Source organism: Klebsiella grimontii (genome assembly GCF_042137965.1).
Taxonomy (GTDB): Bacteria; Pseudomonadota; Gammaproteobacteria; order Enterobacterales; family Enterobacteriaceae; genus Klebsiella; species Klebsiella grimontii.
In genome coordinates, this window is the sequence record NZ_CP169721.1 from 2,393,781 (window position 1) to 2,618,652 (window position 224,872).

At 56.5% G+C, this 224,872-nt stretch carries 217 protein-coding genes and 3 tRNA genes (1 of these 220 running past the window's edge); 92 read left to right on the forward strand and 128 right to left on the reverse strand.

Translation table 11 applies throughout. The annotated features are described in order from the left end of the window. Positions 1-646: 646 nt before the first annotated feature. Positions 647-3,052 carry a membrane-bound PQQ-dependent dehydrogenase, glucose/quinate/shikimate family gene (locus ACE3MN_RS11330; RefSeq protein ID WP_049088711.1) on the forward strand — a complete coding sequence of 802 codons (2,406 nt, stop codon included), beginning with the start codon at positions 647-649 and terminating at the stop codon, positions 3,050-3,052. A 74-nt stretch (positions 3,053-3,126) separates the two neighbouring features. Here ACE3MN_RS11330 and ACE3MN_RS11335 read toward each other — a convergent pair whose 3' ends face one another. From ACE3MN_RS11335 to ACE3MN_RS11385, 11 genes are all read right to left on the reverse strand, one after another. Next, on the reverse strand, positions 3,127-4,092 hold the full coding sequence (locus ACE3MN_RS11335) for an ABC transporter ATP-binding protein (RefSeq protein WP_049103580.1): 966 nt from the start codon (positions 4,090-4,092) through the stop codon (positions 3,127-3,129). Further along, positions 4,089-5,069: an ABC transporter ATP-binding protein gene (locus tag ACE3MN_RS11340; protein WP_024357948.1), complete on the reverse strand. Its 981-nt coding sequence runs from the start codon at positions 5,067-5,069 to the stop codon at positions 4,089-4,091. Before ACE3MN_RS11340 ends, ACE3MN_RS11335 begins: the two co-directional genes overlap by 4 nt. After that, on the reverse strand, positions 5,066-6,013 hold the full coding sequence (gene opp4C, locus ACE3MN_RS11345) for an oligopeptide ABC transporter permease (RefSeq protein ID WP_032711019.1): 948 nt from the start codon (positions 6,011-6,013) through the stop codon (positions 5,066-5,068). The genes ACE3MN_RS11340 and opp4C overlap by 4 nt, the downstream gene beginning before the upstream one ends. Continuing rightward, positions 6,013-6,972 carry an ABC transporter permease gene (locus tag ACE3MN_RS11350; protein WP_004136715.1) on the reverse strand — a complete coding sequence of 320 codons (960 nt, stop codon included), beginning with the start codon at positions 6,970-6,972 and terminating at the stop codon, positions 6,013-6,015. Before ACE3MN_RS11350 ends, opp4C begins: the two co-directional genes overlap by 1 nt. Before the next feature lie 42 nt (positions 6,973-7,014). Continuing rightward, positions 7,015-8,718 carry an ABC transporter substrate-binding protein gene (locus ACE3MN_RS11355; RefSeq protein ID WP_375364367.1) on the reverse strand — a complete coding sequence of 568 codons (1,704 nt, stop codon included), beginning with the start codon at positions 8,716-8,718 and terminating at the stop codon, positions 7,015-7,017. Between the two features lie 149 nt (positions 8,719-8,867). Then, entirely contained in the window at positions 8,868-9,914 is a 1,047-nt protein-coding gene (locus tag ACE3MN_RS11360) for a methionine ABC transporter ATP-binding protein (protein ID WP_024357951.1), read from the reverse strand. A gap of 62 nt (positions 9,915-9,976) precedes the next feature. Continuing rightward, positions 9,977-10,753, reverse strand: coding sequence for a MetQ/NlpA family ABC transporter substrate-binding protein (locus tag ACE3MN_RS11365; protein ID WP_004136719.1), 777 nt, complete (start codon positions 10,751-10,753; stop codon positions 9,977-9,979). 22 nt (positions 10,754-10,775) lie between these two features. Beyond that, on the reverse strand, positions 10,776-11,450 hold the full coding sequence (locus ACE3MN_RS11370) for a methionine ABC transporter permease (RefSeq protein WP_004136721.1): 675 nt from the start codon (positions 11,448-11,450) through the stop codon (positions 10,776-10,778). Between the two features lies 1 nt (position 11,451). Beyond that, the gene (locus ACE3MN_RS11375) at positions 11,452-12,675 is read right to left on the reverse strand and encodes an SfnB family sulfur acquisition oxidoreductase (RefSeq protein WP_375364368.1); all 1,224 of its coding nucleotides are present in this window, start codon (positions 12,673-12,675) and stop codon (positions 11,452-11,454) included. Positions 12,676-12,983: 308 nt separating this feature from the next. Further along, the gene (locus tag ACE3MN_RS11380; RefSeq protein ID WP_024357953.1) at positions 12,984-13,622 is read right to left on the reverse strand and encodes a CatA-like O-acetyltransferase, family 1; all 639 of its coding nucleotides are present in this window, start codon (positions 13,620-13,622) and stop codon (positions 12,984-12,986) included. 30 nt (positions 13,623-13,652) lie between these two features. Then, on the reverse strand, positions 13,653-14,036 hold the full coding sequence (locus tag ACE3MN_RS11385) for a VOC family protein (RefSeq protein ID WP_004136727.1): 384 nt from the start codon (positions 14,034-14,036) through the stop codon (positions 13,653-13,655). 93 nt (positions 14,037-14,129) lie between these two features. On the opposite strand from ACE3MN_RS11385, the gene ACE3MN_RS11390 reads away from it, so the two are divergent. Continuing rightward, the gene (locus ACE3MN_RS11390) at positions 14,130-14,900 is read left to right on the forward strand and encodes a DeoR/GlpR family DNA-binding transcription regulator (protein WP_004136729.1); all 771 of its coding nucleotides are present in this window, start codon (positions 14,130-14,132) and stop codon (positions 14,898-14,900) included. Between the two features lie 9 nt (positions 14,901-14,909). Here ACE3MN_RS11390 and ACE3MN_RS11395 read toward each other — a convergent pair whose 3' ends face one another. Beyond that, complete coding sequence (locus tag ACE3MN_RS11395; protein ID WP_024357954.1) at positions 14,910-15,539, reverse strand: LysE family translocator; 630 nt, start codon at positions 15,537-15,539, stop codon at positions 14,910-14,912. Between the two features lie 225 nt (positions 15,540-15,764). Here ACE3MN_RS11395 and ACE3MN_RS11400 point away from each other — a divergent pair, with 225 nt between their 5' ends. Beyond that, positions 15,765-16,400 (forward strand): carbonic anhydrase, encoded by a 636-nt coding sequence (locus ACE3MN_RS11400; RefSeq protein ID WP_004136733.1) that lies wholly within the window; start codon positions 15,765-15,767, stop codon positions 16,398-16,400. Between the two features lie 88 nt (positions 16,401-16,488). Further along, positions 16,489-17,295, forward strand: a complete 807-nt coding sequence (locus ACE3MN_RS11405) for an MBL fold metallo-hydrolase (protein ID WP_024357955.1) — start codon at positions 16,489-16,491, stop codon at positions 17,293-17,295. 18 nt (positions 17,296-17,313) lie between these two features. On the opposite strand, the gene ACE3MN_RS11410 is transcribed toward ACE3MN_RS11405, so the two are convergent. After that, on the reverse strand, positions 17,314-18,198 hold the full coding sequence (locus ACE3MN_RS11410; protein WP_004136738.1) for an SDR family oxidoreductase: 885 nt from the start codon (positions 18,196-18,198) through the stop codon (positions 17,314-17,316). Positions 18,199-18,571: 373 nt separating this feature from the next. Here ACE3MN_RS11410 and ACE3MN_RS11415 point away from each other — a divergent pair, with 373 nt between their 5' ends. Together ACE3MN_RS11415 and ACE3MN_RS11420 are read left to right on the forward strand one after the other, a co-directional pair. Beyond that, the gene (locus ACE3MN_RS11415; RefSeq protein WP_049131262.1) at positions 18,572-18,964 is read left to right on the forward strand and encodes a YdeI family stress tolerance OB fold protein; all 393 of its coding nucleotides are present in this window, start codon (positions 18,572-18,574) and stop codon (positions 18,962-18,964) included. Positions 18,965-18,985: 21 nt separating this feature from the next. Continuing rightward, positions 18,986-19,135 carry a hypothetical protein gene (locus ACE3MN_RS11420; protein WP_165775015.1) on the forward strand — a complete coding sequence of 50 codons (150 nt, stop codon included), beginning with the start codon at positions 18,986-18,988 and terminating at the stop codon, positions 19,133-19,135. Between the two features lie 27 nt (positions 19,136-19,162). Here the strand turns inward: ACE3MN_RS11420 and ACE3MN_RS11425 are convergent, their stop codons facing one another. Then, entirely contained in the window at positions 19,163-20,773 is a 1,611-nt protein-coding gene (locus ACE3MN_RS11425; protein ID WP_375364369.1) for an FAD-NAD(P)-binding protein, read from the reverse strand. A gap of 182 nt (positions 20,774-20,955) precedes the next feature. Continuing rightward, complete coding sequence (locus tag ACE3MN_RS11430) at positions 20,956-21,117, reverse strand: carbohydrate porin (RefSeq protein WP_004136744.1); 162 nt, start codon at positions 21,115-21,117, stop codon at positions 20,956-20,958. Positions 21,118-21,429: 312 nt separating this feature from the next. On the opposite strand from ACE3MN_RS11430, the gene ACE3MN_RS11435 reads away from it, so the two are divergent. The 4 genes from ACE3MN_RS11435 to ACE3MN_RS11450 are packed head-to-tail and all read left to right on the forward strand — an operon-like array spanning position 21,430 to position 23,934. Next, a complete protein-coding gene (locus tag ACE3MN_RS11435) occupies positions 21,430-21,933 on the forward strand; it encodes a hypothetical protein (RefSeq protein WP_049085510.1) in 504 nt (167 codons plus the stop codon). 9 nt (positions 21,934-21,942) lie between these two features. Beyond that, positions 21,943-22,389, forward strand: a complete 447-nt coding sequence (locus ACE3MN_RS11440) for a DUF421 domain-containing protein (protein WP_004136748.1) — start codon at positions 21,943-21,945, stop codon at positions 22,387-22,389. A gap of 12 nt (positions 22,390-22,401) precedes the next feature. After that, on the forward strand, positions 22,402-22,920 hold the full coding sequence (locus tag ACE3MN_RS11445; RefSeq protein WP_004136749.1) for a 2-oxo-tetronate isomerase: 519 nt from the start codon (positions 22,402-22,404) through the stop codon (positions 22,918-22,920). Positions 22,921-22,944: 24 nt separating this feature from the next. Then, positions 22,945-23,934: an SDR family oxidoreductase gene (locus ACE3MN_RS11450; protein ID WP_375364370.1), complete on the forward strand. Its 990-nt coding sequence runs from the start codon at positions 22,945-22,947 to the stop codon at positions 23,932-23,934. On the opposite strand, the gene ACE3MN_RS11455 is transcribed toward ACE3MN_RS11450, so the two are convergent. The 11 genes from ACE3MN_RS11455 to mdtK all read right to left on the reverse strand — a co-directional run bounded on the left by ACE3MN_RS11455 (position 23,931) and on the right by mdtK (position 32,505). After that, positions 23,931-25,556 (reverse strand): alpha-amylase family protein, encoded by a 1,626-nt coding sequence (locus ACE3MN_RS11455; protein ID WP_154963299.1) that lies wholly within the window; start codon positions 25,554-25,556, stop codon positions 23,931-23,933. The two genes, ACE3MN_RS11450 and ACE3MN_RS11455, sit on opposite strands and share 4 nt — an antisense overlap. Positions 25,557-25,564: 8 nt before the next feature. Next, positions 25,565-26,575, reverse strand: a complete 1,011-nt coding sequence (gene cydB / locus ACE3MN_RS11460; RefSeq protein ID WP_024357961.1) for a cytochrome d ubiquinol oxidase subunit II — start codon at positions 26,573-26,575, stop codon at positions 25,565-25,567. Next, complete coding sequence (locus ACE3MN_RS11465; protein ID WP_024357962.1) at positions 26,575-27,978, reverse strand: cytochrome ubiquinol oxidase subunit I; 1,404 nt, start codon at positions 27,976-27,978, stop codon at positions 26,575-26,577. The genes cydB and ACE3MN_RS11465 overlap by 1 nt, the downstream gene beginning before the upstream one ends. A gap of 71 nt (positions 27,979-28,049) precedes the next feature. Further along, on the reverse strand, positions 28,050-28,922 hold the full coding sequence (locus tag ACE3MN_RS11470; RefSeq protein WP_004136760.1) for a manganese catalase family protein: 873 nt from the start codon (positions 28,920-28,922) through the stop codon (positions 28,050-28,052). Positions 28,923-28,941: 19 nt separating this feature from the next. Then, positions 28,942-29,448: a ferritin-like domain-containing protein gene (locus tag ACE3MN_RS11475; RefSeq protein WP_004136762.1), complete on the reverse strand. Its 507-nt coding sequence runs from the start codon at positions 29,446-29,448 to the stop codon at positions 28,942-28,944. 32 nt (positions 29,449-29,480) lie between these two features. Continuing rightward, complete coding sequence (locus tag ACE3MN_RS11480; RefSeq protein ID WP_004136765.1) at positions 29,481-29,978, reverse strand: ferritin-like domain-containing protein; 498 nt, start codon at positions 29,976-29,978, stop codon at positions 29,481-29,483. Between the two features lie 90 nt (positions 29,979-30,068). Then, on the reverse strand, positions 30,069-30,254 hold the full coding sequence (locus ACE3MN_RS11485) for a general stress protein (RefSeq protein ID WP_004136767.1): 186 nt from the start codon (positions 30,252-30,254) through the stop codon (positions 30,069-30,071). A gap of 441 nt (positions 30,255-30,695) precedes the next feature. Next, positions 30,696-30,772, reverse strand: a tRNA-Val gene (locus ACE3MN_RS11490). A 4-nt stretch (positions 30,773-30,776) separates the two neighbouring features. Then, positions 30,777-30,853 (reverse strand) — tRNA-Val (locus ACE3MN_RS11495). Between the two features lie 4 nt (positions 30,854-30,857). Then, a tRNA-Val gene (locus tag ACE3MN_RS11500) sits at positions 30,858-30,934 on the reverse strand. Between the two features lie 197 nt (positions 30,935-31,131). Then, entirely contained in the window at positions 31,132-32,505 is a 1,374-nt protein-coding gene (mdtK, locus tag ACE3MN_RS11505; protein ID WP_024357964.1) for an MdtK family multidrug efflux MATE transporter, read from the reverse strand. A 230-nt stretch (positions 32,506-32,735) separates the two neighbouring features. On the opposite strand from mdtK, the gene ACE3MN_RS11510 reads away from it, so the two are divergent. Further along, positions 32,736-33,377 (forward strand): riboflavin synthase subunit alpha, encoded by a 642-nt coding sequence (locus ACE3MN_RS11510; protein WP_102649696.1) that lies wholly within the window; start codon positions 32,736-32,738, stop codon positions 33,375-33,377. 31 nt (positions 33,378-33,408) lie between these two features. On the opposite strand, the gene cfa is transcribed toward ACE3MN_RS11510, so the two are convergent. Together cfa and punC are read right to left on the reverse strand one after the other, a co-directional pair. Continuing rightward, entirely contained in the window at positions 33,409-34,560 is a 1,152-nt protein-coding gene (cfa, locus tag ACE3MN_RS11515) for a cyclopropane fatty acyl phospholipid synthase (RefSeq protein WP_004136772.1), read from the reverse strand. A gap of 298 nt (positions 34,561-34,858) precedes the next feature. Then, positions 34,859-36,043 (reverse strand): purine nucleoside transporter PunC, encoded by a 1,185-nt coding sequence (gene punC, locus ACE3MN_RS11520; RefSeq protein ID WP_375364371.1) that lies wholly within the window; start codon positions 36,041-36,043, stop codon positions 34,859-34,861. A gap of 111 nt (positions 36,044-36,154) precedes the next feature. Between punC and punR the strand changes: the two genes are divergently transcribed. Next, entirely contained in the window at positions 36,155-37,066 is a 912-nt protein-coding gene (gene punR / locus ACE3MN_RS11525; RefSeq protein ID WP_004119464.1) for a DNA-binding transcriptional activator PunR, read from the forward strand. A gap of 18 nt (positions 37,067-37,084) precedes the next feature. Here punR and purR read toward each other — a convergent pair whose 3' ends face one another. After that, positions 37,085-38,110 (reverse strand): HTH-type transcriptional repressor PurR, encoded by a 1,026-nt coding sequence (gene purR, locus ACE3MN_RS11530; protein ID WP_004119465.1) that lies wholly within the window; start codon positions 38,108-38,110, stop codon positions 37,085-37,087. A gap of 296 nt (positions 38,111-38,406) precedes the next feature. On the opposite strand from purR, the gene ACE3MN_RS11535 reads away from it, so the two are divergent. Together ACE3MN_RS11535 and ACE3MN_RS11540 are read left to right on the forward strand one after the other, a co-directional pair. Beyond that, positions 38,407-38,496: a YnhF family membrane protein gene (locus ACE3MN_RS11535; protein ID WP_049082851.1), complete on the forward strand. Its 90-nt coding sequence runs from the start codon at positions 38,407-38,409 to the stop codon at positions 38,494-38,496. 165 nt (positions 38,497-38,661) lie between these two features. Beyond that, positions 38,662-39,828, forward strand: a complete 1,167-nt coding sequence (locus ACE3MN_RS11540) for an MFS transporter (protein ID WP_375364372.1) — start codon at positions 38,662-38,664, stop codon at positions 39,826-39,828. Between the two features lie 56 nt (positions 39,829-39,884). On the opposite strand, the gene sodB is transcribed toward ACE3MN_RS11540, so the two are convergent. Together sodB and ACE3MN_RS11550 are read right to left on the reverse strand one after the other, a co-directional pair. Further along, on the reverse strand, positions 39,885-40,466 hold the full coding sequence (sodB, locus tag ACE3MN_RS11545; RefSeq protein WP_004119467.1) for a superoxide dismutase [Fe]: 582 nt from the start codon (positions 40,464-40,466) through the stop codon (positions 39,885-39,887). Positions 40,467-40,587: 121 nt separating this feature from the next. Continuing rightward, complete coding sequence (locus ACE3MN_RS11550) at positions 40,588-41,442, reverse strand: C40 family peptidase (RefSeq protein WP_181511805.1); 855 nt, start codon at positions 41,440-41,442, stop codon at positions 40,588-40,590. Positions 41,443-41,781: 339 nt separating this feature from the next. On the opposite strand from ACE3MN_RS11550, the gene grxD reads away from it, so the two are divergent. Next, complete coding sequence (gene grxD / locus ACE3MN_RS11555) at positions 41,782-42,129, forward strand: monothiol glutaredoxin 4 (protein ID WP_004119469.1); 348 nt, start codon at positions 41,782-41,784, stop codon at positions 42,127-42,129. Between the two features lie 52 nt (positions 42,130-42,181). On the opposite strand, the gene rnt is transcribed toward grxD, so the two are convergent. The 4 genes from rnt to ACE3MN_RS11575 all read right to left on the reverse strand — a co-directional run bounded on the left by rnt (position 42,182) and on the right by ACE3MN_RS11575 (position 45,170). Next, entirely contained in the window at positions 42,182-42,826 is a 645-nt protein-coding gene (gene rnt / locus ACE3MN_RS11560; protein WP_024357969.1) for a ribonuclease T, read from the reverse strand. A gap of 106 nt (positions 42,827-42,932) precedes the next feature. After that, positions 42,933-43,340: a lactoylglutathione lyase gene (gloA, locus tag ACE3MN_RS11565; protein ID WP_004119471.1), complete on the reverse strand. Its 408-nt coding sequence runs from the start codon at positions 43,338-43,340 to the stop codon at positions 42,933-42,935. 79 nt (positions 43,341-43,419) lie between these two features. Next, on the reverse strand, positions 43,420-44,517 hold the full coding sequence (locus tag ACE3MN_RS11570; RefSeq protein ID WP_024357970.1) for an alkene reductase: 1,098 nt from the start codon (positions 44,515-44,517) through the stop codon (positions 43,420-43,422). A 53-nt stretch (positions 44,518-44,570) separates the two neighbouring features. After that, positions 44,571-45,170, reverse strand: coding sequence for a TetR/AcrR family transcriptional regulator (locus ACE3MN_RS11575; protein ID WP_024357971.1), 600 nt, complete (start codon positions 45,168-45,170; stop codon positions 44,571-44,573). Between the two features lie 121 nt (positions 45,171-45,291). On the opposite strand from ACE3MN_RS11575, the gene ACE3MN_RS11580 reads away from it, so the two are divergent. Genes ACE3MN_RS11580 through sodC form a run of 3 tightly spaced genes read left to right on the forward strand, consistent with a single transcriptional unit; the run spans position 45,292 to position 47,079 of the window. Beyond that, a complete protein-coding gene (locus ACE3MN_RS11580; RefSeq protein WP_171820842.1) occupies positions 45,292-45,552 on the forward strand; it encodes a DUF1289 domain-containing protein in 261 nt (86 codons plus the stop codon). A gap of 48 nt (positions 45,553-45,600) precedes the next feature. Then, on the forward strand, positions 45,601-46,497 hold the full coding sequence (locus ACE3MN_RS11585) for an aldo/keto reductase family oxidoreductase (RefSeq protein WP_064371806.1): 897 nt from the start codon (positions 45,601-45,603) through the stop codon (positions 46,495-46,497). Between the two features lie 60 nt (positions 46,498-46,557). Beyond that, on the forward strand, positions 46,558-47,079 hold the full coding sequence (gene sodC / locus ACE3MN_RS11590; RefSeq protein WP_064371805.1) for a superoxide dismutase [Cu-Zn] SodC: 522 nt from the start codon (positions 46,558-46,560) through the stop codon (positions 47,077-47,079). Here the strand turns inward: sodC and ACE3MN_RS11595 are convergent. The 3 genes from ACE3MN_RS11595 to ACE3MN_RS11605 are packed head-to-tail and all read right to left on the reverse strand — an operon-like array spanning position 47,072 to position 50,239. After that, positions 47,072-49,096 carry an FUSC family protein gene (locus ACE3MN_RS11595; RefSeq protein WP_064342802.1) on the reverse strand — a complete coding sequence of 675 codons (2,025 nt, stop codon included), beginning with the start codon at positions 49,094-49,096 and terminating at the stop codon, positions 47,072-47,074. The two genes, sodC and ACE3MN_RS11595, sit on opposite strands and share 8 nt — an antisense overlap. Further along, positions 49,096-49,992 (reverse strand): HlyD family secretion protein, encoded by an 897-nt coding sequence (locus ACE3MN_RS11600; protein WP_004136796.1) that lies wholly within the window; start codon positions 49,990-49,992, stop codon positions 49,096-49,098. The genes ACE3MN_RS11595 and ACE3MN_RS11600 overlap by 1 nt, the downstream gene beginning before the upstream one ends. A gap of 10 nt (positions 49,993-50,002) precedes the next feature. After that, on the reverse strand, positions 50,003-50,239 hold the full coding sequence (locus ACE3MN_RS11605) for a DUF1656 domain-containing protein (RefSeq protein ID WP_004136799.1): 237 nt from the start codon (positions 50,237-50,239) through the stop codon (positions 50,003-50,005). A gap of 171 nt (positions 50,240-50,410) precedes the next feature. Between ACE3MN_RS11605 and slyA the strand changes: the two genes are divergently transcribed. Then, a complete protein-coding gene (gene slyA, locus ACE3MN_RS11610) occupies positions 50,411-50,851 on the forward strand; it encodes a transcriptional regulator SlyA (protein ID WP_029669661.1) in 441 nt (146 codons plus the stop codon). 41 nt (positions 50,852-50,892) lie between these two features. Here the strand turns inward: slyA and ACE3MN_RS11615 are convergent, their stop codons facing one another. Together ACE3MN_RS11615 and slyB are read right to left on the reverse strand one after the other, a co-directional pair. Then, entirely contained in the window at positions 50,893-52,245 is a 1,353-nt protein-coding gene (locus ACE3MN_RS11615) for a GGDEF domain-containing protein (RefSeq protein WP_024357976.1), read from the reverse strand. Positions 52,246-52,470: 225 nt separating this feature from the next. After that, positions 52,471-52,938, reverse strand: coding sequence for an outer membrane lipoprotein SlyB (slyB, locus tag ACE3MN_RS11620; RefSeq protein ID WP_004851450.1), 468 nt, complete (start codon positions 52,936-52,938; stop codon positions 52,471-52,473). Positions 52,939-53,208: 270 nt separating this feature from the next. Between slyB and anmK the strand changes: the two genes are divergently transcribed. The 5 genes from anmK to pdxY all read left to right on the forward strand — a co-directional run bounded on the left by anmK (position 53,209) and on the right by pdxY (position 57,913). Then, on the forward strand, positions 53,209-54,333 hold the full coding sequence (gene anmK / locus ACE3MN_RS11625) for an anhydro-N-acetylmuramic acid kinase (RefSeq protein ID WP_024357977.1): 1,125 nt from the start codon (positions 53,209-53,211) through the stop codon (positions 54,331-54,333). A 92-nt stretch (positions 54,334-54,425) separates the two neighbouring features. After that, positions 54,426-54,749 carry a C-type lysozyme inhibitor gene (gene mliC / locus ACE3MN_RS11630; protein ID WP_004136809.1) on the forward strand — a complete coding sequence of 108 codons (324 nt, stop codon included), beginning with the start codon at positions 54,426-54,428 and terminating at the stop codon, positions 54,747-54,749. Positions 54,750-54,806: 57 nt separating this feature from the next. Beyond that, positions 54,807-55,463 (forward strand): pyridoxamine 5'-phosphate oxidase, encoded by a 657-nt coding sequence (gene pdxH / locus ACE3MN_RS11635; protein WP_004119519.1) that lies wholly within the window; start codon positions 54,807-54,809, stop codon positions 55,461-55,463. Positions 55,464-55,716: 253 nt separating this feature from the next. Beyond that, positions 55,717-56,991: a tyrosine--tRNA ligase gene (gene tyrS / locus ACE3MN_RS11640; RefSeq protein WP_004136811.1), complete on the forward strand. Its 1,275-nt coding sequence runs from the start codon at positions 55,717-55,719 to the stop codon at positions 56,989-56,991. 61 nt (positions 56,992-57,052) lie between these two features. After that, on the forward strand, positions 57,053-57,913 hold the full coding sequence (gene pdxY / locus ACE3MN_RS11645) for a pyridoxal kinase PdxY (RefSeq protein WP_102649693.1): 861 nt from the start codon (positions 57,053-57,055) through the stop codon (positions 57,911-57,913). Between the two features lie 47 nt (positions 57,914-57,960). Here pdxY and gstA read toward each other — a convergent pair whose 3' ends face one another. The 13 genes from gstA to blr form a co-directional block, all read right to left on the reverse strand. Continuing rightward, complete coding sequence (gstA, locus tag ACE3MN_RS11650) at positions 57,961-58,566, reverse strand: glutathione transferase GstA (protein WP_004136813.1); 606 nt, start codon at positions 58,564-58,566, stop codon at positions 57,961-57,963. Positions 58,567-58,674: 108 nt separating this feature from the next. Further along, on the reverse strand, positions 58,675-60,180 hold the full coding sequence (dtpA, locus tag ACE3MN_RS11655; protein ID WP_024357981.1) for a dipeptide/tripeptide permease DtpA: 1,506 nt from the start codon (positions 60,178-60,180) through the stop codon (positions 58,675-58,677). A gap of 596 nt (positions 60,181-60,776) precedes the next feature. Continuing rightward, positions 60,777-61,412, reverse strand: a complete 636-nt coding sequence (gene nth, locus ACE3MN_RS11660; protein WP_004132317.1) for an endonuclease III — start codon at positions 61,410-61,412, stop codon at positions 60,777-60,779. Position 61,413: 1 nt separating this feature from the next. Beyond that, complete coding sequence (locus ACE3MN_RS11665) at positions 61,414-62,112, reverse strand: electron transport complex subunit E (protein ID WP_004132319.1); 699 nt, start codon at positions 62,110-62,112, stop codon at positions 61,414-61,416. A 3-nt stretch (positions 62,113-62,115) separates the two neighbouring features. After that, the gene (rsxG, locus tag ACE3MN_RS11670) at positions 62,116-62,736 is read right to left on the reverse strand and encodes an electron transport complex subunit RsxG (RefSeq protein WP_102649692.1); all 621 of its coding nucleotides are present in this window, start codon (positions 62,734-62,736) and stop codon (positions 62,116-62,118) included. Between the two features lie 10 nt (positions 62,737-62,746). Further along, positions 62,747-63,799 carry an electron transport complex subunit RsxD gene (gene rsxD / locus ACE3MN_RS11675; RefSeq protein WP_024357983.1) on the reverse strand — a complete coding sequence of 351 codons (1,053 nt, stop codon included), beginning with the start codon at positions 63,797-63,799 and terminating at the stop codon, positions 62,747-62,749. After that, entirely contained in the window at positions 63,800-65,971 is a 2,172-nt protein-coding gene (gene rsxC / locus ACE3MN_RS11680) for an electron transport complex subunit RsxC (protein WP_102649691.1), read from the reverse strand. It abuts the gene before it with no gap. After that, on the reverse strand, positions 65,964-66,542 hold the full coding sequence (rsxB, locus tag ACE3MN_RS11685; protein WP_024357985.1) for an electron transport complex subunit RsxB: 579 nt from the start codon (positions 66,540-66,542) through the stop codon (positions 65,964-65,966). Before rsxB ends, rsxC begins: the two co-directional genes overlap by 8 nt. Beyond that, complete coding sequence (gene rsxA, locus ACE3MN_RS11690; protein WP_004102633.1) at positions 66,542-67,123, reverse strand: electron transport complex subunit RsxA; 582 nt, start codon at positions 67,121-67,123, stop codon at positions 66,542-66,544. The genes rsxB and rsxA overlap by 1 nt, the downstream gene beginning before the upstream one ends. A 77-nt stretch (positions 67,124-67,200) precedes the next feature. Then, a complete protein-coding gene (locus tag ACE3MN_RS11695) occupies positions 67,201-67,641 on the reverse strand; it encodes a DUF2569 domain-containing protein (RefSeq protein WP_024357986.1) in 441 nt (146 codons plus the stop codon). 79 nt (positions 67,642-67,720) lie between these two features. Then, entirely contained in the window at positions 67,721-67,936 is a 216-nt protein-coding gene (ydgT, locus tag ACE3MN_RS11700; RefSeq protein WP_004134363.1) for a transcription modulator YdgT, read from the reverse strand. Between the two features lie 220 nt (positions 67,937-68,156). After that, positions 68,157-69,527, reverse strand: a complete 1,371-nt coding sequence (locus ACE3MN_RS11705) for a GH1 family beta-glucosidase (protein ID WP_024357987.1) — start codon at positions 69,525-69,527, stop codon at positions 68,157-68,159. Between the two features lie 103 nt (positions 69,528-69,630). Beyond that, a complete protein-coding gene (gene blr, locus ACE3MN_RS11710; RefSeq protein ID WP_004119556.1) occupies positions 69,631-69,780 on the reverse strand; it encodes a division septum protein Blr in 150 nt (49 codons plus the stop codon). A gap of 177 nt (positions 69,781-69,957) precedes the next feature. Here blr and ACE3MN_RS11715 point away from each other — a divergent pair, with 177 nt between their 5' ends. Further along, complete coding sequence (locus ACE3MN_RS11715) at positions 69,958-70,998, forward strand: oxidoreductase (protein WP_024357988.1); 1,041 nt, start codon at positions 69,958-69,960, stop codon at positions 70,996-70,998. A gap of 56 nt (positions 70,999-71,054) precedes the next feature. On the opposite strand, the gene add is transcribed toward ACE3MN_RS11715, so the two are convergent. Next, positions 71,055-72,056, reverse strand: coding sequence for an adenosine deaminase (add, locus tag ACE3MN_RS11720; RefSeq protein ID WP_098065824.1), 1,002 nt, complete (start codon positions 72,054-72,056; stop codon positions 71,055-71,057). A gap of 272 nt (positions 72,057-72,328) precedes the next feature. Between add and metQ the strand changes: the two genes are divergently transcribed. Next, a complete protein-coding gene (metQ, locus tag ACE3MN_RS11725) occupies positions 72,329-73,141 on the forward strand; it encodes a methionine ABC transporter substrate-binding lipoprotein MetQ (RefSeq protein WP_024357990.1) in 813 nt (270 codons plus the stop codon). Between the two features lie 77 nt (positions 73,142-73,218). On the opposite strand, the gene yedF is transcribed toward metQ, so the two are convergent. From yedF to malX, 5 genes are all read right to left on the reverse strand, one after another. Then, on the reverse strand, positions 73,219-73,452 hold the full coding sequence (gene yedF / locus ACE3MN_RS11730) for a sulfurtransferase-like selenium metabolism protein YedF (RefSeq protein ID WP_004134369.1): 234 nt from the start codon (positions 73,450-73,452) through the stop codon (positions 73,219-73,221). Next, positions 73,449-74,660: a selenium metabolism membrane protein YedE/FdhT gene (gene yedE, locus ACE3MN_RS11735; RefSeq protein ID WP_004134371.1), complete on the reverse strand. Its 1,212-nt coding sequence runs from the start codon at positions 74,658-74,660 to the stop codon at positions 73,449-73,451. Before yedE ends, yedF begins: the two co-directional genes overlap by 4 nt. 187 nt (positions 74,661-74,847) lie before the next feature. Next, on the reverse strand, positions 74,848-75,051 hold the full coding sequence (ydfZ, locus tag ACE3MN_RS11740; protein ID WP_004134374.1) for a putative selenium delivery protein YdfZ: 204 nt from the start codon (positions 75,049-75,051) through the stop codon (positions 74,848-74,850). Between the two features lie 315 nt (positions 75,052-75,366). Further along, positions 75,367-76,545 (reverse strand): MalY/PatB family protein, encoded by a 1,179-nt coding sequence (locus ACE3MN_RS11745; RefSeq protein ID WP_049086486.1) that lies wholly within the window; start codon positions 76,543-76,545, stop codon positions 75,367-75,369. A gap of 48 nt (positions 76,546-76,593) precedes the next feature. Continuing rightward, on the reverse strand, positions 76,594-78,186 hold the full coding sequence (gene malX, locus ACE3MN_RS11750) for a maltose/glucose-specific PTS transporter subunit IIBC (RefSeq protein ID WP_004134377.1): 1,593 nt from the start codon (positions 78,184-78,186) through the stop codon (positions 76,594-76,596). A 174-nt stretch (positions 78,187-78,360) separates the two neighbouring features. On the opposite strand from malX, the gene ACE3MN_RS11755 reads away from it, so the two are divergent. After that, positions 78,361-79,389, forward strand: a complete 1,029-nt coding sequence (locus tag ACE3MN_RS11755) for a Mal regulon transcriptional regulator MalI (protein ID WP_024357992.1) — start codon at positions 78,361-78,363, stop codon at positions 79,387-79,389. A gap of 25 nt (positions 79,390-79,414) precedes the next feature. Here ACE3MN_RS11755 and ACE3MN_RS11760 read toward each other — a convergent pair whose 3' ends face one another. Next, positions 79,415-80,977: a YdgA family protein gene (locus ACE3MN_RS11760; RefSeq protein ID WP_102649690.1), complete on the reverse strand. Its 1,563-nt coding sequence runs from the start codon at positions 80,975-80,977 to the stop codon at positions 79,415-79,417. A gap of 98 nt (positions 80,978-81,075) precedes the next feature. Beyond that, positions 81,076-82,254, reverse strand: a complete 1,179-nt coding sequence (gene manA, locus ACE3MN_RS11765; protein ID WP_102649689.1) for a mannose-6-phosphate isomerase — start codon at positions 82,252-82,254, stop codon at positions 81,076-81,078. A gap of 197 nt (positions 82,255-82,451) precedes the next feature. On the opposite strand from manA, the gene fumA (ACE3MN_RS11770) reads away from it, so the two are divergent. Next, the gene (fumA, locus tag ACE3MN_RS11770) at positions 82,452-84,098 is read left to right on the forward strand and encodes a class I fumarate hydratase FumA (RefSeq protein ID WP_102649688.1); all 1,647 of its coding nucleotides are present in this window, start codon (positions 82,452-82,454) and stop codon (positions 84,096-84,098) included. A 142-nt stretch (positions 84,099-84,240) separates the two neighbouring features. Then, positions 84,241-85,641, forward strand: coding sequence for a class II fumarate hydratase (fumC, locus tag ACE3MN_RS11775; protein ID WP_024357996.1), 1,401 nt, complete (start codon positions 84,241-84,243; stop codon positions 85,639-85,641). On the opposite strand, the gene tus is transcribed toward fumC, so the two are convergent. From tus to iraM, 5 genes are all read right to left on the reverse strand, one after another. Next, positions 85,631-86,563, reverse strand: coding sequence for a DNA replication terminus site-binding protein (gene tus / locus ACE3MN_RS11780; RefSeq protein WP_049085801.1), 933 nt, complete (start codon positions 86,561-86,563; stop codon positions 85,631-85,633). The two genes, fumC and tus, sit on opposite strands and share 11 nt — an antisense overlap. Before the next feature lie 74 nt (positions 86,564-86,637). After that, a complete protein-coding gene (gene rstB / locus ACE3MN_RS11785) occupies positions 86,638-87,939 on the reverse strand; it encodes a two-component system sensor histidine kinase RstB (RefSeq protein WP_049085800.1) in 1,302 nt (433 codons plus the stop codon). Positions 87,940-88,416: 477 nt separating this feature from the next. Then, complete coding sequence (locus tag ACE3MN_RS11790) at positions 88,417-90,192, reverse strand: GGDEF domain-containing phosphodiesterase (protein WP_112070521.1); 1,776 nt, start codon at positions 90,190-90,192, stop codon at positions 88,417-88,419. 251 nt (positions 90,193-90,443) lie between these two features. Further along, the gene (rstA, locus tag ACE3MN_RS11795; RefSeq protein ID WP_004134406.1) at positions 90,444-91,160 is read right to left on the reverse strand and encodes a two-component system response regulator RstA; all 717 of its coding nucleotides are present in this window, start codon (positions 91,158-91,160) and stop codon (positions 90,444-90,446) included. A gap of 338 nt (positions 91,161-91,498) precedes the next feature. Next, positions 91,499-91,846: an anti-adapter protein IraM gene (gene iraM / locus ACE3MN_RS11800; protein ID WP_004134408.1), complete on the reverse strand. Its 348-nt coding sequence runs from the start codon at positions 91,844-91,846 to the stop codon at positions 91,499-91,501. Positions 91,847-92,838: 992 nt separating this feature from the next. Here iraM and ACE3MN_RS11805 point away from each other — a divergent pair. Beyond that, entirely contained in the window at positions 92,839-93,174 is a 336-nt protein-coding gene (locus ACE3MN_RS11805; RefSeq protein ID WP_102649686.1) for a GlpM family protein, read from the forward strand. On the opposite strand, the gene folM is transcribed toward ACE3MN_RS11805, so the two are convergent. The 3 genes from folM to ydgH all read right to left on the reverse strand — a co-directional run bounded on the left by folM (position 93,171) and on the right by ydgH (position 96,445). Next, positions 93,171-93,896, reverse strand: a complete 726-nt coding sequence (folM, locus tag ACE3MN_RS11810; protein ID WP_004134410.1) for a dihydromonapterin reductase — start codon at positions 93,894-93,896, stop codon at positions 93,171-93,173. The genes ACE3MN_RS11805 and folM overlap by 4 nt on opposite strands. 36 nt (positions 93,897-93,932) lie before the next feature. Then, the gene (locus ACE3MN_RS11815) at positions 93,933-95,315 is read right to left on the reverse strand and encodes an amino acid permease (protein ID WP_064411759.1); all 1,383 of its coding nucleotides are present in this window, start codon (positions 95,313-95,315) and stop codon (positions 93,933-93,935) included. Between the two features lie 179 nt (positions 95,316-95,494). Beyond that, the gene (gene ydgH, locus ACE3MN_RS11820; RefSeq protein WP_004134413.1) at positions 95,495-96,445 is read right to left on the reverse strand and encodes a DUF1471 family protein YdgH; all 951 of its coding nucleotides are present in this window, start codon (positions 96,443-96,445) and stop codon (positions 95,495-95,497) included. Positions 96,446-96,967: 522 nt separating this feature from the next. On the opposite strand from ydgH, the gene pntA reads away from it, so the two are divergent. The 3 genes from pntA (at position 96,968) to ACE3MN_RS11835 (ending at position 100,230) form a co-directional block, all read left to right on the forward strand. Further along, positions 96,968-98,497 (forward strand): Re/Si-specific NAD(P)(+) transhydrogenase subunit alpha, encoded by a 1,530-nt coding sequence (pntA, locus tag ACE3MN_RS11825; RefSeq protein ID WP_004119626.1) that lies wholly within the window; start codon positions 96,968-96,970, stop codon positions 98,495-98,497. Between the two features lie 10 nt (positions 98,498-98,507). After that, entirely contained in the window at positions 98,508-99,896 is a 1,389-nt protein-coding gene (gene pntB / locus ACE3MN_RS11830; RefSeq protein WP_004134414.1) for a Re/Si-specific NAD(P)(+) transhydrogenase subunit beta, read from the forward strand. 145 nt (positions 99,897-100,041) lie between these two features. Continuing rightward, positions 100,042-100,230 (forward strand): YdiH family protein, encoded by a 189-nt coding sequence (locus ACE3MN_RS11835; RefSeq protein ID WP_004102581.1) that lies wholly within the window; start codon positions 100,042-100,044, stop codon positions 100,228-100,230. A 127-nt stretch (positions 100,231-100,357) separates the two neighbouring features. Here the strand turns inward: ACE3MN_RS11835 and uspE are convergent, their stop codons facing one another. The 6 genes from uspE to ACE3MN_RS11865 all read right to left on the reverse strand — a co-directional run bounded on the left by uspE (position 100,358) and on the right by ACE3MN_RS11865 (position 107,756). Beyond that, on the reverse strand, positions 100,358-101,308 hold the full coding sequence (gene uspE / locus ACE3MN_RS11840) for a universal stress protein UspE (protein ID WP_024358004.1): 951 nt from the start codon (positions 101,306-101,308) through the stop codon (positions 100,358-100,360). A gap of 138 nt (positions 101,309-101,446) precedes the next feature. Then, positions 101,447-102,199, reverse strand: coding sequence for a fumarate/nitrate reduction transcriptional regulator Fnr (fnr, locus tag ACE3MN_RS11845; RefSeq protein ID WP_004102577.1), 753 nt, complete (start codon positions 102,197-102,199; stop codon positions 101,447-101,449). A 194-nt stretch (positions 102,200-102,393) separates the two neighbouring features. Beyond that, the gene (gene ogt / locus ACE3MN_RS11850; RefSeq protein WP_102649685.1) at positions 102,394-102,909 is read right to left on the reverse strand and encodes a methylated-DNA--[protein]-cysteine S-methyltransferase; all 516 of its coding nucleotides are present in this window, start codon (positions 102,907-102,909) and stop codon (positions 102,394-102,396) included. A 453-nt stretch (positions 102,910-103,362) separates the two neighbouring features. Beyond that, positions 103,363-104,889, reverse strand: coding sequence for a p-aminobenzoyl-glutamate transporter (abgT, locus tag ACE3MN_RS11855; protein ID WP_049130185.1), 1,527 nt, complete (start codon positions 104,887-104,889; stop codon positions 103,363-103,365). Between the two features lie 111 nt (positions 104,890-105,000). Further along, the gene (locus tag ACE3MN_RS11860; protein ID WP_102649684.1) at positions 105,001-106,446 is read right to left on the reverse strand and encodes a M20 family metallopeptidase; all 1,446 of its coding nucleotides are present in this window, start codon (positions 106,444-106,446) and stop codon (positions 105,001-105,003) included. Next, a complete protein-coding gene (locus tag ACE3MN_RS11865; RefSeq protein ID WP_024358008.1) occupies positions 106,446-107,756 on the reverse strand; it encodes a M20 family metallo-hydrolase in 1,311 nt (436 codons plus the stop codon). The genes ACE3MN_RS11860 and ACE3MN_RS11865 overlap by 1 nt, the downstream gene beginning before the upstream one ends. A 166-nt stretch (positions 107,757-107,922) precedes the next feature. On the opposite strand from ACE3MN_RS11865, the gene ACE3MN_RS11870 reads away from it, so the two are divergent. Next, positions 107,923-108,831, forward strand: coding sequence for a LysR family transcriptional regulator (locus ACE3MN_RS11870; protein WP_024358009.1), 909 nt, complete (start codon positions 107,923-107,925; stop codon positions 108,829-108,831). A 101-nt stretch (positions 108,832-108,932) separates the two neighbouring features. Then, the gene (gene smrA, locus ACE3MN_RS11875; protein WP_102649683.1) at positions 108,933-109,496 is read left to right on the forward strand and encodes a DNA endonuclease SmrA; all 564 of its coding nucleotides are present in this window, start codon (positions 108,933-108,935) and stop codon (positions 109,494-109,496) included. Here smrA and ACE3MN_RS11880 read toward each other — a convergent pair. After that, entirely contained in the window at positions 109,493-110,299 is an 807-nt protein-coding gene (locus ACE3MN_RS11880; protein WP_004135569.1) for an IclR family transcriptional regulator C-terminal domain-containing protein, read from the reverse strand. The two genes, smrA and ACE3MN_RS11880, sit on opposite strands and share 4 nt — an antisense overlap. A 167-nt stretch (positions 110,300-110,466) precedes the next feature. Between ACE3MN_RS11880 and ACE3MN_RS11885 the strand changes: the two genes are divergently transcribed. Genes ACE3MN_RS11885 through pcaC form a run of 6 tightly spaced genes read left to right on the forward strand, consistent with a single transcriptional unit; the run spans position 110,467 to position 115,525 of the window. After that, positions 110,467-111,153: a 3-oxoacid CoA-transferase subunit A gene (locus ACE3MN_RS11885; protein WP_024358011.1), complete on the forward strand. Its 687-nt coding sequence runs from the start codon at positions 110,467-110,469 to the stop codon at positions 111,151-111,153. A 10-nt stretch (positions 111,154-111,163) separates the two neighbouring features. Continuing rightward, the gene (locus ACE3MN_RS11890; protein WP_004119648.1) at positions 111,164-111,820 is read left to right on the forward strand and encodes a 3-oxoacid CoA-transferase subunit B; all 657 of its coding nucleotides are present in this window, start codon (positions 111,164-111,166) and stop codon (positions 111,818-111,820) included. A gap of 10 nt (positions 111,821-111,830) precedes the next feature. Beyond that, on the forward strand, positions 111,831-113,033 hold the full coding sequence (pcaF, locus tag ACE3MN_RS11895; RefSeq protein ID WP_102649682.1) for a 3-oxoadipyl-CoA thiolase: 1,203 nt from the start codon (positions 111,831-111,833) through the stop codon (positions 113,031-113,033). A gap of 9 nt (positions 113,034-113,042) precedes the next feature. After that, on the forward strand, positions 113,043-114,395 hold the full coding sequence (locus ACE3MN_RS11900; protein WP_098065843.1) for a 3-carboxy-cis,cis-muconate cycloisomerase: 1,353 nt from the start codon (positions 113,043-113,045) through the stop codon (positions 114,393-114,395). Further along, a complete protein-coding gene (pcaD, locus tag ACE3MN_RS11905; protein WP_064371792.1) occupies positions 114,385-115,152 on the forward strand; it encodes a 3-oxoadipate enol-lactonase in 768 nt (255 codons plus the stop codon). Before ACE3MN_RS11900 ends, pcaD begins: the two co-directional genes overlap by 11 nt. Then, positions 115,142-115,525 carry a 4-carboxymuconolactone decarboxylase gene (pcaC, locus tag ACE3MN_RS11910; RefSeq protein WP_004135574.1) on the forward strand — a complete coding sequence of 128 codons (384 nt, stop codon included), beginning with the start codon at positions 115,142-115,144 and terminating at the stop codon, positions 115,523-115,525. The genes pcaD and pcaC overlap by 11 nt, the downstream gene beginning before the upstream one ends. Before the next feature lie 83 nt (positions 115,526-115,608). On the opposite strand, the gene fumA (ACE3MN_RS11915) is transcribed toward pcaC, so the two are convergent. Next, positions 115,609-117,264, reverse strand: coding sequence for a class I fumarate hydratase FumA (gene fumA / locus ACE3MN_RS11915; RefSeq protein WP_064342768.1), 1,656 nt, complete (start codon positions 117,262-117,264; stop codon positions 115,609-115,611). A gap of 52 nt (positions 117,265-117,316) precedes the next feature. Continuing rightward, entirely contained in the window at positions 117,317-118,822 is a 1,506-nt protein-coding gene (locus ACE3MN_RS11920) for an anion permease (protein ID WP_004135580.1), read from the reverse strand. Positions 118,823-119,449: 627 nt separating this feature from the next. Here ACE3MN_RS11920 and ACE3MN_RS11925 point away from each other — a divergent pair. Both ACE3MN_RS11925 and ACE3MN_RS11930 read left to right on the forward strand, forming a co-directional pair. Continuing rightward, positions 119,450-122,227 (forward strand): flavocytochrome c, encoded by a 2,778-nt coding sequence (locus ACE3MN_RS11925; RefSeq protein WP_375364389.1) that lies wholly within the window; start codon positions 119,450-119,452, stop codon positions 122,225-122,227. A gap of 67 nt (positions 122,228-122,294) precedes the next feature. Beyond that, positions 122,295-123,245 carry an FAD:protein FMN transferase gene (locus tag ACE3MN_RS11930; RefSeq protein ID WP_024358018.1) on the forward strand — a complete coding sequence of 317 codons (951 nt, stop codon included), beginning with the start codon at positions 122,295-122,297 and terminating at the stop codon, positions 123,243-123,245. Here the strand turns inward: ACE3MN_RS11930 and dcuR are convergent. The 3 genes from dcuR to ACE3MN_RS11945 form a co-directional block, all read right to left on the reverse strand. After that, a complete protein-coding gene (gene dcuR / locus ACE3MN_RS11935) occupies positions 123,226-123,945 on the reverse strand; it encodes a two-component system response regulator DcuR (protein ID WP_004119659.1) in 720 nt (239 codons plus the stop codon). The two genes, ACE3MN_RS11930 and dcuR, sit on opposite strands and share 20 nt — an antisense overlap. Beyond that, positions 123,942-125,561, reverse strand: coding sequence for a sensor histidine kinase (locus tag ACE3MN_RS11940; protein WP_049086138.1), 1,620 nt, complete (start codon positions 125,559-125,561; stop codon positions 123,942-123,944). Before ACE3MN_RS11940 ends, dcuR begins: the two co-directional genes overlap by 4 nt. A gap of 107 nt (positions 125,562-125,668) precedes the next feature. Further along, positions 125,669-126,565: a LysR family transcriptional regulator gene (locus ACE3MN_RS11945; RefSeq protein ID WP_102649681.1), complete on the reverse strand. Its 897-nt coding sequence runs from the start codon at positions 126,563-126,565 to the stop codon at positions 125,669-125,671. A gap of 107 nt (positions 126,566-126,672) precedes the next feature. Here ACE3MN_RS11945 and ACE3MN_RS11950 point away from each other — a divergent pair, with 107 nt between their 5' ends. The 4 genes from ACE3MN_RS11950 to ACE3MN_RS11965 all read left to right on the forward strand — a co-directional run bounded on the left by ACE3MN_RS11950 (position 126,673) and on the right by ACE3MN_RS11965 (position 131,625). After that, positions 126,673-127,413, forward strand: a complete 741-nt coding sequence (locus tag ACE3MN_RS11950; protein WP_102649680.1) for an SDR family oxidoreductase — start codon at positions 126,673-126,675, stop codon at positions 127,411-127,413. Between the two features lie 222 nt (positions 127,414-127,635). Beyond that, positions 127,636-128,541 (forward strand): N-acetylmuramic acid 6-phosphate etherase, encoded by a 906-nt coding sequence (locus ACE3MN_RS11955; RefSeq protein WP_064342764.1) that lies wholly within the window; start codon positions 127,636-127,638, stop codon positions 128,539-128,541. 286 nt (positions 128,542-128,827) lie between these two features. Further along, the gene (gene mqo / locus ACE3MN_RS11960; protein ID WP_004135591.1) at positions 128,828-130,483 is read left to right on the forward strand and encodes a malate dehydrogenase (quinone); all 1,656 of its coding nucleotides are present in this window, start codon (positions 128,828-128,830) and stop codon (positions 130,481-130,483) included. A gap of 215 nt (positions 130,484-130,698) precedes the next feature. Beyond that, entirely contained in the window at positions 130,699-131,625 is a 927-nt protein-coding gene (locus ACE3MN_RS11965; RefSeq protein ID WP_004135593.1) for a LysR substrate-binding domain-containing protein, read from the forward strand. Here the strand turns inward: ACE3MN_RS11965 and mdcH are convergent. From mdcH to ACE3MN_RS12010, 9 genes are all read right to left on the reverse strand, one after another. Next, positions 131,615-132,517: a malonate decarboxylase subunit epsilon gene (gene mdcH / locus ACE3MN_RS11970; protein ID WP_064371788.1), complete on the reverse strand. Its 903-nt coding sequence runs from the start codon at positions 132,515-132,517 to the stop codon at positions 131,615-131,617. The two genes, ACE3MN_RS11965 and mdcH, sit on opposite strands and share 11 nt — an antisense overlap. Next, complete coding sequence (locus ACE3MN_RS11975) at positions 132,514-133,134, reverse strand: malonate decarboxylase holo-ACP synthase (RefSeq protein WP_102649679.1); 621 nt, start codon at positions 133,132-133,134, stop codon at positions 132,514-132,516. Before ACE3MN_RS11975 ends, mdcH begins: the two co-directional genes overlap by 4 nt. A gap of 2 nt (positions 133,135-133,136) precedes the next feature. Beyond that, entirely contained in the window at positions 133,137-134,096 is a 960-nt protein-coding gene (locus tag ACE3MN_RS11980) for an AEC family transporter (protein WP_024358025.1), read from the reverse strand. A 129-nt stretch (positions 134,097-134,225) separates the two neighbouring features. Beyond that, on the reverse strand, positions 134,226-135,026 hold the full coding sequence (mdcE, locus tag ACE3MN_RS11985) for a biotin-independent malonate decarboxylase subunit gamma (protein ID WP_049086383.1): 801 nt from the start codon (positions 135,024-135,026) through the stop codon (positions 134,226-134,228). Next, the gene (locus ACE3MN_RS11990) at positions 135,026-135,859 is read right to left on the reverse strand and encodes a biotin-independent malonate decarboxylase subunit beta (protein WP_102649678.1); all 834 of its coding nucleotides are present in this window, start codon (positions 135,857-135,859) and stop codon (positions 135,026-135,028) included. The genes mdcE and ACE3MN_RS11990 overlap by 1 nt, the downstream gene beginning before the upstream one ends. Next, positions 135,852-136,151 carry a malonate decarboxylase acyl carrier protein gene (mdcC, locus tag ACE3MN_RS11995; RefSeq protein ID WP_004135606.1) on the reverse strand — a complete coding sequence of 100 codons (300 nt, stop codon included), beginning with the start codon at positions 136,149-136,151 and terminating at the stop codon, positions 135,852-135,854. The genes ACE3MN_RS11990 and mdcC overlap by 8 nt, the downstream gene beginning before the upstream one ends. Before the next feature lie 17 nt (positions 136,152-136,168). Continuing rightward, positions 136,169-137,011, reverse strand: a complete 843-nt coding sequence (locus tag ACE3MN_RS12000; protein ID WP_064342759.1) for a triphosphoribosyl-dephospho-CoA synthase — start codon at positions 137,009-137,011, stop codon at positions 136,169-136,171. After that, positions 137,011-138,666, reverse strand: a complete 1,656-nt coding sequence (gene mdcA, locus ACE3MN_RS12005) for a malonate decarboxylase subunit alpha (RefSeq protein WP_064342758.1) — start codon at positions 138,664-138,666, stop codon at positions 137,011-137,013. The genes ACE3MN_RS12000 and mdcA overlap by 1 nt, the downstream gene beginning before the upstream one ends. Positions 138,667-139,221: 555 nt before the next feature. Then, positions 139,222-140,256 carry an AI-2E family transporter gene (locus ACE3MN_RS12010; protein ID WP_004135610.1) on the reverse strand — a complete coding sequence of 345 codons (1,035 nt, stop codon included), beginning with the start codon at positions 140,254-140,256 and terminating at the stop codon, positions 139,222-139,224. 525 nt (positions 140,257-140,781) lie between these two features. Between ACE3MN_RS12010 and mdtJ the strand changes: the two genes are divergently transcribed. The 3 genes from mdtJ (at position 140,782) to ACE3MN_RS12025 (ending at position 143,722) form a co-directional block, all read left to right on the forward strand. Beyond that, positions 140,782-141,144, forward strand: a complete 363-nt coding sequence (gene mdtJ, locus ACE3MN_RS12015) for a multidrug/spermidine efflux SMR transporter subunit MdtJ (RefSeq protein WP_004135616.1) — start codon at positions 140,782-140,784, stop codon at positions 141,142-141,144. Beyond that, on the forward strand, positions 141,131-141,460 hold the full coding sequence (mdtI, locus tag ACE3MN_RS12020) for a multidrug/spermidine efflux SMR transporter subunit MdtI (RefSeq protein WP_004119685.1): 330 nt from the start codon (positions 141,131-141,133) through the stop codon (positions 141,458-141,460). Before mdtJ ends, mdtI begins: the two co-directional genes overlap by 14 nt. Before the next feature lie 105 nt (positions 141,461-141,565). Next, entirely contained in the window at positions 141,566-143,722 is a 2,157-nt protein-coding gene (locus ACE3MN_RS12025) for a bifunctional diguanylate cyclase/phosphodiesterase (RefSeq protein WP_102649753.1), read from the forward strand. 4 nt (positions 143,723-143,726) lie between these two features. On the opposite strand, the gene ACE3MN_RS12030 is transcribed toward ACE3MN_RS12025, so the two are convergent. The 4 genes from ACE3MN_RS12030 to ACE3MN_RS12045 form a co-directional block, all read right to left on the reverse strand. Further along, the gene (locus ACE3MN_RS12030; protein ID WP_004135618.1) at positions 143,727-144,539 is read right to left on the reverse strand and encodes a trypsin-like serine peptidase; all 813 of its coding nucleotides are present in this window, start codon (positions 144,537-144,539) and stop codon (positions 143,727-143,729) included. Positions 144,540-145,116: 577 nt separating this feature from the next. Continuing rightward, positions 145,117-145,335 (reverse strand): hypothetical protein, encoded by a 219-nt coding sequence (locus ACE3MN_RS12035; protein WP_004135619.1) that lies wholly within the window; start codon positions 145,333-145,335, stop codon positions 145,117-145,119. Between the two features lie 398 nt (positions 145,336-145,733). Further along, positions 145,734-146,159 carry an acid resistance repetitive basic protein Asr gene (gene asr / locus ACE3MN_RS12040; protein ID WP_004135622.1) on the reverse strand — a complete coding sequence of 142 codons (426 nt, stop codon included), beginning with the start codon at positions 146,157-146,159 and terminating at the stop codon, positions 145,734-145,736. A 176-nt stretch (positions 146,160-146,335) separates the two neighbouring features. Continuing rightward, on the reverse strand, positions 146,336-147,823 hold the full coding sequence (locus ACE3MN_RS12045) for a carboxypeptidase M32 (RefSeq protein ID WP_004135623.1): 1,488 nt from the start codon (positions 147,821-147,823) through the stop codon (positions 146,336-146,338). A gap of 291 nt (positions 147,824-148,114) precedes the next feature. Here ACE3MN_RS12045 and ACE3MN_RS12050 point away from each other — a divergent pair, with 291 nt between their 5' ends. Then, positions 148,115-148,207, forward strand: a complete 93-nt coding sequence (locus ACE3MN_RS12050; RefSeq protein WP_004119695.1) for a KPN_01571 family protein — start codon at positions 148,115-148,117, stop codon at positions 148,205-148,207. Between the two features lie 35 nt (positions 148,208-148,242). Here ACE3MN_RS12050 and ACE3MN_RS12055 read toward each other — a convergent pair whose 3' ends face one another. Beyond that, entirely contained in the window at positions 148,243-149,493 is a 1,251-nt protein-coding gene (locus ACE3MN_RS12055) for an MFS transporter (RefSeq protein WP_004135626.1), read from the reverse strand. Between the two features lie 118 nt (positions 149,494-149,611). Here ACE3MN_RS12055 and ACE3MN_RS12060 point away from each other — a divergent pair, with 118 nt between their 5' ends. The 3 genes from ACE3MN_RS12060 (at position 149,612) to bioD (ending at position 152,682) form a co-directional block, all read left to right on the forward strand. Next, a complete protein-coding gene (locus tag ACE3MN_RS12060; RefSeq protein ID WP_004135628.1) occupies positions 149,612-150,505 on the forward strand; it encodes a LysR family transcriptional regulator in 894 nt (297 codons plus the stop codon). A 133-nt stretch (positions 150,506-150,638) separates the two neighbouring features. Then, a complete protein-coding gene (mlc, locus tag ACE3MN_RS12065; RefSeq protein WP_004135633.1) occupies positions 150,639-151,859 on the forward strand; it encodes a sugar metabolism global transcriptional regulator Mlc in 1,221 nt (406 codons plus the stop codon). Between the two features lie 127 nt (positions 151,860-151,986). Beyond that, positions 151,987-152,682, forward strand: coding sequence for a dethiobiotin synthase (bioD, locus tag ACE3MN_RS12070; protein ID WP_004119700.1), 696 nt, complete (start codon positions 151,987-151,989; stop codon positions 152,680-152,682). Here the strand turns inward: bioD and clcB are convergent. From clcB to ACE3MN_RS12100, 6 genes are all read right to left on the reverse strand, one after another. Then, complete coding sequence (gene clcB / locus ACE3MN_RS12075; protein WP_024358033.1) at positions 152,635-153,930, reverse strand: voltage-gated ClC-type chloride channel ClcB; 1,296 nt, start codon at positions 153,928-153,930, stop codon at positions 152,635-152,637. The genes bioD and clcB overlap by 48 nt on opposite strands. Positions 153,931-154,069: 139 nt before the next feature. Continuing rightward, positions 154,070-154,678 (reverse strand): Tat proofreading chaperone DmsD, encoded by a 609-nt coding sequence (gene dmsD / locus ACE3MN_RS12080; RefSeq protein ID WP_004135636.1) that lies wholly within the window; start codon positions 154,676-154,678, stop codon positions 154,070-154,072. A gap of 41 nt (positions 154,679-154,719) precedes the next feature. Continuing rightward, entirely contained in the window at positions 154,720-155,577 is an 858-nt protein-coding gene (locus tag ACE3MN_RS12085) for a DmsC/YnfH family molybdoenzyme membrane anchor subunit (RefSeq protein WP_004135637.1), read from the reverse strand. Between the two features lies 1 nt (position 155,578). Then, entirely contained in the window at positions 155,579-156,196 is a 618-nt protein-coding gene (locus tag ACE3MN_RS12090) for a DMSO/selenate family reductase complex B subunit (RefSeq protein ID WP_375364373.1), read from the reverse strand. 10 nt (positions 156,197-156,206) lie between these two features. Beyond that, complete coding sequence (ynfE, locus tag ACE3MN_RS12095) at positions 156,207-158,642, reverse strand: selenate/tellurate reductase subunit YnfE (RefSeq protein ID WP_102649754.1); 2,436 nt, start codon at positions 158,640-158,642, stop codon at positions 156,207-156,209. A gap of 148 nt (positions 158,643-158,790) precedes the next feature. Further along, positions 158,791-159,042 carry a DUF1161 domain-containing protein gene (locus ACE3MN_RS12100; RefSeq protein ID WP_004119709.1) on the reverse strand — a complete coding sequence of 84 codons (252 nt, stop codon included), beginning with the start codon at positions 159,040-159,042 and terminating at the stop codon, positions 158,791-158,793. A gap of 102 nt (positions 159,043-159,144) precedes the next feature. Here ACE3MN_RS12100 and ACE3MN_RS12105 point away from each other — a divergent pair, with 102 nt between their 5' ends. Next, positions 159,145-159,855 carry a YnfC family lipoprotein gene (locus tag ACE3MN_RS12105; protein ID WP_102649755.1) on the forward strand — a complete coding sequence of 237 codons (711 nt, stop codon included), beginning with the start codon at positions 159,145-159,147 and terminating at the stop codon, positions 159,853-159,855. On the opposite strand, the gene speG is transcribed toward ACE3MN_RS12105, so the two are convergent. Both speG and ACE3MN_RS12115 read right to left on the reverse strand, forming a co-directional pair. Beyond that, positions 159,849-160,409, reverse strand: a complete 561-nt coding sequence (gene speG / locus ACE3MN_RS12110; protein ID WP_024358037.1) for a spermidine N1-acetyltransferase — start codon at positions 160,407-160,409, stop codon at positions 159,849-159,851. The genes ACE3MN_RS12105 and speG overlap by 7 nt on opposite strands. A 60-nt stretch (positions 160,410-160,469) precedes the next feature. Then, positions 160,470-160,811, reverse strand: coding sequence for a DUF1283 family protein (locus ACE3MN_RS12115; protein ID WP_004135642.1), 342 nt, complete (start codon positions 160,809-160,811; stop codon positions 160,470-160,472). A gap of 136 nt (positions 160,812-160,947) precedes the next feature. Between ACE3MN_RS12115 and ACE3MN_RS12120 the strand changes: the two genes are divergently transcribed. The 6 genes from ACE3MN_RS12120 to ACE3MN_RS12145 all read left to right on the forward strand — a co-directional run bounded on the left by ACE3MN_RS12120 (position 160,948) and on the right by ACE3MN_RS12145 (position 167,546). After that, a complete protein-coding gene (locus tag ACE3MN_RS12120) occupies positions 160,948-161,274 on the forward strand; it encodes a YnfA family protein (protein WP_024358038.1) in 327 nt (108 codons plus the stop codon). A gap of 208 nt (positions 161,275-161,482) precedes the next feature. Beyond that, complete coding sequence (rspA, locus tag ACE3MN_RS12125) at positions 161,483-162,697, forward strand: starvation-sensing protein RspA (protein WP_004119717.1); 1,215 nt, start codon at positions 161,483-161,485, stop codon at positions 162,695-162,697. 14 nt (positions 162,698-162,711) lie between these two features. Next, on the forward strand, positions 162,712-163,728 hold the full coding sequence (locus tag ACE3MN_RS12130; RefSeq protein ID WP_102649869.1) for a Zn-dependent oxidoreductase: 1,017 nt from the start codon (positions 162,712-162,714) through the stop codon (positions 163,726-163,728). A gap of 46 nt (positions 163,729-163,774) precedes the next feature. Beyond that, positions 163,775-165,151 carry an MFS transporter gene (locus ACE3MN_RS12135; RefSeq protein WP_102649756.1) on the forward strand — a complete coding sequence of 459 codons (1,377 nt, stop codon included), beginning with the start codon at positions 163,775-163,777 and terminating at the stop codon, positions 165,149-165,151. 223 nt (positions 165,152-165,374) lie between these two features. Continuing rightward, the gene (locus tag ACE3MN_RS12140) at positions 165,375-166,838 is read left to right on the forward strand and encodes a mannitol dehydrogenase family protein (protein WP_024358040.1); all 1,464 of its coding nucleotides are present in this window, start codon (positions 165,375-165,377) and stop codon (positions 166,836-166,838) included. Between the two features lie 276 nt (positions 166,839-167,114). Next, positions 167,115-167,546: a universal stress protein gene (locus ACE3MN_RS12145; RefSeq protein ID WP_004119728.1), complete on the forward strand. Its 432-nt coding sequence runs from the start codon at positions 167,115-167,117 to the stop codon at positions 167,544-167,546. A 51-nt stretch (positions 167,547-167,597) separates the two neighbouring features. Here ACE3MN_RS12145 and ACE3MN_RS12150 read toward each other — a convergent pair whose 3' ends face one another. Together ACE3MN_RS12150 and ydfG are read right to left on the reverse strand one after the other, a co-directional pair. After that, complete coding sequence (locus ACE3MN_RS12150) at positions 167,598-168,284, reverse strand: GntR family transcriptional regulator (protein ID WP_004136262.1); 687 nt, start codon at positions 168,282-168,284, stop codon at positions 167,598-167,600. A gap of 90 nt (positions 168,285-168,374) precedes the next feature. Next, positions 168,375-169,124, reverse strand: a complete 750-nt coding sequence (ydfG, locus tag ACE3MN_RS12155) for a bifunctional NADP-dependent 3-hydroxy acid dehydrogenase/3-hydroxypropionate dehydrogenase YdfG (RefSeq protein WP_004119732.1) — start codon at positions 169,122-169,124, stop codon at positions 168,375-168,377. A 172-nt stretch (positions 169,125-169,296) separates the two neighbouring features. Between ydfG and dcp the strand changes: the two genes are divergently transcribed. After that, positions 169,297-171,339, forward strand: a complete 2,043-nt coding sequence (gene dcp, locus ACE3MN_RS12160) for a peptidyl-dipeptidase Dcp (protein ID WP_102649757.1) — start codon at positions 169,297-169,299, stop codon at positions 171,337-171,339. Positions 171,340-171,767: 428 nt separating this feature from the next. Here the strand turns inward: dcp and ACE3MN_RS12165 are convergent, their stop codons facing one another. From ACE3MN_RS12165 to ACE3MN_RS12175, 3 genes are all read right to left on the reverse strand, one after another. Then, on the reverse strand, positions 171,768-172,379 hold the full coding sequence (locus ACE3MN_RS12165; protein ID WP_098140739.1) for a transporter: 612 nt from the start codon (positions 172,377-172,379) through the stop codon (positions 171,768-171,770). Positions 172,380-172,704: 325 nt separating this feature from the next. Further along, the gene (locus ACE3MN_RS12170; protein WP_004136265.1) at positions 172,705-173,181 is read right to left on the reverse strand and encodes a cold-shock protein; all 477 of its coding nucleotides are present in this window, start codon (positions 173,179-173,181) and stop codon (positions 172,705-172,707) included. A 114-nt stretch (positions 173,182-173,295) separates the two neighbouring features. Next, entirely contained in the window at positions 173,296-173,835 is a 540-nt protein-coding gene (locus tag ACE3MN_RS12175) for a DUF2058 domain-containing protein (RefSeq protein ID WP_004136266.1), read from the reverse strand. 163 nt (positions 173,836-173,998) lie between these two features. Between ACE3MN_RS12175 and ACE3MN_RS12180 the strand changes: the two genes are divergently transcribed. Next, entirely contained in the window at positions 173,999-174,310 is a 312-nt protein-coding gene (locus ACE3MN_RS12180; RefSeq protein WP_004136267.1) for a hypothetical protein, read from the forward strand. A gap of 62 nt (positions 174,311-174,372) precedes the next feature. Here ACE3MN_RS12180 and ACE3MN_RS12185 read toward each other — a convergent pair whose 3' ends face one another. After that, the gene (locus ACE3MN_RS12185; protein WP_004136268.1) at positions 174,373-174,645 is read right to left on the reverse strand and encodes a YqjD family protein; all 273 of its coding nucleotides are present in this window, start codon (positions 174,643-174,645) and stop codon (positions 174,373-174,375) included. A gap of 380 nt (positions 174,646-175,025) precedes the next feature. On the opposite strand from ACE3MN_RS12185, the gene ACE3MN_RS12190 reads away from it, so the two are divergent. The 3 genes from ACE3MN_RS12190 (at position 175,026) to ACE3MN_RS12200 (ending at position 176,760) form a co-directional block, all read left to right on the forward strand. Next, positions 175,026-175,280, forward strand: coding sequence for a hypothetical protein (locus tag ACE3MN_RS12190; RefSeq protein ID WP_004136271.1), 255 nt, complete (start codon positions 175,026-175,028; stop codon positions 175,278-175,280). A 28-nt stretch (positions 175,281-175,308) separates the two neighbouring features. Beyond that, positions 175,309-175,569 (forward strand): hypothetical protein, encoded by a 261-nt coding sequence (locus ACE3MN_RS12195; protein WP_004136273.1) that lies wholly within the window; start codon positions 175,309-175,311, stop codon positions 175,567-175,569. A gap of 102 nt (positions 175,570-175,671) precedes the next feature. Beyond that, positions 175,672-176,760 carry an AAA family ATPase gene (locus tag ACE3MN_RS12200; protein WP_004119778.1) on the forward strand — a complete coding sequence of 363 codons (1,089 nt, stop codon included), beginning with the start codon at positions 175,672-175,674 and terminating at the stop codon, positions 176,758-176,760. A 62-nt stretch (positions 176,761-176,822) separates the two neighbouring features. On the opposite strand, the gene ACE3MN_RS12205 is transcribed toward ACE3MN_RS12200, so the two are convergent. After that, entirely contained in the window at positions 176,823-178,073 is a 1,251-nt protein-coding gene (locus ACE3MN_RS12205; RefSeq protein ID WP_004119781.1) for an MFS transporter, read from the reverse strand. 55 nt (positions 178,074-178,128) lie between these two features. Further along, positions 178,129-181,236, reverse strand: a complete 3,108-nt coding sequence (locus ACE3MN_RS12210; protein WP_102649758.1) for a beta-galactosidase — start codon at positions 181,234-181,236, stop codon at positions 178,129-178,131. 209 nt (positions 181,237-181,445) lie between these two features. Between ACE3MN_RS12210 and ACE3MN_RS12215 the strand changes: the two genes are divergently transcribed. The 3 genes from ACE3MN_RS12215 to ACE3MN_RS12225 all read left to right on the forward strand — a co-directional run bounded on the left by ACE3MN_RS12215 (position 181,446) and on the right by ACE3MN_RS12225 (position 184,694). Further along, positions 181,446-182,516, forward strand: a complete 1,071-nt coding sequence (locus tag ACE3MN_RS12215) for a LacI family DNA-binding transcriptional regulator (protein WP_049131964.1) — start codon at positions 181,446-181,448, stop codon at positions 182,514-182,516. Between the two features lie 386 nt (positions 182,517-182,902). Beyond that, entirely contained in the window at positions 182,903-183,337 is a 435-nt protein-coding gene (locus tag ACE3MN_RS12220) for a GNAT family N-acetyltransferase (protein ID WP_004119786.1), read from the forward strand. 139 nt (positions 183,338-183,476) lie between these two features. After that, positions 183,477-184,694: a diguanylate phosphodiesterase gene (locus ACE3MN_RS12225; protein WP_049085585.1), complete on the forward strand. Its 1,218-nt coding sequence runs from the start codon at positions 183,477-183,479 to the stop codon at positions 184,692-184,694. A 195-nt stretch (positions 184,695-184,889) separates the two neighbouring features. Here ACE3MN_RS12225 and iraP read toward each other — a convergent pair whose 3' ends face one another. Next, positions 184,890-185,201, reverse strand: a complete 312-nt coding sequence (gene iraP, locus ACE3MN_RS12230; protein ID WP_004136287.1) for an anti-adapter protein IraP — start codon at positions 185,199-185,201, stop codon at positions 184,890-184,892. 586 nt (positions 185,202-185,787) lie between these two features. Here iraP and ACE3MN_RS12235 point away from each other — a divergent pair. After that, entirely contained in the window at positions 185,788-186,765 is a 978-nt protein-coding gene (locus ACE3MN_RS12235) for a DUF1852 domain-containing protein (protein WP_024358047.1), read from the forward strand. 27 nt (positions 186,766-186,792) lie between these two features. Further along, complete coding sequence (locus ACE3MN_RS12240; RefSeq protein ID WP_004136288.1) at positions 186,793-187,824, forward strand: methionine synthase; 1,032 nt, start codon at positions 186,793-186,795, stop codon at positions 187,822-187,824. A gap of 139 nt (positions 187,825-187,963) precedes the next feature. Here ACE3MN_RS12240 and ACE3MN_RS12245 read toward each other — a convergent pair whose 3' ends face one another. Both ACE3MN_RS12245 and ACE3MN_RS12250 read right to left on the reverse strand, forming a co-directional pair. After that, positions 187,964-188,242: a hypothetical protein gene (locus tag ACE3MN_RS12245; protein ID WP_101868191.1), complete on the reverse strand. Its 279-nt coding sequence runs from the start codon at positions 188,240-188,242 to the stop codon at positions 187,964-187,966. Positions 188,243-188,386: 144 nt separating this feature from the next. Continuing rightward, entirely contained in the window at positions 188,387-188,875 is a 489-nt protein-coding gene (locus tag ACE3MN_RS12250; protein WP_004136292.1) for a DinB family protein, read from the reverse strand. Positions 188,876-189,543: 668 nt separating this feature from the next. On the opposite strand from ACE3MN_RS12250, the gene ACE3MN_RS12255 reads away from it, so the two are divergent. From ACE3MN_RS12255 to ACE3MN_RS12280, 6 genes are all read left to right on the forward strand, one after another. After that, positions 189,544-190,965 carry a ShlB/FhaC/HecB family hemolysin secretion/activation protein gene (locus ACE3MN_RS12255; protein WP_375364374.1) on the forward strand — a complete coding sequence of 474 codons (1,422 nt, stop codon included), beginning with the start codon at positions 189,544-189,546 and terminating at the stop codon, positions 190,963-190,965. Positions 190,966-191,018: 53 nt separating this feature from the next. Continuing rightward, positions 191,019-196,286 carry a DUF637 domain-containing protein gene (locus tag ACE3MN_RS12260; protein ID WP_375364375.1) on the forward strand — a complete coding sequence of 1,756 codons (5,268 nt, stop codon included), beginning with the start codon at positions 191,019-191,021 and terminating at the stop codon, positions 196,284-196,286. 11 nt (positions 196,287-196,297) lie between these two features. Further along, entirely contained in the window at positions 196,298-196,579 is a 282-nt protein-coding gene (locus tag ACE3MN_RS12265) for a hypothetical protein (RefSeq protein WP_064342747.1), read from the forward strand. Between the two features lie 288 nt (positions 196,580-196,867). Then, positions 196,868-197,413: a hypothetical protein gene (locus ACE3MN_RS12270; RefSeq protein WP_224375422.1), complete on the forward strand. Its 546-nt coding sequence runs from the start codon at positions 196,868-196,870 to the stop codon at positions 197,411-197,413. 324 nt (positions 197,414-197,737) lie between these two features. Next, on the forward strand, positions 197,738-198,043 hold the full coding sequence (locus ACE3MN_RS12275; RefSeq protein WP_102649760.1) for a DUF596 domain-containing protein: 306 nt from the start codon (positions 197,738-197,740) through the stop codon (positions 198,041-198,043). A 268-nt stretch (positions 198,044-198,311) separates the two neighbouring features. Beyond that, a complete protein-coding gene (locus ACE3MN_RS12280) occupies positions 198,312-198,647 on the forward strand; it encodes a hypothetical protein (protein ID WP_064342745.1) in 336 nt (111 codons plus the stop codon). A gap of 192 nt (positions 198,648-198,839) precedes the next feature. On the opposite strand, the gene mgtS is transcribed toward ACE3MN_RS12280, so the two are convergent. Next, on the reverse strand, positions 198,840-198,935 hold the full coding sequence (gene mgtS, locus ACE3MN_RS12285) for a protein MgtS (RefSeq protein ID WP_004136299.1): 96 nt from the start codon (positions 198,933-198,935) through the stop codon (positions 198,840-198,842). A 557-nt stretch (positions 198,936-199,492) separates the two neighbouring features. On the opposite strand from mgtS, the gene ACE3MN_RS12290 reads away from it, so the two are divergent. After that, complete coding sequence (locus ACE3MN_RS12290) at positions 199,493-199,618, forward strand: hypothetical protein (RefSeq protein WP_223226844.1); 126 nt, start codon at positions 199,493-199,495, stop codon at positions 199,616-199,618. A 196-nt stretch (positions 199,619-199,814) separates the two neighbouring features. Here ACE3MN_RS12290 and ftrA read toward each other — a convergent pair whose 3' ends face one another. Beyond that, positions 199,815-200,822 carry a transcriptional regulator FtrA gene (ftrA, locus tag ACE3MN_RS12295; protein ID WP_375364376.1) on the reverse strand — a complete coding sequence of 336 codons (1,008 nt, stop codon included), beginning with the start codon at positions 200,820-200,822 and terminating at the stop codon, positions 199,815-199,817. A 67-nt stretch (positions 200,823-200,889) separates the two neighbouring features. Between ftrA and ACE3MN_RS12300 the strand changes: the two genes are divergently transcribed. From ACE3MN_RS12300 to urtE, 7 genes are all read left to right on the forward strand, one after another. Further along, positions 200,890-201,282, forward strand: coding sequence for a rhodanese-like domain-containing protein (locus tag ACE3MN_RS12300; protein WP_004136302.1), 393 nt, complete (start codon positions 200,890-200,892; stop codon positions 201,280-201,282). Positions 201,283-201,431: 149 nt separating this feature from the next. Then, the gene (locus tag ACE3MN_RS12305) at positions 201,432-202,535 is read left to right on the forward strand and encodes a cobalamin-independent methionine synthase II family protein (protein ID WP_004136304.1); all 1,104 of its coding nucleotides are present in this window, start codon (positions 201,432-201,434) and stop codon (positions 202,533-202,535) included. 176 nt (positions 202,536-202,711) lie between these two features. Then, positions 202,712-203,983 (forward strand): urea ABC transporter substrate-binding protein, encoded by a 1,272-nt coding sequence (gene urtA / locus ACE3MN_RS12310; protein ID WP_004136305.1) that lies wholly within the window; start codon positions 202,712-202,714, stop codon positions 203,981-203,983. An 84-nt stretch (positions 203,984-204,067) separates the two neighbouring features. Then, entirely contained in the window at positions 204,068-205,642 is a 1,575-nt protein-coding gene (gene urtB / locus ACE3MN_RS12315; RefSeq protein ID WP_064411260.1) for an urea ABC transporter permease subunit UrtB, read from the forward strand. Further along, positions 205,642-206,715 (forward strand): urea ABC transporter permease subunit UrtC, encoded by a 1,074-nt coding sequence (gene urtC, locus ACE3MN_RS12320; RefSeq protein WP_024358055.1) that lies wholly within the window; start codon positions 205,642-205,644, stop codon positions 206,713-206,715. Before urtB ends, urtC begins: the two co-directional genes overlap by 1 nt. Beyond that, a complete protein-coding gene (urtD, locus tag ACE3MN_RS12325; protein WP_024358056.1) occupies positions 206,715-207,512 on the forward strand; it encodes an urea ABC transporter ATP-binding protein UrtD in 798 nt (265 codons plus the stop codon). Before urtC ends, urtD begins: the two co-directional genes overlap by 1 nt. Before the next feature lie 9 nt (positions 207,513-207,521). After that, the gene (gene urtE / locus ACE3MN_RS12330) at positions 207,522-208,220 is read left to right on the forward strand and encodes an urea ABC transporter ATP-binding subunit UrtE (protein ID WP_102649762.1); all 699 of its coding nucleotides are present in this window, start codon (positions 207,522-207,524) and stop codon (positions 208,218-208,220) included. A 115-nt stretch (positions 208,221-208,335) separates the two neighbouring features. On the opposite strand, the gene ACE3MN_RS12335 is transcribed toward urtE, so the two are convergent. After that, complete coding sequence (locus ACE3MN_RS12335; RefSeq protein ID WP_024358057.1) at positions 208,336-208,806, reverse strand: helix-turn-helix domain-containing protein; 471 nt, start codon at positions 208,804-208,806, stop codon at positions 208,336-208,338. A gap of 117 nt (positions 208,807-208,923) precedes the next feature. Beyond that, positions 208,924-210,117: an efflux MFS transporter YdeE gene (gene ydeE / locus ACE3MN_RS12340; protein ID WP_024358058.1), complete on the reverse strand. Its 1,194-nt coding sequence runs from the start codon at positions 210,115-210,117 to the stop codon at positions 208,924-208,926. A 192-nt stretch (positions 210,118-210,309) separates the two neighbouring features. Between ydeE and eamA the strand changes: the two genes are divergently transcribed. Further along, entirely contained in the window at positions 210,310-211,209 is a 900-nt protein-coding gene (gene eamA, locus ACE3MN_RS12345; RefSeq protein ID WP_024358059.1) for an O-acetylserine/cysteine exporter, read from the forward strand. 32 nt (positions 211,210-211,241) lie between these two features. Here eamA and marB read toward each other — a convergent pair whose 3' ends face one another. Genes marB through marR form a run of 3 tightly spaced genes read right to left on the reverse strand, consistent with a single transcriptional unit; the run spans position 211,242 to position 212,323 of the window. Then, a complete protein-coding gene (gene marB, locus ACE3MN_RS12350; RefSeq protein WP_004119836.1) occupies positions 211,242-211,460 on the reverse strand; it encodes a multiple antibiotic resistance protein MarB in 219 nt (72 codons plus the stop codon). A 30-nt stretch (positions 211,461-211,490) separates the two neighbouring features. Then, positions 211,491-211,871, reverse strand: a complete 381-nt coding sequence (gene marA, locus ACE3MN_RS12355; protein ID WP_004102351.1) for an MDR efflux pump AcrAB transcriptional activator MarA — start codon at positions 211,869-211,871, stop codon at positions 211,491-211,493. A 17-nt stretch (positions 211,872-211,888) separates the two neighbouring features. Next, positions 211,889-212,323 (reverse strand): multiple antibiotic resistance transcriptional regulator MarR, encoded by a 435-nt coding sequence (gene marR, locus ACE3MN_RS12360; RefSeq protein ID WP_004102349.1) that lies wholly within the window; start codon positions 212,321-212,323, stop codon positions 211,889-211,891. Positions 212,324-212,584: 261 nt separating this feature from the next. On the opposite strand from marR, the gene ACE3MN_RS12365 reads away from it, so the two are divergent. Next, positions 212,585-213,253 carry a MarC family NAAT transporter gene (locus tag ACE3MN_RS12365; RefSeq protein ID WP_004132764.1) on the forward strand — a complete coding sequence of 223 codons (669 nt, stop codon included), beginning with the start codon at positions 212,585-212,587 and terminating at the stop codon, positions 213,251-213,253. Between the two features lie 73 nt (positions 213,254-213,326). Here the strand turns inward: ACE3MN_RS12365 and ACE3MN_RS12370 are convergent, their stop codons facing one another. After that, positions 213,327-214,526, reverse strand: a complete 1,200-nt coding sequence (locus tag ACE3MN_RS12370) for a sugar transporter (RefSeq protein ID WP_024358060.1) — start codon at positions 214,524-214,526, stop codon at positions 213,327-213,329. Positions 214,527-214,731: 205 nt separating this feature from the next. On the opposite strand from ACE3MN_RS12370, the gene ACE3MN_RS12375 reads away from it, so the two are divergent. Both ACE3MN_RS12375 and ACE3MN_RS12380 read left to right on the forward strand, forming a co-directional pair. Next, positions 214,732-215,523, forward strand: a complete 792-nt coding sequence (locus tag ACE3MN_RS12375; protein WP_049089024.1) for a PhzF family phenazine biosynthesis protein — start codon at positions 214,732-214,734, stop codon at positions 215,521-215,523. A 9-nt stretch (positions 215,524-215,532) separates the two neighbouring features. After that, positions 215,533-216,321: a PhzF family phenazine biosynthesis protein gene (locus ACE3MN_RS12380; protein WP_102649763.1), complete on the forward strand. Its 789-nt coding sequence runs from the start codon at positions 215,533-215,535 to the stop codon at positions 216,319-216,321. A 142-nt stretch (positions 216,322-216,463) separates the two neighbouring features. Here the strand turns inward: ACE3MN_RS12380 and ACE3MN_RS12385 are convergent, their stop codons facing one another. The 6 genes from ACE3MN_RS12385 to ACE3MN_RS12410 form a co-directional block, all read right to left on the reverse strand. After that, the gene (locus tag ACE3MN_RS12385; protein ID WP_004132757.1) at positions 216,464-217,744 is read right to left on the reverse strand and encodes an SLC13 family permease; all 1,281 of its coding nucleotides are present in this window, start codon (positions 217,742-217,744) and stop codon (positions 216,464-216,466) included. 19 nt (positions 217,745-217,763) lie between these two features. Next, entirely contained in the window at positions 217,764-218,234 is a 471-nt protein-coding gene (locus ACE3MN_RS12390) for a YhcH/YjgK/YiaL family protein (protein WP_098140730.1), read from the reverse strand. Further along, on the reverse strand, positions 218,231-219,403 hold the full coding sequence (locus ACE3MN_RS12395) for an exo-alpha-sialidase (RefSeq protein WP_375364377.1): 1,173 nt from the start codon (positions 219,401-219,403) through the stop codon (positions 218,231-218,233). Before ACE3MN_RS12395 ends, ACE3MN_RS12390 begins: the two co-directional genes overlap by 4 nt. 28 nt (positions 219,404-219,431) lie before the next feature. Then, positions 219,432-220,193, reverse strand: coding sequence for a TerC family protein (locus tag ACE3MN_RS12400; RefSeq protein ID WP_375364378.1), 762 nt, complete (start codon positions 220,191-220,193; stop codon positions 219,432-219,434). 111 nt (positions 220,194-220,304) lie between these two features. Next, positions 220,305-221,189, reverse strand: coding sequence for a dihydrodipicolinate synthase family protein (locus ACE3MN_RS12405; protein ID WP_049089027.1), 885 nt, complete (start codon positions 221,187-221,189; stop codon positions 220,305-220,307). A gap of 18 nt (positions 221,190-221,207) precedes the next feature. After that, complete coding sequence (locus ACE3MN_RS12410) at positions 221,208-222,353, reverse strand: iron-containing alcohol dehydrogenase (RefSeq protein WP_004132747.1); 1,146 nt, start codon at positions 222,351-222,353, stop codon at positions 221,208-221,210. 176 nt (positions 222,354-222,529) lie between these two features. Between ACE3MN_RS12410 and dtnK the strand changes: the two genes are divergently transcribed. The 3 genes in view from dtnK to ACE3MN_RS12425 are tightly spaced (at most 1 nt apart) and all read left to right on the forward strand, a layout consistent with a single transcriptional unit that may run on beyond the window. After that, positions 222,530-223,768: a D-threonate kinase gene (gene dtnK, locus ACE3MN_RS12415; RefSeq protein WP_024358064.1), complete on the forward strand. Its 1,239-nt coding sequence runs from the start codon at positions 222,530-222,532 to the stop codon at positions 223,766-223,768. Beyond that, the gene (locus ACE3MN_RS12420) at positions 223,761-224,747 is read left to right on the forward strand and encodes a D-threonate 4-phosphate dehydrogenase (RefSeq protein ID WP_024358065.1); all 987 of its coding nucleotides are present in this window, start codon (positions 223,761-223,763) and stop codon (positions 224,745-224,747) included. The genes dtnK and ACE3MN_RS12420 overlap by 8 nt, the downstream gene beginning before the upstream one ends. A 1-nt stretch (position 224,748) precedes the next feature. Next, a protein-coding gene (locus ACE3MN_RS12425) for a DeoR/GlpR family DNA-binding transcription regulator (RefSeq protein ID WP_024358066.1) crosses the window boundary here: on the forward strand, positions 224,749-224,872 show its start. The gene runs 638 nt beyond the window's last position; the window shows 124 of its 762 coding nt (coding positions 1-124); its start codon is at positions 224,749-224,751; the stop codon falls past the right edge of the window.

Sequence of the window (224,872 nt, forward strand, 5' to 3'; positions counted from 1 at the left end):
TAGAGATCTCCTGGGGGCGCAGATAATATGACGATAAAAACGCAGCTGGCTATTCATGCCAAAAATGAAAGGGTCCGTTTCAGCATTACTGACGCGTCCGTCGTTGTTGCGATTTAAAGACATGCTGCCTCTGAATATTGATGCATCCAGTCAGCGAATCGCCATTCGGCGTTTTAAATAACCGTTGCGCCGTACGGCACCGCGAGCCGTTGCTGTTGCGCTGATTCAACAGTCCCCGTTTCCGGAGGCGGGTTTTCACCAGCGCCATCGTTCAGGGTTTCGGTATTCAGCGAGAGATCGTTTTGCGATGGAGGCTGGGTTAGCTGGGTTTTACTCGCTCGCCATCGCAGGCACGGCTGATATCTCCGGCGCCAGGGAGGCTGAACGTCGGGCGCCGCGCGGCCCTGCGGCAGTTGTTATAGCCTGGTATCCGCGCAACTTACTTTTATAAATTAAAAAATTTTAAACATTTCATGCGTGATAGTTTTACATTATTTTTACAAATGAATATAATTCCTTACGTTCTTCGCTCTGTCCGGGAGCGTCCAACCAACATGATATGTGGTCTGTGCTCTTATCTGTTCGATAAGGCGCTATTTATATTAGATGTTTTGGTTTTTTCGACTGAAGTCGTATGGAATGAACTATGGACGAACGACAAGGTAGCGGGAGAGGGGTTTTCTTCACCGTTTACCGATTACTTTTTGTATTACTCAGCTTTGGCATTGGACTCTTTTTCACTCTTTGGGGGGGCAAACTCCTCTCTCTCGGCGGCAGCGCCTGGTACCTGTTAGCCGGTCTCGCTTATCTGCTCATCGCCGTCGGTTATCTCATCCGCAGCCGCTATGTCCTGCCTTTTGCCATTCTGACTTTCCTGTTGACCCTTTGCTGGGCGCTGTATGAAGTGCAGTTCAGCTACTGGGGCCTGATCCCGCGGCTGGTGGTTCCCGCGCTGATGCTGATGCTGGCCCTGTGGCTGGCGGCGACGCTGCCGATGCGGCCTGCGCGGCGGCGCTACGCCAACTGGAGCGCCTCGGCGATTTTCCTCGTGCTGCTGGCGACCCTGGTATCGGCGTTTTACCCGCACGGCGCCATTCATAACGGCGTAGTCAACGCGAGCGGCGACGCAACGCCGACCCTCGCGTCGAAAAGCGATAACTGGGCGTTTTTCGGTCGCGATGCCTCCGGCACCCGTTTTGCGCCGTACGATGAGATTACCCCGCAAAACGTCAAAAATCTGAAAGTCGCCTGGACGTACCACACCGGCCGCCGTCTTACCGGCGCCGGCATTGGCGTCGATGAAAATACCCCGCTACAAATTGGCGACACGCTCTACTCCTGTACGCCGCTGAACGTTGTCACCGCGCTGGATGCGGATACCGGTAAAGCGCGCTGGCGTTTTGACCCGCACGCAGGTACCGCCGAACACGTCACCTGCCGCGGCGTTGGCTATTACGATGTACAAAGCGATGATTCGCTGAGCGCGGAAGAGAAGGCCAGCCCGGCGCTGCTGCAGTGCCCGCAGCGTATCCTGGTGTCGACCGTCGACGCCCGGTTGATCGCCCTGAACGCCAAAACCGGTGAACCGTGCGACGACTTCGGCGATCACGGTAGCGTCGATCTGAAGCAGGGGATGGACAATACCGAAAACAGCAAACGCTACCACCCGACCTCGACGCCGGTGATTATGGGGCATATTGCGGTCCTCGGCGGCTGGGTGCGCGATATCGTGCACGGCGAACCTTCCGGCGTGGTACGGGCGTTTGACGTACGAAACGGAAACGTGGTGTGGGCGTGGGACGTCGGCCAGCCAGAAAACGTTACCGACCCGGTAAAAGGCCGCGTCTACACCCTTGAAACGCCGAACGTCTGGACGGTGCCGGGCTTTGATAAAGAGCTGAACCTGATTTATCTGCCGACCGGTAACGGTCCGCCGGACTACTGGGGCGGCGATCGCAACGCGGCCAAAGAGAAATACGGTTCTTCCGTGGTGGCGGTGGACGCCAGCACCGGCGAGACGAAGTGGGTCTTCCAGACCGTGCATCATGATATCTGGGATTACGACCTGCCGTCGCAGCCGGTGCTGTTCCATATGAAAAATGAGCGGGGCGAAGAGGTTCCGGTCCTGATCCAGACCACCAAAACCGGGCAAATCTACGTGCTTGACCGGCGCACCGGTAAGCCGGTGACCCGGGTAGAAGAACGGCCCGTCGCCCACGACGGCGCGGAAGGCGAACACCTCTCCGCCACCCAACCGTTCTCCACCGGTATGCCGCAGCTGGGCGTCGAGCCGCTCACCGAGAAATCCATGTGGGGCGTGACGCCGTTCGATCAGCTGATGTGCCGTATCGATTTCAAAGAATCGACGTATCTGGGGATGTACACGCCGCCGTCAGAGAAGCCGTATATCGAATGGCCGAGCCTGCTGGGCGGCATGAACTGGGGCGGCATCACTATCGATGAGCGTACAGGAACGCTGTTCGTCAACGATATGCGTATGCCGCTGAGAATGTCGCTGGTGCGTAAAGAGGACATGGCGAAATATAAAGTCTCCACCGACGAGGTGCCGGGCTTTATGGGGACCGTGCGTCCGCAAATCGCCGGGCCATACGGCGGCGTGCGGATCGATATTTTGCAGTCGGCGCTGGGCGTCCCCTGTAATACCCCGCCGTTTGGCACCATGAGCGCCATCGATCTCAATACCCGTCAATTGATGTGGCAGGTACCGATGGGATCGGTGGAGGATACCGGGCCGCTGGGGCTGAAAACGCATATGCATATCCCGCTGGGGATGCCGACGCTGGGCGGCCCGACGTCAACCGCATCCGGCCTGGTGTTCTTCGCCGGAACCCAGGATAACTACCTGCGCGCGCTGGATTCCGCCACCGGTAAAGAGCTGTGGCGCGCCCGTCTGCCGGTAGGCGCCGTGGCGGCGCCGCTGATCTATAAATCACCGAAAACCGGTAAAGAGTACGTGGTGATCTCCGCCGGGGGCGCCAGCCACTCGCCGGACGTGGGCGATGATATTATCGCCTTCGCGCTGGAGGAGTAATTAACCCCGATTTGCGCTTACGAAGCAGCCGCCCCTTGTGGGCGGCTTTTTTATGGTCTGAAGCCTGGCCGACGCTAAACCGCATGGCAGGCGACGCGGTGGCCGTCGGCGACCTCCCTTAATAGCGGGATCTCGCGCCGGCAGCGGTCGCTGGCCTGCGGACAGCGGGAGGAAAAGCGGCAGCCGGCGGGCGGCCTCGACGGATCGGGTATTTCACCTTGCACCACCGCCAGCGGCTCGCTGTCCGGGTCGAGGGTCGGGACCGCCGCCAGCAGCGCCTGCGTATACGGATGCAAAGGTCGGCTGAATAGCGCATCGCGACCGGCGGTCTCCACCAGCTGGCCGAGGTACATCACCGCCACGTCATCGCACAGATGCTCTACCACGCCGAGGTCGTGGGAGATAAACAAAAACGTCACCCCGTGGTCGTCGCGCAGATCGGAAAACAGATTAATAATCTGCGCCTGAATCGATACATCGAGGGCCGAAATGGGCTCATCGGCAATAATAAAATCCGGGTTTAAGATCAGCGCCCGGGCAATGCCGATGCGCTGGCGCTGGCCGCCGGAAAACTCGTGCGGAAAGCGGTGGTAGTGCTGCGGCGCAAGACCGCAGATGCGCATGACGTCAATGGTTTTGTCATACAGCTCCTCCCGGCGACACAGCTTGTGCTCCAGCATCGCTTCACCGATGGCGTCACCGATGCGGATCCGCGGGTTTAACGAACTGTAGGGATCCTGAAACACCAGCTGGATTTTCGGGCGCAGCGCGCGCATTGCCCGCGGTGACAGTTCCGAAAGCTCCTGACCGCGAAACTTGACGCTACCGGCGGTCTTCTCATACAGCCCCAGCAGCGTACGGCCAACGGTGGTTTTCCCGCTGCCGGATTCGCCCACCAGGCCAAAAATCGTGCCCCGGCGAATCTTAAAGCTCACGCCATCCACCGCCCGCAGTTCGCCGGTCTGTTGACCGAATAGCCCATCGCGCAGCGGGAAGTGCTTTTTCAGCCCATCCACTTCAATTATGTATTCATGACTCATACCACGGACTCCGCGAGTTCACTGTAAAAGCAGGCCGCCTGTTGGGTTTGACCCACCAGTGGCGGAACGCCCTGGCGGCAGCGTACGGTCGCGTTGGCGCAGCGTTCGGCGAAGGCGCACCCGACGGGCAGGGCGGCGAGGTCCGGTACCTGACCGGGGATTGAGTAGAGGCGTCGCCGCCGCTCCCCCGGCACAGGGCGCGAGGCGATTAGCCCCTGGGTATAGGGATGCTGGGGGTTGCGCAGAATGTCGGCAGTCGCGCCCTGCTCGACAATACGCCCGGCGTACATCACCACCACGTGTTCGGCCATCTGCGCGATAACCCCGAGATCGTGAGTAATCAGCATCATCGCCATCCGGTTGGCCCGCGCCTGGTCGCGCAGCAGGCGCAGGATCTGCGCCTGCACGGTGACGTCCAGCGCGGTCGTCGGCTCATCGGCAATCAGCAGCTTCGGCTGGCAGCTCAGCGCCATGGCGATCATCACCCGCTGCAGCATGCCGCCGGAAAGCTGGTGTGGATAGCTGGCCATCAGGCTATCCGCGCGCGCCAGTCCGACATCAGCCAGAAGCTGGATAGCGTGCTGCCATGCGAGCTTCGGCGACTCGCCGCGGTGGCGAATAAGCGGCTCGCACAGCTGCTCGCCGACGGTCAGTACCGGATTAAGTGCGCTCATCGGTTCCTGAAAAATCATCGCCAGCTGATTGCCGCGCAGGTCGGCCATGCGGGCCTTATTCAGCCGCAGCAGGTCCTGTCCCGCGAAAAGGATCTCCCCGCCGTCAATGCGCGCCGCCTGCGGCGGCAGCAGGCCCATTAACGACAGGGCGGTGACGCTTTTACCGCAGCCGGATTCGCCAACCACGCCGACGGTCTGCCCGGCGCGGATAGTGAACGACACCTCCTGCACCGCGCGTACCCGGCCTTTGTCGGCGGCAAACGAGACCGAAAGCTGATTAAACGTAATTAACGGGCGACTCATTTCAGCCTCTGTTTCATTTTGGGATCCATCGCGTCGCGCAGGCCGTCGCCCAGCACGTTGATGGCAATAACGGTGATAAAAATGGCGATCCCCGGCGGCATCCACAGCCAGGGACGGCGCTGAAAGTCGATCAGGCTGTTGGCGGCGTCCATCATATTGCCCCACGATGGCGTCGGCGGCACCACGCCAAGCCCGAGGTAGCTAAGCGCCGACTCGCTGAGGATGGCGTTAGCCACCGCCATGGTCGCCATCACCACCAGAATCGGTACCGTATTCGGCAGCAGATGACCAAACAGGCGGCGTCGCGCCGACAGCCCCAGTACCTGGGTCGCCAGCATAAAGTCGCGCTCGCGCAGGGAGAGGCACTGTCCGCGCACCAGCCGCGCCAGCTTCGGCCACTCCAGCAGGCTCAGCATAATCACCACCATATAGATGCGTGAGTCCGGCGAGAAATCGAGTTCGGAGAGCATCGCGCCCGCGACAATCAGCAGCGGCAGGCCGGGGATGGTCATCACCAGGTCGGCAAAACGCATGATGAGTTTATCGGTCAGGCCGCCGGCGTAGCCCGACAGCGCGCCGAGCAGATAGCCAAGGGCCACCGACAGCAGCATGGTCAGCAGGCCAATAATCAGTGAAATGCGCCCGGCCAGCAGCAGGCGGGTATAGATATCGCGACCGAGAAAGTCGGTGCCCAGCCAGTGCGCCGCGCCGGGCGGCTTGTTGATCATCAGGGCGTCGGTGGCGTCGTCTTGCCACGGCGACCACAGTGGTCCCAGGACGCACCAGAGGGCCATAATCGTCAGCAGCAGCAGGCACAGCATCGCCAGCCGGTTGCGGCGCAGCGCCCGCCAGGCCTGACGCCAGGGGGACGGGGTCACCTGGGCCAGCGCCGGGATTTCCGCCTTGCGCAGGCGTCGGTTGGAAGAGAACAGAGAGCTAAGCATCATGACCTCACGCGAATGCGCGGGTCGGCCCACGCGTAGAGCACATCGGCAATCAGGTTGCCAAGAATGGTGAGCACCGCCAGAAACAGGGTGAAGCCCATTAATACCGGGTAGTCGCGGGCGGCCAGCGAATCGATGTGAATATGCCCGGCTCCCGGCCAGTTAAACACTTTTTCGGTGATGATCGCCCCGGAGAACAGTCCCGGAAGCTCGAAGCCGAGCAGGGTGATGATCGGCAGCAGGGCGTTACGCAGGGCGTGCTTGAGGATAACCGTGCGTTCACGCAGCCCTTTGGCGCGGGCGGTGCGGATAAAATCCATTTTCACCACCTCGAGCATGCTGGCGCGAAAATAGCGGGTCAGGCTGCCCGCCTGAAGCATCACCAGCGCCAGTACCGGCAGCGCCAGATGGGCGGCGACCTGCAGCACATACTCCCAGCCGCTGTCGTCGCTGCCGGTATTGGTCATGCCGCCCACCGGCAGCCAGTGCAGATCGACGGCGAACCATTTGATCAGCAGCAGGCAGAGGAAAAAGGTCGGGAACGACATGGCGGCGAAAACCGCGACGCTCACCAGATGATCGAACGCAGAATTGGGCTTCAGCGCCGAGATCACGCCCACCGTCAGGCCAATTCCCCAGTAGAACACTAGCGCCACGCTGGCCAGCAGGAAGGAGTTCCATATGTACTGGTTGAGCAACTGACTGACCGGGATCTGGTACTGCAGCGAGAACCCCAGATCGCCGCGCAGCAGCTGGCCGAGCCAATGGAGATAGCGGGTGAGCAGCGGCTGATCCAGGCCGTAAATGGCTTTCAGTTCGGCGGCGCGAGCGGCGGTGAGGGTGATATTGCCATCGATAAAATCGCCCGGCGTTTTGGCAAACAGCATAAAAATGATAAAGGAGGCCAGCAGCAGCATCGGCAGCGTTTGCAGCAGCCGTCTCAGGATGAAATTTCTCATGACATTCTCACGTCAGCCGCCGGGAGGCCCGGCGGCTCAGGATTACTTAACGATTTTGACATCCGGCAGGCTGCCGGTCAGGCCGTTGTAGATATCCGGTTTGAAGCCGCTAACCCGGGCGCTGCTCGCCGAGAGAATTTCGCGGTAGCCGAGAAGGATCACCGGCGGGTCCTGCGCCAGCACCTGATACAGCTGGTGGTAGATAGGCTTACGTTTTTCCACATCGAGCACCGAGTTGCCTTCGGTTATCAGCTTATCAACCTGCGGATTGTTATAGCCGGACTCTTTCGCTTCCGCGCTGTAAAAATCCCAGACGCCATCGTGCGGGTCGTTAAGGGTGCTGGTGCTGAACGACGCCAGGTCGTAATTACCCGATTTACGCTGCGCCATCAGGGCGTTGAAATCGACCACCTGCGGTTTTAACAGCACGCCAATCTGTTGCCAGTTCTCTTTGGCGATGGGGATTAGCGCATCGTTGAGCACTTTTTTGCTGACCAGCAGGGTTAACTCGAGGCGTTTGCCCTCTTTAACGCGGATACCGTCAGCGCCCGGTTTCCAGCCGGCTTCGTCAAGCAGCTTTTTCGCCTGCGCCGGGTCGTAGTGATACGGGTTAACCCCGTCGGCGTTGTAAGCCCAGGAGATCGGCGCGATAGGCTCAATCGCCACTTTACCGTAGCCCTGGTAGACCACATCGATCAGCTTCTGGCGGTCAAGGCCGTAAATGAGCGCCTGGCGTACCTTGACGTCCTGTAAGGCCGGGCGGCGGACGTTAAATTCCACCTGGCTGTAGTCGCTGGAGCCGTAGAGGTTGATATTGGCAAAGCCGAGCATTTTTAGCTGTTCGATATCGTCAGGACGCGAGGTAAAGGCGTCGTAGTCGGTTTCGCCCGTCTGGAAGAGCTGGAAATTGGTCGACGGGTTGGTCACGCGATAGATAAAGCGCGGAGTCGGCGGGGTTCCGCGATAAAAATGGCTGTTAGCGTGGAAACGAATCTCCTGGCCGGGGATGTATTTGTCGTAAACGTAAGGACCGTTGCCCAGCGGTTTGCCGTGCAGGGTGCGCAGATAATCGAGATTGCCGCGCTGGTAGCCTTTGCCGTAATAGGCTTTGGAGAGGACCGGGCCGCCAATTTTTGCCAGCGTCGTCGCGCCCGGTTGGGTGGTGGTTACCTGGAGCGTTAAGGGGTCAACCACTTTCAGGCCGCTGACGCTATCGGCTTTGCCCGCCTTGTAGTCCGCGCCGCCGGCGATATTGGCGAGCGTAATATCGGTATCGCCATCGTATTTCGGGTCCAGCAGCACGGTGAGGGTAAAGGCGACATCCTCGGCGGTCAGCGGCGAACCGTCGCTAAAGGTCAGATTGGGACGCAGCTTGATGGTGTAGACCTTGTTATCCGGACTGACCGTCCAGCTTTCGGCGAGGCCCGGCACCAGCTTGCCGTGGCTGTCCCAGTCGATCAGGCGCGAGAAAATGACGTTGGTGACGTTCTCATCCCAGCCGTTGACGAAGAAGTAGGGGTTAAAAATACCCTGCGGCTCGGAGATGCCGGCCACGACGGTATCTTTGCGCAGCTTCGCGGCCGCGGGGATCTGGCTGGCATCGCTGGCCGGGGGGATCCCTTCTTTTAAAATGTCGTCGGCGATGGCGACAGAAGAAAATGCCACCGCGCCGCCGAGCAACGCTATCTTCAGAGCAAGCGCGAACCGCGTTTGTTTGGTTTGTAACCCGTGCAGTAGTCTGGACAAAAGTGCTCCCTCATCAATTGATTGCGTAGAGTATTTACAAATCATGACGAAAGATAAGAGGCGCACCGCGGCCTGTCTAACAACGAAAGGCTATGGCTTATAGCAATTTAGCATTAGCCATAATTTGGCATTAATCTGCCATTTTTGTGCTAAGCGTCAGCATTCTCTGCTGCCGTATCGCCGGAAAGGGTTAAGCGGTCCGCCACCCAGCCGGCATGCTGCTGTAAATGAGGATTTGCCAGCGGCTTCGCCAGGCGTATCCGCAGCTGCCCAATCACCCGTCCCTGAATCTGCTCGCAACTGCCGTATAACAGGCGGGCATCGGCGCCCAGCAGCGCGGCGATGCGCTGTAAATCCGGTTCCTGCCCGCTGCTGCCGTCAAAATGCAGCGTGACCAACTGCTGGTTTTCGCTCAGCGAGAGTCGTTCTTCCGCGCGGTCATGATGGAGCGTGCCGAGCAGGCTTCGCGTGACAGCATGTCCGGGATGACCAAATACTCGCCACACTTCGCCCTGTTCGATAATTTCTCCGTGCTCAAGCACCGCGACCCGGTCGCAGAGGGTGCGAATAACGTCCATCTCATGGGTGATCAGCACGATGGTCAAACCAAGGCGCTGGTTGATCTCTTTAAGCAGTTTCAGCACCGCATGGGTATTTTCCGGGTCGAGGGCCGATGTGGCTTCGTCGCACAGCAGGATCTCCGGCTGCGTGACCAGCGCGCGGGCGATACCGGTACGTTGCTTCTGGCCGCCGGAAAGCTTGGCCGGCCAGCTGTCGCGCAGGGCGCTGAGGCCGACCAGCGCCAGGATCTCATCAACCCGTTTCTGCCTTTCCGCGCGCGGTACGCCGGCCATTTTCAGCGGCAGCTCAACGTTCTGCGCCACCGTTTTGGTCGCCATTAAATTAAAGTGCTGAAAGATCATCGCGACCCGCCGGCGCAGGTCGCGCAGCTGGCTGCGGGAGTAGTGCCGCGTATGTTCGCCGTGAATGGTAATCTCACCGCTGTCGGCGTTTTCCAGACGGTTGAACAGGCGCAGCAGGGTTGATTTTCCGGCGCCGCTGCGGCCAATAATGCCGAAGATTTCTCCCTGAGCTATCTGCAGATTAATATCCCGCAGCGCCTGCACGCCGTTGGGGTAGGCTTTACTTATCTGGCTCAACTGAATATGCGTTGTGGGGTTGGGTTTTTGCGTCACGATGGCGGCTCTGTTAACGAAATTAAGCGGCAGCCCGCAGGCTGCCGATGAACATCCGGCGATTAAAAACCGGGCAGGATTTTGCCTTTATAGCGGGTGAGAATGAAGCTGCGCACGCGGTCTGAGTTCAGGGCTTTCGCCAGCTTCTGAATGCCGGGATCGTTGATGTTGTCGGGACGCGCCACCAGATACTCGACGTAAAGATCGCTACCTTTTTCCACCAGCAGCGCCTTATCGGTATCAATTCCAGCCTCCAGCGCATAGTTGGCGAAGATAAATGCCAGATCGACCTGATTCACCGCCCGCGCCAGCATCGCGCCTTCCAGCTCGCGAATTTTAAAACGGTGCGGATTGGCGGTGATATCTTTGGTCGCCGACTGCGGATCGCGCGGATTTTTCAGGGTAATCAACCCGGCATTGCTGAGCATCACCAGCGCGCGCCCGGTATTCACCGGATCGTTCGGGATGGCAACGGTGGCGCCATCCGGTACCTCTTTGATAGTTTTATATTTGCTCGAATAAGCGCCAAACGGTTCAATATGCACGCCGACCACCGGCAGCAGATGGGTGTGGCGGGTCTGGTTGTAGTTATCGAGGAAAGGGCGGTACTGGTAGTAGTTGGCGTCCAGATTTTTCTCCGCCAGCTGCTGGTTGGGCTGGATAAAGTCGTTGAAGACTTTAATTTTCAAATCGACCCCCTGTTTCGCCAGCTCGGGCTTAACGAACTCCAGAATTTCGGCATGGGGGACCGGCGTCGCGCCCACGGTCAGCGTCTCGTTGGCGCTGGCGGATAAAGCGAAGAGGGCCAGGAGCCCGGCTGCGAGTGTTGTTTTTTTCATTGTCTTATTCCTGAAGCTATTGTTATTTGCGGCTCATCGCCTTCACCAGACGATCGCCGCTCATCTGTACTATCTGCACCAGAGCAATCAGCAGCAGAACGGTTATTACCATCACGTCCGTCTGGAAGCGCTGATAGCCAAAGCGGATGGCCAGGTCACCCAGCCCGCCGCCGCCGATGACCCCCGCCATGGAGGTATAATCGACCAGTAAAATCGCCGTCACGGTCACGGCGGCAATAAGCCCGGCGCGCGACTCCGGCAGCAGGGTGTGCCAGATTAGCTGCCAGGTGTTGCCGCCCATCGACCAGCTGGCCTCCACCAGACCGTGCTCCACCTCGCGCAGCGCGGTCTCAACCAGCCGGGCAAAGAAGGGCGCGCAGCCGACAACCAGCGGCGGAATGGTGCCTTCAACGCCCAGCGAGGTGCCGGTAATCAGCGTCGTCACCGGGATCATCACAATCAATAAAATGATGAAGGGCAGCGAGCGCAGAACGTTGACCCCCAGCGACAGCAGGCGATAGAGGCGCGGAGCATGGAGCAGGCGAGGCTGGCCGCTGAGATAGAGCACAATTCCCAGCGGTAGGCCAATCAGCACGGTAAAGCCCAGCGACCAGCCCAGCATGGTCAAGGTATCGAGGCTGGCCTGCGCCACGTCGCCCCAGTCGATAGCAGCGAAAAAAGCCAGCGCGCCGTTCATCTCAGTTCCAGTCATGGCGTTGTGGAGGAATGCCGTTCAGCATCCAGTTGCCCAGCAGCTGATATTTCCAGCGCACCGGATCGTGCAGGGTGTGGACGCGGCCGTTGCGCCAGTGGCGATCGAGATTGAGGGCGATGCTGGTTGAGCGGGTGCCGCTAAGCTCAAACAGGCGGCTGGCGGCTTCCAGCGCCGCTTCGGTGGTAAAGACCTTGGCGCGCGCCACGGCGATAGACGCCTGAGCAACGTTATCCTCGCTCAGTTCGTATTTATAGCGATCGAGCACTTTACCGGCCCGCTCCAGCAGCGCATCGGCGGCGGCCAGCCGGCTGTCAAGCTGGCCAATATGGTAGATAGTCAGCGGGTCTTCGCTGGCCCGCTCCACGCCGGCATCGATCCACGGGCGGGCGAACTGGCTGACAAAGTTCACCGTGTCGTTAAGCGCCGCGCGGGCAATTCCCAGGTCGATAGCGGCGGTGGTGAGCTGGGCAAACGGCCCGGCAAGGGTTGGCGTCGCGTAGGATTTCCACGTCGGGAACAGGTGGAAAGGCTCGACGACAAGATTCTCCGCCAGGACCGTTCCGCTGGCGGTGGTGCGCTGGCCGAGGCAGGCCCAGTCGTCGAGGACCGTCAGCCCTGCCGATTCGCGCGGCACAAACGCCAGCTGCGCGTTATTCTCAGCATCGAGTGCCAGAATGCCGATCCAGTGGGCATAGAGTGAACCGGTGCAATAGCCCTTACGACCGGTGATGCGCAGACCGCGTTCGCTGGCCTCCAGGCGAGTGCGGATATCGAGTACCGTCTTGCCGCCGGTTTCAGAAAGGGCATTGGCAAAGCGATAGCCTTGCAGCACCTGATCGAAGAAAAATGCCTGCTGCTCTTCGCTTCCCTGGAGACGGATATCCTCGAGAAGACAGTAATGGTTCTGGGGAATTTGCCCCAGCGACGGGTCAGCGGCGGAAATAATCGCTATCACCTGGGCCAGCGTGGCGGCGGATACCTCGGCTCCGCCCCATTGTCGCGGGACGGTGATACCCCACAGGCCGCTGTTGGAATAGGTGTCGATAATTTCCGCCGGTACGATGCCGCTGCGATCGCGTTGTGCAGCGTCGGGCTGCAGCACCGCGGCAATCTCATGGGCGATAGCGATAGCTTCGTCATCGCTGCGAATAACGTGCGCCTTTGGAAGCTCGCGGGTGTAGTGAATGATTGGTTTATCGTCGGGCATAGTCACTTCTCATGGTTAAACAAACGGCATATGCTAAAAATAGCTAAGTAAATACTTAATAATTTCTGTGGGTTATATGATGGCTAAAGCAAAGGCTATGCCAGAACGTTTTTGAGATTTAAAAGATTAATAATCAATGAGATGGATTTTTTTCTGGGCTTATGCACTGCTGCAATTGCAACCTGAATTCACCAGGGTGTTGGATTTGCAACAGTGTGGAAATCAGGGGGAGCGCATATCGCCCCGGAAGACCGGGGCAGGATGTGGATGAAAGAGGAAGTGATGCCGTGCTGGCGTAACCGGTTTGTCTAGCGCGAATGCCAGAGGATATCCGGTTCGGCAAACCCCTCTTCGACGCGGGCGAAAAAACGGCTGGCGTGCAGGCCGTCGACGAAGGCGTGATTGAATCTGCCCGCAACCGGGATAATGCCGTTTTTCAGCTTGCCCCAGGTGAGGGCGGGCACCGCCGCGCCAACGTAGTACTCGGCGTGAGTCATGGCGCTGAAATGCAGCCACGGCAGGCAGCTGGCGCAGAAGAAGTTCTCGCCGTTGACGATAAGCGGCGCCGGCGCGGTCCGTTTCGCCGCGTCAATCTTCGGCGTAGCGGCAGCGCTAAAGGCGGCAAAATCGGCGGCGTTATCGCACCAGACCTGGCGAAAACCTTCCTGCGCGGTCATTACCGGCGTCATCACCGCCAATTGGTCATATTCGATAATCTCGTCGTCCAGCAGCCGCTGCTTAAGCTGCGGCACGTCGTTTGCCGCGCGCACCAGCCCGTAGAGCGCCAGCTGGAAAAAAGAGACGCCGCGATCTTTCGCGCATTCGTATAGCCGCTGCGCCTCGACGGGAACGCAGAGATTAAAGCTGGGGTTGGCAAAACCGCGATAAAAATCAAAATGATCTTTTCGCGGCCAGCGTTGTTTGTCGATTATGCGATAGTTGGCCACGGGCCTCTCCTGTTGGCTGACTTTCCTTCACTATGCGACGATTTCAATCAGGTTGCCATCGGGGTCTTTGATCACCGCTTCGTAGTAGCCGTCACCGGTGGTTCGCGGCGGGGAAACCAGTATTCCCTGGGCGTCGGCGCGTTTCGCCAGCCTGTCGACATTTTCCGCGCCGCCAACGCTTATCGCCAGATGCACCCAGCCGGTATGGTTATTATCCGCCGTCAGTGCGACCAGTCCCGGCTTGGTCATCAGCTCGATAGCAATGTTGTCGCCAATCTTGACAAAAAAGGACTCAAAACCGGGGTTGGTTTGGCTGCAGTACTTCTCATTGATCTCGCCGTCGAAGAACGACACCCAAAAACGGGCCTGTTGCTCAAGCTGGCGGGTCCATAGGGCGATGTGGGCAATTTTCATAGCAAACCTCTTGATAGGGTGAGTTGACAGTCAGGGCTGTAATGCACGATCATGCACTTTGTTGCTCGATGAATATTTAATCAGGAGTTATTTGTGCTCGATTATGCTGCTTTCCCCAAACAACGACAAGCGCTTATTTGCCAGATCCTCCAGGAGAACGGCAGAGTGGTTTGCGCCGAGCTTGCCGACCGCCTTAACGTCTCCGAGCATACTATTCGCCGTGATTTACATGAGCTTAGCCGGGAAGGGTACTGTAAAAAGGTTTACGGCGGCGCGGTGATGACCCTGCCGGAGGCGGGTGATTATAGCGAGCGCAAAGAGAAAAATACGGCGACAAAAAGCAGAATCGCGCAGAAGTGCGCAAAGCTGGTGAAACCCGGCGGCTGCATTTTTATCGATACCGGCACCACCAACCTGGCGATGGCGGAAGCGCTGCCGGCGGAGCTGGCGCTAACGGTGGTCACCAATTCTCCCGAGATCGCTGCCGTCCTGCTCAAGAAACCGCTGTACGATGTGGTGATGCTTGGCGGTCAGATCCAGCGGGCCAGCGGCGGCTGCGTGGGCGCCTCTGCCGTGGCGCAGATTCAGGGCATGCTGTTCGATCAGGGCTTTATCGGCGGCTGCGCTATGGCGCCCGAGTCCGGCCTGACGGGCTTCGACTACGCCGATTGCGAATTTAAAAAAGCGGTGATAAAGCAGTGCAGCGAAATCATCGTCGGCCTCACCTCCGATAAGATCCCGGCGGTGGCGCGCTTTGTGGTGGTCGAAAGCAGCGCCATTGACGTGCTGGTGGTCGAGGAGAACATCAGTCGCGAATATCGCGACGCGTTCAGCGAACACGATATCCGTATTTATACCGTTTAGCGCGGAGGCTTACTTCGACAGCGACGTGGCAATCAGGCGCAGGCCGAGGGCGCCCAGCACCGTGGCGGTGACGATATCGATCTTACGCTTCATGCGCAGGTAGACGCCGCGCGGCCTGGCGGAAGAGAGCACCAGGGCCACCAGCGAATACCAGCTGACGTCGATCACAAAGCTCATCAGCGGCACGATATAGTAAAAGGCCAGCGGGATGCGTTCCGGCAGCAGGGCGGTAAAAATAGAGGCGAACACCAGCGCCGTTTTTGGGTTGCTGAGCTGGGTATACAGGCCATCGCGGAAGGTTTTCAGCAGCGAATGTTCCGCCGCCATGCCGCCTGCCGCAAAATCCATCGGCTGCGCCGCGCCGCGGTAGATTTTATACCCCAGCCATAGCAGATAGAGGCCGCCCGCGACCTTCAGGCCAATAAACATTTCCGGCACCGCCGTCAGAACTTTTTGTAACCCCAGCATGGCCATAATCGAAAAGATGGCGGCGCCCGCGCCGGTGCCCAGCGCGGTGACCAGACCGTGCGTTCTTGAGCGCGCAACGGCGTTGCGGGCAACGTAAATAAAGCTCGGACCGGGGCTAATCACGCCCATAATGAGGACGGCGGCAAGGGCCATCAGGCTGGATAAGAACATAAACGCTCCTGGTTGACGTTGAGCGCTAAAGTCGTATTTGGCTCCGGCTCATGATGGATTTCGCTCTCAAAAAATAAACAATCTTTACCCCGCTGTCACCCAACTTTACGGGGGGACGTTTAATCGCCCGTTCGAATAACGATTCCCATTTCGCGCGTCGGTGATAAACTGACTAAATGTGATCTTTGTCATATCGTCATTAAAACAGAGAAAAGAGACACTGCTATGCAACATATCATTGAGGGCTTCCTCAACTTCCAGAAAGAGATCTTCCCGCAACGTAAAGAGCTCTTCCGCAGCCTGGCCTCCAGCCAAAATCCTAAAGCGCTGTTTATCTCTTGTTCAGATAGCCGCCTGGTGCCGGAGCTGGTGACCCAGCAGGAACCGGGGCAACTGTTTGTGATCCGTAACGCCGGGAATATCGTGCCCTCTTTCGGCCCTGAGCCGGGCGGGGTTTCCGCAACTATCGAGTACGCCGTCGTTGCCCTGGGCGTGACCGATATCGTCATTTGCGGCCACTCCAACTGCGGCGCGATGAAAGCCATCGCCACCTGCCAGTGCCTGGACCCGATGCCTGCCGTCTCCCACTGGCTGCGCTACTCCGACGCGGCGAAAGCGGTCGTGGAGAAGAAAACCTGGGCCAACGAGACCGATAAAGTCAACGCAATGGTGCAGGAAAACGTCATCGCCCAGTTGAACAATATCAAAACCCACCCGTCGGTTGCCGTCGGCCTGCGTGATAGCACGCTGCGTCTGCACGGCTGGTTCTACGATATTGAAAGCGGCGATATTCGCGCGCTGGATAAAAACAGCAAAACCTTCGTGTCGCTGTCGGAAAACCCTGACGTCTATTTCGAATAAACCTCCCGCAGGGCACGGAAGCCCTCGTTCCCGCCTTATCTGCCATACTCATTACTCCTGCGTAGTCTGTTTTTTTTAAGGGGAAGTCATGATCAAGCTGTGCGCGACCTGCGGCACTTCTTACGACGACGGCGACAACACCCTGAGCCGGTGCCGTATCTGTGAGGATGAACGTCAGTACGTCCCGGCCAGCGGCCAGGCATGGATTGAATTAGAGACTCTGGTTCGCACCCATGTGAATAAGTGGCAGCAGCATTGCGGCGAGCTGTTGAGCATCAAGACGGTACCGAAATTTGCCATCGACCAGCGCGCGTTTCTGCTGCTCACCCCGCAGGGGAATATTCTGTGGGACTGCATTGCCAATCTGGACGCGGCGACAAAAACGCTGATAGCGGCGCTGGGCGGGATAAAAGCGATCGCCATTTCTCATCCTCATTACTACACCACGATGCAGACGTGGGCGGAAGCCTTCGATGCGCGAATCTACCTTCATGCCAGCGATCGCGAATGGATTATGCGCGATAGCCCGGCAATCACGCTGTGGGAAGGGGATGCGCTGGAGATCCTCCCTGCGGTGCGGCTGCTGCGGCTGGGCGGGCATTTCGCCGGTGGGACCGTTCTGCACTGGGCAAAAGATGACGGCATCATGCTGGCGGGCGATATTATCCAGGTGACGCCGGGGGCGCACGCCGTTTCGTTTATGTGGAGCTATCCCAATTTGCTGCCGCTGGCGGCAGCCAGCGTTGAGAAGATCGTTGAGCGTCTGGGCGATACGCCCTTTGAGGCGCTGTACGGCGCCTTCGAGGGGCAGAACGTCACGAAAAATGCCCGGCAGATCGTTTTAGATTCAGCGCAGAAATATCTGGCCTGCCTGAATACGACGGCGCACCGCTGAGGGCGCGCCGCCTGCGGCTTATACCACGCCGTCACCGCCGTCGGAGCACCACACCTGGCCGGAGGTGAAGGAGCAGGCGTCGGAAGCCAGGGTTACGTACAGCGGCGCAATCTCTACCGGTTGGCCGGGGCGGCCCAGCGGCGTATCGGCGCCGAACTGACGAACTTTCTCATCCGGCTGGCCGCCGCTTGACTGCAGCACTGTCCAGTAGGGGCCGGGGGCGACGGCGTTGACCCGAATGCCCTTCGGCCCCAGCTGTTTGGCCAGCGACTTGGTGAACGCCACCAGGCACGCTTTGGTTTGCGCATAGTCCAGCAGGATGGGGCTTGGCTTAAAGGCCTGGACTGATGAAGTATTAATGATCGCGCTGTGTTCTTTAAGGTGACGCAGGGCGGCTTTAGTGATCCAGAAGGCCGCATAAACGTTGGTTTTGAAGGTGGCGTCAAAGTCGGCGGTGGTTAATTCTTCCAGCGATTCGCAATATTGCTGGCGTCCGGCGTTATTGACCAGAATATCCAGCCCGCCGAGTTCGCTGGCGGCCTGTTCGACCAGGGTTTCGCAGAAGGACTCGTCGCGCACATCTCCCGGAATCGCGACGGCCTGACGTCCTTCGGCCTCAATGAGGGCAATCACGGTTTGCGCATCGGATTCCTCTTCCGGCAGATAGTTGATCGCCACATCGGCGCCCTCTCGGGCGAAGGCGATCGCGACCGCACGGCCAATCCCTGAATCGCCGCCGGTAATCAGGGCGCGTTTACCAGCGAGCCGACCGGAACCGACATAGCTCAGTTCGCCGTGGTCCGGCTGCGGCTTCATCTCTTCGGCAAGACCCGGCGGCGATTGCGGCTGGTCAACAAACGGGGGACGGGGATACTTCGCGGTATTATTAGCGTAATCGCTCATACTGACCTCCTCGTGTTAAAAGAGTAAGCGTAGTTGCCTGGTCAGCCTGCCGTGGAATATCGGGGAATATTTGAACGGCTTCGCTTTTATAATTGTTGCGCTTTTATTCATCTCCGAACGGTAATTTACTGATTGCCGGGAAACTTTTTAAAATGTGAAGCGACGGCAGCGTTGGCCATTTTAGGATTATTCTATGATAAGCCTGACGGTATATTTAGCGCAGATATATTGCTCCGCCTCGCTTATATTTACGCGCTTTGAGAAGGCGTCAAAAATATTTCTCGGATGATTCATAACATGTCCGGCTTGTGAAAATGAACAGCAGCAACCAGACTTATTAAGACAAAAGAACAATACGCTGGAGGTAGTGCTGATGAAAAAATTACTGGCTGTTATTTTCTGTTCGCTGATGGCGCCAGGCGTGTATGCCGCAGATGAAGGCGGATTTAAAAAAGATGCCGCACCGCCGCCGCCGCATAAAATTGATGACGGCTATCGCGGGACTGAAGATGGCCGGATCATGACCGTGCGCCAGGCGCTGGATATGCACGACGGGGCAACCATCTCATTACGCGGCAATCTTATCGAGCAGCACGGCGACGATCGCTACAGCTTTCGCGATAAAACCGACACCATTGCGCTGATTATTCCCGCCGCGGTTTTTGATGGCCGCGAAGTGAAACCCGATCAGATGATCAGCATCAACGGCAGCCTCGATAAAAAAATGACGCCGCCGGTGGTGCGGGTGGACCGGATCCAGAAATAATCGCGTAGCCAGGAGAAATGCATGTCCGTAAAAAATCCAGCCGACCCGGATAAGCGAGGCCGTCATCCGTCGAAAGAGGACCCGCGCGAACAGGGTGAAGTGCCAAGAAAAAGAGATGACAGCGAAGATCATAAAAAAGATCCCTGGCACCCGCAGCCCGGAAAGCGCTAGAACGGCCGCCCGCGAGGGCGGCCCGGGTTAAAGATCGATTGGCGACAAGCGGCGGCGGGAGCGGCTCGCCGGCGCGGATATGGCCTTCGCTATCGCCGCGCCGATTTCCGCGCAGGCGGTGATCCCCTGCACAAAAGGCTGGTCGTGCATCAGCCAGGGGATGGCGGCAAAGGCGATGCGTCCACGCACCTCGGAGGGCGCCAGTAACGTATAATCGTCTCCGACTTCCGGGATATCTTCGCCGGTCGCCAGCAGCTGCTCCCTTAAGTGCGGAAAGGGCAGGTCTTTATTTTTCAGCGCTTTTTGCCCTCTGGCATCAATAAACACATCAAACGTATAGCGATTTTGTTCGCTGGTAATCACCGTTTTTTCCTCCTCAACCGCCATCTCATAGCCATGCCCTAAGGCGAGAATACTGATGACGCCCGCTTCGCGCAGCGCCAGCAGCCGGCGAATAGACTCCGAAGGAATGGCGGCATAGCAGTCGATAAAGACCCGCGCAAGGCCATTTTTGAAACGCTCCCGGTCATGGTCATTAAGATGAGGGACCATCACCTGAACGGCTTCATGCAGCCGCAGGATCGCGTAGCGCCAGGGAACCGTGTATCGCGCGCGTTTGTTGCGTTCGACTTCCTCAAGGTTTGCCTGCGCCCAGTTGAACGGGTTGTGCTGCTGGCGCTTTGCGAACCACGCCTCGCTAAAGCTGTCGGCATTCAGGCTGTGAAGGGCGATATTTTCGCTCCATAGGGGGTCGGCAAGCGCGATTTCCTGTGCTACCAGCTCAAAGACGCGATCGAGCAGACCGTCGCTGCCCGCGGCGATGGCGTGTTCCATCGCGCTTTCGCTGACGATGTTCAGCGGCTCCCAGGGAATGGGGCAGTAAAAATCCGCTTCCGGCAGAATGCCGGAGCGCGACATCAGCACGATGCTTAGCGCCTCGCTTGCCTCGTCCAGCCTGAAGGCGAGGGCGTCATCGTCGGACCCGATAAACCAGCCGTGCTGGACGGCGACGGCCATCGCGGCGTCAATCCCGCTGAGCGAGGTGCCCATAATCCCCACCCGGCAGGGGGGAATGCTGGCTTCCATAAGGCCAGACCACGGGCTGGGAAACCAGGTGCGGGTCGACTCTTCTTCATCGGGCCAGACGTGGCCGGTGGCAATCACCGCGAGGTCGAAGGCTTCGGCGACCGGCCCATCCTCGACCCACAGTCTGACCCCTTCTGTGGTCGCCTGCAGGTCGCTGACCCGGCAGGACTCATTGACCTGGATGTGAAAGCCCTGTTCCCTGGCCTCGACGACCAGGCCAAGGAACTGGTCGCGAAAGTATTCGCCCAGCAGGATGCGCGGCAAAAACTGGCGATCGTGCAACGCCTCATAATCGACGCCATAGCGCGCAAGGTGCGTCCGGCTCTGGGCCTTCAGCCAGTCGAGATAGGTGCTCTGCAGAGGCGGGATTTCAATACTGGCGATATTGGCCAGCATCATGCGCGAGTTTTCTTCATCGCTATAGGGCATGCCCACGCCCGCTTCCTCAGCCTGTTCGTAAATGGACACGTCCAGCGGTTCACCGCGTTTAAGGAGTGAAAACAGGGTATAAATCCCGGTTGGACCGGCGCCGATAATGGCAATTTTCTTCATATCACTGACCCGCCGTTGTTGTTATCACATTTGTTGTCGGTGGCCTTCCGCCAGTTGAAAAGCTCCACGATAGATCATTTCCGGGTAACGGAAATCTGGCAGGATAATTGTGGTTCAAAATAAGGAAGAGGGCCAATCGCTGGCGCGCCTCTTCCTTGTCATTAGCCGACGAGGCGCGGTTTTCAGAACCAGGTTTCGAGCTGGGCGCCGAAGAATAGCGTACCCGCGCTATGGTATCCGGCGCTGCCGAAGGTGTCCGTTGCGCAGTAGTTATCCAGCGCGTGGTCCCAGCGCATCCAGGTGGCAAAAAAGCGGATTTTCGGGCGCTCAAAGAAATCCGTCATGCTCTGCAGCAATCTTATCGACTTAATGGGCTGGATAATGTTGATAACACATAGCGAATGGGGATTTTTCCCGCCAGGATTCAGAGGGTTGCTCGTCCCAGTGAAACCGGATGGCACCACCGGGTTTTGTATTCACCTGATATATACCCCCTCCGGTTGCAACCATGGCGGCCAAGTGACGAACCATGAATAACAAGCGGGCTGTACCATTTGCTATTAATCCGGGTTTACCGTGACGAACTTGACATATTAAGCGGGCTTGCTATTCCTTAAACTGGCGCCCCGATAATAAGCGCAACGGCGAGGTGAAGAATGGCGAGTGAAAAAGAGAGGTTGCCCGGGATAAAAGAGAGTGAATTTTTTCTTAATTTTGAATGTGCTGCCCGCAAATATGGCCTCGGGATATTATTAGGGATAATTCTGGCGGCACTGTTGGGGATTTTTTCAGGTGGCTATTTCAGTACGGCTGAAAAAACAAACGCGCCGGGTAATTTAACGGTGACCTATGAGCGCTTTGGCCGTTTACAAACCGAGTTCAGGCTAAAAATTACCGCCCGGCCCCGCGTCGCCGATAAATATATTTTTAGCCTCGGCGGTGATTTTACCTCTTCCTTTGAACCAGGCAGCATCTGGCCCCGGCCGGATCGGATGTACAGCCAGAACGATCGGCTGTTTTTGGTGTATAATGATTTGAAAAGCATGAATAATTTTTCTATATGGCTTTACGTTACGCCGACCAGTCCGGGAAAATCGAACCACTCTTTACAGCTAAACGGCGAACCCGAAATCCGCTTCTGGCAATTTATTTACCCTTAGGAGGACGCGATGGAGATGGTCTTGCGAGCGTTAGCGATTTATTTAATTTTGCTGGTGGTATTTAAAATCGCCGGCCGCCGGGCGCTATTACAAATGACCAGCTTTGACCTGATTCTGTTGCTTATTATCAGCGAGGCCACCCAGCAGGCGCTGCTGGGAAACGATTTTTCGGTGACCGGTGCGATGCTGACGATAATGACGCTGGTCGTGGTGGATATGCTTTTCGGATTAATGAAAAAATATACGGCGGGCGCGGAATCAGCGCTCGATGGTTGCCCGGTTATATTGGTCGAAAATGGCGTTCCGTTAATCGATAAGCTGAAAAAAGTGGACGTCTCCTGCGATGATATTTTGGTCGCCGCCCGGCAGAATCAGGGGATTACGGAATTAAGTAAAATCAAATATGCCATACTGGAACGGAATGGTCACATTTCTATTATTCCTGCTGAGAGTTAAAAAGGTCTTTTTATGTCAAATAACCCTTATAACCAGGCGAAAACCACCGGCGAGCTGACCAAACAGGTCGCCAGCGCGCTGATTGACCGTCGTTTACGCTTAACCACCGCGGAGTCTTGCACCGGCGGTAGCCTGGCGGCAGCGCTGTGCGCGGAAGCGGATACGGCCGCATTTTACGATATTGGCTTAATCACCTTTAGCGATCGGGCGAAGCAAAAACTTCTCGGCGTCAACGCATCGACGCTGGAAAAATATAGCGCCGTCAGCCGTCAGACCGTTGAAGAGATGTCGACGGGAGCGCTGGCGCGTTCCGGGGCGGATATCAGCATTGCTATTAGCGGATACGCGGGACCTGACGGCGGCGATGACGGGACGCCTGCGGGCACCGTGTGGTTCGCATGGAACTTTCGCGGCGAAATCGACGCGCATAAGACGCTGTTTTCCGGCGAGTGCCAGGACGTGGTGGAAAAAGCCGTGCGCTATTCGCTGGCGATGCTGATGGAAAAGCTGCCCGGCTGGCAGAGCGCATAACACACCCTTATTGCGGAGGTTTGTATGGCAGTCATGGCGATCACTGGCGGTACTGCGGGAGTCGGCAAAGCAACGGCCTTGCGCTTTGCGCAGGCAGGCTATGACGTCGGCATTATTGCCCGCGATGATCACGGCCTGGAAGCGACGAAACGGGAGCTCCTTCGCTATGGCGTCCGGGTTCATACCGTCGAGGCCGATGTGGCTCATGCCGATGCGCTGCTGGCGGCCGCCGGCGAAATTGAAAATCGGCTCGGGGCGATCGACGTGTGGGTCAATAACGCGATGTGCGCGGTGCTGGCGCCTTTCCGGGCGATGACGCACGACGAATTTTTGCGGGTCACGGAGGTCACCTATCTGGGCTACGTCAACGGGACTCGCGCCGCGCTGGAGCTCATGACGCCCCGCGATCGCGGGGTGATTATCCAGGTCGGCTCCGCGCTGGCCTATCGCTCAATTCCGCTACAATCCGCCTACTGCGGGGCGAAGGCTGCGATTCGCGGCTTTACCGATGCGGTTCGCACTGAACTAATGCATGAAAATAGCGGCGTGAGCATTGCCATGGTGCAGATGCCGGGGCTGAATACGCCGCAGTTTGAGTGGGCGCGCAATAAGTTCGCCTGGGCGATGCGCCCGGTGCCGCCGGTATTTCAGCCGGAAGTGGCCGCGCAGGCTATTTTCAACGTCGCGCGCAGGCCCGTACGTGAACTTTGGGTGGGGAGCAGCACGATCCAGTCCATTGTGGGGCAATTTTTTTTCCCCGGCTTGCTTGACCGGCTGATGGTCAAAAAAGCATGGGAAGGGCAAATGACACGCCATTTGAACGCTGATGACCGTCAGGACTACCTCGAACAACCGGTCAGGGGATTACATAAAACCCACGGGCGTTTCTCCTCCGAGGCAAAATATCGCGCCACCGCCATTACCTCCGGTGTGCCGGGAAAAACGCTGCAGGGCGGCGCGGCGGTGGCCGGATTGCTCCTGGCAAGATGGTTGACCTCGCGCAAAAACCGCTAACGCAGCGCGCTGCTATTGGTCCAGAACCAGCGGTAACCATACGCGCTAATCTCCAGCTCAACGCGCTTACCGGGGATAAGCGCGTCAGCGTAGGTTTTGTCGGCCAGGCAGGGCGTCCAGACCGCCTCGTCGATCCCTTTCGCGGTAAAGCGCAGCGCTTTTTCACTGAAATTAAGAAAGGTGATGACGCTACGCTCATGGTTATCGTAGCAAATCGCCAGAATCGCCTGCCGATCGGTGCTAATGATACGAAAAGGGGCAACGGCGATTTCCGGGAACTCGGAACGCGTATTGGCGATATCCATTATGCGATGCAGGAGGGAATGGCGGTGCAGCAGTGAATCAGCCACGTTGACTTTCTGATAGCGAAACGGCCCCCGGTCAATCATGGGGGCAACAAAGGTATCGGGGTCGGCTGCGGAGAAGCCGCCGCCGGCTGAACCGGCCCACTGCATCGGCGTACGTACCGCGTACCGCTCTTCGAGCGCCAGATCGTCACCCATGCCGATTTCATCGCCATAACGCATAATCGGTACGCCGGGCAGCGAAAACAGCACGGCGTGACAGAACGCCAGCCGCTGCCGATTGCCGTTTAGCATTGGCGCGAGCCGACGGCGAATGCCGCGCTGATAAACGTTCATCTTTTCATCCGGCGCGAAGGCCTCCAGCACGGTCTGCTTGTTCTTGTTGCCGATACCCTCCAGATCCAGCTCATCATGATTACGCAACCAGTTAGCGAAGCAGCAGGCGTCGGGAGGGACGATGGTTTTCTTTATTGCGTTAATCAGCGGGCGCGCGTTCTGGCTGGCGAGACTGACGTAAAAGTATTTGTTCAACCAGAAGTTAAGCACCATGTTAAGCCGGTTATTATCACCGAAATAGTCGCGGTACTGCTCGACGTCAACGTCAACTTCGCCCAGCAGAATGGCCTGCGGGTTATGCCGCTCGACAAGCCGGCGCAGATGTTCCAGGATCCACAGCCCCCGTTTCTCCTCGCCGCGTCCGGCCTGCTTTGTGAGATGCGCAGCGGCATCCAGACGAAAGCCGGAAACCCCCAGCTTCAGCCAAAAGATAATGATATTTTCGACCTCTTTAATAACGGCAGGCGAGGCCAGGTTGAGATCGGGTTCGTGACGATAAAACATATGGCGAAAATATTGCCCGGCTTCTTCATCCCACATCCAGATGCTCTCCTCGACGCCGGGAAACATCGGCGGCGTATCGTCATCATCGCTATCCGCCCATAGATAATAGTCGCGAAACGGCGAGCTGCGGCTGCGGCGCGCCCGTTGAAACCACGGATGAGCGTCGGAGGTGTGCTGAATCAGCAGTTCAATAATGACCTGCATCCCTAATTCGCGGGCCTGCTCGATAAAGGCGATGATATCCGCCAGTTGACCAAAGCGCGGATCGACCTGCAGGTGGTCGCTGACATCGTAACCTTCGTCCAGAAATGGCGTCAGGTAGAAGGGGGTTATCCAGATTACCGTCGCGCCCATTCGGCGAATATAGCGCAGCTTGGCCGTAATCCCGGCGATGTCGCCGCAGCCATCGCCGTTGAAATCATAAAAGAGGGCGGAATCAATCTGGTAGATAATGGCCCGTGTATGCCAATCAGCCATAGCGTACCTCAGTGATAGCCTTCATTTCCGGAAACTTTGCCGCGGAATACGTAGTAGCTCCATGCGGTGTAAACCAAAATCACCGGAATGATGAGCAGGGTGCCTACCAGCATAAAGAGCTGGCTGGCTGGCGGCGCGGAAGCCTCCCACAGCGTGATATGCGGTGGAATGATATTGGGCCACAAACTGATGCCCAGACCGCTGAAGCCGAGAAAAATGAGCCCAAGCGTCAGGAGGAAAGGACGGGCATGGCTGTTGGGGTTAGCGCTCAGGCGCCAGATCCACAGGCTAAAGACGAGAACCAGAATGGGGACCGGCACAAACCAGTAAAAATTGGGCAGGGTAAACCAGCGTTCAGCAACGGAATGCCAGCCCAGCGGCGTCCAGACGCTGACCACGGCGATGACCGCCAGCAGCGCCAGCAGCGTACGGCGGGTCAGCTCGCGCATACGCTGCTGCAGCGCGCCTTCGCTTTTCATAATCAGCCAGGTCGTGCCAAGCAGCGTATAAGCCACCACCAGCCCTAAGCCGCAGAACAGGCTGAAGGGCGTCAACCAGTCCAGCGCGGAGCCGATGAACCTGCGGTCGGCAACGTCAAAGCCGCTGATGACCGCGCCCACGACGATCCCCTGGCTAAAGGTGGCCAACAACGATCCGCCGACAAACGAGTAATCCCAGAACTTTTGGTGGGAGGGGGTGGCCTTAAAACGAAACTCAAAGGCCACGCCGCGAAAGATCAGACCAATTAGCATGGCAGTAAGGGGAATCGTCAGCGCGTCGGCGATCACGGCGTAGGCCAGCGGAAAGGCGCCGAACAGCCCCGCGCCGCCCAGCACCAGCCAAGTCTCATTGCCGTCCCACACCGGGGCGACGCTGTTCATCATCACGTCACGCTCATTGGCGTTGGGGACAAAGCTGAAGACCATACCGATGCCCAGATCGAAGCCGTCCATCACGATATACATCAGGGTGGCAAACACAATGATGACAAACCAGATCACGGGAATATCGATGCCCATTAGCTTTTCTCCTCTTCAGGCACGGCTTCTGCGGCGGAAAGGGGGCGCGCCGGCGTGCCGGAGGTTGACGACGTTAATTCGCTGACGGGCTGCGGCCCTTTTTTAATCAGCCGGATAATATAGTAATAACCGACGCCGAAGACCGAACAGTACACCGCGATAAAGACCAGCAGGCTGACGATCATTTGCGCTGTGCTATGCAGGGAGACCGCGTCCCGGGTGCGTAAAAAACCATAGATAACCCAGGGCTGGCGGCCCGCTTCGGTCGTGATCCAGCCGGCCAACAGCGCCAGCAGCCCCGCTGGACCCATCGCCAGCGCGGACCACTGAAAGGGGCGGGAGTGATAAAGACGCTGCCGATAGCGCAGCCAGAGGCTCCATACGCCAAGGGCTATCATCAACATGCCCATACCCACCATGATGCGAAACGACCAGAAGACGATAAGGGAGTTTGGCCGATCCTCTTTCGGGAAATCTTTCAGGGCAGGGACCTGTTTATTCAGGCTATGGGTGAGGATCAGGCTGCCAAGCGCCGGGATTTCCAGACCGTATTTGGTGCGCTCTTCCGCCATGTCCGGCACGCCAAACAGCAGCAGCGGGGTGGCTTCGCCGGGTTTATTTTCCCAGTGGCCTTCAATGGCGGCGATTTTTGCCGGCTGATGCTGAAGCGTATTAAGGCCGTGCATATCGCCAACCAACGCCTGGATCGGCGCGACCAGCAGAGCCATCCACATCGCCATTGAGAACATTTTGCGTATCGCCGGCGTATCATTGCCGCGAAGAAGATGCCAGGCGGCGGAGGCGCCGACAAACATCGCGCTGCTGAGAAAAGCGGCGATCGCCATGTGCGACAGGCGATACGGGAAAGAGGGGTTGAAGATAATCGCCAGCCAGTCCTGGGGAATAATGTGACCGTTTTCAATGGTAAAACCCTGCGGCGTCTGCATCCAGCTATTGGACGCGAGGATCCAGAAAGTTGACATCAGCGTGCCCAGCGCCACCATGCAGGTGGTGAAAAAATGCAGTCCTGGGGGGACTTTGTTCCAGCCAAAAAGCATGACGCCCAGGAAGCCCGCTTCGAGGAAAAACGCGGTGAGGACTTCGTAAAGCAGCAGGGGACCGGTAATACTCCCGGCAAACTGAGAGAAACCGCTCCAGTTGGTGCCGAACTGATAGGCCATCACCAGGCCTGAAACCACGCCCATGCCGAAATTAACGGCAAAAATTTTCAGCCAGAAATTATACAGTGAGCGCCAGACGTCGTCTTTTGTCCGCAGCCACATCCCCTCCAGCACCACCAGATAGCTGGCAAGCCCAATGGTAATTGCCGGGAAAAGAATATGAAAAGAGACGGTAAATGCGAACTGCAGCCGTGCCAGATTAAACGCGTCGAGTTCAAACATGATCCGGACCCCATCACATAACAACCCCCCGAACCGAGCAGGGGGGAGTGATTAACAACAGGTGCTGATGATTAAGGCTTTTTCTTACCTTCGCCGAGCTCAGCGCCGGTAAGAGGATCGCCCTCGGGGTCGGATTCGGTCCGTTCCGCCATGGCTTTAACCAGAGCCTTCTGCTCGGCTGTTAACCTGACGCTGACGCTCCCGTCTCCGCCGTCTACTGCAGGCTGCGGATCCGCGACATAGTCGAAGTGCCGATCGCTATTCCAGCTACCGCGTATGTCATCGCCCTCCGACATATTGTAGTAGGTGCTGGCGTATTCGGGGAGTGGCGGTAATTTACCGGGCGGATAGTTGTTTCTGATGGACTGAAGCGCTTTTTCAAAAGAGAGCTGGTGGGCGGCTTCCCGGGTCATCAAAAAGGCCAGCGCATCCTTTACTCCGGGGTCATCAGTGACGTTGATCAGGCGCTCATAGATGATTTTGGCTCGCGCCTCCGCCGCCACGTTGGAGCGTAAATCCGCGGTGGGCTCACCAATGGTGTCAATGTAGGCGGCGGTCCAGGGTACTCCGGCGGAGTTGGTCAGCGGCGTACCTCCACCATATAACAAAGAGGTAATATGGCTGTCGTTACCGTTGGCGGTGAGCGAACGGTACAGGTCGGCTTCGTTTTCGGTTCCCTCCGCAAGGGCACCCTTCGCCCCTTTATTGAGCATGCCAACCAGCGAGCCGATAATTTCAAGGTGGCTCAACTCCTCGGTAGCAATGTCCATCAGCATATCTTTACGACCCGGATCATCATCGCTCAGACCCTGAGTAAAATAGCGGCATGCGGCGGCCAGCTCACCCTGAGGGCCGCCGAATTGTTCCAGAAGGAGGTTCGCCAGTCCCGGATTTGGCTCCGCGACCCTTACGGTATACTGAAGTTGCTTAACGTGTCGGAACATCGGCTCTTATCCTTATTGCTTATTTTTTAGCTTCGACGCCTTCGGCTTCAGATCGCAGAAGGAACTCCTCCGTCGTTTGCGGAATATGCTTCAGCAGCCAGTCGGCCATTGCCCGCTCCTCTGCCAGAATTGATTCGATGGCCGGGATCGATGCGACGTCGCCAGCTTTATTCGCAGCGGCAAGCAGGGAGGTATAACAAGCGATTTCAAACTGCTCAAAGACATAACCGCTAATTGACCCTTTAACAATTTCATCGGAAGGGAACATGCCGCCAATGGATTGTCCGAAGGCGGCCATTTTGCTCATTGAATCCTTCAGTACCGAACGCGATATATTATTACGGTCGAGAATCTCCTCCAGCACGGTAATTTGGCGTTTGGTTTCAGTTACGTGCTGTTCAATTCTGCTGCGCAGGTCCGGGTAGTTATCGATGCGGCCCGCCATGGATTCCAGCATGGATTCTGCTTGCTTTTCCATTGCATGCGCATCGCGTAGCCAGTCGTGATAATGTTCAAGGTGATTCATAATCAACTCCTTAATATCGGATTATTATCTGGCTATTTATTTTGTGCGTCTTTATTAATATTGCCGACCGCCAGGTCAGTTAATTTAAGATCGGTTGATTTTTCTTCTTCTAACGTTTCCGCTAAAAGCTTAACCGCTTTTTTATAACCCAGCTGTTGTGCTAAGGTGGCGAGAGTGCCGTAGCTGGCAATTTCATAATGTTCAACCTTTTGCGCAGCGGCAATTAACGCAGCATCCCGCACTTCATTTTTCTCTGTGCTCTCAATCACTTCGTTAGCTTCTTCAATAAGTCCCTCCATCGCCACGCATTTCATACGTTTAATTTTGATGGCAGGTTCTTGCTCGACAATTTGATCGATACGCTCAATCTGCCCCTGGGTCTCTTCAAGGTGGGCCTTGAACGCGGCGCTGAGCTGTTCGCTTGACGCTGCTCTGGCCAATTTAGCCAGTCCGCGGGTTAATTGTTTTTCAGCGCTGTAAGTATCCGATAAAAGATGAATAAATACGTCTTCTATGCTCTTCATATTCATATGGAAATACCTTTTACACAGGAGAATAACTGCGAGTCCGCAGACCCGCAGGATACTCTTTTATTTACAAGAGAACGAGGCGATTAATAATCAGGAATTATCAGATTTACGTCCGCCACCATGACTATTTTGTCCGCCTTTTTTACCGGCTTCAGATGCACGTTGCGGATCGTTTTTAAAGTTCCCACCGCTGTGCTGACCGCCTTTACGTCCAGCTTCAGATGCTTTATCACGGTCTTCAGCGAAATTACCGGAACCACCACGATGTTCTGCCATATTTTCATACCTCTGTTGAGTTTATGTCAGGAAGATACGATTTAGATACGTATCCGTTGTCGTTCAGGAATTAAATTTAGCTGTTATTTCCGAACAGTCAAACCGGTTACTGGTGATATTTTTTTGAAATATTCTGAATTATGCAGCGGTTACCGTTTCGCTTGTTTTTAATGAATATCAGCATAACGGGTTATGATCTAACGAAAGATTTTTATCCGCGAGGGAATATATCCGTGGCCGCTGCGTTAATAAATGCAGGGCAGGCCCGGCGCAGGGCTTTACGTCACTTTACATAACTGCGAAGAATAACTTAGCGGATACTGAACGTTATTAGCAGACGAGTTGAGAAAATCAGAAAATAATGAATTTACAGAGAAAGGGTGATTTTCGGATATTTCAATGCGGGAGATAAAACAGGCACCAGATCACGAGGCTGTGAAATGGTGCGTCCGAGTGGACTCGAACCACCGACCCCCACCATGTCAAGGTGGTGCTCTAACCAACTGAGCTACGGACGCATTATGGTGCGTTTAATTGGACTCGAACCAACGACCCCCACCATGTCAAGGTGGTGCTCTAACCAACTGAGCTATAAACGCATTATGGTGCGTTCAATTGGACTCGAACCAACGACCCCCACCATGTCAAGGTGGTGCTCTAACCAACTGAGCTATGAACGCAATGTTGCAGCGGCAACGGGGACGCATATTAGCGGGAGGGAGGGGTTGTGGCAAGAGGCAAACGTCACTTTTCTTCCAGTTTTCTCGCGATCGCAGAAGTTTTATCCATATTGCTGATATTTTACTGATGCAAAAGAATATTTCTTCATCAACAAGCGATAACGGCGCTGAATCAGCGCCGTTGGTTTCGCCGCGGGCTAGCGCGCCGCGCGCTGTAAAATGATGCTGGAAGGCTGACGCTGCAGGAAACGCATACGCAGCATCATCATCACGGCGGCGGAGGTGAGACCAATAATAAACCCGCACCAGAAACCGGCGGGGCCCATGCGCGGCACGACCAGATCGGTCAGGGCCAGCAGGTAGCCGCTCGGCAGACCCAATACCCAGTAGGCGGTAAAGGTAATAAAGAAGATGGAACGCGTGTCTTTATAGCCGCGCAGGATCCCGCTGCCGATCACCTGAACGGAGTCGGAAATCTGGTAGATGGCCGCGAGCAGCATTAGCTGGGACGCCAGGGCCACGACCTCGGGATTGTCGTTATACAGCAGGGCGATTTGCTTACGCATCAGAATGGTGAACACCGCTGTGAAAACGGCCATGCATACCCCAACGCCGACGCCGGTTCTGGCCGAGGTCTGCGCCTCCAGCGTTGACCCCTGCCCGAGACGGAAGCCGACGCGAATGGTCACCGCGGCCGCCAGCGAGAGCGGCAACACGAACATCAGCGAGCTGAAGTTAAGGGCAATCTGATGCCCGGCCACGTCAACGATCCCCAACGGCGAGACCAGCAGCGCGACGACGGCAAACAGCGTGACTTCGAAAAACAGCGCCAGCGCAATCGGCAGGCCCAGCTGTACCAGACGCTGGATGACGGCGAAATCCGGTTTGCTGAAGCGCTCCTGGAGATGAATATCGCGCATTGAACGCGCGCGGCGCACCCAGAACAGCATGCTGAAAAACATCACCCAGTAAACCGATGCCGTCGCCACGCCGCAGCCAATCCCGCCGAGTTCCGGCATACCGAAGTGACCGTAGATAAAAATGTAGTTCACCGGAATGTTGACCAGCAGGCCGATAAATCCCATGACCATTCCCGGCTTGGTTTTCGCCAGCCCTTCACACTGGTTACGGGCAACCTGAAAGAACAGATAGCCGGGCGCCCCCCACAGCAGCGCGCGCAGGTAGCCGACCGCTTTGTCAGCCATCGCCGGGTCGATGTTATGCATTGAGCTGATAATGTAACCGGCGTTCCACAGCACGACCATTACCAGGATGGAGACGAAGCCGGCCAGCCAGAATCCCTGGCGCACCTGATGGGCGATACGCTCGCGGCGACCAGAACCATTCAGCTGGGCAATAACGGGCGTCAGGGCCAGCAGCAGGCCGTGGCCAAAGAGGATCGCCGGTAGCCAGATGGAGGTGCCGATGGCAACGGCCGCCATGTCGGTGGCGCTATAGCCGCCCGCCATCACGGTATCGACAAAGCCCATGGCGGTTTGGGCGACCTGGGCAAGAATAACGGGTATAGCCAGTGCTAATAACTGACGCGCTTCAATAAAATACTTCTGCACGTGAACACCTATATATTGTTGTTATTGGGGGACTAAAAAAGCCGCCATCGAGGGCAGCAAGAAGAAAAAGCAGAGGGATTTGCCAGACTATTGTAGCGAGGATTAGCCATTTAGCCAGTGAAAAAATTCCTCTGCACGTTGTGCGCTGGCAACCTGTTTTGCCAGCTGTTATTGTTCGTCATAGCCTAAAACGGTACTGATACCGTCACGAATTTATACAGGAGCAAAATATGTTTACCGGTATTGTGCAGGGGACCGCCAAAGTGGTGGCTATTGATGAAAAACCCAACTTTCGCACCCACGTTGTGGAGCTGCCTGAGCATATGCTCGCGGGGCTCGAAACGGGCGCTTCGGTAGCGCACAACGGCTGCTGCTTGACGGTCACGGATATCAATGGCCCGCGAGTGAGTTTTGATCTGATGAAGGAGACCTTGCGGATAACCAATCTGGGCGCGATCCGCGAGGGCGACAGCGTCAACGTTGAGCGCGCGGCCAAATTCAGCGATGAAATTGGCGGCCACCTGATGTCAGGTCATATTATGACCACCGCGGAGGTGGTGAAAATTCTGACCTCGGAAAATAATCGCCAGATTTGGTTTAAGGTTCAGGACCCGACGTTGATGAAATATATCCTCTATAAAGGATATATCGGCGTAGATGGGATTAGCCTCACCGTCGGTGAAGTGACGCCAACTCGGTTCTGCGTGCATTTAATTCCGGAAACGCTGCAGCGCACCACGCTTGGGGTGAAAAAGCTGGGCGATCGGGTGAATATTGAAATCGATCCGCAGACGCAGGCGGTCATCGATACCGTTGAGCGCGTGCTGGCGGCGAAAGAAGCAGAAGCGGCGCTGAAAACGACGGACGAATAATAAAATCCCCCCGCCGAAGCGGGGGATATTTTTAGCGGGCCACGCGCAGGCCGTGTTCGGCCCCGCGAGAAAAAACCACCTGCCACAGTTGGATATCGCGCGCGCGGAAAGCGCCGGCACAGGCATTCAGGTAATAGCTGAACATGCGTTTAAAGCGTTCTGAATAGTTGTCGGCAATATCCGGCCAGCTATTAAGGAAGCGTTCATACCAGGCCATAAGCGTCGTGTCGTAGTCGGCGCCGAAATTATGCCAGTCTTCCATAACAAAATGCGATTCGCTGGCTTCGGCAATATGGCGTACCGACGGCAGACAGCCGTTAGGGAAGATATATTTGTTGATCCAGGGATCAACGCTATGGTCGGTTTTTTTCGAGCCGATGGTGTGGAGCAGGAAACGACCGTCGGGCTTCAGATTACGATCGACCACATCAAAATAGGTGGCGTAATTTTTAGGCCCGACGTGTTCGAACATGCCGACTGAAACAATACGATCAAAGCTTTCGTGCAGGTCGCGATAGTCCTGGAGGAGGATGGTGACGTCGAGGTCCGCGCAGCGCTCCTGCGCCATTTTCTGCTGCTCTGCAGAGATGGTAACGCCCACCACGCTGACCTGGTAGTTTTTGGCCATGTAGTAAGCCAGCCCGCCCCAGCCGCAGCCGATATCCAGCACCCGCATACCGGGCTCAAGCTCAAGTTTACGGCAGATCAGATCCAGTTTAGCCTGCTGCGCGTCATCGAGAGTTTCCGCGTCTTTCCAGTACGCGCAGGAATACTGCATATAAGGGTCGAGCATGCGGCTGAACAGATCGTTGCCTAAATCATAATGCTCTTTGCCGACAATCCAGGACCGTTTTTTACTTTGCAGATTGAATAAGCGTGCGCTGGCGATACGCAAGGTATCTTTGAAATGATGGGGAAGCTGATTTTCCAGTCCGGCGCGTAAAACTTTATGGAAAAAAATATCCAGCCGTTCACAATCCCACCAGCCGTCCATATAGCTTTCGCCGAGCCCCAGCGACCCCTCCTGCAAAACGCGCTTAAAAAAGAGCGGGTTTTTAATCCGTAGATCGGAGGGCGCAGGACCATTAATTTCGATGCCCGCACGGCCTAATAATTCAGCTGCAATTCGGTACCAATCATCATTTGGTACACTGACTACTTCTTCTATACACGATGAACTCATAGCTTCTCCATCACGCCCAAGTGATCAGAACCTTAAAACAGCGTAGACGCTTTTTTGGCTTTGTGAGAAATCTCACGGTTAATCCGTGAGGCTGCTATCCGACGTAGAACAGAGGAAGGGAGGTAACCCTTGCCGAAAGGCCTTCCATGGTGAAACGGGATGCATCCTGCTCCCGTTAAATCAATTAATCTTTCTATTTATGTGATGCCGGATCCAGTATAGGCCGCTAAAAACACGCTTTCAACAAAAATATCTTAGCAAGCTAATTACTGGATTCTATAACTATCAGTAGAATAGCTTACGCATGTGACGATTCTGTTGCCGGATGCGCGGCTTTATACTGCATGCGGTAGCCTATGCCGGCCAGCACGATGGAAACCAGCATCACGCTGGTGGTCGTTTGCAGCGGCGTGGCAATCAGCGTGGAGACCAGCAGGCTGGTCAGGAAGCAGAGGCCAAGCTGCAGAGTGTTTTGCAGCGCCGCGGCACGGCCGGTCGCCTGCGGGAATGGCTTCAGGGCCTGCGCGACGACGATAGGATAAATACCGCCGTTCACCACCGCCATGGCGCAGAACGGAATCATCAACCCAACAAGCGTCGCGTTCTCCTGCAGGCCAACCAGCCAGGTGGCGGCGACGCTGACGGCGAAAATCGCCAGCAGCCAGGGAAGAATTTGCTGCCCCTGCCATTTTTGTAGCGCCGTGCGGCAACCATAACCGCCCACCAGAAACGCGATAGTCTGCGGAACATAGCTCAGGCCAATAACGGTCGGACCGTAGCCCATGTCATGGAGGATAAACGGCGAGCCCGTGAGCCAGGCGAAAAAGCTGGCGGAACAGGCGGCGTAGATCAGCACGTTACCGCTATATTCCCGCGAGCGCAGCAGGGCGAGGAAGGTGAGCTTCTGCTGGACGCTGACGATCGGTTTATTCGCTGGCTTCAGGCGCAGGGCCGGCAGCATCAGCAGCAGGGTAATGGCGAACAGAACGGCAAAAATGGCCTGCCATTCGAAGTGGACCAGCAGCCAGCTGCCAAGCAGCGGCGCCAGCGCCGGCGACAAACCAACCAGCGGCATAATGGCGGCGAAAATACGGTTGGTTCTTTGCGCAGGGTAATAATCGGTTACCATTGCCTGCCAGGTCACCGCGGCGGCGCAAACCCCCAGAGCCTGGATAAAGCGCAGCGCCAGCATCAGGCCGGCATCGCGCACCCACAGCATCCCCAGGCAGCCGACAGCAAAGATAGCCAGACCGCTCAGCAGCACCGGCTTACGGCCATAGCGATCGGAAATGGGGCCCCAGAAGAGCTGCCCAAGCGCAAAGCCCGCCAGGAACAGGCTCAGGCTGGCGCTGACTGAGGCGGCGGAAGTATTCAGATCCTGTTGCATGGCGGCGAAAGCCGGAAGATACATATCGGTGGCCAGAAAGCCCAGTACGCTGAGGCCAGCCAGCCAGACTAAAAATCCTTTCCCAGGTTGTTGCATAACATTCTCTTTTTATTGTGCAGGTACGATGGCGCAGAGTGTAGGGAGTGCATTAAGGCTTGTGAAACGCTAATATTTGTCAGATGAGTTCAAAAATTTTGCAGGCAGAAAATGTGGTCTGAATACTCGCTTGAAGTTGTCGATGCTGTCGCCCGCAACGGCAGCTTTAGCGCCGCCGCCCAGGAACTGCACCGCGTACCCTCGGCCGTCAGCTATACCGTACGTCAGCTGGAGGAGTGGCTGGCGGTGCCGCTGTTCGAACGCCGCCACCGGGATGTGGAATTAACGCCGGCCGGCGTCTGGTTTTTACAGGAAGGGCGATCTGTTATCAAAAAAATGCAGATCACCCGCCAGCAGTGCCAGCAGATCGCCAACGGCTGGCGCGGGCAGCTCTCCATCGCGGTTGATAACATCGTTAAACCCACGCGTATGCGGCAGATGATCGTTGATTTTTATCGCCATTTTGATGACGTCGAGCTGATCGTCTTTCAGGAGGTGTTCAACGGCGTCTGGGATGCGCTCGCCGACGGTCGCGTGGAATTAGCCATCGGCGCGACGCGCTCCATTCCGGTAGGGGGACGCTACGCCTTCCGCGATATGGGGATGCTGAGCTGGGACTGCGTCGTTGCGAGCCACCATCCGCTGGCAAAAATGGCGGGGCCTTTGAGCGATGACGTGTTGCGCAACTGGCCGTCGCTGGTCAGAGAGGATACGTCACGCTCGCTGCCGAAGCGGACCACGTGGCTGCTCGATAACCAGAAGAGGGTAGTCGTGCCGGACTGGGATGCTTCTGAAACCTGCCTCTCCGCCGGACTGTGCGTCGGTATGGTGCCCGGGCATTTAGCGCGTCCGTGGCTGGATAGCGGCGAATGGACGGCGCTGGAGCTGGAGAACCCCTTCCCGGATGCCGCATGCTGCCTGACGTGGCAGCAAAGCGACGCTTCGCCGGCGCTGCTCTGGTTACTGGATTATCTTGGCGATAGCGAAACGCTAAACCGGGAGTGGCTGCGGGCGCCGGAATAACCGACGCCGCAAGCAGGGCTAACGGCGATAATCGACAAACGGACCATCGGCCACGGAACGGCGCTCGACCAGGCGCGGATGGACTTCAATCGACTGCGAGACTTCACGCTTATTGACGATACGGTCCAGCAGCATATTAAAGGCCGCTTCGCCAAGAGAGTCCTTAGGCTGATGAATGGTGGTCAGTGCCGGGCTAAAGTAGCGGGCGTTGCGCACGTTATCATAACCGATCAGCGAAATATCCTGCGGCACGCGCAGGCCCATTTCATCCGCGGCGCAGATGGCGCCCATCGCCATAATATCCCCGCCGCAGAAGATGGCCGTTGGGCGAGGGTGCTGGGCGAGAATTTGCTGCATGGCGCGGTAGCCGGATTCCGGCTCGAAATCACCCTGTACAATCCAGTTTTCCGGGACGTTAATCTGCGCCTCTTCCATCGCTTTCATAAAACCCGCCAGCCGGCCTGCGCCGGTGTTACGCTCCAGCGGGCCGGGGATCACGCCGATGTCGCGATGGCCGCGTTCAACCAGGTAGCGTCCGGCGATATAGCCGCCCTCGAAGGCGTTATCGACGACCGAATCGGTAAAGTCGGCTTTTGCCTCGCCCCAGTCCATCACCACCATCGGGATATGGCGATACTCTTCCAGCATGCTTAACACCGATTCCGGATACTCGGAACACATCACCAGCAGGCCGTCGACGCGTTTCTGCGCCATCATTGACAAATAGGCGCGCTGTTTCTCCGGGTCGTTCCACGCGTTGCCGAGGATCAGGGTGTAGCCCTTCTGGAAACAGCTTTTCTCAACGGCTTCGATAATCTCAGCGAAATAGGCCGCTTCGCTGCTGGTCGCCAGCAGACCAATCGACTTGGTGTGATTGACCTTCAGGCTGCGGGCAACGGCGCTGGGGGAGTAATGCAGCTCTTTTATTGCCGCCCATACCGCATTGCGCGTCTCTTCCGCAACAAAACGGGTTTTGTTAATCACATGTGACACTGTTGTAGTGGAAACGTTTGCGCGCTTCGCTACATCTTTAATAGTTGCCATTACTTCTCACTCCAGACCTTGACCTGATCGTCTGTTTATCGGTACGTAAACGTTTGCCTGTACACACCCTGACGCCAAAATTGAGCATGGCATCACGTCGGGAAAACGACACAGAACGACAGGAAGGGGTCAATGGCCGATACGCTTTCAAATTAGCGTGGGATTTTGTCCGATCTTGGGGCAAAGGGGAAGAGTAAAAATGTGCATCACTCTAAATCTCGGAAGATTTTTACGCTATTCTGTGTAAAAATGAGCAAGCTCACTTTTCATGTGGGGATAATCAGGGGGAAAAATTGATGGATACAAATTTAAAGTTTTCGCTGACAACAACGATTATTGTTTTGGGTTTGATTGTTGCCGCAGGTTTGACCGCAGTACTGCACTAGTTCTGCGATAAGGGAGGGGCCGCTCTCCCTTTTACTCCACCTATTATTATCATTTTCGCAAAAATCTTTTGCCATTTCGTTCACTTTTGTTTTTCTGTGATTGATGTCATGCTTTTGACTTCTGATGAGATGCCGTCGCGGAAGGCGGCCTGATGGAGTCCCTGCATGAAAATCAACTTTCCCCTGCTCGCGCTGGCGATCGGTGCCTTTGGCATCGGCACGACCGAGTTCTCCCCGATGGGGCTATTACCGGTTATCGCTAAAGGCGTTGACGTTTCGATTCCGGCGGCGGGAATGCTGATTAGCACCTATGCCATCGGCGTAATGGTTGGCGCGCCGCTGATGACGCTGCTGCTCTCCCACCGCGCGCGCAGAAACGCGCTGATCTTTCTGATGGCGATTTTTACCCTCGGCAACGTGCTCTCTTCCATTGCGCCGGATTACACCACGCTGCTGCTGTCGCGGATCATTACCAGCCTTAACCATGGCGCTTTCTTTGGCCTGGGCTCGGTGGTGGCGGCAAGCGTGGTGCCAAAACATAAGCAGGCCAGCGCGGTGGCGACGATGTTTATGGGGCTGACGATCGCCAACATCGGCGGCGTACCCGCAGCAACCTGGCTGGGTGAAACCATCGGCTGGCGAATGTCGTTCCTTGCAACGGCGGGGCTGGGCGTGGTGGCGATAATCGGCCTGTGGTTTTCCTTACCGAAGGGCAGCGCCGGCGAGCGCCCAAATGTGAAGCAGGAGCTTTCGGTGCTGATGCGCCCGCAGGTGCTGTCGGCGCTGCTGACTACCGTGCTGGGGGCAGGGGCGATGTTTACGCTCTATACCTATATTTCCCCGGTTCTGCATACCATTACCAACGCCTCTCCGCTGTTTGTCACCGCGATGCTGGTGCTGATCGGCGTGGGCTTTTCGCTGGGCAACTACCTTGGCGGTAAATTTGCTGACCGCTCCGTTTCCGGGACGCTGAAGGGCTTTCTGCTGCTGCTGATGGTTATCATGCTGGCGATCCCGCTGCTGGCGCAATCGCAGGTGGGCGCGGCAATCAGCATGGTGGTCTGGGGCGCGGCGACCTTTGCGGTGGTGCCGCCTTTGCAGATGCGGGTGATGCGCGTGGCCCACGAAGCGCCGGGGCTGTCGTCGTCGGTCAATATCGGGGCTTTCAACCTTGGAAACGCGCTGGGAGCGGCGGCGGGAGGCGCAGTCATTAGCGGCGGCCTCGGCTATGCGTTTGTCCCGGTGATGGGGGCGATTATCGCGGGCGTTGCGCTGCTGTTGGTGCTGTTCAGCGGGCGGGCGCAGCCGGAAGAGGCGTTCGCCAACCGTTAAGATCGCGTGCTGTGAGAGAATAACCGCAGAAGCCAAAAGGCATCTGCGGTTTGCTTTTATGCTGCCAGGTTAGCGGCAACAAACTTCCAGTTTACCAGCGCCCAGAAGTGTTCCAGATAGTTTGGACGGGCGTTACGGTAGTCGATGTAATAAGCGTGTTCCCAGACATCCACGGTCAGCAGCGGAGTCGCGTCGCTGGTCAGCGGCGTACCCGCGTTGCTGGTGGAGACAATGGCCAGGCTACCGTCGGCGTTTTTCACCAGCCAGGTCCAGCCTGCGCCGAAGTTTTTTGCCGCCGCGTCGGTGAATTTGGCTTTAAAATCAGCGAAGCTGCCGAAGGATTTAGCGATAGCGGCCGCCAGTTCGCCTTGCGGCTCGCCGCCGGCGTTTGGCGCGAGACAGTTCCAGTAGAAGGTGTGATTCCAGACCTGCGCGGCGTTGTTGAAGACGCCGCCATCGGAAGAACGCACGATCTCTTCCAGGGTTTTCCCTTCAAACGCGGTGCCTTTGATCAGGTTATTCAGGTTGGTGACGTAGGCCTGGTGGTGTTTACCGTAGTGGTATTCCAGGGTTTCTGCGGAAATGTGCGGCGCCAGGGCGTCTTTTGCATATGGTAATGCAGGTAATTCGAACGACATTGCTACTCTCCTTTTTATAGTTTGTACGCGCAATAACCATGTATTACGCAGGGTAATAGTAGCAAATTAAAAGATGTGGCAAAAGAGAGAGTTACCCTGCCGCCCAAGCGGCAAGGCATATTTAGCGAATGGTTTTCGGCGTCATAACGCGACGCGCGCCGACGTAGTGGCGTACCCAGTAATCGTCGCTTAATGAGGTGATCTGAATATCGCGGCCGGTGCGCGGAGACTGGATAAATTTGCCGTTGCCAACGTAAACGCCGACGTGATCGGCAGTCCCGCGCCCGCGGGTGCGGAAAAAGACGAGATCCCCGCTCTGCAGCTCACCGCGATCCACCGGACGGGCGTCGCGCAGGTGATACATCTCATTGGCGGTGCGTGGAATATGGATTTTAACCAGATCTTTATAGGCGTAATAGACCAGGCCGCTACAATCAAACCCGGTGCGCGGGGAAGTACCGCCCCAGCGATAGGGCTTACCAATCTGATCCATCAGCTTTGACATCGCGGTGCTTTGCGCTTTTTGTACCCGCGCCTTATGCGCATCGGCGATAGTCAACTGCGGCTCATCGGCGATGGGTTTGCAGCGGGTTTTATAGCCTTTACGCACCACGCATTTTTTCTGCACGCTCGCCGTTGCCATCTTGCTTTCCGCTATTGACCTTGTCGAGCTGGCGCACAGTTTTTTATAGCCTTTGCGCAGGACGCATTTTTTGGTGACGCTGGCGGTCTGGCGTGACGCGGTTGATTTGCTGCGGCTGGCGGTCGACGTTTTCTTGCTGGGGGTTTTGGCGGTGGTTTTACTTTTGGAATTGACTGCTTTTTTCTTACGCTCCGCGATCGTGCCCTTGGCCGGATGCGCTTTAGGCGCGGCCGAAGCGTGCGTATGCCCGGAAGCATGCGCCAGCGGCGTAAGTGAAATAGATGTGAAAAGTAATGCACAGAGCGAAATCGCGATTTTGTTAAGACGCGCCACTGAGCACTCCCCTGATTAAATTACAGACATATACAGATGCCTGACGATGAATGACAAACCGCATCGATTCTAAAGCATAAAATCGTGGAGAGTTACTACTCTTTTGTATCTAAAGTCTCGTTTGGTTAACATTTGCAAAAAAATGCTTCCGTCAGCACCCCTGACGCATGAAAAACGCGCAACGCGTTGCCGCGTATAGCAATAAAATGATATTTTTGAGGCAACTTTGGCCGACAGAAGATAAAATGTGGCAAGTGAAAAAAATGTTATTATCGGTCCTGCGTTCAGGGCGCTACAATGACAAATTACTGCCGTAGAGAAGTTTGAGGAAGCACGACAATGAGCACGACTTTAGAAAAAATCCAACATCAAATCGCTGAAAACCCGATCCTGCTGTACATGAAAGGATCACCGAAACTGCCAAGCTGCGGTTTCTCCGCGCAGGCCGTTCAGGCGCTCTCCGCCTGTGGCGAACGTTTTGCCTACGTCGATATCCTGCAAAACCCGGACATCCGCGCAGAGCTGCCAAAATACGCTAACTGGCCAACCTTCCCGCAGCTGTGGGTAGACGGCGAACTGGTCGGCGGCTGCGACATCGTGATTGAAATGTATCAGCGCGGCGAACTGCAGCAGCTGATCAAAGAAACGGCCGCTAAGTATAAAACTGACGAGCCGAAAGCGGAGTAATTCTGCTGCTATTAAAAAAGCGACTTCCGATGAAGTCGCTTTTTTTTATCGTTTATTCTTCGGCCATCGGTAATGGCCAGCCGCCGAGACGCTTCCAGCGGTTGACGATTTCGCAGAACAGCTGGGCGGTTTGTTCGGTATCGTATAGCGCGGAGTGCGCCTGGGTACCATCAAACGCCATCCCTGCGGCAATACAGGCTTTCGACAGCACCGTTTGCCCCAGCGCCAGGCCGCTCAGGGCCGCGGTATCAAAGGTGACGAACGGGTGGAACGGATTACGTTTCAGCCCTGCGCGCTCTGCCGCCGCCATGGTAAAGCTGTGATCGAACGTGGCGTTATGCGCAACCATGATCGCGCGGCTGCAGTCGCTCTCTTTCATCCCTTTACGGACCATTTTGAAAATCGCGTGCAGCGCATCGTATTCGCTCACCGCGCCGCGTTCGGGGTCGTGGGGGTTAATACCGTTAAAAGCCAGGGCTTCGGGCTGCAGGTTGGCGCCCTCAAAAGGTTCAACATGAAAATGCAGCGTTTCGTCCGGCATCAGCCAGCCTTCTTCATCCATTTTCAACGTAATAGCGGCGATCTCCAGCAGGGCGTCGGTTTTGGCATTAAATCCGGCGGTTTCAACATCGATTACCACAGGATAAAAACCGCGAAAACGGTCGCACAGACCATTAAGTTGAACGTTCTCGGACATCAGATTCTCTTAGCTGGAAAAAAGTAGCGCGCATTATGGCAAATTTTGCCGCGCCTTGCAGCAGGCAGGGGGATAAAACAGCGGGCACCGCGGGTGCCCGAGCAGATTAATTGCCGAGGCCTTTACCGGCGTCTTTCTCTTCGATCAGTTCGATTTTATAACCATCCGGATCTTCGACGAAGGCGATAACGGTGGTACCGCCTTTCACCGGACCGGCTTCACGCGTCACGTTGCCGCCGTTCTGGCGAATACGCTCGCAGGCTTCCGCCGCGTTTTCAACGCTCAGTGCGATATGGCCATAAGCGCTGCCGAGATCGTACTTATCAACGCCCCAGTTGTAGGTCAGCTCAATCACGGCGGTATCGCTCTCTTCGCCGTAACCCACGAATGCCAGCGAGTACTTATACTCCGTGTTTTCGCTGGTGCGCAGCAGTTTCATGCCCAGCACGTTGGTGTAAAACTCAATCGAACGTTGCAGGTCGCCAACGCGCAGCATGGTGTGAAGTAAGCGCATAATGTCCCCTATGCAGTTTATGTTGATACAGCAGAGCGTTGAGTATAGCGGCGATAACCCGCCGCTATCAATGGAGGGATTACAGGGTCGGGTAATCGGTATAGCCTTCCGCGCCGCCGCCGTAGAAGCTTTCCGGACGCTGTGGATTCAGAGCGGCCTTTTTCTGCAGGCGCGCGACCAGATCCGGGTTGGCAATGTAGTCGCGGCCGAAGGCCACGGCATCGATCAGGCCTTTACCGATCAGATCGTTTGCCTTTTCGACCGTGTAGGCGCCAGCGCCGATAATGGCGCCGGGGAAACGGTCGCGCACTTTCTGACGGAACTCATCGCTGTACGGCTGGCCGCCGGCCCAGTCCGGCTCGGACATGTGCAGGTAAGCGATGCCGCGTTTGGCCAGCTCTTCGATCAGATAGAGCGCGTCGGCCTCTTCATTCGCACCGTTATCGACGTTCTGGAAGCTGCCAATAGGCGAAACGCGAATACCGATACGGTCGGCGCTCCACTCTTTACTTGCCGCATCAACCACTTCCAGCACCAGGCGCGCGCGGTTTTCCACGCTGCCGCCGTACTGGTCAGTACGGTGGTTGGAAGAGGGGGAAAGGAACTGGTGCAGCAGGTAGCCGTGCGCGGAGTGCAGTTCGACAAGATCAAAACCGGCATCGCGGGCGTTGCCTACCGCCTGACGGAAATCATCAACGATCCCCGGGATCTCATCGGTGTTGAGCGCGCGCGGCATCGAGGTGTCGACGCGAATAGCATGGCCGTTTTCATCGCGCAGCGAGGTACGGGTACCCGCGCTAATGGCCGACGGCGCCACCGGGGCGGCGCCGCCAGGCTGGATGCTGCTGTGCGAAATGCGCCCGGTGTGCCACAGCTGAACGGCAATACGCCCGTTTTCGGCGTGTACGCCGGCGGTGATTTTTTTCCACGCGGCAATCTGTTCCGGGCTGTGCAGACCAGGCGCGCCCGCGTAGCCTTTAGCCTGAGCGGAGATCTGGGTGGCTTCGGAAATAATCAGGCCGGAGCTGGCGCGCTGACGGTAGTATTCACCCATTAGCGGGGTAGGGATATCGCCCGGTTCAATGCTGCGCAGACGCGTCAGCGGAGCCATAAATACGCGGTTGGGCGCGGTTACCGCACCTACTTTCAACGGGGTAAACAACTTTGATTCTGACATAGTGACTCCTGAGTAGACCGGTCGTCTTGAAACTGATGAAATAAAAACGCCTGTTAAACGCCAGGCGCAGCAATAATATTTTTAGCGTGGGCAAGGGCGCTTTCCAGCGGCGTTGCGCTACGCGTAATCTTGGCCTGCAGATTCGCCCCCAGCCACAGGGAGTAGAGCACCTGGGAAAGGGTGAACGCGTCGCCGTCAAACTCAAGGCTGCCTTCCTGACGGCCTTTCTCCAGCGCATCGCCCAGCAGGATAATGATTTGGCTGGCGCCTTTATCCATCGCGGCGCGCATATCTTCCGACAGATCGCAGACCTCCGCCGACAGCTTCACCGTCAGACAGCCGCTAATAATGCCCTGCTGGCAAAATTGCGTCAGCGTATGCTGATAATAGGCCAAAAGGCGATCGCGGTAGTTTCCCTGACCGTGGTCAAAATGCTCCACCAGGCGCTGAAGGTATCCGGCGTAATGATGCTCGAGCAGCGCAACGCCAAAGGCTTCTTTTGAGCGAAAGTAGTGATAGAAAGAGCCTTTCGGCACTTCCGCTGTTTTCAGCAGTTCACTCAGCCCCATGCCGGTAAATCCCCGATGCATGCAGAGCTGCTCGCCGGTGACCAGGATATGTTCGCGGGTGTTGCATTCACTGTGCTTGTTCATAGCGCTCACTGTAATAGACCGATTGGTCTAATGCAAGTCATAATTAAAAATGCCGCCTGGCGCAGAGGGCGATGAACAAAATTTGCGTACGGCGAATGAAACGTCTTCAATAAATAAAGAGATGAGCGGCAGGAGAGGCGAAGTGGCTGAACAACTGGAGTTCTTCCCGGTGCAAAGTCCGTGCCGGGGGATTTGTCAGTCTGATGAACGTGGCTACTGCCGGGGGTGCATGCGCAGCCGCGACGAGCGTTTCAACTGGCAGAAAATGAGCGATGCGCAAAAGCAGGAGGTTCTGCGTCTGTGTCGCCAGCGGCTGCTGCGCAAATTACGCGCGGCTAAGCAGGATAGTGCGGAAGAACCGCAGCAACCCTCACTGTTTTAAGCATAAAATTGCGTATACTCAGGGCACATTTTTGTTGAGGAAGCTGTTATGGTTCAGCGTATTGCTATGGCTCCGCAGGGGCCGGAATTTTCTCGTTTTGTGATGGGCTACTGGCGTTTGATGGACTGGAATATGTCCGCGAAAGCGCTGGTGAGCTTTGTTGAGCAACACCTGGATCTGGGCGTCACCACTATCGATCACGCCGATATTTACGGCGACTATCGCTGTGAGGCGGCGTTTGGCGAAGCGCTAAAGCTGGCTCCGCATCTGCGCAGCCGGATGGAAATCGTCACCAAATGCGGGATAGCCACTAAAGCGCGGGCGGAAAACACCATCGGCCACTATATTACCGACCGCGACCATATCGTTCTCAGCGCCGAACAGTCGCTGCGTAATCTGGCAACCGACCATCTTGATCTGCTGCTAATCCATCGTCCGGACCCGCTGATGGATGCGGATGAAGTCGCGGAGGCGTTCCTTGCCCTCCACCATAGCGGCAAAGTTCGCCACTTCGGCGTATCTAACTTTACTCCCGCCCAGTTTACCCTGCTGCAGTCGCGCCTGCCGTTTACGCTCGCGACCAACCAGGTGGAAATTTCCCCGGTCCATCAGCCGCTGCTGCTGGACGGTACGCTGGATCTGCTTCAGCAGCTGCGTATCCGGCCGATGGCCTGGTCCTGCCTCGGCGGCGGACGTTTATTTAACGATGACAGCTTCCAGCCGCTGCGCGATGAGTTGGCGCGCGTTGCTCAGGAGCTAAATGCGGAGAGCATTGAGCAGGTGGTGTACGCCTGGATCCTGCGTCTGCCATCGCAGCCGTTGCCGATCATCGGCTCAGGCAAAATCGAGCGCGTGCGCTCCGCGGTGGTTGCTGAAAAGCTAAACATGAGCCGCCAGCAGTGGTTCCGCATTCGTAAAGCGGCGTTAGGCTACGACGTTCCGTAAACACCGACACCTCAGCAATGGCCTACACTTTAGTAGCGATAGAGCCATTAAGGAGGTGTTATGCAACGATGTATTCTCGCCATACTTACCCTGGCCGCGTGCGCAGGCGCGCAGGCGGCCAGTGAAAGCGTCGATATCAATCTTGTTACCAGCCAGAGCGTCGGTCAGGCTATCGGTAGCGTTAAAATCAGCGAAACCGAGAAAGGTCTGGAGTTTACGCCAGACCTGAAGGCGCTGCCTCCCGGCGAGCACGGCTTCCATATCCACGCCAACGGCAGCTGCCAGCCCGCGATTAAAGGGGGCAAAGCCGTCGCCGCTGGCGCAGCCGGCGGGCACTACGATCCGCAAAAAACCGGAAAGCATGAAGGTCCTGACGGCGCCGGGCATCTCGGCGATCTGCCATTCCTGGTGGTCAACAACGACGGTAAAGCCACCCAGCCGGTAGTGGCACCGCGTTTAAAAACGCTGGATGAGGTGAAAGGCAAGGCGCTGATGATTCACGTGGGGGGCGACAATATGTCCGATAGCCCGCAGCCCCTTGGCGGCGGCGGCGAGCGGTTTGCCTGCGGCGTGATTAAGTAGTTCTTTCCGTCAGGGTTCCGGCAATCGGCGCCTGCTCCAGCTGCGACAGCGCGCACCATAGCCGCCAGATAACCGCCGCCAGCTCTTTGGCCGCCGGCTGGTGGTGGTGATTAAGCGCGTCGCAGATGCGCTGCAGCTCCTGGAGCGTAGAGGCGAGCGGGCGCTGCTGTACCCCGCGCTCGCTCATTACATCCCGCAGCAGGCTGATACATAAATCACGCACCTGCGATAGCGGGTCGGAACGGGTTTCCCACTCGCGCAGCTGCCACACCACGTGGGAACAGTTGAGCAACACCACGCCCCAGCGCAGCAGCCAGCGGCGCGCCAGCGCATCCTGGCTATTGCTGAGCTGGCTAATATGGTGGTAAACCAGCGATTCAAATTCGTGCTCGCTGTGCTGCGGGCGGCGGCTGAGCTGGTCAACAAAGTGACGCCGTAACGCACGGATATGGCGGCGGCTTTTACGCGCGTCCGAACCCGGGCTGATAATGGCGAACGCCAGCCAGGCGAGGCCTACGCCAATGATTTTCCCCAGATTATCGTTAAGAAACGACGCGTAGTCATAGACCGGCGGGTTGGTGACCGAAATAAACGACCCCATAAAGACAATCAGCTGACCCCATAGTCCGGCGAGCTTAGGCATCTGTAGCTTCAGCAGCTGCATGGTCGTCAGCAGCGGAAACAGGAACAGCAGAAACTGCCATAAATCGGTGATCTGCACCATCAGGCCAAACTTCACAACAAAGCTAAAGAGCGAAAGCAGGATCAGGGTGCGCATCAACAGCGTTAAGGACTTAAACGGCGAAGGAGAGACCGAATAGAGGACGCAGCAGATAGCCGCCAGGGTCAGGGCAGCGGCGCAGGCCTGCCACTGGGTGCTAATTCCCCATGCGCCGACCATTACCAGCGCGCAGAAAGTGCGAACGCCGTTCCACAAGGCTTCGGCCTGGTCGGTATGGCGGGCCAGCGCTGGCGCGGAAGGCACGTTAAATTCAGTCACCGCGGTGGCGTTTTCGATGCGCGTGAGCCAGCGGCTGCTCACCAGGTAGAGACGACAAAAGTAGCGCAGACGCTTCCAGAAGGCGATATGCCGGTAATCAGCGTCCGCGGGCGGCGCCAGCGGGGCGATGATGCGGGCGACGCTCAAGGCATCGGCGTTTGTATACGCTAATTCGTTAAGCAGTGACTCCAGAATCTCGCGGGTGCGGGCGGGCGCGGTGGGCCAGTTGAGCAGCATCCGCCGCAGGCTCGAAATCACGCTGGTCATTCGCAGCTGCTGATGCAGCAGATAGTTCAGCAGCGGGTTTTGCCGACGAAAGCGATAGTGGCTCCAGAAGGCCTGGATACGCAGCAAATTCATGGTCAGGATTTGCCCAATCACGCTCTCGTGCGCGGTGCGGATCGCATCGGTGGTTTCCGGCACCCACAGCAGGCTGGCGTGTTCCAGCAGGCGCGCGTGCATATTTTTCAGCGCCGTCAGCAGCGTAGCGCCATCGGACGTGCTCGGTAAAATCATCATCATCAGCCCGCCGCACAAAATACCGACGATAACCTCGCAGACGCGCGACTGGGCGATAGTCCACAGTTCGTTGGCGTCAGTGATATTGATAACCGGAAAAGCGATGATCGCGCAGGTATAGCCCGCGAGCTGGAAAGCGTAGGCGACGTTATTGGTGAACATCGCGCAGGCCCAGGTACAGAGGGCTATCCACGCTGAAATGCTGAAGAGAAACAGCCACGGATCGTTGAGCGTGTGCCCGGCCAGCAGCAGCGCCGCGCAGGCGCCGAGCAGGCTGCCGGCAATACGCCCGAAGCTTTTGCTGATCACGCCGCCGACGGTGGGAAAGCTGACCACCGCGGCGGAGGTCATTGCCCAGTAGGGTTCGTCAAGATTCAGCCAGTAGGCGACGCTCAGCGCCAGGCACATGGCAATCCCGTTGCGCAGGGCATAGCGCCACTGCGGACGGCTGGCCTTAATCCACGGGAGCGCGCGCCACGACAGGGCCTGCAGCTTCATTACTGCGCGCCGATGGCAACGGTACAGGTGGTACCGGAGACCAGGGTGGTATCCGGCGGCAGATGGTCAAACTCAATGCGTACCGGGACGCGCTGAGCAAGGCGGACCCAGGGAATATTCGGTTTAATATTCGCCACTAGCCCGCCGCTGCTCTCCACGCTCTGGTCGACTATCGCGCGTCCGATGCTGCCAACGTGACCCTGTAACTTTTGCTTGCTGCTATAAAGAATAATCTGCGCGCTATCGCCGGGACGAATATGACGCAGTTTCGTTTCTTCAAAATAACCCACCACGTAGAAGGAGTGGCTGTCGACGAGGGCGAAAACCGGGTGGCCAACGGCGGCGTAGTCGCCAACGCGGGTCGAGAGATTGGTGACCCAGCCGTCAACCGGCGCTTTGATTTCCGTCTGCGTGAGCTGCCATTGGGCATGATCGAGCGTGGCCTGCGCCACGCCAACCACCGCCTTAGCGGCTTCGAGGTTGGTCGTCGCGGTATTCAGCGCGGTATTGGCGTTTTCTAAATCTTCTGCTGAGATGAAATTCTGGGAAAGATGACGCCGGCGGTTAGCATCGCTGGCGGCTTTTTTCTGTTCCGCCTGCGCGCGGGCGACTTCTGCTTTGGCTTTAGCGAGCTGCGCGCGGGCGTTGAGCAGGGCAATTTTATACGGCGTGTCGTCGATTCTGAACAGCACCTCTCCGGCCTTCACCAGCTGGTTATCGCGCACGTTTAGCTGCAGGATGCTGCCGGAAACCTGCGGCGTAACGCCAACCTGTTCGGCGCGCACCTTGCCGTCGCGGGTCCACGGGGATTGCGTGTAGTAATTCCAGACCAGCCAGGCGGCAATAATGGCCAGCGCGGCGACCAGCAGCGTGGATAAGTATTTTAGTTTCTTCATGGAATGAACATTACCAGATAGTCAGTAAAACCAGCGCCAGACAGACGGAAAGCGCAAAGAAGGAGAGGTCCATTAACAGGGGATGCCAGATCTCGCCTGCGTACATCCAGTCCCGCAGCTGGTGATGGACAATCAGCCAGATAAAAAAGCCCAGCAGAACCGCTTTAAAGACAGGAGGGAAATAGACAGAAGCGCCGAACACCAGGTCCTGGAGCGACAATCCGGCAGTGTTAAGACTCAGTTTCACAAGCAAAAATCCTTTGCCGTTGCAGGAAGAATGTTCAGGTGATGCGATTATTCACATTGTAAATCATTGTTCTGATTCTAGTGAATCAGGTAATTCATTTGTTTTGGTAATTTAAATGCTGCACACTATTCTAAAATCAGTATAATAACTTAGCAAGCTAATTATAAGGAGATGAAATTGGAATCGCCACTTGGTTCTGATCTGGCACGTTTGGTACGCGTCTGGCGCGCGCTAATCGACCATCGCCTGAAACCTCTGGAGTTAACGCAGACGCACTGGGTCACGCTGCATAACATTCACCAGCTGCCGCCTGAACAGTCGCAGATTCAGCTGGCGAAAGCCATTGGTATTGAGCAGCCGTCGCTGGTTCGCACGCTCGACCAGCTGGAGGAGAAAGGGCTTATTTCTCGCCAGACCTGTGCAAACGATCGGCGGGCAAAACGTATCAAGCTTACGGAAAAGGCCGAGCCTCTGATCAATGAAATGGAAGAGGTTATTGGCAAAACGCGTGATGAGATTCTGGCAGGCGTTTCCAGAGAAGAAGTGGAAACGTTGCTTAATTTAATTCGTAAACTTGAACACAACATCCTCGATCTCCAGGCAAAAGATTGACCTTAACGGGGCCTTGAAGAAACTCAAGGCCTCTTTTTTATCTATTCATGCCAGACCACAACGCGGTTACGACCGCTGTTTTTCGCCTCGTACATCGCGGTATCCGCGCGCTTAACGCACTCTTCTGCCGAAACACGCGTATCCTGCGTCGTGAAAACCCCCATGCTGATAGTCATTCTTTCGGGTAATCCTTCCTGCTTCTCGCTGACGGAGAGGCGGATGCGTTCGGCGACAGCCAGCGCTTCCTTTGCGCCGATATTGACCAGCAGCAGGGCAAACTCTTCCCCGCCGATACGCGCGGCGGCGTCGTCCTGGCGCACGTTGTTCTGCAACACGCTGGCAGCAAATTGGATCACCTTATCGCCCTGCACGTGACCGTAGGTGTCGTTGATGCGCTTGAAGCGATCGAGGTCGCAGACGATCACCGATAGCGGTTGTGAAGCGGAAACCTTCGGCAATCGTTGATTCAGGGTGTCATAAAAATAGCTGCGGTTATACAGCCGGGTCAGGGGATCGCGAATCGAGTTCTGGTAAGAGCGGACGTATCTTTCGTTCGATTCGCGATAGAGCATAAAAACATCGCACAGCAGGACTAAAATCAGAAACAGGGTGCTAAGCGTTTCAAAGAATCGCGCCTGGTTCCAGGCGTGACTGCTATCACCTGCCGTTGAGAGTAGAACCATTAACGTAAATATATAGGCGGTACAAAAAAAGGCCCCGCTGTACCAGAATATATTACGCAATTGAGTCAGGCTAATCAGTAAAATCAGCGTTACTGACCATATGATAATTAATAACCAGCCAATACGATTATGCCACAGCGGCGTAAAAGTGTAGGTCAGATTGTCAAGGAATTCAATACTCAACAGCGGGGAGTTGCTGGAATGAATCCACGATAATATAAGCACTGCGGCAATAAAAACAAAGCAACCTGTCAGTACCGTTCGGTGAATTTTACCTGAGCTAAGGGTGATGTTGCGAAAACGGTATAAAACAATCGATGTTATAAATAAAATGGCCATCATCACGTTGCGGAAAAAATAAAAAATCAGCGCGTCATTTTGGTTAATGGCGCGACCCTGTCCGCAAATCAACCAGTCGGGATAGCTGCCTATCGTTCCCAGCATCAGCATGGCCGAGCAGGCAAAGGCGAAGGTAATCGGAACCAGGTACAGCCGTTTTTTATCGCACAGATATTTCATTCCCATAAAACAGGCAATCATAATATGAAAAGTCATCAGCGAAATCGTCAGTACAGGAAAAAGCATGGATGATGTTGTAGGTATACGATGAATTAACGAGTCGCTGAGGTAATTAAGCGTGGTAATCGCAAGGATACACACGGCAGCGTAAAGAAATATCCGTTGGGGTAAGCTTTTTATATTAGCGCGCATAGTCAACATCCCTGAAAAATGCGAGGGTAAACGACGAGGTTGTCGTAAATGATTTAAATAGTACTCATTGAAGATTACTTGATGGCAGCAGGGGGGATATTGCGCGGGCGCAAAGAGTTGAGGTGCGGCAGGAAAATATAAATATATTTATATCGTTTATTTATGTTGGTAAATGATACATCTTTTATATAAATAAGCGGCCCGTCAGGGCCGCAGGGATAAGGTTTAGCGTGGGGATACCGTAACCTGGCTGCCGCTGCCGGCAATGGCCACGCGCTGGCCAACCGAGAACGGCGTGCTGCCTTGCTTCTGCACCACCATGATGGTATTACCGTCATCTTTGCGGATTTCCAGCTCAACGCCCTGGGTTTTGTTCATCGCACCCTGTACGCCCTGACCGGCTACGCCGCCGGCGACAGCGCCTGCCGCCGTTGCCAGTGAGCGGCCCGTGCCGCCGCCAATGGTGTTACCCAGGAAGCCGCCGAGAACCGCGCCGCCGATGGCGCCGATAGCATTGCTGTCATCTCCGCCCTGAATCTGCACCGCGCGGGTATGGACAATAGTGCCGTAGGTCACGCTCTGGACCTGTTTGGCTTCGGATGCGGAGTAAACATCGCCGGACAGACCGCTGCTGCTGACGCAGCCTGCAAGCGTAAAACCAATCATCGAGACAGCCAAAACACGTAAAATCATTTATGAATCTCCTGTTCACCAAGAAGCGTTCTGTTGAACTTCCTTGTAGCCAATTATATGGCATTTAAGCGTCTGCTGGCATAGCAGATGCAGTGACTATACAAAAAATAATAATCAGAGTCGTCTCAACCTAAACTAAACACAAGTTCTTTACCCTACGAACGACAGCGCTGCTTGTATTGTTAAAAAGTATTATAGCAGCATAGCATTGCCCCCTCGTTTATGGTGGAGTGTGGGGATATACGAGAGTCATGGAATGAAGGAAAGCGTATGAAATCAGGCCGCTTTATCGGCGTAATGTCCGGCACCAGCCTTGATGGTGTTGATGTTGTCCTCGCAGCAATTAATGAAAATATGGTCGCCCAGCAGGCCAGCCTGACCTATCCCATCCCCATTGCTATTAAAGAAGACATTCTGGCCATCTGTCAGGGCCAGCAGCTTACGCTATCGCAGCTGGGGCGGCTTGATACGCGTCTGGGACGGCTGTTTGCCGATGCGGTTCAGGCGTTGATGACGCAGGAAAAGTTACAGGCGGCGGACATTATCGCCATCGGCTGCCATGGCCAAACGGTCTGGCATGAGCCTACGGGCGACGCGCCGCATACCCTACAGATTGGCGACAATAACCAGATTGCCGCGCGTACCGGCGTGACGGTCGTCGGCGACTTTCGTCGTCGCGATATGGCGCTCGGCGGGCAGGGCGCGCCGCTGGTTCCGGCGTTCCACCACGCGCTGCTGGCGCATCCGGTAGAGCGTCGAATGGTTCTTAATATTGGCGGTATCGCCAACCTCTCCCTGCTGGCGCCGGGGGTACCGGTGCGCGGCTACGACACCGGGCCTGGCAACATGCTGATGGACGCGTGGATCTGGCGACAGTGTGGTAAACCCTACGATAAAGACGCGCAGTGGGCCAGCGCGGGTAAAGTGGTGCTGCCGCTGCTGCAGGATATGCTAAGCGATCCGTGGTTTGCGCTACCGGCGCCGAAGAGTACCGGTCGCGAATACTTTAACTACGGCTGGCTATCGCAGCATCTGGCGCGTTATCCGGGGCTTCGCGCCCAGGACGTGCAGACCACCCTGGCGGAGCTGACCGCCGTCAGCATCAGTGAACAGGTGCTGCTCAGCGGGGGATGCGAACGTCTGCTGGTCTGCGGCGGCGGCGCGCGTAATCCGCTGCTGATGGCGCGTCTGGCGGCGCTGCTGCCGGGAACGGAAGTGTCGACCACCGATGAGGCGGGGATCAGCGGTGATGATATGGAGGCGCTGGCTTTCGCATGGCTGGCGTGGCGGACGCTTGCCGGATTACCCGGTAATCTCCCTTCGGTAACCGGCGCGTCGCAGGCTTCCGTGCTTGGCGCGATTTTCCCGGCAAATCCGCCGCAAAATCAGAGTTAACTGAAATCACCCGCGCCGGTTTCTTCGTAGACTGGACAGCGTTGAGGGAGGGCGTTATGCCTTCCCGGACCGGGAAAGTCGAAGGCAAATTAATGAAAAAAATACTTATTCTTGCGGTACCTTTTATGCTCGCGGGCTGTAGCTACTACAATCAGTTTGTCGAGCGGATGAATACGGACACACTGGAGTACCAGTGCGACCAGAAGCCGTTGACCGTCCATCTTAATCATACTCGCCAGCAGGTCAGCTTTATCTACGATAACCAGCAGCTCAACTTGCAGCAGGGGTTATCCGCATCCGGAGCGCGCTATACCGACGGCGTTTACGTCTTCTGGTCGAAGGGTGATAACGCGACGGTCTATAAACGCGACCGTATCGTGCTGGAAAACTGTCAGCTGCAAACCGCCAAACGTTGAGATTTCGGTCATGGGGGCGCACAATGACGCTACCCTTTGATTATTGTCTCAATTGCCATGTCTGATAACGACGAATTGCAGCAAATCGCGCACCTGCGCCGCGAGTACACCCGTGGCGGCCTGCGTCGCCACGACCTTCCCGCCGAACCTCTGGCGCTATTTGAACGCTGGCTGCGTCAGGCCTGCGATGCGAAGCTCGCCGATCCAACGGCGATGGTGGTCGCCACCGTTGATGAAAACGCCCAGCCTTACCAGCGCATCGTTTTGCTTAAGCACTATGATGAAAAAGGCCTGGTGTTTTACACCAACCTTGGCAGCCGCAAAGCCCACCAGATTGAAAAAAATCCCCGCATCAGCCTGCTGTTCCCATGGCATATGCTGGAGCGCCAGGTGATGGTTATCGGCAAAGCAGAACGCCTTTCAACGCTGGAAGTGGTTAAATATTTCCACAGCCGTCCGCGCGATAGCCAGATTGGCGCCTGGGTGTCGCAGCAGTCCAGCCGTATCTCGGCGCGCGGCATCCTTGAGAGTAAGTTCCTCGAGCTTAAGCAAAAGTTCCAGCAGGGCGAAGTTCCTCTGCCGAGCTTCTGGGGCGGATTCCGCGTCAGCATCGAGCAGATGGAGTTCTGGCAGGGCGGCGAGCATCGTCTGCACGATCGTTTTCTCTACCAGCGGCAAAACGGCGGCTGGCAAATCGACCGACTGGCGCCATAAAGCACGCAAAAATGTTGTGTTAAGCGCTGGTGCATCGTGGCCCGGCGCTTTATTCTATACGCTTCATTTTTCAAGCTGCATCTTTGTTAGCCGCGCCTGTCTGGCTCTGTCGCTTACCTGAGTAAGTTCCCTGGGCTTTTACATGCTTGCCGCCGCGATGCAGCTTGAATAATTTTGCGTAGATGTTTTTTTTCGCGTCTGGCGAAAAGTCGTGTACCGACAGAGGTGCAGTCGTTTATAGATGGAGAATTTGATGGCAAGCAGTAACTTGATTAAACAATTGCAGGAGCGGGGGCTGGTAGCCCAGGTGACGGACGAGGAAGCGTTAGCAGAGCGACTGGCGCAAGGCCCGATCGCGCTCTATTGCGGCTTCGACCCTACCGCCGACAGCTTGCACTTGGGGCATCTTGTTCCATTGTTATGCCTGAAACGCTTCCAGCAGGCTGGCCACAAGCCGGTTGCGCTGGTCGGCGGCGCGACGGGGCTGATTGGCGACCCGAGCTTTAAAGCCGCTGAGCGTAAACTGAATACTGAAGATACCGTGCAGGACTGGGTGGATAAAATCCGCAAACAGGTCGCGCCTTTCCTCGACTTTGATTGCGGGGATAACTCGGCCATTGCCGCGAATAACTACGACTGGTTTGGCAGCATGAACGTGCTGACCTTCCTGCGTGATATCGGCAAGCACTTCTCTGTAAACCAGATGATCAACAAAGAAGCGGTGAAGCAGCGTCTCAACCGCGACGACCAGGGCATCTCTTTTACCGAGTTCTCCTACAACCTGCTGCAGGGTTACGACTTTGCCTGCCTGAACAAGCTGCACGGCGTGGCGCTGCAAATCGGCGGTTCTGACCAGTGGGGCAACATTACCTCCGGTATCGACCTGACCCGTCGTTTGCACCAGAACCAGGTCTTTGGCCTGACCGTACCGCTGATCACCAAAGCCGACGGCACCAAATTTGGTAAAACTGAAGGCGGCGCGGTGTGGCTGGATCCGAAGAAAACCAGCCCGTACAAGTTCTACCAGTTCTGGATCAACACCGCGGATGCTGATGTTTATCGCTTCCTGAAGTTCTTCACCTTTATGGACATGGCTGAAATCAACGCCCTGGAAGAAGAAGACAAAAACAGCGGTAAAGCGCCGCGCGCCCAGTATGTGCTGGCCGAGCAGGTGACCCGTCTGGTGCACGGCGAAGAAGGACTGGTGGCGGCAAAACGCATTACCGAGAGCCTGTTCAACGGTAACCTGAGCGATCTGAGCGAAGCCGATTTCGAGCAGCTGGCGCAGGATGGCGTGCCGATGATCGAAATGGAAAAGGGTGCCGATCTGATGCAGGCGCTGGTGGATTCTGAGCTGCAGCCGTCCCGCGGCCAGGCGCGTAAAACCATCGCCTCCAACGCGGTGACCATTAACGGCGAAAAACAGTCCGACCCGGAATATGTGTTTGTCGATGGCGACCGCCTCTTCGGGCGCTACACCTTACTGCGCCGCGGTAAGAAAAATTACTGTCTGGTCTGCTGGAAGTAATTGCGTAAAGGCAGGGGCGTGGGAAACCGCGCCCCTTATTTTTTGCTCTCAGGTAATCAAGATGAAGAATATCCTCGCCATCCAGTCCCACGTTGTGTTTGGCCATGCGGGCAACAGCGCCGCTGAATTTCCGATGCGCCGCCTTGGCGCCAACGTCTGGCCGCTTAACACCGTACAATTCTCCAACCATACCCAATACGGAAAGTGGACCGGCTGCGTCATGCCGCCGGCGCATTTAACGGAGATTGTGCAGGGGATTGCCGACATTAACCAGCTGCAGCGCTGCGACGCGGTATTAAGCGGATACCTGGGGTCGGCGGAGCAGGGCGAACATATTCTTGGCATCGTGCGTCAGGTGAAAAGCGCCAATCCGGCCGCGAAATATTTCTGTGACCCGGTGATGGGGCATCCTGAAAAGGGCTGCATCGTGGCGCCTGGCGTCGCGGAGTTTCACGTGCGCTATGCGCTGCCGGCGAGCGATATTATTGCGCCAAACCTGGTTGAGCTGGAGATCCTCTGCGGGCACCCGGTGGCAAACGTTAACGAAGCGGTTTTGGCCGCCCGCGAGCTGATTGCTCAGGGGCCGGAAGTGGTGCTGGTGAAGCATCTCTCACGCGCCGGGCTGAGCCTGGATCGTTTTGAAATGCTGCTGGTCACCGGGCAAGAGGCCTGGCACATCAGCCGTCCGCTGGTGGATTTTGGCATGCGCCAGCCGGTGGGCGTCGGCGATGTCACCAGCGGGCTGCTGCTGGTTAAGCTGCTGCAGGGCGCGAGTTTGCGCGATGCGCTGGAGCACGTCACCGCCGCGGTGTATGAAATCATGCTGGCGACAAAAAATATGCAGGAGTATGAGCTACAGGTTGTGGTGGCTCAGGATCGTATTGCCCAGCCGGAGCACTACTTCAGCGCCACGCAGCTTTAAGAGGCGTGAGAACAACTTGCCCGACCTGCGTCGGGCAAGGATCGGCGTTACTTCAGCCCTTCAGCCTCGAGGGCGGCGGCTACGGCAGGCCGCGCGGCAACGCGCTTCATCCAGACCGCAATATTGCTATAGCCTGCCATATCCAGCTTCACGGCGTACGCCCAGCGCAGCACGGTGAACAGGTAGCCATCGGCGATAGTGAAACGGTGCCCGTTAATCCACTCTTTATCTTCCAGGCATTCGTTAACGTACTGCATTTTTTTGTCCAGCAGCGCGCGAGCGACAGGTTTGTAATCCTCCGGCGTATCCGGACGAAACAGCGGGGTAAAACCTTTATGCAGTTCCGTCGCCACGTAGTTTAGCCACTCCAGCGTCTGATAGCGCGCGATGCTTCCCACCGGTGCCAGCAGCTGGCGATCCGGCACGCGATCGGCGATATATTGCATAATGGCCACGCCTTCCGTCAGCAGCACATCATCGTCCAGCAGCAGCGCCGGCACCTGACCTTTCGGGTTTACCAGCAGATAATCATCCCCGTTTTCGAGACGTTTTTTCATCACGTCAACGCCCTGCAGGGTGAAGTCCAGGCCGCTCTCGCGTAGCGCGATATGCGAAGCAAGAGAACAAGCGCCGGATTTGTAGAACAGTTTCATCGGTAACTCCTCGTGGCTGCGGTTTTCTGTATGTTAGTCCGCCCAGGGGCAAAAAAAAACCGCTAACAGCGCGTTAGCGGTTTAAATTTATGGGTTTTCCCGGGGAGCTTAGGCCGTAGCGGTATCGCGGGCTTTTGCCGTTTTATCATCGTCCTGGGTCATGCGGTTCAGCTTAGGCGCCGTCAGCAGCATCAGGATGGCGATAATGCCGGTGGCGACACCAATATGCAGGAATACGCGACCGTAAACTTCCAGCGACATCAGCGGGTCAGTCACGTTATCCGGCACCGCCATCATGTTCGCGACGTAGCCGCCGATTAGGTTGGCGCCAGCGGTCGTCAGGAACCAGCTGCCCATGATGAAGCCCATCAGGCGCTGAGGAACAAGTTGCGCAACCATCGCCAGACCCAGGCCGGAGATCATCAGTTCACCGATACTTTGCAGGCCGTAGCTGATAACCAGCCAACTGACGTTCACGATACCCGCGTCGCTGGCAAACTTAGCGCCCAGCGGCAGTACGAGGAAGGCGCCGGAACAGAGGACCATACCAATAGCAAACTTCATCGGCATCGGCAGGGTATCGCCCATTTTGTTGTAGATAGCGGCCAGAATCGGGCTACCGATAATGATCCAGAATGGGTTCAGCGCCTGGTACTGCTCAGGCTCGAAAGCGATGCCAAGCAGAGAGTGTTCAACGTTGCGAATCGCAAAGAAGTTAAGGGAGGTCGGCATCTGGCTGTACAGAACAAAGAAGATAATCGCCTGCAGCATCAGGATGAACGCGACGATCATTTTGCGCCGCGCGGCGCCCTGCATCGCGAAGGCTTCTTTAGCGAAGATAACGATAATACCCAGCGCAACCACGCCCAGCGCCATACGTGCAACACCCTGGTTGTGCAGCAGCCAGGTTGCAATCGCGATGAGAACCACCACGCCAACGATTGTCGCCAGCAGCTTGCCTACCTGCAGCGGGGCGAAGTCAGGCTTCGAGCCGTACTGTTTAACCCAGCGCTGGCAGAAAGTGAAGTTGACAATGGTGATCACCAGGCCGACAAAGCTCAGGGCGAAAGCGACGCTCCAGCCGAACTTCGCCGCCAGCCACGGCGTGGCCAGCATAGAGAAGAAGGAACCGATGTTGATGGACATATAGTACATGGTAAATGCACCGTCCAGACGCGGGTCGTTCTTTTCATAGCAGGTTGAGAGCAGGGAAGAGGGGTTAGCCTTAAACAGGCCGTTACCGACGGCAATCGTCGCCATACCTATATAGACGATGCCCGCATCGTGCCCGGACCACGCTACCAGGCCATAGCCGATGGCCAGAACAATGGCACCGAGCATAATGACGCGCTTGGTGCCCAGCACCTTGTCGCCCAGCCAGCCGCCAATCGCCACCAGGCCGTAGACCAGGGCGCTAAAGGAGGAGAACAGGGTGATAGAATCCGCTTCTGACATACCCAGCTGTTTAACCAGGTAAACGGCCATGATCCCTTGCAGGCCGTAGAAACCAAAACGCTCCCATAGCTCAATCGAGAAGATGAGATAGAACGATCGTGGTTGTTTGAAAGCGTTCAAGCTGACGCTTTCTGTTGGTTTATTGTTTGCAGTCGACACAAATACCTCTTTTTTTACATCCCATATTAACGGGGGGTGCTCGGGGCGCAATCTTCTCAGACCGCCGCCTTTATAGTTATTCTGGAGGGAAAACGGCAGGTAATGTTCACTATCCTGCCCCTTCAGGCAATAGCTTTGCAATAATCTGTTACACATATTTTGTGCGGAATAATACACCGCATACACAAATGTTATTCAGAGTTAAATTTCAAGCTTTGGTGAATGGGAGCGTTTTTATCTGCCGCAATGGAAAATTTTTCGTATAATGGCGATATGTTCTGCTGAGTGCGCTTGCATCCAGTGATATAGCCCATAATCCTAAAAATTGATGGGTTATTGTGTTGGTATTTAAGTTGAGGGTATTTGAATCAGCAGGTTTGGGTACAATTACGTTAACAATTAACCAACAACAAAATGACCAGGTGATCCTGATCACAAATGTATAGAAATTTTGACTCTAAAAAAAATGAATACCCTGGATGATGATTATATAACCGCATAATCACCCGCAGCCGGGGCAAAACCATGGCGTGAATGTCGATAAAGCCGGGGGAGGCAGAGTCATCTCTTTGGGAGGACAATGACTCTGCGCGTCGTCAGGAATAGACCTTCTCTTTATACTCGCAAAGATCTTCTATCAGGCAGGAGCCGCAGCGCGGTTTACGGGCAATACACGTATAACGACCATGCAGGATTAACCAGTGATGGCAGTCGACTTTAAATTCCGCCGGAACCACCTTTAACAGCTTTTCTTCCACCTGTTCCACGTTTTTACCGGGCGCAAATTGTGTTCGATTACAAACGCGGAAGATATGCGTATCGACGGCGATTGTCGGCCAGCCGAAGGCGGTATTCAGCACCACGTTTGCCGTTTTGCGTCCCACGCCGGGAAGCGCCTCAAGGGCCGCCCGATCTTCCGGAACTTCGCCATTGTGCTGTTCAAGCAGGATCCGGCAGGTCTTGATAACGTTTTCGGCTTTACTGTTAAACAGACCGATGGTTTTGATATACGCCTTCACGCCCTCAACGCCCAGCGCCAGCATGGCTGCTGGCGTATTGGCGACCGGATAGAGTTTTGCCGTGGCTTTGTTGACGCTGACGTCGGTGGCCTGCGCCGAGAGCAGAACGGCGATCAGCAGTTCAAACGGCGAGTTAAAATGCAGCTCCGTGGTGGGGTGCGGGTCGTTATCCCTGAGCCTGGTGAGGATCTCCAGGCGTTTACTCTTATTCATCCTATGCTTTTCCCGTCACATCAGACGGCGCAATGAGATCGGCTTGCGCCGCTTTGGCTTTGCGCTGTTTGCTACGTTCATCGATGAGGTATTTTACCGCCAACATCATGCCGAGGCCAATAAATGCGCCCGGTGGCAGCATCGCCAGCAGGAACGGCGTATCGGTATGGAATACTTCAATGCGCAGAACTTTAGCCCAGCCGCCGAGCAGGCTATCGGCACCGTCAAACAGGGTGCCGTTGCCGAGGATTTCGCGCATCGAACCGAGCACAAACATTGCGCATGTCGCCCCCATCCCGATGGAGAATCCATCCAGCGCCGAGAGCGCCGGGCCTTTTTTCGCCGCAAAGGCTTCCGCGCGGCCAACCACGATACAGTTGGTGACGATCAGCGGGATAAAAATCCCCAGAGACTGATAAAGGCCGAACGCGTAGGCGTTAATCAGCATCTGCACGACGCTCACTACCGACGCGATGATCATCACGTAAATCGGGATACGGATTTCCGCCGGCGTCCAGCGACGCAGGCTGGAAATGGTCAGGTTCGTCAGGGTCAAAACCAGCGTCGTCGCCAGCCCAAGACCGAGAGCGTTGGTGGCGGTAGAAGTCACGGCGAGCAGGGGACACATCCCCAGCAGCTGAACCAGCGCGGAGTTGTTTTTCCACAACCCCTGAACAATAACGTCTTTAACTTCGCTCATGGTCTAGTCTCCACAGGGAGTGAATGCGGAAATCTGCGCGGACAGCGTTTGGGCGTACAGGCCCGCGCGTTTGACGGCGTTGACCACCGCGCGAGGGGTAATGGTGGCCCCGGTAAACTGGTCGAAATCGCCGCCGTCTTTTTTCACGGCCCAGTGGCTGTCGTCTTGCCCATGGATCGTTTTACCGGCAAAGAGGGTGATCCAGTCGGAAATTCGGAGCTCGATTTTGTCGCCCAGGCCCGGCGTCTCATGATGTTCGGTAACGCGGGTACCCAGCACGGTGCCTTTAAAATCGGCGGCTACCAGCAGCTGAATGGCGCCGGAATAGCCGTCCGGCGCGGTGGCTTCCATCACCGCAGCAACCGGCTTCTCGCCGTCCTGCGCGATCCATACCTTGTGCTGGCCCTTGCCCAGCTCCGGCGCGCTAACCTGATAACAGCTTTTCAGCAAATCGTTATTGTAGAGAGCGGCTGGCATCACCTGGTCGAATAGGGCTTTTTGCTGCTGGGCGGCCTGGTCTTCAATGGTACTTTTGGTCAGCTCGTTAATCGCCGCCGTCAGCCCGGTAGAACCTGCGGCGAAGAGTGCCAGCGTGATACCGTGTTTGCGCATGCTTTGTAACATGTTCGGGTCCTCAGCGGTGGCCGTACGCGCGCGGGCGCGTGTAGTAATCGATCAACGGAACGGTGATATTGGCCAGCAGGACGGCAAAGGCCACGCCATCCGGGTAGCCGCCAAAGCTGCGAATCAACCATACCAGTAATCCCGCCAGCGCGCCGAAGATCAGGCGTCCGCGATTGGTGGTGGAGGCGGTCACCGGGTCCGTCAGGATAAAGAAGGCGCCGAGCATGGTGGCGCCGGAAAGCAGATGCATCTGCGGCGAGGCGAGGCTTTCCGGGGAGAACAGCCATCCCAGGGTGGCGCAAACGGCGAGGCTCAGCAGGAAGCTCAGCGGAATATGCCAGCGGATAGCCTTCTGCCACAGCAGGAACAGACCGCCCGCGAGCCAGGCCACGTTCACCCACTGCCAGCCGAGACCGGCGAGCTCGCCGCCGTAGATTGGATACTGCAGGATCTCGCCAACCGGATGGCCGGCGTGAAGCGACGTTTTAAAGGTATCCAGCGGCGTGGCCTGACTGATACCGTCAATGCCAATTCGCAGGCTATTCATGTCCCCACCGGTCGCCGTATGGCCGGTGAAAATCATCCGCAGCGCGTCGCTAAAACCTGGAACATGGGCGGCTATTTCATGGGGCGGAAGCCAGGAGGTCATCTGCACCGGGAAAGAGATCAGTAGCACCACGTAGCCAATCATTGCCGGGTTAAAAGGATTGTGACCCAGTCCACCGTACAGCTGTTTGGCGATAATCACCGCAAACGCAGTGCCCAACACGACCATCCACCACGGGGCGAAAGGCGGGATACTGACGGCCAGCAGCAGGCCGGTGAGCAGCGCTGAGTTATCGGCGAGGATCGCGGGAATATTTTGTTTGCGCAGTCTAAGGATGGCCGCTTCGGCCCCCCACGCCGTGAGGGCGGCAAGGATAATCTGCAACACGGTACCCCAGCCGAAAAACCAGGTCTGCACCACGATGCCGGGTACCGCGGCGAGCAGCACCAGCAGCATAATCCGCGAAGTCTGGCGCTGATTGTGGGTATAAGGGGAACTTGCGATTCTGAAAACCATTTAATCCTCGTTAACTGCCTGCCGGGATGCTTTCCGGGCCTGAACGCGGGCGATTGCTTCAGCGACTGCCGCTTTGCGGGCGTCGTCATTGGCTGCCGACGGGGGAACTGCTTGTTGCTGTTGTTCTGCTTTGCGCGCTTTCGCTCGGGCGATAGCGGCCTCAACGGCGGCCCTGCGCGGATCGGCGGCTGCCGGTTGTTCGGCGGCGGCATCTACCGCGGGAGCCGTCTGCTGTTCGGCTTTGCGCGCTTTCGCTCGGGCGATAGCGGCCTCAACGGCGGCTTTGCGCGGATCGGCGGCTGCCGGTTGTTCGGCGGCGGCATCTACTGCCGGAGCCGTCTGCTGTTCGGCTTTGCGCGCTTTCGCTCGGGCGATAGCGGCTTCAACGGCGGCTTTGCGCGGATCGGCGGCTGCCGGTTGTCCGGCGGCGGCATCTACCGCGGGAGCCGTCTGCTGTTCAGCTTTACGCGCTTTCGCTCGGGCGATCGCGGCTTCAACGGCGGCTTTGCGCGGATCGGCGGCGGCATCTACCGCCGGAGCCGTCTGCTGTTCGGCTTTGCGCGCCCGCGCCTCGGCCTTGCGGGCTTCGCGGGCGGCAATGGCTTCGCTGTTATCCGGTTTGGCGCCGGAGAGCACGATAATCGGCTGCGCCGCGTCACGCTGTTTTTCACGCACCCGGGCAAGGGCGGCGTTAATGGCGTCCTGATCTTTCGCCGCAGGCTGGACCGCGGCCTGCTTATGACGTTCCAGACGCGCCGCTTTATCGCGCTCCAGGCGAGCCTGACGCGCCTCAAAGCGAATTTTGGCCTCCGCGGCGCGTTTCTCTTCTTGCGCGATCGCGGAGATCTCGGCTTTCTCCTGGCGGAAGTACTGCACCAGCGGAATATTGCTTGGGCAAACCCAGGCGCAGGCGCCGCACTCAATGCAATCTGCGAGATTATGGCTGGTGGCTTTGTCGTGCTGCTGGCCTTTGCTGAACCAATAAAGCTGCTGCGGCAGAAGATCGGCCGGGCAGGCGTCCGCACAGGCGCTGCAGCGGATGCAGCCTTTTTCCTCTTCCGGCTCGCCCATTTCGCTCGCCGACGGCGCCAGCAGGCAGTTGGTAATTTTCACGACCGGCACGTCGAGCCACGGCAGGGTGAAGCCCATCAACGGGCCGCCCATAATCACCATCGGGTCAGCGCTCGGGCAGAAACCGGCATCCTTTAGCAAATGGCTGACCGGGGTGCCGAGGCGCGCCCAGACGTTACCCGGACGCGAGACCGCTTCGCCGGTCAGGGTGACGACGCGCTCCGTCAGCGGCTCGCCGTCGATTACCGCGCGTTTCACCGCATAGGCGGTGCCGACGTTCTGCATCAGCACGCCGATGTCAGAGGAGCGTCCGCCGTGAGGCACCTGCTTGCCGGTGAGGATCTGCGTGAGCTGTTTCGCGCCGCCGGAGGGATATTTGGTGGGGATCACTCGCAGGGAAATACCGTGCGTGTCGGCTAATACCGCGCGCAGCATAGAAATCGCCTGCGGTTTATTATCCTCGATGCCGATCAGGACCTGACCCGGCTGCAGAATATGGGCAAGGATACGAATACCCTCAACGATCTGCGCCGCGCAATCCTGCATCAGACGGTCATCGGCGGTGATGTAGGGCTCGCACTCGGCGGCGTTGATAATGAGTGTGTCGATTTTGTCGCCGCCGCCGCGCAGCTTGGCGCCGGTCGGGAAACCCGCGCCGCCCAGTCCGGCCACGCCAAACTGGTGAATACGCTCAATCAGCGCTTCGCGGGATTTATTCTGATAATCGTACCACCCATCGCGCTCAATCCAGCGATCTTCGCCATCGGCATCAATAATGACGCTCATTTCCGCCAGCGCGGAAGGGTGGGCGGTAGAGTGGGGGGCGATGGCCGCCACGATCCCGGACGTTGGGGCGTGCACCGGCAACATTCGGCCCCAGCCGCGCGTCAACGGCTGGCCGCGCAGGACGCGATCGCCCGGCTGCACGCACAGCTCACCTTCCGCGCCGATATGCTGCTTTAGCGGGATGACGAAACGCTGCGGCAGCGACACCTGACGCAGCGGGGTACCGTTGGACTGGGTTTTCATCTCTGGCGGATGGATGCCGCCGTTGAAGTCCCAGACTTTATCTTTGCGAAAAGCGGAAAATAACTTAAACATGTTGTTCCACGGGAATAATGCGTACCGGGATGGTCTGAAGATCCCATTTCCAGGTTTCTGTCGTCGCCGCCACCGGGCGCAGTTCAATACATTGCGTTGGACAAGGCGCGACGCAGAGATTACAGCCGGTACAGAGATCGCTCATCACCGTATGCATGGCGCGGGTGGCGCCGATGATGGCGTCGACCGGGCAGGCCTGGATGCATTTTGTGCAGCCGATGCAGTTCGCTTCGTCGATCGTCGCCAGCATTCGTGCAGGTTCGGCTTCTTGCGCGTCGCCGTCTGTCGGCTGCGGATCGACGTTCAACAGCTCGGCGATTTTAAGCATTACCGCTTCGCCGCCGGGGGCGCAGCAGTTGATTTTCTCACCCTGGGTCCCGACCGCTTCCGCGTAGGGGCGACAGCCGGGGTAGCCGCACTGGCCGCACTGGCTCTGCGGAAGCAGGGCATCTATTTTTTCCACCACCGGGTCATCTTCTACCGCAAATCGGCGGGAGGCGTACCCCAGAATTAAGCCGAAAATCAGCCCCAGCAGGCTAATGGCGACCACGGCTATCCAGACAGCGTTCATTACAACTTCACCAAACCACTAAAGCCCATAAAGGCAAGAGACATTAAACCTGCGGTGACCAGCGCAATGGCGTTACCGCGAAACGGCGCCGGCACATCCGCGACCACCAGGCGCTCGCGAATAGAAGCGAAAAGCACCATCACCAGCGAAAAACCGACCGCGGCGGCAAAACCGTACAGCGCCGATTGCAGGAAATTATGCCCAAGGTTAATGTTTAGCAGCGCCACGCCGAGCACCGCGCAGTTGGTGGTGATCAGCGGCAGGAAAATCCCCAGCAGGCGATACAGCGCCGGGCTGGTTTTGCGCACGACCATCTCGGTAAACTGCACCACCACGGCGATGACCAGGATAAAGGCCAACGTGCGCAAATAGACCAGATCCAGTGGGATAAGGATCCAAGTATCAATTAGCCAGGCGCAAATAGAGGCCAGCGTCATCACGAAGGTGGTGGCGAGCCCCATCCCCATAGCGGCTTCCAACTTTTTGGAAACCCCCATAAACGGGCACAGTCCTAGAAACTTCACCAGCACGAAGTTGTTAACAAGGACAGTGCCAACAAAGAGCAGTAAATAATCAGCCATCATTCGACCTGAAATAGAAAAAGCCGTCTATTATCGAATAAATCGATACCGGCGACAACAGGTTAACTGTGTGGTTATTACGGATTCACAAAGGTCCGTTTAACCCGAGCAGAACGCCTGAAATAGGGTGCAAGCAGCGCAGCGGCGAGAAGAGGGAAAAGCAGCTGGCGCAGCGCGAGCGCGTCAGAAATCGGGGAAAAGGCAAAGGCTTTCACCGCCAACAGCAGCGTGATCAGCAGCCAGATGATGTAGTGTTTCGGTACCCCTTTCCGCCGCTTAAAAAAGGCGATGGTCAACCACAGCGTGTAGTACCACATGGCGATAGCAAAAGCTAAGGAAGCAATCCACAGGGCGAGATGTTCGGCACTCATATTGCCCAGCAATGTATAAGTCTGGGAAGACATCAAAGCCTTAGCAAAAAACAGCAGCGACAATGAGGCGCTAAGCAGAGCCACCAGGAGCCATGCCAGCGGCGCCAAAAGCCATCCGCCAATACGTTCCACAGAGTCAGAGGACATTATTACTCCCAAATTCAACGCCAGTTATAAATAAAAGCAGGGCGGAAGTATAAGCAACTGGCGTGAATGATGACAGTCTTTATTGCACGTAGCGCCACACGGACTTGGGCACTTCGCCGATGTTGAACAATTTGCCGCCGGAAACCAGCTCCGCCCGGCGATGGTCGGCCGCGCGATACATGTTGACGATCTCTTCGTTATCGGTCAGAGAATAGTTAAGGTGATCAAAAAGTTTTTCCAGACTTTCCAGCGAACTGATTTTACGAAATTTTAATAAGTAGTCCTGAACGGTCATTTTGCGTATCCATTTTATAATCGGAATAAATTAAGTTGAATATACCCATATTGAGTAAACCTGTTCTCAACCGGCAGTTCCTTTTTAAGATAAACTGTATGGAGTTATTTCGGTTGTAAATACCTGTGACAAGAACAGACGATGTTTCCGGCCTGGTAAAAAGAAATTTAGGAGTATTCCAGAACTAAATCAGGCGCCGGAAGGCGCCTGGGAGAGAAGATTAACGCTGTTCGCCTCGGCTGGCAATAACGTTTTGATACCAGAAAAAGCTCTTTTTCCGTTTACGCGCCAGATTTTGCTGGTGATCGACATAAACGAACCCGTACTGTTTTTTATAACCGTTCAGCCAGCTCAGCAGATCAATAAAGGACCAGGGGTAGTAACCGCGCACGTCGGCACCCAGCTCCAGCGCTTTTTCCAGCGCCGTGATATGGCTGCTGAGGTAGTCAATTCGCGGGTCGTCGACGATTTCGCCATTGATAATCGGGTCTACCGCCCCCAGCCCGTTTTCGGTGATATAGATCGGAATATCACCGTAGCGCGCTTTAATCATCATGATCCCGTCGGTTAAGCCCTGAGGCCAAATTTCCCAGCCCCATTCGGTATAGGTGCTTTGCGGGTTGCGCACGAAGTAGAAGAGTCCGTCAACTCCCGGCTCGCCGCCGGTCGCGACTTCAGGAGGCTGCGCCGACACGGTTTCACGACGGTAGTAGTTCAGGCCGATAAAATCACAGCGGTTGTCACGCAGCAGCGCATCGTCACCCGGTTCAAAGGCCGGAACGCCCCACAGCGCCTGAGTTTTCTGCAGCAGCTCCGCAGGATAGCCGCCTTTTAATACCGGATCGTAGAGCCAGTGGGTATGGATAGCGTCCGCCATCTCCGTCGCTTGCTTATCTGCTTCGCTGTCGGTTAATGCAGTGTGCGGCTGCAGCACGTTGACAAACCCTATCTCTCCCGCGACGCCCATTTCACGAAACGCTTTAACCGCCAGCGCATGGGCGATAAAGACGTGGTGGCAGGCCTGAATGGCCCGCGCCGGGTCCCGCACCGCAGGGGGATGAATGCCGTTAATATAACCGTGGCCAATAAAAACGATCGTCTCGTTAAAGGTGGCCCACAGTTTGACGCGAGAGCCAAAGCGTTGATAGCAAAGACGCGCGTACTCAGCGAAGGCTTGCGCCGTACTGCGCGCCTCCCAGCCGCCTTCATCCTGTAGCGCCTGGGGGAGATCCCAGTGGTACAGGGTGATCATCGGTTCAATGTTATGCGCCAGCAGCTCGTCAATCAGGTCGCTGTAGAATTGCACCCCTGCTTCATTCACCTCGCCGCGGCCGGTGGGCAACAGGCGGGGCCAGGAAATAGAGAAGCGATAGCTTTGCAAACCCATTTCCGCCATCAGCGCCACGTCTTCGCGAAAACGATGGTAGTGGTCAACGGCGACGTCACCGGTCGTCCCCTGATAGGTAGTGCCAGGAAGATGGGAATAAGTATCCCAGATAGAAGGGCCTTTGCCGTCGGCATCGTGTCCGCCTTCAACCTGCCAGGCTGCGGTAGCGGCGCCCCATAAAAAGTGTTGCGGAAATCCGGACATGAAAAAACTCCTTATCGATTGATAAAGAGAGTGTAATCAATGCGTGTGCAACTATGCAACCGGTTTCAGAAACCGGTTGCATAGTTGCGAAGCGGGTCACTGTTTATTTCGACAGCGGCTTCGTCTGAACAACATCAACGGAAGGCGGGGACTGGTAGTTATCAATATGATGAGCGATAACTAAAAGCAGGGCCGAAACGCCCAAAACAATCCAGCCAATAAGTTCTACAATACGGTTAAAAACGTTTTCCATAACACTACTGCAAATTGTGAAACCAGACTGAAATGGTACTCAACGACTGAAGTAACGCAAGTGTTACATGATCTTAGCGACGCAAATGGCGTAAAGCTGAGCAACATTGCGGGTTAAAAGAGTGAGCAAGCCGCGGCATCAACGCGGCCACCATCTTCTCGTTAAGAGGGCAGAAAAATGAGTGACGCTATCCGGGTAGGATTAATCGGTTACGGCTATGCGAGCAAAACCTTTCATGCGCCGCTCATCAGCGGTACGCCGGGGATGACGCTGGCGGCGGTGTCGAGCAGCGATGAAAAGAAAGTGCTGGCCGACTGGCCTGCGGTGCAGGTGGTGGCCGCGCCGCAAGCGCTCTTTAGCGATCCCAATATCGACCTGGTGGCGATCCCCACCCCAAACGACACCCATTTTCCGCTGGCCAAAGCCGCGCTGGAAGCGGGCAAGCATGTGGTGGTGGATAAACCTTTTACCGTGACGCTAGCGCAGGCGCGCGAGCTTGAAGCGATTGCCAAAAGCGAGGGGCGCTTGCTTTCGGTGTTTCACAACCGCCGCTGGGACAGCGATTTTCTGACGGTGAAATCGTTGATTAATGAAGGGCTGCTGGGAGAAGTGGTCTATTTTGAGTCACATTTCGACCGCTATCGACCGCAGGTGCGGCAACGCTGGCGCGAGCAGGGCGGGCCGGGCAGCGGCATCTGGTACGATCTTGCCCCGCATCTGCTGGACCAGGTGGTAAATCTCTTCGGACTTCCGGTTAGCATGCAGGTCGATCTGGCGCAATTACGTCCGGGCTCGCAGTCCACTGACTATTTTCACGCGGTATTAACCTGGCCGCAGCGCCGGGTGGTATTACACGGAACCCTGGTGGCCGCCGCGGAAACGGCGCGCTTTATCATCCACGGCTCGCGCGGAAGCTACGTGAAATACGGCCTTGATCCGCAGGAAGAACGGCTGAAAAGCGGCGAGCGCCTGCCGCAGGAGGACTGGGGATACGATATGCGCGACGGGCTGCTGACGCGGGCCGAAGGCGAGGAAATAACCGAAGCGTCGTGGCTGACGCTACCGGGCAACTATCCGGCCTATTATGCCGCCATTCGCGATGCGCTTAACGGGGTCGGCGTTAATCCGGTCCCGGCAAGCCAGGCGATTCAGATAATGGAACTGATTGAGCTGGGGCTGGAGTCGGCCAGGCATCGGGCGACGCTGTCTCTGAATTAGATCGCCCTGACGAAACGAGGCGGTAGCAGAACCCCGCGTTGCCGCGGGGGTAAACATCAAGCCTGCTGTACGCGCTGAATCAGCGCCGCTTTCTCCTGGGCGCTTAAAAAGGCGAGCTCCAGACCATTTTTCTGCGCCTGGCGAATTTGCTCCCGGCTTAAGCCGGCAGCCGGGGCGGCGAAGGTGTATTCGTGGATAATATCGACGCCCTGAACGGCGGGGTCGTCGGTGTTGATACAGGCCAGCACGCCGTGTTCGAGGAACGTTTTCAACGGATGCTCGGCCAGGGATGGCACGGTACTGGTCTGAATATTGGATGTCAGACAGGACTCAATACCGATTCGCTGCGCGGCGAGATAATCCATCAGCGCCGGATCCTGCACCGCCTTCACGCCGTGGCCGATACGCTCGGCACCCAGTTCGCGAATCGCCTGCCAGATGCTTTCCGGGCCAGCGGCTTCGCCCGCATGAACGGTGATGCGCCAGCCGGCATCGCGCGCGCGGCGGAAGTGATCCATAAACAGGTTTCCCGGGAAGCCCAGCTCATCCCCGGCGAGGTCGAGGGCGGTGATGCCGTCGCGGTGGGCGAGCAGAGCCTCAAGCTCTTCCTCACAGGCCGCCTCGCCGAAGGTGCGGCTCAGGATGCCGATCAGGCGGGCTTCGACGTTAAAGTCGCGGCTGCCTTCTTTCACTCCGGCGATCACCGCCTCGACAACGCCGGCAACGGGCAACTGGTGAGTCATCGCCATATAGCGTGGAGAGAAACGCAGTTCGACGTAGTGCAGGCCGTTGCGCGCGGCATCTTCGAGGTTTTCATAGGCGACGCGGCGGCAGGCCTCCAGCGAGGCCAGCACTTTTACCCCCCAGTCGAGCTTAGCGAGGAAGCTGACCAGGTTGGGCTCATTGCTGGTGACCTGCACATGAGGACGTAAAGTATCGAGGGTGTCTGCCGGGAGTGCGAGATTAAACTGACGGCCAAGATCGAGAATAGTTTGGGCCCGGATATTGCCATCGAGGTGGCGATGGATGTCGGTTAATGGCAAAGTTAAATCAATCATGGTCGCACTCTTTTTTTAGTTAAAGTGCGCGTCATTGTACATCAGAACGATAAATGGTTTAAAGGGGAGAAAAATACCGAACAATCCAGGGGAAAACGTTGAGAGGAGGGAGGATTACCCTGTCAAATAGAGGAATGACCAAATCGCTCATAGCAAAACGCTATTAATCATAGTCAATCAGTATTTAATTTCGCCCGTGAGATTTTCTATAGTCTCTGGCGCTGATTTTCCTGCAATGAATGGCAGGCAATTTTTAAAAGGACCCTGGGAATATGGTTTTCACGTTAAAAAAAATCGCGGTACCGCTGATTGTCGCAAGTTCACTGCTGCTGGCCGCCTGCAAACCTGGCGAGGACCCCAACCACATCAAGGTGGGCATTAGCGCGGGCGTCGATCAGGAAGTGTGGGCGGTGGCGCAAAAAGTGGCGAAAGAGAAATACAACCTCGACGTTGAGGTGGTGACGTTTAATGATTTCGTTCTGCCTAACGAGGCGCTGAATAACGGCGATCTGGATGCCAATGCTTTCCAGCACAGGCCCTATCTGGACAAACAGATTCAGGAGCGCGGCTATAAGCTGGTTCAGGTTGGCACCACTTTCGTTTATCCGATAGCGGCCTATTCAAAGAAAATCACATCGGTCGCTCAGCTGCCCGATGGCGCGCAGGTGGCGGTCCCCAACGATCCAACTAACCTCGGTCGTTCTCTGCTGTTGTTACAAAAACAGGGGCTGATTACGCTGAAGGACGGCGTGGGTCTGCTGCCCACTTCGCTGGATATTATCAACAATCCGAAAAAGCTAAAAATCGTCGAAATTGAAGCGCCGCAGCTGACCCGCGCGCTGGACGACCAGCAGATAACCATGGCGATCATCAATACCACTTTCTCCAGCCAGGTTGGGCTGTCGCCGTCGCGCAACGGCCTGTTTGTGGAAAGCAAAGATTCGCCTTACGTTAATATCTTTGCCAGCCGTATCGAAAACAAAGACAGCGAGAAGGTGAAAAACCTGGTGAAGGCCTACCAGAGCGATGAGGTCGCCGCGGCGGCTGAACGGCTATACAAAGGCGATGCGGTGAAGGGCTGGTAGAGACGCTCGGCCAACTCTGATCGCGTGCAGTCACGATCATTGCAGCCGGTAGCGACCCACTACCGGCTTTTTTCTGGCTACTTTTGAATCAAATAGCGGATGGTTGGCCCATCCTGCTGAATGTCGAGCACGGTGTAGCCGTGGTTTTTGGCATCCAGCGGGATATTGTTAATCGACTGCGGACAGTCGCTGACCACTTCAAGTATCTCGCCTTTCTTCAGCGAAGGCATGGCTTCCAGCGTGGCGATGGCCGGATAGGGGCAGGGTTCGCCAACCATATCGAGGCGATAATCGGGAACGAAAGTTTTCATGCGCTTTCCTTAACGGTCGAGGCGGCGAGAGATTGACGGCGGAAGAAACGTTTTTCCCAGCCGATCACCAGAACCAGCGCGAGCAGCAGCAGGAGATAGGTCGCCAGCAGGCCGCCGAATGGCCCGAAGGTCGCCAGCAGGTTGATTTTATCCCAGCTTGTGGCCAGCGCCGGGGAGAGCCCGTCCCAGTAGTATGCGAGGATCGTTGAACCGATCACGTTGCCCAGCCCGACCCACCAGTAGTGCACCTGACCCTCCACCGCGCGGTACATCCAGCCGGTTTCGCAGCCGCCCGCCAGGACGATGCCAAAGCCAAACAGCAGGCCGCCGATAACCGCGTTAGGGCCCGCCCACATGATTTTCGGCTCCATACCCAGCTGCACGTAGCTGAAGATGCCAATGGCGCTGGCGGCCATACCGAAGATAATCGCCTTCGCCATATTGGTGCGTCCGGTTATCCACATATCGCGAAAGGCGGAGGTAAAGCAGATCTGCGCCCGTTCGATAAGCAGGCCAAACCCCACGCCAAACAGCAGCGCCAGGCCGAGCTTCGGCTGGTTCGCCGCGGTGAGCAGGCCCCAGGCGATCATGGCGAAAAAGACCACCATCCCGAGACGGAACCGGCGCCGCGCCTGGTCAGGTTTTTGCGTCAGCGGCGACGCCTGCGACACTTTCTGCATTTTTACCGGAATACGAAAGATGGGCAGTAAGGTAAAGCGCGCGCCGAACCAGGTGCCGATAGCAGTAGCGATGGCGAAGAACCAGGCGTGCAGAGAAAACTGCGGGATACCGGTAAAGAACGCGGCCAGATTGCAGCCCATCGCCAGGCGCGCACCGAAACCAGCAATAATTCCCCCGGCGACGGCCTGCAGAATGCGGATCCGGCTGCGAGGGAAGCGCAGCTTCACGTTATTCGCCCACAGCGCGGCGGCGAAACAGCCGCCGAACATGCCGATGATCATCATGCCGTCGATACGGGTGAGCGGGGTGCCCTCGAGATGAATGAGTTTATAGTAGCCCCACTCTTCGCTGTGCACGCCGACGAGCTGCAGTAATTGCCCGCCCCAGCGGGTGAATTCGCCGGTGACGGCCCAGAAAGTGCCGGTAATACCGAAGTAGTAGGTTGAGAGAATACCCGCGGCGATAACGGCGGGTACCGGCGACCAGAATTTAATCAGCCACGCCTGTTTGAACTGTTGCCATGTCATGAAGATGCCTCTGAACTCAGAAGGTATATTACCCGTAGCGGGTTAAAGAGCAGCGATAATACGCGGCTTATTCGCTGAAAACGCTCGATGGGATCAAATTGACCGATAAAGAGAATACAAAAGGCCACACCAGAGTGGCCTTTCACGCCCGCCGATCCGCGGTCAGTTCCCGGTGACGGTTTGGCGATTAGTTAAAGCCCAGGCGAATAAGATTCAACGGGCAATATAATCCCTGATGGCCGTCTATTTCCACGCAATCGGCGCGACGGATCTGCTCCGCCGTTTTACCCTCGGCGTGGATGGCTTTGATGACGCCCGTCGCGCCGCTGTCGGCCACCATAACCATGCTGCCGGTAGAGATAGCGTTACGGTTACGATCGTAGGTGTTCATTTTTTTTCCTCCTGATGAATGCTTTGACGGGAATTAAAAACGGCATTTAAATACACCTTTGTGAAACGGTTTTTTTTGAGTCTCGTCAAAATATCGGCTAATTATGCCCGGAGGACGGATGAGCGAGCGGGGAGTCGGCAATTAAGCGAAGGCAGCGGCGGTAAATAATCCCGCGATGCCGCGCCGCCGTGTGCTAAATAGATCGTGTACTCCGGCGGCGCGGAAAAATAGCGCGGGATGATGATATTTCCGGCTTAATTTTTTAGCCGCGAAAAACCGGCGGCGATATTGACCTCTGAGCTAGCGGACAGGCCGCTAGCGCGTTGGCGATCGGCGCAACGCGGCGATTAACCCCTGTACGCCTTTTTCCAGCTTCTCGCGCGGACAGCCGGCGTTCAGGCGGACAAAGCCTTTACCCGCTTCGCCGTAGGTATCGCCGGGCATAATGGCGATCTTTTGCTCCTCGATGAGCGCTTTTTGCAGGGCGCGATCGTCAATCGCCAGCGGCCGCAGATCAATCCACGCCAGGTAAGTCGCCTGCGGCGGCTGCCAGTTAAGCTCGGGAAACGCCTGGTTCAGCTCATCGGCGATGTAGCGCATATTCTCCTGCAGATAGCCGCGCAGGGCATCCAGCCAGGCCGCCCCCTCGCGATAGGCGGCGATATGCGCCACCAGCGCCGGCACGGAAGGGGAAGAGAGGCCATCGCGGCTCTTCAGAGCGTGCAGATAGCTTTCGCGTGCGGCGGCGTCGTCAATCAGCCCGTATGCGCCGGTAAACGCCGGAATGTTGAAGCTTTTCGAACCGGAGGTAAAGAGCGCCCAGGGGCTGCGCGCCACCTCGCACCACGGGATGTGCTGATGCCCATCCCACGCCATATCCATATGGATCTCGTCGCTGATCGCCTTCACGCCGTGTTTTTCGCACAGCCGCGCCATGGTTTCCAGCTCTTCACGGGTCCAGACCTTGCCGGTGGGGTTATGCGGACTGCATAGCAGCAAAACGGTATTGCGCGGCTCGGCCAGCGCCTGCTCCAGCTGCGCCATATCGCAGCGCCACTGGCCGCTGTCGAGGGTGAGCGGGACGGGGGCGACGCGCCGCTGATTGCCTTCGATAGTTTTATAAAAGGCGTCATAGGCCGGAGCGTGGACCACAATGCCGTCTCCCACTGCCGACCACTGGCGAATCATCTCCGCGACCATATAGATAACCGACGGGCCGTACACCAGCGCTTCGCGATCGATTGAGCTATGAAAACGGCTGGCGAACCAGTGGCTCACCGCGCCGAGGAACTCGTCGTTTTTCCAACGGCTATAGCCAAAAACGCCGTGTGCCAGGCGTTTGCTGACGGCATCAAGAATGCAGGGGGCGGTGGCGAAATCCATATCGGAGATAGTAAATGGCAGCAGGTCGGCTGCGCCAAAGCGGTCGGCGACGTAATCCCACTGGGTACACCAGGTGCCATGACGGTCGACCGGCGTTGAAAAATCAAACATCTGCACTTCCTTCATTATGAACCCCCTCCCGTAGGGAGGGGGCGGAGCTTATGCCTCGACGGTATTCATCAGGACAGCCATTTCATCTTTTACCGACTGCACCTGCGGGCCAATCACCACCTGCAGGTTGTGCTGGTTGAGCTGCACCACGCCGATGGCGCGATTCGCTTTCAGCGCGGCGCTGTCGACTTTGCTCATGTCGTTAACCGACAGACGCAGGCGGGTGATGCAGTTATCGAGCGAAACGATATTTTCGGCGCCGCCGAGCGCGGCCAGAATCGCCGGAACGTTATAGCCTGATTTTCCGGTCACGCCGGTGACGGCCTTTTCGAAAGCGCTATTAGTTTCAATATCGCGTCCCGGGGTTTTCAGGTTAAAACGGGTGATAGCGAAACGGAAGATGCCGTAGTAAACCGCGAACCAGATAGCCGCGACCACCGGCACCAGATACCACTTGGTGGACAGACCGTGCAGAATGCCGAACACCACAAAGTCGATAACGTTGCCGTCGGTGTTGCCGATAGTCACGCCGAGGATAGCCATCATGGTGAAGCCCAGCCCGGTCAGCAGCGCGTGGATAACGTACAGCACCGGTGCGACGAACAGGAACAAGAACTCCAGCGGTTCCGTGGTACCGCCCACCACGCAGGCGATAACGCCGGAAATCAGCAGTCCCTTAATTTTATGCCGGTTTTCCGGACGCGCGCAGTGGTACATCGCCAGCGCCGCGCCCGGCAGGCCGCCGAGAAATGCCGGCATTTTCCCCTGCGAAAGGAAACGGGTCGCGCTTTCGGAGAAGCCGTGGGTGGTCGGACAGCTGAGCTGGGCCTGGAAAATCGTCAGCGCGCCGCTAACGCTATGGCCGCAAACGTCCATGGTGCCGCCCGCCTCGGTAAAGCGGATCAGCGCCACCAAAATATGGTGCAGGCCGAACGGCAGCAGCAGGCGTTCTCCGGTGCCGAAGATCATCGGTCCGAAATCCCCGGCGCTATTGATGACCTGGCCGAGGGCATTAATTCCCATGGCGAAAACAGGCCAGATCAACGGGATCACCAGACCGACCAGGCCGAGAACCACGGTAGTAATAATTGGAACAAAGCGGGTGCCGCCAAAAAAGGCCAGCGCGTCGGGCAGGCGGATATTGTGAAAACGCTCATGCAGCATCCAGACGATGATCCCGGCGATCACCGCGCCAAGGATCCCGGTATCGATAGACTGAATACCGATAATATTCTGAATGTTATTCGCTTTGAGGACGGCGGCATCGGTGGTCGGCAGAATGCCTTTGGCCGTCAGCCAGAAGTTAACCGCCAGATTCATCACGGCGTAGCCGACAAAACCGGCAAACGCGGCGACGCCCTTGTTTTCCCGGGCCAGGCCCAGCGGAATGGCGATACAAAACATCACCGGCAGAAAGCTGAAGGCAAAAGAGCCGACTTTGCCCATCCAGATGAAAACGGCCTGCAGCAGCGGCACGTCCAGCCACGGCAGGAGCGTCAGGACATCATGGCTGCTCAGAGAGCTGCCGATCCCCAGCATGATCCCGCAAAAGGAGAGCAACGCCACGGGTAACATGAAGGTTTTCCCTAACTGCTGGAAAAACTCCCATAAGGTAATTTTGCTTGCTGTTTTCGCCGTCATAACATGAATCCTGGTTCTTAAAGTTAGCGGTAGGATGAAGCGCAACGGAAAGATAAAACGTTTTACCTAATTTTAGTGCGATAAAAATCACATATTCCGGCGATAATAACGTTTATAAAGAGAGTATCTTGATAAAACGTTTTATCGACAGCCAAAGGGAGCCAGCCTGCAGTTATGGCTATCGCGAAAAAAATCACCATTAATGATGTCGCCCAGGCGGCGGGGGTATCGGTCAGTACGGTATCGCTGGTACTGAGCGGCAAGGGGCGTATTTCCTCGGCCACCGGCGAGCGCGTCAATCATGCTATTGAGCAACTGGGCTTCGTGCGTAACCGTCAGGCGGCGTCTCTGCGCGGCGGGCAGAGCGGGGTGATCGGTCTGATCGTCAGCGACCTATCGAAGCCTTTCTACGCCGAGATGACCGCCGGATTGACCGACGCGCTTGAGTCGCAGGGGCGAATGGTGTTCCTCACTCAGGGGGGACACAGCGGTGAAAAAATGCTTCAGCGTTTTGATACCCTGGTGGCGCAAGGGGTCGACGGCGTAGTGATTGCCGGAGCGATCGACCAGGGAGCGGAGCTGCGCGATCGCGCGGCGCAGGCCGGGATGCCGCTGGTGTTTGCTTCCCGCGCCAGCTATCTCGACGATGTTGACCTGATCCGCCCGGATAATATGCAGGCGGCGCAGATTGTCACCGAACACCTGATCCGCCGCGGCCATCAGCGCATTGCCTGGCTGGGAGGGCAGAGCTCGTCCCTGACGCGCGCCGAACGGGTGGGCGGCTACTGCGCCACCTTACTGAAGTATGGCCTGCCGTTTCATAGCGAGTGGGTGCTCGAATGCGAGTCGAGCCAGAAGCAGGCGGCGGAGGCGATGGCGGCGCTGCTGCGGCAAAACCCGACGATTAGCGCCGTGCTGTGCTACAACAGCGTGATCGCCACCGGGGCGTGGTTTGGGCTGATGCGCGCCGGGCGGCAGAGCGGCGAAGCTGGCGTCGAAAGCTATTTTGAACAGCGGATAGCGCTGGCGGCATTTGCGGAACTGCCCGAGGATGCGCTGGACGACCTGCCGCTGACCTGGGTGACGACACCCGCCCGGGAGCTGGGGCAAAGCCTGGCGGAGTGCATTTTACGCCGAATGGAAGAGGGCCAGGGCGCGGCGAGAAACCAGATCATTTCTCCGCGACTGATTACCCGAAAATAGCCCCTGGTAAGGGGCTATTTGTCGTTTACTGCTGCGGCGCTGCGGGTGGAACTACGTCTTGCGGCGCGTCATCTTGCGGCTGAGTTTCTTGCGGCGCTGCGGGTTCAGCGACGGCGGGAAGCGCTAAACCGAACATTCCGGCAAACTCATCCAGCGGCATTTTCTGCCCGTTCAGCATGACCTGGCCGTCAGCGTACTGCAGGCTTGAGGTGATCGCGTTATCTTCCATGGTCGTGATGCGGAACATCTGGCCCATCGCCGCCAGGCCTTTCACCTGCTGATCCGCAAGCTTAGCGGCGTCGGCGGGCTGATAACCTTCCAGCCCGGCAATCTGGGTCATAAACGCCGTCGCCATATCGACCGGGATCACCAGCTTGCCGTCGAGAGATTTAACGCTACGATCCACTTCATCCGCCAGCGTCTGCGGCGGGGTAGTGGTCAGCGACGGGTCTTTCAGCAGAATCGACAGGTTAAGGGTGGTTTCGCCTTTCGCATTGCGCCAGCTCAGCGGCGAAATGGTCAGGGACGGGCTGCCTTTCAGCATCATCGGCAGCGCGCTAAAGAAGGTCTGCGTCAGCGCCTGCTGATAGAGCTCAGGATTCTGCGCCAGCTGCGGATCCGCCATCAGCGCCTGCGCTTCGGCGTTGTATTTTTGACTGAACTGATGGAAGGCTGCGCCGTCAATGTTATCCAGTTTCAGGGTCAGCCGGCCGCTACCGATATCCTGATTTTGCAGCTTCAGGCTGTTGACGGTGTAGTCCAGCTGGCTGTTAATGCCTTTACCGTCGGCAGTCAGCGAGGAGTTACCGTCAATTTTCATCCCTTCGAATAGCGCCAGCTCTTTGCCTTCCACGCCAATCGCCAGTTTGTCCAGCGAGATAGCCTGTTTACCGATACGTTCGTTGAAGCTGGCCATTTCGGTGGAGCCATCGGTTTTCAGATTATTAAAGGTGAGCTGAACTTTCTGGTTGTACTCGTTGACGGCGTTAATCTGCCCGCTACCGGCTTCGCCGCTCAGGCTGAGGGTTTTCCCCTCGCGGTCGGCATTCAGCTGGAACTGCCCGCCGCTAAACGTCACTTTCTCATCGCCTTTCGCGTAATCAAGCGGGTTGAGCACGATAGCGGATTGGTTGTCGCCGCTATAAGCGATACGGGTATCAATGGTGAACGGCGTTTCGCCTTTAGCGATGTCGAACAACGCCTTGCTGGCGTCGTTATTGGTCAGCGTGGTTTTGACGGACGCCATCGCCGGAGCGAGGTTAAAGGATTTCAGCGAAGCCAGCGGGAAAGGACCGTGATCGACGACTTCATCAAACACCAGCGATTGCCCGGCGGCGAGCCAGCGGGGCTCTTTGCCGGCAATGGGCTTCAGCACCAGCTGTAAATGGCTGCTGAACAGACCGCGCTGGTAGTTCTGATACGTCAGCTCTACGCCAGCCTGCGGCGCGCTGCTTTGCAGCTGCGCATTAGCCTGCTGCACCATATCGGCAATGCGGCTTTCCAGCTGCTTCCCCGTATACCACGCGCCGCCAGACCAGACGACGCCCAGCGCGATGATAACTCCTGCTGCGACCAGCGATTTTTTCATAGCATTTGTCCATAAATGAAACCAGGCGGATCGGGCCGCCTGGTTGTGTTGTCATGATGGGTGAAAGTCTAGCAACTGTGGCTAAAAAGTTCAGTAACTTACTGGAGCTTATTAAACACGCGCGCCACGCGGCCATAGCCGCTGACCTGCACCGGTGATTCATTACAGCCGATAAACGCGGATTCACCCGGCTTCAGCGTCACGCGCTGTTCGCCTTTGGCAATCGTCGCCTCGCCCTCGACGCAGAACAGGATCGCCGCGCTATCCTGGGCGATGGTTGACGCCTGCGCCGACAGGTCGTGCAGAGAGAAGGCAAAATCATCAACCGGGATCGGGAAGTCCAGCTCCGCGCCGCGGCTGACCGGCTGGGTCAGCAGCTCGCCAGCGGGTTTGGGCGTAAATTTGACGTTCGCCACCAGTTCCGGAATATCGATGTACTTCGGCGTCAGACCCGCGCGGAGCACGTTGTCCGAGTTGGCCATCACCTCCAGCGCCACGCCCTGCAGGTAGGCGTGCGGCGTTTCCGCAAACAGGAACATCGCCTCGCCGGGATTCAGTTTGACCACGTTGAGCAGCAGCGGAGAGAAGAGTCCGCTATCGTCCGGGTAGAACTCGGCGATCAGGCGGATAGTCTGCCAGGGCTCACCCTGCTCGCTGTCCAGCGCCGCCTGCAGCACGCGCAGGGCGTGCGCTTTTTCTTCGCCCTTCATATTCAGCAGGCTGGCAAACAGCTGGCTCAGATGCTCGCCGTTCGGCTGCGCAAGGAACTGGGCAATCGCCGGATGGGCATCGGCGACCGGCTGCAGCAGATTGACGATATCGGAAAACTCACGGAAGGCGTTCATGGCGAGGAACGGCGTTAAGGCGAAAACCAGCTCAGGCTTGTGGTTCGGATCTTTATAGTTACGTTCGGCGGCATCAAGCGGGATCCCGGCGGCGTTCTCTTTGGCAAAACCGATTTCCGAGGCCTGCTTGTTCGGGTGCACCTGGATAGAGAGCGGCTGCGCGGCGCACAGGACTTTGAACAGGAACGGCAGTTCGCCGAAACGCCCGGCGACTTTCTCGCCAAGCAGGGTCGCTTTATCGCTGTCGATCGCGTCGCGCAGAGAACGCGGAGTTCCGCTATTGTCCAGAATCTGCGAGCTGCTCTTCGGATGCGCGCCCATCCACAGCTCCGCCATCGGCAGGTTGTTCGGATTAGCAATCCCATAAAGTTCGGTTAAGGCGGTATGGCTTCCCCAGGCGTAGTTTTGCACTGAGTTAATGAGCTTTTGCATTCTCAATCCCTGTTTCCACTTAATAGTCATGGCACTATTAAACCAGCAATCGACCGATAAGCAACCGGCGCGAAGAAAAAGTCGTCCTTGTCTCAGTTTTTGTTAAAAAATTGTGTAAAATCGATCGACTCGCTTTTCCACGGGCAAATGGAGTGTCTGCCTGAAATATAATCAGCTAAGCAGTAAGTGAGAGCACAATGTCGAATAAACCGTTTGTATATCAGGATCCTTTTCCACTGAAAAAGGACGATACCGAGTATTACCTCCTCAGCAGTGATTACGTCTCCGTCGCCGAATTCGCCGGCCAGGAAGTGCTGAAAGTTGAACCTCAGGCGCTAACTTTACTGGCACAACACGCTTTCCACGACGCCTCCTTTATGCTTCGCCCGGCGCATCAGCAGCAGGTCGCCGATATTCTCAACGACCCGGAAGCCAGCGAAAACGATAAGTACGTGGCGCTACAGTTCCTGCGTAACTCGGATATTGCCGCTAAAGGCGTGCTGCCGACCTGCCAGGATACCGGCACGGCGATTATTACCGGCAAGAAAGGCCAGCGCGTGTGGACCGGCGGCGGCGATGAAGCCGCGCTGGCGCAGGGCGTTTATAACACCTATATCCAGGATAACCTGCGCTATTCGCAGAATGCGCCGCTGGATATGTATAAAGAGGTCAACACCGGCACTAACCTGCCTGCGCAAATCGACCTCTACGCTACCGACGGCGAGGAGTACAAATTCCTCTGCATCGCCAAGGGCGGCGGCTCGGCGAATAAAACCTATCTGTACCAGGAAACCAAAGCATTAATTACGCCGGCGAAGCTGAAAAACTACCTCGTCGAGAAGATGCGCACCCTGGGAACCACCGCCTGCCCGCCGTACCATATCGCGTTCGTCATTGGCGGCACTTCGGCGGAGTCCACCCTGAAAACCGTTAAGCTGGCCTCAACCAAGTATTACGACGGCCTGCCGACCGAAGGCAACGAGCACGGCCAGGCCTTTCGCGATATTCAGCTGGAGCAGGAACTGCTGGTGGAGGCGCAAAACCTCGGTCTTGGGGCGCAGTTCGGCGGCAAATACTTCGCCCACGATATCCGCGTTATCCGCCTGCCGCGCCACGGCGCGTCGTGCCCGGTGGGCATGGGCGTCTCCTGCTCGGCGGATCGTAATATCAAAGCCAAAATCAACCGCGAAGGGATCTGGCTGGAGAAACTGGAGAGCAACCCGGGCAAGTATATTCCCGAACATCTGCGTCAGGCCGGTGAGGGCGAGGCGGTCAAGGTCAACCTCAACCAGCCGATGAGCGATATTCTGGCGCTGCTGTCGCAGTACCCGGTGTCAACGCGTCTATCGCTGAGCGGTACGATTATCGTGGCCCGCGATATTGCTCACGCGAAGCTGAAAGAGCTTATCGATAGCGGTGAAGAACTGCCGCAGTACGTCAAAGATCACCCGATCTACTACGCGGGTCCGGCGAAAACGCCTGACGGTTACGCTTCCGGCTCTCTTGGTCCCACCACCGCTGGCCGTATGGACTCCTACGTCGATTTACTGCAATCCCACGGCGCAAGCATGGTGATGCTGGCCAAAGGCAACCGCAGCCAGCAGGTCACCGACGCCTGCCATAAGCACGGCGGTTTCTACCTCGGCAGCATCGGCGGTCCGGCGGCGGTACTGGCGCAGCAGAGTATCCGTAGCCTGGAGTGCGTGGCGTATCCGGAGCTGGGGATGGAAGCTATCTGGAAAATCGAAGTGGAAGACTTCCCGGCGTTTATCCTCGTGGATGACAAGGGCAACGATTTCTTCCAGCAAATCCAAAGCTCGCAGTGCGCCCGCTGCGTGAAATAATCTCAGCCGCCCTTCGGGGCGGTTTTTTTATGCCGCTTAGCGGCACGAACGACTAAAACAACATATAAATCTGACCCATACTTTACGCTTTAAGCAGGTGAGCTTTGTCGCGATTTCGCACTTTGAATCCAAGGAGACAGTCATGACAACGTATCGCAGTGAAAAAGACTCAATGGGCGCCATCGACGTGCCTGCTGACAAGCTATGGGGCGCGCAAACCCAGCGCTCGCTGGAACATTTCCGCATTTCGACGGAAAAAATGCCGGTCGAGCTTATCCACGCGCTGGCGCTGACCAAGCGCGCGGCGGCGAAGGTGAATAACGATCTCGGCCTGCTGGCCGCGGAGAAAGCGCAGGCGATTATTCAGGCCGCGGATGAAGTGCTGGCAGGCCAACATCCGGACGCCTTTCCGCTGGCTATCTGGCAAACCGGCTCCGGCACGCAAAGCAATATGAATATGAATGAGGTGCTGGCCAACCGCGCGAGTGAGCTGCTGGGCGGGGCGCGCGGGATGGAGCGTAAGGTGCACCCGAACGATGATGTCAACAAGAGCCAGAGCTCTAACGACGTTTTCCCGACGGCGATGCACGTGGCGGCGATAATTGCCCTGCGGGAGAAGCTGATTCCGCAGCTCAACGTGCTAAAGCAGACCCTGAACGATAAAGCCGTTGCCTTCAGCGACATCGTCAAAATCGGCCGCACCCACCTGCAGGACGCCACGCCGCTGACCCTCGGCCAGGAGATCTCCGGCTGGGTAGCGATGCTGGAGCATAATTTAAAACATATCGACCATAGCCTGCCGCATCTGGCGGAGCTGGCGCTGGGCGGGACGGCGGTGGGAACCGGGCTCAACACCCATCCGCAATACGCGGTACGCGTCGCCGCCGAGCTCGCGGCCTTAAGCGGCCAGCCGTTTGTCACCGCGCCGAATAAATTTGAAGCGCTGGCGACCGTGGATGCCCTGGTGCACGCCCACGGGGCGCTGAAAGGCCTGGCCGCCTCGCTGATGAAAATCGCCAACGATGTACGCTGGCTGGCTTCCGGCCCGCGCTGCGGGATTGGCGAAATTGCGATCCCGGAAAATGAACCGGGATCGTCGATTATGCCCGGCAAAGTCAACCCGACCCAGTGCGAAGCCCTGACTATGCTGTGCTGCCAGGTGATGGGTAACGATGTCGCGGTAAATATTGGCGGCGCATCGGGCAACTTTGAGCTCAACGTCTACCGCCCGCTGGTGATCCACAACTTCCTGCAATCGGTGCGGCTGCTGGCGGATGGGATGGAGAGCTTTAACGAGCACTGCGCGGTGGGGATTGAACCGAATCGTGAACGCATCAGCCAGCTGCTCAATGAGTCGCTGATGCTGGTCACCGCGCTGAACACCCATATTGGCTATGACAAAGCGGCGGAAATTGCCAAAAAGGCGCACAAAGAGGGGTTGACCCTGAAGGCATCCGCGCTGGCGCTCGGCTACCTGACGGAGGACGAGTTTGACCGGTGGGTTCGCCCGCAAGAGATGGTGGGCAGTCTGCCTACTCGCTAGCCAGCCACAGGTGCAGCCGCGGGATCAGAAGCCTGAGCGACTGCGCCTGCGGTTTATAGCGATACTGTACGTTCTCGGCGTCATAGTTCAGTAACTCACCGAGGTCCGGCACGCTGACCCCCTTCGTGCCGGATATCAGCGCAATCATCGGTCCCGGACAGGCGTATTGCACCTGTTTTTGTTCGCCGCTGTACCAGACCCGGGCGATGGGCTGCACCTTCACCGGCCGCTTTATCTTCAGCTTTGCCCGCTGCGGCAGGGCGGCAATATCCTGATACTCTCGCTCCAGCTTGCTTTGCCACTGCTCGCGCGTCCACGGCGGCACCGCCCGCGGCGACAGCAGGCTTTTTTCCAGCTGCATCAGCACCCGGTCACGGGTGAGGTTTTTAATCACGTGCTTATTGGCCCAGCCAAAGCGAATGGTGCTCGGATCGAGCAGCGGGGTCAGGGTACGGTAGGCGCTAAGCGTGATAAGCCCCGGCAGGTGGCGATGGACCCACTCAAACCGCGCGGCGGCAGGCAGGCCGGAATCGACGGTAATAATCTTCTCAAAGGTTGCTTTGAGGGCGTTGATATGGGCGATTTTGCCTGCCAGCTCAGCCTGTTGGTTGGCGTCACTTTGCAGGCAAATCGCGCCGGGCAAGCGCACGGCGGCCTTACTGCTGCGGGTTTCCGATTGCTGCTGGATAAACAGATGGCTGTAGTGCCTGAGCGCCATCTCCAGCGCGGTTTTGCCGGTATGCTGAACCACATTGATGCTGTCGAGCGGCTGGTGTTCCGCATCCTTGCTTACCGGCGGCAGCTCAAAGACGCGGGCAGCCAGCAGGCGGCATTGGCTCAGGGACTGTTTCAGCTCTTGCAGTTCGCGCTCGAGCTGGCGAAAGGTGCCGTTCAGACGTTCAACGAGGTCATAGCTGGCCATATTTCCCACCTTAGTTACAACATGCTTGACGTTTTTTTAACTATAGCAGACCTCAGCATCTGCGCAAAGGCTCGTCAGGCGGAGGTAAAACTCGGCAGCTGATGATACACCGGCCAGCTAAAGCAAAAACAGGCTCCGCCCAGCGCGCTCTCTTCGCAATGGACTTCCCCGGCCATAGCCTGGGCGATACTGTGAACGATAGCTAAACCGAGGCCACAGCCGCCGGTGGCGCGATCGCGGCTGGGGTCGAGGCGTACGAATGGCTCGAAAACTCTCGCGCGCTCAGCAGGCGCGATACCGGGACCATCATCTTCGACCCGCAGCGTCGCCCGCGAACCCTGCAGCGTCAGGCCGACCTGAATACGCCGATTGCTGTAGCGCAGGGCGTTGTTCACCAGATTATCCAGCACCCGTTCCATCAGGCGCATATCCAGCGCGCCGTAATTGCCGGCCAAAATGTCGCCTGGCGCGACTTCGCGCTGGGGATTAACCGTTTGAATATCTTCCACATGATCGCGGATCCACGCCGGGAAATCGGGGGTCGTCAGCTTCAGTTCGTTCTGCGGACGGTCAAGCCGCGCGTAGGTCAGCAGCTCTTCAATCAGCGCTTCCAACTGGCCGATGTCGCGGTTCAACGCCAGAGATTCGGCTTCGGTGAGGTTCTCGCTCATCTCGAGACGATAGCGCAGACGCACCAGCGGGGTTCGCAGCTCATGGGCGATACCATCGATCAGCTGTTTTTTGCTGGCGATAAGCGCGTTGATATTATCGGCCATCTGATTAAACGCCACGCCCAGCCGTTCGAAGCTGGACATGCTGTCGAAATGAATGCGTTCGCTAAGATGTCCGTCGCCGAAGCGCTGGGCGGCGGTCTCAATACGCAGCATGTCCTGCCAGTGCGGACGCATCCAGATCAATACCGGGAAGGCCAGCGAGATGGCGATAAAAGCCATCAGGGCCAGATCGAGCAGGCGCATCTCGTGCAAAAAATAGAGATAGGGCACCGGGCCGACGGAAAGCACGTAGTGGCTGCGCGGGATGCGCTGGATAAAGGTGTACTGATCGTCGAGAGCGACGATATCCCCGGCGCGCAGATGCTGCATCGAGTTCTCCGACAGCTTGAATTTGCTGATGGGTTCGATATGCAGATCGAAAGAGAGATTGAGATCCAGCTCTTTAAGCGTTTTGCTCCAGTCGCGCGGCGGGATCTCCCGCAGCTCGCTGCGCATCAGATAGAGCGAGCTTTTCATTAAATCGTCCAGAGACTGACGCCCGGCGCGTTCGGCGGTGAATTTGTACACCAGGCCAACCATCATAGTCATCACCAGGAAGCAGACGAACAGCAGCAGGTAAAACTGCACAAACAGCTTTTTCATTAAATCTCACTTAAAAAAGGTTAAATGCCTTTCTCATACCCTCAGAGGCATCATGAGGGCATTTTCCCCGGCAGAAACTTCGTGAAAACCCCTTTCTGCATTTTCATCCGCCGCTGGATTCGCTATGAAAGCAGGGTTCGCACCGGCTGACAACATCCGCTCTGCATAAGTTATGCGGCGGGCAGTCGACACACCCGGCAATCATGATCGCGCACACTCGAGGAGGCCATAGCAAGCGAGTGCTGACGCCGTCGCGTAAGCTTGTCAAAAAACAATTATAAGAAAGTGGTTATAGGTGAGGAGGGTTCAACTTGATATAACACCTTTTCTCATCTCTGCTGGACGTTATATGGCAATTTCGGCTAGAAACCAGCTGGCTGGTACGGTTAGCGCGACTGAACGTGGGGCATTTTGGTCAGCAAGAACCTTGCGTACCCGCCGATGCGTCCGATCATTTGCTACGAAAACGGCGATGCCCTACAGGGGGTTCCTTTCCGTCGCTGCGTTTCTGGCGCGGGACCATGCTGCAAAATCTGCAGAAACCATTGGCCTGGCATAAAAATAGCCCTGAACCTCATCGCAGCCGAGGCTTCGCAAGATCTCGACCGTTTTGCGATCCTCGACGCCTTCGGCCAGGACGATGTAATCGAGCTGCTTGAGAAGCTTGATAACGTTACGCACAATAATGCGGCTGGCTTTTTCGTCGACAATATGACTCACAATAGACCGGTCGAGTTTGATGATGTCCAGGGGCATTTGCCGCAGGTAATTAATGTTGCTGTATCCCGAACCAAAGTCATCCAGAGAAATTTTAAATCCACGTTTTTTAAGCATGTTCAACCCGTTAAGCGCGGCCGGACTTTCAAGCATCTTCTCGGTTTCCAGACACTCCAATCCCAGCAGCGCCGGCTCAAGAGACGCATTCCGCAGTTTCTGTTCAAGCTCCTCAGCGAAATCGGGCCGAGAAAAGTCACTGGCGGCCAGATTAATTGACACCGGCAGAGTCAGTCCCTGGTCCCGCCACTCGCTCAGCTGCGCGATAGTGCGATCGATAACCCAGGCCGTGAGCTCACGCATCAGGCTGGTCTTTTCGACCAGCGGGATAAATTCGCCGGGCAGGACTTCGCCGTTTGTCGGATGCTTCCATCTGACCAGCGCTTCAGCACCCGTCACGCGCCCGGTCGCCAGCGAGATTTTCGGCTGATAGACCAGATATAAGCCCTGGTTTCCCTGCAGCGTTTGTCTGAGTTCGGTCAGCAGGCTGAAATCCCTCTTTTTGCGGGTATCCAGGGCGTCATTATAGGTGGTAAAACGGAGCCCCTGGCTTATCGCCTCATGCAAAGCGCTCACCGCACGACGCAGAATTTCATTCGGCGTCAGGGTGCTGTCGCACAGCCCGGAGTCACCCATGTGAATATCCAAATCCAGGGGAACTTCCGGGCCAATCCTGGCCTGGGTTCCCTGAAGGTTTTGTGCAATGTTTTCCAGCGACAGAACCGTTGGCTCAGGCGTTAAAAAAGCAAATCGTCCGACCGCCACGGCGTAAAGCTGGCCCGCGAGAGGCAGACGTGCCTGCAGCTGAGCGGTCATGTCGCGAAGTAAGTTTTCTACGGCAATCATCCCCAATGAGCGGGCCATCTCGTAGGCAAAGGGCATATCAATGCAGTCAATGATGACCAGCCGGAAGGCGCTCACCGCCGACACCTCAATGTCCTTCAGCAGGCGCTGACGATTGGGTAATAGCGTGACGACGTCGGTATAGCCTACCGAGTGCCAGGAGGCTAAGAAGTCCGATACCAGCTCGGCCAGCGTGTTAAAGATAGCGACCTGCTCGTCGGAAAGTTCCCTGGGTTGCGTATCCAGGATACTCAAGGTACCCATGGCCACCCCATCCCGGGTTGTCAGCGGGCATCCCGCATAAAAACGAATGAACGGCGCTTCTCTGACGGCGCGATCGCGCTGAAAAACCGGGTGCTGATGCGTATCACGACAAATGAACGTTTTACCCTGTTTCAAGGTCTGTTCGCAAAATGCGTCGCCCAGGCGGGTTTCCGTGGCGGCGATATTCTGAGCGGATTTGATATATTGCTTTCCATCATCCAGCACCGAGACAAAACTCATCGGCATTTTCAGCAACTGGCAGACCAGATGCGTATACTTCTTTAATGCTTCGTCCCGTCCCTCGTCGGGATTTTTTAACAGGTCAATCGCCGCGCGTCTTTTACTCTCATCGTTGCTGAGATCGCTCAACATTTAAATACCCCCGTACAGTAGATATTTCGGTCATCCCAACCCACTGATGGTGTGAAGCTCTATACTCACGGCGGGTATCGATAGTGGCACAATCGCCATGGTTACCACCACATTAGAATGTTTTGCGCCGATCGGTTCCGGATTCGCCAGTTTTGCATTAAGCGCAACGCTTGTTTTAAGAATAGTTAATCATTAACAGGAGGGTGCAGTGACTGTGGCGACTTAACCTGCACTCACAGCTGACCCGTGAATTAATTGTCCCAGGCGTGGGGGGCGAACAGATAGCCTTTATTGCGTACCGTTTTGATGCGATAGGGCTCGGTCGCATTGTCGAGAAGCTTTTTGCGCAGCCGCGAAATGGCAACGTCGACGCTGCGGTCCATACCATCGTAGCTGACGCCGCGCAGGTTTTTTAATAACGCGTCGCGATCCATAATTTGTCCGGCGTGCGTCGCCAGCTCCCACAGCAGATCGAAATCCGCGGTGGATAACGCGACGCTTTCGCCGCTGAGCATGACCTGGCGATTGACCGGATCGATGCTCAGGGAGCCAAAGGTGATGGCTTTATGCGGGGTGAGGGAGGAGGGGACGCTACCTTCCGGCACGGCGACGTGCTGACGCAAATGCAGGCGCAGGCGGGCTAACAGTACCGCGGGCGGCGTGGTTTTCAGGATATAATCGCTGGCGCCCATTTCGAGAGAGAGAATATGGTTCATATCGCTGTCCAGCGAAGTGAGCAGGACGATGGGGCCCTGCCATTGGCCGCGCAAATCGCGGCACAGCGTCATACCGTCTTTACCCGGCAGCATGATATCCAGCAGCACCAGATCGGGCTTTTCGCGCGCGATAACCTCTTCCGCCCGGTCGCCGCGCGGTTCTACCACCACGTCCATATCGTGTTTGCCAAGGTAGGCGGCAATCAGTGCGCCGACCTCGGCATCGTCCTCAACGAAAACAATTTTATTCATATTGTGTATGCTTGTACTCATCTATCATCGTTTGAATCGCTTTGCCAGAATCGCGGCTGAGACGGCGCATGAGGCATCATAAGGTCAGCAGCCCATTCATCGCTATCGCCATTGTAAACCATTCGGGCATTAATATGAGCTATGTATTGGTGACGAAATTCGCTATGCTTCCCGGACTTGTGGTTCAGAGCTATGCTTTCACGTGACCAGACAATGATTGCGTTAATGACGAAAGTTCTGCGTATTATGGTCATGGGGTGCGGCAGAAGGTGGGCAGCGTCTGTCAGAACAGCCTCTGCCCGTAGAGAAATAGGCTGAGCTTGAGTCAGGGGAGAGCCTTATTCTGGCCTCTTTTGCCTCGCACCGTAGGGGCACAAGGCGAATTTGCAGAGACTTCTTCGATGGCAGATGAGCAACATAGGATTCTCATTGCCCGGACAATCGATATACCGGGCAAACGTTGACCACAGGATTTCCGTATAGGGGAAAGCGTGAATAACCTGTAAATCGCCGGGCTCGCCGTTAATGAGCACTTCATTTTGGGTGATGTTAATAACCGAACCAGTGTTCAAAAAATAATCACCATTATACCATATGATTAATTTGAGATTTTTAGCACTTGCCGCAACTGAAAATCCTGTTCCGGTTACAGGACATACAAGGCTATTTTCAATATTCCACTGCATGCTTAATGCGCTCCAGTAATTTATGAGCATTTTCGCGTTGATGTATATAGTTTGATAAGGTTTAAGGGGCTTTTTATTGTGCCTGAAGCGGGTCCAAACATGGAGGTTCCTTTAGCTGACGCTGACTTAGTTTAATATGGAATAATTGCAATTACATGAGTGTCTAATACTGATGTTGATAATAGCAACAAGTAAAAGATTCGAAAAACCGACCGGAGATGAACTAATAAGCTGCATTGTTGGTTGTGAATAGAATAAAATTCCGCACTGGATATCAAGATTAGATCGAAAGATCGTAAAATCAAATAATTACGATCATATCTACTACGCTGTATGTCATTAATGGCAAAGTATGCTTCTTTATGAAATCGGTTTTATTTTGATATAAATCAATATAACGGACTTTATTCTGCTGTTTTTCTAAAAAGTGTCTACGCGCGCTTATTGCGAATGAGTGCAGAAAGAATAGATTTAAAGTCATCAGTTATGCTAAAAACCGCCTATATCAATTAACCGTTGTCAGGCTATTTTATCAGTATTGATTTGCATCACTTACTGCGGATTAATGGTGCGAGTAAACTGATGAGATTATTGAGTTAACATCTGCTAAATATCATTCAGGCGTCCATGTTGCGCTTTAAAATATGTGTAAACCCTTAAAGGTGATGTGCAGGAAAAATATACTGTGGTGATAACGTCAAAAATAACGATATAAAAAATGTTATACGTATAACCAGGTAATTAGAGCATGCAGATGCTTTTCGCAGTAAAAACAAATGCGTTTGTGCAAAAGATGTTCAAAATAGGGTTAATTGATTTCAAATAGCACGGTCTTTGTCAGGGGATATCATCACCTGCCATAACCACCGTTATGGAGTAGTCAAATAGGTCTTGCGCCTGTTCAGTCTGCTCGCCGCTTTTGCGCATTTATAAATTCCCGCGCTTCCGTTATGCTGCGAATACATGTTGTTTAAATGTTAAGGCAAAAAGGAATGGAGCTGTTGATAAAAGCGCTGCTCGGGGCACTGGTTGTCGTCCTGATCGGCGTGCTGTCCAAAACGAAAAATTACTATATCGCCGGGTTAATTCCGCTTTTTCCCACTTTCGCCCTGATTGCGCACTACATCGTCGCCAGCGAGCGGGGTATCGAAGCGCTGCGCACCACCATCGTCTTTGGGATGTGGTCTATCATTCCGTACTTTATCTACTTGCTTTCGCTATGGTATTTCACCGGCGTTATGCGCCTGCCGTTTGCCCTGGCAGGCGCAGTGGTGTGCTGGAGCTTATGCGCGTGGCTACTCATTATTGGCTGGAGCCGTTTCCACTAGCGCAGATGGCGGCCGCCGTCGACGGCAAATGAGCGCCCGGTCACGTAGCTACTGCTGAACAGGTATTCAGTCAGGTCAATGATCTCTTTTTCGCCTGGGGCGATTTTCATCAGCGATTTATCGAGCGCCTGCCTGCGGTACTCCGCGTCATCCCCTTCATTAAATAAAATCAGCGAGGGGGCGATGGCGTTAACCTTAATTTCCGGCGCCAGCTTGCGGGCGAACGAGCGGCTCATATTATCCAGCGCCGCTTTGCTGGCGGCGTAGGCGATATGTTTGTCGCTGCCGCGCTCCACGACGTAGTCGGTGATATGGATAATATCACTGGCGGCATGACCGTGGCCGCGCAGCAGGCTCTCCAGGGCATGGTTGAGCAGGTAGGGGGCGTTGACGTGAATTTGCATCATGCTGGCGAGCACCGTGGTTAACGGGATCCCGGGCTTTTCCGCCATCCAGCCGCTGGCGTTATGAATGATGGCGCGCAGACCGCCGCTGGCGTGCGCTTCCACCTCTGCGGCGAACGCCAGAATGCTTTCATCCGTGCTGAAATCCGCGTGCAGGCAAACGGCTCCCGCTTCACGCAGCGCGTCGATGGCCGGATACCAGGTACGATAGCTGATGATAACGGGCTGCTGGCGGGCCACAAAATGGCGGGCCAGGGCGAGGCCGATGCGACGGCCCCCGCCGGTAATCAGGATCGGGCGAGGCTGGATGTCAGCCATGGAGATCTCCTTTGAGTTCAGCGGCAGGGTAACCGCTTACCCTACCAACATCCACGTTGCCGGTACGGCGGCAACCAGCAAAAAACCAATTAATACCAGGTCACGGCGTTTGAGCGGGCGATCGTGCTGGTGTGTACGACGGGCATACAGGAAAACCAGAAGACCCGGAGCGTAAAGTATCACCGACAACAATAAATGCACAGGGCCGGACGCATATAATAACCATAAGCCATAAATGCAGGCGCCGACACCGACCGCCTTGTGCAGCGGACGCCGGGCAATCTTCAGCAGAAAGGCGCCGACGAGAAAGTAGGGGACCAGGATCATCTCTGAGGCGATGGTTAGCAGCGTGCTGTAATCTGAGCCGGTAAGCCAAATCAACACCAGCGAAGCCTGTACGCTGATATTGGTGAGCCACAGCGAAGACGACGGCGCGTTGTTTTTATTGGTTCGGGCAAACAGGCGCGGGAATGCTTTATGCGTCGCTGCCAGATAGGGCACCTCCGCCGCCATAATCGTCCAGCTCAGATACGCGCCGCAGACGGAGATAATCAGCCCGGCAGCGATCACAATTTCGCCCCAGGAGCCCATCATGTTGACCATCAGGCCGGCCATTGACGGGTTGCGGATTTCCGCCAGTTCGCTACGCGGCACAACCCCTAACGAGAGAAGCGTCACCAGCAAATAGACCGCCAGCGCGGAGAGTACCGCCAGCAGCGTCGCGCGCCCGACATCCTGTTTATTACGCGCGCGGGCGGAAACCACGACCGCGCCTTCGACGCCGATAAACACCCACAGGGTGATCAGCATGGTGTTTTTCACCTGCTCCCATACCGGTACGCCCAGCGCCAGGCCGCTAAAATCGAGGCGAAATGTCTCCATACGAAACGCCATAGCGGCCAGCGCGATAAACGCCCCGAGAGGCAGCAGCTTGGCCAGCGTCGCGGCCAGGTTGATACCGGCCGCCGTTTGAACGCCGCGCAGAACCAGGAAATGGACAATCCACAGCAGGACCGAGGCGCCGATGATGGATTGCCAGGTATTGCCATCGCCGAACAGGCGCAGTTCGGGCGTATCGGTAAAGAAGCTGAGCGCCGAGAAGACGATAACCAGGTAGGAGACGTTGGCGACAACCGCGCACAGCCAGTAGCCCCAGGCGGAGCAGAAGCCAATCAGCTCGCCGAAACCTTCCCGGGCGTAGGTGAAAATACCGCCGTCGAGGTCGGGGCGAATCCGCGTGAGCAGCAGCATGGCAAAGGCGAGGAACAGGATCCCCACGCCGGTGATGCCCCAGCCGATAAGCAGCGCGGAAGGGCTGGCAACGGCTGCCATGTTCTGCGGCAGACTGAATACACCCGCCCCCAGCATCGAGCTAAGTACCAGCGCGGTCAGGGCGCTAAGGCCCAGTTTCTTTTCCATTGCATTCCCGAGGTGATAATCATCAAGCTAAGAATATTTATTTGGCGAAATCGCATAAAAATGGAGGATTGCGCTAAGGCGCGGGATTTTACGGAGTGTTTTGTATGCATGCAATGGAGAGAAATGAAAAAAAGAAAAAAGGCGACTAATCGCCGCCTTTTTGTTCAGCTCAGCTACCGTTATTTATACAGGTCGGCGCTGATGGTGATGTTGCCGCCTCGTTCCTGCCACTGACGGGTAATGTGGTAGTACTTCGCGCCTTTCTTCGCGGCGCGCTTAGCCGTCTGGTAGGAGATTTCCGTCATGTTACCGTAGTTACCGGTGAACTTGATGCTGTCGTAAGGAACCATCTGCGCGGCGGTGATTTTATTCACTTCCTCGACCCTGGTGCCGTCCGGCAGCGTGACGGTGTAACGCCCGCCTTTAGACGATTGCGTTTCAAAGAAACGGCCTACGCCGGTGCCGGAACCGACCGCTGCGGTCGTTGCCACGCCAGGAATTTCAACTTTCTTAGCAGCCTCTCCGCCTTCGGCCAGCGCTGCGCGACCGGCTTCTGAATCTGCCGGGATCGCATCCGGGCTTTGCAGAACGCGTTTTTTGGCATCCGCTTTGTAGATATAGGCGGTGATGCGCTGGTTGCCGCCCTGGTTGGCATCAACCTGGCGTACGATAAAGAAAGAGGCTGCGCCCTTGGCTTTCGCGGCTTTGGTAATGGCGTCGTTGACTTCCGGCTGGCTGCGGTAGAAGCCCTGTACGGTGACGGTATCAAACGGCTCCAGCTCAACGGCCTGATCCTTCGGTAATTCCATTATGCCGTTGATAATGCGGTTTTTTGGCGCGTCGGCCTGCGGGGCATTTTCTTTATAAAAATCGGCCGTTACGCGCAGGTTGCCGCCGCTGCCAAAATCGGAGGTGTCGACAACATAAAAGGAAGCTGCGCCTTCTTTGTCCGCTTTACGGGAAACTGCCTGCACCGCATCGCCAATGGCGTTAAAACGACCGGTCACCACAACGCGATCGTAGGGCTTCAGCGCTGCCGCCTGCTCCGGAGTCAGCTCGGTCGCTGCATGGGCAGACAACGCGGTGGTAGCCAGAAGAGCAGACGCCAGGAGTGAGTTCTTAAGCTTCATAAAAATAATCCTTTGCCTTGCGCAAACCATGTACGGGTATTGTTGTTGACTGAAAACATTTGATTATTGCATTTATCGTGAGTGACTGTCTGCGTCAATTTTCACTTGCCGCTCTAAACGTATACTGCAGAAATATAACATTTTTCGATATGTTGAAAAAACAGCCGCTTGACCAGCAAAATCGATAATCGATATCACTTTCATAAGTTAACATAATGTTAACACGCTGATCCAGACGGCGATAAATGGTGAATTAACCCTTCTGCCAAGCGGATTATCAGGCGCTGGCATAAAAATAAGGTAAATATTGCTGCCTGACACGGTAAGCCGGGCGTTTTACCAATAAAATCAAAATTTCTGTTTTATTGCTGTAGATCACAATCGGTATTTTCAGTAGGTTATAAAAAGTTTGTTACTGTTTTATTTTTTCAGACATATGTTGGGGGGCGCGTTCATCCGCCTTTGCGACGGTCGCTTGTAAGAAAAGTAAACCATCATCAAAAACCGATGGAAGGGAAAACTATGCGTATTGGTGTACCAAAAGAGAGACTCGCCCAGGAAACCCGGGCCGCCGCCACGCCGAAAACGGTGGAGCAGCTGCTAAAGCTTGGGTTCAGCGTCGCGGTAGAAAGCGGTGCCGGTAAGTTGGCCAGTTTCGACGATGAAGCCTTCGTTCAGGCTGGAGCGGAGATCGTGAGCGGTGATGACGTATGGCAGTCTGACGTCATTCTGAAAGTGAACGCGCCCGATGACGATGAAATCCTGCTGCTTAATCCCGGCACGACGCTTATCAGCTTTATCTGGCCGGCGCAAAACCCGCAGCTGATGGAAAAACTGGCGGCGCGCAACATCAATGTGATGGCGATGGATTCGGTGCCGCGTATTTCGCGCGCGCAGTCGCTGGATGCGTTAAGTTCAATGGCTAACATCGCCGGCTACCGCGCGATCGTGGAAGCCGCCCACGAGTTTGGCCGTTTCTTCACCGGGCAGATCACCGCGGCAGGTAAGGTACCGCCCGCGAAGGTGATGGTGATCGGCGCCGGGGTTGCTGGTCTGGCGGCCATCGGCGCGGCCAATAGCCTCGGGGCAATCGTCCGCGCGTTTGATACCCGTCCGGAAGTGAAAGAACAGGTGCAGAGTATGGGCGCCGAGTTCCTTGAGCTGGATTTTAAAGAGGAAGCGGGCAGCGGCGACGGCTATGCCAAAGTCATGTCTGAAGCCTTTATTAAAGCCGAGATGGCGCTCTTTGCCGCCCAGGCGAAAGATGTCGACATCATCGTCACCACCGCGCTGATTCCGGGTAAACCGGCGCCGAAGCTGATTACCCGCGAAATGGTCGACTCCATGAAGCCCGGCAGCGTGGTGGTTGATCTGGCGTCGCAAAACGGCGGCAACTGTGAATACACCGTGCCGGGTCAGGTAGTCACCACCGCCAACGGCGTGAAGATTATCGGTTATACCGATCTCCCTGGCCGTCTGCCAACGCAGTCTTCGCAGCTGTACGGTACCAATCTGGTCAACCTGCTCAAGCTGCTGTGCAAAGAGAAAGACGGCAATGTCGTTATCGATTTTGATGATGTCGTTATCCGCGGCGTTACCGTGGTTCGCGAAGGTGAAATCACCTGGCCCGCGCCACCCATTCAGGTATCTGCTCAGCCGCAGGCGGCAGCGAAAAAGGTTGAAGCGCCAAAAGCTGAAGCGAAACCGAGCTCGCCGCTGCGCAAGTATGCGCTGATGGCGCTGGCGATTATTCTGTTTGGCTGGCTGGCCAGCGTGGCGCCAAAAGAGTTCCTCGGCCACTTTACCGTCTTTGCGCTCTCCTGCGTGGTCGGTTACTACGTCGTCTGGAACGTATCCCACGCGCTGCATACGCCGCTGATGTCGGTCACTAACGCCATTTCCGGCATTATTGTGGTCGGGGCATTGTTACAGATAGGCCACGGCGGCTGGGTCAGCTTCCTGAGCTTTATCGCGGTGCTGATCGCCAGCATTAATATTTTTGGTGGTTTCACCGTCACTCAGCGCATGCTGAAAATGTTCCGCAAAGGATAAGGGGTAACAAATGTCTGGTGGATTAGTTACAGCTGCATACATTGTTGCCGCGATTCTATTTATTTTTAGCCTGGCGGGGCTTTCTAAACACGAAACCTCGCAACAGGGCAACTACTACGGTATTGCCGGGATGGCGATTGCCCTGGTGGCGACCATTCTGGGGCCGGACAGCAGCAACGTCGCGTGGATCCTGCTGGCGATGGTTATCGGCGGCGCTATCGGTATTCGTCTGGCGAAGAAAGTTGAAATGACCGAAATGCCGGAGCTGGTGGCGATTCTGCACAGCTTCGTGGGCCTGGCGGCGGTGCTGGTAGGCTTTAACAGCTATCTGCAGCATGAAACAGGGATGGAACAGATTCTGGTCAATATTCATCTGACCGAAGTGTTCCTCGGCATCTTCATCGGTGCGGTGACCTTCACCGGCTCCGTCGTGGCGTTTGGCAAACTGTGCGGCAAGATGTCTTCAAAGCCGCTGATGCTGCCGAACCGTCATAAGCTGAACCTGGCGGCGCTGGTGGTTTCTTTCCTGCTGCTGATCGTTTTCGTACGTACCGACAGCATCGGCATGCAGGTACTGTGCCTGCTGGTGATGACCGTTATCGCCCTGGCGTTTGGCTGGCACCTGGTGGCCTCCATCGGCGGCGCGGATATGCCGGTCGTGGTGTCAATGCTGAACTCCTACTCCGGTTGGGCGGCGGCAGCAGCGGGCTTTATGCTCAGCAACGACCTGCTTATCGTAACTGGCGCGCTGGTAGGTTCTTCCGGTGCGATTCTGTCGTACATCATGTGTAAGGCGATGAACCGTTCGTTCTTCAGCGTGATTGCCGGTGGCTTTGGTTCTGACGGCACGGCCTCCACGGCGGATGAAGAAGTGGGCGAGCACCGTGAAATCAGCGCCGAAGAAACCGCAGAGATGCTGAAAGGTTCGCAGTCGGTGATCATCACCCCGGGCTACGGCATGGCGGTGGCGCAGGCCCAGTATCCGGTCGCGGAAATCACCGAGCGACTGCGCGCGCGCGGAATCAAAGTGCGTTTCGGTATTCACCCGGTTGCCGGGCGTCTGCCGGGCCATATGAACGTACTGCTGGCGGAAGCGAAAGTCCCGTATGACATCGTGCTGGAGATGGATGAGATCAACGATGATTTCTCCGATACCGACACCGTGCTGGTGATCGGCGCTAACGACACCGTTAACCCGGCCGCGCAGGACGATCCGGGCAGCCCGATCGCCGGTATGCCGGTGCTGGAAGTGTGGAAAGCGCAGAATGTGATTGTATTTAAGCGTTCGATGAACACTGGCTACGCCGGCGTACAGAACCCGCTGTTCTTTAAAGAGAACACCCACATGCTGTTTGGCGATGCCAAAGCCAGCGTCGATGCGATTCTGAAAGCACTGTAGAGCCTGGTCTTTTAAAACCTGTGCTTCTTAAGCCGTCTCCTGTGAGACGGCTTTTTTATATAGGTTATCAAGTGATTATTTGCTCATAAAATAATCAGGCGAGAGTGTTATAATAGGCCTGTTTTTCACTCAAACTGAGGATATTATGGATACCGAGTTAACCCCCACGCAACTGGCCATCGAATTTCTGCGCCGTGACCCCGCTGCTTTAACCCCCGCGCAGTATCTGAAAAAGCTGAAACTACTGGAACTTGAGTTTGCTGACTTAATGGCGCTTTCGTCCATGGAGCTGAAAGAAGAGATCGATCACGCCTGGCGTTTAGGTATCCACTAACGTTTTCGTTACCGATAAAGCGATAGAAGATAAGGGCCGGGCGGCCCTTTATTTTGTTTATAAAATGCAAAAAAATCCCCCGCGCTGGCGGGGGATGAAGTTTTTTACTCTTACTGAAGGCGAGTGACTAATCGTCTTCTTCGTCGTCCAGCTCAACCGGCGTCTGGTATTGATCCGGCTTCAGCGCCAGCAGGTCGCAGCGCAGGTGGTCAATCACCTGCTCGGCGGTATTGCCGAGGAAGGCCGCCGATAGGCCGGTACGACCCACGGTGCCCAGCACCACGATGCCCGCCTGCAGATGTTCAGACAGATCGGGGATCACCTCTTCAGGAAGACCTTTTTCAACGTGGGTGCGGCCTTCATCGATGCCGAATTTCTGCCGCAGCGCTTTCATGGCCAGCAAATGCTGACCGCGAATGGCGTCGTTATAAACGCTGGGGTCAAAATCAGGGAGCTCAATCGCGATATTGATGGGCGTGACGGGATAGGCGCCCACCAGATGGACCTCGGTATGGTTAACCTGTTCCGCCAGCTCAATCGCTTCGCGTACCAGCTTTTCATTGAGCGCGTTGTGGTAGTTCTCTTCGCTGGCGAGATTGACCGCCACCAGCGCTTTACCCCCTTCCGGCCACGGCTGATCTTTGACCATCCATACCGGGCACGGGCATTTGCGCAGCAGGTGCCAGTCCGTTGGGGTGAAAATCACCGCTTCCAGCTTGTCGTGCTGGTGCGCCATTTTCAGCACTAAATCATGCTTGTCGCTAATGATTTCCTGGATAATGGCTTCGAAGGGACGATTGTGCCACACCACTTTGATATCAATGGGCACGCCGGATTCAATATAGAATTTTGCCTGCTCGCGGATCCAGGCGGTACGCTGGCCGATGACGCCCTGGCGCATGGCCGTGCGTTCGTCAGGAGACAGCAGGGTGGTCATTTCATAAGAAAAATCATAGATCGGCAAAAAGGCTTTGATGCGTCCACCAATCCGTTGGTGCAGATACACCGCGCGCCGCAATGCAGGCTGGTCGTCCTGATTGGGGTCGATTACTACCAGCATGTTCTGATACTTCGCCATACAGGGTCTCCTTACAACTGTAACTACAGTTTGTCCTTAAAAAGATAACCTATATGGATGAAATGAAACAGGGGAGGAGCCTGGCCAGATCAACAAATTAGAAAAAAATTCGCGATCCGGCCGGATACAGAGGGACTATCAGGCGACGTTGCGGGCCTGGCCAGCAAGCTGCGCCAGCAGGTCGCTGTTTTCAATGGTGATATATTTACCTTTAACCGCCAGCATACCGCTTTTCTGGAAACGCCCCAGCAGGCGGCTGATGGTTTCCACCGTCAGGCCCAGATAGTTGCCGATATCGCCACGGGTCATGGTGAGGCGGAACTCACGCGGAGAGAAGCCGCGCTGCGCAAAACGGCGGGACAGGTTGTAGATAAAGGCCGCCAGGCGCTCCTCTGCGTTCTTTTTGGAAAGCAGCAGGATCATATCCTGATCGCCTTTAATCTCGCCGCTCATCAGACGCATCATCTGCTGACGGAGATTCGGCATCTTACCGGAGAGATCGTCCAGCGTTTCAAAAGGAATCTCGCAGACCATTGAGGTTTCCAGCGCCTGGGCAAAGCTTGGGTGGTGGCCGGTGCCGATGGCGTCAAAGCCGACCAGATCGCCCGCCAGATGAAAACCGGTGATTTGCTCATCGCCCTGTTCGGTGATGGTGTAGCTTTTAATGGTGCCAGAACGAATTGCATACAGCGATTTCAGCTCATCACCGGCTTTGAACAAGGTTTGTCCTTTCTGGATAGGCTTTTTCCGCTCGATAATGTTATCAAGCTGATCAAGCTCATGCTCGTTCAGAGTAAAAGGGATGCAAAGCTGGCTAATGCTGCAATCCTGGCAATGGATTGCACAACCGCCAGACTGAATGCGTCGTATAATTCGCTTTTCCGGGATCATAAGTCTGCTCAGGCTTTAATTGATATTGGTCAATTTTAACATCTTTTTGGTGAGCAGGTAAGTCTCGAACCCCTGAAACACGTAATATTAAAAGGGTAAATCAGTTACCTGATTTATCCAATTGATTATAATGGGTTTATCTGGCGAGAAATGATTGTAAAATTACCGGAAGATTCCAAAAAAGGCACTTACAGTCAAAGGAGCAGATAGCCTTCGTGGCGCAACAGCCACTCTTTACGCTGCACGCCGCCGGCATAACCGGTCATGGTACCGTTACGCCCGATCACGCGATGGCAGGGCACCACAATACTGACCGGATTTGAACCGTTGGCGGCACCCACGGCGCGCGCGGCGCCCGGACGCCCCAGCGTCTCCGCGAGCTGACCGTAGTGCATGACCTGGCCGCAGGGGATGGTGCGCAGCGCTTGCCAGACCTGCCGCTGAAACGGCGTGCCGCCGGTGGCGGTCGGTAAGGTGTCGATAATGGCGAGATTCCCAGCGAAGTAATCGCTGAGCTTACTGCTCAGCCCTCCCGGGTTACCGGAATCAACGCGTTCGTAGCCTTCACCCCGATAATGGATATCCAGCAGTTGCTCCATGCGGTCGCGGTGCTGATCCCACTCAACGGCCCGCAGGTTGAACTGCTCATCACAAATTACCCACAGCGGCCCCAGCGGGGTGTCAATTTTATCCTGCAACAGCGTCAGCATCGGTAATCCTTCATCGCGGTTATATTGGCAGGGCATCACCATACCACGACGCGAGGTTAGCAAACTATACCCCGAAAAGGTCAACAAACCGGGCCAGCATGGACTATTAATTATGGAGTGGGGTAGCGATGTTTATTTTTGTATTCACTCGCAGGCGCGGCGGCAAAGCGATTTTGCTACCTTCAACCGGCGGCGAATTCAGCGGTAAGCATCCGACGCCGCAGATAAACAGACTGGCTTTTCTTGAGTCAATGATTTCCCGGCGTTGCTGTGCGGGTTCTTACCAACAAAGGTGGTGATATGCAATATATGATGACTGGCGTTGTAATCGTGATTATCAGCGGCTTAGTGATTCATCTGGTCTCTTTGGCGATTGAAGGGTTGTATAAAAAGATCAGTAACCGAACGACATGGCGTTAACGGTTTCATGGCCTTCCCTGGCCGGTGGCGACATTATGGTAATCGTGGATAAATACCCGGCCCGATAGGCAGCCCCACCAGATACCAGCCCACCAGCAACAGTAGCCAGACGGCCAGGAATATTAACGGATAAGGCAAGACCAGCGAGTAGTAGGTTCCCAGTTTAGCCTCGGGCCGGTAGCGCTGTAAGAAGCCGAGAAACAGCGGCACAAACGGCGATACCGGCGCCAGCGGCAGCACCGATGAATCGGCGATACGGAACAGAATCTGCGCAAATGCCGGGTGAAAGCCCAGCAGCATAAACATCGGCACGAAAATCGGCGCCAGAATCGACCAGATTGCCGAGCCGCTGGCGATAAACATGCACAAAAAGGCGGATAGCAGCGCGAGGCCGACAAACGCCGGTACGCCGTTCATTCCCGCGCTCTCCAGCAGATCCGTCAAGCCGACGGCCATAAATTTCCCCATGTTGCTCCAGTTAAACATGGCGACGAACTGGGCCAGCGGGAAGACCATCACGATAAAGCCTGCCATCTCCTTCATCGGCTCAATCATCAGCTGCGGCAGATCGGCCTGACGGCGAATTTTGCCGGTAGCAATGCCGTAAGCCAGTGAAACGACAAAGAAGAAAAAGATAATGAGCGGGACGATCCCTTTTATAAACGGCGAAGGCATCACGGTATGCTTGATGGGATCGCGCAGGATACCGTTTTCCGGTATGACCATCAGCGCGATAACCGCCACGAATAACAGCGCGGCCACACCGGCCACGCGCAGGCCGAAGCGCTGTTCAGCCGTCAACGTCTGCAGCGTTTCATCGCTGCCGCCTTGCCACTGACCTAATCGCGGTTCCACCAGTTTATCGGTAATCAATCCGCCAACCAGCGTGAGAACGATCACCGAGGTTGCCATAAAATACCAGTTATCAATCACGCTGACGTGGAGCGAGGCGTCAAGGGTTTTGGCTGCTTCGGTGCTGATGCCGGAGAGCAGGACATCGGTGGTGACGATGAGCAGATTGGCCGTGAAGCCGCAGCCGACGCCGGCGATGGCCGCCAGCAGCCCGGCAACCGGGTGGCGGCCGACGGCGAGAAACATCAGGGCGCCCAGCGGCGGCATAATCACCAGCGCGGCATCGGAGGAGATGTGGCTGAAGAAGGCGATAAACAGCACCATATAGCTGGCGTAACGGGCGCTAACGTGCGATGACATTTTCACCATCAGCGAAGGCAGCAGGCCCACGCGTTCCGCAAATCCGGCCCCCAGCACCAGCGCCAGAATGGCCCCCAGCGGCGCGAAACCGCTGAAGTTCTTAATGACGTTCGGCAAAAACCAGTGCAACCCTTCGACGCTAAGCAAATTTTTCACCACCACTCGCGAGCCATCGGTGGGGTTCTGTACGCCAACGTTCAGCGCCGACAGGATGGCGGTGGCGACCATCAACGCCACAATCAGGTAGATAAACAGTAAAAACGGATGCGGGACCTTGTTACCTATTTTTTCAACCCAGCCATAGAGCTTACCGCTGGGGGAAGGCGAGGGTATGGATGACATACTCATGGGCGTTCCTCAGTTGTCGTTGTTGTGTTGGTTGTCTCTTGACCCCAGGGCGTGTCAGCCATTGTTTTTTGGCGATGACCGCGTTGCTGTACTCCGTCCAAAGGGCTTTTATTATTTTAAAATCGAAGGTTTGACGTCCTGCGGGATGGGGCACCGGTAGGGCCTTTCGGCTAAGACCTGCGCCAGTTCCCGCCGGCTGGCTGTCAGTAACGGTCTGTCGCTGAACAAACGAATGGCCGTTGCCGCCAGTATTTTCCCGGCCAGAAGCATCCCTTTGTGAGCGATGGAGGTTCTGCCCTGGCTCACCAGTTGCCAGCTATGCAGCGGCGTCCCGACGGCAAAGCAGGGGCTGAAGCATTGGGCTACGGGAGCTTTCCAGCTTACGTCGCCGACGTCGGTAGAGCCCGCAAGGATGTTATCGGTAGCCGACCAGGGCGCCACTTCATCGCTCAGGATCGTCTCGCGGTGGCGGCGGGCGAACGCTTTCCCTTCTTCGTCACCGGTGCCGGCAATGTTTTTCAGGCTGTTATTGATATCGTTCGCGCTCAGGGTGGCGCGAATTTCGGCGGCGAAAGCTCGCTCTTCCTCGCTCCAGTGCGGCGTGCCGTAATGGCATACCGCCTGATACATCGCCGCTTCCAGCGTGCGGTTGGGGAGATAGCTGGAACAGGCCTTTTCGAAGCGGCAGCTAACGCTGGTCTCGGTCATCAACGCGGCGCCCTGGGCGATTTTTTCGATCCGGGCGAAGATTTGCTGGGCGTCGGCCATTTCCGGGGCGCGAATGAGATACAGCACTTCCGCCTGCGCCTGGACAACGTTAGGAGAGACGCCGCCGGTATCGGTGATGGCGTAGTGCACCCGCGCCTTTTCGATAATATGTTCGTTAAGGAAGTTGCTGCCGGTGGTCATCAGCGTCACGGCATCCAGCGCGCTGCGGCCCAAATGCGGTGAGTTCGCCGCGTGCGCCGCGGTGCCGGTAAACCGCCATGCCGCCTGAATGTTGGCAAGGGTGCTGGTGCTGAACATCCCGGCCCAGGCTTCCGGGTGCCAGGTCAGGGCGGCATCGACGTCGTCGAATAATCCCTCGCGAACCATAAAGGTCTTGCCGGAGCCGCCTTCCTCACCGGGACAACCGTAGAAGCGCAGGGTGCCGGTGCCGCCGTGCTGCTGCAGCCAGTTCCTGGCGGCGACCGCGGCGGCGAACGCCGCCGTACCGAGCAGATTATGCCCGCACCCGTGGCCGTTTTTCCCCGGCGTTGGAGACGCGGGCGCTGCGCAGTGAGCCTGCTGGCTGAGCCCCGTCAGGGCGTCAAATTCGCCGAGCAGGGCAATCACCGGCTGGCCTGCGCCGAAGCTGGCGATAAAGGCGTTGGGGATCCCGCCGGCATTGCGGGTCAATTGAAAACCTTCCGCTTCCAGCGCATCGGCCAAACGCGCGGCGGACCAGAACTCCTGGAAGCGGGTTTCCGGATGATCCCAGATATCATCGGCAATGGCGCAAAAATCGTTGCGCCGCCCCTCAATAACGTCATCGACAAATTGATAAACCTGTTCCATTACACACCTCGCTGCCAGGGAAAGTTCAGGGCGATGCGCGCTAACGTGGCGACGGCCTGGGTCATCACGCTTTCGTCGAAATCGAATTTTTCGTTGTGGTGGCCGGCGCTCAGTTCGGTGCCGAAAATCATGTATGAAGCGAGACCGCCGCGTTCCTGGACCCGGGCCATCATCAGGGTGGCATCCTCGGAGCCCGCCGGGGCAGCGATACGATCGACGGCCTGTTTAACGCCGGGGACCTGGGCCGTCTGCTGGCGCAGATAGTCCACCCACGCCGGCGACGGGGCGCTGGAGGTGGCTGCGCCCATCAGGTGCAGCTGGTAGCTGGCTTCATACATCGTCGCCGCGCCGGCGATCGCCTGTTTGGCCCGCTCAAAGACGTACTGGTTAATAGCGTCGGTTTCGCCCCGGGTTTCGACTTTTAATAGCGCGGAAGAGGGAACCACGTTACGCCCGGTACCGGCCTGCATGACCCCGACGTTAACCCTTGACGCCCCGGCGCTGTGCGGCGCGATGGCATGCAGGGCAAGGGCGGCCTGGGCCGCTGCCAGCAGCGCATTACGTCCATCTTCAGGTTTACCGCCAGCGTGGGCGGCGACGCCGCTGAACTGCACATCGAATTTGGTGGTGGCCATAAAGTTATCGCCACCGCAAACGACGGTGCCGGCAGGGACGCCGGTACCGATATGAATGGCGGTGAAGTAGTCCACGTCATCAAGTACGCCCGCAGCCACCATGGCGCGCGCGCCGCGGGTACCTTCTTCAGCCGGCTGGAAAATCAGCTTGATCGTCCCGTTGAGCTGCGCGGCATATTCCTTGAGCACGTGCGCCAGCCCCAGGCCGATTGCGGTATGACCGTCGTGGCCGCAGGCATGCATCATGCCTTCGTTGCAGGAGGCAAAACGATCGCGATGCGGACGGTGACTATCGTCATGCTGCTCGTTGAGATCGAGCGCATCCATATCGACGCGAAACGCCAGCGTCGGCCCCGGCCGCCCGCTGTCGAGCGTCGCCACTACCCCGGCGAAGCCCCCTTCAAACGCCGGCAGCCAGCGCTCCGGCGCACCCTGCGCGCGGGCGCGCTGGAACGCCTGCGCCAGGGTCTCTTCATCAGGCAGGCCCATACGGCTATCGGCATCGATAACGTCGCGACCCAGCGCCAGTTGATAACCCAGATCGTCAAGTATCTCCGCCACCTTGCTGGCGGTGCGGAACTCCAGCCAGCCGGATTCCGCATGCAGGTGAAAATCGCGACGCCATTCGGTCATTTTTGGCGCCAGCTGGTTGATGAAATCATAAAGTTGCGGCATAACCTTTCCTGTCATAATCAAAAACTGTGATGGTGTTCACGAAGTGATAGCTTTTACTTATCACTGCCGTATTTCATGCGCTCTCATCCTTAACCTGCCACAGCACGATCGATTACAGTAGATGTCATTTTCTTCTGTCTGATAAACACTGGTTATCACTTGCGATATGTCATTTCAGATCAAATTTCATCACATTCGCGCCTTCGTTGAGGTTGCGCGTGAAGGGAGCATTCGTGGCGCCAGCCGGGCGTTGGCGATTTCGCAGCCGGCGTTGACCAAAGCGATCAAAGAGCTGGAAGAGGGCCTCTCCGCGCAGCTGTTTGTGCGCCGTAGCCAGGGGGTGGCGCTGACTGAAAACGGCGAAAGCTTTTATCAACATGCGAGCCTGATCCTCGAAGAGCTGCGGGCGGCGCAGGATGAATTGCTGCAGCGTCAGGGCGAGCAGGCGGGGCAGATTAATATCGGTCTTGGCGCCAGCGTAGCGCGCTCGCTGATGCCGTCGGTCATTTGCCGCTTTCACCAGCAGCATCCGCTGGTGAAGGTGCGGATTATGGAAGGACAACTGCTGGCGATGATTAATGAACTGCGCCAGGGTGAGCTGGATTTCACCATCAATACTTACTATCCCGGCCCGTACGATCATGAATTCAGTTTTGAAAAGCTATTTGAGAAACCCTTCGCGGTATTCGCCCGCTCCGGTCACCCGGCGGCAAAAGCCACTTCACTGACGGCATTGCTCGATCGCCACTGGACGATGCCGACGCCGCGCGGCAGCTACTTCAAACAGCTGCAGGAGATGTTTAACCAGGCCGGACTGGCGCCAAAGGTGGATATCGTTTGCGAGACCTTCTCTTCGTGTATTAGCCTGGTGGTGAAAAGTGATTTTCTCAGCATTTTGCCGGTCGAGCTTGGCAATGACCCGATGATGGCGGATAAGCTGGTGATGATCCCCATTCGCGAAGCGTTACCCAAAGCCACCTATTATCTGATTCAGCGCCGCGATACGCGGCAGACGCCCTTAACGGCGTCATTAATCACGCTGTTTCGTCGTCAAAGCCGTCAACTGTTTCCCTGATCGCGTCGACGCCCGATTTACCGGCGGAGGGTGTTAAACGCGTTGAGGGGTAAGCGCGAGGCGGCTATAGTAACTTCCCGGTTGTAGCTGGAGGAGCGCGCATGAACCTTGACGACAAATCCCTATTTCTTGGCGCCATGGAGGACGTTCAGCCTCTGAAACGTCATAACGACGTTCACTGGCATCCCGAGCGCAAGACCCGCGCCGTGCAGCGGGTTGACACCCTGCAGCTTGATAACTTCCTGACCACCGGCTATCTCGATATCGTGCCGCTGGCAACCGCCCTGGAATTCAAGCGCGAAGGCCTGCAAAGCGGCGTGCTGGAGAAACTCCGGCGCGGCAAGTACGGCCAGCAGGCAAGCCTCAATCTGCTGCGCCAGCCGGTCGAAAAGTGCCGACAAATGCTGTTTGCTTTTGAGGTTCAGGCGCGAAAGGAGGGGCTGCGCAATGTGCTGATCGTTCATGGCAAAGGGCGCGACGATAACGCCCACGCCAATATTATTCGCAGCTACCTGGCGCGCTGGCTGGTGGAACTCCCGGAAGTCCAGGCGTTCTGCGCAGCGTTACCGCACCACGGCGGCAGCGGCGCCTGCTACGTGGCGCTGCGTAAATCGGCGGAGGCTAAGCAGGAAAACTGGGAGCGCCACGCTAAACATAGCCGCTAGCGCATCAGCAGCGTCAGTTCCCGGGCTGCTTTTTGTAGCTCGGGTAACACCCGCGCCAGCATCTCTTGCGCGGAAACCTGTCCGGCATGCACGCCGACGTTAAGCGCCGCCTGAATCTGCCCCTGGGGATTAAACAGCGGCACCGCCAGCGAGCGCAGCCCCATCTCCAGCTCCTGATCGTTAAGCGCGTACCCCTGCTGATGGACGCGTTTAAGCTCGGCGCGCAGCTTCGCGACGGAATCGACGGTTTGCGGGGTATAGCGAATCATGGTGACCCGGCCCAGCATATCGTTCAGCTTCTCCTCCGGCTGATAGCTCAGCAGTACGCGCCCCATCGAGGTCGCCCAGGCGGGCAGACGGCTGCCGATATCGAGATCGATGGTCATAATGCGCGAGCTGGATGCGCGAGCGATATAAAGAATATCGTCGCCGTCGAGAGTGGCGATTGAGCAAGACTCATTGAGCATTTCGCTTAAATGCTTCAGCACCGGCTGCGCCGAGCGCGCCAGCGGCGTGGAGGCCAGCCACGCGTGGCCCAGCGCCAGAATTTTCGGCCGCAGCTGGAAGTTTTTACCATCTTCGGCGTACACAAAGCCCAGTTTGCTCAGCGTATACAGGCAGCGGCGCACCGCCGCGCGCGGAATGCCGGTCTTTTGGCTGATTTGCGAAATAGAGAGCAGCGGGCGCTGCGGCGTAAACGCCTGGATCACCTCCAGCCCGCGCGCCAGCGAAGCCATAAAGTTCGGATCGCCCTTAAACGGATCGCTATCGCCCGTCAGTAAATCGTCTGGATGTTTCTCCATGCTCTTCTCCATATTTGCCGCCGATCACATTCTTTCGCTAAACATACACGATGTTCGATTATCGCACCATATTTCGATTATCGCCCTTGACCGACATCGTTAAGCGGGTCACATTTTGTGCGAACAACGAATAAAAGTGCGATTACCGCACATACAGGAGCGACCTGATGATTGATAAAAGCGTGTCGACGCTACGTGATGCCATCGCTGGGATCCACGACGGAGCGACCATAATGATTGGCGGTTTTGGCCCCGCCGGGCAGCCGACGTACCTGATAGATGCCCTGATAGAACAGGGGGCCCGCGATTTAACCATTATCAACAATAATGCGGGCAACGGCGAAGTTGGCCTGGCGGCGCTGCTGAAGGCCGGGCGGGTGCGCAAAATGATCTGCTCGTTCCCGCGTCAGGTCGACTCGCAGATTTTCGACGATCTCTATCGCCGCGGCAAAGTCGAGCTGGAGCTGGTTCCGCAGGGCAACCTCGCCGCGCGTATTCAGGCGGCAGGGGCTGGCCTCGGCGCGGTTTTCACTCCAACCGGCTACGGTACGCCGCTGGCGGAAGGGAAAGAGACTCGCGAGATCGACGGGCGTCACTATGTGCTCGAATATCCCATCAAGGCTGACTTCGCGTTGATCAAAGCCCACCAGGGCGACCGCTGGGGAAACCTGGTATACCGCAAGGCGGCGCGCAACTTCGGTCCGATTATGGCGACCGCCGCGAAAACCACTATCGTGGAAGTCTCGCAGCTGGTGCCCCTCGGTAGCCTTGACCCGGAGAGCATCATTACCCCGGGCATTTTTGTTCAGCGCGTCTTCTCCCTGGAAAACCTGATTGCCGCTAAAAGCGCCTGAGGACCCCATTATGCAAAAACTGACTCGCGATGAGATGGCCCAGCGCGTAGCCCGCGATATTCCCGAAGGCGCTTACGTCAACCTGGGGATCGGCTTACCCACCCGTATCGCCAACTACCTTCCTGCCGATAAAGAAATCTTCCTGCACAGCGAAAACGGCCTGCTGGGAATGGGGCCAAAGCCACGGCCTGGTGAAGAGGACCCGGAGCTGATTAACGCCGGAAAAGAGTATGTGACTCTGCTGCAGGGCGGCTGCTATTTCCACCACGGCGACTCCTTCGCCATGATGCGCGGCGGCCATCTCGATATCTGCGTGCTCGGCGCCTATCAGGTTTCCGCCAGCGGCGATCTGGCGAACTGGAGCACCGGCGCGCCCGACGCGATTCCGGCGGTTGGCGGGGCGATGGATCTGGCCATTGGCGCTCGTCAGGTCTTCGTGATGATGGATCACCTGACCCGCGACGGGGAATGCAAGCTGGTAGAGCACTGCACCTATCCGCTGACCGGCGTTGGCTGCGTCAGCCGGATTTACACCGACCTGGCGGTCATCGATATCAGCGAAAGCGGCCCGGTGGTGCGGGAAATCTTCAACGGCCTCTCTTTTGAGGAACTGCAGCGCATCACTCCGGTGGCGCTGACTTTTGCACAACTGGCGGAAAGCGCGTAAGGAACCTATGATGAATCAGGCATTTATCTGTGATGCGGTGCGCACGCCGTTCGGTCGCTTTGGCGGTACCCTGGCCACCCTGCGCGCCGACGATCTGGCGGCGCTGCCGCTGAAAGCGCTGCTGGAACGCAACCCGGGACTCGATCCGGCGCGTATTGATGATGTGATTTACGGCTGCGCCAACCAGGCGGGGGAAGATAACCGCAACGTCGCGCGTATGGCGCTGCTGCTGGCCGGACTGCCGGAAAGCGTACCGGGCAGTACCGTTAACCGCCTGTGCGGTTCCAGCCTTGATGCGATCGGCATCGCAGCGCGCGCGATTAAAAGCGGCGAAACTCAACTGATGATCGCCGGCGGCGTAGAAAGCATGTCGCGGGCGCCATTTGTGATGGGCAAGGCCGAAAGCGCCTTTAGCCGCACGATGCGGATGGAAGATACCACCATCGGCTGGCGCTTCATTAACCCGCAGATGAAAGCGCTGTACGGCGTGGATTCGATGCCGGAAACGGCGGAAAACGTGGCGGACGATTTCGCCGTTTCGCGGGCGGATCAGGATGCGTTTGCGCTGCGTAGCCAGCTGCGTACGGCGGCGGCGCAGGAGGCGGGGCGTTTTGCCGACGAGCTGATCGCCGTCTCGGTGCCGCAGCGCAAGGGCGAACCGCTGCTCTTTAGCCGCGATGAGCATCCGCGCAGCACCACGGCGGAAGCGCTGGCCAGGCTTCGCGGCGTGGTTCGCCCCGACGGTACGGTGACGGCGGGTAACGCCTCCGGGGTTAACGACGGCGCCTGTGCGCTGCTGCTCGCCAGCGAGCAGGCGGTGGCCGCCAATGATTTACAGCCGCTGGCGCGCGTAGTGGGCGTCGCGACGGCAGGCGTTGCGCCGCGAATTATGGGATTTGGCCCGGCGCCGGCGGTACGTAAGGTGCTGGCGCAAACCGGGCTAACGCTTGGGCAGATGGACGTCATTGAACTAAATGAAGCCTTTGCCGCTCAGGCGCTGGCGGTGACGCGCGATCTGGGCCTGCCCGACGATGCGGCGTACGTCAACCCTAACGGCGGCGCGATTGCCCTCGGGCATCCGCTGGGGGCTTCCGGCGGTCGTCTGGCAATGACCGCAGCGTATCAGCTGCGCCGTACCGGCGGGCGCTATGCGCTGTGCACCATGTGTATCGGCGTCGGTCAGGGGATCGCGCTGATTATTGAACGCGTTTAAGGAGCCACAATGAGTTTGTTGACCCCGATGATGCGCACCAGTCCGCTGACCGCCTGGTTCAGCGACGCGCAGCGGGTGCAGGGGATGCTGGATTTTGAAGCCGCGCTGGCGCGCGCCCAGGTCGAATGCGGCCTGGTGCCGCAGGCGGCCCTGACCCCGATTCTTGAGACTTGCCGGCACGAAAACATCGATTTTGCCGCGCTGGGGCAGGCCGCCGCCAGCGCGGGAAATCTGGCGATCCCGCTGGTTAAACAGCTGACCGCGCGGGTCAGGGAACGGGATGAAGCGGCGGCGCGCTACCTTCACTGGGGGGCGACCAGCCAGGACGCTATCGATACCGGCTTTATCCTGCAGCTGCGCGGGGCGCTGGCGGAAACGGAGTCCCTGCTGCAGCGTCTGCTCGACGCGTTGGCCAGCCAGGCACAGCGATATCAGGATACGGTGATGCCGGGGCGGACCTGGATGCAGCACGCGCTACCGGTGACCTTTGGCCTTAAGCTTGCCGGGACGCTGGATGCGCTGCTGCGCTGGCAGACTCGCCTGCGGGAGATGCGCTCGCGGGTGCTGGCCCTGCAGTTTGGCGGCGCGGCGGGTACCCTGGACTCCCTTAAAACCCAGGCGCCGCAGGTCGCCATCGCGCTGGCGAAAACCCTCGACCTGCAGCTGCCGGACACACCCTGGCACAGTCAGCGTGACCGGCTGCTGGAGGTGGGAGCGTGGTACGCGGGGGTCTGCGGCACGCTGGGTAAATTCGCCAATGATTTTTCGCTGCTGATGCAAAGCGAAGTGGCGGAAGTGGCGGAGCCGGTCGCTGAAGGGCGCGGCGGGTCGTCCACCATGCCGCACAAACGCAATCCCATCGCCTGCGCCGCTATTTTGACCGCCGCCCAGCGTACGCCGGGGCTGGTGGCGACGCTATATACCGGGCAGATCCAGCAGCATGAGCGGGCGCTGGGCGGCTGGCAGGCGGAGTGGGAAACGCTGCCGGAGCTGATGACCCTCGTCGGCGGCGCGCTGGCGCAGAGCGAAGCGCTGGTGCGCGATATGCAGGTCTTCCCGCCTAAAATGCGCGCCGACCTTGAGATCACCCATGGCCTGATTATGGCGGAGGCCGTGACCCTGGCGCTGGCGGAGTTTATCGGCAAAGCCGATGCTCATCACCGCATTGAGGCGCTGTGTCGTCAGGCGCTGGATACGTCATGTTCGCTGCAGAGCGTACTGGAAAACGATCCGCAGGTCAGCGAACATCTCTCCGCCGACCGCTTAACCCAACTGCTGGATCCGACGACGGCGACCGGCAGCTCGGCACTCTTCGTGCGCCAGGTTGTGGCGCGCTATAAGGAACAACTTCATGAATGTTGATTATCAGATTGATGGGCCGCAAGACGCGCCGGTCATCGTGCTCTCCAACTCGCTGGGCACCACCCGGGCGATGTGGCAGCCGCAGCTTGAGGCGTTGACGCAGCATTTTCGCGTGCTGCGCTACGATACCCACGGTCATGGCGCCACGCGTAAAAACGGTAAAGTGACGCTGGCGCAGCTCGGCGAAGATGTGGTTGCGCTACTCGATCATCTTAATATTGCCAAAGCCTGGTTTTGCGGAATTTCCATGGGCGGTCTGACCGGTCTGTGGCTGGGACGCTTTGCTCCGGAACGTTTTTACGGGCTGGTCGTCGCCAACACCGCCGCGCGTATTGGCGACCAGGCAAGCTGGCTGTCGCGCGCCCGCGCGGTGCGTCAGGAAGGTATGGATGTTGTCGCCGCAGGCGCGGCGGATCGCTGGTTTACCCACGCGTTTCGTCAGAAGACGCCGGAAGTGGTGGCCGCGCTCTGTCACCAGTTGACCCATATCGATGCGGAAGGCTATGCGGCCTGCTGTGAAGCGCTGGCCGCCGCCGATCTGCGCGCAGAAGTCGCGCAGATCCCGATTCCGGTGCTGATTGTCGCCGGGGAAAGTGACCCTGTCACAACGGTGGCGGATGCCGATTTTCTGCATCAGCAGATCCCGGTCTCTGAAGTGGTTGTACTGGCGGCATCGCATCTATCGAATATCGAAGCGCCGAAAGCGTTTAGCTCGGCGCTGCTGGGTTTTGTTCAGGGGGAAAAGCATGGACGATAAGCAGCGTTATCAGCGGGGAATGGAGGTACGGCGCAAGGTGCTCGGCGATGCCCATGTCGATAAGACGCTGCAAAAGCTGACGCCGCTGAATGAAGAGTTCCAGGATTTCATTACCCGCTACGCCTGGGGAGAGACCTGGACCCGGCCGGGGCTCGATCACCATACTCGCAGCATGATCACCATCGCCATGCTGATCGCCCTGAACCGCGAAGCTGAGCTAAAAATGCACCTGCGCGCGGCGTTTAACAACGGCGTCACCCGCGATGAGCTAAAAGAGCTGATTATGCACTCCGCGCTCTACTGCGGCCTGCCCGCCGCCAACGCCACGATGCACCTGGCGCAGCAGGTATTTGATGAGATGGATGCTGTTTAGCCGCCACCCGGCAGGTTTGTCGCTCATCTCAGGCCGTCATGCGACGGCCTTCGACAGTGACCCGCCGCCAGGGGCGGTTAATATCACCCTCTTTGCTGTGAACAGCCCGCGCACTGCTTATTCTGGATCTGTTGGAAGAAGTCATTGCCTTTGTCATCCACGAGGATAAACGCCGGGAAGTTTTCCACTTCGATTTTCCAGATGGCTTCCATCCCCAGTTCAGGATAGGCCACGCACTCCAGGCTCTTGATGCTCTGCTGCGCCAGCACCGCCGCCGGGCCGCCGATGCTGCCGAGGTAAAAACCGCCGTGCTTATGGCAGGCGTCGGTGACCTGCTGGCTGCGGTTGCCTTTGGCCAGCATCACCATGCTTGCGCCGTGGGATTGCAGCAAATCGACGTAAGAGTCCATGCGGCCAGCGGTGGTGGGGCCAAGGGAGCCGGACGCATAGCCTTCCGGGGTTTTCGCCGGACCCGCGTAGTAGATCGGGTGATCTTTGACGTACTGCGGCAGTTCCTCACCGTTATCGATAAGTTCCTTCAGCTTCGCATGGGCGATATCGCGGGCCACAATAATGGTGCCGTTGAGGGTCAGACGCGTCGAGACCGGGTGGGCGGAAAGCTGGGCCAGAATCTCGCTCATCGGCTGATTAAGATTGATGCTGACGACCCTGCCTTCACCCTGCTGGCGCAGGTGTTCAGGGATATACTGTCCCGGGTTGCTCTCCAGTTTCTCAATCCAGATACCGTGGCGGTTGATTTTGGCTTTGATATTGCGATCCGCCGAGCAGGAGACGCCCATGCCCACCGGGCACGACGCGCCGTGGCGCGGCAGGCGGATGACGCGGATATCGTGCGCGAAGTATTTGCCGCCGAACTGCGCCCCAAGACCGAGGTTTTGCGCCTCCGCCAGCAGTTCCTGCTCCAGCTGAATATCGCGGAAGGCCTGACCGTGCTCGTTACCTTCGGTCGGCAGTTCGTCGTAATAGTGGGTAGAGGCCAGCTTAACCGTTTTCAGGGTGGACTCCGCCGAAGTGCCGCCAATGACGAACGCGATATGGTACGGCGGGCAGGCGGCGGTTCCCAGGGTGCGCATCTTCTCGACGAGGTAGTTTTTCAGCTTCGCCGGCGTAATTAATGCTTTGGTTTCCTGGTACAGATAGGTTTTATTCGCCGAGCCGCCGCCCTTGGCGATGCAGAGGAATTTGTACTCCTCGCCGTCGGTAGCGTAGAGGTCGATTTGCGCAGGCAGGTTAGTGCCGGTGTTGACCTCTTTATACATATCCAGCGGCGCATTCTGCGAATAGCGCAGGTTGTCCTCGGTATAGGTGTTATAGACGCCGCGGGCGAGGGCCGCTTCATCGCCGCCGCCGGTCCACACGCGCTGGCCTTTCTTGCCCATAATAATCGCCGTGCCGGTATCCTGGCAGGTGGGCAGCACGCCTTTGGCGGCGATGTCAGAGTTGCGCAGGAACTGCAGCGCCACATACTTATCGTTATCGCTGGCTTCAGGGTCGAGAAGGATCTGCGCGACCTGTTTCTGGTGGGACACGCGCAGCATAAACGCCGCATCGTGGAAAGCCTGCTGCGCCAGCAGGGTAAGGGCCTGAGGGTCTACTTTGAGGATCTCCTGGCCTTCGAATTCGGCGATGGAGACGTGCTCTTTGCTTAGCAGATAGTATTCAGTCTTATCTTTTGCCAGCGGAAACGCTTCCTGATAGACAAACGGTTTAGTCGACATTGCTTTGCTCCCTAAGAGTAAAACCGCCGGGGTTCAGCCCGACGGTTATGAATCAGAACATCATGGACATCCACGGATAGCCAATCAGCAGCAGGGCGGCCAGGAAGATGGCGCCGAAAATCGTGCCGAGACGCCAGTAGTCTTTGGTCGGCAGATAGCCGCTGCCGTAGTAAATTGGGCTGGGGCCGGTGCCGTAAGGGGTGATGATCCCCATCACGCCGAGCGAAGTCACCATCAGCAGCACGAAGACCTGCATATTCATCCCCGGAATGGTGGAGGCGATAGTCAGCATCGCCGGCAGCAGTGCGGTGGTGTGCGCGGTGGTGCTGGCAAACAGATAATGCAGCAGGTAGAACGCCAGCAGCAGGACGACGGTCGCAACGCCCGGGGAGATGCCGCTCATCAGCGCGCCGCCCTCTTTACCCAGCCAGGCGATAAAACCGGTGGAGGAGAGGCCGTCGGCCAGCGCCACCAGAGTGGCGAACCAGGCAAAGGTATTCCACGCCGCTTTGTTGCTGGTGATATCGTTCCACGAGAGCACGCCGGTCCACAGCATCAGCACGATAACCAGCAGGGCGGCCAGCGCTGGTTCAATCCATTCGGCGGCGAAGATCCACATCATCAGCGCGAAGCAGACGAAGACCAGCAGCAGGATTTCATTGCGCGACAGGCGGCCCAGTTTTTCCAGCTCGCGGGCGGCCCACAGCGGCACTTCATCGTTGACCTTTACTTCCGGCGGGTAGAACCAGTAGGCCAGCAGCGGCATCGTCAGAATCAGCAGGATACCCAGCGGCAGGAAGGCGATAAACCAGGTGCCCCAGGAGATATTAATGCCGACGATGCTTTTCACCAGCGCCAGCGCCAGCAGGTTCGGCGCGAGCGCAGAGAGAAACATCGAACTGGTGATACAGGCGGCGGTGATCGCCACCCACATCAGGTAGGAGCCGATGCGGCGCGCGCTTGGGTCGTTAGGTTTAGAGCCGTACAGCGGCGGCAGGTTAGCGATAATCGGGTAGATGGTCCCGCCGCTGCGCGCGGTATTGGACGGCGTGAACGGCGCCAGCAGCAGGTCGGCGAAGGTAATGGCGTAGCCCAGCGTCAGGCTGCGGCGGCCGAGATATTTCACCAGAATCAGCGCCAGACGGCGGCCAAACTGGGTTTTATCGTAGCCGGCGGCAAACATGAAAGCACCGAAGATAAGCCATACGGTGGAGTTACCGAAACCGCTCACCGCCCATTTGAAGGAGGCGCCGGCAAGCTTAAAGTTCGGCGCGGCCAGCTGTTCAGGGCTAAAGAGTAGCCATTGGCTGCACAGGGCGATGACCACGACGCCGGTAATACCAATCACCGCGCCGGGCAGCGGTTCGAAGATCAGACCGACGATCACGCCGACGAAAATGGCAAAGTAGTGCCAGGCGTAAGGGGGGAGCCCTTCAGGCACCGGGACGAATAAGAGTAAAACGGCAACGATAATGGGCATCGCCATCATCAGCAGACGTTTATAAGCAGCATTTTTTGCTGCACCGGCAGGCGGTATGGTTGTCTGTTTCTCTTTCATAATGAGTATCTGCAAGTAGTTAAAAATAAGGTTTTGTCACCGGCTAACCGTCCGATTTCTTTAGTTTCGAAAGTTTCTTTAATTATTAATTGTCGGTTGTGGTTATTGCGCTGACCGTTATTTAACGCAGTTTACTGAGCGCTAAATTAAAATATTTGGTTATTTATATATTGCGCTTTCATGCGCCGTTGCAATTGATTGAGATCAAGAAAAGCGGGTTGTCAGACACTTTTTTATTATTGCGGATAACCCTGTTTAGTGAGGTGTTAATTTGTGGGGAATATGACTAAATGTTAAATTTTAATTGATTTGCATAATGAGTTTTAATTTTATCTATTTGAATTGTAATATTTTTATTTTCTTTTGCTTGAGCTGGATGTGTTAACAATGGTTTCCGATTTGTTATCGTTTATCTCTGTTGTGTGAATAAAATATTTTTAATTAATAATACAAAGGAGGTAGTGATGTTATTGCTGGTATTAAATAGTTTTTTAACTAACGTAATTACTTTGGTAACTAAAAATAGCGTTATATTATTGGCATGACTTAAGGGATTACTAAATACAAGTATAAATAATTCCGTCACCCAATTCTGAATTTTCAATATTTAAAATCTGGAGCGTCATGATGACCAGTAACCAACGAATTTTACACCCTTTTACTTTACCGAACGGCACCGAGCTAAAAAACCGCCTGTTGATGGCGCCGATGACCACCTGCACCGGTTATTTTGACGGTACCGTGACCAGTGAACTGGTGGAGTACTACCGCGCTCGCGCCGGCAGCATCGGCGCCATTATCGTTGAATGCTGCTTTATCGATGATTACGGTCTGGCGTTCCCCGGCGCTATCGGTATCGATAATGATGAGAAAGTGGCCGGTCTGGCGAAAATCGCCGCGGCGATCAAGGCCGAAGGCTCAAAAGCGATTCTGCAGATCTACCACGGCGGCCGGATGGTCGACCCGCAGCTTATCGGCGGACGCCAGCCGGTCGCCCCGAGCGCAATTGCCGCGCCGCGCGATGGCGCAGCCACGCCGCGTGCTCTGAGCGGGGAAGAAGTTGAAGGTATGATCGCGAAGTTTGGCGAAGGCGTACGCCGCGCCATTCAGGCCGGTTTTGACGGCGTCGAAATTCACGGCGCGAACACCTATCTGATCCAGCAGTTTTATTCACCAAACTCTAACCAGCGCGACGACGAGTGGGGCGGCAGCCGCGATAATCGCGCCAGGTTCCCGCTGGCGGTGCTCGACATCACCCACAAAATGGCCCGCCAGTACGCCGACGACGCCTTTATTATCGGCTACCGTTTCTCCCCGGAAGAGATGGAAGTCCCCGGCATCCGTTTTGCTGACACCATGTACCTGCTGGAAAAACTGGCCGCCCGCGGCGTGGACTATCTCCACTTCTCGGTTGGCGCCACGCTGCGCCCCTCTATCGTGGATACCAGCGATCCCACGCCGCTGATTGAAAAATACTGCGCCATGCGCTCTGAAACCCTGGCGCAGGTGCCGGTGATGGGCGTGGGCGGCGTGGTTAACGCGGCCGATGCCGGGCAGGGGCTGGATCACGGCTACGACCTGATGGCGGTTGGCCGCGCCTGTATCGCGTATCCTGACTGGACCGCGCGCATTGCCGCTGGCGAAGAGCTGGAACTATTTATTGACAGCACCCAGCGCGAAGCGCTGAACATTCCGGAACCGCTGTGGCGCTTCTCGCTGGTGGAGGCGATGATCCGCGATATGAGCATGGGCGACGCCAAATTCAAACCGGGGATGTTCGTCGAAACCGTTCAGGACGACGCCAACGAACTGGTGATCAACGTCAGCCTGGAAAACGACCGCATCGCCGATATCGCCCTGGCGGCGAGCCCGGTACAGACCATCGAGTTCACCACCAGCTTTGAAGAGATCCGCGAGCGGATCCTCAGCGCCAACACCCCGCATGTGGATGCGATTTCCGGCGCGACCAGCCAGAGCGAAGCGGTGAAAAAGGCGGTTTCCAAAGCGATGCTGAAGTCCAGTAAAGCGCTGGCCGCCGAAGAGGGCGCGGGCGATGCGGCGCCGAAAAGCTACGATGTGGTGGTGGTCGGCAGCGGCGGAGCCGGTCTGGCGGCGGCGATCCAGGCGCACGATGAAGGCGCGAGCGTTCTGATCGTTGAAAAAATGCCGACCATCGGCGGCAACACCATCAAAGCCTCTGCCGGGATGAACGCCGCAGAAACCCGCTTCCAGCGCGTAAAAGGCATCGAGGACAGCAAAGAGCTGTTCTACCAGGAAACGCTGAAAGGCGGCAAAAACAAAAACGACCCGCAGCTGCTGCGCCGCTTCGTGGAGAATGCGCCGGAAGCCATTGAGTGGCTGGCGCGTCGCGGCATTATGCTTAACGATATCACCACCACCGGCGGGATGAGCATCGACCGTACCCACCGTCCGCGCGACGGGTCGGCGGTCGGCGGCTACCTGATCAGCGGCCTGGTGCGTAATATCACCAAACGCGGTATCGATGTCCTGCTGGATACGTCGGTGGAAGAGATCCTGATGAGCGGCGATGAGGTCAGCGGCGTGCGCCTGCTCACCGATGAAAACGAATCGGTTGTGGTACAGACGAAGAGCATTGTGGTGGCCACCGGCGGCTTCAGCGCCAACAGCGCGATGGTGGTGAAATACCGCCCGGATCTGGCGGGTTTTGTGACCACCAACCATAAAGGGGCCACCGGCGGCGGTATCGCGCTGCTTGAACGCATCGGCGCGGGCACCGTGGATATGGGCGAAATCCAGATCCACCCGACCGTCGAGCAGCAAACCTCGTATCTGATTTCCGAATCGATTCGCGGCGGCGGGGCGATTCTGGTGAACCCGCAGGGCAACCGCTTCTTCAACGAAATGGAGACCCGCGATAAGGTCTCCGCCGCGATTATCGCGCTGCCTGAACACTTCGCGTATATCGTCTTTGACGAGCACGTGCGGGCGAAAAACAAAGCCGCCGACGAGTACATCGCCAAAGGTTTCGTCACCAGCGCCAGCTCGCCGCGCCAGCTGGCGGAGAAACTGGGGATGGATTACCATGCTTTCCTCAATACGCTGGAGCGCTACAACGGCTTCGTTGAAAAACAGCATGACGATGACTTTGGCCGTACCACCGCGCTGCGCGCGCCGATCAATGAAGGCCCTTACCACGCGATTCGTATCGCCCCGGGGGTTCACCACACGATGGGCGGCGTGACCGTTAACACCGATACCGCGGTGCTAAACGCCGGTCATCAGGTGATTGCGGGCGCTTTTGCCGCGGGCGAAGTGGTGGGCGGCATTCACGGCGGTAACCGCATCGGCGGCAACGCGGTGGCCGATATCATTATCTTCGGGACCCTCGCGGGCCAGCAGGCGGCGAAACGCGCCAGAAGTTAAGCGTCAGCGACCCCCGCCGGGCTGGCAAATTGACGGCCCGGCTTCTTATCTCTCTGAGGAGGGCGATATGTCCGACAACCGCGTCTACAGCTACTCCGCCGTACTGATGGGGTCGCCCATTCTCCTCAAGCTCTACGTTCACGATGAACCGCTCGCCTCCCGCGTCTTTCAGCTGATTAAAGGCTATGAAGATCTTTTCACCGTTAACCGCGCGCAGTCCCAGGTGATGGATATCAACCATGCCGCCGGGCGGCATCCGGTGACGGTGAGCCGCCCGGTGTATGCGCTGATTAAATGCGCCAAAGCCGCTAGCATGGTACGGGACAGCGCCTTTAACCTGGCGATCGGTCCGCTGGTGAAGCTGTGGCGCATCGGCTTCCAGGGGCAGAGCGTGCCCGCCGCACAGGACATTGCCGCTCGCCTGACGTTAACGCGTCCGCAGGATGTGATCCTCGATGACGCCGCCGGCAGCGTCTATCTTGCCCGCGCGGGAATGGAGATTGACCTGGGGGCCATCGCGAAAGGCTATATCGCTGACCGGGTGCGCGATTATTTGCGGCAACAGGGCGTGAGCGCCGCGCTGATTAATCTCGGCGGCAACGTCCACACGCTGGGCGAATGGTCTATCGGGTTGAAAAAACCGTACTCGGCGGCGGATGCGCTGATTGGCAGCATTGCGGTGGCGGGGCAATCGGTGGTGACCTCGGGCATTTACGAACGCTACTTCGAGCAGGACGGCAAACGCTGGCACCATATTCTCGACCCGCGCAGCGGCTACCCGCTGGATAACGAGCTGGAAAGCGTAACGATTATTTCCGCCGACTCGCTGGACGGCGATATCTGGACCACCCTGATCTACGGCCTCGGCGTAGAGAAGGGATGCGCGGCGCTGCGCCAGCGCGAGGATATCGAAGCGATTTTCGTCACCAAAAACCGCGACGTTATCCTCTCTTCACAGCGCCGTTTCCGCTTTCAACTGCTGGATGACGGCTACCGGCTTACTGGCTGTACTGCTTAAGCAGGCCGTACTGCTCGGCTATCAGGTGGTAGCGATACACCGGGCGTCCGGTGGCGCCATAGTGAATGCTGGTATAAAGAATGTTAATTTGCGCCAGCCAAATCAGGTATTTACGGCATGATACCCGGGATATATTTACCGCTGCCGCCAGCTCGTCGGTGGAGAACTCCACATCCGGATGGGCATCAATCCACTGACAGAGGGTACGCAGCGTCTGCGGCGTCAGGCCTTTTGGTAACTTGCGCGAATCGGCGGCTTCCGGCACGCCGCCGTGGAGCAGCCGGTCGACGTCCGCTTGTTCATAATAGGGTTGACCGGTCATCAGCTTGCGTTTTTCGCGCCAGGCGGTCAGCGCCTCTTCAAAACGCGGAAACTGGAAGGGTTTGATCAGATAGTCCACCACGCCGTAGCGCATGGAAGCCTGAACCGTCGCGGCGTCGGCGGCAGAGGTAATCATTATCACGTCGATAGCCCGCCCGGAAGCGCGAATGGCGGGCAGCAGATCGAGACCGCTATCCTGCTGCATGTAGACATCCAGCAGCACCAGATCGATCTCCAGATCCTTGTCGTTAACCATCTCCCTGGCTTTACTCAGCGTCGACGCCGTGCCGCTGCAGCGGAAGCCGCTGACTCGCCCCACGTACAGGCGGTTCAGTTCGGCAACCATGGCATCATCGTCAACAATTAATACATTTATCACGCACTTTTCCTTTTACTGTCCCACGGGAGATGAACGAAAAATTGGGTAAACACGCCGGGTTCGGATTCTACGGCCAGCGACCCGCCGAGTTCGCGAAGCTGCTGGCTGGCGAGAAACAGCCCGACGCCGCGGTTTTCGCCTTTAGTCGAGAAGCCCTTATTAAAAATATCATCGATAAAGGCTTCCGGGATACCGGGACCATCATCGCTGACTTCGCCGCTTAGCCAGCCGTTCTGATAGTGCAGCAGCAGGCTGACCTCGCCTTCGGCCTGGCCGCTCATGGCATCCAGCGCGTTCTCGATTAAATTGCCCAGCACCGTGACCAGCACGGTGATCTGTTTTTCATTCGGGCAGTCGGGCACCAGACTCTCTTCGGCGAGAGTGAGGGTAAAACCCCGCTCCTTAGCGCGCTGAATTTTGCCGATCAAAAAGCCGGCCACCACCGGTGATTTAATCCGGTGCTGGATTTCGCCGATATCCGCCTGATAGGTGTGGGCGGTCTGCAGCACGTACTCCTCCAGCTTGTCGTAGCTTTTCATATTCAACAGGCCGAGAATCACGTGCAGCTTATTCATAAATTCATGCGACGTGGTGCGCAGGGCATCGACATAGTTCACCATCCCGTCGAGCCGCTGCAGCAGCTGGCTAACTTCGGTTTTGTCACGAAAGGTGCTGATCGCGCCGACCACGTCATCCTCGTCGCGAACGGGAACCGTGTTGCTGATCAGCAGCAGACCGTTGCACCCCAGCTCGCGATCGTAAATCGGCTCGCCGGTTTGCAGAACCTCCTGCAAATCCGCCAGCAGCGGCGTTTGCGCGATGTCGCTATCGGGGCCGCTGAACAGGATATCGCGCGCGGCGGGGTTAATCAGCGTCACCTGGCCGTCGGCGTCCACCGCCACCACGCCCTCTTTTAAAGAGTGCAGCATCGCCTGGCGCTGCTGGAACTGCGTTGAGATCTCCTGCGGCTCGAGGCCCAGCAGAACACGCTTCAGGCCGCGGACCAGGCTCCAGGTGCCGACGGCGCACACAACCGCGCTGAACAGCACGGTCAGGATCACGTCCCAGCGGCTGGCGGCGATCTGTGTATCCACTTTGCTCAGCGAAATGCCAATCGCCACCACGCCGATTTGCCGGCGGCTGTCGTCAAACACCGGGGTGAAGACCCGCAGCGCCGGAGCCAGCACGCCGTGGTTGACGGCGACGTTCTCCTTGCCCGCCAGCGTGGGCCGGATGTCCTCGCCGATAAAGGGTTTGCCGATAATCTGGCTATTGGGATGCGAGTAGCGAATACCGTCCATATTGGTGACGACGGCAAACAGCAGGCCATTGCGTCTGGCGACGGCCAGCGCCAGCGGCTGGATAATGCCGCTCTCCGGCGGCAGCGTCAGGCCGCGCTTGACTTCCGGGGCGTCGGCCAGCGTCCGCGCCACCGCCAGCGCCGTATCTTTGACGCCGTCGCGGGTTGCGCCGCTAATCTGCATAAACCACAGGGCATAGACCAGAATCAGTACTGAACCGATGACGCTGCCGATCATTAAGGTCACGGCGGTGCTCAGCTTCATACTCATTGCGCGTTTACGCGCGGGCGATGCCGGCTGCGCGAATTCATTCATACCCACCCCAGGACAAAACGTTTAGACAGGTATTATCGCTGAACCAGCACCTTTCATAAAGCCGTGTAATAAAGGCAAAATCAGCCTGATCGCCAAGCAGGCGGTCGCTATCTGCCGCCGACGGCCAGCAGATAGTCGATAAACGCCCGCAGCGGCGATGCCATTTGCCTACGGCTGGGGTAGTAAACGTAAAAACCGGGGAAAGCCGGGGTCCACTCTTTTAATCGCTGAACCAGCTGGCCCGTCGCCAGCCAGGGATCAACCTGATGGGCAAACTGATACGCAACGCCTGCGCCTGCGAGCGCCAATGGCGTCAGCATGGCCGGCTCATCGACCACGATGGGGCCTTTGACCGCAATCTCGCAGCTTTCGCCGTCGCGCTGAAACTCCCAGCGATACACGCTGGCGTCGCTTGGCCTTCGATAGGTCAGGCAGGGATGCTGCAGCAAATCCTGCGGTTTATGAAGCTGCGGCGCCTGCGCCAGGTAGCGCGGCGAGGCGACGACTTTCATTTCGAGGTCACCGCTCAGCCTGACGGCAACCATATCCTGATGGAGCTTTTCACCGAGACGAATTCCGGCATCGAAACCTGCCGAAACGATATCGACCAAAGCGTCATCAGTGACGATATCCAGCTCAATTTTGGGGTAGCGCTGCATAAAGCCGCCCAGTACCGGCGCCAGATAATGAATCGCGGCGATGCGCGAAACATTGAGGCGCAGGCGGCCCGCAGGCGCGCTGGCCGTCAGGGCATCGGTCACCGCGTCTTCCAGCGCCGCCAGCGCAGGGGCCAGCCGCTGCATCATGCGTTTACCGGCCTCGCTCGGCGCGACGCTGCGCGTGGTTCGGTGTAATAAACGTACGCCGATGCGCTCCTCAAGTCGGCGGATGGTTGCGCTTAAGGTGGAGGTCGTAACGCCGAGGTGCGCCGCCGCCCGGGTAAAGCTGCCTTGCTCAACGACCATCGCGAAGGCTTTTAATTCCGCAAAATCACTTCCCCGCATTATGGCGATTACCCCAAACAGTCTTGTTGATAATAGGCATATTATCAAATAGTCCCCCGCTGGTTACCATCCTGATGAATATCATTTAACGGACAGGGGAAACGACGATGGCGAGATTTAGCGCAAAAAGAGTTCTTATCACCGGCGCGACCAGCGGGATCGGGCTTGCCGGAGCACAGCGTATCGATCGCGAAGGCGGTTGGGTGATTGCTACCGGGCGCGATCCCCGGCGGCTGGCGCTGCTACGCCGACAGCTCTCGGATCGGGCCAGGGTCATCGACAACGATGCCAGCGATCCCCTGACCGGCGCGGCGCTGGCCGAGGAAATTCATGCCTCCGGCGGGCTTGATGGTCTGTGGCTCAATGCTGGATATGCCGCCGTTGGGGAGCTATCGCAGATTGATGCCGCGGCCTTTGATCACATGATGGCGACCAACGTGCGCGGGCCGGTTCTTCAGATGGCGGCGCTCGCCGGGAAGCTTAATCCGGGGGCCTCGGTGGTGGTGACGGCATCCACTTCCGCTTATGAGGGGGCCGCGGCGGCGAGCCTCTATTCGGCGACAAAAGGGGCGCTGATTTCATTAACCCGCTGCTGGGCATCGGCGTTAGGGGAAAAAAATATCCGCGTCAACGCCCTGGTTCCCGGTCCGATTGATACCGATTTTCGTCATTTTATGCGCGATGAGGTGCGCCGCGAGTTTGAAGCCTCGGTGGTCAGTCGCCTGGCGCTTCACCGTCAGGGGACGGCGGCTGAAGCGGCTGAAGTGGCGCTGTTTCTGCTTTCCGACGCGGCGTCATTCGTCAGCGGAGGCCAGTACGCCGTTGACGGCGGGCTGACCCTGCGCTAATTCATCCTTGACGTCTTAGCTTAACCTCGTCGCGCCTGTGGTTGGATAACGACCAATCGGCAGCTGAATGGCTTCAGGGGGGCGAAAACTGTGACTCCGGTGGCGGTAAAGCGCGTCGCTTAAGCTTTACACTGCCATTGATAGCCATGGTCAATGAAAGGGTTTGCCTCAGGCCTGCGCTTTCGTCCCAGAAGGTTCTTTCGCGTTTAAATGGAGGTTTTTATGAGCAGTAAGCCAACCGCTTCAATGATGGAACGACGCCACCCTGAAACCACCCATATTGATAGTCTTGCCACCCTCGATATGCTGACGCTGCTGCACAAGGATGATAAGCGGATTGCCGATGCCATTGAGGCCTGTTTGCCGGCGATCGCGCGCCTGATTGATAACGCGACGGCGACGCTCAGCCGGGGAGGGCGGCTGGTGATTGTGGGGGCCGGGGCATCGGGCCATGCCGCCGTGCAGGCGGTGAGTGAATTTACCCCGGAGGGAAAACATTCGCTGGTCGGGCTGATTGCCGGCGGGCCGACCGCCGCCCGCCAGGAGCGGGACGCCGCGGCGAATAACTACAACCTTGGGGCTTTTGAACTTCAGGCGCTGCAGTTCAGCAACCAGGATATGCTGCTGGCGCTGACGGTCAGCGGTAAAACGCCATGGGTCTGGGGCGCGATGCGCCACGCCTGGTCGCTGGGCGCGCCGATTGCGGTTGTGACGCAGCAGGCCGCGAGCGAAGCCGCGCAGCTGGCGGATATCATCATCGCCCCGCAAACCGGGCCGGAGGCGGTGGCGGGCTTTGGTAATCCGAAAGCGCAAATCGCGCAGCGGCAGATCCTTAACATGCTGACCACCGGGCTGGCGATTCGCGCGGGACGGGTATATCAAAATCTGCGGGTCGATCTGCAGGCCAGTACCCCGCACGAGGCCGAGCGGCAGATAGCTATCGTGATGGCGGCGACGGCGTGCTCGCGCAGCGAGGCCAAAGCCGCGCTGGCCAGCTGCAATCAGCACTGCCGGACGGCGATATTCATGTTACTCAGCGGGCTGGATGCCTGGCAGGCGCGCGAGCGGCTGGCAGAGCATAACGACCATCTGCGGATTGCGCTGCGCGCGGCGCAGACGGTAGTCTGAATGAACGCACCCGGCGCGTATTCGCGCCGGGTGATAATTTAATTCGCCTATAGCGCTGGCGTTATTCCCCACCTTTTATCCTTTTATTTTTTTTATTCCTGCGCGGGTAAATCGCTATTGCTTTCCCTATTCTCCATGTCGGCGTTTTTTTTACTTTTTTAAGTTAAAAAACCAGGTTAATGGTAATTAGCTATGTGTGCGAAAGTGTAAATGATATTTTAAAATAAAGTAAAAGTGCGTTAATATGTCCTCTCTTATTACACTTGTGCTATGTGATATTTCTATTATGCCTGCAATTAAAAATACGATTATATCTATGACCGCATTAGCGATGTTCGTCAGTACGGCGACTTTCGCAAATGACGATACCTCGAAAAAAACCGATTTCCTGCTGATTGGCGGCGGCATTATGAGCGCGTCGCTGGGGACCTGGCTGCATGAACTCCAGCCGGACTGGAAGCAGGTTATGGTTGAGAAGCTGGATGGCGTCGCGCTGGAGTCCTCTAACGGCTGGAACAACGCCGGTACCGGACACTCGGCGAATATGGAGCTGAACTATACGCCGGAACGCCCGGACGGCACCATCGACGTCAGCAAAGCGCTGGATATTAACGAACAGTTTATGATCTCCCGCCAGTTCTGGACGGCGCAGGTCAAACGCGGCATTTTGCACGATCCGCACTCCTTTATTAACTCCACCCCGCACATGAGTTTCGTCTGGGGAGATAACGTCGATTATCTGCAAAAACGCTACGCTGCGCTGCAGCAGACTACGTTATTCCAGGGGATGAAATTCTCTACCGACCACGCGCAAATAAAAGAGTGGGCGCCGCTGGTGATGGAAGGGCGCGATCCGCAGCAGCGCGTTGCGGCGACCTGGACCCCGGTGGGTACCGACGTTAACTATGGGGAAATAACCCGCCAGCTGATCGGTAGCCTGAAGAAAAATAACAACTTCACGCTGCAAACTTCTTCAGAAGTCACCGATTTTAAACGCAACGCCGATAATTCCTGGCACGTCACGATTAAAAACGTGAATAGCGGCGAGGAGCAGGCGATCGATGCGAAATACGTATTTATCGGCGCCGGCGGCGGCGCGCTGAAATTACTGCAAAAAACCGGTATTCCGGAAGCGGATAATTACGCCGGCTTCCCGGTAGGCGGTTCCTTCCTGATGACCGAAAACCCGGCGGTGACCAAAGCGCACCAGCAAAAAGTTTACGGTCAGGCCTCGGTGGGCGCGCCGCCGATGTCGGTTCCGCACCTTGATGCCCGTTTCCTCGACGGCAAGCGCGTGGTGCTGTTTGGGCCATTCGCCACCTTCTCGACCAAATTCCTGAAAAACGGTTCGTTCCTTGACCTGCTGAGCACCACCACCACCGATAACGTGCTGCCGATGACCCACGTGGGTCTGGACAACTTCGATCTGGTGAAATACCTCATCAGCCAGGTGATGCTGAGCGACGACGATCGTTTTGCGGCGCTGAAAGAGTATTACCCAAGCGCGCGTAAAGAGGACTGGAAGCTGATTCAGGCCGGTCAGCGCGTACAGATCATCAAAAAAGACGCAGAGAAGGGCGGCGTGCTGAAGCTGGGCACCGAAGTGGTGGTCGACGAGCAGAAAACCATCTCCGCGCTGCTGGGCGCTTCGCCGGGGGCTTCTACCGCCGCGCCGATTACCCTGAACGTGATTAAGCAGATGTTCCCTGAGCAGTTTAATTCGGCGGAATGGCAGCGCCGTATTCACGATATCGTACCGAGCTACGGTCAGAAGCTGAACGGCAACGTCGCGCTGACCCAGCAGGTTTGGGATGACACCGCGGCTGCGCTGCAGCTGACCAAACCGCCGGTAATTGAGATGAACGCCACCGCGCCGGTGATGACCGCCAAACCGGCAGAGCCGAAGGCGGAAACGTCGCCGCAGCACGATATGGCGCTGTAAGCCCGCGCCGTTGACATTGCCCGGTGGCGGCTGATGCCTCACCGGGCCCACGGGCCTCCCTTCGCCGTCCCGGCGAAAACGATACATTGTCATTATCCCTCTCCTCGCGCTGTTATCCCCCTTCCGGCTAATCCTTCATTCGTTAATTGCGGTTATACTGTCTTGAAATTACGAAAGAAAATGCAGGTGAAGACCGAAATGCGGAGCGCAGGGCAATGAAAGACGACATTAATCAGGACATCACCTTCCGCAAGCTGTCGGTATTTATGATGTTTATGGCTAAGGGCAATATCGCCAGAACCGCTGAAGCTATGCAGCTGAGCGGCGTCAGCGTTCACCGGGCGCTGCATACCCTGGAAGAGGGCGTCGGCTGTCCGCTGTTTATTCATAAAGGGCGCAATCTGCTGCCGCTGCCGGCGGCGTGGACGCTGCTGGAGTACTGCCAGGATGTGATGAGCCTGATGACCCGCGGGCTGGAGGCGACGCGCAAAGTAGCCGGCGTCGGGCAGGGGCGGCTGCGGATCGGTACGCTGTACTCGCTGACCCTTGAAACCGTGCCGCGCATTATTATGGGCATGAAGCTGCGTCGTCCGGAACTGGAGCTCGATCTCACCATGGGCTCCAATCAGATGCTGCTGGATATGCTCGAAGATGACGCGCTCGATGCGATCCTGATCGCCACCAATGAAGGTGAATTCAATAATTCGGCGTTTGATGTGGTCCCGCTGTTTGAGGATGATATCTTCCTCGCCGCTCCGGCGACGGAGCAGCTCGATACCACCGCCCCCGCCGAGCTACGCGATTACGCCAGGCGTAAGTTCGTTTCGCTGGCGGAAGGTTTCGCCACCTATGCCGGATTTCAGGACGCTTTTCAGGTGGCCGGATTTGAGCCTGAAATCGTCACCCGAGTGAATGATATCTTTTCGATGATTAGCCTGGTGCAGGCGGGGGTAGGCTTTGCCCTGCTGCCGGGCCGCATGAAAAAGGTCTATGAAAACGATGTTCAGCTGCTGAAGCTGGCGGAGCCGTATCAGATGCGCCAGCTGATCTCCATTGTCTACTCGCACCATCGCGAGCGCGACGCCGACCTGCTGGCGCTGGCGGCTGAAGGGCGGATGTACGCCCGCAGCCTCAGCCGTTAAGCCGGTTCGCAAGGTGACGGGCGACGTCGATACCGCTGCGCTCCAGCGAAATGCACTCTCCCTGCCAGCCCGCCTGGCGGGTGAGGCAGGTCAGCACGCCGCCGGGGGGCATCTCGATCGCCAGCCGCGCGTCCCGTTCATCGGCGGCGATCGTGGCCTCCTGCCAGCGCACGGTTCGCGCCATATTCAGCGCCAGATCGTCGGCTATTCGCAACGGGTCCCATAACACGCGCGCCGTGGAGCCGCTCAGATACGCGCAGCGCGGTCGTTGCAGCGTGACGTCAGAGAAGGCTTTTGCCAGCTTAGCCGCCGGTTCATTCAGCAGCGCGCAGTGGGAAGGGACGCTAACCGCCAGCCGCTGAGCTTTACTGGCCCCAGCCGCCAGCGCCAGCTGGGCCACGCGCGCCATCTCGTCGTCGCGTCCGGCAATCACAATCTGCGTTTCAGCGTTAAGGTTGGCGATATAGAGGTCGCTGTCGGCAATCAGCTGTTCCACGCGGTCGAGCGTCAGGCCCATAATGGCGGTGAGCCCGTAGCCGTGGGGATAAGCCTGCTCCATTAAATCGCCGCGTAGCGCCACCAGCCGCAGGGCGTCGCTAAACGCCAGCGCATCGGCAATCACCGCCGCCGGGAAAGCCCCAATCGACAGGCCGCTGACCATGTCCGGATTCACTCCGTGACGCCGCAGTTCTCGCGCCCAGGCGACGCCTGCGATCAGCAGGCACAGCTGCACCGCGCGCGTGTGTTTTAACGCGGCGGCGCTATCTAAATGGTCTACTTCTTCGCCGAGCACGGTCCGCGCTTCGGCGAGAATATTCTGGCGGTCGGGAAGGTCGGCCAGCATATCCGGCCGCTGGTTTCCCTGACCGGGAAAGGTAAAGAGAATTTTCATGCTTCCTCCCTGTTCCACGGCGACGCGGTCAGGCGCGCGCCGCGGGACGTTTTCAGCAGGACGCGGCCATCGCGCAGCCACTCATTTAGCGCAAACGCCCCGACGGGCGTTTCGACCTGGGTATCCGCCCGGCACGGCAGCTGCGCGACGCGGGACTGCCAGGCGAGCAGCGCCTCGCGGGGAAGCGGCAGCGGCGCGCGGATCAGCAGATCGAGATCGCTGGCGGCGTGCAGCACGGGAATTTCGGTGGTCAGCGCGTAGCCGGTACCGCCGGTAATGCCCCAGCGCCACGGCCAGGGATGTAAGGTCAGTGATATCGCCGCCTGAACCGGCGGCTGAGAGACAAACGGCGAGCGCAGGAGCAGCTGGCGGTCGGCGAGGGCTTCCGGGCTGACGGTACGGACGATATTTTCCCTCAGTACCCAGCCTGCGGCCCGCTGCTCGCGTTTCATACCCCGTACGCCCACCGGAACGCGGGCGTCGGCGTCAACGTCGCGTCGTACCACCACCGGCAGGCTAATACGCCAGTGCTGTGCGACCCAGGGCTCCTCAATCGCCTCCAGCGCGGCGGCATTATTCAACCAGATTAAATCGTGAGGACGCGGCGTTAATGACATCGTTAGATCCCTGACGTTAAAGTGATAAACAGCGGCAGCGACAGGATACACAGAACCGAGCTTAACAGCAGCACCGCTTCCGCATCCGGCGACTGCACGCCAAAGCGGTTGCCGAAGACCACGCCGAAGAAACCGGCCGCGAGGGCAATCATCAGAATCGCGGTAATGGCGATTGAACCGTGCAGCCCCAGCAGCATCACCAGACCCCAGGCGATAAACGGCTGCACCAGCAGTTTAACCACGGTAGAGGTGGCAATCAGCGTATTGAGCTGCAGCTTGCGCGCTGACAGGATTACCCCGGTGAGGAACAGCGCCGCGGCGGTCGCCGCCAGGCCCAGCGGCTTGATAGCGGCCAGCAGCAGATCCGGCATTTTGATACCGATCGCCGAGAGCACAACCCCCAGCAGCGGACCCCAGACAATCGGTTTTTTCACCGAACGCCACATCAGTACCGGCAGCATCGCCAGCGTCGAACCGCTGTTCTCTCCGGCGGCGAGCGCTTTTTCACGCTCCAGAATCAGCAGGCAGAACGGCGTCATCAGTACCGAGCCGCAGGCGATGGAAACGGCCACGGAGAGGGAGGTTGACGCGCCTTCGCCGAGCACGCTGCCCAGAATCGGCAGGCCAAGGGCGGCGTAGTTCGGCAGCGCGACGGTCAGGGTTAGCACGGCGGCATCCTGCGGCGAGCGCTTGAAGACGCGGGTGGCGAGGAAGTAGATGGCCGCATAGGTAATCCACATCGCTCCGGTGAGCACCAGCACCAGCGGCGATTGCGCGACAATACCGCTCCACGGCGTTTGCACCGTGGCGCTAAACAGCGTCGCGGGCAGGGCGAAATCCATTACGAAAATGTTGAGTAACGAGACGTTTTTGTTGTCGACCATTTTGGCCTTACCGGCCCAGAAGCCCAGCAACATGATGACAAAAATCGGCGCGAGGGCATGAATAATCACATAAGTCATAAATCACCTGTTAATAAAATAGAGTACTGGCGCGATTGTTATAATTTCTAAAAGCGGTCTCTTCCTGAGGCACGCTATCGGTGCCTCAGGCGGCCGCTTCCGGCAGGTTTTCTTCTACTTAGGGACTGACTACCAGCTGGCGCGCATGCGATCGCGCACCTGTTGGGAACTACGGCGGTTCGCCGCGCCAAGGCGGCACTTCAGCGAGGCATCCCGGCGGGCGTCAGCGATGGCGTCGCGCAGGGTGTCGGTGACCAGCGTCAGATCGCGGGCGTCCGGCGCGTCAGGATTGCTGATATCCAGCAGGGCGGAGAGCAGGCCGAGCGTCGCGTAGTTGCTGACGTCATAGGCCATCGGCGGAATGGTGGCCGCCAGTTTCTCCAGCGCCTCAACGCTACGTAGCGTGATACGCGCGGCGGATTCTTTGCCCATGGCGTGCACCAGTACGCCGGCGTCGTTAAAGGCGATCAGGCGATTGGCCTGGTAGCCGTGGGCCAGAAACGCCCCGGACATCGCTTTGCCGACAATCAGGCCAATCACCGGATGCCCGGCAAGACGCGCCTTCGCATACGCGCCCGCCGCGCCGGCCAGCGCCTGATGAATACCAAAGGCTTCTTCACGACGGCCGTAGGCCTGGCTGGGTACATCAATGACCGCAATAATCGGGCGCTTTACCGTTTTATCCGCATCGGCGTCGATGGTTTCGTTGACCACTTTCGCCAGCGTCCAGCCTTCAAGCAGGCCGACTTCGCCGTTGGCGGCGCGCGGGTAATGGTTGTTAGCATCCGGCACCACGGCGATAAAGCGCGCGGTTTCACCGTTAAAATCGGCGTCGGCAACCTGCACCGAGGGGCACAGACCGGTCATTAGTGGGGCGTTCGGCGCCAGCTGGTTTAGCCATAGCGCGGCGCGATGAGTGAACTGGCTCATTATTTCTCCTCCCGGGCGAATAGCCGTTTGATCTGCGCGGTGTCCGCCTGCTGGCGGGTATCGAAGTGGGTCAAACGGGTCAGGAAATCCTCATTTTTGTCGCTGCGATGCTGCGCGGGAACGCCTTTAGCAATGGCTTCGTTCATCGCGCTTTTCACCGCGTTAACGCCGTCGCCGACCAGGGCATCCACCAGGCCGCTGGCGTAGCGAATTTCGCCGCCGGTCATGCTCCAGATAAACGGACGGTCGCGGGAGTCGTACTCTTCAATCCCCGCCTCCTGTTCGATAACCTGCGGTCCGTTGAGCCCCAATCGCGCTTCGCGGGTGACAATCAGGTAACTGCACAGCGCCGCGGCGATGGACATCCCGCCGAAGCAGCCAACGGTACCGGCGACAATGCCGACCACCGGGGTATAACGGCGCAGGTCGACAATCGCGGCATGAATATCGGCGATGGCGGCAAGCCCCAGGTTGGCCTCCTGCAGGCGCACGCCGCCGGTTTCCAGGCACAGCACCGCCTGGGTAGGAATACCGTTGCGGTTATCTTCCGCCGCCAGCTCAAGGGCGGCGGCCATTTTCGCGCCGGAGACTTCGCCCATGCTGCCGCCCTGGAAGGTGCCTTCGATGGCGATAACCACCGCCGGCTGGCCGTTAATGGTGCCTTTCGCAACCACCATGCCGTCGTCAGACTGCGGGACGATGCCCTGCGCGCCCAGCCACGGCGACATGATGCCTTCGAACGGGTCCAGCAGTTCGCGATAGCTGCCGTCATCCAGCAGGAAACGGGCGCGTTCGCGGGCGCGGAGTTCAATAAAGCTGCGATCGTTACGCATGAGCCACCTCCTCAAATACCTGTTCAATGCGGATCCGCGCGACGCCGGGGGTGGCGCCAAAGTCGTGGATCACCAGATCTCCGCCGGGCAGACCGTTAATCAGGCTCAGCCGTTCGAACAGCGCGCTCCAGCGCGCCTGGCTGTTGTCCACGGAGGTGGTGATCTCCACATTGAGCGTATTGCTCTGCCCGGCGGTATAGAGCACTTCCATATCGCCGGAGCCTACTACGCCTGCCAGCGCTTTGCCGCTGAGGGCGCGGTTGGCAGGGAATGACAATTTAATCTGTTCCATAACATCCTCTGAATGCGTTAAGCGGAAACCCGGTCGAGAAACAGGGTGGCGGCAAGCAGGTCCGCCGCGCCACCCGGCGAGGCGTTCTGCGCCAGCATCTGCGCATCAAGGCGCGCCAGCGCGGCCCGACCCTGAGCGGTCGCGCATCCTCCTGCCACCAGCACCTCGCCAGCGCCTTGTTGCATTGCGATAAGGCCCGCCATTCCGGCGCGGGAGAGCACGCAGGTATCGCTAAGCGAGGTCATAATCGCCATCAGCGCGTCAAGACGGGCCTGCTCCTCGCTGGCCCCCGCGGCCCGGCTGCGCAAAAGCTGCGGCAGCGCCAGGGTGGTGATATGCGGAAAAGCGCGCTGCGCTTCTTCCCGCGCGCCCGGAACCTGCCAGCGGCGGCTGGCGCGCAGGCCTTTACTAAAGGTCTTCGGCGCGCCGGCGTCCGGCAGACGGGCGAGGGCGGCGGCGGTTTCCGTAATCTTCTGTGCATGACTTTCTCCCCCCAGCATCGCCGTCGCGCTCACCAGCAGGCCCAGCGCCCAGATAGCGCCGCGGTGGGTATTGACCCCCGAGGTCGCCTGCATCATCTGCGCTTCGCCTTCGCGGCCCAGACGGCCGACGGTTTCGCGCAGGGCGATGTCCGCTGGCCGCCGCCAGCTTTGCTGTGCCAGCGCATGAAACGTTGGCTGCAGGCTACGGGCGGAGCGCTCCATCAGCGCCAGGTTCAGGTCCTGATGCGCGCCGTTGCCGCGACTGTCGACCAGACCCGGTTTGGGGCTGAGTCGCGCTTCGGCAACCAGGCAGGCGCTGGCGGTCTGGGCCAGCCAGCGGGCGCGGGTTTCGGCAATTTGGGGAGAGAGTTTTTTCATTACCAGCTCCGGAATTTTGCCGGTGGGTTGTAAAGCCCGTCGGACCACTCAACCAGGTCGGCTACGCTGCCGGCGGCGAGCAGGGAGCGGGTGGCGTCGCTGCGGCGGATACCGATATCTTCCGGATAGACGATTTTGCCGCTTTGGCGCAGTTCGGCCACGCGTTTGGCATCCACGCCGAGGCCGATGTCGGTGATCCCCGCTACCGCTGCGACCATTGCCCGGCGCTCTTCGAGACTTTCCGCGCGGTAGAGGTAAGCGATACCTTCTTCGGTCAGCACGTGGGTGACGTCATCGCCGTAAATCATTACCGGCGCCAGCGGCATGCCGGAGGTTTTGGCCACCTCTACGGCGTCGAGTTTTTCCACGAAGGTCGGTTTCACGCCCGCCTGGAAGGTTTCCACCATTTGCACGACCAGCTTTTTACCGCGCTGCATCGGGTCCGGTTCGGTAATCATGTTGAGCCATGCCGGGGTGGCGTGGCGGCGACCGTGCGGGTCGTGGCCCATATTCGGCGCGCCGCCGAAGCCGGAAAGACGACCACGGGTGACGGTAGAGGAGTTGGCATAGCCATCCACCTGGAGGGTTGAGCCGATAAACATATCCACCGCATACTGCCCCGCCAGCTGGCAGAACGCGCGGTTGGAACGCATGGAGCCGTCGGCGCCGGTAAAGAAGATATCCGGGCGCGCGCGAATGTACTCTTCCATCCCCAGTTCGCCGCCGAAGCAGTGCACGCTCTCGACCCAACCGCTTTCAATGGCCGGAATAAGGGTCGGATGCGGGTTTAGCGTCCAGTGTTTACAGATTTTGCCCTTCAGGCCGAGCTGTTCGCCGTAGGTCGGTAGCAGCAGTTCGATGGCGGCGGTGTTAAAGCCGATCCCGTGGTTGAGGGATTGCACCTGATGCTCGGCGTAGATGCCTTTAATCGCCATCATCGCCATCAGGATATGTTCCTGCTTAATCAGGCGCGGGTCGCGAGTAAACAGCGGCTCGATAAAAAACGGTTTATCGGCGACAACGATATAGTCAATCCACGAACCGGGGATATCCACGCGTGGCAGATCGCACTCGTCATCAACCAGTTCGTTGACCTGCGCAATGACGATGCCGTCGTGGAACGCGGCGGCTTCCACCAGCGCCGGAGTGTCTTCGGTGCTCGGCCCGGTGTAGAGGTTACCCTTGCGGTCGGCTTTATAACCGGCGATCAGCGCGACGTTCGGCGACAGGTCGACGTACAGACGAGAGTAAAGCTCGATATAGGTGTGAATCGCGCCGATTTCCAGCAGGCCATCTTCCAGCAGCTGCGAAATGCGCAGACTTTGGGTGCCGGAGAAGGAAAAATCGAGCTTGCGGGCGATGCCTTTTTCGAAAAGGTCCAGGTGCTCGCTGCGCCCGACGCTCGGCATAATCATATGCAGGTCGTGAATTTTTTGCGGGTTAACCTCCGCCAGCATCCGCGAGAGGAAATCTGCCTGTTTCTGGTTGTTGCCTTCCAGTACCACCCGGTCGCCGGGGGCCAGCAGATGTTCCAGTACGGCAACCAGCTGGTCAGTGGGGATCACTTTGCCCGAGATTTTCGCCTCGGCCAGTCGCCGCTGTTTTTCCGTACGGCGACGGTTCCAGACTCGCCCCGTCGTTTGTTCGGCATTCATTATTAACCTCCTGATTCGACAAATCGTTTTGATTGCCCTGGTGTGGGAGTAAGTGTGCGTCCCGAGGTGGCGGGCATCAATTAAGGCCGATGGCGAATCGTTAGCGTAAGAGTAATGATTGGCGGGGCAGAGATGTGATGACGATCAATAATGATTGCGAATGATTGGTCTACGAGTGGGGGACGTACCGGGTTGAGGCATTGACGCGGCTTCCCGGCTCGCACTGCGTTTAGCCGGGCTACAGGTTAAAGGTCGTCTGCGGGCCGGTAGCCGGGACAGATGCGCCAGCATCGCCTCCGGGAAGTTCAGCCGCTCCGCGCTCTGCTTCCGGGGGCGGCGCAAAGCGCCTGCCCGGGCTACAGGTTAAGGGTCATCTGCGGGCCGGTAGCCCGGACAGATGCGTCAGCATCGCCTCCGGGAAGTTCAGCCGCTCCGCGCTCTGCTCCCGGGGGCGGCGCAAAGCGCCTGCCCGGGTACAGGTTAAAGGTCGTCTGCGGGCCGGTAGCCCGGACAGATGCGCCAGCATCGCCTCCGGGGGAACTGCGAGCAATCTCGTTAGTTTTTACTTAAATCACTCAGCAGGAAGGCGATGCTTTGCCCGGCCACCGTCTGTTCGAGGGCGATTTTGACAATAATCGTCAGCGGTACCGAGAGCAGCATCCCCACCGGCCCCAGCAGCCAGCCCCAGAAAATTAATGACAGGAAGACCACCAGCGTCGATAGCCCCAGCCCGCGGCCCATAATGCGCGGTTCAAGGATATTGCCGAACACCAGGTTGATCGCCAGATAGCCCGCCAGCACCACCAGCGCCTCATACAGACCGCCAAATACCAGCACCTGCAAAATCGGCGGGATGGCCGCGAGAACCGAACCGATATTGGGAATGTAGTTGAGCGCAAAAGCCAGCAGTCCCCACATAAAGGCAAAGCGGACGTCCAGCAGCACCAGCATTCCCCAGACCACCAGCCCGGTCACCAGGCTGATGGCGGTTTTGAGCACCAGATAGTGAGAGACGCTATCCAGCGCGCGCTGAATCGCGCCCATTCCCTCCACCGGCCGCGACATCAGCTGCTGCAGCTTCGCGGGAAGCTGCGGTACTTCCAGTAGCATAAACACCACCGTCAGCAGCAGCAGGAAGATAGAGGACATCGCGTTGGAAAGCTGGGTAAGCAGCCCGGTTACCAGGGTCATCACCGCGTTGGGGTCTATATATTTATTCAGCTCCACCACCGACACGGTAAAGCCGAAGCGCTGCAGCCACGGCGCGACGGTCTGCATCGGTTCATAGAGATAGTTGCGATACTGCGGCAGGGTGCGCGCAAGCTCGTTAAGCGAGGTGCCGAGCGAGGCCAGCAGCACCACGGCCAGCAGGACAATCACCCCGACCAGGAGCGAAATCGCCAGTACCCGCGGCACCCGGCAGCGCACCATCAGCTGAACCAGCGGGTTAATCACCACCGCCAGAAAGATCGCCAGCACAAAAGGCACGATAATATCCGCCGCGAAGCGGATGCCTGTAAGGATGATAACCAGCATGCCGAGCATGATGACTATTTTTAAGCCGTTAAGCGTGATGATGGGTTTGGCCATACCGCTCCCTGCGCGAGAAAAAATGGGGTCTAATAGGAGTCATTGTAGACGTTGGCAAAGTCGGCGTCTCAACGCGTCGCCTCAGTTAAAATGAAAAAAACCGACCCATTAATAAATAATGACTGGAACGATATCATAATGGCGTTTGCTATCGGAAAAAACTAATCCAAATCAAATAGCAGAGGTAAAGAACTGCAAAGTCTTTGAGTTAAATGTGGTGTTATGGTACAAATCTGCGTGTGTATAACTACAGAGGACAATTTTCATCCGCAAATGATGAGAAGCAATACCGCGGATAATTGTAATTTTATGGACAATCAGTTCAGGATGTATATTTCGCTTCACCCTGCAGTCTCCCACTCCAACTCCCGCTTCCTCGGCGAGCAGCACTGGCGCTCGGCGCTTTAGTCTTCTTCTCTCTGCCTGAGCTGGCGCGCTGCGCACGGCTAAAATAACGTCAGAATTTTTCCGGTTTACTTCGCTGTAAGCCGTAATGGATTATATTCTCAAGCAGGAGAAGGGATCATGTTTTATTGGATTTTATTAGCTTTAGCAATCGTTGCTGAAATTACCGGCACTTTGTCGATGAAATGGGCAAGCGTAAGCGGCGGCCACACTGGTTTTATTTTAATGCTGGTGATGATTGCGCTTTCCTATATTTTCCTGGCTTTCGCCGTGAAAAAAATCGCCCTCGGCGTGGCCTATGCCCTATGGGAAGGGATCGGCATTTTACTGATCACGATTTTCAGCGTTCTGCTGTTTGATGAAACGCTGTCGACGATAAAAATTGCCGGTCTGGTCACCCTGGTCGCCGGGATTGTATTGATTAAATCGGGAACGCAGAAAACGGTGAAACCGGGCAAGGAGAAAACTCATGCAACAGTTTGAGTGGGTCCATGCCGCCTGGCTGGCGCTGGCTATCGCGCTGGAAATTATGGCCAACGTTTTTCTTAAGTTTTCCGACGGTTTTCGACGTAAGTTCTATGGCCTTATGTCGCTGGCGGCGGTTCTTGGCGCCTTCAGCGCGCTTTCGCAGGCGGTCAAAGGGATTGACCTGTCGGTGGCCTATGCGCTGTGGGGCGGTTTCGGCATCGCGGCGACCATTGCCGCCGGCTGGGTGCTGTTTGGCCAGCGTCTGAATCATAAAGGCTGGGCCGGCCTGCTCCTGCTGGTGGTCGGCATGGTGTTAATTAAACTCGCCTGATATGATGCCGCCTGTGGATGCGGGCGGCAAATTCTGCTCTCTGTATTACTCTTAAAAAAGAGCCAGTTCGGCGTATTTCGCTACCGGCCGACATGAGGGCAGAACATGATCCATTTGCCAGGCTGGCGCAATATTCCCTCCGCCAGAACGCTTTCCATCATGATTGTCCTCGCCGGGATTGGCTTAATCGTGTCCATTATTTCGCTCCTCTACCTCAGCCAGCACCTGATCGGCCTGAAAGCAAACGAAATTGATAAGCATCGTTCCGTGTTATCGGTGGATGGCGCGGTGCAAACCTCGGTGAATCGCGTGCTGTCGCTGGTAATGGATAACGCTATCTGGGACGATGCGGTGCATCAGACCTATACCGACCGGCTCGATCCGCAATGGCTCTATAACTCCTGGGGTTCCGGCTTTAAGATCAATAACCTTTATGACGGCACTTTCGTGCTCGACCAGCACTATCGCGTGCTGTGGGGATCGTTTCGCAGTGAGAGCTTTACCGAACAGGATACCCAATTTCTCGGCAACGGTTTTCATTCGCTCATCTCGCAGCATGCCGCCGCCCTGCGCAGCGGCAAAAGCGCTTATGCCGGCATCACCCGAACCCGCGCCGGTATCGCCTTTATTGCCATTGGCCTGATTCGCCCGACGACAGGACGGCTGCAGGTTTATGATGATACGCGTCGCTATCTGGTGATCACCCGTCATATTAACCCGCAAATGCTTGAGCGGCTGGGCGATACGTTTCAGATCCGCAACCTCCACGTCACGCCAGGCGGCGGCGAATACAGTATCCCGCTCCGCACCCAGTCCGGGGAAATCGTTGGCTATCTGAGCTGGCAGCCGGGACTTCCCGGCGCTGAAGCCGCGCGGGCGGCATCAAACAATATTCGGCTGATCGCCGTCGTGGCAGCGGGGCTGATCCTGCTGTTTATTCTCTTCAGCTGCCTCGGGCTTTACAAGCTGGCGCGCGGCGAAAAGCTGGCGCGCAATATTGCCATGACCGACTGGCTGAGCCGCTTGCCAAACCGGCGGGCGCTGATCGAACGTCTTAATCAGGTATGCGAAAACGCGCAGTACCAGACGCAAAGCGTGGTGTTTATCGATCTCGACGGCTTTAAGGATGTTAACGACAACTACGGCCACGATGTAGGCGATGCGTTGATTATTCATATTGCTAAAGAGCTTCGGCAGCGCGTGCCTCCCGAAGGGATGCTGGCGCGAATGGGCGGCGACGAGTTTGCGATGACCGTAAGCGGCGAACAGGCGATAAATCAGGCGTTGGCCTTTGCCTGGGCGGTGCTGGAACTGTTAAAAGCCCCCGTTATCCTCAACGAACGAAAAATTTATATCAGCGCCAGCATCGGCATCGCCAGCGGCGTCCCGGCAAGCTGTTCCAGCACCGAGCTTTTTCGCCGCGCCGATATTGCCATGTACCACTCGAAAAAAACCGGTAAAGGGCGCACCACCTGGTATGACGAAGCGCTCAGCGACGCGCGGCAGTATCAGCTGAATATCGAAAACGGCATCCGCCAGGGGCTGGAGAACGAAGAGTTTGATGTCTGGTACCAGCCGATCGTCAACGCCGATACGCTGGTTATGGAGGGCGTGGAAGCGCTGCTGCGCTGGCCGCGACGTCCGCAGGGGGCGCTGCCGCCGGACACGTTTATCGGTATTGCCGAAAGTAGCGGTTTGATCTACGCGCTTGGTCAGTTTGTTCTGCAACGCGCCTGTAGCGAGCTGCAGCCTTTAGACGATTTGCTGCTGTCGGTGAATATCTCTCCGGCGCAGTTCCGCGACCCGGAGTTTGAGTCGCGGGTGGTGCAGGTGCTGGGCCGCTGCCATTTCCCGGCCCGTCGGTTACAGCTTGAGGTTACGGAGAGCTACGTTCTGGAGAATCCCGAGCGTGCGCGGGCGGCGATTGAAAATTTAAGGTCGCTGGGGATCGCGGTGGCGCTCGATGATTTTGGCACCGGCTACTCCAGCATCGGCTATTTACGCAGCTTTAGCTTCGACAGTCTCAAAATCGATAAATCACTGGCCGGGCTGGTGGATGTGGATACCCAGGCGGCGGAGCTGGTGCGCGGTACCGTGCGCATTGCCGGGGCGTTGGGGATTACGGTTGTGGCGGAAGGCGTTGAAAATCAGCAACAGCTGGCGCTGCTGCGACGGGCGGGATGCGACAAATTGCAGGGCTTCTTCTTCAGCGAGCCGATGCCCGTCGCATCGTTATTGCAGCTGCGCCAGCAGCAAGGCTGACCGCTTACTGGGCGGCCAGCGCCTCAAGCTTATCGCGAAAGCCGGTCACCGAGATGGCGCGGTTGTCCGCCCGCCAGCGATCTTTTGCCCCCGGCGCCGAACTCTGTACCGCGATCACCTGCCAGCCGTCGTCGGTTTTCAGCAGCAGCGGCGAGCCGCTATCGCCGGGTAGCGTATCGCATTGATGGGAGAGCACCGATGTTTGCGCCCAGCCGGTGACCACGCAATCTTCGTGGGTGTAGAGATTATCCAGATGATCTTCCGGATAGCCTGACTGAGTCACTTTTCGTTCTGCGGTCTTGAGCGCCGCGGTCAGATCGGCTTTGCTGCCGCTAAAAATCGGCACCGGCGTAATACCGGAAGGGGCGTAGCGCAGCACGATCAGGCCAAAATCCCACGGCGCCGCGGCGCTGGGAACTATCCAGCCATCGCCGTCGGCCTTAAGCCGTTTGCCCAGCGAAGGGTCCACGCGGCCTTCAATACCGTGAATTTCGTACACCCAGCCACCTTTGCGCGAGATAAAGCGCAGCGCGACGGGTTTATCCGGCTTGCCTTTGGGCGGCGTCAGCAGGCAGTGACCGGCGGTGAGCGCCAGGTTGGGGGCGATCAGCGTCGCGGTACAGAGATTACCGCTGGCGGTTTCCAGTTGCCCAATCGCATCCCAGGGATCGTCCGTGGGGTTGCTGACCGGTTTTCGGTCGTCATGACCAAAAAACAGCGTCTTAATATCTTTTGCACTCATGCCATCATCATCGGCCTGGACCAGCGCTGGAAACAGGGAAATGGAACACAGTAATAACAGGACGTCTCTACGCATATCACTCTCTGGGGAGATAATTATGTCTATTGAAAGTAGCAGCAGATTTAAGTTTATGAAAGTTAAGAATAATTTTAATTAAGCCAGACGGCGGGCGGAATCAGCTAAAATCGCCAGTCGCTTACGGATGAATGGTGTGAATTCAATATGTTAACACCATTTTCCTGCGGCGTTATTTCCGCAGAAAAGGGCAACGGAAGCAACAGAAATCGTGTATCCGAACGTACAACCGGCGGGTAGCGATAAAATGATTCCCGCTTCAGCTTTTTCTCAAGTCCCTAATGACTAAACAGCGCCAATATTGCGGGAAAAAAGAGATTTCTTTGCAGGATAAACGGACTTCTTTACCTGTTTATCAATTACTTTCAAAGCGAAACATTTTCTCACCGTAAACGTTGTTATTGCTACCACCTTGTTGAGCAAACAGAGATGTTATCCCGGCGATGATATCTGCAATATCAAACACCCGATATACGGGAGGATTTATGTCTAAGCAAGGTATTCGCGCATTAGTTTACGTTTCGCTGGTGTCAGCAATGATTTGGGGCGCCACGGGCTATCTGCTGGTGACGGCGGTTCACGTACTGTAATCCGGGGCCGCGCCCTGGCGGATAACGTCAGCGGAGAGCGGACCGGGAATATGCTGGTTTAAAAAACGCTGCAATAGGGCGATCGGCTGCGGGCTGAGCGTATTTTTCGGCCAGACAAAATAGTAGCCTTCGCCGGTGGCTATCGTGGTAGAGAAGGGCAAGGCCAGCAGTCCCGCGCGGATCGCGGGCAGATTAGGCAATCCCAAAGATATTCTCTTTTTTGCCGTTTTTTTCCGCAGTTTATTCATCTCACCAACAGTTTCGGCTGCAGTCTGGGGGTATTGACGGCGGTGTGGGTGCCGATCGATCTGAGCGTGCTTTCGCTTTACATTCTGGCGGTTCGTCGTTGGTTAACGGCGCGTTGCGCCAAACGCTTGACGAGGGTCTCGGCGCTTTTTCTGCTACTTCTGGCGATCTATGGGTTGGGATATAACGTGTGGCAGCTACATCTTTAGTAAAGGAAAAAACGGCTGGCGACCAGCGCGCAGATAATCAGCAAGATCAGGATGAGCTCAAAACGATAGCGCCGCAGCATGGTGCTCTCCAGAAAAAAACGGCGCTGAAGACAGCGCCGATATCGTATCACACAACTTAACCCGGGAGATTAAGCAGCCGGTTGTGCAGCTGGTTTAGCGGTATGATGTTTAGTGGTTTTGTGGTGTTTTTTAGCTGCCTGCGCTTTCTGAGCTACAGGTTTAGCAGCGGCTTTTTTGTGTTTCTTAGCGGCCTGGGCTTTCTGGGCGGCAGCCGGTTTAGCTTCCGCTTTTTTGTGCTTTTTAGCGGCCTGGGCTTTCTGGGTTACAGCAGGTTTAGCTGCGGCTTTTTTGTGCTTTTTAGCCGCCTGCGCTTTCTGCTCAGCAGCCGGTTTGGCAGCGGCGGTATGGTGTTTCTTATGGTGGGTCGCTTTAGCGGTGGTGCTGTGAGTTGCAGCAGCCGGCGCCGGAGTTGTGGTGGTGGCAGCATCGGCAGCGAAAGCAACAGAAGACAGACCCATAGCAGCGGCAACGACCAGAGCTAATACTTTTTTCATTCTGATATCCTCGAAAAGGTTTCTTGTTTCAACCCCACTGCGGGGCCGTTGAAAGAACTATATGCTTGTCTTATCGAGGTTTCCGTGAGTGTTTGGTATCGGCGTGTAACCGTATGTACAACGTGCTGCGACCAAGGTGGAACACGGCGTCGGGAGCGGGGCCCGACGCCGGTGATTTACAGATAACGCGAGGTAAGGTGCTGGCGGAAATAGGCGCTGTTAAGGTCTTCTCCGGTAGCATGCTGAATCAGCTGCGAGGTGGTAAAACGGCTACCGTGCTGCCAGATATTTTGCCGCAGCCAGTCAAACAGGGCGCTGAAGTTACCGTTGGCGATATCGCTTTCCAGCTGCGGTAGCGCCCGTCTGGCGGAAGCCATCAGCTGAGCGGCGTACATCGCGCCAAGCGTATAGGAAGGGAAATAGCCAAAACCGCCGTCGGTCCAGTGGATATCCTGCATACAGCCGTCGCGGTAGTTGCCGGTGGTGGAAAGTCCCAGCCAGTGCTGCATTTTTTCGTCCCACAGTGCCGGAATATCATCGACCTCGATGTCGCCATCAATCAGCGCGCGTTCAATTTCATAGCGCAGAATGACGTGTGCCGGATAGCTCACCTCATCCGCGTCGACGCGGATAAAGCCCGGCTTGACGCGCTGATTCCAGGCGATGAAGTTTTCGCGGCTAAAGGCCGGCTGTTCGCCAAAGTACTGGCGTACCGTTGGCAGCAGGCGCTGCAGAAAGGCGTCGCTGCGGCCAAGCTGCATCTCGAAAAACAGGCTTTGCGACTCATGGATCGCCGTAGAACGGGCGAGGGCGATGGGCTGATCGAGCCAGTTACGCGGCAGATTTTGTTCATAGCGCGCGTGGCCGGTTTCGTGAATCACGCCAAACAGCGCGCTGAGCAGGTCGTTTTCGTTGTAGCGCGTGGTGATACGCACATCCTCGGGGACGCCGCCGCAGAACGGGTGGGCGCTGATATCCAGGCGTCCGCCGTCAAAATCAAATCCCAGCACGCGCATCGCTTCCAGTCCCAGCTCGCGCTGGTCGGTAATCGGAAACGGCCCCTGAGGTTCGATGAGCGGCGTCTGTGCCTGCTTCTCAACCGCTTTTTCCAGCAGCGAAGGAAGCCAGGATTTCAGGTCCGCGAACAGCACGTCCAGACGGGCGCTGGTCATATCCGGTTCAAAAATATCCAGCAGAGCGTCATAGCGGGAGCCGCCTTTCGCCGCCGCGCGAATCTGCGCCTCCTCGCGGCTCAGTTTGACGACTTCACGCAGGTTCTCGGCAAAACCCTGCCAGTCGTTCGCCGGACGCTGGCTGCGCCAGGCGTGCTCGCAGCGGCTACCCGCCAGCGATTTCGCTTCCACCAGGCTTTCCGGCAGCAGCGCCGCCTGTTGGTACTGGCGAGTCATTTCGCGCAGGTTTGCCTGTTCCACATCATTTAGCTCTTCCTGAAGCGCGTTCTGTAGCCATTCACCCACTTTCTTGTCGGTGAGGATCTGATGCTGCAAAACGCCGAGCTCGGCGAGCGCTGCGCCGCGGGCCGCGCTGCCGCCGGGCGGCATCATGGCGAACATATCCCAGCCGGCGATGGCCGAGAGATGCGAGAAGCGGGAGAGTCGCTGAAAGGTGCGGGTAAGCTGATGATAATTTTTGTTTTCGGTCATGTTTACACTCTGACGGTGGCAAGTGAACAAAAGAGGTTTTCGTTGGCCTCTACACTATCGTGATACGCCGATGGGGTCGAGGGATGCGGGGCGTTCCGCCACAAATCTCCTGAGGCAATCGGACATCGCCGCCCGCATCGGCTCGCCGGCCATTAGCATAATGTAGGGATTAATCGATTGCGTATTTTATGTTTGGCTCGAAATAATCCGGATGTGCGTAAAGTAACAGACGCTTTCTCTGAACCGCGGCTAAACTTAATGCAGGCACAGCCCGCCTATGCGAGGTGAATTATGAATCCGTTTACCTGGCTGTTTATTGCTCTGCTTTCTATCGATGCCGTTAGAGAGGTGTTAGGAATGTCGTCGGTACTGGGGATGTGGTGAATAGCGTGGCCCGCGACAGGCCACGTTAACCCGCGTTATTTCAGCCGTTTATGCAAACACGCGCCGGTGAGCAGCGCCGCCAGCAGCATCAGCGCGATAAACCCGCCGACGCCGTTCCAACCGTAGTGATGCCAGAACACGCCGCCTAACGTCCCCGCCATGCTGGAACCCAGATAGTAGCTAAACAAATAGAGCGATGACGCCTGACCGCGGGCGCGACGGGCGCGCGGGCCGATCCAACTGCTGGCTACCGAGTGTGCCGCGAAGAAGCCCGCGGAGAACAGCAGCATGCCGATAAAAATTAGCCATAGCGACGAGAACAGGGTCAGCAGCAGGCCGCCGAGCATTACCGCCGTGGAGAACAGCAGTACCGGGCCGCGACCGTAGCGAACGGTCATCGCCCCGGCTTTCGGCGAACTCCAGGTTCCGGTCAAATAGGCCACCGACAGCAGGCCAACCACCGCCTGGCTGAGCGACCACGGTGAGAGCATCAGACGATAGCCGATATAGTTAAACAGCGTTACGAATGCCCCCATTAATAAGAAACCTTCAAGAAACAGCAGTGGCAGTCCGCGATCGCGCCAGTGCAGGCGGAAGTTGATCAGCAGCGATTTTGGCCGCAGCGACGTTGGACGGAAGTGGCGCGACGCCGGCAGGATGCGCCAGAACATCAGCGCGGCTGCGAGGGCGAAGCCGCTAATGACCGCCAGCGCGATACGCCAGCCGAAGAAATCGGTGAATACCCCGGTCAGCAGACGGCCGCTCATGCCGCCAATCGAGTTTCCGCTGATATACAGCCCCATTGAGAACGCCACGACGCTGGGGTGGATCTCTTCGCTCAGATAGGTCATGCCGACCGCCGCCACGCCGCTCAACGACAGGCCGATCAGGGCGCGCATAATCAGGATCCCATGCCAGCTGGACATCATCGTCGACAGCAGGGAGCAGCAGGAAGCCAGCACCAGCGCGGTCACCATCACCTGTTTGCGGCCGATGGCGTCGGATAGCGGACCGGTAAACAGCAGGCCGACCGCCAGCATCGCCGTGGAAATCGACAGCGAGATACTGCTGCTGGCCGGCGAGACGCCGAATTCGCTGGAGAGCACCGGCAGAATCGGCTGAACACAATAGAGCAGCGCAAAGGTCGCCAGTCCGGCGGAAAAGAGGGCGAGGGTGACGCGAATAAATTGCGGGGTACCGCGTTTGATAAACTGGTTTGGCTGAGGAGCGATAATGTCGCTGACGTCGTTTGCCGGGACGGTGTCAGCGGTAGTTGTACGACTCACGGAAAAATCCTTGGTGATAAACAGAGAGTTGAGCGACCGCAATGGCCACTTATTCAGAGTAGGAAAATGTAAATATTCTGTCTAATATATTAATAATCTCAAATAAGACGTTTTAGATATGAATATTGAACTACGTCATCTGCGCTATTTTATTGCCGTGGCGGAAGAGCTCCATTTTGGCCACGCGGCGGCGCGGTTAAATATCTCTCAGCCGCCGCTTAGCCAGCAGATTCAAATCCTTGAGCAGCAAATTGGCGCACGTCTGTTTGCCCGGACGAACCGCAGCGTCAGCCTGACGGAAGCCGGGAGGCAGTTTCTCGCCGATAGCCGGCAGATCCTCTCCCAGGTGGACGATGCCGCCGCGCGGGCAGCCCGTCTTCATCACGGCGAAACCGGCGAACTGCGCATTGGTTTTACCTCCTCGGCCCCCTTTATTAAGGCGGTATCGGACACGCTATCGACCTTCCGACGCCGCTATCCCGATGTGCATATTCAGACGCGGGAAACCAACACGCGCGAGCAGATTGTGCCGCTGAACGAGGGGGCGCTGGATCTGGGGCTGATGCGTAATACCCAACTGCCGGAAACCCTGGTCTGGGAAAGAGTGCTGCGCGAACCGCTGCTGGCGATGGTGCCGCGCGATCATCCGCTGGCGAGCCAGCCGCGCGTCAGCCTGCGGGAACTGGCGCGGGAGCCGTTTGTGTTTTTCGATCCCCATGTCGGTACCGGGCTGTATGACGATATTCTCGGCCTGCTGCGCCGCTACGATCTGACGCCAACGATCGCCCAGGAAGTGGGGGAAGCGATGACGATTATCGGCCTGGTTGCCGCCGGGCTTGGGGTGTCGATTTTGCCGGCGTCGTTCAGACGGGTTCAGCTATCGGAAATGTGCTGGCTGCCCATCGAAGAGCAGGATGCGGTATCGGAAATGTGGCTGGTGTGGTCGAAACATCGTGAACAGGGGCAGGCGGCCCGGCGTTTTCGCGAATCGCTGCTTGCCAGCGCCACGTGAGTTATTTAGGACAAATAACGGCTAAAAATGTGCGGTAAATCACAAGGCTAAGCAAAAATTTGACGATTACCGTTGAAGTGCTTCACCATAGCCGTCAGTTTATTTCGAAGCGCGAAAATAAAGGGAGTCAACGGTGGTAGCGGACAGTCAGCCAGGCCATATCGATCAAATTAAGCAGACCAACGCGGGCGCGGTTTATCGCCTCATTGATCAGCTTGGCCCGGTGTCGCGCATCGACCTCTCGCGCTTCGCGCAGCTGGCGCCTGCCAGCATCACCAAGATCGTCCGTGAAATGCTGGAAGCGCATCTGGTCCAGGAGACGGAAATCCAGGAGCCGGGTAGCCGGGGAAGGCCTGCCGTTGGCCTAATGGTGGAAACAGAAGCCTGGCACTATCTCTCTATCCGCATCAGCCGCGGCGAGCTCCACCTCGCGCTGCGGGATTTAAGCAGCGCGCTGGTGGTGGAAGAGCAGCTTGAACTGGCGTTACAGCACGTTCAGCCTTTTGCGACCCGGCTACTCGATCATGTTGACCAGTTCTTTATTCGTCACCAAAAGAAGCTGGAGCGATTAACCGCCATCGCCGTCACCATGCCGGGGATCATCGACACCGAGCACGGTATCATCCACCGGATGCCTTTTTATGAAGACGTTAAGGATATGCCGCTGGGCGAGATCTTAGCCAACCATACCGGCGTATCGGTCTATATTCAGCACGATATCAGCGCCTGGACCATGGCCGAATCGCTGTTTGGCGCCTCGAGAGGCGCGCGGGATGTCATTCAGGTGGTGATAGACCATAACGTCGGCGCGGGGGTGATCACCGACGGCCGTCTATTGCACGCGGGCAGCAGTAGCCTGGTCGAGATCGGCCACACCCAGGTCGACCCGTATGGGAAACGCTGCTATTGCGGCAACCATGGCTGTCTGGAAACGATCGCCAGCGTGGAGAGCGTGCTGGAGCTGGCGCAGATCCGCATGGCGAAGTCGATGAGCTCGATGCTGCACCAGCAGCCGCTGAGCGTTGAATGGCTATGTCAGGCCGCGCTGCAGGGGGATTTGCTGGCGCGGGACATTATCAGCGGCGTCGGGAACCACGTCGGGCGGATTCTGGCGATTATGGTTAACCTTTTTAACCCGCAAAAAATTCTTATCGGCTCCCCCTTCAACCTGGCCGCGGATATTCTGTTTCCGGCAATATCTGATTGTATTCGACAACAATCGTTACCGGCCTATAGCCGACATATTGCCGTGGAAAGCACCCAGTTTTCTAACCGGGGAACGATGGCTGGCGCGGCCCTGGTTAAGGATGCCCTCTATAACGGATCGTTGCTGATACGACTGTTACAGGGTTAACATTTTTTCATATTCACACCAAAAATTGCGCTATCTCAAGCTGGCTTCCGGCGGCATCGCGTAGACTTTTTCCACAGTTGATTATTTCTCTCCCGTATATTTCATCAACATAACTGTGGGGTTAGTGATGTTTAAGCGTTTCTTCATAACAGGTACTGACACTGCCGTCGGCAAGACGGTGGTTTCCCGTGCGCTGTTGCAGGCACTGGCTGCCTGCGGCAAAAGCGTCGCCGGATACAAGCCTGTGGCGAAGGGCAGTAAAGAGACGCCGGACGGACTGCGGAACAAAGATGCGCTGGTCTTACAGAGCGTGTCATCGCTGGTGTTACCGTATGAAGCTGTCAATCCCATCGCGTTAAGCGAAGATGAAAGCAGCGTGGCGCACAGTTGCCCGATCAACTACGGCCTGCTGTCGGATGGCCTCCAGCGGCTCAGCGGCCAGGTTGAGCATGTAGTGGTTGAAGGTACCGGCGGCTGGCGCAGCCTGATGAACGACCTGCGTCCGCTTTCGGAATGGGTAGTGCAGGAACAGCTGCCGGTGCTCATGGTGGTGGGGATTCAGGAAGGCTGTATCAACCACGCCCTGCTGACCGCGCAGGCGATTGCTAACGACGGCCTGCCGCTTATCGGCTGGGTGGCCAACCGCATTAATCCGGGCCTGGCGCATTATGCTGAAATCATCGACGTGCTGAGCAAAAAGCTGCCGGCCCCGCTTATCGGTGAACTGCCTTACTTGCCGCGCGCGGAACAGCGCGAACTAAGCCAGTATATCGACTTATCGATGCTCGGCGAGATGATGGCGGTAGATAGAATCTCGGCGTAGCGTCCGCGATAGCACCGATGCCAGCACGCTGGCAATCAGTAAACCGGGCAGTAAAACGTACTGTCCGGTCATTTCACAAATCATCAGCGTTGACATAATCGGCGCATGGGTGGTGGCCGCCAGAAACGCCGCCATACCGGTTAAGCCAATCACTATTGCGATCGCCTGGCCATCAGGCAGCCACAGCCCGGTCAGGCTGGCGAACAGCATACCGATCCCCAGCCCAATAAATAGCGTTGGCGTAAATACGCCGCCCGGCGCCCCGGAGCCGCTGCTGGCGAGTACCGCAAGCAGCTTGCAGACAAACACCGTAAGTATTGCGCTGAACAGCGGCGGCGACAGGAGATAGCTCTGGACAACGCTATAGCCATTCCCCCAGACGGCTGGCGCGATCAGCGACAGCAGACCGACAATGAGACCGCCGAGCGCCAGCTGCCAGGGGGGCGACAGGCGCAGCCGGACAAAGCAGCCATGGCTATAGCCCATCAGCCAGATAAACAGCGGCCCGCAAAGCCCGGCCAGCAGAGCCGTCGCCAGCATCAGCGCATAGTGCGTCGCGCGCAGGGTTTCGTGCAATTCAACGTGATACAGCGGGGCCGAACCGCCGTTCAGCAGATTGGTCAGCAGCAGGGCGACCACTGCGGCAATCACGACCGGGCCTAGCGACGCCAGCATCAGGGTGCCGAATAAGATCTCGGCGATAAACAGGCTTCCGGCCAGCGGAGCGTGGTAGGCGCTGGCCATCCCGGCGGCGGCGCCGCAGGCTACCCACAGCTTCCACTCGTCTTTGGGCGTAAAGCAGCGGGCGAACAGCGACGCGGCCAGCGCGGCCAGCAGGATCATCGCTCCCTCGCGGCCTATGGCGCTGCCGGTGGTCACCACCAGCAGGGAAGCCAGCGATTTTACCAGGCTGGCGGGCGTATCAAACACGCCGTCGCCGGTCTCGAGGGCTTCCATATAGTCGGTTGGCGCATGGGGTCGTGCACTGGTGCGCCGCTGCCAGAGCCAGAGCAGGGCGCCAGCCGCAAAACCGCCGAGCGCGGGCGTCAATAACCGACGCCATCCGGCCATCGACTCGGCGGCGTTGACCAGGCTTCCGCTGTCATTGCTCAGAAACAGGCTTTCCAGACCGGCCATCGCGTGGCGAAACAGGGCAACCGCGAGCGCGGCGAAGACGCCGACCAGCATGGCAATCAGCAGGCGGCGAAACATAACCTGAATATCAGGATAAGCGTGAAGACGATGCATCAGCGAATACGATTAGCGGGGGACATGGCTTATTTTTACCGGGTATAAGCATAGACGCAAAAGCGATAAGTGCGAAAACGGCAGAAAGTGACGTTGTCACCGATAGGCTATGCCCGCCGGGCGGGCATAGCGTCAGGGGTTAACGGTAGAGCGGTTTATCGGCGACCGCGCAGGGGAGCTGCGCCTGCCAGCGCGCCAGCGTCTCTTGCGCCAGCTGGCCCAGAGCCTGATAAAAAGGATTTTCCGCCCCGGCGATAAACACGCTCAGAAAGCGCCCCGACCACGGGAGAAGATGCCAGGCCAGCAGCTGGTTAAATGCCTCATCCTGAGCGGATTCACAAAGCCAGGCCGCCAGCAGCAGCAGCGTCCCGAAGTGGTCTTCCGGCTCGGCTCGGCGCTCAGACAGGCTGATGCCGGTTGCCCGCATCCACTCGCGCAGCGCCAGCGTCGAGTCGCCGAACAGCACGCTTTCTTTGTCCAGCCAGACGGAGCCCCACGGCGGCGCGGGCAGCGCCCACGGGCCGATAAACAGCCGCTGCCAGGCTTCCGCCAGCGGTTCATCGCTTGCGATAGCGAACTGTGCCGCCAGGCCGTCCGCGACCGGCCAGGGCCACTGACTCTGCCAGCTGCCGTCGCGCAGGGCCGCGATTAGCGGAGCCACCTGCTCGCTATCCGGAGCAAAAGAAAACAGCGCGCCCAGCGTACGGGCGCTGAGTGCGACGGCGTCGCGGTCTTGCGCTTGCATCATACCTATTCCTTAACAGCAGAGGGTGCCGCGGCACCCGTTGATTAACCAGCAATCGCCGTACCGACGGTCATATGTAGGCCATAAAACAGGCCGCGACCGATAAACTCGCCGAGTAATACCAGGATCAGTCCGAGCAGCAGGCTGGCGATGCGCGGGTTTTTCTTTCTTGCCAGCGGGCAGATCCAGCAGCCAAGGCCCAGCGTCAAAAATACTAAACGCAGGATTTGTAGCCAGCCGTAGTTTGGCAGCAGGGCGCTGGCCTGCTGCACGGAGCTGCGGATCTCCGCCAGTTCGCTGTTCTGCAAAATGACCACCGCCAGGCTTGCCAGCAGCGCAAGGACGCTCATCGACGCGAAGACGGTGCCGTTAAAAGGCACGTTGGCTACCCGCAGCAGCAGGGCGGCGAAAAGCGGCCCGCACAGCACCATCGTCAGAAAGAAGGCGGCGGTGGTGTAGGCATTATACCAGGTCGGCACGGTATCAATTTGATAGACCAGGGTCATCTCAAGGACGAACAGGCAGCCGAGCAGCATGGTGAGCAGGAGCCAGGCTTTGGCCAGCATATTCGGCATTTTGCCGAGTATCGTCAGCAGCCACCAGAAACCCCCCACGGCGAAAAACAGCGCGCCGCTGGCAATTTCGTTACTTAACGCCGATGCGCCTACCCGGTTAAGCGAGTTAAACGCCCGCAGCGGCGAGCCGAGGTGGATGATTGACGCCAGAAAGCCAATCCCCATCACCAGCCAGATAAAAAACATGCCGCGCACCAGGCGCTGGCGGGCTTCGGAGTTGTTATTCAGCGAAAGCCAGCCCAGCCCGCTGACGATAATCGCCCCTGCAACGCTTTGCCCCAGCACCGTAAACAGCACCAGCGGCCATTCATGCCATCCATTTCCCACGTTACACCTCCTTCGGGTTGGCCAGATAGCCGGTGGTATCACCCGTCGGACGGCTGTTGGCGTTAGGTTTAATCACAATGCTCGGCTTTGTGAAGTGCACGGACGGCAGCGGCGCGACGGCGGCAAGCTGGCCGTGCTTTTCGCGCAGCTCTTCGATGGGGCCAAAGTCGAGCGCCCGCAGCGGACAGGATTCGACGCAAATCGGTTTTTTACCGTCAGCAACCCGGTCGTAGCAGCCGTCGCATTTGGTCATGTGGCCTTTCGCCGCGTTGTACTGCGGCGCGCCGTACGGGCAGGCCATATGGCAGTAGCGACAGCCGATGCATACCTCTTCGTTCACCACCACAAAGCCATCATCGCGCTTATGCATGGCGCCGCTGGGGCACACTTTAGTACAGGCCGGGTCTTCGCAGTGGTTGCAGGCAATGGAAAGGTAATAGGCGAAAACGTTTTGATTCCACACGCCGTTATCTTCCTGCCAGTCGCCGCCCGCATATTCGTAAATGCGGCGAAAGCTGACGTCAGGCGTTAAGTTTTTATAATCCTTACAGGCCAGCTCGCAGGTCTTACAGCCGGTGCAGCGGGCGGAATCGATAAAAAATCCATACTGAGCGCTCATGGTTTACTCCTTAAACCTTCTCGATTTCGACCAGATTGGTGTGCTGGGGATTGCCTTTCGCCAGCGGCGAAGGACGATGCGTCGTGAGAGTATTGATACAGGAGCCGCGATCGATGCGATCGCCGTTCATATTGGCGTCATGCCAGGCGCCCTGGCCCATCGCCGATACGCCGGGCATGATGCGCGGGGTCACCTTAGCCGGAATGCGCAGTTCGCCGCGGGCGTTGAATACGCGCACCATATCGCCATTTTTAATCCCGCGCTTCTCGGCATCCAGCGGGTTAAGCCATACCTCCTGGCGGCAGGCGGCCTGTAACACATCGATGTTGCCGTAGCTGGAGTGGGTGCGCGCCTTATAGTGGAAGCCGAACATTTGCAGCGGGAATTTCTCGCGCAGCGGGTCGTCCCAGCCTTCGAAAGTCGACGCGTATACCGGTAATGGACTGATGGTTTCGTCCTTTTCCAACTGCCATTTGCCGGCGATATCCGCCAGACGGCTGGAGTAGATCTCGATTTTACCCGATGGGGTTTTTAGCGGGTTGGCGACAGGGTCTTTGCGGAAGTCGCGATAGGCGACAAAGTGGCCGTTGGGGTCTTTACGCTTATAAATCCCCATCTTTTTCAGTTCGTCGTAGCTCGGTAGCGCCGGGTCTTTCGCCAGCATTTTCGCGTACAGATGCTGCAGCCACTGCTCCTGGGTACGGCCTTCGGTAAACTTCTGGTGGATATCATCGCCAAGGCGCTTTGCGACTTCGCTGAGGATCCAATAGATCGGCTTGCGCTCAAATTTAGCGGAGGTGACCGGCTGAATAAAGATGAGATAGCCCATATTGCCGGCGTAGTCGTTGGGAATAATATCTTCCTGCTCGACGGTCATCAGGTCCGGCAGCAGAATATCGGCGTATTTGGCCGATGAGGTCATAAAGTTGTCGATAACCACGATCGTTTCGCACTTGCTTTCATCCTGCAGGATATCGTGGGTTTTATTGATATCAGAGTGCTGGTTGATGATGGTGTTGCCGGCGTAGTTCCAGATGAATTTAATCGGCACGTCCAGCTTCTCTTTGCCGCGCACGCCGTCGCGGGTCGCGGTCATTTCTGCGCCGCGATCGATGGCGTCGGTCCAGCTGAAGCAGGAGATCTGCGTTTTCACCGGGTTTTCCGGCAGCGGCATGCGTTCGATGGTAATGGTGTAAGTTGACTCGCGCGCGCCGCTGTTGCCGCCGTTAATCCCCACGTTACCGGTCAAAATAGGCAGCATGGCGATCGCCCGGGAGGTCAGTTCGCCATTAGCCTGACGCTGCGGTCCCCACCCCTGGCAGATGTAGGCCGGTTTTGCGGCGCCAATTTCGCGCGCAAGCTTAATGATGCGATCCGCCGGAATGCCGGTGATGCGTGACGCCCACTGGGGCGTTTTGGCGGTAGCATCGTCGCCCTGGCCGAGAATATACGCTTTGTAGTGTCCGTTGGCCGGGGCCCCTTCCGGCAGCGTTTTCTCGTCGTAGCCGACGCAGTAGGTATCAAGGAACGGCTGGTCGACCAGGTTTTCGTCGATCAAAACCCAGGCGATACCGGCCACCAGCGCCGCATCCGTACCCGGACGAATCGGGATCCATTCGTCCTCGCGCCCGGCGGCGGTGTCGGTATAGCGCGGATCGATAACGATCATCCGCGCATTAGAGCGCTCGCGCGCCTGTTCGAGATAGTAGCTGATCCCGCCGCCGCTCATGCGCGTTTCCGCCGGGTTATTGCCGAACATCACCACCAGTTTGCTGTTTTCAATATCGGAGGTGCTGTTGCCGTCATTGCTGCCGTAGGTATAGGGCATCGCGCAGGAAATCTGCGCCGTACTATAGGTACCGTAGTGGCTTAAAAAACCGCCGTAGCAGTTCATCAGACGCGCCACCAGCGAGGCGTAAGGGGAGGAGCGGGTGATATTGCCGCCGACAATCCCGGAAGAGTAGTTAATGTAGACCGCTTCGTTGCCGTATTTTGCCACCACGTTTTTCAGGCTGGCGGCGATGGCGTCCAGCGCCTCGTCCCAGCTGATACGTTCGAACTTGCCTTCCCCGCGTTTGCCGACGCGTTTCATCGGGTAGTTGAGGCGGTCGGGGTGGTTAATACGACGACGAATAGAACGCCCGCGCAGGCAGGCGCGCACCTGGTGATCGCCATAGCTGTCCGTGCCGGTATTGTCGGTTTCGACCCAGACCACTTCGTCATCGCGAACGTGTGAACGCAGCGCGCAGCGACTGCCGCAGTTGACCGAACAGGCGCCCCAGACGATCCGTTCCTCGCCGTGGGTCGCTTCTTGTACAGCGGCGGCGGCGCGGCGCAGGCTGAAAGGCAGGGATAAACCGCCGGCCGCGAGAGCCAGCGAGCCGAGGGCGGATGATTTAATTAGCGTTCGACGGCTAAGGCCGCCGGTATGTTCCTGGTTAGACATAGCTCACTCCATGATTTTGTTATAATGGCGTAATGCCAACGCCTGCGTAAGGTCGGCGTGGAGAGTGAGGGATCATACTTAAAATGGAGTAGAGAGATCTTATCCCTGGTCAACCGAGGGATAAGACTTCTCCAGTCATGCGGCGAGGTTACTGCGCGCCGCTGTCGCGGGTGTAGATGATTTTAAAGGTGTCGTTGGCGCAGTGGCCGACAACCTGCGCGCCGGGCTGATCGGGCTGGTCGTTCGGGACAATGGTCAGGCTGAAGCCCGATTCCGGGACGCCGTTGTTGATGATTTTCTGCTGAATATCGCTTTTTACCCGCTCGCAGGAATCCGGCGCCGCGAAAGCAGCTGTCGAACCCAGTAGCAGAGCCGCACATAGCCAGGGTGATAGTTTCATCATAAACTCCTTATTAACGTTATCCAAAGTTAAGCATAGCAGAAGTGGTGTAAACAATTGTATTTGCTAATATGATTGCACTATGCACAAAAGGAATCGCGCGTGAAAAAACGGTTTTTGCTGCTGTTGGTAGTTGGGGCGCTTAGCGCCTGTGATGAAAAGGGCGCGCCGCAGGCCTTCACCCCGGAAATGGCCAGCTTTTCTAACGAATTTGAGTTCGATCCGCTGCGCGGGCCGGTAAAAGCGTTTAGCCAGACGCTGTATGACGAACATGACCAGGTGGTGAAGTGGGTCAAAGGGCGTTTGTCCAGTGAAGGGTGCTTCGACCTGCTGGCGTTTGAGGATCTGGAGAACAAAACCGGCGCGGCGCTGGTGCTGGACGCGAACTACTACCTGGATGCGCAAAGCCACGAAAAGCGCCTGCGTGTGCAGGGCAAATGCCAGCTGGCGGAAATGCCCTCGGCGGGCGTGTCGTGGGAAACCGATGAGCACGGGTTCGTCGTCACCGCTCGCGGTAAAGAAAGCACCGCGACATACCGCTACGACAGAGAAGGCTACCCGCTGGGCAAAACGACGACCGCCAAAGGGGAACGCTTTACGGTGGCCTCAACGCCATCATCCGATCCGCGCAAAAAAATGGACTACACCGCAGTGAGCACCTTCAATGACCGCACGCTGGGCAACGTCAGCCAGACCTGCGATTACGACCGCCACGACAACCCGGTAAGCTGTGAGCTTCAGGTGGTTGACGACAGCGTGCAGCCTTCGCTAACCCGGCACTACACCATCAAAAGCACCATTGAGTATTATTGAGCCGTAGGTTTCAGCAGCGTCTGGCCCGGCGTTTTATGCTCGGCCAGGTATTGGTGCTGAAACAAGCACATACGGATGGTATTGCGGTATTCGCCGTTAATAAAGAATTCATGAATCAGCTCGCCTTCTACCATAAAGCCGAGCTTGCGGTAGATGTGGATCGCTTTTTCATTTTCTTTATCGACGATGAGGTACAGCTTATACAGGTTGAGCACCATAAAACCGTAGTCCATCGCCAGCTTTGCGGCGCGGGTGGCCAGGCCTTTTCCCTGATAATCAGGCGAGATAATAATCTGAAACTCGGCGCGGCGGTGCACATGGTTGATTTCAACCAGTTCCACCAGTCCGGCCTTTTCACCAGCGCATTCAATGACAAAGCGGCGTTCGCTCTGATCGTGAATGTGTTTGTCGTACAGGTCGGACAGTTCGACAAAGGCTTCATAGGGTTCTTCAAACCAGTAACGCATAACGCTGGCATTGTTGTCGAGCTGGTGGACAAAGCGCAGGTCTTCGCGCTCGAGCGGACGGAGTTTGACGTGAGATGCGTCAGTCATGGAAATACCTGTGAGTGATTGCGGAGCTTTATAGGTTGTGGCGCCCGCGGGCGCCATACATTACGGGGTAATGGTGCGTCCGGTGCGGCGGTCAAGGCAGCGCAGGGTGTTAGGTTCCCAGTAGGCGTTGACGTTCGCGCTCTTCTGGCAGTTATCCTGGGCGTCAAAAGCCACGTCGGCTTTATCCCACTCTTTTTCAGCACGGGTGTTGACCTTCTGGCGTAAAGAGCGGGTGTCGTTCCACTGCTCTTTTTCCATTGCGGCCTGCTGGCGGCTCTGGGCGCTGTCGCCGGACTCAATCACCAGCTTGTCGGTTTTGGCAAATGACGAGGCGGTAAAGACCATCGCGCTCAGCGCCAGCAGAGCGGTCAGGCACCAGCGTTTATTCAGTGTTGTGTTCATCACGATTTCCTTTAAGTGATTCCCTCGGACTAAGTTTACTACATCTCCTTTCGACGGCATACCCGACAAAACGGAGTAAACGACGGCCATTATTGCGTAGAATGCGTTAACGCTTGCTCAACTCACGACGCTTTATATGTTAAAAACGACGCTGCTTTTCTTTGCCACCGCTCTGTGCGAAATCATTGGCTGCTATCTTCCCTGGCTATGGTTAAAACGCGGGGCCACGCCGTTACTATTGATTCCGGCCGCCGCTGCGCTGGCGCTTTTTGTCTGGCTACTGAGCCTGCACCCGGAGGCAAGCGGACGGGTGTATGCCGCTTACGGTGGGGTATATGTCTGCACCGCGCTGCTGTGGCTGCGCTTTATCGATGGCGTCAAACTCAGCCACTATGATTGGGCCGGCGCGCTGGTTGCGCTGTGCGGCATGCTGATTATCGTAGCCGGCTGGGGACGCGCATAGACCTTTTTTACTGCATGGCGTCGGGATAGGCGGCGCCAGCACACCCCTGTGCGGTAAGGCATTCGCGTTCACGTTCTCTGTTTATTCCTCCTTTCTGTCCGGCGCGATAGTGTGATCTGTCGCGTCTTTTTCGATCGTTATACTTGTATGGTAGTAGGTCTGATGGTTTAATTTTACCCACTAACCGCATAGAAGTAAGGAATGAGAAATGAAGATCGTTGCCGCTGAAGTTTTCGTCACCTGTCCGGGGCGCAACTTCGTCACCCTTAAAGTCACCACCGATGACGGTATTGTCGGTCTGGGTGACGCGACGCTAAATGGTCGCGAGCTGTCCGTCGCATCCTATCTGCGGGATCACCTCTGTCCGCAACTGATTGGTCGCGATGCGCATCGCATTGAGGATATCTGGCAGTTTTTCTACAAGGGCGCCTACTGGCGTCGTGGTCCGGTCACGATGTCGGCGATTTCCGCCATCGATATGGCGCTCTGGGATATTAAGGCGAAAGCCGCAGGCATGCCGCTATACCAACTGCTGGGCGGGGCTTCGCGGGAAGGGGTGATGGTTTACTGCCACACCACGGGTCACTCCATCGATGAAGTCCTGGACGACTACGCTCGTCATAAAGAGATGGGGTTTAAAGCGATTCGCGTGCAGTGCGGCGTGCCGGGGATGAAGACCACCTACGGGATGGCGAAAGGTAAGGGCCAGGCCTACGAACCGGCAACCAAAGGTCAATGGCCGGAAGAGCAGCTGTGGTCTACCGAGAAGTATCTCGATTTTACGCCACAGCTGTTTGCCGCCGTACGCGAAAAATTTGGCTTTAACGAGCATCTGCTGCATGACATGCATCACCGCCTGACGCCGATTGAAGCGGCGCGTTTTGGCAAGAGTATCGAAGATTACCGCCTGTTCTGGATGGAGGATCCGACCCCGGCGGAGAATCAGGAGTGCTTCCGGTTAATTCGCCAGCATACCGTCACGCCGATTGCCGTCGGCGAAGTCTTCAACAGCATTTGGGACTGTAAACAGTTGATTGAAGAGCAGCTGATCGACTATATCCGCACCACCATTACCCACGCGGGCGGGATTACGGGGATGCGTCGGATCGCCGATTTTGCCTCGCTTTATCAGGTACGCACCGGCTCGCACGGGCCGTCCGATCTGTCTCCAGTCTGCATGGCGGCCGCGCTGCATTTCGACCTGTGGGTGCCGAATTTTGGCGTCCAGGAATATATGGGCTATTCCGAACAGATGCTGGAAGTCTTCCCGCACAGCTGGACGTTTGATAACGGCTATATGCATCCGGGGGAAAAGCCGGGGCTGGGCATCGAGTTTGATGAAAAACTGGCCGCGAAATATCCCTATGAACCGGCCTATCTGCCGGTCGCGCGTCTGGAAGACGGTACGCTGTGGAACTGGTAAAAAAGGAAGCCAAAATGAAAAGTATTGTGATTCGTCAGCCCAATGAACTGGTGATTGAAGAGCGGCCGATCCCGCAGCCTGCCGCGGGCGAAGTGCGGGTAAAAATTAAGCTGGCGGGAATATGCGGTTCCGATAGCCATATTTATCGCGGGCACAATCCGTTTGCCAAATACCCGCGCGTCATTGGCCATGAATTTTTTGGCGTCATTGACGCCATCGGTGAAGGGGTGACCGACAAAGCCGTCGGCCAGCGGGTTAGCGTTGATCCGGTCATTAGCTGCGGTCATTGCTACCCTTGCTCGGTGGGCAAGCCGAACGTCTGTACCTCGCTGGTGGTGCTCGGTGTGCATCGCGACGGCGGCTTCAGCGAGTACGCGGTGGTGCCGGCGAAAAATGCCTGGCAGGTTCCGGACAACGTTTCGGACAGCCACGCGGTGATGATTGAGCCCTTTACCATCGCGGCTAACGTGAGCGGGCACGTTTCGCCTACCGACCAGGATATCGCGCTGGTCTACGGCGCCGGGCCGATGGGCCTGACGACGATTCAGGTGCTGAAGCGGGTATATCGCGTTAAGCAGGTTATCGTTGTCGATCGCATTGATGAACGCCTGCAGATGGCGCAGCGTAACGGCGCGGACTGGGTGATTAACAACAGCGATGAGCCTCTGGCGGAAACGCTGAAGGCGAAGGGGATACTGCCGACGCTGATTATCGATGCCGCCTGTCATCCCGCTATTCTCCAGGAGGCGGTCAACCTGGCCTCCCCGGCAGCGAGAATTGTATTGATGGGATTCTCCACGGAACCTTCCCAGGTTGCGCAGCAGGGGATTACCGGGAAAGAGCTTTCTATTTTCTCCTCGCGTCTTAACGCCAATAAATTCCCGGTCGTCATCAAGTGGCTGGAACAAGGTTTAATTAATCCGGAGGAGTTGATTACTCACCAATTTGCGTATCAACAGGTTATCGATGCGCTGGAGCTTTTTGAAAATGACAGGAAACGGTGCTGTAAGGTTTTATTAACCTTCAGCTAATAACAACAGGTGCGGACTCTGTATTCTACAATTAGAGATAATCATTATGACTACCGTAAAAAATGAGAGAACCACTTCCGATCTCATTCGTGCAGCCGTATCTGGTTGGTTAGGCACTGCACTGGAGTTTATGGATTTCCAGCTCTATTCCCTCGGGGCGGCACTGGTTTTCCATGAAATATTTTTCCCGGAACAATCCGCCGCGATGGCCTTGATTCTGGCAATGGGAACCTACGGCGCGGGATATATCGCGCGAATCGTCGGCGCTTTTATTTTTGGTAAAATGGGCGACAGTATTGGGCGCAAAAAGGTCCTGTTTATTACCATCACCATGATGGGGATCTGTACGACCCTCATTGGCGTACTGCCAACCTATGCTCAGGTCGGTATTTTAGCGCCGGTGTTGCTTGTAACCTTACGTATTATTCAGGGGCTTGGCGCAGGCGCAGAAATATCAGGCGCCGGTACCATGCTGGCGGAATATGCGCCGAAAGGTAAGCGCGGGATTATCTCTTCGCTGGTGGCGATGGGCACCAACTGCGGCACCTTAAGCGCCACGGCTATCTGGGCGGTCATGTTCTTCGTGCTCGATCGCGAGCAGCTCGTCGCGTGGGGATGGCGAATCCCGTTCCTGGCCAGCGCAGTGGTGATGATTTTTGCCATCTGGCTGCGTCTTAATCTGAAAGAGAGCCCGGTCTTTGAGCAGGTTAGCGAAGACAGCGGCCTACAGAATGAGATGGCAACGCAGGAAGGGACCTTTAGCGCCATGCTAAAAAGTAAATCCTTCTGGCTGGCGACGGGTCTGCGCTTCGGACAGGCCGGAAATTCAGGGTTATTGCAAACGTTCCTCGCGGGCTATCTGGTGCAAACCTTACTGTTTGATAAGGCCATTCCTACCGATGCGTTAATGATCAGCTCTGTTATTGGCTTTATTACCATTCCATTCCTCGGATGGCTGTCAGATAAGGTGGGGCGTCGCATACCGTATATTATCGTCAATATTTCAGCCATTATTCTGGCCTGGCCAATGCTGTCGATTATTGTGGATAAGAGCTACAGTGCGAGCACTATTATGGCGTCATTGATCGTCATTCATAATATTGCGGTGTTAGGGCTGTTTGCGCTGGAAAATATCACCATGGCGGAAATGTTCGGTTCGCGTAACCGCTTTACCCGCATGGCAATTTCAAAAGAGGCGGGTGGCCTCGTCGCCGTAGGATTTGGCCCGGTGCTGGCCGGTATTTTCTGTAATATGACCGGTTCCTGGATGCCGATTGTGATTATGCTGGTGTGCTATTCCATTATTGGCTTAATTTCCGCGATCCTGATGCCTGAAGTCCGCGACCGCGATCTGAGCCTGCTGAATGATGCCGCAGACTGCGCGCCAAAGCCTAAAAGTGTCCACAGCGGGCAATATATTTAAAACGCATCAAGTCCGCACCCTAAGATGATAGCCGTAAACAGGAAACTGCCGGGCTTTTAGCCCGGCAGTTTTACCTCTTTTGCCAGCGGTTATTGCGAAAATCTAGCCATCCAGCTTCTTGTATGGTAGTTGATGAATATCAAAGATGTCATACCAATTGCGTGAGATGGTTTATATCCACACCCTCCGTGGGAAATCAGAAATCATAACTATGAGAGCCATCATGGAAAATATGCTTTTAACAGCTAACGCCACGCTGCCGGCATACGATCGCAACCGCCTTATTCCGCGCATCGTTCATTTGGGCTTTGGCGCATTTCACCGCGCTCACCAGGCCGTATACGCCGATATTCTGGCCACAGAACACGGCAGCGACTGGGGCTATACCGAAGTGAACCTGATCGGCGGCGAGCAGCAGATCGCCGATCTCCAGAAGCAGGATTTACTTTATACCGTCGCTGAAATGTCAGCGGACGCCTGGACCGCCCGCGTGGTTGGCGTGGTCAAGCAGGCGATGCACGCCCAGGTCGATGGTCTGGAGAGCGTGCTGGCAAAAATGTGCGAGCCGCAGGTCGCGATTGTGTCATTGACCATTACCGAAAAAGGCTACTGCCACTCTCCGGCCAGCGGTGAGCTGCAGTTGGATCACCCGCTGATTGCGGCCGATTTACAAAATCCCCGGCAACCGAAATCCGCGCCCGGCGTCGTAGTCGAAGCCCTGGCTCGACGCAAAGCGGCAGGGCTGCCGGCCTTCAGCGTAATGTCCTGCGACAATATGCCGGAAAATGGCCACGTCATGCGTAATGTCATCTGCGCCTATGCTCGCGCCGTTGATGCTGATTTGGCCGAATGGATTACGCGCAACGTCACGTTCCCCTCGACTATGGTTGACCGTATCGTTCCGGCAGTGACTGCCGATACGCTGGATAAAATTGCACAGCTCACCGGCGTGCGTGACCCGGCAGCAGTCGCCTGCGAGCCGTTTCGCCAGTGGGTCATCGAAGATAACTTTGTCGCCGGGCGTCCGCAGTGGGAAAAAGCCGGCGCCGAGCTGGTGTCGGACGTGCTGCCGTTTGAAGAGATGAAGCTGCGCATGCTTAACGGCAGCCACTCTTTTCTGGCTTATCTGGGGTATCTGGCTGGCTATCAGCATATTAATGACTGCATGCAGGACGAAAACTATCGCCGCGCCGCGCATACGCTGATGCTGGCTGAACAGGCGCCGACGCTGAGCGTGAAGGGTGTGGATTTGGCACGCTATGCCGGGCTTCTGATCGAGCGCTATAGCAATCCGGCGCTCAAACATCGTACCTGGCAGATCGCCATGGACGGCAGTCAGAAACTGCCGCAGCGGATGCTGGATTCGATTCGCTGGCACCTGGCGGATGGCGGCGACTTTCCTCTGCTGGCGATGGGCGTCGCGGGCTGGATGCGCTATGTGAGCGGGGTGGATGACCAGGGGCAGGCGATTGAAATCTCCGATCCTATGCTGCCGGTGATTACGCAAACCGTTCAGAACAGCGAAGACGGCGAAGAACGCGTACGGGCGCTGCTGGGTATTGAGGCTATTTTTGGTTTGAGCCTGCCCAAGGAGAGCCGTTTCGTCAACGCGGTGGTTCGCGCTTATTTATCGCTGCAAGCGCACGGCGCAAAAGCTACCGTAGCGGCCTGGGCTCAGGCAAATTAATCTATTTCGCCCGCGTGCCGCCGATCCCGGCGGCTCTGCCATCGCGCTTTATCAGTGGGCGCTTTTCCCGCCTGAAAATATTTCCCGTCTGGAATAAACTTTGATCCAGATCGTTGAATATACATAACTTTATCTAACAACAGTTAAGTATAAATAAGTGGAATTTATTTTAATCAATTAAATATTTATCTGAGTGATTATTCGTTCTCCTGCTGCAGTAAATATGGCATGATGAGTTAACTTACTAAGTTTCCTCAGAAAAAAGGAGAACGGACTATGTACAAAAAAATTTTGCTACCCGTAGACGTTTTTGAAATGGATTTAAGCGATAAGGCGGTTCGCCATGCCGAGTTTTTAGCATCAGCGGATGAAGGGGAAATTACGCTGCTCAACGTTCTGCCGAACAGCAGCAGCTCGATTTTACGCGGTTTTGCCGCCGATATCCGTAAGTTTGAAGCCTATATGCGCGAAGAGTCAGAGAAAAAGATGAAGACCCTATCCCGTCTGTTCTCGATACCCGCCGGGCGGATTCATTCCAGAGTGGTATTTGGCAACGTGCGCGATGAAATCCTGGCCATGAGCAGCAATGAGGAATTTGACGTTATTGTTATTGGTTCCCGTAAACCGGGTATATCAACTCATCTTCTTGGTTCAAACGCGGAGTCGATTTTACGTCACGCCAAAATACCGGTTCTGGTGGTCAGATAGTCCGCATAATAAACCCAGAGCGGCAGACCGTATATTCTGCCGCGACGCATTTTATTCCTCGCTAAACCAGTCGCTATTTTCCTGACGTACCAGCAGCACGGATTCGCTAATTTCTTGCAGATGTAAGCTCATCGCTTTTTCCACCGCGTCCGGGTCACGGGCGACCAGCGGCTGGAAAATATCGTAATGCTGACGCAGCATCATATCGGGAGGAGTCACATGATCGAGGCTCATATAGCGCACCCGGTCGATGGTAGCTTTAATATTTTCGACGGTATCCCAGGCTAACTGGCAGTCGGCGATTTGCGAGAGCTTCTGGTGAAATTCGTCATCCAGCTGGAAAAAATCGGTTAACTGCTGGCGTTCGACCGCCGTACGCTGCTGATTTAGATTTTGCTCAAGCTGGTAGAGCTGTTCATCGTTCACCATCCCGGCGGCGCGCCGCACCACGGCGCATTCGATGGCTTGGCGGACAAAACAGCCGTTGCGCACCTGCGAGAGAGAGATCTTATTCACGTAGCTCCCGCGCTGCGGGCGGATCTGGATCAAACCGTTCTCGGCCAGTTTAATAAAGGCTTCGCGAACCGGTTGACGAGAAACATCAAAGCGCACGGAGACTTCCTTCTCCGAAAGCGGGGTGCCTGGTGGGATCAGACAATGGACGATATCCCGACGAAGGATACGATAAATTTGCTGATTGACGGGCTGTGTCGGATTCAGTTGTGCTTCTGCGGCCATGGATAATTACTTTTTTATGAGGTATTTGCGCTATTTTACGTGTTTTTTCTCTTTCAGCCCAGACCCGGCCTGCTGGCCGGGTCACAGAGCTTAGCCCTGGCGGTGAACGTTCAGCCCGGCAAAAGTTTGGCTGACCGGCATGAGTTCCAGGGTGTTGATGTTGACGTGTTTTGGCAGGGTCGCGACCCACCAGACCGCTTCTGTCACGTCCTCCGGCGTCAGGGCCTGGGTATTTTCGTAAGCTTTCTCGGCTTTAGCGTCATCGCCTTTAAAGCGCACGTTGGAGAATTCGGTGCCGCCAACCAGGCCGGGTTCAATATCGGTCACGCGAAGGGCGGTGCCGTGAAGGTCGGTACGAAGATTGAGGCTGAACTGGCGCACAAAAGCTTTGGTCGCACCGTAGACGTTACCGCCGGCATAAGGCCAGGCGCCGGCGACCGAACCAATATTGATAATATGGCCGCGGTTACGTTCAACCATCCCCGGCAGGACGGCGCGGGTCATATAAACCAGCCCTTTATTATTGGTATCAATCATGTCTTCCCAGTCTTCAAGGCTGGCTTTATGCGCGGGCTCAAGACCCAGCGCCAGTCCGGCGTTATTGACCAGAATATCAATCGCCTGCCACTCGGCGGGCAGCCCGGCGATCGTCTCTTCAATGGCTGCGCGATTGCGTACGTCCAGTTGGGCGGTATAAAGGTTGTCGCCCAGCTCATCTTTCAACGTTTTCAGGCGCTCTTCGCGGCGCCCGGTGGCAATCACTTTGTGACCGTTAGCGATAAAACGGCGAGTAATACTTTCCCCAAAACCCGCTGTTGCTCCGGTAACCAGAATAATCATCTTACTGTTCCTCAACGCTTTTTGTGTCTTCATACCATAGCACGCGATCCCGGTGGCGGGTAATGGAAATCATCGGGCAAAGGAGGCCGATCGCGGCGGTTAACAGAGTAATCATTGCGGTCAATCAATGAGTTGCCTAATCTTAGAGAATAATCGTATTCAGGAGATGAAGATGTCGGAGAACAATCCTTTTTTCAGCGTCAGCCTGCTGCCTTATCAGGCGCCGCGTTTCGATGTGATTGACGTGAGTCATTACCGTCCGGCCTTCGACGAGGGCGTTCGCCGCCAGCGCGCGGAGATTGCCGCCATCGTTAATCACCCCCAGCCGGCTGATTTTGCCAACACGCTGGAGGCCCTGGAGCAGAGCGGCCAGCTGCTGGCGCGGGTGACGAACGTCTTTTTCGCGATGGCGGGAGCGGAGACCAACCCGACCATTCAGGCGCTTGATGAGCAGTTTTCCGCCGAGCTGGCGGAACTGGCGAATGATATCTGGCTTAACGATGCGCTTTTTCAGCGGGTGAAGCGAGTGTGGGAGCAGCGGGATTCGCTCTCTCTGGATAGCGAATCCCGGCGTTTGCTGGAGGTGACCTGGCAACGTTTTACCCTTGCGGGCGCGATGCTTGAGGATGAGCAAAAAGCGGCGCTTCGCGCGCTGAATACCGAAGCGGCAGCGCTGCAAAGCCAGTTTCAGCAGCGCCTGCTGGCGGCGGTAAAATCTGGCGGTCTGGTGGTGGAGGATGCCCATCAGCTCGCGGGACTTAGCGACGAGGAGATAAGCGCAGCGGCAGAGGCCGCGCAGGATAAGGGATTAAGCGGTCGCTGGCTGCTGCCTTTACTCAATACCACCCAGCCGCCCGCGCTGCTCTCGCTGCAGGAGAGGCAGACGCGAGAGAACTTGTTTGCGGCCGGTTGGACGCGCAATCAGAAGGGCGATGCGAATGATACCCGCGAGCTGGTGCTGCGGCTGGCGGAAATTCGCGCGCGTAAAGCGCAGCTGCTGGGCGCGGACGACTTTGCCAGTTGGTCAATGGCCGATCAGATGGCGGGAGCGCCGGGGGAGGCGTTTGCCTTTATGCGACGAATCGCCCCGGCGGCAAGGGCGCGGGCCGAGCAGGAGCTGGCGGATATCCAGCAGGTTATTGATAATGAAGGGGGCGATTTCCGCGCGGCGGCCTGGGACTGGCTCTATTACGCCGAGCAGGTGCGCAGGGCGAAATTTGCCATCGATGAAGCGCAGTTAAAACCCTATTTTGCCCTCGACCGCGTCCTGCGCGATGGCGTGTTCTGGACGGCGACACAGTTGTTCGGTATTCGCTTTATCGAACGATTCGATATTCCGGTTTATTACCCTGACGTACAGGTATGGGAAATTATTGACGCTAACGGCGAGGGGATCGCGCTGTTCTACGGCGACTACTTCTCGCGGGATAGTAAAAGTGGCGGGGCATGGATGGGCGTGTTTGTCGAACAATCGACCCTGCGAGCGCAGCATCCGGTTATCTACAACGTCTGTAACTATCAGAAACCCAAAGCCGGACACAGCGCGCTGCTTTCCTGGGATGAGGTCATCACTTTATTCCACGAATTTGGTCATACCCTGCACGGCCTGTTTGCCAGCCAGAAGTATGCCAGCCTGTCAGGAACCAATACCCCGCGCGATTTTGTGGAGTTTCCTTCGCAAATTTATGAACATTGGGCCAGCGAGCCGCAGGTGTTTGCCCACTATGCGCGGCATCATCAAACCGGGGAAGCTATGCCGGAAGCGCTGCGCGACAGCATGTTCCGCGCGGCGAAGTTTAATAAAGGCTACGATATGAGCGAACTGCTCGCGGCGGCGCTGCTGGATATGCGCTGGCACAGCGTGACGGTGGATAAGCTACCCGAGGACGTGGATGCGTTTGAAGCCGCGGCCCTGCACGCGGAGAGTATGGATCTTGCCGCGGTGCCGCCACGCTATCGCAGCAGCTACTTCTCGCATATTTTCGGCGGCGGCTACGCGGCAGGCTATTACGCCTATCTGTGGACGCAGATGCTGGCGGACGACGGCTACCAGTGGTTCGTTGAGCAGGGTGGTTTAACCCGTGAAAACGGCCAGCGTTTCCGCGAAGCGATTTTGTCTCGCGGCAATAGCACTGATTTAGCTGAACTTTATCGCCAGTGGCGCGGACACGATCCGCAGATTGAGCCGATGCTGGAAAACCGCGGGCTGAGTTAGTCGAGCGTTTTGACGAGTAGAAGAAGACCGGGCACAGCGCCCGGTTTTTTTGTCTTTTTTCCCGAAAAGGAATGCTCAGACTCGTCAGGATTTGCGAGGTTACTCTGCAGCAGTGCCCGGGCATGCCCGGCACGCATTTGCATTTTTCACTGCGGGTGAGGTTGCTCACCTGCGAACCGTATGCAAGAGCTGCAGGTGAGCAATTTGCTATGGAGGCAGTACCATAGCAGCGAAATTTTATCCTCGCGCTGCGGGCAAAACCATTAAACAGTTAAGCGCTGAGAATATTTAGGACTTACCTTACTTATGACATCAAGGCGTTACGCCTGCCATCAAGATTGGCAGAAGGAACCTGGAGTAGGGAAGCGTTCGCCCCCTCAACTCGGCAAAACCTCTGTTTTGCGGGACAGCCGTTAAGAGCGGATGGTTCAATATGATTTCTGCGCTAACGTTTCGCGAAAAGTGCAAAAATAGCCAATCGAGGCGGTGAGACAAAGCATATAACCGAATGATTCGCAGCCTTCCTCTACGACGTTTTTTACCACCCGAACGTAACCGCCATCGAGAATGGCCAGCCATAAGGCTTGCATGCCGAAGAGTCGGGAGAAGACCAGAATAGCCAACAGGCCGCTGATTAATAGGCCGTACGAGGGGGTACGAGTATATTGTGCTAGCTGGTGCAGGGTCTGACGATAATGAATAACTGGATGAATTAAGGCTAAAAGAGCTGCAATCAGCGCAAACCATACCCAGCTACCGTGAGCAATGAGATCAAAAAGGGCGTCCAGTTCGCGAATTAGCATGGCAAGGAAAAAACCGCCAACCAGAATATTACAGTAGCGCATGGCTTTATACCTCCTGGCAAGCAGGAAATGAATAAATACGATGGCTGTTAAAACGGACTCCTGCACAATTTCGGTCAGTGATAGTTCCGAAATATTATAATCCCAAAAGTATATATCGACCCACAGGCTAAGTACCACAAATGCGCTGGCGCAAGCCGCACCAAGAAAAGAGAGTAAGCTTTTAAATATAGTCATCAATATCACCAAATTTGTTTTTGGCTACGAGGATAAATGATGCGAATCTAAATGCTGTTCACTTTGTGCTGTATTATAACCCTGGTTTTAACACATGATGCGAATTAGCTTATTCTGAGGCATTTAATTTACGGAGATAGAGCGATCGCGCGCAGGAGCGTATATAAATATTTCGTTTAGCTCAGCGCTGCAATTAATTTCGCCTCCTGGGTTTTGGCGCTACCGGTTAGCCACCGCCCGGCGGAGATATGGGGCAGATGTTGAAAACGGGTGGGTCATAAGTCTCAAACCGGGCGCGGAGCCCGGTTTGGTTCACTGTATGTTGTTACACTTTAAGCAGTTTTACCGTGGCCTCAATATCAATCTCATCTTCCGAGAAAATGAGGGTGCTCCCCTGGAAGGTGGTGATAGCCAGCTTTTTCACCGAGCGCATTTCGCCGGGCTTCGCGGCGGATTTTGGCCTGATATTTCCCATCAACAGGCCCACGGAGAGTACCGCATTCTCTTTATCAATGCGGGCATCGGCGGGCTCTTCCTCGCTGTATACCAGGAAAGATTTGATCGACGTAAGCTTAATCCGCTCGCCTGCAATATAGATATATTTGCTTTCCGGCAGGACTTTCACCGCGTAAGCTGACAAACCCTTGTTATTCGTGGTGGGTTCGAACGTGACAGCCGCATCTTTTTTAATCAGTTCAGGGTTGGCAACTTTAATCACATGAAAATAGCGATTATCGCCGTTTTCATCTTTGATAAATCCAAAACCTTTATCTTTAAACCATGTTGTGATCGTTCCGTTCATCGCCGTTACCGCCTGGTTAATCGTTTATCTACTCAATTTTTGCCGCGGGCAGCGTAAAGCACAATGCCCGCATAGACTACGCCTGAATCTCCGGTCTGCGGAGGCCCGCGTTGCTTACCACATCAAATCATCGGGAACTTTAAAATCAGCATACGGATCGTCTTCGTCCTGCTCTTCCGCACTCAGCGCGCTGTTTAAAACAATGCTGCTGGCGTCGCGCTGGGCGATTTTATCCGCTACGCTCGCCGGGATAATCGCGTATTGGCTCTCACCGTCATTATCACCAGCCAGACGGGCAATGGCGAGACGACCGCTAATCAGCTGCGCCTGGGTCAGTTTATCCACGGCGATTTTTTTAATAAAGTTGTTATCCGTGAAGTTAAAATCAATATTGCCTTTGGATATATCGATTTTATTCATTTCAATAAGCTGCTTAACCTGCGCTTTATACTCTTTCGATAGCGCGGCCTGCTTTTGTTGCTCGCTAAGCTGCTTATCTCGCTCAAGCTGCGCTTTTTTATTCTCTTCCACCGCCTCTCTGGCTTCACGGGCCTGAACGCGGGATTTTTTCGCCGTCCTCTGAACTTTGGCCATTTTTTTGCTGGTCACGAGTCCGGCTTTTAGCATCTGCTCTTGTAAGGTGAGTTTTGTCATCTTGGTATCTGAATCCGCTGAATAATGAGTGAGATTATACCTGCAAATGTCGGGTATGTACCATGCGGTATGGTTTGCTTGTTATGAAGTGCATAAAAATTCTCTTTTTTTGCTATTTATTTGCTATAAATGCACTTTGCGTAATTGATTATGGAGATTGGTGATGATTGTCAGAACCTGGCACGGCTGTGTTCCCGTGGCGTTTGGCGATGCGTTTGCGCTTCATCTGCAGGCGACAGGCGTGCAACATTCTCGGGGCATCACCGGCAACGCGGGGGCGTTTGTCAGGCGGGAAACGCAGGGGGAGTGGGAACATTTTTTTCTGGCCACGTACTGGAATAATCTGGATGCCGTCATCGCCTTTGCCGGTGAAGACTATCACGTGGCGGTAACCTATGCGGATGATGAGCGGTATCAGCTGCTCTCCGACCCGTACGTTTTTCAGTTTGAGGTTGCTGACGTTGTGGCGATCTGAGTTGGCTTATGCATAAGGGTGTGCTTGAGGTTCAAAAATTAAGGCCCAAAGGGCCTTATAGGTTATTTCCTTCCCGCCAGCAAGCCAATCACCAGCCCGATGGCGCCGGCCGCCAGCAGCCCGGTTAGGGGATTTTCCCTGACGCGCTCAGAGACCTCTGAAACGGCATCCGAAGCCTGAGCGGCGTATTTTCGGGCCGCGCCTTTTAGCTGATGTTTCGGCGAATCAACCGCATCACCAAATTGCTGCTGGGCTTCCCCGGCAAATTCATTCACTTTATTACCGACTTTGTCGGCCAGATTCTGCGCGTCGTTTTCATAATCTTGTGATGACATGGGAGTCTCCTTTCGTTTGACTTATTTAAGTCTAGTGGCTGACAGGCGAAGTACCAATGCTCAGCCTGCGGTATAGCCCACTCCAGGAATTTTCTACAACGTTTGGGATATAAACCAGGCTGCTGTTTCGACCTCAGAAGCGCTAAGTTGATTGCGCAAAAACCTGGCCAGAATGAGTAGCAGCCCCATTATTTCAATTGATTAAGTTAATTCCTGGCGATAAGATCCGCAAACGCCGTTGCGGGAAAGGTGGCGATTCATAAATAAGAACTATTGATATTCACAATTCCTCTTTTTTCCTTCATCATTTGTCAGCTTTTGCTACTAATAATCAGCGCTTAGCGCAGCATAAGAAAGAAATTTTTTAACTCAAGGCCGGTATGAACTATAAGAATGTACTGAAGAACGCGATATGGCTTGCTCCCCTGGCGATCCTGAGTCTGCAAACGCCTGCGTGGGCCGCAGATGCCAGCAAAACGGCGACCTGCCGGACGGCGCCGCCTGCGGTGGACAAAGACGGTGTGCCGTTACCGCCCGTTGTGGGCAAAGAGGGCGCTCAGCCGGTCTCTGCTAAAGACAAGTCCGGCCACAGCGGCTCAACGGCCAACTGCCAGCCCAAGGCCATCGACAATTAATCATTGACCTCAACCCGGGAGGGACATGGTGCACCCGTTAATTAAGGTGATGCTGGTTGGAGGGAAGGGCGACGGCCTGATGGTTAGCGTTGCCGATAACGCGACGGAGGTTTCCGTGACCCCTGCGCAGTACGGTGCGAAATCCGGCCAGCCGCTGAGCTACAGGATCGTGTCGCAAACCATTGATGATGAATGCTATTTTTTTGGCGTTTTCAACGAGAGCCATGAGGATACGGACAAACTCAAACGCGTGGCGCTAACCCGCGGTATGAAAAAATTCTTCAGTTGAGCCGGTGCCGGGCGGCGATCTGTCGTCCGGTCGGATCATATTTCGTTTTTCTTGTGCCTCCGACACCGTAGCGCAAAACGCTTTTCTCAGTTTCGGGAATCTATGATTAACCATATCCGGATAAAAAATTTCAGATCGGTCAGGGATATTGAGCTGGAACTCGGGGCGCTGAATATCGTCTTTGGCCCCAACGGCTGCGGTAAATCCAATATCTACAAAGCCATCCACCTGTTAACCGCCTGCGCAGACGGGAAGTTCTCCGGCTATATCAGCGATGAGGGCGGTCTGGAAAATATCATGTGGTCCGGGCCGAGCGCGCCGACCGACCGCTTTCCGCGACGGTTGCAGATTGGCTGTCTGACCGATGAGTTTGACTACCAGCTGCAGGTGGGTTTTCCGGAAAAACTGCCTTATCCCACCCAGTTTCAGCTGGATCCGATCGTTAAAGAGGAGTCGATCTGGCTGGCGGGATTTTCCCGACGCCCGTCATCGCGCGTGCTGGAGCGTAAAAATCAGGCCGCGTTCCTGGTCGACGTCAACGGGGAGCGCAGCACCTTTACCGACGCGATTTACGAGAACGAATCGATTTTTGGCCAGTTGGGCGAGCCGCATCGCTTTCCGGAAGTCTCGCGGGTCAGGGAAACCATGCGCCGCTGGCGCTTTTATCACGAATTCAATATCGGCAGGCTCTCGCCGCTGCGCCATCCGACGGTTGGCTATCGCTCGCCGGTGCTCGACAGCGATGGACACAACCTCGCCGCCGCCTTTCAGACCATCGTGGAAATCGGCGCCGAAGAGCTGCTGCATGAGATCCTCGGCGAAGCCTTTCCGGAGTGCACCTTCTACTGTGAAAACGAAAACTCGCGTTTCTCGGTAAAGATGCGCCGCAACGGCGTCTGGCGGCCTTTACTGGCGGCGGAGATGTCCGACGGCACCCTGCGCTTCCTGTGCCTGGCGGTGGCGTTGTTGAGCCCGCGTCCTCCGGCATTTCTGGCCATTAACGAGCCGGAAAACAGCCTGCATCGCCAGATGTTTCCCGCGCTGGCCCGGCTCATTGTCGAAGCTTCGCGCTATAGCCAAATCTGGTTGACCAGCCACTCCGCCGAGCTGGCGGAGCTAATTTCGTCCATGGCGCAAGCACGACTTTACGGGCTGGAAAATCGCGACGGGGAAACGCGGATCGCCGACTAGCGGCACGGGCCTAATCCGGCCCGGAAACGAATCGCCGCCGGAGGCTTTCCGGCGGCCTGGTGTTATGCCGTGGCCGGCAGCAGCGTTTTGCTGCCTTTCAGGGTAAACAGCGAAATAACGGTAAAGCTCAGGGTGATACAGCCCAGGATCAGATAAGCCTGATGGAAGCCGACGGTATCATACATCCGTCCTACCCACGCCGAGAGCACCACGCCTGAAAGCTGTTTCGATAAATTAAAGCCGATCAGGAACAGCGTCGCCGAGAGTTTTGGGTTAAATGCCGAGGAGATATATTTAAAGGTGCCGACCAGCAGGAACGGGATCTCAAACATATGCAGCATTTTTAATATAATGACTTCCACCGCCGAGGTGGCGAAAGACGAGCCTAAAATTCGCACTGACATAATCAACCCGGCAATTAACAGGGCATTCTTGGCGCCAATTCGGTTAATAATCGCCGGCGCGCAGAACATGATCAGCGCATTGAGTAATTCCCCACCGGTGGTCACGAAGCCAAAGACTTCGGTGCCGCGCTGTGGGCTGGAGAAGAAGCCTTTAAAAAAGTTGGCGAACTGCTGGTCGAAAACGTCATAGACGCTGGCGACGCCAACCACGTAAATAATAAAGCCCCAGAAGCGCGGCATCCGCAAAAGCTCGGCGGCGGTACGCATTGAGAAGGCCTGACGGTTGGCGCCCAGGGCGTCAATAACCTCAGCGCTATTGCTGCTCTCCGGTTTTGAGACCCACAACAGCACGCCGAGGATCAGCGCGAAACCGGAGGCGATCCAGAAGGTAATATTGGGGTCGATACTAAACAAAATACCGGTGATGGAGGCGCACAGCGCCCAGCCGACGCAGCCTGAGACGCGCACTTTACCGTATTCAAAACGGTTGGCGCGGCTGACGCGTTCAATATAGGCTTCTACCGCCCCGGAGCCGCTGGAGAAAACGATCCCCAGATATACTCCGCCCACCAGCGCGCCCGCGATGATATTCATCTGCAGCAATGGCGAGAAAACAAAAATAAAGAAGGGGGCAAACAGGATTAATAAAATCGTAATCGTCCACAGCAGATGCTTGCGCAGGCCGAGCTTATCGGAAATCAGGCCAAATACCGGCTGGAAAATGATGGCGAATAGCGAAATGGAGGAGAAGACGATCCCCGTCTCGGTTTTGGTTAAATGGTTAACTTCCGCCAGCCACACCGGAAAAAAAGGAAAGTAGGCTGACATAATGAAATAGTAAAAGAAAAAGAACAGCATGAAATAAATAAAGTTATGCCGTTCTCGTGGCGCGAGTTCAGAGAGTTTCATTGTGAATATTCCATATTATTATGCCTGTCAGGTTGGGGGCTTTCGCCCCCGATTATTATTGGAAGTGAATCGTTAACTGATACTGCCATTGTCTTTCAAGCAGCAGCCACTGTTGCAGCACGCTGGGTGTCCAGGAGTCGTCGCCGCCGATGCCCATGTGTTGAGCATCGAGCGCAATCCAGACGCCTTTTTCTGGCTTCATCCGGTGCCAGTGGTCGGTCTCCATTAACTGCGCGGTGCTATAGGGCTGGACGGAGAAGTGGAAATCGCCCCCTACGTGCCAGCGCCCCCAGTCCAGCGCCTTGCTATCGCAGCGCAGGCCGTTTTCCGTCGGGAAAATGTAAGGGGTGGTCATCTCTTCCAGCGGCAGCTGCCAGCGGGAGAAACAGGCGCTGGTGCGGCGGTCCGGATAGTTCTCGTGCGGGCCGTAGCCCAGCCAGCTGACCGGCTGCTGCTGGTCGGGAACCTGGAACGTCAGCCCGATGCGCGGCAGCGGCGGCAGGGTGCCGGCGCGTTCGCCATCGACCGCCAGATGCAGCTTGCCTTCGCTATCAAACGTCATCCGCCAGTGGCTGACAATCACCACTTCGTCGCCGCGCAGATAGTGCCAGCGGCTATCGATAACCACTTCATGGGCCAGACGCTGCGCGTCGCACGCTACGCAGCGGGCGCTGAGGCCGTACAGCCCGGCGCTTTTCCAGCGTTCGACCCAGGCGTTGGGGTCGATACGCTCCACTTCACTGACGCCAATATCGTTATCCAGCGGCGCGCGCGCAAACTGATCGCGCAGCGGCGTCAGCAGTTGTTCCACGCCGTCCACCTGCCAGCGGGTTAACAGGCCGCTTTCCCGGTCGACCGTCCACTGCTGCGCGCCGCTGCGCACCGTCCAGGCGGCGTTACTGCCGTCCAGCGCTGGCGCCGTGCCGGTAGGGGCAGGGCGACGCAGCGCCAGCGGGGCGGCGAGCGGGAACTGCTGCCAGGCGACGCGATGCCCGGCGTCGGACCAGGCGGTGGCCTGCGGCTGGACGACCTCCAGCGTTAGCCATATCTCTTCGGCGCCGGCGGGCAGCGCCAGCGCCTCGCACAGCGTCAGCTCGCTCTGGCCTTCAGGGCTAAGCTCAAGCTTCACTTGCCCCTCGGCAAAGGTTTCTCCGGCGGCCTGAACCTGCCAGCGCAGCTCTTCGTTATCGGTGGCGCGGAACAGATATTCGCTGCTGACGCCGATCCGCAGCGGGGATTGCGCGAGCAGGGCAAACTGGAAGTACTGCTGCGCGTGTTTGGCCTCAATTAATGAAGGGTGCGGGCGACGGTCGGGGAAAACCAGTCCGTTCATACAGAACTGGCGATCGTTCGGTTTATCGCCAAAATCACCGCCGTAGGCATAGCCAACGCTGCCGTCGTCGAAGGTTTTGCTGATGGCCTGATCCGCCCAGTCCCAGATAAACCCGCCCTGCAGGCGCGGATAGTCGCGAAAGGCCTGCCAGTAATCGGCAAAGTTGCCGAGGCTGTTGCCCATCGCGTGGGCGTATTCGCAGAGGATCAGCGGTCGCTGCTCGCCCGGCAGACTGATCCACTTTTTGATCCCCCATTTTGGCACCGTCGGAATCAGCTGGTCGCGTTCAACGCGGGCGTACATCGGGCAGATAATATCGGTGGTGGTGCTGTCGGCGCCGCCGCCTTCGTACTGCACCGGGCGGGAGGGGTCGTTGCGCTTCAGCCAGTGATACATCGCTTCATGGTTGCCGCCGCCGCCGGATTCATTTCCCAGCGACCAGATAATAATCGACGGGTGGTTGCGGTTGCTTTGCAGCATGCGGCTGACGCGGGCGCTGAAGGCCGGGAGCCAGGCCGGATCGTCGGAAAGACGATTCATCGGCACCATGCCGTGGGTTTCAATATTGGCTTCGTCAACGACGTACAGGCCATAGCGGTTGCACAGCTCATACCAGCGCGGAGCGTTTGGATAGTGCGAGCAGCGCACGGCGTTGAAGTTGTTCTGCTTCATCAGCAGAATATCCTGCACCATGTCCTCTTCGGTCACCACCTGGCCGCGCTGGTGGTGATGCTCGTGGCGGTTGACGCCGCGGATCAGCAGCGGTTTGCCGTTCAGCAGCAGCAGGCCGTTTTTGATTTCAACGCGGCGAAAGCCGATATCCCAGGCTTCCGCCTCGATCGTTTCATCGCCGCGCCACAGGGAGACGACTGCCCGATAGCAGTTTGGCGTTTCCGCGCTCCACAGCGCCGGTTTTTCTACCGGCAGACGAATCGCCGCGCGTTCGGCATAGTTGCCGCGCTCATCGATAATCGGCGAACCCGGCGGCTGGCGGTGGCTGGCGACCAGACGATCCTCATCCCACAGCTCAACCTTCACCGTCAGCTCTTCCAACTGCGCGACCGGCGCGGCAACGCTTACGTTCACCAGCAGTTCGGCATCGCGGTAAAGCGCATCGAGCTGCGGCGTGAGCTGAACGTCGCTGAGGTGCAGGGTCGGTTTGTTCAGCAGCCAGACCGAGCGAAAGATCCCGCTCATGCGCCACATGTCCTGATCTTCAAGCCAGGTTCCCGCGCTCCAGCGCATCACCATGACGCAGATGCGGTTATCGCCGGGCTGAAGGAATGGCGAGAGATCGAAGGCCGCGGGCAGGCGACTGTCCTGCGAGTAGCCGACCCATTCACCGTTGCACCACAGATGAAAAGCTGAATTAACGCCGTCGAAGATTATCTGCGTCTGGCCGTTGGCCTGCCAGTCCTCATCAACGCTGAACGTCAGCGAGTAGCAGCCGGTCGGGTTCTCCTCAGGCACGCGCGGCGGCGTAGTATCGATTGGATAGCGAACGTTGGTGTAGATTGGGGCGTCGTAGCCTTCCATCTGCCAGTTTGATGGCACCGGCGTACTGCGGCTGTCCGGCAGATCGTCTTCCAGCCAGCGGGCATCCACCGCAAACGGGCTGCGGGCCAGGGAAAACTGCCACTGGCCGTCAAGCCGGCGACGAGACGCCGAAGGCCGGTTTTCCCGCGCCGCGTCGGGATCGCGCCAGCTGGCGAACGTCGGGTGGGCCGGTAAACGGTTGAGATGGGTAATGGTCTGGTTTTGCCAGTCTTCGCGGACGAGAACCTGATGAAATGTCGCTCCTGCGGCGGAGATTGAGTCGTGTTGTTGCATACGCATACCTGACGGATAAGTGAGAAAAATGTCATTCGCTAGACAATGTAAATTTGTTATCAGTTATTTTCGTCAGGGCCGCAATAATGGCGAAAATGAAACCCACCGGCGATCACGAAAAGCTGGGAAAAAGGCTGATTTTTGTCGTCCTTTAAACATAAAATGTTAGCGGGCGACATTGAGGGTTCAAAATAGGGAAGGAGCGCGCTATGCAGCGTCGATCGGCAACGCTAGAAGATGTGGCCCGCGAGGCCGGGGTATCCCAGCAGACGGTCTCCCGGGTGCTGAATAATCCGGACGTGGTGTCTGAAAAAACCCGCGATAAAGTGATCCGCGCGATGCAGGCGCTGCGCTATGTGCCGAACCGTTCTGCGCAGCTGCTGGCGGGTAAATCCGCGCCGTCGATTGGGCTGATTACCGCCTCGCTAACGCTGCACGCGCCTTCGCAAATCGCCGCGGCGGTGAAAAGCTATGCGGGTTTGCATCAGCTTGAAGTTTCCATTGCGATGCCGGTGCAGATCGATTATCCGTCGCTGCAGGCCAGGCTCAATGAGTTTCGCGCCCAGCATATTCGCGGCGCGATTATCAGCCTGCCGCTGGAAAGCAGTCTCGCGGAGCGGCTGGTGGCGGAGAATCCCGATATTGCCTGTCTGTTTCTTGACGTCTCGCCGGAGGCCGACGTTTGCAGCGTGCGTTTCGATCACCGCGACGGCTGCGGCGCCTGCGTGCGTCATCTCTGGGACGCCGGGCACCGCGAGTTCGGCCTGCTCGCCGGGCCGGAAAGCTCGATCTCCGCGCGCATGCGCCTGAGCAGCTGGCGCGAGGCGCTGCACCGGCTGGGGGTCAGTAATGCGGTGACGGTATTTGGCGACTGGAGTGCCGCCAGTGGCTGGCACAAAACTTTTGAGCTGCTGCATCACCATCCGCGCATCAGCGCCATCGTGGTGGCTAACGATCAGATGGCGCTTGGTGTACTGAGCGCGCTGGCGCAGCTTAACCGCACCGGCAGCCAGGCTATCTCGGTCACCGGCTATGACGACACGGCGGATAGCCTCTATTTCCAGCCGCCGCTGACCACCGTCGCCCAGGATTTTAATGTTCTCGGGAAGCGGGCGGTAGAGCTGCTCATCCAGCTCATGGCCGCTCCGCAGATAAAAATTCGCGAGCTGCTGCCGACGCGCCTGATTATCCGTCATTCCACCTGGCCCTATGCGGGAGATGAGGAGAGGGAGAAAGGCGAGCTCATTGCGCAGCTCAAAGCGCTGGTGGAAAAGCTGTAAGCAACGGGCCGTTTAGCTTTCATTGATGTTGCGTGTGATAGCTTATTCAACAAACGTACTCAGGGGATTTATCCCCTGAACGTAAAAATGCAAAACACAATCTATCCATGCAAGCATTTATTCACCGCCAGTCACATGGCGGTTTTTTTTGGCCTTTTTTTGCCAACGGGAAATGACGTTATTTTATTTAATTCTGCTGGTTGCGCGTTAAATCGGCTGGGCAAAGCATAAATACGCTGTTTTGTCGCCCGCGTGTCAAAAAGTTTCCCGGGGCTATAGTTTCTGTCCCAGCATAAAATGCTGTAGCGCATGAAGCGACAGAATGCTCTTCTTTTAGCACCATTCGGCTATGCTGAAAGCCAATAGCGGCGAGTAAAGGCAAGGTCATGATGATATTAAAAGGAAAAGAGCACGTTGACTCGGTTGACTGGCAGACGGTGGCGGAGACCATCGCCGCCGCAGGGCTTAATCAGCGGGACGTTGCGCTGGTTGAACGCGCGTTTCGTCATAGTACCTTTTGCTGGTTCGGCTATGAAAACGGTCAGCTCATTGCCGTTGCCCGGGCAATTAGCGACCTGACCTGGTGCAGCTATCTGGCGGATGTCGCGGTGCACCCGCGCTGCCAGGGTAAGGGATACGGCCAGCAACTGATGCGGGCGGTCAGCGATGAGCTGCGGCCGTACGGCAAAACCTTTATCTACTCGGTGGTGGATAAAATAGATTTCTATCGCCGCTTCGGTTTTGAATTGCTGGCCACGGGCATGGTTTGCGCCAGCGAAGAGACGATAGCGCGTATGCGGGAACAGGGATTTGTTGGCTAGCAAATACCGCTTAAAAAAATGCATATACCAAACCTGAGTCGGCTATAGCCGGCCCAGTTAATGATGACAGATAGCCTGGGTTAAAAGGGTAAACTGTGTTACACAGTCTCATTCTCCTGGCAAACATCTGGATGGGATTATGCTGACCACTCTGATTTACAGAAGTCAGATGCATTTAACACAAGAAACCGATCTCATACTGCTGGTTGAAAAAGCGAATGCTGAGAACGCAGCACGCGGGATTACGGGCATACTTCTTTTAAAAGATAATGTTTACCTTCAGATACTTGAGGGCGATGAGTGCGTGCTTGAGCAGCTATTCAGCAAGATCAAGCAAGACGAACGCCACTCTCAGGTTGTCGAGCTGATGCGTGATTACGCGCCGCGCCGGCGCTTTGAAAACGTAGGGATGATGTTTTTTGACCTGAATAAACTGCAAACCGCTGACGTCCTGAGAAAGGTGCGTCAGCTTAGCCAGCTGAAAGGTTATCTTTCCACCGAAGAGCGCGTCTATAAATTTATCCATACTTTTATCAGTCAAAAAAGCGTTGCCGCGCCGTCACCCTTTTTACGGCCTGACCAATGGTCGCTTCATTCGCGTAAACATACATTTCATGTGCCGCAAGAATCGTTTTTTGCCGGTCAATGCTGTCAGTTTGCTTTCCAGCCCATTATCGAACCGTTGGCCGGGAATATCACTTCGCTTGAAGCGCTTATTCGTGATAAAGAGGGCGGCAGTCCTGCTAATTTCTTTGCCTCGATTCCGCAAGAGCAACGTTATGAAGTTGATCTCAAAGCGAAATCAGTTGCCTTTGCCCTTGCGAAAGAAATCAATATTGGCGACCATAAAATATCCATTAATATCCTTCCGATGTCGCTGGTTGTTATTCCTGACGCCATTGAATACCTGTTGCAGGAAATAAAAAAACAGGGGCTGGTACCCGAACAGGTGATCGTGGAGGTGACGGAAGATGAAATGATCTCCGGTTTTAGCCAGTTCAGCAGCGCGATAAAAAAACTGCGCGTCTCTGGTATGGGGCTGGCAATTGATGATTTTGGCGCCGGTTATGCTGGACTCTCGTTGTTGACAAAAATTCAGCCTGATAAAGTTAAAATCGATCGCGAGATTATTACCGACATCCATCAGAGCGGCCCTAAACAGGCGGTGGTAAGATCGATCATCAACTGCTGCCGTGAACTTGAGATTGCCGTGGTTGCTGAAGGCATAGAGCGGATAGAGGAGTGGTGCTGGCTCGAATCTGCGGGTATCAAACGTTTCCAGGGCTTTTTATTTGCCACGCCGAAAGTCAACGGCGTCGGTGACATACGCTGGCCTGTGAAAAAAAGTGAAGTCTGATATGCCTTAATATACTGAGCGGTTTGCCTCCAGCAGCAGCGCAGGCGAGTAGAAATGGAGTATTCAACCTGGATCATCCCTGTTTTCTGAAGCTGAACGGTATTTGCTGAACCGGCCAAGCGTTGATGATGGCCGGTAAGCTCATGCCTAACTGCAAGCTATGCCTATTCTCAATCTATAACAAACTGACCTTTGTTAATCATCGAGCCCGTCATGACTGATTTCATCTTCGTGGGTGTTTATCAACTGCGTGAGCGCTATTTGTTCCTGAAACTTGGTCAGAAGCAGTTCTGCGTCCGTCTTCAGAACGTCTTCAGATGATTCCAGTACCGAATTTATCGCTTTCGTTACGCTGCTAACTAATTCCGCGACGCCGCCTTCCTTGCCAATAGCAAGCATCAGAGCGCTAATGAGCAAAGACTGCGCCTCGACCTGGGCAGCAAGCTGCTTACTTTCGGCATCCATGGCAGAAATTTTAGCAATTATGCTGAGAATGACATTATTCATTGTATCCCTCAAATCAATCAATTAGAGCGGGTTGTTGATGGCTATATTCGACGTTGACAGTCCGAAATAACCATAGAACATAAATATGCCAGAAAAAATATCAGTAGCGATAGTCAGGTTTTAGACATCACCAAAATAAAGCATGAAAACGCGCCGCTCCCTCTTCCCTCCAACGATCGCGCCCGACAGCGCGCAAGAGAGCATGAAGAGAGCGGTTGTTGACAAGAAAGACGGCAGACTTGAAGTTGTGTTAAGCCCGGCCGACCTCTGATGTTTCTTGCTTCAGCATCAACGCGTAGCGGGCGAAGCGGAAAATTTTAGGATGTTTGGCCGGGAGGACAAACGCGTTTGCAAGAGCGGCTATCTCTGTCCATCAAGCTGCGGCATGGTCTGACGCCCGACCATGAATATGGCTCATGTTGTAATGAAATTAACTCGCTTTTACTCATCTAATGACTCTGGCATAACATGCTGTATTCGATATAGATAATATGAAGATGAAGACCGCTTATGGAAGCGTGCGCCAGCCTGCAACCATCAGAAAGGACTGCGGTTTTTCTCTCAGAACTTAGGATGCACATCTGCGATGAATCAACAATTTACCTATACTATTAAACGCACTTTGTTTGATGAAAACTATAACCCCTCTGAAAATACGCGTATTACAACCAACTTTGCTAATTTAGCCAGAGGGGAAAATCGCCGGGAGAATCTGCGCAACACGTTAGCCATGATAAACAACCGTTTCAACAACCTGGCGCATTGGGATAATCCCAAAGGCGATCGCTACGCGGTTGAGCTGGAAATTATTTCAGCCGAAATGAAGATCAACGCCACCGGCGATACTTTTCCGGTGATTGAAATATTGCAAACCGGCATTATTGACAAAAAGACGGATAAACGCATTGACGGTATTGTCGGCAATAATTTCTCCTCGTACGTTCGCGATTACGACTTTAGCGTAGTGTTGTTAGAACATAATAAAGGGCGAGCAGGTTTTAGCATTCCCGAGGGGTTTGGCGATTTACACGGCAATATATTTAAAGATTTCGTCAATTCAGCGCAGTACAAGGCCAATTTCAAAAAAACACCGGTCATCTGCCTTAGCGTCTCCAGCAAAGACACCTATCACCAGACCGGAAATCAACACCCGGTGTTGGGCCTCGAATACCGGCCTACCGCCTCATCGTTGACTGAGCAATATTTTGGCAAAATGGGCCTGCAGGTTCGTTATTTTATGCCGAAAAACAGCGTCGCGCCTCTGGCATTTTATTTTTCGGGGGATTTGCTGAGCGATTATACGAGTCTTGAGCTGATTAGCACCATCAGCACGATGGAGACGTTCCAGAAGATATACCGCCCGGAGATTTACAATGCGAACTCTGCTGCAGGACTCTGCTACCAGCCCGATCTGCATCATCAGGACCATTCGTTAACAAAAATTGTTTACGACCGTGAAGAGCGCAGCCAGCTGGCGGTAGAGCAGGGGAAGTATACCGAAGAGCATTTTATTAAACCGTATAAAAATATTCTGCAGCAATGGTCTGCTCATTACGCTCTTTAAGACATCGCATAGATAAGGTTATCGATAATGAAAAAATTATTACCAACTTCAACGGCTGGCAGCTTACCGAAACCCTCCTGGCTTGCTGAGCCGGAGAAACTGTGGTCTGCCTGGAAATTACACGATCAGGAATTAATCGACGGCAAAAAAGATGCGCTGAGTTTGTCCTTATTCGACCAACTGCGCGCCGGTATCGATATCGTCAGCGATGGCGAGCAAACGCGTCAGCATTTTGTCACCACGTTTATCGAGCATCTCAGCGGCGTTGATTTTGAAAAACGCGAAGTCGTTAAAATCCGCAATCGCTACGACGCGAGCGTACCAACCGTGGTAGGGGCCGTTGAGCGACAAAAACCGGTATTCGTTGAAGATGCGCGTTTTTTGCGTCAGCTGACCAAACAACCGATTAAATGGGCGCTGCCGGGTCCCATGACCATGATTGATACGCTTTATGACGCTCATTATAAAAGCCGCGAAAAACTGGCCTGGGAATTTGCGAAGATACTTAACCAGGAAGCCAAAGAGCTGGAGGCCGCCGGCGTCGACATTATTCAGTTTGATGAGCCAGCCTTTAATGTGTTTTTTGATGAGGTCAATGATTGGGGCATCGCGGCGTTAGAAAGAGCGATCGAAGGGCTTAAATGCGAAACCGCGGTCCATATCTGCTATGGATACGGCATCAAGGCCAATACCGACTGGAAAAAAACGTTGGGAACCGAGTGGCGCCAATATGAAGAAGCGTTCCCTAAGCTGCAAACATCCAACATCGATATTATCTCACTGGAGTGCCATAACTCGCGGGTGCCTATGGATCTGCTCGAGCTGATTCGCGGTAAAAAAGTCATGGTTGGAGCCATAGATGTGGCAACCAATACCATTGAAACGCCGGAAGAGGTGGCCGCGACTTTACGCAAAGCGCTCCAGTTTGTGGAAGCTGATAAACTCTATCCGTCAACCAACTGCGGCATGGCGCCGTTATCTCGCCGGGTTGCTGCAGGTAAACTGCAGGCGTTAAGCGCCGGGGCGGAGATTATCCGCAGGGAGCTCCAGGGAAAATAGCCCGCTGGCAAAGGGCAGGAAAGCATCGCCGTTGCTGGCAGATGTCTAGCGAATGCGGCAGCGGCGCTGCTGCTGGCTCTGCTTTAATATCTCACGGAGCGGTTATCGGCAGGGAAATACTCATACGCAGCGTCGCTAGTTACTTAAAATATTTATCCAGTGGATCGTAATGGCGGTATTTTCTAAAGAAAAACAGCCAGTAGATAAAGCCCAGAATAGCGCCCAGCCCGGCAAACTGCAGATAAAGCGTTTTACGCCGGACAAGCAGGTCGACAAATGAATACGCGCTTTTCCACATATCAATAATGCCACCGTTTATCACCAGATCTGTAAACAGCGCAAGCGCCGGCAGGGCAACGGCGTACGCGGCCAGAAGGTATAAAAGGGCCGCAATCCTCATTTTGGTATTGATGTGCATGTGCCGTTCCTTGTCCGTGTTTTTAAAACATAACATAGCTTATCAAGAACCAGCCTGCGATCGGCATTAGCCGATGCGGACACGATCGTTGGCTCCGAAAGGACCATTTGGATATGAAATCCAGATGGTCCTTACTGCCTGCTGCTAGTGATTATGATCTCTGAGAAACACGGTTAATACATCCTTAGGCGGGGTCACGCCACATTCAGAAAGCAACCAACCGACAGCGCCGCGATGATACGTACCATGAAAAAGTACATGATTGAGCATATCCAGTGCTTTCATTTCACCCTTCCCGCCATCGACAAAGCGGAATTCTATACTATGCGAAAAATCAACGGCGCTCATGGTGCTCACATATTGAATATTCCAGTCTGTACATTCGGTCATCTTTGACAAAAGTTCATCAGCAGACGGTGTCTCTGGCGTATTAAGCGCTGTGTAACCGTGTTTTTGCCCGCTAATATTAGCCCTGAAAATCATATCCACCACATAAATATGATTCATGAGCCTGAGCATAAGATGGTGTTTATGGGCATAAACCGAGGTATCAACACGTTTTATTGCTTGTAACGTTTCTGCGTCTATCCATTGCTTATACTTAAATAACGTAACTACCTGATCCGCACCCATATATCGCCTCCGTTTTACATTAAACCATCATATCAGCAACATATGCAGAGGGAAATCTTCTCATCCTGACAGGCAGCACCCTGCAGTAGAAATTATGTCATTCCTTTGAATCAGCGTGTCGTTTTTGCTGCGAATGCAATACGGCTGCTTTTTGTCACCTCGTTTTTTCATTCAAACCCGCTATCAACAAATAAAGATAACCCAACCATGTACCCTGGCGGCGTGAAAAATCCGCTGCTTGTCGCATGCATAAGATCTATCGAGCAATATTTTGTATTTAAGGTGAAGGTTAATTTCACATCATGGAGGCTGAATTTTCGGCGCAAATATCGAATAAATGTGAAAATCAAATGGACATCAGATTACAAATCATTACATTTGATTTCACAACATTTCAGAAAACGGAGTTTTTGATGTCGTGTGTGTCATTTCCCAGGTATGGGATTCTGCTGGGCAGCCTCACTGCAACAGCCCTCCCGGCAGCGCCCCTGAGTCCTGCGGACCAGAATGCCATTGAGCAACAACAAAAGGCATTGCTGGAACAGACGCAACAGCAGCGCGATATGCTCCGCCATTCCACATCCGCGCCCTCTCTCCCGGAAGCACCCCCTTCAGAACCAGACGGTCAGTGTTTTCAGCTCCGGTATATCCGGCTGGAGAACGTCACAGTGCTCCCGCGCTCTGCCGTGCGAAAACTGACGACCATCCCGGAACAGGGCTGTATGACGCTCCCGGATATCCGGGAGCGGGTGCGGGATGTCACCCAGGACTACCTTTCCCGGGGATTCATCACTTCACGCGCCTGGCTACCGGAACAGGATATTTCCGGAGGAACGCTGGTCATTGCCGTCACAGAAGGGAAGGTGGAAGCCGTCACGCTGGAGGGGCATGAGGAAAATGCCATCAGGATGGCTTTTCCCCGGGCGGAGGGCCGGGTACTCAATCTCCGTGACGCTGAACAGGGTCTGGAGCAGCTTAACCGCCTGAACTCACGTCCACTGACCGTAGATATTCTGCCGGGGAGCCGGGAAGGTTTTTCCCGGGTAACGCTGGTACCGGTCAGCCAGCGTTTTCCCGTCAGTCTTGATGTGGGCGCAGATAACAGCGGGCAGAAAAGTACCGGCAGCGGACAGCTGAATGCCCGTCTGACAGCAGACAATCCGCTGAGCCTGGCGGACCAGTGGACGCTGGCCGCAGGCAGGGACAGTGAGTTTCACCATGACAGACGCAGCCGTAATATTCAGGCCGGCGTTTCGGTTCCTTACGGGTACTGGTTGTTCAGCGCGCAATATGCGTGGTCCGATTTTTATCAGACGCTTTCTGTTAGTGGAGCCCCGCAGCGCTGGCGCTATGAAGGCACCGTGCAGTCACAGCGGCTGGCCGCCAGCCGGACGCTACTGCGTGACGGTAATCAACGTCTGGCGCTGGATGTCGCCTTATCCCGCCGGAAAACCGAAAACCGGCTGGGCGGCGTACGTCTTGACGTCAGCAGCCCGACGCTCAGCAGCGTGACTGCCGGACTGAGCTACAGCCGGAGTATCGGTGGAGGCTATCTCACGCTGGGTCCGTCCCTTTCTCACGGCGTCCCGTTCGCCGGCGCGACACGGGATGACCCGGCGCATCCCGGCCTGCCCCGCAGCGAATTCCGGCGCTTCAACGTTAGCGCAAGCTGGTTTTACCCCATGACATCCTCTGTGTACTGGCTGACCTCAGCCTGGGGGCAGACCACGCCTGACAGACTTTATGCCAGTGAGCAACTGTCCGTCGGAGGGCAGTATTCGGTCAGGGGGTTTAAAGAGCAGTATCTCAGCGGTAACCGCGGCAGCTACTGGCGCAATGAACTGACATGGCAATGGATGACGGTGCCGGGCGTGGGGGCATTCTCAGCAACGGGTGCACTGGATACCGGGCATGTCATGCGCCAGGAAGGGATAACCGACGGCGGAACGCTGACAGGGGCTTCCGTCGGACTGGAGCTGGCTGGCCGCTGGTTCAGCCAGTCCCTGACGCTGGGGGTGCCGCTGTCGTACCCTGACAGACTCTCTCCGGATAAACACGTGGTTTACTGGCAGGCCACCGTTTCACTTTAACTGCCGGCACACAGCAGGGGCTATGACGGCTCCTTAATACAGGATGTTCTGACATGGATAAACTCGCACATCCGTTGGCCCGTGGGGCCAGCTGGCTGCTGATATACCTCATCGCCGTTCAGCCTCTGCATCCCGCCATTGCCACGGGTATCACTGCCGCGAATGGCAACACTCAGGTCGCGATGAAACCCGGTAATGTCCCGGTGGTGAATATCGCCACGCCCAACGCGGCCGGTATATCGCACAACACCTACCAGGATTTTAACGTGGGAATGCCGGGCGCGGTGCTGAATAACGCCACGCAGGGCGGGAAAACACAGCTCGGCGTCACCATCGACAACGGCAATGCCAGACTCAAAGGTAAACCGGCCGAACTGATTATTAACGAGGTGACCAGCGGCAACCGTTCTGAACTGAAAGGCAGGCTGGAAGTCTTCGGCAATAAAGCCGGCGTGATGATTGCCAACCCGAATGGCATCACCTGTGACGGATGTGGTTTCATCAATACCCCGTCAGTCACTCTGACGACGGGCAAACCGCAGTTTGATAAACAAGGGGCGCTCGATGCCCTTGAAGTCAAAAAAGGTGCGGTGATTATCGGCGGTAACGGCCTGGATGGGGCCGGCGCTGAATATGTTGATGTCATCAGCCGGGCCACTGAACTGAACGGCAAAATTAACGCGAAAACCCTCACCTTGACTCAGGGAGCGAACCGGGTCAGCTTTAAGGACGGCACGGTAAAACCCGTTGCCGGTGAGGGTGCAAAGCCTCAGCTTGCTGTCGATACAAAGGCGCTTGGCGGCATGTATGCCGGTAAAATCCGCCTGGTCGCCACCGAAGCCGGGGTCGGCGTCAACCTGAGCAATGTGACATCCACTCAGCGGGACATTTCCCTGACGACGGCCGGAAAAATCACCCTCAGTAACGTTAAGGCGCAGACTGACCTGAACGTCAGCGGGCGGGATATCGTCACGCCAGCCGGGTTCAGCGTGCGCGCTGAACGTGATATGACGCTGGCGGCGACCACAGTGGATAACCGGAGCAGCACCACTGCCCACGGGGATATGCGGGTATTTGCGTCAACGGTGCGCAACACGGGAAACGGTGCGTCATTACACAGCCACAAAAATCTGTGGATACAGAAGGATGCTCAGGGTAATAAAGCCAGTCTGGTGGAGAACCGGTCGGCGACGATAAAAACGAACACGGGTGACCTGGTTATCAGGACTGACCGTCTGGAAAATACGATAAGTAAAGCTGACACCGTCGTCCGGACCGAGCGACCCACGACAGCACAGGTTTCAGACTCCCGACTGGGCTGGCATCCTTTCAACAGCGGCAGAGGGCAGGGTATAGCCCATGTCGTGGGAGATATGGACGCTGGCGAGCCGGATAAGTGGTTTGGTAGTGTCGATTTCAAAAACCTGGCTGTCCTCCAGACTGAAAAACAACATTATACGGCGCAGACAGAAGGAGCCCGCCCGGTTATCAGTGCAGGAAATAATCTTTATCTCAATGCCGGCGACCTCATTAACCGTCTGGGGGACATCTCCGCAGGCCGGGATGCGGTGCTTACCGGTCGCAGTCTTGTCAGTGAAAGTCGTTTCGAAGGTGTGCTGGGTAAGTATCTGACCTATGTATATAATCCATATATTGGCAGTCTGTCCCCGGAGCCACAGGGCGGCGGGACTTTCCCCGGCGATTTAATTCACACCAAGGAAGTTGTTAAATTTCGCCATACCGGAGAGACAACAGACTGGATACCAGGCCGGTTGCTGGTTTCACGCATCAGTGCCGGAGGAAATCTGGTTGCTGATTTTTCTGAACGTATTGAGAGTAAAGAGCCCTACGTCACGAACGTTCAGTATTCGGGAGTGATAGCCCGGCCTGACACGATGACGGCAAAAAATATCCTGCTGCGCGCCGGAAGCATTGTTACCACCGATGTGATGAAGGCCTCAGGGGATATTACCTTACAGTCAGACCGTGGCACAAAAATGGCGCTGGCGCTGATGACGGCCGGAAAGGATATCTCGGTTCTGGCGGGCGTAAGTGTTGAGTCCTGGCAGAGTGAGCTCAAAGGACAGAACATTACCCTGGTCAGTCGCGGCGGTGATGTCACCTCTCATACCAGCGAGTGGCCCAACTTTTTCCATTCTGACGGGCTACGCTGGCTGGGAAGCCTGGAGGCTTCACGTGATTTATCACTCACCGCAGGTGGTAATATTCTGCTCAGGAACACGCGTTTTCCTGCCCTGAGCCAGAATATTTCTCTGGTTGCCAATGGGGATATCACGTTTGATAAAAATGACGCCATGCTGTGGCACGGGCGACCTGGTGCAGTCCTGACCTACGCCCGCAAGCAGGAGCTGTTTAACCGGATGTTACCGGGAGAGCCGCTGCGTGCTTCGGGTGATATCACCCTGAGCGGCCGGCGTCTGTCTCTGTATGGTGCAGGGCTCGAAGCCGGCGGGAATATCAGCCTCTCATCGGCTGCCAATACTGACCTGAACATGCGGAGCCTGAGTGACCTCTACAGTGAGTTTTTTCCGGACAGCCGGATACCTGAATTACGCAGCAACCTGAAAGCAGGAAGTAATCTGCTCATCAGCTCAGCGGCAGATATCGGCGTGCAGGGCGCTCATATTGTCGCCAGGAAAACCGCGACGCTGCAGGCAGGGAAACTTCTCTGGCTGGGCGCATACGGATATGGCGTAACGGACAGTAGTAATGACAATAACAGGGATGAACTCAACGTACTGACCCGCCTGCACGGTGCGAAAAGCCTGACTCTGGCGGCAAACGGGGGTATCCAGGCTGACGGCAGTACGCTGACCTCTGACGGTAACATAACGCTGACATCCGGCGGGAATATGCAGTTTCAGTCCGCCCGGGGGACGGTATACCGTGAGTCCAGGAACAGCTGGACGGAAAGCGTTAGCCAGACAGGCGTCACGCTGAATTCAGGTGGAGCACTGACGGTTATCTCGGGTGGCAGCATTCTTTTTCAGGCATCGCGTTTACTGGCAAAAGGGGCGATGGATGTTGCAGCAAAAGGTGGCTGGCTCTATGCCCAGGCGATGGAAGAGTCCAGTCATTACGAACGTCAAACCACGAAGAGAAAGTGGTGGGGTAAGAAAACCACCGTCAAACAAACGAAACACACCACCACCAACCGGGTGACGGAGTTTATTGCGGGAGGCAATCTCAGCCTGCTGAGTCGCGATGACAGTACCTATGAAGCCAGTAAAATCGAGGCAAAAAAGAACGCCACGCTGACCAGTACCAACGGCAAAGTTAATTTCCTGGCCGTGAAAAACACCACTTTCGAGCAGACTGTCAGCACCTCGAAAGGCTTCTATATCAAACAGGCAAATAAAGGCTACAGCGAAGGAAAATGGGTGCTTCCGTCTGTTCATGCTGGCGGAAAATTGACGGTCAACGCGGCCAGCGGTATCAGTGCCGATATCAAAGCGAAAAATGGTCAGGCTTTGCTGGGCGCGATTACTGCTCTGGCGGCGTTACCCGGTACAGAGTGGCTGAAGGGACTGAATTCACGCAGCGATGTTCAGTGGAATACGGTTAAAGATGCTTACGACAGCTGGAATTATAAAAGTCAGAGCCTGAATCCGGCAGTGGCGGCAGTAATCGCTATCGCAGCAGCTGCGGCCACCGCAGGCAGTTCACTGGCGGCGACAGTTGCATCTTCAGTAACTTCCACCGTGGGTGGTGGCGCAGTAACGACCGGCGCGGTTACAGCCGGGATGTCTTCGCTGGCTGCACAGGCCGCCGTGGCACTGGTGGAAAATCAGGGAAATCTGTCAAAAACGCTGTCGGCGCTGGGAAGCAGCAGTTCGGTCAAATCGCTGGCCACCTCTATGGTTATCGGGGGCGCGCTGGCGGGCTTTGATAAGGTCATGAATATTGATGTTCCGCCCGACAAGGCCCAGTTACCGGCGCTGGTCAAAAACGAGGGATGGGGAAAAATCGTCCAGCGCGTGGCCGGCCAGTCGGTTATCAGCTCAAGCCTGAACACAGCCATCAATGGCGGCAGTTTTAAGGATAACCTGACTAATGCCCTGCTGGCGAATATTGGCAACCAGATTAATGCCGAAGGGGCCGGGCTGATTGGCGATAACGGCGAGATACTGGGCGTGCCGGGTAAATCGCTGAGCCATGCGGTGGTCGCGGGTATCAGCGCTGAAATTGGTCGTGGTGACGGGAAAGGGGCCGCTGCCGGAGCGTTAGCGGCGGAGCTGGCCGGGGTTATCATGCAAAGTTCTTTGTTTGAGCCGGCTAATCTGAATGAACGGGAACGTCAGTTACTGCGGTTGCAGGAAGCCTTAAAGGGTAACGAGGCAAAAGAGCAGACGGCACGCGTGATTGGCGCGTTGACTGGTGCGCTGATTACGCACACACCAGAAGGTGTATACAGCGGTGCGGATAGTGCTCAGAACGTATTTCGCTACAACATGACGGAACATATGTTGCAGCAGTATGCCCTGGATAATCAGCGGGATATTCTGGCAGCCAGTAAAGGAGATACGGCGGCGGTGAAGTGTGTTCAGGCCCGGCTGGAGGCTGCCACTATGGTTGCTGTTACTGCTGGCGGTGGCTTGGCTGTCACCGCCGGAGGATTAACAATCCTGGGGGCTGCGCCCGAAATAGTTTTAGCCGCTCGTCTGATTATTGCAGGATGTAAAACTAACCCAGCAATATGCGTAAATCAGGCGGGTATCTATGCTGTCGACATTATCGCGCCCGAAGCAATAATAGGAACAGGACCAATCGTCGCCGGTACCACACTGGTTGTGGGAAAAACCATTGACAGTACGAAAAAACTAGCTCAACAAGCTACAAATACAGCTGAGGATGCTATAAAAAACATGGCATTCAATGTTCAGCCTGTTACTGAAATTGTTAATAAAGAAATTGCTGGTTTTAGCTTATCGGCTAAAACCATATCTTCATTAAATGATGCTACAAAAAATGTTAAAGAAGCAACATTCTCTCGTGTGGGGAGATGGATGTCGCCTGCTGAGTTTAATAAAATGCAACTTACAGGAAAAGTTGTTCAAGGGGGGGGAGGGCAAACTTTTGTGTCTACCAATGGCGTTTTAGATTATAAGGGGGCTGCATCTCCTGGATCGATTTATGTTGAGTTTGACGTTCCTACGAGCAGCTTATTAAAAGGTGGAAAAGATGGTTGGTTCAAACTAATTGGGCCAGATGCAAATGCTTCACAGCAATTATTGCTGAACAAGCAAGGGGGCACTCAGTCACCCGATGTTAAGAATATTGTGATTTTGGACAAAAAATAGGTAATCATTTTATGATGAGAGTGGAATATTTTAAAGAAAATATAGAGCCACATTTGGAAGGATATGAGTTTACATATTCTACCTTCCCCGAAGGAGATTTTGGAAAACTGGAACGTGTTGAATTTAAAGGGAAAAATAAAGTTGGAGCGATTGATTTTTGGTCGCAGGGATGGGTGGGGATGGATATCTATGACTTGGAGTTGGATGACCAAGTTTTTAACTTGTTGCTAGATCCAGATGAAGAAAAACACGATGCCATAGCAAAGTTAATTAACATCTTGAATAATAGGTGAGTTTAAAACTGGTCAGGGAACAGGAAATATTTCAAAGTTTTTCTGACCATGTTTTTTGATTAGAACTAGGTTTTTCCCTTACGGGGAGGAGGAGAAGCAGCTAACGCGTGAGATGCGGCGGTCTCAGCCCGGAACAGTTTGAAAACCAGAATCTCGCTTAGGGCTGTGTCCACATTACGTGGGTAAGATCAGTATGCCCTGGATAATCAGCGGGATATTCTGGCAGCAAGCAAAGGAGATACGGCGGCGGCGAAGCGTGTTCAGGCCAGGCGGGAAGAAGCCTCGATAGTGGCAACCATAGGTGATGGTGGTCTGTTACTCGCTGTGGGAGGTGTGACTCTGGTGGGAGCTGCGCCAGAATTGGTTCTGGTCGCACGACTGGCGATTGCCGGGTGTAAAACCAACCCCGCGCTTTGTCTGAATCAGGCGGGTATTTATGCGGCAGACATTGTGGCACCAGAGGCCATCATTGGTACAGGCGCTATAACGGCTGGCAGCACATTTATTCTGGGTAAAACCGAAGACAGCATGAAGACGCTGGGTCGACAGCTGGTGAACGTTTTCGATGAGTTTAATCAACCAAAAAGGTTCAATACCCAGCCTGTTGCCAGCTTTATCAAAGGAGAAACAGCCTCCGGGGCTAATCTTTCTACGAAAACGGCAGATTATGTCAAAAGCCTGCAAAGAGATAACACCGCCAAATTAGTAGGTGTTTTTAATAAACAAAACCCAAACGCTGAATTAAATGTTTTTGGGAAATCTTTACAGCAAGTTTTGGCCCCGGAGGGAGTGACACAAGGGGTAGGACTAAAGTTTTTGCTTCAGAAAAATTGACTGAGGATGAAATTATTAGTTTTGCTACATCTTTAACTGGTGGAATACCATTTAAAGAGAGCGTTCTTTCTGAAGGGAGGCTGATGTATGCAAAGATAAACGATAATCAGACAATCAACATTCTGGAATTTTTCAACTTCCTCAGAGATAACTGGAGCAAGATGGACAATTGAAATCATTGAGAATGCTGATATTAAATCTGTCTCTAAGACATCATTGAATAGATTTGAAGTGGGATTTAGATAGGGGAGAGGTACAGTGACATATTTAACCGAAGAACAATACCAGGATCGGAAAGAGTTACTGCGAGGGGCTTCTACGACTATGTTATGGAAAAATATCGACCCAGATAGTGTTGATGGTGCCTGTAAGCTAACCTATCAAGAAGAAAAATCGCTTTATATCTGGTTCATTTGGCGTTTATTGGAAGATGGTGAGATCAAACTTGCTCGCCACGGGAAGTTTCTCCCTGGAAGCATCGACAAGCAGATCGAGGTTTTTGAAAGGGCATTTCCTAAAACTGAGGATGATATGAATTGTGATGCATTTGAGGGGTTTTGGTTTTTAAGTGAAAATTGTCCGGCTGGAATTTTCTGGATTCATGAAAACGGCTATCAGGATTGGACTTAGTAAAGATATTTTAACCTACTACCAAGTTTTTTAAATTCCCGGGCTAGATGGTATTATGAAAACTGTGACAAAAATAAGAGTATTCTTTATCCTTCTCAGGTGAAAAGGATTTCTTTGTTATTTGCTATGGTTCCCGAAGAAATGAAAGGGTTGCTTGAATGGAATGGCCCTTGCTGTTAGACGTTTTAAGTGTTTAATGCTAAAGATTGTTTAGGCTCTCAGGGGTGAAGCAATTAGAGTGTAATTCAAGTATGAAGGCATAGGAAGTATGGAAAAAAAAGGCGTATACCTTGAGATTTACCAGAGTTCTATACAACAAATAAATCGTGTTGCAACCAAGAGTGGGTTATTAAAATGTTTAGATAAATCAATATATTATGAGGCTCAGCTTATTCATAAATTTTCTTTTTTACTTAAGAATGAGTATTTTAATGATATGGACATTGATTTTTTAAATTGGGGGGCGAAGAACTACTATGAAATGTGTGATGTGAAAAAGAGCGTACTTTATAACGAGCAGTTGCAACGACTTTCAATGCTCTTCTCTCTTGTTCCGGAAGAAATGCGGCATAAACTTGAGTGGGATGGGCCAGTAATAAGATAGGATTCATATATACCGTAATGATAACAATTAAGTTAGTACCCAACGCTGATGGAAAGATCGTCTTGAGTCAGGGTCTACAGGAAAAGGACGGATATGAGTTTCGTAGAGAAATAACGACGCAAGCCAAAAAAGGAACGCCCCCAGGTGCATCAGCAGCAGGGGGCGTTTACGGGTGGGGATTATCGTCGTTCATCAGTCATCCCATTTGTGGCTTAGATACGCGGCAAGAAATCCAAAGAACAGAATGATTCCCAGAACTGCCATAAATACATGCATATTTCCCAGCATGATTAACCTCCATAAGCTTTGCTATGCGCTAAGTTGTCCTCATTCAACAGGTTTACGGTTGTTGAATATATCTTAACCTGCGCAATCTAAACAAATGCTTAACAAATTGCCGGAAGTGACTATTTTACAGGCGAAAAAGCCGAATTTCCGTCAGGCTGCACACTTTTTAGCTACTGCGATGGGCTAAGCGCATACTGCTGGCGCAGGTTGTGGCGTTGGCGAAACCACACCAAACAGCTGTAAATTAATAATTAACAAGCATAAGCGGTAAAAAAAATACTTTATAAATAATCTTTAACGATATCAATGCTGATATTAAAAATTACGGTGTTGAACAATGATTTATTGAGTAAGGCCGCAATTAAAAATAATTATGCTCTATAGTTAACGAGTAGCACAACGCTGCATATCCTAATGGAGTTGCCCATGAAATCTTCAACTGTAAATTCAGAGAAAGATCAGCCTAAACAGCCTCAAAAAATGCCTAAAGATGATAAAGGCAGCCAGAAACCGAACAAAAGTAAATAATTCTTACATAAGTTGTTTAAGGAGGCATTATGGTAGAACGTCCTGATATTACTGAACCGCTCCCGGGTACAGACCCTTTACCTGACGAAGATTTACCTGAAAGTCCGGACGTAAACGATCCGGTAGATCCTGAAGACCCGGATGCGATTAAATAATTACCATCTGGCTATTCATAAAAACCGCCCAATATTATGGGGTCAGTTCACCCGGGCGGTTTATTTCTATTACAACGACCCTTTCCGTAGGCTAATTTAAGCGCTGTAAAGGAACACCACATCTGCGGCGACATTCAGCCTAATGGTGGAATTAATAAGCGGTTTAAAGCTTTTGGTCTACATCAACGCGTTGGCACTAGTCTGTCCGGTCAGTTTGCTCCCTTTTTCGATACTGCAACGGGCTAAGACCAAACTGCTGGCGAAAGTGGTGGCGCAGGGTGCTGGCGTTAGAAAAACCGCAAAGCTCGGCAATCTGTTCAACGCTCAGCCGGCTGTGGGTTAAATGCTGCGTGGCGCGCTGCAGGCGCTCGTCAAGCAGCCAGCGGGCAGGGGTTTTGCCGGTGGCGTCTTCGAAACGGCGCAAAAACGTCCTGGGGCCCATGCCGGCTCTTGCCGCCAGAGATGCCACGGTGTGGCTAGCGGCGAGATTCTGATGTAGAAAATCAAATAATTGCCCCAGCCGCAGACTCTCCCGCGCTTTAGCCACCGGGCGAACAATCTGCTGCGCCTGCCCGCCGTCGCGATGGGGGGAAACCACCAGGCGTCGGGCGACAAGATTCGCCGCGTCGAGGCCAAAGTCCTCGCGCACCAGGTGCAAACATAAATCGATACCCGCGGCGCTGCCTGCCGAGGTCATTACGCCTTCTGCGCCGACGTACAGCACGTCATCGACCACTTCAATCTGCGGAAACCGCGCCCGCAGCTGGTCGGTATAGCGCCAGTGGGTGGTCGCCTGGCGGCCGTTCAGCAACCCGGCGGCGGCCAGAACGAAAACCCCGGAGCAGATAGAAATGATCCGGCAGCCTCGCGCATGGGCGGCGACCAGCGCTTCGCACAGCCGCGGCGGCACGGGGGAGTCGATACCGCGCCAGCCCGGCACCACGATGGTGTCCGCTTCGCCTAACAGCGCCATGCCGCCGTCGGTCATCAGCCGAATCCCGCCGGTCGCCCGCAGCTCGCCTTCGTCGACGGCGGCCACAGCAAAACGATACCAGCGCTCACCCATCTCAGGGCGCGGCAGGCCAAAGATCTCGACGGCGACGCCAAATTCAAAGGTACACAGGCCATCGTAGGCCAGAGCAACAACCCGATGATGTGACAACGTCACGGATGGAATTGTCATGATTTCAGCGTTATCAGTCATGGTTCTCGGCAGATGTCGCGCAGGCGGTTAATTAAAGTAGTGGTATCACAGACAAGGAGAAGATGCCATGAGTGTTGTAACCGCGATTGCCCCCGCCAGTTCTACCGACGCTGCCGCCTGGTTTCGTCATAAGCTAAGCCTCGAGACCGACTGCGCCGATGTCTACAGCGCGATGCGCGAAGGAGACGTAGATTTTGTTCTTCTACATGTCGTCGGCAGTGAGGAAACCTTTGCCCGTCGGCACCTCCCGGGCGCCCTGCATTTACCGCACCGCCAGATAGATGAAGCCAGAATGGCGCAATGGCCTCAGGAGACGCTGTTTGTGGTCTACTGCGCCGGGCCGCACTGCAACGGGGCGGACGTCGCCGCCATGAAGCTGGCGCTACTGGGGCGTCCGGTCAAAATGATGCTCGGCGGCCTGACCGGCTGGGAAGATGAAGGCTTGCCCTTCGCAAAATGAATTTATTTCATGTGCCATGAAATATTGTCGTTTGCCGATGAATCCTCAGCATGCCAGTATCTGGACGTATAGCCATCCAGAAGTCTAAAAATTCAAATAATGAACTATCACGGTGGGCAACTAACCTTGCCCGCCGCTAAGGAGACACCATGCAACGTCATCAGGCCCCGTTCCGCGCAGATATCGTCGGCAGCTTTTTACGTCCGGACGCCATCAAACAGGCCCGCCAGCAGCTGGCCGCAGGCGCTATTGACGCGCAGCAGCTGCGGCAGATAGAAAATGAGGCGATTCGCCATCTGGTGCAGCAGCAGTGCGAGTGCGGGCTGCACGTGGTGACCGACGGTGAGTTTCGCCGCGCGTGGTGGCACTTTGATTTCTTTGACGGTTTACAGGGCGTTGAGCGCTACGATTCAGAAAAAGGTATCCAGTTCAACGGGGTACAGACCAAAGCGCACGGGGTTCGCGTCACCGGTAAACTGGCCTTCGGCGATCACCCGATGCTGGAAGATTTTCGCTATCTGAAGAGCGTCAGCGGCAGCGCGCAGCCGAAAATGACCATTCCCAGCCCGAGCGTGCTTCACTTCCGCGGCGGGCGCAAAGATATCGACGCGACGGTATATCCGGACCTCGCCGACTATTTCGATGACCTGGCGACCACCTGGCGCGACGCCATTCGCGCCTTCTACGATGCGGGCTGCCGCTATTTACAGCTCGATGACACCGTCTGGGCCTACCTGTGCTCTGATGAACAGCGTCAGCAGGTTCGCGATCGCGGCGAAGATCCGGATGAACTGGCGCGCATTTATGCCCGCGTCCTGAATAAGGCACTGGAAGGGAAGCCGGAGGATCTGACCGTTGGCCTGCACGTGTGTCGCGGTAACTTCCGCTCGACCTGGATCTCCGAGGGCGGCTACGAGCCGGTAGCCGAAGTGCTGTTCGGCGGCGTTAACATCGACGCGTTTTTCCTCGAATATGATAACGACCGCTCCGGCGACTTCGCGCCGCTGCGCTATATTCGTCCCGGCCATCAGCAGGTGGTGCTGGGGCTGATCACCACTAAAAACGGCGAGCTGGAAAACCCGGAAGGCGTGAAGGCTCGCCTGCGGGAAGCGGCGCAGTACGTCCCGCTGGCGCAGATCTGCCTCAGCCCGCAGTGCGGCTTTGCCTCCACCGAAGAGGGGAATTCCCTGACGGAAGCCCAGCAGTGGGACAAAGTCCGCCTGGTTACCGGCATCGCCGCACAGGTCTGGTAATCTCTTCATAGCGCAGCGTTGCACTATTTTAAGGCAACGCGGCGCACTCCCTTTTATTTCCCCCATATTCCGCCGCGCTTTCAGGCTATTTCGCAACCTGGCATTGTTTTTGCCTTATCACTTCCGGTTAGTCGTTAATTCATTTTTTGTCTTTGCGCTATTCAGGAGTGACACACATGCAGCGTCGTACATTATTAAAAGCTTTTGCTCTCTCCGCCTCTGTTATCAGCATGGGCTTCTCCCTGCAGGTTTATGCCGCCGACACCATTAAAGTCGGCATTATGCACTCGCTTTCCGGGACGATGGCGATTTCTGAAACCCCGCTGAAAGATGTTGCCCTGATGGCTATCGACGACATCAACGCCAAAGGCGGCGTGCTGGGTAAAAAACTGGAACCTGTCGTGGTGGACCCGGCGTCAAACTGGCCGCTGTTCGCCGAAAAAGCACGGCAGCTGCTGACCCAGGATAAGGTGGCGGCGGTGTTCGGCTGCTGGACCTCCGTATCGCGTAAATCGGTTCTGCCGGTGTTTGAAGAGCTGAACGGTCTGCTCTTCTACCCGGTACAGTACGAAGGCGAAGAGATGTCGCCGAACGTGTTCTACACCGGCGCGGCGCCAAACCAGCAGGCAATTCCGGCGGTGGAATACCTGCTGAGCGAAGACGGCGGCGGGGCGAAACGCTTCTTCCTGCTGGGTACCGACTACGTCTATCCGCGCACCACCAACAAAATTCTCCGCGCTTTCCTGCATGCCAAAGGGATTCAGGATAAAGATATCGAAGAAGTCTATACCCCGTTCGGCTACAGCGACTATCAGACTATCGTCGCCAACATCAAGAAATTTTCCGCCGGCGGCAAAACGGCGGTGGTTTCTACCATCAATGGCGATTCCAACGTCCCGTTCTATAAAGAGCTGGCCAACCAGGGCCTGAAAGCGACAGACGTGCCGGTGGTGGCTTTTTCCGTGGGCGAGGAGGAGCTACGCGGCATTGATACCAAACCGCTGGTGGGCAACCTCGCGGCGTGGAACTACTTTGAATCCGTTGATAACCCAACCAACAAACAGTTTGTCGCCGATTATCGCGCGTACGCCAAAGCCCACAAGCTGCCGAACGCCGATACCGTCGTAACCAATGATCCGATGGAAGCGACGTGGGTTGGCCTGCACATGTGGGCGCAGGCGGTGACCAAAGCGGGCACCACCGATGTGGACAAAGTGCGCGAAGCGATGGCCGGGCAAACCTTTAAGGCGCCGTCAGGCTTTACCCTGACCATGGATGCCACCAACCACCATCTGCATAAACCGGTGATGATCGGCGAAATCGAAAGCAACGGCCAGTTTAACGTGGTCTGGCAGACCGAAGAACCGGTACGCGCCCAGCCGTGGAGCCCGTGGATTGCCGGTAATGACAAAAAGCCGGATCACCCGGTGAAAACCGCCAGCAACTAAGCGCCAGACCCCGGCGCTGCGCCGGGGTGATTGACTCAGTCCTCCGGGCCCAAAGCCCGGATTTCCCCGAAAAGGAGAACGACCATGAACGCATTGCGCCTCATGTGTTACTTCGCGCTGCTCATGGTATTGCTACCGTGGCGGGCGCAGGCAGCGGACGCCGACGATTTTGTGGCGGCCAATCGCAGCCAGCAGGCTCAGCTGCTTGAACGGTGGGCCGCCGCGCCCGAAGCCTCGCGTTTACCGCTGCTGCGGGCGCTGAAGAGCGAAACATTACAATCGGACAGCGGCGGTCATGCGTTCAGCAAGCAGGGGGAAACGCTGCTGGCGCTGGGCGCGGTTGCGGCGCCCGAGGGGGGGACAAAACCGGTACGCCTGACCAACCGCCTGCGTAACCTGGCGGCAGGCGCGCTGGCGACGCATTTACTGGTAAGTGACAACGTCACAGAAAGGGCGGCGGCGGTGAAAACCCTGCAGCGCGAAGCGACGCCCGAGATGGCGGGTCTGCTTCAGCAGCGTCTGACGGCGGAAAGCGACGGCGCGGTGAAATCGCAGCTGGAAATTGCGCTGGCCCGTTTACAGCTTGCCAGCCCGCAGCCCGCGCAGAGGCTGGCGGCCATCGCGCTGCTCGGCCACTCCGGCGACCCGGAAACCCAGGCGCTGTTGACGCCGTATACCGATGCGCAACATGAGCCAGACCCGGCGATTCGCGCGGCGGCCCAGGAGAGCCTGAGCAAAATCCAGCATCGCCTGCTGCTGGGCGATCTTCTCGGCCAGGCTTTTATGGGCCTGTCCCTCGGCTCGGTCCTGCTGCTCGCCGCGCTCGGCCTGGCCATCACCTACGGTCTGCTGGGGGTGATCAATATGGCCCACGGTGAGATGCTGATGATTGGCGCCTACAGCTGCTGGCTGGTGCAGCAGGCGCTGGCGCAGCTGGCTCCGCAGTGGCTGGCCTTCTATCCGCTGATTGCGCTGCCGGTGGCATTCCTGATCACCGGCGGTATTGGTATGGCGCTGGAACGCACCGTGATCCGCCATCTCTACGGGCGCCCGCTGGAGACGCTACTCGCCACGTGGGGCATCAGCCTGATGCTCATCCAACTGGTGCGAATGCTGTTCGGCGCGCAGAACGTTGAAGTCGCCAATCCGGCGTGGCTCTCCGGCGGCGTGCAGGTTCTGCCGAATCTCATCCTGCCGTGGAACCGTCTGGCGGTGCTGGCCTTTGTGCTACTGGTGCTGCTCTTCACCTGGCTGACGCTGAACAAGACCCGGCTGGGGATGAACGTGCGGGCGGTGACGCAAAACCGCGCGATGGCGGCCTGCTGCGGCGTGCCGACCGGGCGCGTCGATATGCTGGCGTTTGGCCTCGGCTCGGGGATTGCCGGGCTGGGCGGCGTCGCGCTGTCGCAGCTCGGCAACGTTGGGCCGGAGCTGGGCCAGGGCTATATTATCGACTCCTTCCTCGTGGTGGTGCTCGGCGGCGTTGGGCAGCTGGCCGGCAGCGTGGCAGCGGCGTTCGGTCTTGGCATCTTTAACAAAATCCTTGAACCGCAGATGGGGGCCGTGCTGGGCAAAATCCTGATCCTGGTCTTGATTATCCTGTTTATCCAGAAACGTCCCCAGGGACTGTTCGCCCTCAAAGGGAGGGTTATTGACTGATGAGCCAACCTATTACCTTAACGCTGGCGCGTAAAGCGCCGCGCCCGCTACGCTGGCTCGGCGTCGTGCTGCTGCTGGGGCTGTTGAGTATGCCGTTTCTGGCGCTGCTGCCGGCCACGCATCCGCTGGCGGTCTCCACCTGGCTGCTGACGCTGACCGGCAAGATCCTCTGCTACGCCATTGTCGCCGTGGCGCTGGATTTGGTCTGGGGCTATGCCGGGATGCTCTCGCTCGGCCACGGGATCTTTTTTGCCCTCGGCGGCTACGCCATGGGCATGTACCTGATGCGCCAGGCGGCGGGCGACGGATTACCGGCCTTTATGTCGTTTTTATCGTGGAGCGAACTGCCGTGGTTCTGGTGGGGCACCCAGCATTTCGCCTGGGCCATGCTGCTGGTGGTGCTGGTGCCCGGTCTGTTGGCCCTGGTGTTCGGCTGGTTTGCCTTTCGCTCAAAAATCAAAGGCGTCTATTTTTCGATCATGACCCAGGCGCTGACCTACGCCGGGATGCTGCTGTTTTTCCGTAACGAAACCGGCTTTGGCGGGAACAACGGTTTTACCGGCTTTACCACGCTGCTCGGTTTCTCCGTCACCGCCATCAGCACCCGGGCGACGCTGTTTATGGCGACGGTGTTGCTGCTGCTGCTCACCCTGTGGATTGGCTATCTGCTGGCGCAGAGTAAATTTGGCCGCGTGCTGACGGCGGTGCGGGATGCGGAAAACCGCCTGATGTTCTGCGGTTACGATCCGCGCGGCTTTAAGCTGCTGGTATGGACGCTTTCAGCCGTACTGTGCGGCCTGGCGGGTGCGCTGTACGTGCCGCAGGTCGGGATCATCAACCCCAGCGAAATGTCGCCAACTAACTCTATTGAAGCGGCAATCTGGGTGGCGCTCGGCGGGCGCGGAACCTTAATCGGTCCGGTGCTCGGCGCAGGTCTGGTCAACGGCGCGAAAAGCTACTTTACCGTGGCGATGCCGGAGTACTGGCAGCTCTTTCTCGGGCTGATTTTTATTATCGTGACGCTATTTTTACCGCGTGGGGTCATTGGCCTGCTGCGTAGAGGAGATCGCTGATGCAACCGGATGAGGAGCTCTTCACCCGCCAGCTTCCGACGGACCGTTTTCGCGAGCAGACCGATCCGGTGCTGCAGCTGGAAGAGATTAACGTCAACTTTGACGGTTTTCAGGCGCTGACCAACCTGTCGCTGCAGATTGGCGTCGGCGAGCTACGCTGCGTGATCGGGCCGAACGGCGCCGGGAAAACTACCTTGATGGACGTGATCACCGGTAAAACCCGGCCGCAGAGCGGCAGGGCGCTTTACGATCAGTCGGTGGACTTAACGACCCTCGATCCCATCGCGATCGCTCGCCAGGGCATCGGGCGCAAGTTTCAGAAACCGACGGTTTTTGAGGCGCTGACGGTGGCAGAGAATCTCGAACTGGCAATGAAAGGCGATAAGTCGGTGTGGGCCAGCCTGCGGGCGCGTCTGAACAGCGAGCAGGCTGACCGAATCAGCGAAACCCTGCGCCTGCTGCGGCTGGAGGGCGAACGCTATCGACCGGCGGGCTTGTTGTCGCACGGGCAAAAGCAGTTCCTTGAAATCGGCATGCTGCTGGTGCAGGAGCCGCATCTGCTGCTGCTGGACGAACCCGCCGCCGGGATGACCGATGCGGAGACAGAATATACCGCCGAGCTGTTCCGCACCCTGGCCGGGCAGCATTCGCTGATGGTGGTTGAGCATGATATGGGCTTTGTCGAGACTATCGCCGACCGGGTGACGGTGCTGCATCAGGGGCAGGTGCTGGCGGAAGGATCGCTGCGGGAAGTGCAGGCCAACGAACAGGTGATTGAAGTTTATCTCGGACGCTAAGGAGCGCGGATGCTACAGGTTAATCAACTACACCAATACTATGGCGGCAGCCACATTCTGCGCGGGGTGGATTTTGCCGCCCGCCAGGGCGAGATCACCTGTCTGCTCGGGCGCAACGGGGTGGGGAAAACCACTTTGCTGAAGTGTCTGATGGGGCTGATCCCGGCGCGCAGCGGGGAGGTGCTGTGGCAGGAGAAGAATATCATCCACCGTAAACCGCACCAGCGGGTACAGTCAGGAATCGCCTACGTGCCCCAGGGGCGGGAGATTTTTCCACGCCTGACGGTCGAGGAGAATCTGCTGATGGGGCTGTCCCGCTTTCCCGCCCGCGACGCGCGCGCGGTGCCGGAAGAGATTTATCAGCTGTTTCCGGTGCTCAAAACCATGAAGCAGCGGCGCGGGGGCGACCTCTCCGGCGGCCAACAGCAGCAGCTGGCGATTGGCCGGGCGCTGGCCAGCCGTCCGCAGCTGTTGATTCTTGATGAACCGACGGAGGGTATTCAGCCGTCGGTGATTAAGGAGATTGGCGAGGTTATTCGCCAGCTGGCGAACCGCGGGGATATGGCGATTCTGCTGGTGGAGCAGTTCTATGATTTCGCCGCTGGTTTAGCGGATCGCTATCTGGTGATGTCGCGCGGCGCGATTATTCAACAGGGCAACGGCGGCGATATGGAAGCCGAAGGGGTCCGCGGGATGGTCACCATTTAACCCTTCCCGGATGGCGGCTGGCGCCTTATCCGGGCTACGGGTCCCCAGCAGTCTGCAGTCCTGTAGCCCGGGCAAGGCGCGTTAAGCGCCGCCCCCGGGAAAAACGCTCAGAGGGCTATTTGCGCAGCAGCCGCTGCAGACGCGCCTGACGCCAGCTGTTGATCCATTCGCCAAAAACAAACAGGCGCAACCCTTTAACCGCCAGCAGCGTCCCCCAGATGATGGCCACCCATGCGGACCAGTAGCTGTCTGCGCCAGTCAGCCAGTTCAGCAGCGCCAGCAGAACGCACACGACCACGGCTACCGTCAGAGAACGGAAAAAACGGCTCTCGCGTTCGACGCGGGCTTTAGCTTCCTCAATGCGCAAATCCAGCGACTCCTCATGACCCTCCGGCGACTCGCCGCTAATCTCGGCGACGTTGACTTCAAACACCGCCGCAAGCGCGCTGAGCGTCTCAAGGCCGGGACGGTCGCCGTTCTCGATGCGCTGAATGGTGCGCACGCTCAGGCCGGCCAGTTCGGCAAGCTGCTCCTGTGACCAGGCGCGCTGCAAACGTAATTGTTTAACCTGATTGCTGTTGTTCATTGTTTCTATCTCCGGGTGAAAACCTGAGATGGAGTATTATCGAGCGGGCTGTCGGGCACCACGATCGGAACCCGACAGGGACGCGACAGCAACCTGACAGCCGCACGGCGCCTGACCTCAGGCGCTGGCGACCGCGTTGCCGTTCCACGGACGAACGTTCATCCCACGGAAAATCATCAGCCATGCGGCGATAATAGCCAGCATCAATATCGCAAACAGCGACCAGTGCGGTAAATGAGTCAAAATCGTCCCGGTTAACATCGGGTTAAAGGCCGCTCCCAGCCAGCCCAGCGACTGGGCGGAAAAGTAGCTGGCTTTCATGCCCGGCGGCGCAATGTTATCGATCAGCATATATTCACCCGGCGCGTAGATAACCTCCCCGAGGGTAAAAATGGCGGCGGAGACGCCCCACAGCAGCAGGCTATTATCGGAAATGACAAAACCGCCCAGTCCGATCACAAAACAGACCGTCCCAAAGGTCATCAGCGGGCGAATATTGCGAGCGGTCAGGCGACGGCCGACGGCATACTGCAGCGCCACCACCACGGCGGCGTTGACCGGCAGCACCACGGCAACCACTTTTTCGGCAAAGTCGCTATCGGCAACCACCAGCACATACTGGGAAATACAGGAGGCGAACGAACCGCCGACAAAAGAGGCCAGCAGGCCGGAGAGGGTAAACCATAGCAGAGCGCGATCGCGCAGCAGCACCGACGGCGACCACTGGACCGCGTTATCCTGAGCAACCGCGGCGCTGGTGCGCTGAACAAACAGCTGAATAAATACCAGCGGTAGGGCGGCGCAGCCGGCGGCCAGCCAGAACGGCAGGTTAATGCTGTGCATCACCAGCAGGGTGCCGATCGGCGGCCCGACGGTCCAGCCAATATTGAGGAAGGTGTAGTTGAGGGAAAATATTTGCGCTTTCTTCTCCGGCGAGAGTACGTCGGCGAACCACGCTTTCAGCACGGTTGAGAATACGGAGTAGGCGCAGTTAATCAGCGCGAAGAAAAAGACCACCAGCGCGACGCTGTTAACCAGCGGAATCGCGATAAAACCGCCAATAAACGCCAGCACGGCCAGGGTCATATAGCGCTTTTTATCGAACTTATCGGCGAGAATGCCAAAACCCATGCTGAACAGCACCCCAACGATCAGCGCACTCGACAGCGCATAGCCGATTTTATCCACCTCCAGCTGATATTGACGGGTGAGGTAGATCGTCATAAAAGGCAACGTTGCGCCACGGCCAATGGTTAACAGCAACGACGAAGCCAGCAGCGCTGCGGTTGAGCGCCTGAGTGTCGGTATCATTTTTTCCTTGCCTGATGTGATGTTATTTTTGTTGTCACGATCACAAATAGCATGCTAATCGAGGCTTGTATAGTTCCCATCGGTAATGAAAAGCACGCCAGCGCCCTACCGAAAATAATGATCTATGCGGCGGGCGAATTATTCGTTACTTTGATTTTGTTCACAAAAATTCCAATAACAACCGAGGCGGGTATGACGCGTAAAGACGGGCTGCTGGCATTGCTGGTGGTGGTGGTATGGGGGCTGAATTTCGTGGTGATCAAGATGGGGCTGCATAATATGCCGCCGCTGATGCTTGCCGGGCTGCGCTTTTTGCTGGTGGCTTTCCCGGCGCTGTTCTTCGTCGCGCGGCCAAAAATTCCGCTAACCCTGCTGCTGGGCTACGGCCTGACGATTAGCTTCGGTCAGTTTGCGTTTCTGTTCTGCGCAATTAGTCTCGGCATGCCAGCCGGGCTGGCATCGCTGGTGCTGCAGGCCCAGGCCTTTTTCACAATCATTCTCGGGGCGTTTATTTTCGGCGAACGTTTGCAGGGGAAACAGCTGGCGGGGATCGCGCTGGCGATTTTCGGCGTGCTGGTGCTGGTCGAAGCCAGCCTCGGCGGCCAGCACGTGCCGCTGGTGGGCTTTATGCTAACGCTGGCCGCGGCGCTGAGCTGGGCCTGCGGCAATATCTTCAACAAGAAAATTATGTCGCATGCGAGCCGGCCGCCAATTATGTCTTTGGTGGTATGGAGCGCGCTGATCCCGGTGCTGCCGTTTATGCTGGCGTCGTGGATCCTCGACGGTCCGCAGGTCATGGCGGCAAGTCTGCTGGATATCGACCTGCTGACGATCCTGTCGCTGCTGTATCTGGCGTTTATCGCCACGATTGTCGGCTACGGGATCTGGGGAGCGCTGCTCGGCCGCTATGAAACCTGGCGCGTGGCGCCGCTGTCGCTGCTGGTGCCGGTGGTCGGGATGGCCAGCGCCGCCTTATTGCTCGGCGAGACGCTGAATAGCCTGCAGCTGCTGGGGGCGGTACTGATTCTGGCCGGGCTGTATATCAACGTGTTTGGCCTGCGGATCGCGCGTCCGGGCGCGGCGCGGGGGTAAAAAAAAGCCCCGGTAACGGGGCTAAAGGGATTTTACAGGCCTTGCTGGTTGTAATACGGTACGCCCAGTTCATCTGATTTATCACTGCCCGAAGCCATGTGATTAAAATCAAAAGGCGAATCATTATGTTCGGAAGGAATAATCATCGCATCCCGGTTGTTGTGACGAACAGGAGTGCTGGTTTGCTCCGCGTAACTTTGGCCTGAGGCCAGCGCCAATAGCACGATGGCGGCGGAAGCGAATAGTTTCATGATTTCCTCAATACGTCTTTTTGCAGGCGGTTAACAACAGTTGTTTAGTGGGAGCAGGTAGCGCGACTCGCCCGGTACGTTGGTAATACGGTACTGGTGCGGCGGAACATCGAAATAGTTTTTGAAAGTTCGCGTCAGCGTTTGCTGCGATTCAAAACCGTAGCGCTCGGCCAGGTATAAGATAGGCTCGTTGCTCTGCTTCAGCTTCTGCGCGATCTCGGTCAGCTTACGGCTGCGGATGTACTGTCCCAGCGAGTGACCGGTCTCTTTCTTAAACATTCTTTGCAGGTGCCACTTGGAGTAACCTGAGCGCTCTGAAACCTTCTCCAGCGACAGGGGCGATTCCAGGTTATCCTCGATCCACGACAAAATACTATGGATAGTGATGGCGTCGTTATTGCGTCTGGACATCATCTTACCTCTTCTTATTACGACAGAACTTTTTTGAGTAAACACTCAAGAGTGGCCACTTCATCCGTCGACAGATTTTTTGTTAGTTCCTGGTGCAATTTCTGACCCACAACCTGATGACATTGCTCACAAAGGGCTGCGCCGTCTGGTGTCAACTGCACCAGCACCCCGCGCTTGTCAGTCGGGTTGGGTAACCGTTCAATCCAGCCTTTACAGACCAGGCGGTCGAGCATGCGCGTCATCGCGCCTGGATCGACCGAAAGCACGGTTTTCAGCTCAACGGGGGTAATACACACTTCGCAACGAATGGAACAGAGCACCCGGAACTGGGTGGAAGTAATATCCATCGGCGAGAGATAGTCGTTGAGCAGGCGATCTTTTTTCTGGTTAACCATCTGGATCAAGCGACCAAGGGGGATCATTTCGTTAAACAGGTCGCTTGTACTTTTCACAATGGTTGCCCAGGCAATGACTTAGTTGCGGGAGATATTATTGCCTAGGCAAATATAAGTCAACCTGATGAATTGCCCGATGCCACGATTTGCTAAAACGAAATGATGTGATGCAGGTCACTCTATTTCGCGTTGTTGTCTTATGATTTGACTGAATGATGAATGCGTACTGCGGAGAACGGGTACAATCTGGCCGCAAACGATATACTCAGCGCGCGTCATTTTTTGCTAATCCAAATATTTACAGGACCTTAATTCTCTATGATGGATCTTTTTAAAGCGATAGGCCTGGGGCTGGTAGTGATTCTACCGCTGGCGAACCCGCTGACTACCGTGGCGCTGTTCCTGGGCCTGGCCGGGAATATGAACAACGCCGAGCGTAACCGTCAGTCGCTGATGGCCTCGGTTTATGTGTTCGCCATCCTGATGGTCGCCTGGTATGCCGGCCAGGTGGTGATGAACACCTTCGGCATATCGATTCCCGGTCTGCGTATTGCCGGCGGCCTGATTGTCGCCTTTATCGGCTTCCGCATGCTGTTTCCGCAGCAAAAAGCCCACGATTCGATGGAAGCCAAGCTGAAATCGGAAGAGCTTGAGGATGAACCGACCGCCAATATCGCGTTCGTTCCGCTGGCGATGCCGAGCACCGCCGGGCCAGGGACTATCGCGATGATCATCAGCTCGGCGTCGACGGTAAAGCACGGCGCCAGCTTCCCGGAGTGGGTGGTGCTGGTGGCGCCGCCGATTACTTTTGCCCTGGTCGGGATTATCCTCTGGGGCTGCCTGCGCAGTTCCGGCGCGATTATGCGTCTGGTCGGGAAGGGCGGCATTGAGGCGATTTCGCGCCTGATGGGCTTCCTGCTGGTCTGCATGGGCGTGCAGTTTATTATCAACGGCGTGCTGGAGATTATTTCGACTTATCACGCCTGACGACTTTGCGTCGCCAGAAAAATAAAAAAGCCTGCCGATTTTGCAACCGGCAGGCTTTTTTTACGCCGAACTATCAGGAGTGATGCGGCTGGTGGTCTTCCAGCGACACCGGCCAGCGGCGGAAAATCATCACCGCCCAGATTAACGCGACGACGGCAGGGATCGCGCCGACGTAGCCAATAGAGGCCATCGACAGATGGCTGCTGACCTGGCTGCCGACCAGCGCGCCCGCGCCGATGCCGATATTAAATATCCCCGAGAACAACGACATCGCCACGTCGGTGGCGTCCGGCGCCAGCGCCAGCACTTTCACCTGCATACCGAGCCCGATAATCATGATCGCCACGCCCCAGAAGACGCTCAGCAGCATCAGGTGATTGGCGTTGTGCGAAGCGGGCAGCAGCAGCAGCAAACACGCCAGCAGCAGGCCGATCGCGGCGTTAATCAACCCTGAAGCGTGCAGGTTGCCGAGTTTACCAAACAGGATGCTGCCGACGATCCCCGCGCCGCCCAGGGTCAGCAGCAGCAGAGTGGCGAAGTTGCCGCTCAGCCCGGCCACCGTCTGAACGAACGGTTCAATATAGCTGTAGGCGGTATAGTGCGCGGTCACCACGATGACCGTCAGCAAATAGATGCTCAGCAGCGCAGGGCGGCGGAACAGCACCGGCAGGCTTTTCAGCGATCCTGAGTGTTCGCTCGGTAGCTTAGGCAGCAGCTTGATCAGGCAAACCATGGTGACCAGCGCACCCAGGCCGATGACCAGGAAGGTGGTGCGCCAGCCAAAATACTGCCCGACGATACGGCCGATTGGGATGCCGAAGACCATCGCCAGCGCGGTACCGGTGGCAATCAGGCTCAGTGCCTGCGCCCGTTTACCGGCAGGCGCCATACGAATCGCCAGCGCTGAAGTAATCGACCAGAACACCGCGTGGGCAAAAGCGATACCGATACGGCTGATCACCAGCACGTTAAAGTTCCAGGCCAGGAACGACAGCACGTGGCTGGCGATAAACAGGATAAACAGGCCTACCAGCAGGCGACGGCGCTCCATCTTACTGGTCAGCAGCATAAAGGGCAGCGACATCAGGGCGACAACCCAGGCGTAGATCGTCAGCATGATCCCTACCTGCGCCGTTTCCATGCCAAAGCTGTCGGCGATGTCCGACAGCAGGCCCACGGGCGCAAATTCGGTGGTATTAAAGATAAATGCCGCAATCGCAAGCGTGACTACGCGAAGCCACGCGACCTTGCGTGAAACCGTATTTGTCATCATAAGTTCAGGGCTGGTTACAAAGAGGAAAGAAGTGGGACGATCTTAAAACGATTGCTGCTGAAAATACAATCATTTTGTGATCTGTGTCTCATTTTTGTTGAGGGGAGGTTTCTGCGACTAACAGATTAATTTTTCTATTAAACGTGTGGATTTCTCGCGTTTATGTCATGTTATCGATAAGTAAAAAAAACAGAGGGACAGAACAATGCAGGAAATTAGCTTTTATCTGGTTGATGCCTTCAGCGATCGCAACTTTGGCGGTAACGCGGCGGCGGTTTGCCCGCTCACCGAATGGCTGCCGGACGAAACGCTGCTGAAAATGGCCCAGCAGCATAATCAGTCGGAGACCGCGTTTTTCGTCCGTACGGATGAGGGGTATGAGCTACGTTGGTTTACGACGCTGGACGAAATCAACCTTTGCGGCCACGCGACCCTGGCGGCCTCGCACGTCATTTTTGAATATTTCGACCACCCCTCGTCGACAATCGTGTTTAGCACCCGCTTTGTCGGCGAGCTTCGCGTAACGCGCAGCGGCGACTGGCTGACGCTGGATTTCCCGGCCTGGGCGACGACGGTCGTTGAACAGCCGCCAACTGAACTTTTGGCGGGGCTCGGGCTGAGCGACGCGGTGGACGTTCGCGTGGCGCGCGATTATCTGGTGATTTTAGCCGACCGCCAGCAGGTGGAGGCTGTGCGTCCGGACATGCCTATGCTCCAGCGCCTCGGCAAAATGATCTGTGTCAGCGCCGCGGATGAAGAGTATGACTTTGTTAGCCGTTTCTTCTGCCCGGGCGAGTCGGTGGCGGAAGACCCGGTCACCGGGTCCGCGCACAGCATGCTGATTCCCTACTGGGGTGAGAAGCTCGGCAAAACGGAGATGCAGGCGCGGCAGGGGGCGGCCCGCGGCGGCGACCTGCGCTGTCAATGGCGGGGCGATCGGGTCCTGATCGGCGGTCAGGCAACGACCTACCTCATCGGCACCATAACATTACGCTAAGGAGACCCGGTGACTGACGTTCCTGTCTATCTGGTGGCGGCTTTCAGCGAGCAGCCTTTTGCCGGTAATCCGGCGGCGGTATGTCTGCTCAGGGAGTGGCTGCCGGATGAGCTGCTGCTCAAAATGGCCCAACAGCACAACCAGTCGGAAACCGCGTTTGTGGTCCCTGAGAGCGATGGTTTTGCGCTGCGCTGGTTTACCACCCGTAACGAGGTCAATCTCTGCGGCCACGCCACGCTTGCCAGCGCGCACGTGATTTTTCATCACCTGGATTTTCCGGATGCGGTGATTCACTTCGCGACCGCTTCCGGTCGGCTGACCGTAAGCCGTGAAGGCGACTGGCTGACCCTGGATTTTCCTGCGGGTGAAAGCGAAGAGCGCGAACCGCCTGCGGTGATGCTCTCCGCGCTGGGGATCGACAGCTACCTCCACGCCCGCAAGGGGCGCGCGTGGATTATCGAACTCGCCTCTCGTGACCAGATCGAAGCCCTGCGGCCCAATATTGCGGCGATGACGCCCGGCGAACATAAAGTGACCGTGACTGCGGCATGCAGCGGCGAATATGACTTCGTCAGTCGCTTTTTCTCCCCCGGCGAAGCGGTGTGGGAAGATCCGGTAACCGGTTCGGCGCATACCATGCTGATCCCTTACTGGAGCGCGAAGCTGGGCAAAACCCAGCTGCTGGCGCGTCAGGTTTCCGCGCGCGGCGGCGATATTCGCTGCCAGTTGAAGGGAGAAAGAGTCTTGATGAGCGGCCAGGCGGTGACCTATTTAAACGGCGTCATCACGCTGCGCTAACCAGGCCGTAATAATAAGACGGGATCGGCGACAGGCCAGCCGATCCCGAGCCTGAGTGGGTGACCAGGCGGAAGTATCCTGCGTACGCGACGAAAAGCCAGCGCCACGAGCGGGTAAAACGACGATGGGGCTTATCCGTTAATTACATTGGGAATATAACGATCGCGCCGACGCACAATGCCAGAATACGAATTAAGTACATCGGTACCGAGAATAGCCAGAATTCCGGCAGTTTATATTTACCCATTCCCAGAATCATTGCCGGCATGCCGTCAATTGGCATATAGCCGCCGTTCCAGCCTGAAATCACTACGGCAATAGCGGCCGCGGTTGGGTTAAGGCCGAGGCTGGTGCAGGCGGCGATCGCAATCGGCGCGAAGATATAGACCGAACCCATGTTCGAGCCGGTAAAGGTGGCGCAGGTACTGGTCAGTAGCGCAAAGATAAAAATAAACACGAACGGCGAGACGCTGGAGCCGAGCACGCCCGCAACCGCATCGCCCACCATTGCCGTAAACCCGGTGCCCGCCAGCGCGTCGGCGACGCCGATAACCCCGGCCATCATCAGGATAACCGGCGCGCCCATATGATCGCGCACCTCTTTGAAGTCGACGACATTAATCATCATGACGAACGCGGCGGCAAGACCCGGTACCACATAGGCGATATTGCCTAACTGATTCATCAGCATCATGCCGACCACGCTGACGGCAAACGCCCCGACGGTGCAGTACTCTTTCCACGCGGGCAGAGTGACGGTTTCCTCTTCGCGTACCGCCATTGCTTCCTCGGAGGCGTCGGCGATCGGGTGATCGGGTAAAAAGCGATACGAAATCAGGCACCAGGCCAAAAACGCCAGCGACATCACCAGATTGACCAGCGCAAATTTCACCATCGAAATTTCTTCGTTGAAACCGGCGGTTTGCAGCACCGTTGCGGTGACGCCGAACAGCAGCGCGACGTTAACCGGCAACAGCGGATGGTTGGTGGCGAATCCCAGCGGCATCATCAGCTTCGAGGTCGGCAGCTTCTTGCTGTAGGGAATGGTCGAAACCAGCGACAGAATCAGCACGTAGTAGCCGGTTGAACCGGTACCCGCCAGGCTGGCGCCGAGCATCACAATCAACAGCAGCAAAGCATAGCTTTTGTAGCTGCCTCTGTTCACCAGACTCACCATCGCGGACTTGACGTTGCCTATCAGCCGCGTTTTCTGCAGCGCCGCCATCACCACCATAAACCCGGCGATCATGATGACGCTGGAGTTGACAAACCCGGCGAAAGCCTGTTGAACGTTGGCGAGCCCTGTCACAACCAATAGCAGACAGGCGAGCAGCGGCGGTGCGCCAAAGGCCATTTTGTCTGACATAATAAGAACTATCATTAGCACCAGAATGCCCAGCGCCAGAATCATTTCCATTGTCATTGTTATTGCTCCTTCTTATTTACCCTTCCAGCATGTCGCCCGGCACTTTAAATACGGCTTTGCGTACCGTTGCCGGCGCGTCTACCGCGCAAAGCGCCTGGTGGGGTTCGCCGGGCAGAAATATCGCAAAATCACCGGCATGCAGGGTGATGGCCACCGGCAGTCGGCAATCGCGGGCGATAAACAGATCCGGTTTGCGCTCTTCATCGTCATCCTGCGCGACGCAGAGCATACCGGCGTTAATCACCTCGCAGCCCGCCAGCATCACCTGAATATCGGCCCACTGCTGGTGATATTCGGCGTGGCGCTGGGCGGTCGGCTGGGTATGCGCTTCGCCAATATTGCAAAACCAGCGGCAGCCCTCCGGCTGCCAGCGCCCGTCCTGCCTGGCGCTCAGCGCCTGCAGCGTGGCCTGCGGAAGGGCGAGAATTTGCCGCAGTGCTGGGGGAAGCCCTGCCAGCGGCAGAGCGTTAAGGTTGCCGACGATCATCGCGCGGACTCCTTCACCCATTCGGGCGTGATATGCACGTATTTAATCGCCTGACGGAACCAGGTGTAGGCAATGTGCAGCGTGCCGTCCGCCCCTTGTTTGATGCTCGGATAGGAGAATTCGCGGTTGCGCTTATCCAGCGAGTTGTTGGTCATGCAGTAGCCATCGCCTTCGTCGAGATTGCGCTGCCACGGCCAGGTTTTGCCGCCATCCGCAGAGATGGCTACGGTCATCGGCGCGCGCGGCGCGCCCCAGAACGCCGAGCGGCCGCTGGTGACTTCCGGCTCTTTACGGCTGTTATCGCCATCGTCGATTTCATCATAAAGCGACGCGCGGCGTTCCAGCGCGCCGGCGGCGCTCATGTGGTTAAATACCAGCGCCAGTTCGCCGCTGGCGAGGGTGGTGACCTGAATGGATGAGTTGTTATTGGGCAGCTCGGTCGGTTCCGGCACTGACCAGCTTTCGCCGTTATCTACGGACTGGCTGTAGTAGATGTTGTCGGCCCAGCGGCTGCGGAACAGCGCGACCAGCGTGCCGCCTGGCACGGCGGTGATATTCATATGCACGCAGCCGAGGCTTTGCGGTACTTCAACGTCGCGCCAGGTTTTGCCCTTATCGGCGGAGATTTTGACGGCGCTGATATCGTCGTTGCCGACCCACTTTTCGCCCGGCTGCGTGCGGCAGTAGAAGACCGGCAGCAGCCAGTTGCCGTTGTCCAGAACGGTCACCGGTTGGCGAATAAAGGTACCCGGTTTATCGAGCAGGGTAGCAATGTCGCCCCAGGCCTGACCCAGATCCGTTGACTGGCGATAGCGCACGATGGCGGTATCCTGGTTGCCGGAGATCTGCGCGGTCCACAGCAGCCACAGCACATTATCCGGCGCCAGAAACAGCACCGGGTTTTGCTCGGAGCGGCTGGCGTCGTTGGACAATTTGACCGCCTCGCTCCACTGGCGACTCCCGGGCAGCAGGCGCGATCCCCAAACGGAGATATCGGCCACGCCTTCCTGGGTACCGCCGAACCACACGCACATCAGCGAGCCGTCCGGCAGCGGCAGCAGGTTCGCCGCGTGATTTTGCGGACAAGATGAGGGGAGCATGGCGGTTTCCACGCGCTCATCCCGCGGGTGCTGAGATATAATTCCGTCACGAACTGCGGTTACAGACATATTCACTCTCCGTTATTTCAGTAGGGTTCTATTTATTGATCGGTAATGAGGCGTAAGCGTCTTGCTGTTGTGAAACTTTAATGATTTTTCTGCTGCGAATAATATTGAGCGTTTCTACCGCCAGCGAAAAGAAAATGGCAAAATAGAGATAACCTTTCGCAATATGTATTTCCAGGCTGTCGGCCACCAGTAATAACCCGACTAATAGCAGGAAAGTTAAAGCGAGCATTTTCATCGTTGGCGTGTTATTGACAAAATCGGCGATGGTTTTTGCCGCGAACATCATAATGCCAACAGCGATAATGACTGCCGTAATCATAATGAAAATATGTTGCGACAAACCGACTGCGGTAATAACAGAATCAAGGCTGAAGACGATATCCAGCAACATAATCTGGATGATGGCTCCGGCCAGCGAAAGCTGACGCTGGCCGCCGCCGTGCGACTCTTCTGCCAGCTGGAGTTCACCGCGTATCTCCTGCAGTGACTTGTAAATAAGGAAACAACCACCGACAAATAAAATGATGGTGCGCACCGATACGACAAAATGCGCAATAGTAAACAGCGGCAACGTTATATGCGCCAGCCAGGCAATAGATACCAGCAATAGCACGCGCATAACCATGGCGCCGCTTAATCCCAACTTACGTGCAACATTTTGCTGATGCGGCGGGAGCTTGGCCACCACCAGCGAGAGAAAGATAATATTATCGACCCCGAGAATAATCTCCAGAAAGGTGAGCGTTACCAGCGTCAACCATATTTCAGGATCAAGCATCCATATAAACATTGAAACATCCCTTACGCTACGTAAGACGTTATATACAAAACATTAAATATTGCCAGCACTGATTTTTGTTTAAACCAGCGCCGGGAATTTAATTAAATATTTCCGCTATCTTCAGGAAATATATTTGGCAATAATATGATTAATTTCCTCGCACTGCGCCGAGGTGAAGCTCACCGCATAGCGGCTGTCGCCAACATCGTGGCCCATCAGCTGCATCGCCTTTTTTACCGCCGCCGGCGAGAACGCAACTTTATAAAGATCGGTGCGCAGGCCGGTGACGCTCTCCTGAGCCTGGCGGGAGCCCTCAACATTGCCCGCTTTAAAATTTGCCCAGATGGCGTTGATCTCTTTTGGCGCGACGTTGGCCAGCCCGGAAATACAGGCGGAGCAGCCATCAACAAAACCCTGGTGTATCAGCGAATCAGGGCCGTTCAGCACGTCAAAATCGGCGATATCCCGGACCGCATCGAGGAAACCCTTCAGGCTTTCGTAGCTGCCGGCGCTGTCTTTGACGCCGATAATGTTCGGATGCTGCGCCAGCGCACGCGCGGTTTGCGGTTCAATGGTGTTGCCGGTACGCGCCGGGATGTTGTAGAGAAATACTGGTACGCTCAGGGCGTCAGCAATGGCGGTATAGTGGGCGATCAGCTCATCCTGTTTTAGCGGCACAAACCAGGGGGTGATGACCGAGACCGCGTCAACGCCCAGTTGTTCGATCTGTTTACCCAGGCGGATCGTTTCGCGAGTCGACACTTCACCGATATGCGCCACCACCGGCGCGCGACCGGCGACTTCTTCCACGCAGGCTTTAGCGACAGCGACTTTTTCCGCTTCATTGAGCACAAAAAACTCGCCGTTGGTCCCGCCGCAGAAAATACCGTTGCCCGCGGCGAGCTGGCGCTGCACCTGCTGCTTCAGCGCCGGAATATTTACGGCTCCCTCGGCGGTAAAAGGCGTGACGATGGCGGTCAGAACGCCGGTAATTGAATTGCTCATTTCATCTCTTCCCTGGTGTTATTGTGCTGGGAACAGGGTGCGGTAAACCGCCTCAACCTGCTCCTGGTTAACGCTGCATGGCGCATTATTCAGTAAACGTTTGACGTTCAGCGCCGCTTCGCTCAGTTCGCCGATACTCTCCTGCGGCACGCCCAGCGCGGCGAGGTTGTCGGGCAGCTGCAGGCGTTTCACCAGCGCGGCCAGCCAGGCGACCAGCGCATGAGATTTTTGTTCTTCGCTAAGCGTCAGATCGGCGTCAGGGATCAAATCCCATACTTGCGCGAATTTCGCCACCGCGTGCGGGCGCACCACCTTCATACAAGGCGCCAGCAGGATGGCGTTAGCCACGCCGTGCGGCAGGTGATATTTGCCGCCTAACGGATAGGAAAGGGCATGAACCAGATGAGTGCCCGCATGGTTAATGGCCACTCCGCCATAATAAGAGGCCCACAGCATCTCCAGCTTCGCCGCCAGATTGTGCGGCTCGCTCACCGACAGCTCGATGTTGCGCACCAGCTTGCGCAGGCCAATCAGCGCCGCGTTATCGCTAACCGGATTGGCAACGGTCGAAGTAAAGCACTCAATCAGGTGGCACAGCGCGTCGATGCCGGTAGAGGAGGCGATGTGCGCGGGCATGCTGGTGGTCAATTCCGGCAGCAGGGCAACGTAGTCCGGCAGCAGAACCGGGGAGATAATCCCCACCTTCGTATTCTGTTCCGGGATCGCCAGGATCGCGTTCGGCGTGGCTTCGGAACCGGTGCCGGCGGTGGCGGGAATTAATAACGAGGTCACCTTTTGCTGCGGCTTTTCGCCGGCCAGCAGCGCATCCAGCCCCGGCGAGCGGGGATGCAGCAGAACGGAGAGCAGCTTGGTCACATCCAGAACGCTACCGCCGCCGATCCCGACAATAAGCTCCGCTTGGTTAGCGCTGACGAGGCGCAGAATTTGCGCCATATCATGCTGGCTCGGCTCAGCCGGTACGGAATCCATCACCTGCAGCTGACGCCCCTCATCTTCCAGAAGCGCGCGGATCTGCTGCGCGGCATCGAGTTTGCCCACGTTGGCGTCGGTGACCAGCAAAATGCGCCTTTTGCCCGCTAGCAGCGGCAGCAGGGCGGTAAAGGCGCCCGCGCCGCTAATCAGAGTGCTGTTAATGGTTGCCACTTTTTTCTCCTCTGTAATGAATGATTAAATTTAATCATCTTTTCTGCGTGCCACTCACATTGTGGGATGAAGTTATAATTTATAGCGAGATTTAATAACTTGAGCTTGCTCACATTTAATCAATTGTGATTGAATATAATCATTATCAATATCGAACAGCTTGAAAAGGGAAAACGATGGGCAGCGGCGATAACAAGGTGCTGGTTCTGGCTGATGACTTTACCGGCGCAAATGACGCGGGAGTCAGCCTGGCGGAGACGGGGATGCGGGCGGAAGTGGCGTTTACCGCCAGCTATCAGGGGGAGGCGCAGGCGCTGATCCTCAATAGCGACAGCCGCGCGCAGCCCGCCGCAGAGGCGGCACGGCGCATCACGCATCTTTTACAGGCGGTGTTGCCGCGTTTTCAGCCGCGCTGGACGGTGAAAAAAATCGACTCCACGCTGCGTGGCAATCTCGGCGCCGAGCTGGAAGCAACGATGCGCGCGCTGAACTGCGCCGTAGCGGTTCTGGCGCCCGCCTTTCCGACAGCAGGCCGGGTGACGCGCCGGGGCCTGTGCTATGTGCACGGCGTGCCGGTGAATGAAACCGAGTTCGCGACCGACCCGAAAACGCCGGTCAGCAGCGCGGATATCGCCGTCGTGGTCGCTCAACAAAGCGATGTGCTGTGCCGCGGGACAACGGTCGCAGGGCTGGCGGCAGAGCTGGAACAAACGGTTGAGACGCCGCGGGTGCTGATCGTGGATGCCGAAGAAAACCAGCAGCTGGACGCCATTATCGCCACGGTCGCTGTGTGCGAGCAGCGGGTGCTGCTGGTGGGGGCTGCGGGGCTATGTGACGCCCTGGCGCGTCGGCTGGCCGCCGTACCGCGCGGACCGCTGCTGGCGATTGTCGGTTCAATGAGCGAGATTGCGCAACAGCAGGTCGCCCGGCTTGAGGCGCATTCGCGCGTTGTTCGCGTAGAAATTGATGTCGCGAGGGCGTTTGGCGGCGATGCCAACGCTGACGCCCGATGCATCGCCGCGGTATTGAGTGAAAATAATCATTGCGTCGTCACCACGCGTCCCGATAGCGAGGCGCGAAAGGGTATTGAAGCCCTGTGCCGGCAGCACGGGGTCGATCGCACCGCGCTTGGCGAGCGGATCTGCGCGTATCTGGCGCGCGTGAGCGAGCTGGCCATCGCGCAAAGCCAGCCGGGGGCGCTCTATTTATCCGGCGGCGACGTGGCTATCGCCGTGGCGCAGGCGCTGGGCGCCAGCGGATTTCATATTACAGGCCGGGTGGCGCAATGCGTGCCGTACGGCAATTTTCTGGGTAGTAGCTGGCAGCGGCCGGTAATGACCAAGGCAGGCGGATTCGGAACGGAAACCACCCTGCTGGAGGTCGTGAACTTTATTGAGGAGAAAATGAGTGACTAACATCATAGCGGTAACGATGGGAGATCCGGCAGGCATTGGCCCGGAAATTATTATTAAATCGCTGGTTGAGGGGAAACTCAACGGCGCGCCGGTAGTCGTGGTGGGCTGTGCGCAGACGCTGCGGCGGATCCTGGCGCTGGGGATCACCCCGCGCGCCGAACTGCGAATCATTGAGAACCCGGGGCAGGCGCAGTTCAGCGCGGGCACGATTAACGTGATCGACGAACCGCTGGCCGATCCGCAGGGGCTGCGCCCGGGCGAAGTACAGGCACAGGCGGGGGATTTAGCATACCGCTGCATCAAGCGGGCGACCGACCTGGCGATGGCCGGAGAGGTGTTCGCGCTCGCCACCGCGCCGTTAAATAAAGAAGCGCTGCATCTGGCCGGGCACAACTTCCCGGGGCATACCGAAATGCTCGCCCATCTGACGCAGACCAAAGATTTCGCGATGGTGCTGTATACCGATAAGCTCAAGGTTATCCATATCTCCACCCACGTGGCGCTGCGTAACTTCCTCGATAACCTGAACCAGCCGCGGGTGGAGACGGTGATTGGTATTGCCGATAGCTTCCTGCGCCGGGTGGGTTATAGCCAGCCGCGTATTGCCGTCGCCGGGGTTAATCCTCACGCCGGTGAAAACGGCCTGTTTGGCGATGAAGAGATCCGTATCGTCGGGCCGGCGGTAGAAGCGATGAAAGCCAAAGGTCTTAACGTCACCGGACCGTGCCCGCCGGATACGGTGTTTATGCAGTGCCACGAAGGCCTGTTTGATATGGTCGTGGCGATGTATCACGATCAGGGACATATTCCGCTAAAATTGCTTGGGTTTTATGATGGGGTGAATATTACCGCCGGACTGCCGTTTATTCGCACTTCCGCCGACCACGGCACGGCGTTTGATATTGCCTGGACAGGTAAAGCTAAGTCTGACAGCATGACTACCTCTATTGAGCTCGCCATGCAAATCGCACAGGAATAACATGAAGGGATATAACCGGTTAGAGCAGATTATGGATTATCTCAAGAGCCATAATCTGGTGACAGTGGACCAGCTGGTGGCGGTGACCGACGCCTCGCCCGCGACCATTCGCCGCGACCTGATTA

What these genes read in the sequence shown, in the direction of transcription:
- ACE3MN_RS11330 (WP_049088711.1), top strand. Translation starts at nt 647, where the DNA reads ATGGACGAACGACAAGGTAGCGGGAGAGGGGTTTTCTTCACCGTTTAC.
- ACE3MN_RS11335 (WP_049103580.1), bottom strand. Translation starts at nt 4,092, where the DNA reads ATGAGTCATGAATACATAATTGAAGTGGATGGGCTGAAAAAGCACTTC.
- ACE3MN_RS11340 (WP_024357948.1), bottom strand. Translation starts at nt 5,069, where the DNA reads ATGAGTCGCCCGTTAATTACGTTTAATCAGCTTTCGGTCTCGTTTGCC.
- opp4C (WP_032711019.1), bottom strand. Translation starts at nt 6,013, where the DNA reads ATGCTTAGCTCTCTGTTCTCTTCCAACCGACGCCTGCGCAAGGCGGAA.
- ACE3MN_RS11350 (WP_004136715.1), bottom strand. Translation starts at nt 6,972, where the DNA reads ATGAGAAATTTCATCCTGAGACGGCTGCTGCAAACGCTGCCGATGCTG.
- ACE3MN_RS11365 (WP_004136719.1), bottom strand. Translation starts at nt 10,753, where the DNA reads ATGAAAAAAACAACACTCGCAGCCGGGCTCCTGGCCCTCTTCGCTTTA.
- ACE3MN_RS11370 (WP_004136721.1), bottom strand. Translation starts at nt 11,450, where the DNA reads ATGAACGGCGCGCTGGCTTTTTTCGCTGCTATCGACTGGGGCGACGTG.
- ACE3MN_RS11375 (WP_375364368.1), bottom strand. Translation starts at nt 12,675, where the DNA reads ATGCCCGACGATAAACCAATCATTCACTACACCCGCGAGCTTCCAAAG.
- ACE3MN_RS11385 (WP_004136727.1), bottom strand. Translation starts at nt 14,036, where the DNA reads ATGAAAATTGCCCACATCGCCCTATGGACCCGCCAGCTTGAGCAACAG.
- ACE3MN_RS11395 (WP_024357954.1), bottom strand. Translation starts at nt 15,539, where the DNA reads ATGTTCTTATCCAGCCTGATGGCCCTTGCCGCCGTCCTCATTATGGGC.
- ACE3MN_RS11400 (WP_004136733.1), top strand. Translation starts at nt 15,765, where the DNA reads ATGCAACATATCATTGAGGGCTTCCTCAACTTCCAGAAAGAGATCTTC.
- ACE3MN_RS11405 (WP_024357955.1), top strand. Translation starts at nt 16,489, where the DNA reads ATGATCAAGCTGTGCGCGACCTGCGGCACTTCTTACGACGACGGCGAC.
- ACE3MN_RS11410 (WP_004136738.1), bottom strand. Translation starts at nt 18,198, where the DNA reads ATGAGCGATTACGCTAATAATACCGCGAAGTATCCCCGTCCCCCGTTT.
- ACE3MN_RS11415 (WP_049131262.1), top strand. Translation starts at nt 18,572, where the DNA reads ATGAAAAAATTACTGGCTGTTATTTTCTGTTCGCTGATGGCGCCAGGC.
- ACE3MN_RS11420 (WP_165775015.1), top strand. Translation starts at nt 18,986, where the DNA reads ATGTCCGTAAAAAATCCAGCCGACCCGGATAAGCGAGGCCGTCATCCG.
- ACE3MN_RS11425 (WP_375364369.1), bottom strand. Translation starts at nt 20,773, where the DNA reads ATGAAGAAAATTGCCATTATCGGCGCCGGTCCAACCGGGATTTATACC.
- ACE3MN_RS11430 (WP_004136744.1), bottom strand. Translation starts at nt 21,117, where the DNA reads ATGACGGATTTCTTTGAGCGCCCGAAAATCCGCTTTTTTGCCACCTGG.
- ACE3MN_RS11435 (WP_049085510.1), top strand. Translation starts at nt 21,430, where the DNA reads ATGGCGAGTGAAAAAGAGAGGTTGCCCGGGATAAAAGAGAGTGAATTT.
- ACE3MN_RS11440 (WP_004136748.1), top strand. Translation starts at nt 21,943, where the DNA reads ATGGAGATGGTCTTGCGAGCGTTAGCGATTTATTTAATTTTGCTGGTG.
- ACE3MN_RS11445 (WP_004136749.1), top strand. Translation starts at nt 22,402, where the DNA reads ATGTCAAATAACCCTTATAACCAGGCGAAAACCACCGGCGAGCTGACC.
- ACE3MN_RS11450 (WP_375364370.1), top strand. Translation starts at nt 22,945, where the DNA reads ATGGCAGTCATGGCGATCACTGGCGGTACTGCGGGAGTCGGCAAAGCA.
- ACE3MN_RS11455 (WP_154963299.1), bottom strand. Translation starts at nt 25,556, where the DNA reads ATGGCTGATTGGCATACACGGGCCATTATCTACCAGATTGATTCCGCC.
- cydB (WP_024357961.1), bottom strand. Translation starts at nt 26,575, where the DNA reads ATGGGCATCGATATTCCCGTGATCTGGTTTGTCATCATTGTGTTTGCC.
- ACE3MN_RS11465 (WP_024357962.1), bottom strand. Translation starts at nt 27,978, where the DNA reads ATGTTTGAACTCGACGCGTTTAATCTGGCACGGCTGCAGTTCGCATTT.
- ACE3MN_RS11470 (WP_004136760.1), bottom strand. Translation starts at nt 28,922, where the DNA reads ATGTTCCGACACGTTAAGCAACTTCAGTATACCGTAAGGGTCGCGGAG.
- ACE3MN_RS11475 (WP_004136762.1), bottom strand. Translation starts at nt 29,448, where the DNA reads ATGAATCACCTTGAACATTATCACGACTGGCTACGCGATGCGCATGCA.
- ACE3MN_RS11480 (WP_004136765.1), bottom strand. Translation starts at nt 29,978, where the DNA reads ATGAATATGAAGAGCATAGAAGACGTATTTATTCATCTTTTATCGGAT.
- ACE3MN_RS11485 (WP_004136767.1), bottom strand. Translation starts at nt 30,254, where the DNA reads ATGGCAGAACATCGTGGTGGTTCCGGTAATTTCGCTGAAGACCGTGAT.
- ACE3MN_RS11510 (WP_102649696.1), top strand. Translation starts at nt 32,736, where the DNA reads ATGTTTACCGGTATTGTGCAGGGGACCGCCAAAGTGGTGGCTATTGAT.
- cfa (WP_004136772.1), bottom strand. Translation starts at nt 34,560, where the DNA reads ATGAGTTCATCGTGTATAGAAGAAGTAGTCAGTGTACCAAATGATGAT.
- punC (WP_375364371.1), bottom strand. Translation starts at nt 36,043, where the DNA reads ATGCAACAACCTGGGAAAGGATTTTTAGTCTGGCTGGCTGGCCTCAGC.
- punR (WP_004119464.1), top strand. Translation starts at nt 36,155, where the DNA reads ATGTGGTCTGAATACTCGCTTGAAGTTGTCGATGCTGTCGCCCGCAAC.
- purR (WP_004119465.1), bottom strand. Translation starts at nt 38,110, where the DNA reads ATGGCAACTATTAAAGATGTAGCGAAGCGCGCAAACGTTTCCACTACA.
- ACE3MN_RS11535 (WP_049082851.1), top strand. Translation starts at nt 38,407, where the DNA reads ATGGATACAAATTTAAAGTTTTCGCTGACAACAACGATTATTGTTTTG.
- ACE3MN_RS11540 (WP_375364372.1), top strand. Translation starts at nt 38,662, where the DNA reads ATGAAAATCAACTTTCCCCTGCTCGCGCTGGCGATCGGTGCCTTTGGC.
- sodB (WP_004119467.1), bottom strand. Translation starts at nt 40,466, where the DNA reads ATGTCGTTCGAATTACCTGCATTACCATATGCAAAAGACGCCCTGGCG.
- grxD (WP_004119469.1), top strand. Translation starts at nt 41,782, where the DNA reads ATGAGCACGACTTTAGAAAAAATCCAACATCAAATCGCTGAAAACCCG.
- rnt (WP_024357969.1), bottom strand. Translation starts at nt 42,826, where the DNA reads ATGTCCGAGAACGTTCAACTTAATGGTCTGTGCGACCGTTTTCGCGGT.
- gloA (WP_004119471.1), bottom strand. Translation starts at nt 43,340, where the DNA reads ATGCGCTTACTTCACACCATGCTGCGCGTTGGCGACCTGCAACGTTCG.
- ACE3MN_RS11570 (WP_024357970.1), bottom strand. Translation starts at nt 44,517, where the DNA reads ATGTCAGAATCAAAGTTGTTTACCCCGTTGAAAGTAGGTGCGGTAACC.
- ACE3MN_RS11575 (WP_024357971.1), bottom strand. Translation starts at nt 45,170, where the DNA reads ATGAACAAGCACAGTGAATGCAACACCCGCGAACATATCCTGGTCACC.
- ACE3MN_RS11580 (WP_171820842.1), top strand. Translation starts at nt 45,292, where the DNA reads ATGAGCGGCAGGAGAGGCGAAGTGGCTGAACAACTGGAGTTCTTCCCG.
- ACE3MN_RS11585 (WP_064371806.1), top strand. Translation starts at nt 45,601, where the DNA reads ATGGTTCAGCGTATTGCTATGGCTCCGCAGGGGCCGGAATTTTCTCGT.
- sodC (WP_064371805.1), top strand. Translation starts at nt 46,558, where the DNA reads ATGCAACGATGTATTCTCGCCATACTTACCCTGGCCGCGTGCGCAGGC.
- ACE3MN_RS11595 (WP_064342802.1), bottom strand. Translation starts at nt 49,096, where the DNA reads ATGAAGCTGCAGGCCCTGTCGTGGCGCGCGCTCCCGTGGATTAAGGCC.
- ACE3MN_RS11600 (WP_004136796.1), bottom strand. Translation starts at nt 49,992, where the DNA reads ATGAAGAAACTAAAATACTTATCCACGCTGCTGGTCGCCGCGCTGGCC.
- slyA (WP_029669661.1), top strand. Translation starts at nt 50,411, where the DNA reads ATGAAATTGGAATCGCCACTTGGTTCTGATCTGGCACGTTTGGTACGC.
- ACE3MN_RS11615 (WP_024357976.1), bottom strand. Translation starts at nt 52,245, where the DNA reads ATGCGCGCTAATATAAAAAGCTTACCCCAACGGATATTTCTTTACGCT.
- slyB (WP_004851450.1), bottom strand. Translation starts at nt 52,938, where the DNA reads ATGATTTTACGTGTTTTGGCTGTCTCGATGATTGGTTTTACGCTTGCA.
- anmK (WP_024357977.1), top strand. Translation starts at nt 53,209, where the DNA reads ATGAAATCAGGCCGCTTTATCGGCGTAATGTCCGGCACCAGCCTTGAT.
- mliC (WP_004136809.1), top strand. Translation starts at nt 54,426, where the DNA reads ATGAAAAAAATACTTATTCTTGCGGTACCTTTTATGCTCGCGGGCTGT.
- pdxH (WP_004119519.1), top strand. Translation starts at nt 54,807, where the DNA reads ATGTCTGATAACGACGAATTGCAGCAAATCGCGCACCTGCGCCGCGAG.
- tyrS (WP_004136811.1), top strand. Translation starts at nt 55,717, where the DNA reads ATGGCAAGCAGTAACTTGATTAAACAATTGCAGGAGCGGGGGCTGGTA.
- pdxY (WP_102649693.1), top strand. Translation starts at nt 57,053, where the DNA reads ATGAAGAATATCCTCGCCATCCAGTCCCACGTTGTGTTTGGCCATGCG.
- gstA (WP_004136813.1), bottom strand. Translation starts at nt 58,566, where the DNA reads ATGAAACTGTTCTACAAATCCGGCGCTTGTTCTCTTGCTTCGCATATC.
- nth (WP_004132317.1), bottom strand. Translation starts at nt 61,412, where the DNA reads ATGAATAAGAGTAAACGCCTGGAGATCCTCACCAGGCTCAGGGATAAC.
- ACE3MN_RS11665 (WP_004132319.1), bottom strand. Translation starts at nt 62,112, where the DNA reads ATGAGCGAAGTTAAAGACGTTATTGTTCAGGGGTTGTGGAAAAACAAC.
- rsxG (WP_102649692.1), bottom strand. Translation starts at nt 62,736, where the DNA reads ATGTTACAAAGCATGCGCAAACACGGTATCACGCTGGCACTCTTCGCC.
- rsxD (WP_024357983.1), bottom strand. Translation starts at nt 63,799, where the DNA reads ATGGTTTTCAGAATCGCAAGTTCCCCTTATACCCACAATCAGCGCCAG.
- rsxC (WP_102649691.1), bottom strand. Translation starts at nt 65,971, where the DNA reads ATGTTTAAGTTATTTTCCGCTTTTCGCAAAGATAAAGTCTGGGACTTC.
- rsxB (WP_024357985.1), bottom strand. Translation starts at nt 66,542, where the DNA reads ATGAACGCTGTCTGGATAGCCGTGGTCGCCATTAGCCTGCTGGGGCTG.
- rsxA (WP_004102633.1), bottom strand. Translation starts at nt 67,123, where the DNA reads ATGGCTGATTATTTACTGCTCTTTGTTGGCACTGTCCTTGTTAACAAC.
- ACE3MN_RS11695 (WP_024357986.1), bottom strand. Translation starts at nt 67,641, where the DNA reads ATGTCCTCTGACTCTGTGGAACGTATTGGCGGATGGCTTTTGGCGCCG.
- ydgT (WP_004134363.1), bottom strand. Translation starts at nt 67,936, where the DNA reads ATGACCGTTCAGGACTACTTATTAAAATTTCGTAAAATCAGTTCGCTG.
- ACE3MN_RS11705 (WP_024357987.1), bottom strand. Translation starts at nt 69,527, where the DNA reads ATGTCCGGATTTCCGCAACACTTTTTATGGGGCGCCGCTACCGCAGCC.
- blr (WP_004119556.1), bottom strand. Translation starts at nt 69,780, where the DNA reads ATGGAAAACGTTTTTAACCGTATTGTAGAACTTATTGGCTGGATTGTT.
- ACE3MN_RS11715 (WP_024357988.1), top strand. Translation starts at nt 69,958, where the DNA reads ATGAGTGACGCTATCCGGGTAGGATTAATCGGTTACGGCTATGCGAGC.
- add (WP_098065824.1), bottom strand. Translation starts at nt 72,056, where the DNA reads ATGATTGATTTAACTTTGCCATTAACCGACATCCATCGCCACCTCGAT.
- metQ (WP_024357990.1), top strand. Translation starts at nt 72,329, where the DNA reads ATGGTTTTCACGTTAAAAAAAATCGCGGTACCGCTGATTGTCGCAAGT.
- yedF (WP_004134369.1), bottom strand. Translation starts at nt 73,452, where the DNA reads ATGAAAACTTTCGTTCCCGATTATCGCCTCGATATGGTTGGCGAACCC.
- yedE (WP_004134371.1), bottom strand. Translation starts at nt 74,660, where the DNA reads ATGACATGGCAACAGTTCAAACAGGCGTGGCTGATTAAATTCTGGTCG.
- ydfZ (WP_004134374.1), bottom strand. Translation starts at nt 75,051, where the DNA reads ATGAACACCTACGATCGTAACCGTAACGCTATCTCTACCGGCAGCATG.
- ACE3MN_RS11745 (WP_049086486.1), bottom strand. Translation starts at nt 76,545, where the DNA reads ATGTTTGATTTTTCAACGCCGGTCGACCGTCATGGCACCTGGTGTACC.
- malX (WP_004134377.1), bottom strand. Translation starts at nt 78,186, where the DNA reads ATGACGGCGAAAACAGCAAGCAAAATTACCTTATGGGAGTTTTTCCAG.
- ACE3MN_RS11755 (WP_024357992.1), top strand. Translation starts at nt 78,361, where the DNA reads ATGGCTATCGCGAAAAAAATCACCATTAATGATGTCGCCCAGGCGGCG.
- ACE3MN_RS11760 (WP_102649690.1), bottom strand. Translation starts at nt 80,977, where the DNA reads ATGAAAAAATCGCTGGTCGCAGCAGGAGTTATCATCGCGCTGGGCGTC.
- manA (WP_102649689.1), bottom strand. Translation starts at nt 82,254, where the DNA reads ATGCAAAAGCTCATTAACTCAGTGCAAAACTACGCCTGGGGAAGCCAT.
- fumA (WP_102649688.1), top strand. Translation starts at nt 82,452, where the DNA reads ATGTCGAATAAACCGTTTGTATATCAGGATCCTTTTCCACTGAAAAAG.
- fumC (WP_024357996.1), top strand. Translation starts at nt 84,241, where the DNA reads ATGACAACGTATCGCAGTGAAAAAGACTCAATGGGCGCCATCGACGTG.
- tus (WP_049085801.1), bottom strand. Translation starts at nt 86,563, where the DNA reads ATGGCCAGCTATGACCTCGTTGAACGTCTGAACGGCACCTTTCGCCAG.
- rstB (WP_049085800.1), bottom strand. Translation starts at nt 87,939, where the DNA reads ATGAAAAAGCTGTTTGTGCAGTTTTACCTGCTGCTGTTCGTCTGCTTC.
- ACE3MN_RS11790 (WP_112070521.1), bottom strand. Translation starts at nt 90,192, where the DNA reads ATGTTGAGCGATCTCAGCAACGATGAGAGTAAAAGACGCGCGGCGATT.
- rstA (WP_004134406.1), bottom strand. Translation starts at nt 91,160, where the DNA reads ATGAATAAAATTGTTTTCGTTGAGGACGATGCCGAGGTCGGCGCACTG.
- iraM (WP_004134408.1), bottom strand. Translation starts at nt 91,846, where the DNA reads ATGCAGTGGAATATTGAAAATAGCCTTGTATGTCCTGTAACCGGAACA.
- ACE3MN_RS11805 (WP_102649686.1), top strand. Translation starts at nt 92,839, where the DNA reads ATGGAGCTGTTGATAAAAGCGCTGCTCGGGGCACTGGTTGTCGTCCTG.
- folM (WP_004134410.1), bottom strand. Translation starts at nt 93,896, where the DNA reads ATGGCTGACATCCAGCCTCGCCCGATCCTGATTACCGGCGGGGGCCGT.
- ACE3MN_RS11815 (WP_064411759.1), bottom strand. Translation starts at nt 95,315, where the DNA reads ATGGAAAAGAAACTGGGCCTTAGCGCCCTGACCGCGCTGGTACTTAGC.
- ydgH (WP_004134413.1), bottom strand. Translation starts at nt 96,445, where the DNA reads ATGAAGCTTAAGAACTCACTCCTGGCGTCTGCTCTTCTGGCTACCACC.
- pntA (WP_004119626.1), top strand. Translation starts at nt 96,968, where the DNA reads ATGCGTATTGGTGTACCAAAAGAGAGACTCGCCCAGGAAACCCGGGCC.
- pntB (WP_004134414.1), top strand. Translation starts at nt 98,508, where the DNA reads ATGTCTGGTGGATTAGTTACAGCTGCATACATTGTTGCCGCGATTCTA.
- ACE3MN_RS11835 (WP_004102581.1), top strand. Translation starts at nt 100,042, where the DNA reads ATGGATACCGAGTTAACCCCCACGCAACTGGCCATCGAATTTCTGCGC.
- uspE (WP_024358004.1), bottom strand. Translation starts at nt 101,308, where the DNA reads ATGGCGAAGTATCAGAACATGCTGGTAGTAATCGACCCCAATCAGGAC.
- fnr (WP_004102577.1), bottom strand. Translation starts at nt 102,199, where the DNA reads ATGATCCCGGAAAAGCGAATTATACGACGCATTCAGTCTGGCGGTTGT.
- ogt (WP_102649685.1), bottom strand. Translation starts at nt 102,909, where the DNA reads ATGCTGACGCTGTTGCAGGATAAAATTGACACCCCGCTGGGGCCGCTG.
- abgT (WP_049130185.1), bottom strand. Translation starts at nt 104,889, where the DNA reads ATGAGTATGTCATCCATACCCTCGCCTTCCCCCAGCGGTAAGCTCTAT.
- ACE3MN_RS11860 (WP_102649684.1), bottom strand. Translation starts at nt 106,446, where the DNA reads ATGGAACAGGTTTATCAATTTGTCGATGACGTTATTGAGGGGCGGCGC.
- ACE3MN_RS11865 (WP_024358008.1), bottom strand. Translation starts at nt 107,756, where the DNA reads ATGCCGCAACTTTATGATTTCATCAACCAGCTGGCGCCAAAAATGACC.
- ACE3MN_RS11870 (WP_024358009.1), top strand. Translation starts at nt 107,923, where the DNA reads ATGTCATTTCAGATCAAATTTCATCACATTCGCGCCTTCGTTGAGGTT.
- smrA (WP_102649683.1), top strand. Translation starts at nt 108,933, where the DNA reads ATGAACCTTGACGACAAATCCCTATTTCTTGGCGCCATGGAGGACGTT.
- ACE3MN_RS11880 (WP_004135569.1), bottom strand. Translation starts at nt 110,299, where the DNA reads ATGGAGAAACATCCAGACGATTTACTGACGGGCGATAGCGATCCGTTT.
- ACE3MN_RS11885 (WP_024358011.1), top strand. Translation starts at nt 110,467, where the DNA reads ATGATTGATAAAAGCGTGTCGACGCTACGTGATGCCATCGCTGGGATC.
- ACE3MN_RS11890 (WP_004119648.1), top strand. Translation starts at nt 111,164, where the DNA reads ATGCAAAAACTGACTCGCGATGAGATGGCCCAGCGCGTAGCCCGCGAT.
- pcaF (WP_102649682.1), top strand. Translation starts at nt 111,831, where the DNA reads ATGAATCAGGCATTTATCTGTGATGCGGTGCGCACGCCGTTCGGTCGC.
- ACE3MN_RS11900 (WP_098065843.1), top strand. Translation starts at nt 113,043, where the DNA reads ATGAGTTTGTTGACCCCGATGATGCGCACCAGTCCGCTGACCGCCTGG.
- pcaD (WP_064371792.1), top strand. Translation starts at nt 114,385, where the DNA reads ATGAATGTTGATTATCAGATTGATGGGCCGCAAGACGCGCCGGTCATC.
- pcaC (WP_004135574.1), top strand. Translation starts at nt 115,142, where the DNA reads ATGGACGATAAGCAGCGTTATCAGCGGGGAATGGAGGTACGGCGCAAG.
- fumA (WP_064342768.1), bottom strand. Translation starts at nt 117,264, where the DNA reads ATGTCGACTAAACCGTTTGTCTATCAGGAAGCGTTTCCGCTGGCAAAA.
- ACE3MN_RS11920 (WP_004135580.1), bottom strand. Translation starts at nt 118,822, where the DNA reads ATGAAAGAGAAACAGACAACCATACCGCCTGCCGGTGCAGCAAAAAAT.
- ACE3MN_RS11925 (WP_375364389.1), top strand. Translation starts at nt 119,450, where the DNA reads ATGACCAGTAACCAACGAATTTTACACCCTTTTACTTTACCGAACGGC.
- ACE3MN_RS11930 (WP_024358018.1), top strand. Translation starts at nt 122,295, where the DNA reads ATGTCCGACAACCGCGTCTACAGCTACTCCGCCGTACTGATGGGGTCG.
- ACE3MN_RS11940 (WP_049086138.1), bottom strand. Translation starts at nt 125,561, where the DNA reads ATGAATGAATTCGCGCAGCCGGCATCGCCCGCGCGTAAACGCGCAATG.
- ACE3MN_RS11945 (WP_102649681.1), bottom strand. Translation starts at nt 126,565, where the DNA reads ATGCGGGGAAGTGATTTTGCGGAATTAAAAGCCTTCGCGATGGTCGTT.
- ACE3MN_RS11950 (WP_102649680.1), top strand. Translation starts at nt 126,673, where the DNA reads ATGGCGAGATTTAGCGCAAAAAGAGTTCTTATCACCGGCGCGACCAGC.
- ACE3MN_RS11955 (WP_064342764.1), top strand. Translation starts at nt 127,636, where the DNA reads ATGAGCAGTAAGCCAACCGCTTCAATGATGGAACGACGCCACCCTGAA.
- mqo (WP_004135591.1), top strand. Translation starts at nt 128,828, where the DNA reads ATGCCTGCAATTAAAAATACGATTATATCTATGACCGCATTAGCGATG.
- ACE3MN_RS11965 (WP_004135593.1), top strand. Translation starts at nt 130,699, where the DNA reads ATGAAAGACGACATTAATCAGGACATCACCTTCCGCAAGCTGTCGGTA.
- mdcH (WP_064371788.1), bottom strand. Translation starts at nt 132,517, where the DNA reads ATGAAAATTCTCTTTACCTTTCCCGGTCAGGGAAACCAGCGGCCGGAT.
- ACE3MN_RS11975 (WP_102649679.1), bottom strand. Translation starts at nt 133,134, where the DNA reads ATGTCATTAACGCCGCGTCCTCACGATTTAATCTGGTTGAATAATGCC.
- ACE3MN_RS11980 (WP_024358025.1), bottom strand. Translation starts at nt 134,096, where the DNA reads ATGACTTATGTGATTATTCATGCCCTCGCGCCGATTTTTGTCATCATG.
- mdcE (WP_049086383.1), bottom strand. Translation starts at nt 135,026, where the DNA reads ATGAGCCAGTTCACTCATCGCGCCGCGCTATGGCTAAACCAGCTGGCG.
- ACE3MN_RS11990 (WP_102649678.1), bottom strand. Translation starts at nt 135,859, where the DNA reads ATGCGTAACGATCGCAGCTTTATTGAACTCCGCGCCCGCGAACGCGCC.
- mdcC (WP_004135606.1), bottom strand. Translation starts at nt 136,151, where the DNA reads ATGGAACAGATTAAATTGTCATTCCCTGCCAACCGCGCCCTCAGCGGC.
- ACE3MN_RS12000 (WP_064342759.1), bottom strand. Translation starts at nt 137,011, where the DNA reads ATGAAAAAACTCTCTCCCCAAATTGCCGAAACCCGCGCCCGCTGGCTG.
- mdcA (WP_064342758.1), bottom strand. Translation starts at nt 138,666, where the DNA reads ATGAATGCCGAACAAACGACGGGGCGAGTCTGGAACCGTCGCCGTACG.
- ACE3MN_RS12010 (WP_004135610.1), bottom strand. Translation starts at nt 140,256, where the DNA reads ATGGCCAAACCCATCATCACGCTTAACGGCTTAAAAATAGTCATCATG.
- mdtJ (WP_004135616.1), top strand. Translation starts at nt 140,782, where the DNA reads ATGTTTTATTGGATTTTATTAGCTTTAGCAATCGTTGCTGAAATTACC.
- mdtI (WP_004119685.1), top strand. Translation starts at nt 141,131, where the DNA reads ATGCAACAGTTTGAGTGGGTCCATGCCGCCTGGCTGGCGCTGGCTATC.
- ACE3MN_RS12025 (WP_102649753.1), top strand. Translation starts at nt 141,566, where the DNA reads ATGATCCATTTGCCAGGCTGGCGCAATATTCCCTCCGCCAGAACGCTT.
- ACE3MN_RS12030 (WP_004135618.1), bottom strand. Translation starts at nt 144,539, where the DNA reads ATGCGTAGAGACGTCCTGTTATTACTGTGTTCCATTTCCCTGTTTCCA.
- asr (WP_004135622.1), bottom strand. Translation starts at nt 146,159, where the DNA reads ATGAAAAAAGTATTAGCTCTGGTCGTTGCCGCTGCTATGGGTCTGTCT.
- ACE3MN_RS12045 (WP_004135623.1), bottom strand. Translation starts at nt 147,823, where the DNA reads ATGACCGAAAACAAAAATTATCATCAGCTTACCCGCACCTTTCAGCGA.
- ACE3MN_RS12050 (WP_004119695.1), top strand. Translation starts at nt 148,115, where the DNA reads ATGAATCCGTTTACCTGGCTGTTTATTGCTCTGCTTTCTATCGATGCC.
- ACE3MN_RS12060 (WP_004135628.1), top strand. Translation starts at nt 149,612, where the DNA reads ATGAATATTGAACTACGTCATCTGCGCTATTTTATTGCCGTGGCGGAA.
- bioD (WP_004119700.1), top strand. Translation starts at nt 151,987, where the DNA reads ATGTTTAAGCGTTTCTTCATAACAGGTACTGACACTGCCGTCGGCAAG.
- clcB (WP_024358033.1), bottom strand. Translation starts at nt 153,930, where the DNA reads ATGCATCGTCTTCACGCTTATCCTGATATTCAGGTTATGTTTCGCCGC.
- dmsD (WP_004135636.1), bottom strand. Translation starts at nt 154,678, where the DNA reads ATGATGCAAGCGCAAGACCGCGACGCCGTCGCACTCAGCGCCCGTACG.
- ACE3MN_RS12090 (WP_375364373.1), bottom strand. Translation starts at nt 156,196, where the DNA reads ATGAGCGCTCAGTATGGATTTTTTATCGATTCCGCCCGCTGCACCGGC.
- ynfE (WP_102649754.1), bottom strand. Translation starts at nt 158,642, where the DNA reads ATGTCTAACCAGGAACATACCGGCGGCCTTAGCCGTCGAACGCTAATT.
- ACE3MN_RS12100 (WP_004119709.1), bottom strand. Translation starts at nt 159,042, where the DNA reads ATGAAACTATCACCCTGGCTATGTGCGGCTCTGCTACTGGGTTCGACA.
- speG (WP_024358037.1), bottom strand. Translation starts at nt 160,409, where the DNA reads ATGACTGACGCATCTCACGTCAAACTCCGTCCGCTCGAGCGCGAAGAC.
- ACE3MN_RS12115 (WP_004135642.1), bottom strand. Translation starts at nt 160,811, where the DNA reads ATGAACACAACACTGAATAAACGCTGGTGCCTGACCGCTCTGCTGGCG.
- ACE3MN_RS12120 (WP_024358038.1), top strand. Translation starts at nt 160,948, where the DNA reads ATGTTAAAAACGACGCTGCTTTTCTTTGCCACCGCTCTGTGCGAAATC.
- rspA (WP_004119717.1), top strand. Translation starts at nt 161,483, where the DNA reads ATGAAGATCGTTGCCGCTGAAGTTTTCGTCACCTGTCCGGGGCGCAAC.
- ACE3MN_RS12130 (WP_102649869.1), top strand. Translation starts at nt 162,712, where the DNA reads ATGAAAAGTATTGTGATTCGTCAGCCCAATGAACTGGTGATTGAAGAG.
- ACE3MN_RS12135 (WP_102649756.1), top strand. Translation starts at nt 163,775, where the DNA reads ATGACTACCGTAAAAAATGAGAGAACCACTTCCGATCTCATTCGTGCA.
- ACE3MN_RS12140 (WP_024358040.1), top strand. Translation starts at nt 165,375, where the DNA reads ATGGAAAATATGCTTTTAACAGCTAACGCCACGCTGCCGGCATACGAT.
- ACE3MN_RS12145 (WP_004119728.1), top strand. Translation starts at nt 167,115, where the DNA reads ATGTACAAAAAAATTTTGCTACCCGTAGACGTTTTTGAAATGGATTTA.
- ACE3MN_RS12150 (WP_004136262.1), bottom strand. Translation starts at nt 168,284, where the DNA reads ATGGCCGCAGAAGCACAACTGAATCCGACACAGCCCGTCAATCAGCAA.
- ydfG (WP_004119732.1), bottom strand. Translation starts at nt 169,124, where the DNA reads ATGATTATTCTGGTTACCGGAGCAACAGCGGGTTTTGGGGAAAGTATT.
- dcp (WP_102649757.1), top strand. Translation starts at nt 169,297, where the DNA reads ATGTCGGAGAACAATCCTTTTTTCAGCGTCAGCCTGCTGCCTTATCAG.
- ACE3MN_RS12165 (WP_098140739.1), bottom strand. Translation starts at nt 172,379, where the DNA reads ATGACTATATTTAAAAGCTTACTCTCTTTTCTTGGTGCGGCTTGCGCC.
- ACE3MN_RS12170 (WP_004136265.1), bottom strand. Translation starts at nt 173,181, where the DNA reads ATGAACGGAACGATCACAACATGGTTTAAAGATAAAGGTTTTGGATTT.
- ACE3MN_RS12175 (WP_004136266.1), bottom strand. Translation starts at nt 173,835, where the DNA reads ATGACAAAACTCACCTTACAAGAGCAGATGCTAAAAGCCGGACTCGTG.
- ACE3MN_RS12180 (WP_004136267.1), top strand. Translation starts at nt 173,999, where the DNA reads ATGATTGTCAGAACCTGGCACGGCTGTGTTCCCGTGGCGTTTGGCGAT.
- ACE3MN_RS12185 (WP_004136268.1), bottom strand. Translation starts at nt 174,645, where the DNA reads ATGTCATCACAAGATTATGAAAACGACGCGCAGAATCTGGCCGACAAA.
- ACE3MN_RS12190 (WP_004136271.1), top strand. Translation starts at nt 175,026, where the DNA reads ATGAACTATAAGAATGTACTGAAGAACGCGATATGGCTTGCTCCCCTG.
- ACE3MN_RS12200 (WP_004119778.1), top strand. Translation starts at nt 175,672, where the DNA reads ATGATTAACCATATCCGGATAAAAAATTTCAGATCGGTCAGGGATATT.
- ACE3MN_RS12205 (WP_004119781.1), bottom strand. Translation starts at nt 178,073, where the DNA reads ATGAAACTCTCTGAACTCGCGCCACGAGAACGGCATAACTTTATTTAT.
- ACE3MN_RS12210 (WP_102649758.1), bottom strand. Translation starts at nt 181,236, where the DNA reads ATGCAACAACACGACTCAATCTCCGCCGCAGGAGCGACATTTCATCAG.
- ACE3MN_RS12215 (WP_049131964.1), top strand. Translation starts at nt 181,446, where the DNA reads ATGCAGCGTCGATCGGCAACGCTAGAAGATGTGGCCCGCGAGGCCGGG.
- ACE3MN_RS12220 (WP_004119786.1), top strand. Translation starts at nt 182,903, where the DNA reads ATGATGATATTAAAAGGAAAAGAGCACGTTGACTCGGTTGACTGGCAG.
- ACE3MN_RS12225 (WP_049085585.1), top strand. Translation starts at nt 183,477, where the DNA reads ATGCTGACCACTCTGATTTACAGAAGTCAGATGCATTTAACACAAGAA.
- iraP (WP_004136287.1), bottom strand. Translation starts at nt 185,201, where the DNA reads ATGAATAATGTCATTCTCAGCATAATTGCTAAAATTTCTGCCATGGAT.
- ACE3MN_RS12235 (WP_024358047.1), top strand. Translation starts at nt 185,788, where the DNA reads ATGAATCAACAATTTACCTATACTATTAAACGCACTTTGTTTGATGAA.
- ACE3MN_RS12240 (WP_004136288.1), top strand. Translation starts at nt 186,793, where the DNA reads ATGAAAAAATTATTACCAACTTCAACGGCTGGCAGCTTACCGAAACCC.
- ACE3MN_RS12245 (WP_101868191.1), bottom strand. Translation starts at nt 188,242, where the DNA reads ATGCACATCAATACCAAAATGAGGATTGCGGCCCTTTTATACCTTCTG.
- ACE3MN_RS12250 (WP_004136292.1), bottom strand. Translation starts at nt 188,875, where the DNA reads ATGGGTGCGGATCAGGTAGTTACGTTATTTAAGTATAAGCAATGGATA.
- ACE3MN_RS12260 (WP_375364375.1), top strand. Translation starts at nt 191,019, where the DNA reads ATGGATAAACTCGCACATCCGTTGGCCCGTGGGGCCAGCTGGCTGCTG.
- ACE3MN_RS12265 (WP_064342747.1), top strand. Translation starts at nt 196,298, where the DNA reads ATGATGAGAGTGGAATATTTTAAAGAAAATATAGAGCCACATTTGGAA.
- ACE3MN_RS12275 (WP_102649760.1), top strand. Translation starts at nt 197,738, where the DNA reads ATGTTATGGAAAAATATCGACCCAGATAGTGTTGATGGTGCCTGTAAG.
- ACE3MN_RS12280 (WP_064342745.1), top strand. Translation starts at nt 198,312, where the DNA reads ATGGAAAAAAAAGGCGTATACCTTGAGATTTACCAGAGTTCTATACAA.
- mgtS (WP_004136299.1), bottom strand. Translation starts at nt 198,935, where the DNA reads ATGCTGGGAAATATGCATGTATTTATGGCAGTTCTGGGAATCATTCTG.
- ACE3MN_RS12290 (WP_223226844.1), top strand. Translation starts at nt 199,493, where the DNA reads ATGGTAGAACGTCCTGATATTACTGAACCGCTCCCGGGTACAGACCCT.
- ftrA (WP_375364376.1), bottom strand. Translation starts at nt 200,822, where the DNA reads ATGACTGATAACGCTGAAATCATGACAATTCCATCCGTGACGTTGTCA.
- ACE3MN_RS12300 (WP_004136302.1), top strand. Translation starts at nt 200,890, where the DNA reads ATGAGTGTTGTAACCGCGATTGCCCCCGCCAGTTCTACCGACGCTGCC.
- ACE3MN_RS12305 (WP_004136304.1), top strand. Translation starts at nt 201,432, where the DNA reads ATGCAACGTCATCAGGCCCCGTTCCGCGCAGATATCGTCGGCAGCTTT.
- urtA (WP_004136305.1), top strand. Translation starts at nt 202,712, where the DNA reads ATGCAGCGTCGTACATTATTAAAAGCTTTTGCTCTCTCCGCCTCTGTT.
- urtB (WP_064411260.1), top strand. Translation starts at nt 204,068, where the DNA reads ATGAACGCATTGCGCCTCATGTGTTACTTCGCGCTGCTCATGGTATTG.
- urtC (WP_024358055.1), top strand. Translation starts at nt 205,642, where the DNA reads ATGAGCCAACCTATTACCTTAACGCTGGCGCGTAAAGCGCCGCGCCCG.
- urtD (WP_024358056.1), top strand. Translation starts at nt 206,715, where the DNA reads ATGCAACCGGATGAGGAGCTCTTCACCCGCCAGCTTCCGACGGACCGT.
- urtE (WP_102649762.1), top strand. Translation starts at nt 207,522, where the DNA reads ATGCTACAGGTTAATCAACTACACCAATACTATGGCGGCAGCCACATT.
- ACE3MN_RS12335 (WP_024358057.1), bottom strand. Translation starts at nt 208,806, where the DNA reads ATGAACAACAGCAATCAGGTTAAACAATTACGTTTGCAGCGCGCCTGG.
- ydeE (WP_024358058.1), bottom strand. Translation starts at nt 210,117, where the DNA reads ATGATACCGACACTCAGGCGCTCAACCGCAGCGCTGCTGGCTTCGTCG.
- eamA (WP_024358059.1), top strand. Translation starts at nt 210,310, where the DNA reads ATGACGCGTAAAGACGGGCTGCTGGCATTGCTGGTGGTGGTGGTATGG.
- marB (WP_004119836.1), bottom strand. Translation starts at nt 211,460, where the DNA reads ATGAAACTATTCGCTTCCGCCGCCATCGTGCTATTGGCGCTGGCCTCA.
- marA (WP_004102351.1), bottom strand. Translation starts at nt 211,871, where the DNA reads ATGTCCAGACGCAATAACGACGCCATCACTATCCATAGTATTTTGTCG.
- ACE3MN_RS12365 (WP_004132764.1), top strand. Translation starts at nt 212,585, where the DNA reads ATGATGGATCTTTTTAAAGCGATAGGCCTGGGGCTGGTAGTGATTCTA.
- ACE3MN_RS12370 (WP_024358060.1), bottom strand. Translation starts at nt 214,526, where the DNA reads ATGATGACAAATACGGTTTCACGCAAGGTCGCGTGGCTTCGCGTAGTC.
- ACE3MN_RS12375 (WP_049089024.1), top strand. Translation starts at nt 214,732, where the DNA reads ATGCAGGAAATTAGCTTTTATCTGGTTGATGCCTTCAGCGATCGCAAC.
- ACE3MN_RS12385 (WP_004132757.1), bottom strand. Translation starts at nt 217,744, where the DNA reads ATGACAATGGAAATGATTCTGGCGCTGGGCATTCTGGTGCTAATGATA.
- ACE3MN_RS12390 (WP_098140730.1), bottom strand. Translation starts at nt 218,234, where the DNA reads ATGATCGTCGGCAACCTTAACGCTCTGCCGCTGGCAGGGCTTCCCCCA.
- ACE3MN_RS12395 (WP_375364377.1), bottom strand. Translation starts at nt 219,403, where the DNA reads ATGTCTGTAACCGCAGTTCGTGACGGAATTATATCTCAGCACCCGCGG.
- ACE3MN_RS12400 (WP_375364378.1), bottom strand. Translation starts at nt 220,193, where the DNA reads ATGTTTATATGGATGCTTGATCCTGAAATATGGTTGACGCTGGTAACG.
- ACE3MN_RS12405 (WP_049089027.1), bottom strand. Translation starts at nt 221,189, where the DNA reads ATGAGCAATTCAATTACCGGCGTTCTGACCGCCATCGTCACGCCTTTT.
- dtnK (WP_024358064.1), top strand. Translation starts at nt 222,530, where the DNA reads ATGGGCAGCGGCGATAACAAGGTGCTGGTTCTGGCTGATGACTTTACC.